This is a genomic window from Paenibacillus sp. BGI2013 (assembly GCF_002843485.1).
Classification (GTDB): domain Bacteria; phylum Bacillota; class Bacilli; order Paenibacillales; family Paenibacillaceae; genus Paenibacillus; species Paenibacillus amylolyticus.
Genome location: NZ_PJFA01000008.1, coordinates 115,344 through 340,293, shown reverse-complemented (window position 1 = coordinate 340,293; position 224,950 = coordinate 115,344). Strand labels below are relative to the sequence as shown.

Here is a 224,950-nt window from a genome sequence, read left to right as displayed (position 1 = left end):
GCCGGGTGGAATGTCACCACGATGGATCATAATGTCATTTTTACAGCAAGTACGCCAGAAGATAACAATTCTAATGTAAGTATAGTTGTCTATCAGGAGTAAATGAATAAACAAAAAAACCATGTCAAACAAGACGTGGTTTTTTTGTTCTGGAAGAAGTTTATTAGAGTACTGTGTGCTATCTATCTCCACGTTGAACTAACTACTTGTCGGCGACTCTTTATTATGGGATAGAAAAACATAATAAATACAACATGGAGATTTAATTAGCATTGAGATTATAACGTTGTGCATGAATTCTTCATGTAGTTGTGATGATTTATGTTCAATACGCTGCTTAAAGTGATCATCAGCCCATAACTATTAAAGAGGTATCTATATTAAATGTTAAGGAATAAGTCATAATAAAATCATTTTAGGGATATAAGAAAACTAACATTTAATAAAAAGCATGTTGTGAAATAAAAGTCGAAACTTAACAAAAAAATCTATATTTATGGATAAAATTAACTTATAATTAGGTATAAAGTGATAATTATCACTTTTCAGAAGTTATTACATAGAACTTTTGGATTACATAAAGATGATGCTCATAATTATCAAGGCCTAAGGGAGGAACCAGGAATGGGAGTTGCAGAAGTCAAAACTCAGTCATTGTATTCCAATGTTCAGCGGGGAAAAAAAGAAGAATTTATTTATCTAACAGCTTCCGATTTAATCTTAAAGCAAGATTACTTTTCGGATGCTACAGCTCACTACTGGGTTCAGGCAGATACCGTCCATCTGGATGGATCGATACGTTTGCCTGGACGTAATCTAACGATAAATGCGAGAGTTATTTCTTCCCATGGAAACATATCTATTAGCACGTCTGGATTACCCGTTCCTCCGGATCAGGACTTCGTACAAGAACCAAAGGCCGATTCCGGCATCAAAGCGATCAAAAGTGGAGACGATGGAGGAAAGGGTCATGACGGTTCCAGTGGAGCCAATGGGATGTCCGGCGGGCATCTTGTACTGATAGCAGAGCGCTTCAATCTAAAAGGAGAATTGAATCTCTCAGCAAATGGCAGTAATGGAGGTCGCGGGCAAGACGGAGGAGACGGGATGGATGGCCGGCCAGGAGATGATGGAAGGGATGGTGAAACCCATATATTCTGGTTTAATGATCATTCCACATCGGGTGGCGATGGAGGTAATGGAGGAGACGGTGGTAACGCAGGAAGGTCCGGGAATGGTGGAGACGCTGGACATATTTTTATTGGATATGTGGTTTCAAGCGAAGAGCAGAGAATAACGATGGAAACGCAAGTGGGTATCGCTGGAGCCCCAACCTTGCCCGGAAAAGCAGGAGCTGGATGTCAGGGAGGCATAGGTGGCCTTCAACTGGAGACAGTCTCGGTAGGGAAGAAATCAAGCGTTACAAAGCGCAGCAGTACGAAGAGATCCGCTAATGGAAAGGACGGCGTAAATGGCACAGTAGGGATCAGCGCAGAACATGCGATTGATGGTAAACCTGCTCAATCCATTATTGCACAGATTGGGTATAGTCAATTTTATGGAGCGAAAATCGCCGATACGGAAATATGTAAGAGACTCTCTCCTGTAGATTTAGAAACTGGCTTAAGTGCCTCACTTGAACGTCAAACATTAACCTTACATAAGGCAGGATTAGCTTATCTGTCAGGTAGTGAGGATAAGCTCGAAGAAGCTGCCGATTTACTAAACTGGCTGCAACAGACAATACCGAATGAGTCCTGGTTTAATGAGGTACGAGCTCAAAGTACCTATTCTGAATTCCAAAGCGACATGCTGGACGCTTCCATTCAATGGCTAGCACTACGAAATAAAGCAATGATCCTTATTACACAGTTGGGACAGGGTCTAGACTATTTTAGCCATCCATGGAATTGGGTGCCTCTGATGCCTCTAAATAAATATCAAGACTTGGGTGTCAATCTGATAAACGCAGCTCAACAAGCTGAAACGTTATATCGTGATTACATCTTGGCTGAGAACGATCAAAGAGGGCGCTTAAAAGTATTAAACGATGCCATCACCGTTGCAGTAAATCGAATTAATGATATCGAGGGTCAAAGGCAAGATTCAATTAAAGAGCGGGCGCGCTTGGAAATAGAAGCTGACAAGCTATATGAAGATATACTTTCAAAAGAGAAGTCGCTCCAGAAAGTGGCTGAAGAATTTGTAGATGCGCTAAGGAAGAAACTTGCTTTGTCCACCCTGAAGGCTACATTTGATTTGATAGTGAACGGCGTAGCCCTGGTTACCAATGTAACCCCTGCCCTAACGGCGCTCAAAACAGGCGGTGCCATAGCATCAGCAATGAGCAACTACTGGGATACAGGCAAGACCATTGTGATAGATGATACGTTCAAAAACGCCAAAACGGTAGAAAAAGAAAAAAAGAAAAAAGAAGAGGAACTTTCTAAATCCATTAAAAATGTGACTATCGCCGCTTCTTCGGGGTTAGCAATTATAAAGGATGGAATAGAGATTTACAATCTGATGGGGCAAATGCAAGAAGCGCGTGATTCCTTTGGATATTCTTCATCCATGCTTGCCATGTCACGTGAGAAATTCGAAGAGATGTTAAAACCGGTTTATGATCAAATGCCGGAAGATAAAGTGGAAGAATATCGTAAGGCCTTTAACCAATATCTCAACGTCGTTGAAGAATACCAGCGCAAAAAACAAGCTGTGACAGCTAAACATTTGGAAGAAGCAAAATTATTCGCCGAAATGGCACAACGACGTGCAGATCAAGACCGAATCAAGCAGGTAATGGGAGATGATGTGGATGCGGGCTTGCCACTATTCCATACGTATATTTTCGACCTGTACAACGGCTTAAAGCTAGCGTTAACAGATTTCCTGTATCAAGAATACCAAGCATATCGCTATATGGTCCTGAGCCAAGAGCTCTTCCCGTTTGTTCAAGATAGCCACGTTGCTGAGCTTAGTCGTATTCATGCTGATATGACCGTTAAGTTGACAAACGCATTAAATGCTTCAGAAAATCCGGTGCAACCATTCAAAAACGTGACGGTTATCTTTAACGAAGCATCTTTCCCAGAGCAATTTGAAACGCTGCGAGCACATGGAACGGCATTCTTCCCCTTGACACTGGATAACCAGCTCATTCGGGAGAGAATTGCAGGTAAAGCTCACATGATGGTTAGTGACTGCCACATTCAGATACCTGGTGCACGGAATGCCGCAGGAAGCATTCACATTGAATATACTCACTCAGGTCATTCAACATTTCTAGATTCGTATGGTCAACGTTTTGACTTTGTACACAACAAGAGCCATGGATTCTTTGAATATGAAGTAACTCCGGATCGAGGTGCAACAGGTGATATAGAACCGAAGGAACTCATTCGGAATGAGTCTGGTGGTGCTGTGGGTGACGGGACTAGCAGAATTATGCCAGGTTTATTGTCAGTATGGTCGATAGAGGTACCTGGAGAGGATCGAGGCGGTCTTGTACTTAATGAGGGCGTGGATTTGAGTCAAGTGAAGAAGATTATCATGACCTTCCAGGGGAAGGCAGAGGCTTATGCTGCTAAAGCTCCAGGAACAAAGCTTACCTCTTTTGTAGCGAAAAAACCTATTTCTGAAAAGTTTGCTGATCATGAGATGTTCGGATTACCGGAGACTGGAACAGAAACGGAAATAGGGAAAGAAAATTCAATCCTTATTGAACTCTAGTGTTCTATAATAACCCGACAAGAGCGAATGCTAGAGATGACTGAATTACTCAGATTATTACATGTGTTTGTAAAGGTCCCAGTATGAAGTGGTCAATAGCACACTTAGAGGACAATTAAAAAATACCAAACTGGCGCCGGTGCTCAACCGGCGCCAGTTTATTTAATTTATGCTGCAGTCGTCTCCGGTTGTAGATGTAGAGGAGCCCTTCCGTTTTGGGATGCGAGATGAAGCTCACTATGGATGCATTGACCATGCATTTATTCGGACGTGACATAGTAGCATGTCGTAGTAAACGTGAGGATACGTACTGGAATCTTTGGTCGCTGTGAAAGACCATTATAGTTATGTCTATTTGATTGGTATATGCGCTAGCAAAGTCTGTGATGTATAAGCTCATTTTCGTTTTTATTCTCCGATGTAGTAGGCGACAATCTCGTTATTCAACACGATTTAACGATACTACCTGCGCTCACCAGCTTGGTATTGTGCAACGATGGTCACCCAATTCTGGTTAGGCCTAACTGCCTTAGACTCTCGGGTCAGTAGATTTTAACGTTCAACTACTGGCTAGCCTTCATTCGTACGACACATTCTACGATTCGGTTAAGGTTACGCATGTTCATTCTAGGATGCACTTCAAAGTAGTGGCTTAGGAACTCGTTTTTTTCTGTTCTTTTCGTTTATGGTGTTGTCGAGTCGATTTATATTTGGTATTATAGAACTATATCAATTGTTTAATTATTCTATTACCTGAGCCATGAGGCAAGCAGGTCATTCTAACTTTGAATTATTTATTGGAATATCTATGTCTAAATACACCCTTTAGGTGCTTAAGTATCATTTGGATACTTCTATGTACTTATAGGGTTTTTATTATATATGTACCTTATTTCTAAACACCTTTGGTGGAGTTTACTCTTCGGATAACCCACTATAGGTGTTTTTTATGCTATACATAAAAAATGTTGGTTTATCGACTTAACAGAACAACTCTTCCTCTAATTAATCAGGACTTAATTAATTTTCGTTCTATGTCAATAAACCCAGTTATCCTGATTTATAGATCTTACCCCCCCTGAGTTCAAAGGTGAATTATTAAAAGAGTAGTAACTTTTGATAAACAACACATAACTTAAGATAGAGGAACTCTGAAGTTAAATTAACCTAATCAAAATATGAGGGGAATCATACTAAATTGAAAAATAAATCACGTGTCTTTCAAGTGTCAGAGCTACCTGAAGCTCTCAATCACTCTTTGGAGGAACTGTTTAAAGCAATTGATGAGAAAAGTGAATTAATGCTGGAAGGGAAATCTAAAGCGAGTAGTGGTATCAGTGATGAAATTGAATCAACGTATATTTCTCAGGAATTTAAAGAGAAAGTTCATTCGGTTGATACCAGAAAAGAACAGTTAAGTGCTGAGTCAATCAATGCAAAATTGGTTGTGAATCGCTCAAATTTCCCTATTGGACTACGTGAATATTGGGCTTTGAGAGATAAATATGGATCAGAGCTCGTAGATAAGATATCAACGACCCCTGCGTTAGGTGCGACTGGGGAATACGATGTGATGATGGGGAGATTATTCCAAATAAACGGCGTCACAATACTACAATATGCAGAACAACAAATCCAGATTCAGGGAATGCCTGAAATGGAGGGTGCTTACCTTGTAGAAGGCTCATTTGTTAAATCGAACTTGTTTTGTGCAAACAAATTTATTGATCTGGAAACGAATGCTCACAAAAGACTAATAACAGTGGGAGTTTAGACGCTCTCCGCTTTCTCATATATCCGATAGGTACATATGACTATTGGTTGTTTGAGAAAGCGGAGATATACACTGTTATAAGTCAAAATTCCTAATATTTCGCAAATTCATATCGACAATCTTCTAACAGGAGTGTAAAATGATTTCATTCATATGAAGTTTCACATATTTACCCATATGAAAAAGTGAAATCGAAATATTTACATACATAATTTTTACAATAGATTCATATTTGCACTACTTTTTTATATTTTAAATCTTTTGACCTATTACATATACATTTAGTGGAGGCGTTGAAGATGTCAAAGCAATTTGCAAGAACCGGTGGTATTAGCGAGGTAATGAATAAGCCACTTGACAATAGTATACTAGTTGAAGAAATCAAGGCTGCTATATTAGTGGAGTGTTACCCGTTAGTAATGTCAAAAAAGAAAGAAGGTTCATTGAAGTTCTCCGTACGAAGCGGCCGCTTAGCCATTAATCATGTTTTAGAGAAGAAGGTTCTAAGCCCTAAGAATATGGATGTGTGTACGGGGAAATCGGAAAGTTCTACTCCTACTGGAATGAGCAGAAAAGGTCTAAAAACATTGGTGATGATTCTCGATTCTGTACTGAAAGAAAATGATCCAATTGATCATGCGACTATTCTAGTTAATTATTCGGTTGAGGAGAATGGGGAGTATGCTGATGGTGAACTTATTGTAGAACGAGGGATACACCATGCAAGATATTAAAACATCTCTTGACATTAAAGCTCTTAATAAGGATAATCATAGTAGATTATTCTTTAACTAACTTAATACTGACAAGCGGAAGCACCGCCTACCTTGGATCAATTCCAAAGGTTTGGCGGTGCTTTTTTTTGTTCCCAAAAAAGGGGGAATGTACGTTAGATTGTGATTACAAATTGAGTTTAACTCAGTAACACATGTTTTAAAACAAATATGTTAACACCGCTTATAAGCGAAAGGAGAATTATCTTGTTAAAAAAAATTGTATTAACCTTAGCACTTGTGTTCGCTCTATTTCCAGTATTCGGTCTTGTAGTTCATGATAGCGCGAGTGCCAATGGCACTGTAATAGACTCGGATTTAAAGGACGGAAAAATGTATGATCCCAATGGAGACGTAGCTAAAAAAGCTAATGTCGATAAGGTTAATAAACCTCTCAAGTTGATTGTACAAATTTTTGGAGGCGTAGGGGGCACATGTTTTGTACTGGCTGTCATGTATTACGCAGTAATGATTATCTTTGGTTCGCTTAATCCTCAAAAGGCAGCAACGTATTGGAAAGCTTTGTTGGGTTGTGCTGCGGGGGCATTTGTCTTCTTCGGTGCCGCAACCTTCGCGGATGTTATTGCTGGTCTATCAAATTCAGCGAAGTAGAAGTTAATGCACTGGGTAATGGTCACACTGCCGGATATGAAGACGCTATATGTCTGAAATCATATAGGTAACGGTGACCGTTTCTCATTCACTAGGGGGTTGATTATGAACAATGAAATAGTCGTACCGATTGATATCACTCAAGAGGAAAAATCAATTTTGGCTGTCTTGTCGATTCGACAATTTTTAATTATATTTCCTACACTCGTGTTTTGCGGAGTGTTTTTCATCTTCGGGGGGCTTCCCTTTTTGGATGGCGGTGCAGAGTGGATAGGAAAGTTGATTTTATTTGTTATCCTAGGTGCCATTGCAGCTTTCTTTGCATTTTTTAAGTTCGATAAACATGAGCAATATGCGAGTGAGTTTGTCGTTTCCAGGATTAAGTTTCTACGCTCTCAAAAAACGTTCACACATAACTAAACGAAAGAAGGACCTTAAATGCAGATTTTTATTTTTTGCATGATGGGATTCCTGGCACTCATGCTGGTATTCCTAATGATTGCAAAAAAGAGGATGGACAAGAATGAACCTATTATTGGATGGCAAAGAAAACAGCATCTTGAGGAAGTGAGTGCTGGATCCGTAGAGCATCAAAAAAAGAACCTCAATAAACACGAGGAGAAGCAACTCAAAAAAGATCGGCAGGACATGAAGGATCTGATCGGGATTGAGGATATTAAACAAGGCATCTTTGTTAAGCGAAATAACGAATATTGCCTGATCGTCTCTACAGATTCTGTCAATTATGATCTTTTGAGTGCTCAAGCTCGCCAATCCACAATTCTGGGATACAGCAGTTTATTCAGAGTTGTACGATTCCCAATTCAGATTTTAGGGCAAGCCGTTAGGCAGGATCTACGGAAAGAAGAGAACCGTTGGAAATCTAACTTAGAAAAATGTAATGCACAAACTATGGATTACAACACAAAAGTAATTAATCATATCAAGAACAAATCCGAAAAAGAATTTCGAATATCTCGAAAAGTGTATTATGTGATCACCTACGTACCATTGCCTAGTAAGATGGGAGCGCTCAAACCCGAACAACGCGAAGAAATGATTCGAAATGAATTATATCAACGTGCGGCAACCGTAGTTGGGATGTTAAGACAATGCGAAATACACGCGGAATTGTTAGATTCACTCTCTGCTATGGAAGTAATGAAAAGAGCATTAAACCGGGATCGAATGGTATTGAATCCGATTGATGATTTGGTTACACATGGAAGAGAAAAACTATCTTCGTATATTACTGTCGACGTTACTACCATGCCTGGATTTGAAGATCTAGTATATGAAGTGGAGGAAGTGCGAGACTATGTTCAAGCGTCTGAAAAAGAAGCAAGAGGACTCATCGAAGTTGCAAATTGATGATGTGCGCAAAGGCAGTAAAGATGATATACCACTTTCATTCCCCTCTATCGTTGACAATATGTTGAATGATGGAGCTCATTTTGAGAGTGATTATTTCACTTTGAAAACGGGACTTGGGAATCTGAAATATGGAAGGTCCTTTTTTGTTAAACCGAGTGGTTACCCACGTACGGTTCGAATAGGGTGGCTCGAAGCACTCTTTAGTGGGGACGATTTGGATTGTTCCGTACATATCGAACCAATTGATCGCAACGTTGCGATCAAGAAGCTTCAAGATAAAATTGACGAACTAGATACAGTTATTTATTCTGCTGCAAATCGAAATGATCAAGCCAAAATTGATGATTCCGTTCAGAAGCGCGATGATACAAAATTCCTTCAACGTCAGATAAAGAGCAATCAAAATGGGCTTTATTATGTATCCATTCAAGCAAGTGTCTACGCAAATTCTTTGGATGAGCTTAACGCGAAGTGTGTGGAAGTGGACAATGCTGTATCCGGTGAATCTATTGAAATCATAAGTGCTTTTGATCGACAGAAAGAGGCTTTTCTTTCATGTATGCCACTGGGAAGAAACTATCTTTCTAAATCTGATCGCAATTTGGATCAGCTTGCGCTAACGGCCATTTTTCCTCACGCATCATCTAAATTGAATCATCAAGGTGGATTCCCTATTGGTCGCTATGGTCGTGATTATGTTTACTATAACAACTTTGATGCATCATTAAATAACTATTCCCTTGGCATTTTTGGAGTGTCCGGGTCAGGTAAATCCGTGTTGGTAAAGCAGATTATTGCACGGGGCTACATGGACGGTATTATGAAAAACGTGATCATCGATGTTGAGCCGGAGTATCGTGAATTAACGTATGCTCTTGGTGGAGTGGTCGTTCCGATCTATCCATCCAAAGAAGATGATGTTAGTCGAATTAATCCACTCGATATTTTTCCTGAAAAAGAGATCAAGAACAAAGGCACAGAAGATGAGTTTATTGATGAGAAAATTAACTTAAATGAGAAGGTCAAAGAAGCTCTTGAATTCTTCAAAGTCATGAAAGAATCATTGACGCCAGATAATAGGGGACTAACCGCTGTCGAAATCGGGGTCTTGAATGATATTTTGGAAGAATTATATCTCTCTCGAGGGATAACGGAGGATCCAGACTCTATTTACGAACAAATTGAACATATTGATGACTTTGGCTCTATTACGTACCGCAAAAAGTTAATTGAAATGCCGACGATCACTAATGTGTATGATGCACTTCTACATGAGGCTAAGAATGATTATGGTGAGGAGCTCCGTGAACTGTGTAACGTAGTAAAACTATTCACGAGAAACAAAGCATTTGGTATGTTCGATGGCCAAACCAGAATTATATCCGAAAATAATGTCTCTCTGGATGACGCACCTGTGGTTACTTTTGATATTAGTAAACTTTCAAGTAATGGTATAGAAAGACCTTTAGCTCAACACGTTCTTATGACTTGGGTGTGGAGTAGATTCATCGTTTCTAATCCGAAAGTGAAAAAGCGGGTTATTTGTGACGAAGCATGGATGATGATCAAGTATGCATCCATGATGGAATGGCTTAAAATCCTTTCTGCCAGAGGACGGAAATGGAATGTATCTCTTACTTTAGTGTCTCAACGATATGAAATGTTTGAGCGAACAGAAGCAGCCAGAGATGTCGTGGCTCAGTTTGATACGGTTTGCTTCTTGAGACAAAGTGATCAAGATATTTCCCCGATACTCAATACTTTCAGGCTTTCAGAAGATGTTGGTAATCTCATCAGGACATCTTCAACTGGTCAAGTGCTCATGAAAGCCGGTAAACAGATCGTTTCATTCCAATCTGAACCGACTCCTGAAGAATGGGTATACCTGAATACGAACCAAAACGTCGAAGTTCCGATGAAGAAAAAGACAACTCGTGAAGACATGATAGGTTGGCTTGAAGATAAAACTCATATACCGGCAGGTGGTGTGGCGTGATGAACCGTTCGAATCTGCTACTGGCATTATTGTGTTTAGTAATGTTGCTTGCGGGTTGCGGATCAACGAATACTACGTCAGAAACCGTGGCTGCATCGACAAGCAAAAGTAGTGGAGCAACACCTTTAAGTACAACCGATGGGACAAGTTCAGATGTTTCTTTCAGCCCTGAAGAACTCGGTAGTGGCGGAGATAACAGTGGAGCTCTGGTCGGAGAGAAAACGCAAGAAATGTTAGACAAAGCAGAAGATGATGCGAACCTAATGAACGGTTTTATTATCGGACAAGCCAACAATCTATTTAAGATACCTGGTATTAATAGCATCCAAAACTTGGTGTTTGGTAATCCCTACAAGACATGGGGATTCGGTGAAAATGAAAAAGACGAGCTTGTTGATGGCATCTTTTATCAATCTGAAATGGATCATGTCATCAATCCACTAATTGCTACGTTTTCAGGAGTCTATGCAACCATTTTGATGCTAGCGATCATGATGTCCAGTTTAAAGTTTGGAATGAAAGCACACAGTCCTCAGTCGAAAGAAGATTTCTGGAAAGATATCCACATGTATGTAGCATCCGCGTTTTTTATGGGTCTTTTCTGGATGTTATTCCATACGTTGATGGCACTGAATTGGGGAATTGTACAAGGCGTGGGTTCTACGCTTAAAGGGCTAGGAAAACCTCTAGATGGAGTTTCTATTATCGCAACCGCTACAAATGATGGTGCATACTCATTTAAGATGGGAGATCTCTTTGTATTCTTAGCAGAGTGGGGCCTTTCAGCATATCTTAACTTTATTTACATTGCACGAAAAATAATCATTGTTCTCCTTTGTGTGATGTCGCCTTTTGCAGCCTACAGTTTGTTATTTGCAAAAACGCGTTCATTTTTTGGTACCTATATTAAAGAATTGTGCGGAAATATCTTTCTACCGGCTATTCATGCGATTATTCTATTCGTTTTCGTCCAAATGGCAGGTAATTTAGGTTCTGGGATGGGCCCAATGATATTTAAACTTGGCATGATCATTATGTTTGTTCCTATAACCGGCATGGTAAGTAAGTGGCTTAACCTCGGAGACTCGAGTTCTTCTGTAGGTCGAGCTGCGAATGCTATGGGCTTGGGGGCTATCGGCGGAGCCATGATGTTATCTAAAGGTGTCATGAATATGTCCGGAAAAGGGCGTACCACAAACACCACAAGTTCAACAGGTGGGGGAACGGAATCGCCAGGCGGATCTGAAGTATCTATGGGGAACGATGTCGGTGCATCTACTTTAAGTAAGGCTGCAGCGGGTGGGTCGGCGTTTAACAAAATCAAAAAGGCTGGCTCAATAACTGGCGGGATTTTAGGGGGTACTGTAGGTTTGCCATTTGGGGGCGCTGGTGTGGCAGCTGGTGCTGCAGTGGGATCTAAGCTAGCAACCGGTGTTTTGCAAGGTACTCGAAACTCAGCTAAAGGTTTACATGGCGCATACAGTACAATTCGGAACGCGGGTCAAGGACAAAATCCAGACGGAACTTCTTCTGGATGGAAAATGTCAAATGTGAAAGAGAAATGGAATGATCTCGCAGAGCGACGTCAGTTGATGGGTAATCTTGGCGAGTCTACTGGGATGCTTGCAGGTGGTGTAGGTGCTGCGATTGGAATGTCGGTAGCCGGCCCACTCGGAGGAGCAATCGGTGGTACGCTTGGCAATAAGTTTGGAACAGCTGGTAAATCTATGGGACAAATGTTGTCAGGTGTAAGCCGTCAAAGAGCATTTGATTCTGGAAGTGGAATGCGAGCTGATGGAACGATGAGTCCACGTGGGATGACATTAAATAGTCTCTCTGAAGATCCACGTTTCAGTGGGAGTCAAGCTCGATGGAACCAAACGAATGACCGCTCCTGGTATGAAGCCAAGGACCAGTCAACTGGAAAATGGGAGAAAATTGGGGGCTATGGTGCAGGTGATGCTTCTCTCAAAACGGGTCAACAACGAATGGTAGATTATCAGATGCGTAATCCGAAACAAGACGGCCAATGGAATCGTCAAGAGAACGGTTCATATATGCGATCTATTGAACACCCGAGTACTGTTAGTCCGGTCAATGTGAGGCCACGAACTGAGAGAGCATTAGTTGGGATGAGTGGATCAACAGCGGATCTTGGAAGAAGCAGTGAGGCTTATATTGCTGACAGTGGTGGCCAAAAGCTATACTCCGACAACACGTTTGACATGCGAAGACTTAATCCTGAAGATTACTTCAATCATAAACAACCAGGCAAAGCAGGTGGAGATGACAAAGTGGCTGATATGGTTGGAAAGATACCGCAAGCTACGCGAGCAACCGGTAGGAATCTAATGCAAGGTGCTAGTCGAGTTGCATGGGCTCAATCAGGTGCATATAACAAGGGAAATAGAACAAGTGATATATCTTAATCAAATTTGGTGGGTATTGAGGATGTCTCGTAGGAGATATCCTCTTGCGATTGTGGGGTGAGAAATTGAGTGCGAATGAGATAGGCGGTCAAGCTGCTGGACAAGCAGGGGGAGCATTAAAAAAAGGCGGTACAAAAGTAGCCTCTAAAGCGGTAGGAAAAGCGGGGAAGTACCTAAAAAAACTACTCATGAAATTCTTGAAACAGCTTGTATTATCGATTGGGAAGCTTATTGTCTCATTGATAGGCCCTTGGGGATTGGTAATAATCTTAGCTATTCTTCTTACTTTAGCTGCCCTCTCTGCCATTCCATTTGCGGACTGGTTTTTAGGTGGGAATGCTCGTAGTGAAGAGCAACATGCGGCGGATGTAAAATATGAAAAAGAGTTCAAATCTGCAGCTGATAAAACAGTTGCTGAACTTTGGGGGATTGAAGCAGATAAAAACTGGCTTAATCAAGTTGTGAAGACTGTAAAACCGAGTTGGGGCATACCTGCATCTCTTGTTCGCTATGAAATCATGGTAAATGAAAAGAAAGTTGAACTATCTGATTATAAACCCGAAGAATTGATTAAGAGCTTTCAACCCTCATTTTCTTATACTACAGTCTCCGATGATAAGGAAAGAACAAAATCTATTGTAGCGTGTACGGTTACAACTACAGATGGAGAAGGTAACTCATCTACACATACGACAACTGAAGAGACTCGATCAGAAAGCACCAGAAAAGCACATGATGTGCTATCAGATATTACATTGGATTACGGCCATATGAATATTAAGCCCCTGAAGTTGTACTATCCTGGGGGTACAACGACAATAACAGATCAATGGGATCTTGTGGGTACAAGTACTAGTGGTGATTGTACTACGACCACCTATCAGCAATATGATCATACTACTGTCGATGATCGCTATGTCCCGGACTTTGTGGTTGATGGTGAAAAGTTCCAGCAAATACTAATTAACCTCGGGGTAGATAAAGATGATATGAAATTATTCTATGAGTTTATATCCGTTGCTGATCCTGATTGGAATCCTGCTTTATATGGAGGTAAGGCATCAGCGAACTATAGTGGTAATTGGTTGCCAGGCACAGCTTCAGTTCCTGCTGTGGTCTTGAGATATGAACCTATAGTAAGGAAGTATCTAGCAATGGTAGGGTTAGAGGAACATACTCAGTTGCTGCTAGCCATGATCATGCAGGAGTCTGGAGGCAAATTGCTAGATGTTATGCAATCTTCCGAATCAATTGGGAAACCGCGTAATTATATTACCGATCCTGAATTATCAATCAAAGTAGGGGTAGATCACTTCTCAACAGTATATAAAGCTGCTGGGGGAGATGTGGAAATAGCACTCCAAGCGTATAACTATGGTTTAGGTTACGTTAAATATGCACTAAACGCTGGTGGATATTCTAAGGAAAATGCATTAGGGTTCAGTTTAATGATGCGAGAGATAAGTGGCTCAAAGGGATATGGTGATCCCAATTATGTAGATAACGTGATGAGATACTATAATGCAACAAGTACGGTCATAAAAGTTCCGAATGATGGCCAGATATTTGATGTACAAGAGGTACTAGACGTTATGACTAAATATCTCGGGCATCCATACTTATTTGGTGGAAGAGATCCATTCGGAAAAGGTATTGATTGTTCAGGTCTTATAGAATTTGCTTTTGGGCAAATCGGAGTTGATTTGTCGGGCTCTACAAGAAATCAATATGATAAAACAGTTGAAATAAGAGCCGAAGATGCCAGACCAGGGGATTTTGTGTTTTGGTCTACCTATAAGGCGGGTCCTTCACACATAGGCATGTATCTTGGAGATGGCAAGTTTATCAATTCAGGAAGTACGTATGGCGTAAGTATTGATACTATGCACCGTTGGAGAAAGATACCTTTCTTCGGATATCGTCGCCTTGTTGAAAAATAATACTACCGAAAGGAGTAATTTAAAAACCATGACAAAAAGAAGTTTTTATGCAGTATGGTTAGCAATTGTCCTATTAGGCGGAGTAGGTATTGGCTCGTTGGCTTACACCAGTAGTCTCAACCAAGAAAAAATGAAAGAACAGACAATCATGCAACAGAATAGGCTATTTGTCGAAGGATTCTTTAACTTTGAAACGACAAATCAACGTTATAAAGCTATAAGACCTTATACAACTGAGAAGGGATATAGATCTACATTTCCTTCAGGAATAGAACTGCCTCCTGATAGTGAAGTTCATTCAACGGTAAGTGACATGAAAGCTTATTTACAACATGATCCTTCTTCTGATAAAAATCATACTGAAGTCTTAAATAAGTTTTCACTTACTACAGAATTCAATGGGATAGGAAGTGTGCAAACAGTTGTCATGAAGACAGTTCTTTTGGATGAAGGACGTGGAGATGGCTGGAAAGTAGATGATATAGAGATGATTATTCAAAATACTCATTAATAAGAGCGTTTGAAAGGTGGATATTTTCATTATGCATGAGAATATAATGCAATCTGTCTTCCAGGTTATTCGACTAGCTCAGATTGTAGGGATTCCTGTTTTTGCTTGTTTATTTGGACTTGGATTTATACTTTTACTGACTGCCGGGAAAAACCCAATTCGAAAACGAAGAGGCCTGCTTTTTGTGATTGCGTTTGGTTTTGGAACTTTCCTCATTGCATACGTACCGGCGATTGTTCATACATTCGTAGGGGACGCACCCAACCAAACTTCTACCGGACAATCAGTAAAGCAACTTGTCGATTCAACCATGCCATTTGGCTCGATCATTTTCAATGGGCTGAAATGGATTGCCATTCCTGTAACTGGAACGATGTTTTATATCGGTATTTTTGTTCGTTTGATGGCTGCGAAAAATCCAGGAAGAAAGAGAATGGGTGTTGGACTCGTAATGTTTTCGCCACTCACATTGGGAGTAGTATTACTTATTCCTAAATTACTTCCAAGCTTATAGATGAAATTAATCTAAAAAATTGTACCTGGCGGGATATCTCAAGAAGATTTATGAATCTCTAACTATGCCCAGCTTCTCAGAGTGATAGTTAAATCTTAATCCTAGTGAGACTCTCGCTGAAACTTTTGAGTTCATGATACCGATTAATGTAGAATCTATACTTTTCATACGTATTGTTCAAAGAACGAGGGTATTTCCTCGTTTTTTGCCTACTAATTAGTAGACATACGTGATTAGAACCAATCCCGTAAGGATAGTAATGATTTTTTTGATGCATCAATTATGATATGATTTGGATAAATGATTCTACTATCTATATATTGGGATTGATATCAATGTTGAATAACTTATCTAGAGAAGAAATAGAGAAAATTCACGCTGAAATTATGTTTAAATTAGCAGCACCATTTCCTCCTAAAACGGTCGAATTCAAAAATGCAAATGCACGCAGCGCATATATTCCTGTTCATCCCATTCAATATAGGGTAAGGTCAGCTGCCGGACCATATTGGTCTTGGAGAATTACTACTGATAAACCCATCTACCATGAGGAAACGGATGAAATTGAAATGCGCGGTGTCTTGAACATTCTGAATTCAAGTTCTGAAGGACAAGGATTTGCAGTTCTAGAACGGGATAAAAGTAATAAAAAAATTCAATTCTATAGGGAATCTATTCGTTCAGCGGTAAGTGACGCTTTTCGAGATGCTGCAGATTATTTTGCAGTAGGACATCAAGATTTAGCACCCTATCGTAAATGGGCGGAAAATCCAGGAGTTGGTCTTAAAAGCTTGGAAGATCAATCTGAAGGACATAGTCTAACAGACACGGGCAATATTGAAGTGAAATACTGCCTTAAATGTGGCGTTGTGCTCTCACAAGATGATTTAGACTATCTAAAGATAGTACGCTGGAACAATACAGTCTGTAAGGAACATGTTCCAGTTCATCAAAAGAAAAAAAACGATCCTAACTTTTTAGACGGTTAATATCAGTGATAGATTCAAAGCACTCAAGTAAAACAGTCACGTTCTTAGTAATATGTTCTATATTTTAGTGTTTTCTGTTATAATAATTTTTATTAAATGAATAGATACGACAGCCGGAAGCACCGCTGATTAGGATTATCCTAATTTGTAGGTGCTTCTTTTTTTTCAAAATGATTAATGGAGGAGTAATTTATGTTAATGGAAACACGTATTCCAAGTCGTTTTATCGGTATGTACCCAGGAGAATTTATGGTCGTTGGATTATCCTTTAAATCAATGCAAGAGAGGATACTACCAAGTGGAGATACTAGATTTAAAATCGGAGATATTGAAAAACCTTTAGATATTATTGCTGCTCTTCATTTGAGTGAGCAACATTTGTTGAACTGAACACATGTGAGAAGTTCAGAAGATGGATAAATAACCACCTGCTGATTATGTAAAGGATGCTACAATAAAAATCATTGAATTAGTTCCAGTTATTCTATATAATTAACTTAATTGAATAATATGACACCTACGTGGAAGAACCCGGGGTCATTGGATAACAATCCAATGGCCCCTTTTTGCGTTCGTTTGTTTCATTCAATGATACATTAAGAGGAAGGGTGGATTAGTTTGAAAAAAGGAAAGAAAGTAATCTCATTTTTTATGGTGCTGGCAATGTTCGTATTCTCTTTACCTATGCAGGTATTTGCTGAAGAAATAGGAGAAAGTCGGCTTTTTAGTGTTGATTTTTCACCAAAGGTAGATATGAATAGAGAATTTAATCCTGATATCTATACATATACGACATCCGTCAATACTTCAGAAAAAAGTATCGCGGTTACACCTTATGCCATGGACTCAAATACAACAATTCGTGTTAATGGAACTGTAGTTACCAATGGTACACCTTCATTACCGATCACACTTGATCAAGAAATAACTTTAATTACTATTGAGGTACAATCCATTGATGTGCCGAGCAACGTAAAAAACTATGTGTTTTCCGTTAAAAAAACGATAAATCTGGATGATACCGGGTTGAAGTCGATTGTGGTTGAGGGTGCAACAGTTGATCATCCATTTAGTACAGAAAAGTCCTACTACACTGGACGTGTAGAGGCTACTCAATCGTATGTGAGTGTAAAAACAACAGCATTCAATAGTGCTATAACTAAGATTAATGGTAACTTAGTTAGCTCTTCAGGAAGTCTGGTTGTGGAGATGAAAACGGGAATCAATACAATCTTTGTTGAAATGACTTCCCTAAATGGTGCATCTAAATCTTATACATTCGTTTTAACCAAGCCTGAAGCCAATAACAACGCTAATATCAGAAGTATACTCATTAATGGTAAGGATTTTGCAGAGAACGGTTCAGTTTTTGTAGATTATGTGAGCTCCAATGCTACTAATTTAAATGTCGTCATCAACCCATCCGATAACTTTAGCTCGATCAATCTGGATGGTAAATACGTTACGGTTGGATCCTCAACAAACTTAAACCTAAGACAAGAAAGTATTAATGTATTCCCCATTGTCATTACTGCTGCTAACGGCATAACTACTAAAACTTATAATCTTCATATTATCCGCCTAGGCACATCGAATTCTACTACGGGTGATGTCAATAATAATGCTGCTTCTGGTACCTCATATGCAGGGAACACTAGTCTTACGGTAGATAGTAAGGGAGATGTTGTTGTTACTGATGGTGCTGGTGCAACCACAACGCTCTCCAGACAAGGGTCGGGTCGTTTACACTCGGTCAACTTGGATACTCAAGCTATCCAGAAGATACTCCGTTCAAATTCTAAAGTTTCGGAGATCGTAGTAGACTATTCTAAAAAAACAGGTTTGAATGATTTATTAAATTTGAATATTGATAGTAATTTAACTAAACTGCTTCAAGATCGAAAAGTAAAGGTCAAGCTCATGTCTATAAATGGTTATGCTACAGCGGATTTAACTCTTTTGAGAGATTGGAATAACGGAGGTAGTATTACCATCTCACGTGCCAATATTGGAGTGAACTATGAGGATGAATATATACCTGCTAGTGGTTTTATCCGTTTTGAATATACTGGTGGTCCTTTAGGTGTATACAATCCTCTGGACATAGAAATTCCAATCTACAGTGACGCTGATGTTAAACTAGCCAACGTTTATCGTTTCGATGAGATTTCAGGATTTACGTTAATCCCTAGTACAACAGAGGAAAAAGTGAAAAGATCTAAAGGAGTAAGTGATGGCGACTTTATTGTCATGAACTTCAAAAAAAGCTTTACAGATATAAAGAATCATTGGTCTTTTAAGCTCCTTGATTTTATGTCAAAAAAGCAAGTTATCTCTGGTTACCCCGATGATTCATTTAGACCTGATCGATATGTAACACGTGCTGAATTTACTTCAATGCTTATTAAAGCCATTTCTGAACATTTGGATACAGTTAATGTGGGAGAGGAGCCCTTTTCAGATGTAAATACTAATGACTGGTATTATGCTGTAGTGGATGAGGGATGGAAGGCAGCTCTAATAACGGGTATTACCTCTGACTCCTTTGGACCTAACCAAAATATAACTCGTGAACAGATGGCAGCCATAGCGGTACGTGCATTTAATCAATTGAAAACACTCCCTGAAATGACAACCACTCAGGCAAACAGTATTTTAGGAAAGTATAATGACTCTAAAGTGGTTAGTTCTTGGGCTAAAGTTGATCTTGCAACTGCTATTGATCATAAAATTATTGATGGGCTCGGAAATAATAGACTTGCTAGCCGAGATCTAGCTACACGTGCACAAGCAGCGACAGTTGTTTATAAAGTTTTAAATGAATCAATAGGTTTTTAATGGTTAACAAGGAGGCACCTTTTATAGGAGCCTCCTTGTTAACGTCTTTATTATATTTTCTCAGCTCACTAATTCAATATATGTTTCAATTGTATCACTAGTATATTTGTCCTCCTGTATTCCATACTTAAATTGTCATAATGTGTTGCAAAGATAGAAAAATTGTATACGGACGAGATCAAGCTTGTTTAAAGATAGAGGAGAATAAAATGTTAATGTAATAGCTTGAACACGTCGCTGAACAGATTAAGACTGATTCACCTTAACCTATTTTACAGGGATACATAACAGATGGATAGGCATTTCCAATGATACATAACGTCAGCTAATACTGATGAGCTTGCAGATCAATAAGAAGTAGGGACTTGTAAAATGTATAGTAGTGTTTAATAGAATTTTTGTTTCTGAATCCATATGTAAAATGCGCGAAGCAAACGGAGATGCCTTTAACGTAATATTTTTAAATATAAAGTAATGTCTATATATTAATAATTAGTAAATTTATCCAATTCACAACATTGAAATTTTATTATGTGATGAAACGTTTGGATTACGAATTTTGGTTCTGTATCACTAGAAGAAACGAATAATTTCTTTTTCGAAATTCTCAAAGGTTTTGAAGAAGAAGATCAGCTTTTGAAAGTGAGTTTGCCTAGCCAGATCTACATGATTTTAAAATTTGAGAACTTGAAGGAGTAATCTTTCAAGTTCTTTTTACCTCTTCTCGAGTGTTATCCAGGTGCATACCACGAAAACACTTAATCTCCTGTGATACTTCACTAAATTTGATAGACAAAAAGGTGATACAGTTTTGAATGGGTTTTGAAGGTTCTAGCAGATTAATTAATACAATTGAAAAGAATCAGGGTATCTAATTCTCTTTTTTGGTTAATTTGCCCAAATAAATTTCTTGTTTTATAATATATTTGTATTATTTTATTAATAAATTCATTATTCTGGAGGTGAATATTGTCGGTCGTTATTTCTGATAACGATTCTATATCAATTTACTTATAAATAATAATTAGAGGAGGAACTAACAAATGAACATAAAACGACGGAAAATACTTACCATTTCAAGTGCCATCATTTTATCATTTTCATTACTCTCTGGAGCAGCAGCGGCAGAATATAATGAATTCGAGGAGAGTCATTTTTTAAGTAATAGTGCCTTGGAAACCATGGATCCAGAGTTTTTGGAACAATTGGAGTATAGTGATGCAGTTGTGAATAAACATAAGCGATACCGGCAATCTAATAATCTTGACTACTCTGAGGAAACTATCAGGGCAGCTCTTAATTCCCCTAATGCAACGAATACAATCCCTAAATATAGTATAGCTCTTACTGAAGAAGAGGAGGCTTATATTCAGGAAAGAGATGAATTGATGGTCAAATATGGTGATGAAATTTCAAAAATGATGAAGGAGAATGGGGTTATCACAACCAGCGGACCCAACAATGAAATTACAGAGTCTTATAGTGACATCGGGACTTTTTATCAAGAAAAGTCTAACGGTTTAAAGTTTATCATAAGCTTCTCGGTAATGAACGATGAGACAAACAGAATTAAAAAAGCAATCGAAGATACTGTTCCAGGCGAATATTTAGAATTTCGAGAAGCGAACTTTTCGGAAGCTGAATTAGTGAGTGCATATGAAGAACTTATAAAGGAAAGCAGGGAAGCAGGTATCCCGATAGAAGAAGTAACTGTTGCCGTTAAAGAGAATTCTGTAATAGTTAAGGTGGAAGATCAGAAAAATGTTGATCTAATAGAAGAAAATCTATTAAAAAAACAAACATCTTATAATTCATTAAAAGCGTATAAACCTAGTATTTTCAAAGTAGTTGTTGGAGAAGCCAATGACAAATTAGAAGCTCGGACTTCTACGTTAAATACGATGGCAGGCGGTTTGCTTATTGTCAATAATAGTGCTGACTCTAAGGCAGGAACGGGCCCGTTTTGTACATTAGGTACCCTAGCTACAAAAGGAAATGATCGCTTTATTATTACGGCTGGTCATTGTTTCAACTCTTGGGGATCAAACGTCTATCAAGGCGGTGAGCTAATAGGTACAAAGCATTATCAGTATGTAGGAGATAAAGCAGACATCGGAGTTATCAAAGTGGACGCAGGAAAAAAGATTTCAAACTATGTATACAAGTATTCGTGGACAGATAGCAGAATTACTTCGTATCAATCTAGTCCAAGCTCGCTTGATGTTGGTGATAACATTTGTTTGTCTGGGGCAAGATCAGGTTTCTTGTGTGGAGAGGTTACTAGTCTAAATACATCTATGAATGGAGGAATGGGGTACATTCAAACTGACATAGACTCAGCAGGTGGAGACAGTGGTGCACCTTATTGGTATAACGGTGTTTTGATGGGTATTCATTCAGGAGGAGAGATAAGCGGGACTCCATTTACAAGGTTTACACATATCGCAAACGCAATTGCTTATGGAGGGGTATGGACGCCGTACACATCTAATACGGTGAAGTGATTATAACTGATTTTAGGAATGAAAAAAGTCGTCAGTGCTCTCTTGCTACAGAAGAGCTGACGACTTTTTTTGAAATATTCATGTGAAATATAAACAGAGTTATGATATCTGTATTATTTTGAATCAATTATTTGAATTTCTTGTGCAGTAATTGTAGGAGGTACAGTATCCAATTGTTCATTTTGGACCTTGAAGCGAATTTTGGAGCCTACCTTTAAATCTTGGATATTAATATCAGTTTCACTGACATTTTTTAGGTCTAGCCAAAATAAGTCATATTTTTGCGATCTAATAATGTCTTGAGAAGTTTGCTCAGCCATCTTGTTTAAATTAGACGCTATTTCAGGATTATCTAAATCTTCAGTGATTAATAATTGTGTGACAGCATTACCTAATACTATGGCTTCCATTGTAAGTGTAGAATCTGTAGGTTGCTTTACGTTATTCTTACTTAGAGATTCGACATTATTACAGGAACCAGCTAATAAAAAAGAAATGATTAGTACAATAGGTGCCCAGCGCATAATTTCACCTCCTTATTAATATAAGTACAGACGATAGATACATAACAAAAGTTGCAATATTTTCAATTTTTTCTAAGTGAAGTACGCAAACCTATATACTCCATATCCAATTTAGAACAAAACCAAAAGTTGAACATGCCTAATGACTTGTCATAACCAGTGGTGGGATAGACAAGAACATAGGGCTAATTTTTAATAACATTCTGTTCTAACTAGAAATTAATTCGAAAGCGGATATTGAAGGAAAATGTGGTATATACAGAAAAAAAGCTGAAAAAGCAAAAAGCAACAATTATTAAATTTGTATTTGTGATACAATACTCTCCCCACACAAAAAAACAAGGAGGCTTCATGAAAAGGAAGTGCCCTTGTTTACGCTTTTAACTTCTAATAAATTCAATTCATATTATCCTAACTACTATCTAAGTTTCTTTGTTTACTTAACTGTTAATTATATTCAGTAAGATATTACTTAATATATTACTGAATATAAAATTGTTCCATTTGTTCGTTCCACGAGCCTTATATATAGGACAAAGAGTTAGCTCTACAAGATAGTGAAGAATACCTCGCTGCTGTCGCCCGGAACTATACATTCGAAAGCGATGGGGCTTGCACGTACACCCGTCTTACTATCGCAGGCAAAACCACGTGGAACCCTGACTTGAACGCGATCCTGTTCCTAGGGATCAAAAATTAGAAGGAAGGACCGGACGATGGCAACATCACATCCTATTTGCTGTGAATCACTGATTTACAATGCCCCTTGGGGGAGAAAGTTGGCCGATGAAGATTGTGACTTTACCGATAAGTGTGCCGGGGATTTCATACTTTTCCGTTGTTTTATGCTTTCGAAACACAATTAGAAGTATAAAATTTCCGTTAGGCCCATTAGAACGGTTATGATAATTCAAGTATGCACACAACTAATCAGTTGACTTTCTTTTCGTTAAGCTAACAGGCAGGTTAGTTCCAGTATGTGTTAAAATGAGTTTGTTAGGAGCAGTACCTGCTTTACGACCTTCTTATTCAAGAGGTTTTTGAAATTGATTTAAGGGAGCGGAAGAAAATGGGGGCAGATTTCACAGCTTTCTTAGGCCATAAGTTGAATAGAGATAAAATTGAAATATTATGTCATGCACTAAATTCTAGATCATTAAAGCACGTTGATGAATTCATTAATTTCCTGTTCCCTCATAACCCTAAGGATGAGGATAAGCCTTTTACGGTTCATGAAGGAATTGGTGGCACTTTGGAAATCAGTGGACCTTGCGGAATGGATTTTACATTCTCGGAAAAGGTCTGTTATTTTCATCATTATATAAGATGGAGAAGCTTTCTCCTAGAGGAGGAGCTTCAACTTTATTTAAAGAAAGTTACTTTCGATTTAGCCCGTTATTTTTCATCAGAATATGCAGTTTATGTACCGGACAGTGGTTCAAGAGAGTCAGGGGTTCTAGATTTTATTTGGGAAGATGAAAATAAAGATATCCATTATATAAGGAATTGGCTTCTTGAACGTTGCGGAAGACCTAAAGACAAAATTATTGATATTTATAAAGAATACGAAGATTACTGGGATTCTGAAGGATATTACGTAGATTATTTTATTGATTTAAAGTAGGTTCTCATTCATCAAACGGTAACTGTTAGTGGAAAACAGCATAAGGCAATCTGCCAGTTGGTAGCTGCTCCTTTTTTCGTTAAGCTAACGAGGATAGTTGAAGGAGGAGTTTTAACTTCTCATAGAAGTTTTTTACTAGAGGTTCCAAAGAAGGAGGTGTCGGATATATGATAAAAAATGAAGATGAGTTCAATAGTTTATTATCAAAGAGGAATTCAGGTGAAGTTACATACGGTTTAGAATTAAAGAGTGCTATCGAGAAAGGATGTATATTGGAGGCATTTTTGAAGCGAATGGGCCATAATGCAGATGAAATAGAGGGTAACTGGAGAATGGTTGATAAAGATTATGCTAAAAAAATTATAATTTATGTTCTTTCGAAAAACATGACCCATGAAATTGATTTGAAGACAAAACCGATGGCAAATGAATTAAGTGAATATTTTTTAGATCAATTTCAGAAAGAAGCCTCATTCTATACAAACGCAAAGTTTGATTCGAAATCTGGTTACTTTAAGCTCTACTCTTGGACAACGATAAATAACTCACAATGGCATACGTTTGATACGGGAATAGTTGCAATGGACAATATACATATTGGAATCCTATGGGCAACGGACCCTTTATAAATGGATTTAAGACTGATTACTGATGAGCTATAACTAAATTCACGTTCAACTAACGGGAAACTATCGCTTAATGATGCCCCGAAGGAAGCCGACGACTAAGATCGGCTTCCTTCGCTGCGCTAACGGGGGCAGGGTAATTCAATAGGATATTAGTCTTTTATGGTAAGATTATAGAACAAGAAAAGATAGTTAAAGTCGTCGTTTTTAGAATGAACAGTATGAAATTATAGGAGAGTCCTAAAATGAAAAAGAAAATGAACTATTTAATCTTAATTATAACGATCATCTTTATGGTTGGTTGTACCAACGTAGAAGATACATCCAATACAGATGTAGAAACAGATTCACAAGAAATAACCACTGATACAACAACTAAGAATAGTGAAAAAAAAGCAGCTGTCAAAGCGGTTGTTGATGAACCAGTAGGAGAGGAAACATCAACACAACCAAATAACGAATTGTCTTTAGGATACAAGCTTATCGAAGTCGATGGTGGTGATTTGTCTGGGCATCGTGAACCTAACGTTGTTGTTGACATTGGATACGGAGACCGTGAATATTGGGCATTTACTAATGAATATGGGCAATTAGTGCGTGTCATTGCTGATAAAATTATTCTACAAGACGACCGTAACGAACCTGTACTATCGTCTGGCAGATACTACCCTGATGAGGCAAAGGTTCCGGGTGTCGAAAGTGACGTTTTAGATGAAGGACATATCATTGCTGATTCTCTCGGAGGGGTATCGAATGCATATAATATTACCCCACAAGATAGCACACTCAACCGACATGGTGATCAGGCTTATATGGAAGATGCGATACGCAAAGCAGGTGGAGCCACTAATTTTGAAGCGATTGTCACATATCCGAATACAGAAACCCAAATCCCTTCAAGTTACCAGTACACGTATACGTTAAAGGGTAACAAGATCGTTGATACATTTGACAATGTGAACCCTGATGATGTAAATGCATCACTCGGATTAACAGGCAGTGAGCCTTCTGACTCAACTAGTTCAAATAAAAACGCTGACATTTCTAGTGTTGATACAAACGGTAATGGACAGGTGACGATTAAAGAAGCTAACGCAGCAGGTTATAGTATGCCAATAACGAGTGATCATTGGTTATATCCATATATGCACGATGCTGATATGGACGGTATGGTAGGTGAGTAAGACTAAATAAGAGCAGTTTGCCGTCGCGGCAACTGCTTCTTCTCATTCAGCTATCGGGCAGGTTAGTTTAATGAAAAGGGAATAACACACCTCATATAGGATACTTTATCTCTAAAAGGGAGGGGAACACATTGCATGATATGATGAATAAGAGACAATTTATTGAGATGACAGTTAAAGAACAACGTTCTATAGTATTTAAGGTTAATAATCAAGAAGAATTTTTCCGTGGTGTTTCTAGAGAACTAAATGAGGGCTACCTATTTGTTGAAACAGAAGAAGGTATACACTTTAAATTTAAAATGGATGAAATCATTGAGATTTATGCTATCAAGTCTTCATCTCCAAAGCATAGTGCTATCCAATCCCACAGTTTGATGAAAGGTAGTAAGGATGACCTTGAAAACCTGGTACTCCAGTTTGAAAGTTTAAATGACGATGTAAAGAAACAAATTACCTCTTCTTTATCAAAAGTGCTTGGTAAGCAAGTGATCATTTCGAAAATGGATATAACTTCATACAATTTATCTGAAATTGAAATGATTGCTAACACGATAAAAGGATATATACTCACTATTAAAACACTGGATATTCGTTCTGAACTACTCGAATCATACAACAATATGGAGTTACCTCAAAAGATATGTTTTGAGAAAGGGCTAGATCACAATTGAGAATAAGCTATGGGAGGAAAAATTATAACCGCTAAAATAGAGGTCGGGCCCCTGGGAGGTGAGTATGTGAAAGAAGTAATTAAAAATGTTCTGTTAGGTACTGTAGTTTTTGTCGTTGGCTTTTCCATTATGCTGCTTCTTACAAGCTCAGATATTGAAGCTGAACTTACATATTATGCTGCCATAGCGTATGCTCTTTTATATTTAGCCAGTGTTATATCTGTCTGCACCGCAGTACTCCTTAAAAAGATGACTCAATTAAAAAAGTGAACTACTCATCATGCTAACGAGAAAAGATAGTTCAATAAAAAACCATCGTGATCGGCTGCTTTTGTTCAACTAACAGGCAGGTTAGCTTAACTAAACTTGCTAATTAGTTTGTTTATTAAGTGATAGAACATCCATAAGCATAGAGGTGTATGATAGATCTTACTTACTTGCGTTTATTCTGATGGAGATGATCTACAAAAAGTTTTGGACTACAATATATTATTGTGTGGGATATGTTTCTTTGAGCATGTCTATTGAAAGGAATGTTAATAATTGAAAAACAAAGTTCTAGTGATTATTGGTACTATTGCATTGTCTATCTCACTTATTTTTGGAGTTTCTATCGCTTGGAAAGATAATGTTGGTTTAAGATCTGAAGAAGGAAATAAAATTATAGAAAACAGTCCTAAAACATCTAAAGAACCACAAACACTAACTTGGGATTTGAAGGGCGACAAGGTGGACCCTGTAAAAGATTATTCTGTGACAATTGGATATTCACACATCAAACTTAATGTAAAAAATACAGGAGGACACTCTTTTAGAGTTGAAATAAAGCACAACAGTAAGAATACAGTTATTTTTAATGAAGACATTGCAGCAGATGAAATAGTGGAATTCGTAAATAATGATCTTATGCCGCTTGTTCCTTCGGGCGCTTATTCAGTAACTATTTATGGTGGATCAGGACTACCCAAAGGACAAGTTCTTCTTACACAGTCAAAAGTACCATATTAAAATATTATTATGAACAATGGAAAAGGGAAGAACTTCTGGGCTTAAAAAATGTCATGTTAATAGCTGGAGCAATATACAGAGTTAGTTTAAATCAATGAGAAAACTAGGTTTGAACTAACGGGAAACTTTAGTTAAATAGCACCAGTCTAAAACCTCTTATTTGAAGCAAACTAAAATTAATTGCTCTTATTAGGAGGTTTTATTGTGATCTTAAGTGAACTTTGGAATCATTATGAGGCGGATAAACGAATTCAAGGATTTAGCCCAAATACATTGCGTGCTTATGCTTCGCAACTCAAGATGCTGGTTTCGGATCTGGGGGATGTAGATATTTCGGGGGTAACTCTAAATCTCCTGAAGGAATACTTAGTAAAGCAATCAGATCGTTTAAAGCTAAGCAGCCTTGGGCACCGTATTCGCTTTGTACGTTCCTTATTTAAGTTTGCATATGAAGAAACCTACCTATCTAGCAATCCTTCCATTAAACTGCGTGAGCCAAAAATGGAGAAGCGGGTACCTAAGTTTTTGATGGAAGAAGAAGTGATACATTTAAAGATCTCTTGTCAGACCTTACGGGAAAGAGCTCTTCTTGAATTTTTGTATTGTACAGGTTGTCGTATAGGTGAGGTGGAGAAGTTAAACATTGAGGACTTGAACTGGGAAAGCTGCTCTGCCATAGTAAACGGAAAAGGGGCAAAGCAAAGAGAAGTTTACTTCACCACGGAGTGTAAAGTATGGTTGAAAAAATATTTAGACAGTCGCGAGGACTCGTGTAAAGCCCTGTTTGTAACAGATAACAGTCCAGTGAAACGAATGGCTATACCAACACTTAGATGGGCATTAAAGCGCTTAGCATCTCGTGGGGCGGTTGCCGCAAACGTGTATCCTCATCGTTTTCGTCATACCTATGCCTGTCAGTTGCTCGACAATGGAGCACCATTAGAATTTATTCATGGCATGTTAGGCCATGAAAAAGCATCAACTACACAAATCTATGCTCAACTACGCGGTGAACGACGGAGAGAACTATATCGGCGCTTTTTTTAGCTTTGTTAGCGGTAGATCTCGTTTAGGATCAGCCGCTATTCCACTATCGGGCAGGATAGTTTAATAAATGATATCGAAAATATCACCAAAGAACCGTTTTATATTTTGCCGAAAAACTTGCTAAAGTTTTCAGCCCGCCAGCTGATTTTGAGCTGGGGCTAGATAAGAACTACCATGATTCTCTAAAAAATGTAGGAACTCAGTGATTAGTCTCTTCAAAAAAGGGGTTGGATTGGAAAAAACCACTCTACACCTTTTTGCTAATGATGTTGGAGTCTTAGAAAAAGGCAGCTAGCAATGATAATAAATTACCGCTCATTTACGTTGCGAAGAGTTACTTGGGATACGGATGAATCTTGTGCTTCAATTAGATATACATTTAATTAGTTCATATAGAAAGTCAGGTTTTATAATAATATAACAATGGGATAAAATACCTATTTATAATCTATAGTACATGGTAAAATATTCTTACTATTGCCAAGTTTGTTTGATATTTAGGATTTGTTAGACCTATAAAAAAAGATACTGGGAAGTGTTAGTGAGAAGAAGTACATATGGAAAGCAGAGGGGTTTAGATCATGAAGAAACTTTTATTAACAGTATTAGCAAGTATATTGACTGTAAGCATGATAGGTTCGGGAAACGAAGCAGTTGCAGCTGCAAGCACTCCGAAGCAAGTAGAGGTATTGCTGAATACCGTAAAAATGAAGTTTCCAGATGCGAAGCCATTCCAGGATGGCCAAGGTAGTGTCATGGTTCCGATCCGCTTTGTATCTGCAGCGCTGGGTGCAAAGGTTACATACTCGAAGGTTGGCAAAGTATCCAAGGTTGGGATCTTCAGCAAAGACCATACAGTGGACATGACAATTGGGCAGACGACTGCATTGGTGAATGGTCAGAAAAAGGACTACGGTACGCAGATTATTCTGAAGCAGAACCGGACATTCGTTCCGCTGCGTCTAGTCAGTGAAGGACTTGGCCAAAAGGTAGAGTGGGACAAAATTGGCCGTTGGGTCTGGATCGGGAATAAAGACTTCCGGAGTACGGATGATAAGCAGTTTAAGATGACGAAACTGAGCGATTTCAAGGCGTATACAAAAAGTGATGTTATGTTCAAGAACATTAATGATGAGAAGTATTCAGGCATAAAGATCATCAAAGAAAGTGACCTTCCTATCCAATTAGGAAATAGCCAGGTGGTATATAGTATGGATGTCATCAAAAGTGCAATTACGGGAGATGATGAAGTTCAGATTCGTAGTAATCATAGAGGAAACCCTATTGCCTTTTTGATCAAAAATAATCATGCAAAATCGCGAGGAGTCATCGACGTAGCTTTTATTAACAATGGTGACAAAACAGGGCTGAATTACTATCCAGTTTTGAGTCAGTCAGATAAATTTCAGAATGGAAACTACATTCAAAACTACACAGACTGGATGAATTTTAAAATTACTCAAGCTGATTATATTCTTCTTAGAGATGGCGATCTCGACAATTATGCCGTAGCGATCGTTAATCCCTTCAAGTAAAGGACAAAGATTGAATGAAAAAGACAATCAGCTCGATACTGACAACTCGGTTAGCAAGATTCGTAAAAAAAAAGGGGAAGATGAGGGGAGAACAAAATTCATGAAAAAAATCTTAGTTACTCTTATTGCTGGACTTACCGCTGTAACAACAATAATGGGGGGATCGTCCATACAAGCAGCTGTATCGTTTAAAGACGTTCCAAGCAATCACTGGGCTAAAACATCCATTGATTCAGCAGTATCCAAAGGATACTTCAAAGGATATAGCAATGGGACATTCAAACCATCTGCTTCAGTTACACGTTCTGAATTTGCTTCGTTGCTTGCACGTGTGTCTAAAGCAGATCCGAACGTCGATATATCCAATGTATTTAACGATTTATCCAATCATTGGAGCAAAAAGGAAGTTGATCGTGCAGTTTCTCTGGGATTCATAAATCCTGCAGACTATCCAAATGGTTTTAAACCAAATACTCCTATTACCCGCGAAGAAATGGCTAAGTGGATTAGTTCCGGTTTAGCAGCCGCCGACACTGACTTCAAAAAAGCATTGGAAGATACTAAAACAACGCTTGTACCAGTTAAGGAATCATTCTCTCCAGGAATTTCAGAAGCTAAAGCTCCGTACATCTCAGTGGTTATCGGAACAGGAGTGATGACTGGATATCCAGATAACTCATTCGGGGTGACCCAAACAACCACTCGCGCAGAAGCTTCTGTAATATTGCTGAGAATCGCAAATATGGAAGGTAAAAAGGCTTCTTCATTTTCTGATCTGAATGAGATTAGGGCCGTTGGGACAACAAAATCTAATTTGAGTCAAGTGACACCTTTTTCAACAGCAAATGATAAAACATATGCAGTGATTTCTGGGAAAACAAAAACATTATCAAATGGTGCGGGTAAAGTATCCTTACATCGAACCATCTATATTAATACTACTAATTGGACTAACAAAAAGAGCGTTTATGCACCGTTCTTTGTATCGGAAGAAAATAAAGATTTCTACAAAGAAAACACTAATGTCATTCCGGTATTCCATGAGATTACAGTCTACCCTAAAGCGAAAAATTTTAGTTCTGATCATATCAGGACTGGACTAACTACTGCTTTGAGTGGTCAAAGGATTGCTCCTTCTTCACTACCTGAAAAATACGGTTACTTAACGCTACCGGTGTATAACACTGAACAGTTCTTTGCTAAGTATAGTGCTACTAATGGCGTGAAGTTATGGATAAAAGAAAATAAGAACGTAGATCGAGAAGGGTTAATTGGTATGTACTATATGGATGATGGATCTGCTTTGTCTCTATACAATAAATAAAATCAATGCTTGGATGAATTGGCTGGTTCCATTTCAGATACTCGAAATATGATAGCTCATGCTAAAACAAACTATAAGCCAAAGGGAAAAGAGTGCCCATTTGAACAACTTGAAGAATTTTCTAGCTGCCTAAAAGTAGTGGCAACCCAAGTAATATGTTGGTTTGCGAGACAACACTAAGACAGCAGAATAGTCTAATTTTCACAACAAAACCTGAAAACTAATACATTCCATACGAGATAAGAATTAATGACTATGACAACATGTTATGGTCATTTTTTTGTCTCATCAGTATATCTGGAGAATTGACATAAAGTTGCCTACCAGTCTGGAAAATGTCGGGGGACAACTCGGATATATCTTTCAGCGGACGTGGAGGTATACGGTTTAATACGCATGGACTCAATAATTGTACATTGACACAAAGTTACCAACCACGTCATACATACATGTCGAGGGACAAAAACATGGTCCCATTGAAGTCGATATTCGTGTGTCTGTTTAGGTCATGTAAGAAAGTTAGTTTTGACCGTCATTTCAAGAGCAAAGTTGTAGAAGAACTTCGGTACTCTTCCCGAAACGATAATTTAATAGAACCAAAAAAAGCAGTCGACATTAAATTGATCGGCTGCTTTTTTAATGGTAGAGAAGGGGTCATCACACTTGATGATAATGTTGACGAATATCCTCCAGTGAAAATTTTTAGATAAATTATTTGATTTCTCAATACCTCACATTCCCTACCTCTTTTTATTATATATCTTCCCAAAAAACTAAAAAGTATTCAAGTTATTTAGTATTAATATATTAATTAAATTATTAAGTAATATGAATACTCATATATTTCATGATCTATTAAATAACTTTAACATATAAGTATTCAGTTTATTTAATAAAGGATTGCTAACAATCAGTTTAAACAAAATTATTAGTGTAATGTAAAGGTGAGAGTCTACATTGGTTTACCGTAGTAAATATTATGTAAACTTGATAAAGGTAATACACTTGTATATTTCTAAAGTAGGTGTCTTTACCTCCAAATTTTAAGCTCTTTTGACTTAATGCAGCTACATATCGTTAGAGAACACCTCACAAAATGAGCTAAAAGAGAAAAGAAATGATCTTCAAGAGGACCGTACGTGCTATAATAAAGTGCACCAAATCCATATTTTGCGCACTTTAAGTTTAAAGGTAATTTTACTACTGATGATGGGAAGTTGTATGTGAATTTCAATCTTCATAAGTTTTATATTTATGCAAATTATAAATATAAATAGATATTTTTATATATTTTATAATTCATTTACTTCTATAGATGTATTTTGAATGTGATTAAGAGATTAATGTTTGGAGGGAAAGTTAATGAGTAATCCTTATGAGCTCGAGGATTTGTATAGTGAGCAGCTTCGAGCTTTTCGAATATACCTGAAGCAATCCGGATACACGGCCTCAACACAAAAAGAATATATGAGAGAGTGTTTGACCTTTCTAGACTCATTAAACGGTTCCCTGCCGCAGGAGGTAGGGAAATTGCATATTATGGAGTTTCTAAATGATAAACAAGCAGCAGCAGATATAACACGGAACAGAACTCTTTCCGCTATCAGGACATTTTATACGGCATTAATGGATTTTGAGCTTGCTTCTAAGAATCCGGCTGCAGAAGTGAAAAAGTCCAAAACGGAAAAAAATAAGAAGCCCGTGTATCTTGAGGAAGAGGATCTCACAGAGAGCCTTAAATTTATCGAAGGGCGTTACCGAAACAGAAACATAGCTATATTCTTACTTATGGCTTACTGCGGATTACGGGTAGGGGAAGTTCACCGGTTGAATTTAAAAGATCTGAAAAAGACTAAAGGAGTAATAGAAGTATTTGGTAAGGGTAGAAAATGGAATGAAATACCCGTTCCAGACGTTTTACTAGACTACCTACTAGAAGTTGAAAAAGAGAGGATTTCGCCTTATAGCCTTAGGGAAGATGCATTCTTTGTATCTCAAAAAGGGAGAAGACTCTCGATCAGACAGATTCAAAAGCTAGTTAATCAAACATTTGAAGCATTCAAAAAGAGTAATCCAAATGTAAGTGATATGAAACTATCTTGTCACAAGCTAAGACACTCATTTGCTACGATGCTTCTCAAAAATGGAATTGATATACGAGTCGTAAAGGAACTTATGGGTCATTCATCAATAGAGACTACAATGATTTATACTCACGTTAACGATGAACAAAAGAAACTGGCTATGGCAACCATGAATGTTCCTTTAGATTCTATCGGCCAATCAAGTGTTTATTTGCAAGAGACCCCTCATCCTTAGATGATTAACAACTCATCAGCAATGAAGGATACGAACTGAACGCATCTAAATCGAATTGATATGAGTTGAAATATCATTAATGAAATATAGTTTAATGTGATAATGTGAGTTCAAAGTGAGAGGCATGATAACGCCTCTCTATAATTCTTTTTTTTCTAGTCATCTGACTTCTTAGACTGCATGTCTAGCCCTGTAATTGGCTCAGAATCTGGAGTATAGAGACTTATTTCGACAATAGACTCCACCAAGCGTATAATTATAAATATGGCTAAGATCAAGATAGAAGTGTTTGTATAAAAGTCATTCCCCGTAAAATAGCCAATGATTAATCCTGAAAACAGAAAAACAAATTTAATAATATTATCACTATTTGTTAATCTAAATACATAGACTATTATCCCAATAAAAAATGCTTCAACTGCTGTAAAGTATGCTACGGCACAGAAGGCCAAACATACTGTGATAAGGGCAGTGTCTATAAAAAACATCCGAAGTTCTACTTTTTTTAAAATTACCAGAGAAATCAAGCTTAACACAATTAATAAACATAAAATTATAGCTATTGGCCAGTTGGCATCCATAATGAACAACACTCCTTATTTTGAATTCTTAGAATTAGATGGACCGTCGTTGTCCGAATTAATCCATTGTTTTATCCTCCCTTTCTAAAGACAAAAAAAGCACCACTATAAACCTTAGAGGTTATAGTGGTGCTTCCACATTTCAACGTATTTATTTCATTCAATTTTATCATATTAAACTCAGATGCTCAAAGAGTATTTAGGCTTGTTTGACTGATGGTTGTACTTTATACTAAGATTAATCAAATATCTTGAATCTGGAAGCACCAGACTGCTCTAAAAAGCGGTTTGGTGCTTTTTTTATTTTATTGAAGGAGTGACTTTATGTATTACCGTAGAACAAAAAAATGGCTAATAGCGTTGGCAATTTCAGTTCCTATCTTATCTGGCTCATCTTTGGTGTATATTCTCCAGACAGAAAAGCAACAGAGTATTGGGAGCTTGCAGCTACCCAAATATCGTGTTGTCGTAATGTCTGACAACCACAATACTACAGTGGATACGCATGCTGAAACAGTTGGAGAAGTATTGACACAGCTAAATATTAAATTAGGTACTCAAGACATTGTAGAGCCTGCTGCGACGGTAAAGTTGACCTCTAATACACAAATTAGAGTTACGCGGCTTGCGAAATCTGAAAAAGAATATGAAGAAGAGATCCCGTACACAATAGTAAAATATAATGATCCTGATCTGTTTATCGGTGAGGAAAAAGTAATACAACAAGGGATACCAGGGAAAGAGATAGTTAGTCGATCTACAGTGTTAGAAAATGGTCAAGTATCGTTAGAACACGAACGTTTACGAAGAGTGGTCCATCCCTACACGCCAGAGGTTATTGCTGTAGGGACAAGGGTTCCTGAACCTAAAGTAGAGTATAACCATACTGATGTAATTGAAAATATAGCTGCTACAGAAGATGATAATATCAATCAACCACAAGAGAGTTCAATAGTTCTCGTAGAAAACAAGAAAAAAATCACCACGATTGAGGAAAGACCGGTAGAATATAAATTTATTTTGGAAGAGGTTGAATTAACTGCATTTACAGCAGGTGTTGAGTCTACTGGTAAGGATCGAGGGCATCCACAGTATGGTATTACAGCTTCAGGAGCTACAGTGGAAGAAGGTCGAACAATTGCAGTTGATCCAAGTGTAATACCAATGGGTTGGTGGGTGTACATTGAAGGTGTAGGCTATCGAAAAGCGGAGGATACAGGTAGTGCGGTAAAAGGTAATATCATTGACGTATTTATTGAAGATCTCGACAGTGCGATACTTTTTGGTCGACAAAAGAACAAAATGGTGTACGTAATTGGCCCGAACAAACCCAAATAACTTAGTTATTAGGAATTACATATTAATTAAACCTTAATTTAACATTTTTTGCCCCTGTCAAATTAATTTAGAACGTACAAATGCGAAGCACTCATCGTCCTTTAAGGGCGGTGCGTGCTTTTTTTATTCGAATTTGCTTTTAAATCTATACAAATTGAATTTGATACTTTGATAGTAGGTCTGAGAGAAAAGCGTCTATTATAAAAAATACTAAGGAGTCTAGTACTTGTATAGTGGAGAGTTTTAGTCATGTAATAATTAAATTGTTCGATTACAAGAAAAACAGATGAGCAATAAATTAATTGGTCAATTAAGAAGCGTCTAGGTAGTGTCTTTACGTATTAGATAGATAGGGATTACGCTGTTGCCTTTTAATCAGTATAGAAAGCAACTAGTAGGCCTAATTTAGAAGTGTTATTTAAATTTAAAATATCACTTTAGTACATATCTTTCAGTATCCTTGAATAAATAATGGAGGGTAGTGTCGATAAGGATAGAGAAGTATACTTAATCAAGCTGGAGGAACAACATGAAGGCTTTTCTGTTCAAAACGAAACAAGTGAAAATCATTCTTATAATTGCTATTTTACTACTTACTATTTTAGGTCTATTAAATCAGACATACTATAACTCTACTCGAGAAGCGCTAATTTACGAGCAAGTTGAAAAAATGAAAGCTGAAGCATTAAACATTAGCATCTCTATTCAATTATCACATAGGGGGGGGAGGTCATTAGAGAATTTAATTGAACAGAATGTAATGTCAACTTCATTACGAGAGGTAACGGTGTTTGATCCATCCATCTTTCTTAAACAACAGAGGAAACATCAGAAAATTGGTGATACAGAGAATTATGATCAAGGAATCCTTTTCGGTACTTACCAGTATGAGATTGAAGAAGATTATGATTACGTGAGAAGGGCATATGAGGGTAAAAAAGAATTCACCTTTGAAACTGAAATAGACCGTAAACCCATTCTAAAAGCTTACTTCTATTTCCATCTTGGGTATCCGGTGATCATTAGTATAGTATCGGACATTAGCAAAATTAATAATTACATGGTCTCATTTCTTCTTAAAATGCAGTTGCTGATTGGAATTTCTACTCTACTCGTATTGATTGTACTAGGAATTATATCGAGAAATTACACAAGTAACATAATTATGGGGCTACAATCTGAAGAGGCAGCATTTTTTAGTAACATGGATCTTCTCTTCACTACGGTTAAGGAACAACGACATGACTTTAATAATCATATGTCCACTATTCAATCACTAATAGCTACTGAGCAATATGAGGAACTTAGAAAGTTTACAGATGAGATGATTGGAGAAGTAACAATTATTAATGATATCATCAATATTAATTCTCCAGCACTAGCAGGTTTGATACAAGCTAAATTAACATATGCTTCAAACCATAAAATTGCATTTAGTTATGAGATTAGCAGCATGCAACTCGAATTTTTAAAGAGTACTGATCTTGTAAAAATAATAAGTAACCTGATTGATAACGCCTTTGACACTGTAAAAGCACTACCTGAGCAAGAAAGAAAAGTAGAGCTGACTGGTTACTTAGAAGATGATCGATTGTTATTCAAAGTATTCAGTAGTGGTCCTCCAATTCCTGAAGATTTAATTGATAAACTCTTCGAAAAAGGATTCAGTACCAAAAAGGATAAAGGACATCATTCTGGATTGGGTTTATATATAGTTCAGAGGATCATTAAACGATATCATGGCCGCATAACTGTTGATTCAAGAGTCAATGGAAACACATTTACTATTTCGATACCTATAAAATCAAAGGAGATCTGTTCTCTCTAAGAGGTTTACCGTCTCTTCCGATTATGATAAAATGAATCAGAAATGAATACATCTAACGCGAAGCACGCGCATGTCCTAAAGGACTGCCGTGCTTTTTTTGCGTTTCGAACTACTTAGGAGGGATGACAAACAATAATGATTGCTCTAGATGCATTATTTGTTGATCAATACGTGGAGCTTGAAGACAAACAAGGTAATATGTTGGTTGCACAAATCAAAGCTATTGATTCAGAGACATTTCGAATTGGCTCCATTGTGGTTAAACATCGGATATCGATACCTAAACTCGTAAAGAAGGAGGTTTACATATATTTTGCAGGAGGATCAGGAGAAAAATTTCAATTCAAGACTTGTGTTCTTTCCCAATCTAGAGGTGAACCAGTAGAGCTACAGCTTTCCATTCCAGAGGACGTTTCCATATTAACGGTACAAAAGAGAGAATTTTTTCGGGTACCTGCAACCGTGAGTTTTAAACTTGATGTTGGAATAAGTGATCATCCGATGAAAAGTTATATCACGAAGGATATAAGTGGAGGTGGGCTTTCATTTATAAAAGATGGACATTTGTTTGAATACAATTCGGAAGGGCTCAACGGATTATTATTTATCGAAACAAGAGATTCTACTCATGAAATTCCCTTTAGAGGGAGATTCGTGTATCAGAATTTAATTGAAAGTGGTCTTCAAATTGCATTAGAATTTACAGATATACGGGAATCACATCGAGACATTATAATAAAATATTGTATGAGAGTTCAATTGCAGCGTAGACTTTAGCATGAATAGTCGGTCTAATATTAACTGCATTAATGATTTATGATGCTAATTTCTAATGACGTAAGCATGTTGAATTAAGAATATTTATGAATAATCCAGCACCCCATCAAAATCAATGAGATAAAATGTAGTGATGGGGTGCATGTTTCTTAATTGTTATAGGAAATTATTGTGATATAATGTAATATCTAAAGAAAGGTTGAAAGGACGTGAGCGATGAGTTTTGTTGGAAAAATTGAAGTAGAAGGTAGATTATCTATCCCTAAAGAACTTCGAGATAGGAGACATATTTATTGCGGTAGTGAACTCATCATTAAAACAGAAGTGGATAAGTTGATTCTTATAATTCCTCAATCAAATTGTATACTTTGTTGTAAGAACACAGGCTCGAAGCTTATTGATTTTAAAGGAAAAATTGTGTGTTATCAATGCCTAAAGATGGTGAAAGCTAACTCTACATCGTTAGAGAAAACTGAAGAACTACTTGATAAGACAAGCAGAACCTCTAATCTGATTAAAATGAAAAAGTTAATTGAACTAGATCCTGAGATTAAGCAATATCAAATTGCTGAAATATTAGGCATTTCTCGATCTAGAGTTTCTCAAATGAAAAAAAGTCAGAAAACGAGTTTATAACAAAGAGAGTATTCGGTTGCAATCAAACTGAATAGCGACAATGCAGTATGATTAGTTATTACATAGAATATCACTGAACTCCTAGTAGGAACATAGAAACAAAGTCTGAGACCCCTCTTAAAAAAGATTGGGTAATGCCTTTATGGGAATTCTATAGACAGATTGTATCTCAGGGAATATAATGGAACTAATTAAATAAGAGAAGCGAGGAAGCACCTCGCACTTAGTCATTACTAAGTGTGAGATTGCTTCCTCTTTTTGCGTTTTAAATTAGTACAGGGGGTTAGTCATGAATACGTTGGATGTAGTAATCAATCTGCTTGAAACAGGAAAATCATTATCTTTGTTAGATAATCAAACAAACGGAAAGATGAATAAAAGGGACGCGATACATAAAATTGCCCAGATAATTAATGAACTCCTTGGTTATGATCGTACTACGGTTGTGACAAATTATATTGATGGAAAGCTGAATCTGAAAAATACAATTCTTAAATTAGTTGTTAAAGACATTGAAATATCAATTCCCTATCCACCAGAATCGATTGTAGGTAATATTGGACATTCTTATTCGAATTCAAATCTAGTCACACTACCTATTAAAAATCCAGTACAGTCATATTTTCATGGTAAATGTATTGAGGCTGTTCGGAAAGCCTCTGAACAATATGGTAGTTTTCTCTCAAGAAGTGATTACACAACTTTCGCGCAAAACAATCAAGGTTATCCTTGTGCAGAAACCATAATTAAATACCTGGGACAAGGTTCGACAAAGTGGAAAATAGCTATATCGAATGCTTTACAGTTAAGGTTGGCAAAGTAAAGCATCTATCGAAATTATTAAATTTATTTGTAGGGGGAGAAGAGAATGGCTCATTATCTTAAAGTAAACAAAGGAACGGAACAGTGGAGTGTTATCCATCATCAGTTTACATATCATGAAAAGTGGTTTAAATATAACGATGAAATTAGTAGTTTTTTAGGTTGGGATGTTAAGGAGGAATTTGGACTATATATGAATGTAGAAGTTTTAACACTAGAAAGGGAACACCTAAAAAAGTATAGGCCCGAGTGGATCGAGCAATTTAAAAAAAACTCCAAACCGGCTGAGGCTAAAATAAAATCGCATGTTAATAAATCTTGGATCAAATTATGTAAGGAATTGGGGTTAGAAGTTGCAAGATTCATTGATGTTAGGATTTCAACTGCTCTTCTTAATGAGCGTATTAACGTTCATCAACTGGAGGATTATTATATAGAAATACATAGTGAGAAGATCTTTTTGCCAAATAATTATAACTGGGGGGAAGAAGTTGATACTCCATCCTTTTTAAGATTACAAGCCGATCATATTGAAATAAAGAAACTACAGAGTGCGTGAATGTCTTACAGGCACTGATCAAAGACCATCTAAATTTTAATGAGTATTTATTTGATGTATTTACAAAATGGGCTTCCTGCGTGTTACATCTAAATCCACTTGTACTTGCCAGAGCATTATTGTTTGTTTACACGCAAGATACTCAAAGGATATAATAAAATTAACTGAATAACGACACGAGGAAGTACCTCCTTCAACTGCTTAGGCTGTTGCATGAGGTACTTTTTCTATTTATAAGGAGTGAAATGGACCGTGAGGAAAATCATCCGCAGCATTTCATTATTCGTGGTTTTATTTATTGCTAATGGATGTAATCAGTCAACAAGTGTCTTACCTACTTTGCATGATTTAACCGAGAATTCCTTCATTGCTTACGATGAAACAATATTATCAGGTAAACAAGTGAATAGAGTATTGGACCGTTATACAGAGGTGGTACCTATAGTTGTTGTGAAAGACGGAAAAAATTATGTTTTTGGAGGAAAACAAGTCCTAATGGATTCAAATTTCAAAAGAACTACTAGTGATATTCTCGATAAAGAAACTCTTATAAACTTTGAAGCAACCTATAAAAGCCTTGTAGTACGTGACCTAAACAATGATATTGTGGGTATTAAACTAATAGAGAGCATCCCCTAAGATCTCTCTTGAGTTCATTTAGATTCTTAAAAGTTTGATTAGACACCAATTCATTCAATATTCACTTGGTTTTATGTACAAGCTGATGTATAATCTAAAGTAATTGAATACCCGGAAGAGGAAGCACCTCAATAGGACCACATGGTCTTATTGAGGTGCTTTTTTTGTTTTTTCGGTACAAATTAACGAGGGAGTGTTATCAATGGAAATTGAGAAAAAAAGGAACTCACTAAAGAAAGGGATAATGGTATTTACCTTAATGGGATTACTAGTAGTTCTTCTTATGGTTCTTTTATCAGGTTTTAAATCAAAAGAGGAATTCCCCACTTTTCAGGATGTAGACGGTAAGATAGAAGTCATGGCAGGAGAGTACAAACTTGATAAACAAGCTTATATAGGTGATCCACAAGCGCCGGTTAAGGTCATTGAATTTGTCGACTACAAATGTCCCTATTGTATGGCCTGGAATAATGACAATTTCGATAAATTCAAAGATAAGTTTATTGATACAGGCAAAGCCCAACTCTATATAGTTAATTATCCTTTCTTAGGCCCAGACAGCATAAAGGCAGCAATGGTAGGAGAAATTCTTTGGAGACAAAATCAAGAGGCGTTTTGGGAGTATCACCATGCAATTTATAAGAACCAAGGAGAAGAAAGAACCGTTTGGGCGAATGAAAAGTTCCTACTTAAATTAATCGATGATTATGTACCGCATGGTAATTCTAAATTGGTTGAAGAGAGCTTAAAGAAACTAGAGGGGTTATATGAAGTAAAAGAAGATTTTAAAATTACCTCCATTAATGGCGTTGCGAGTGTACCAACATTTGTTGTAGAGGGAGATAAATACGTTAATCCTAGTTTAGAACAGCTATCTGAGATCATAGAATCAAATATGTAGATATTAACTCAAACTCATTTTATATGATCACTAAATTTGGTATGTTTTCTCAAAACCAACAGGGGAATTAGTTGTTCAATTTAATTTTACATACAGAGAAATCAAACAGCAGGGGGGATCCTCTGCTGTTTGATGTTTTTCTTGAGGAACCTACGAAAAAAGAGAATACTTCGAAGATCTTCACCGGCTCCGTGATAGTCAAAAGCTCTAGATCCAAATAGAAAGTAAAATTAAGGAGCTTCCACCCTGGAATTTTTCTAAGGGATACAGTGAGCATCATCTCTGTCGACGAAATTGTAATTTGAATAGTCATACTTACTGATTAACTCAGTTATTGATCTCTTCGTCGATGCTGAGCTAACTATTTTGTACGCTTGTATTGTGACTGAATGCTGCAGAAGGTAAGTCGTTGGCTTTACCAGATGAATAAGTATTTAAGCTAATTACTATGATAAAAACATTGAATCTTATGTCCAGAGTTGCTAGTACTACATAGGTATTTAAATATTTTATTCTGTGGAGTAGAGTAATCAATTATTGTCGTAGATATCTTTTAGAAATGTAAAGAGATAAAATTCAGATCCTTGGGAATATGTTCATATATTTTGGGATATAAATAGAAATATCAATATATCAAATTCGGGGAGTGTTCATTATGGAATTGCGTAAAGACAGTTGGGACGTTGAAGCAGATTTGTTTTTAGCACAGACTGTATTACAACATATCGAATCTGGAAGTACACAATTAAAAGCATTTGAAGAAGCTAGTGAAAAATTAAAAAGATCAAAAGCAGCGTGTGGTTTCCGCTGGAATGGATCCTTACGTAAAAAGTATGAGGACGCTATTCGAAAAGCTAAACAAATCCGAAATCAAAACAAAAGTGATGGAAGTATTGTAACTATAACTAATTCAAATACGATTGCTCATGAACTGAGTCCCATAGAAGAAGATAATACGGTTTATTCACTTCAAGACCCCATTCAACTAGACCAAGAGTTTGTAGTTACCTTTAATGAAATTATGGATAATCTGAATTCACATATTTCGTTGCTAAGAAAGATGACTCTAGAATTAGCAGGTCGTCTCGAAAAAGCGAATAATAAGAATGAGAAGTTGAAAAGTGAATATGCAAACTTACAAAGTGAAATAATTAACGCTGTTGACATGAATGTTTTTATGAGACTCGCTGATAAGATATCAAATAATAAAATGGAACAAATAACTGGGTAAACAAAAAGCAGCCGCGAGCTGCTTTTTTTATTTTCTTCAAGCTTGTGAAACATCAACTTAACTAAAAGATCAGGAGCAAAATGGATTATAAGTATTTTTGGGATATTATACCTATATCCTTTGATCATTTAGTGGTAGAATATTCTTGTTATTGGCAAGTTTGATAGGTATTACGGAACAGAAAACTACATTCAAGATTATGGGAAGGACGTGTAAATGAGCAGCATAACACATTCACATAAGAGCAGATCCCTAATAAAACTAACTCAATGTAGAAACACCCCACGTAACATTTAGATTCAAATTAACAAATCTGTTTAATCTCAATCTGAAAAAAAGGTCAATCCTAAAGAATACATAGCTTATATCAAGGAAGTATAGTCTGCTTTTAACATGTGGAGCGTGAAAGAATTGAAAAATCCGACTCAACTCTTATTAAGTGGTGCATTGGTATTGGGGATGTATTGATTCACCGGAAACACAAATCAGGCTGCAGTTACCTTATTTAAAGATGTACCTGCCTGCCATCGATGCAGCCGTAGCGAATGGCTATTTCAAAGGATATATTTGTTGGCACATTTAAGCCAGGTATGATGGTAACCCGTGCAGAGTTTGAAACATTTCTGGCTTGAGTGAGGAAGAAGTAAATGATGCAGTTCTTTAGGTTTCCTAAAACCCTCGGATTATCCGAATGGGTTTAAACCAAGCACGACGTTGACACGCGAAGAAATGGCGAAGTGGATCATCTACCAATGTGATTCAAAAGACTTATTATTGAATTTATTTTTTTCAAATTATCGATTAAGGGGACCTTATGAAAAAACTTAACTTATGCTTTCTTATTGTTATATCGCTCTTACTAATGGCTAATCCTATATCAGCAGCATCCACATCCTATGATTCTCTGCCTACGCCAGATTGGAGCATTGCACATAAGGATAGCTCTGACATTATAAGAAAAGTGGCACACTTTGCAAGAACAAAGGATTATCTTTATTTTATGGATTCGTCAGGGAAGGTCACCGTGTATAAAGAAAAAACCAGAGCTAAAGTTGGGACAGTTGATGTCATTTCATCTTCCCGTGTGATTTTTGCGAAATTTGGTTATAAAAATGAAATTTTCTCTAATGGAAATATGTCATTTATTACTGCTTACATGGATGAAAAAAAGAATCGAGAATTCTTCCAACTCCGTGTGTATTCTCCAAATGGTAAAAAACTATGGGGTTATACATTTACAGAGAAATCCTCCGACGAAGTAGGATCTTACATCATGAATGATGGTACACTGCTTGTTCATTTAAAACTAAACACCTCCAAATATGTGACATATCGTTTCAGTGCCGATGGTAAACTACTCAATAAGAAATCAATTAACGAATTTATGTACTACAAACAAAATGGCTTTATTACCACTCTTTCTAATTGGTCCTCAGCAGGTGAATACAAGTCTACGCTTTCCTTTTATGACGATCACTTGAATAAATCATTTAGTTACCGGAATATTGGTTTGTCTTTTATGGGTATCTTAAAAGATAAAACAATGTTATTTACAAAATTTGATCAAGGAGAGACAACGGCAGTTATTGCTAAAAACTCACAAGGAAAAACACTCTGGACAAAAACACTGCCAGAGTCAGCTGGTCCTTATATTGGTAATACGAAAATTTCAACTAACTCATTTTTAATGAAAAGTAAGACTTCGATTTACGCTTTTGACTCAAAAGGATTTATAAACAAAACCAAAATATCATCAAATTCTTTTGAGTTATTTGAATCGGATGAAGGTTCAACCATTCTTTTTCAAGATCAAAACCAACTTGGAATTCTGGATCGAAAATCACTAAAAATTAAATCACTGTACAAATTCAACATGGATTTAGGAGACGGACAATTATACTATGAAGGTAAGGGGATAGTTTACGTCCTGAATTATGCTTCAAGTAATGTGAGTAAATTTACTCTTTCATATTGAATTGAATGACGACCTCTCAAAAGGAGGCCGTCGTTTCTATTTCAGAAATCTTCAGAAAGAAAAAAGAAAGAAGAGCTTCTTCAGGATCTAATTGAACGTTTTAGTTAACTCAAGACTTTCTTGCAATGATGGCTTTCCTCATCCTGTAAGTCGTTTCGTAATACGTGCCGGAATCAAATAATGCAATATAAGAACTGCTTTGCAAACAGGATTCATGTCCTTACGATAAACAACATATGTTGCCTTGAAGGCGCCTGTTCTGCTCTCAGCTTATGATTGATCTCCATCTTGCTCGATAGCCATCCATTTCGCCTCATTCCCATGTCTGTTCGTGATACAAAATTTATGTAAGTCTTGGCGTTTCTTTGTGCTTACTCAATATTTAGCTTTCTTTTAACCTATAGCAGAAGGTAGATCTATTATTTTGACAAAGAATTGTTAGGTAGTTTATTTAAGCTGAGAGTTTATCGTTGATACTCCATTCCAAGACGAACGCATCCAACCATTAATTATGGCAATTATCTCACTCGAGAAGATTGAGAATGAATCCTTAGTTTGTAATGATGATATACCTAAAATAAATTGATTTGGATCGGAGAGTACTAATGAAAAAGATACATAATATAGCGGTTATAATCGTGTTGTTACTTGTTTTAGAGTGGACTGTTCCTGGAAAATTAGCTATGGCTAATGAGATTCCAACCGATAGTAGAGATAAGATCTATTTTGAATGGATGCAAGATTCGAACTTTCGTAATAGAACAGGAGACGCCATTATTCGGAAAACTACAGTAGACTATCATACAGGTTTATTTACCAGTGAAGACACAGTGGTAGATTATGTAGATAAGTCTTCGGAGTACAACTTCAGAAAGATTAAAGGCATGAATACAAAAAATCCATTGATAAGCTATTCGATCCTACAGAGTGGTTCCACCGAAAAAATTGTGAAGTATGATAGCCGCACTAAGGTATTTTCCATTATTGCTAACCGAAATACAGCGAATGGAAGGATAGACGGCGTTTATCCAGATGCAAACATGTATGTAGTAGAGAAAGGAAGTCGCGAATACCTGGTGTACTCTATATCGACCAATAAGCTTATACATACAGCCAAAGAACGACCTACCGAGCATAACGATATATTTGTGACGAATGTATTGTATCGTAATTATTTTGATCCAGCACCTAAAGTAGGCGCATTATATGTCGAGGCAGGATTATATTTCGATTCAAAAAACTATACCTATGTTACATATCCTGGTGAATTCCCCTACGAGATCAGGCCTGATGGAAGTAAACTGAAACTTAAATCTTATCAAAAAAACAACTCAGATGACTTTGTGTACAAAAGAACATTAAGTTCTTCTGTTGTATATAAGCAAACGAAGAAAAAAAGGTCATACAAGCATGAGCTTATTATTCATGGTAAGTCACATACTTTGTTAGAGTCTGATACGAGCAGAGCAAATTATGCATTTGGTATCGCTCAATTTAGCCCTCATGGGAAATATGTTGTGCTGTGGGTCAACTACACAGAGAACGGTAGAAGAGTCAAAGGTAAAGAGGAGTACCGTATATTTGATACCTCTAATGGGAAGTTAATTCAAACAATACCGATTAATTCGACAGGTTCATCTTCTGCAATCGACTATGGCATGAGTTGGATGGGTGGCACCGATCATATTATTCAATCTGGCTTGCTAAATTTTGGAGCGTATCGAATTGTAGGCTCTGATCTGATGACACCTCGAAGATACGGCAATGTCGTTGATTACTCACACGCAGATTCCTATTTCTATACGTTTGGCATGGATAATTATTTAACTATTAATGACCCTATACCAGTTAAATTCAAAGGCAAGTACATGCAATATGGGGGACAAGGATCGTTTCGAACGACGGACCTGACAATATATTCTCCAGTAGATGAACTTGTAAAACTGCTGGGGGGTAACATAGATAACAGCAATGGCAAGATCACTGTGACTTACCAGGAGAGTTCTTTTACTCTAAATCGCAGTAAGCAAATTGTATGGAAGAATAGAGTGTATTATCCGTTACGGGAGTTATTAACCGGGATATCCCTGAAGCTCCTGGTTGACACTAACTATCTAACGTCGAATGACTGGAGAGAACTGCAGATAATAAAATAACGTTTCACAATGAAGTTACAAGATCGAATTCATTATTTAAATCAATAATTTTAAGGAGCTACTTTATGAGAAAAACACTATTAACACTGACCGGTTTTATTTTTCTACTCTTAATGACGGCTACTCCTATGTATGCAGCACCAACATCCTATGACTCCCTACCTAAGCCAGACTGGGTTGTTACACACGATGAAGTTAGTAACTTTGGAAAAATAAAAGATTATCTTTATTTGATGGATTCCTCAGGAAAGGTCACCGTCTATCAAGAAAAAACAAAGACTAAAATAGGATCTGTTGATGTCATTTCTTCATCATGGGTGCAATATAGTGGTGGATTTGAATATAAGAATCAAATATTATCCAACGGAAATATGTCATTTATCACATCGTACAAGGATAAGAAAAAAAATAGAGAATTCCCTCAACTTCGGATTTATTCACCAAAAGGGAATAAGCTTTTGGATTACACGTTCACAGAAAAAACTACGAATGAAGTTGGGTCTTATATTATGGACGATGGTACATTGCTCGTTTATTTAAAACTTAATTCTTCTAAATATATGACATACCGTTATAGTGTAAATGGAAAATTGCTTAGTAAGAAAATGATTAATGAATTTATGTATTATCAACAAAATGGATATATCTCAACCATTTCTAATTGGTCCTTTGCTGGAGAGTATAAAAGTACACTCTCTTTTTACGATGATCAATTGAGAAAAGAATTTAGTTATCGAAACAATGGTTTGTCTTTTCGGGGAATCTTGAAAGATAAAACGATGATATTTACAAAATTTGATCAAGCTGGGTCAACGGCAGTCATTGCTAAAAATCCACAAGGAAAAACGCTCTGGACGAAAACAATATCAGAGTCTGCTGATTTTTTAATTGGAAACACAAAAAATTCATCTAACTCATTTATGTTACAAAGTATTAGCTCCATTTATGCTTTTAATTCTAAGGGTTTTGTAACCAAATCGAAAGTTTCAACTACAGGTTCATTTTGGATACGTGAATCAGCAGATGACAAAACTCTTCTCGTTGAAAAACAAGATGGACTACTAATTTTAGATCGAAGAACGCTAAAAACCATAACCTCATATAAAATAGACACTTCGGATAAACAATTTAATTATGCCGGTAACAGGGTTGTTTACATTGTGGATCCACTGACTAGTAATGTGAGTAAATATACACTTTAATATCGAATAGGAATGTTGTTAGTTGCAGTGCAGTGGACTTGCCGAATTCTCATTGGACAAACTTCGATTGCGAGTATTGGTAATGAAAGTAAAATCTCTCATAGTTCATAGATGGATGTTGTATCAGCATTGTGAAATAACAATATGATAGATCGGGGTAAAATAGTGGACTTCTTAGAAAAATGGCTACACATAATCCGTAATTGTTCTTTTGATAACACCTACAAAATGGCTTGGGCTAAAGCAATTACAGAAATTGCCGTAGAGCAAGAAAATTCAATTCAAATAGAAGAAGCATTTCTGGTTGAAATTCAGTTAAGGGATATTGCCAAAAAGGTTCTTCGCTATTATTTTGAACAAACCCTATTCTTTGGTCTTCAGCAAAGTTCGAATCCTGTGAAGCCGCCTGTCATCGTGACCATTGCGAGGGAACTGATAGCTACTTATCAGGCTCGTACAAGCTCGATTAAGCCAGTAAAATGGTTTAAGTCGAATATTGAGGCGGTATGCAGTTCAGAGTATGAGAAGGCTGTTTCTTCTACCGTAAGAGCACTGAAATCGGATGTAAGTTATCGCTTCCTACGTATTGAAGGTAAGGGCGTGGAAGGCGTATATCAATATGAACAGAAGGCGGATAGTTTATTTATGCAAGGAGAGGATGTACTTGCGCTTAAAGGTAGTCGCCTAATTGTATTTGATGCCATTAATTATCGATGGACGCAGATGTTAGAGAACTTCAATCACTCTCCACGACTTTCAAAGAAAGTACGGATAATCGACGAAGATCAGGTACGTCGAAAACCGCTTGGTAAGTTTGCAGAATTCATTGAAGCTGAGAACCCTGAATTTCACTGTTTTTTATGTGGAGAAAAAATTGTAGCTGAGACACCTGCTATTGATCATGTTATCCCATGGTCATACCTCTACTCCGATGATCTTTGGAATTTGGTATTTGCACATCGATCTTGTAACAGTAGTAAGTCAAATGTGATACCGCATGAGGAAAAGATTATTCAGCTAGAAGCAAGAAATCAAGTGCTTCTTCATCGTTTGAAGGAGAATAGTAAGCTGAATAAGCATGTCTCTGAGCTAGAATTGGCTATCGAGAGCAACATCGTACGGAAATTCTGGATTGCATGTCTGGGTTGAAAAAGATAGGAGGGTTTTGAGATGAAGACGTATAACAAACTTGTGCGTGATAAGATACCGCAAATTATTGAAACAAGCGGCAAATTATATGATGTGAAAGTCCTTAGTGAAGAGGAATATGAAACCGCACTTAAGTTGAAGATGCAAGAAGAATTAAACGAGTTTCTTGAAGCAAAAGACAATAACGAGCAGATACTTGAGCTGGCTGACTTGTTAGAGGTAGTCTATAGTTTTTCCCTTAGCCAAGGTACAACGGTTGAGGAACTAGAGAATATTCGTAAACAAAAACATGATGAACGCGGTGGGTTTGACAAGAAGATTATGCTTTTAACTGTCCAGTAGTCAACATCCCCTCACTTCATAGGTGGAAAAATTGAATGGCAACGATATTCTATTTGATTAGTGCCTAACTTAACTCATGTTTTCAGTCGTAGTTTAAATTGTAGTTGCATTATAAGTCGCTCTTTATGCGGCTTTTTTATCTTTTTAGGCATTATTCTTCTGTCATGAGGAGAAGAACGGATTCCGATTACCACGTAGACGTCTGCTAGAGGTACTCATATTATATTTCCTTTTGGTCTAGCACTAATAACACTCATAAACGTAAACTTGTTGTAAAAAATCATGTTCACTCTTACAATAAAAATAAGACATGCAGTTAATATTTTCGTGGGAGGAATTTCGATGAAACGGACCGGAATGAAGAGATCTTTGGACCGACTTGGACGTATTGTCCTTCCAAAGGAATTACGGGATACGATGGGAATTCATATCGGCGATCCGCTTGAGTTTTTCACTGAGGGAAAAGAGTTGATTTTAAGAAAGTATAAATCGACATTATGTGTGTTCTGCGGAGATCTGGATACAGATATGTATTTTAAAGAACAATTCATATGCCGGACCTGTGCACTAGACTTAAAACTTCAAGATAACATTCCCCAAGAGTACGTTCCTCAAATAGTAAAAATTCCTGCATCCCCGGAGGGTATCGTTCCTGATTCTAAACAAGATACCTTTAACGATTTCAATGAGAGAGCCAGCAATGATTACCCAAATTTAAGGCCAAAAACTGCCATAAAACTCAATCAGTTAAAAGAAATCATTGAACAACAGCCTGACTTGGCTCAACAGCAAATAGCAGAAAAGTTGGGCATTAGTCAAGGACGCATCTCCCAATTAAAGAAACTTCTTATGAAAGGAAATTAGTTCTAAAAAAAATGTAATGCAGTTTTTGCGTGCTTACCTACCGATACAACTTCCAGTTTGCCTATGAATTATTTATAGATAGTCTAACGTTAGGAGGAAATCCGTAGCCACTAGCAGTACTGCTTATGATTTTTTTGACCAATTGGGGGTGACTTATGAAAAGACAAACGGCAGAAAAATTGATTTCGATGTTGACTACTAGTACGCATCAGCTTGTAAATTACACATGTGAAGTCATTGAGCTTAATGGTGAAGACACAGTAACATCATTCCATCAATGGGCAGATAATAAGTCAGTTCTTGGTCTTTTTCTAATAGGTAATGCTGAAGGAGAACAGCTTTATTTTCTGATAATTGCATGGAATCAAAAAGTTAAAGATAATTATTATATAGTAACATTCCCTTATAATAAGTCACGACCTATCACAGAATTACATAAAACAGAAACATTCGGTAACACGGCGACTACTTCACTTGTTTGGATGTATAAACCTATGAAACGAGATGGGAAAAATCAAGAAAGAAAACAGTATTTTAAAAATTACTATGGTAGTTTGAACGTTAATGTATCTCTACCTCAAGTTAACTCAGAGGTTGAGATGTTTATTAAGGATCTCTTCTTGCTGTGCAAAATCAGGATGAAGGCAGATGACTTATCAATACCTACTCGATAGATTGACTGAGTTTCCGGAAGGTCTTCTGTTGGAGAAACGTCACTTACAAAGAGAGCGAAACTTAACTTTGATTAAACTTGCTAAGCAGCTAGCAATTGATGGAGCAGCCATACTAAATAGAGATTCGATAGCATATTAATTTCCGACCTAGAATCTCTCATTTAATAGTTGGTATAATCTATTCTGTGAAGCCGTCCCAAATAACCTTATCTTGCATAATTCCATGTAACTGATATCCATCAACTGTTCGATGGTGTTAATTCTATGGCGCATCAGGCATAAATACATTCTCTTTTCAAATGAATGGTCCACGGGTGTTAAGAGCTCCTCAAGATCCAAGTTGTATTCAAAATTATCAGCCAAGTTGAAGATCTCTCGCAAACTCAATGTCCATTTGATTGCACCGATAGAACAAAACAAATACACATTCATTCTAAAATTTGCTGAAGCAAAATTATATAGGGAGATTAAAGACTGGATCTATGCCAATATGAATTACATATTCGTTGTGGCAGGGGACTGGGTTTCTCAGCGAACATTTCAAATGTTTACACTGCCATATATCTACTAGAAAACAGATAACGATGATCAAGTAATGGAGATCTAATTAAATGACAGCAACCTAACAAAAATATATCTTACTTATCATGCATAGATAGGTAGGTAGGTGATAGTATGTTGATAGATAATATAATTAATGTTAAAGTTACAATAACTGAATAACTACAAATTGCGAAGCACGCGATTATCCTAATCAACATAGGGATAATTGCGTGCTTTTTTTGTTTTTATTTGGCAGCTCCTCCTCGGTGCGGCCGACACAGGAGGGTTTCCAAAACAAAATACTCATATGTAAAGTGGCTACGAAAGCCACGCTATGGGTGGAAAGGAGTTAAATATGTACGCTAACGATATGGGAGAAGGTTCTAAATTTACTTTTTTGAGAGATTCACATATTAAGGGAATAAACAATTTTCCGGTTTGAGAATTTGGATGGGTGGCGACTAGAAGAGATCCCTACGCCTGGTTGTTATTGTTTCACGAATAGTAAAGAATAAACTTTAACTTTTGGAAATCATTACAATTATGCCTGTTAAATGGCTCCGTCATATTTAGAATCAAAATCGAATGAACAGGAAGCATTGTCTATTAGAGATTCTATCTTGAAGAATACGGATTTTTTTCAAGTAATAAAAAAACGAAAGAAGGCAGGTATTTTAAGATGAATAGATTGAGGAAAGCACTTATTTTGATGCTAACGATAGTCATTACCTTGTCTGGAATGACAATCTACCCAAGTAATAGCCAAGCTTCTGTTGCGCACAAGTGGTCTATGTACACGGTAAAGCAAGGGTATGCCTATTGGGACATAAGAGGTAATATATTTAAATCGGATTGGATTACGGGTTACAGCTCTTTTACTTTTGATAAGAATACTGGAACTTTTAACCTAGATGGTAATTACGGTCAAGCTAATACAGGTGTGGTTTATACTTATGATGATGCTCCTGGAAATAGAGGTAAAATAAAATATACTAGAGCATATAGTGAAGGTATGGCTGAATCAGGAGTTCTTGAAGCTTATGCCGCACCTATACCTGATACCTTAGTAGGGAGCGTGTACAGCTCTGTAGCCAATACCTACCCAAATAATGCTGTTGATCCTGATGGGTTCTATTATAAGTATGAGGGTACCATAAATAATAAAGTACCTGTTGTAGAAATTACTACTAAAGGGGATATGACCTACCTAAATGATCAGGAATCCTTTAGTATCTCTGGAACTGTACAAGATCCCGATAGCGACAATGTATTAATAACAGGGTTTATAGGTGGTATTGGTAAATCTGTAGAAGTCCATAATACAACTTCAAAAAGTCAATGGGTGTTATCGTGGGATATAAGCGAGCTTCCATTAGGTACATATAGCCCCATTATATCTGCTGAAGACGGTATAGACATTGTAGAGGTAAAATATCAAGGTAATATAACTATTAAGCAACAAACTTATTATTACTGGAGCAAATTTAGAGTAGATAAAACACCACTTATCTCGTGGGCTAGATGGACATCTGATCAACACCCTAATTTACCTGGATTTTTCACAGGATACACTACTGATCCTGGAATGCATTCTTCTAAAGTTACAGGTACTTATTTTTACACACTAACTGCACAACAACCTGTAGGTTATATCCCACATTTTAATGATAATAGAAATGTAATTAGATATACCAGGGTTTCTGATCGTTTGTACTATCAAGAAGATCTACATTGGGCAGCGAATGGTGGACAAGATATAAAAGGTTCATTAGTACAAACTAACATTAAAGCAGCTCAAAACACTTATCCAGTAGATGGAGTTCACACAGATGGATTCTGGTACACAAGGGTAGGATTGGTGACTAATACAAATCCAGTCATCAATGTGACTCAATCGGGTAACAAATCTATAAATTTAAAGACCGGGAGTGACACCTTTGTTATTTCCGGCACATCTACAGATGCAGATAACGATACCTTGTCCATTTCAGCGAGTATAGGTGGGGTAGAGAAACAAGTAGTTTTAAGTCAAACTAAGGATGATAAGGCTTGGACTCTTGTCTGGCGTACATCCGAGTTTAGTAGTAGTGGTACTTTCAGTAGGCCAGTAATTACAGTCGATGACGGTAAGGGTGGAATTTCAACAGCAACATATACAGGAAACCTAATCGTAAATACAGATTCCTTGTACTATTGGGATAAGTACACCACCAAAAATCAGGTGACTAGTTATAGAGAATCTAAAGGTACTACCTATAAAAGTGATATAGATAATATTTCAGGTTATCGTAACTATACGTTTAATAGCACTACTGGTGAATTCTCTGGTGTAGGAGAGTATCAAACGGCTCCAACATATCCAACTTGGGCAGGTACTAGATTATATTCGATCGGTTACCTCCGAAGTATGACAGAGTATGAAGTTACTAATCTGGAACAAACTCAAGTTACTAGACATGAAGCTGTAGCTAACTCAACAAATAAGATTAAGGATACGTTAGTGCAGAGCAATATTTTAGATGTAGACAAAACTTATCCGGATGATGGGTTACACACAGATGGTTTCTGGTATATTAAAAAATCAACCACAAACATGCCACCGGTACTTTCAGTAGATAATTCTGATCAAAATATCGGTACAGCATCTGAGAAAATCAGCTTGAAGGGTAGCGCATTTGACTCAGAAGGAGACGAAATTTCCATTTCAGCAACATTAAATGGTATTACTAAATCGACCAGTGTTACAGGAGCTGGAACTTGGAAACTTGATTGGGCGGTTAATGAAGTCCCGGAAGGAACATATACGAATGTTAAAATTAACGGAAATGATGGGAATAAAGGCACGGACACAATAACCTATACCGGGAGAATCAACTTTGATATGGTCGCTCCTGAGAAGCCGGAGGTTACCTTATCTGAAAACGCATGGACAAACAAAGATGTGAAGCTGATAGCTAAGCATGGTGTCGATATTGGCAGTGGTGCGGATTACACTGAATATACGAGAGACGGTGAAACATGGCACAAGTACAATGATCCTTTAGTTATCGGGGATTCCGGAGAATGGACATATCAGTTCCGTACAAAGGACAAGGCAGGGAATGTTGGCCAATCAACGGAAGTCACTGTGCGAGTCGATAAGCAAGCACCCACAGCACCAGTGTTGAGTTTGTCTGAGGAATCCTATACACAAGATCCGGTAACGATTACCCTGAAGAATGGAACAGATGACCTAAGTGGGGCAGAACGGACAGAGGTTAAAGTAGGGACAGGAAATTGGACAACATATAATGGGGAAATGATTGTCGATGAGGAAGGAGAAACAGAAGTATGGGCGCGGACGATTGATGTCGCAGGTAATATCAGCCCTGAAGCAACTGCAAAGGTCCTCATCGATCGCACTGCACCAACAGAGCCGAGTTATACTCTCTCAGAGAGTCAATGGACAAACAAAGATGTGACATTCCAACTAAATGGTAGTCAAGACGCATCGGATGTATATTACGAGTACAAAATTGGTGATAGTCCTTACACTACGGGTGAAAGTGGCACCATTACAGAAACAGGTGAGCATACAATTACAGCTCGCGCCGTGGATGCAGTAGGGCTCATCAGTCCGGAGACTCAATTTGATATCCGAATTGACAAGGAACTACCTGATGTGGATTATGCACCTAATGGACTGCAATGGTCGCTGCAGGGTACCGATGTTCAAATTAAGGCATCTGATAGGTTGTCGGGTGTAATTGAACCGGTATATGTAGAGATTAGTCAAAGCGGACAACCGAGTGAAGCATGGCAGGTAATGCCAGACAACGGCAAAGTGACCATAGAGGACAAAGAAGGTATCTGGTATGTGCATACACAAGTGAAAGACAACGCTGGAAACACCGGTACACATACGTCCAACCCATATCAAGTACAGAAGGCACCCGATGCCCCAACACTGGAAGCAACAGCAATCAGTGCTTCTGAAGTCAAACTAAGCTGGGATTTACCTGGCGGAAATCGATACACATCAGGCTACACGTATACCATCAAAAACATGAATACCGGTACAGAGAAGATATTGGAGTATCCGGTTCATGAATACGTGGACCAGCAGCTACAAGGTGGTCAAATTTATAACTATCAGCTGACGATTCGAAATCATGTGGGATCAGCGGAGACACAAGTCTCTGCACTAACATATCCAGCTAGTCCTGGAGTCGAGATCAGTCCTGTCTTTCGGACACCAGGTGAAATGTTGATCAACATAGATTCTGTACCAACTGCAACCGATTATCGCCTAAAGTTGATCGATAACCAAGGTCAAATCATAGAAAACGGATTAGTTTCAAGCACTCAAAAAGCATTAACTGGACTAATTCCAGGAAGCAGCTACACGGTTCAAGTATCAGCAATTAATGATAGTGGTGAGGGCTTGGCTACTAGTGTCGGATTTTTAACCCTTCCAGAAACGCCAATGGGATTTACAGCTATTGAAATTAAAGAAGATAGCGTAATTTCAGAGTGGCAGAGCGTTACAACGGCAACCTATTACGATCTCTATCGGAATAACGAGCTCATGTATAACGGGGGGGATCTAAACTATAAAGATACTGGCTTAACCCCTGGAACAGCGTATGAATACGTAGTGGCAGCTGGAAATGAAACGGGCGAAGGTGATGTCTCGGAACCTTTGAATGTAATGACCTTGCCTGAACAGGATAACTCCCTAAAAATGCACGGTTTTAGTACAACAAGATTCACTGCGCAATGGAACGGCGTCCCAAGCGCAATCAAGTATATCCTTCAGGTGTATGATCTCGAACAAAATCTTGTTGCCGAGTATCAAGGTCCAAATCTGGAATATACGGCTTCAGGACTTGAACCAGGAAAGGAATACAGCGTGTCACTGGTAGCATTCAATCGAACAGGTGCAGGAAAAGCGAAGATTGTAAGGACAGTGACATTACCGAGTAATGTTGAATCTGTACAAGTCACTGGGATTGGAGAAACAGAAGCGGAATTCAACATATCATCCGTGACAGGTGCAACCCATTATAAAATTGAACTGAATGGAGAGGAATTCCTGACGAATGATCTCAACTATGTTTTGTCACCGCTTCAAGGTAGCACGGAATATAGTGGGACCGTACAAGCTGGTAATAGCTCCGGTTGGAGTGAACCGACAGCATTCAGCTTCTTGACTAATCCGGTGCGACCAGCATTACTGACGGTGAAGACTTTCAGTGAAACGGGGATGACATTAACCTGGGAAGAAGATAAAACGGCATCTCGCTACTGGATCACGGATGAGCAAGGTAATAGAACGGATGTAACAAGATCAGAATTTGACGTTGCGGACTTGCAACCAGGGTCAGAATACCGCTTTAAAGTAGCAACCGAAAATGCGACTGGCATAGGTTCTGAATCTGAGATCGTGTGGAGTACCCGAACCGAAGCGCCAGAACTAGAACGAGTGGATGTACAAAATTCAGATGCAACATTGAGTTGGACTGAACCCCAGGGGGCATTTCGATACGAGATTACAGATAAAACATCAGGTCAAGTGTATTACAGCGGATCGGAACCCGTTGCACACCTTGCGCAGTTGCAAGTGGGATATGTGTATAATTTAACGTTATCAGCATTCAATAAAACGGACCACGCGTCAAAAGGTGTACTTGTGAAACTGGTGACTCGAGCTGAACTGAACAATAGCAATGTCAAAATTACTGATGTGAAGTCTCACTCCGTAACAATGGAGATCGAGACAGCAGGACAGGAAATCCAGGAGTTCGTTATTTTACGAAATGGTGTGCAAATTACGAAGGTAGAAGCAGGAAGCCAAGTGAGCTATACAGACACTGAGGTGGAACCAGGTAAAAAATATGAGTATGAGATCATGCCAGTAAATGAAGGCGGCGAAGGAAAAGGCGTTAAACTGACTGCATTAACGGCAACGAAGCAAGTGTCAGCTCCAGAGGTGAAATCAGGGGATGATTGGGCAGAAATTAGTTTCCAAGCCGTAGAGCAAGCAAGTGAGTATGTGGTTCTGGATAAGAATGGAACTGAATTATGGCGTGGAGATACCTTGCCGATCCGTCTGGAAGGGCTAGAGCAAGGAACAAAAACTATCTTGAACATTGTGACAGAGAATGCAGCAGGGTATCCATCAGCACCGGTATCAGTCCCTGTGTGGACCCTACCATCAGTGCCTATGGGTATTGAGTCTAGTGCTTCAGAGAGATCCATTACGCTCAACTTCAGCAATGTGATGACAGAAGGCTTAACTAATTTTGTGATTTATAAAGCTGGAAAGGAAGTAGGACGTGTAGGTGCTGGGGAAAAATCCTGGACAGATAAAAATCTTACACCTAATACCGAGCATGTATACGAAGTGAGGGCTGTAAATCTTGGAGGAGAGAGTACGAAGGGGATAAAAGTGGAACAAACCACGAAACAGGAACAACCTGTAAATCCAGGCAGCCCTTCAGCTCCAACCCCTCCGACAAATCATGATAAAGATTCAGACAATCCTGAAAATGACAAACCTGATGATGTTGTTAAAGGAGATCAGCAGGATAATGAGCAGTCTGGATCGGTATCGGGTGTGTTTAAAGATGTGTCCGATTCAAGTTTTGCTAAAAATGAGATCGAAACCTTAGCGAAAGATGGTGTTATAAAAGGCATTAGCACAAATGCATTTGCTCCAAATAAAGAGATCACACGTATGGAATTTGCTGCATTAATTGCGCGTGTCCTAAACGCCAGTCCTGATGAATCCATCACAATGCCGTTCCAGGATGTTAAAGATAATGCATGGTATAGTGCAGAACTAAATGCAGCTATTGTTAATGGTATTGCAAAAGGATTCAATAGAAATGAATTCCGACCGAATGCTGTAATTAATCGAGAACAGGCAGCAAAGATGTTGGTCAATGTGTTGACTAAGGAAGGCATAACACTTTCAACTACAGCTCAACAATTCTCTGATGATTCGGATATTGCAGTATGGGCATTAGATGATGTAAAAATGGCAACAGAGCAGAAGTTCGTACAAGGGTATCCGGACAATACGTTCCGCCCGAAACACGGACTGACACGTGCTGAGGCAGCTGTAATGATCTACCGTTTACGCGATCATTTAAATTCGATTTCAAAGTGAAATGAACAAGCTATACAAACAACAATAATTTGATTAGCTTGAATGCGTGACTCTTTAGAAAACGGTAGGTACAGTCTGTCTCGTAGAGTCTGACGATAATTGAATATTTCACACATTTAGGACGGCGATGGAGCCGTCCTATTTGTCTCTGTTCCGAAATATCAGTCTTAACATCTTTCAGGATCCCATACGTTGCTTTGGTCTTTTGTGCCGGGGGTATAAACAAGACTTTAAAAAATCTTCCCTAGTCTTTTATAAAGAACAAATTTTCACTTTAATGAGTACCTATTTTAAAAGGTCACGCCTGTGTCTGATTATATTTAACATGAAGCTACTGAGAAGCATACGAGAAATAGGGATATGATAGGACTGGAAATAATTCCAATCCAGTGCGAATTGATAATACAGAGGTTGCTTAACGAGCAAGAGAATTAGGACAGAGGCATTTGGAATAAAAACATGTTCTTATCCCTAATTAGGGAATGTATCTAGTTGCTTTTAATTTATTTCGCCAACCTTAGTTTAGAGAGGTGTATGGCCCAGAATACAATAAATATATGGAGGAAAGGTTAACATTGGAAAGTTTTTTATTTAGAAAATATCCCAATGATATGGTATAACTCTTCTTGCTTTGACACTCCCACCCCTAAAGGGGCAAGATCACTAAAGTGATTGGGATTCTTAGCTAAGCTTAACGTCCTCATTTCATTTCTGCTTTGGACAGATGCTAAGATTAGGGTATGCCATTACCCCTCCTAAGACAGTGCATATAGCACCTTAGGCTGATTGACTGTTACCGCCAATCACAGTTGCGTAGCGAATATTCATCGCCCCAACGATATCACGATGTTTCTTGAATCCACATGGGCACTTATATCTTCTATCTTGCGCCTTGTTCTTTTTTGAACATGCTGGACAGGTTTGACTTGAATATGCAGGGTTCACATATTCCACTTTGATCCCTGCCATATTTGCTTTGTATTCAATGAATTGTGCCAAACGGTAGAATGACCAACGGTGTAGATTCTTTTCGTTTTTACGACTTGTTCTTGTCGTCTGCCTAATATTCGTTAGTTGCTCTAAGCGAATGACAGAAGTCTTATTTTCGACTGCGAAATTAACGATTTCACGACTGACTTTGTGGTCTTTGTCTTTCATCCATCGTTGTTCTTTATCATCTAACTTGCGAATAGCGTTCACTTTCTTTTGTTTTCCTAGCTTTTGCCGAACACTACGAAACTTCCGTTTCTTGTATTTGTTTTCTCGCCCATTCCCAAAGAAGCGAGCGTGATCATGATCTGTGATGGCTACGGCAGGGACTTTCAGCCCTAAATCAACGCCCAAAATCCGCATACCCGTTTTTTCAGTTGTTGGCATGGTGACAGCAATTTGGGCTATCCACTTACCTGAGCTTTTCGTGACACGGAGCGTACCAAGTTTATGCTTCAAAAGGTCAACGTTTCGATGGTCTTTGTCGATGAACAATGCACGAATTTTTAAACGCTTAGATTTTCCCTCCACCATGAATGGAATGGAAATGTGCGTGAAGTCCAGAGAATAGTTTTGGTTATTCCATACGCAAATCGGTTTCTTTAGGATCGGTATGATTGCGTATTTACTTTTCTTAACTTTGGTAGAGAAGACACTATTTGCATCTTTAATCGTTTGATTTTTTACTGCACTTGGTAGATTAGCAGGAATGTCTTTTGTTGTCTTCTTCAACCTTTTCTTTTCTTCTACCATCTCGGCTACGAGTGTATTAACAACTCGGATATATTCATGACTACTTTGTTGCAATAGTTGGATCTGCTCTTTAGTCGGCAGCAGCTTTACCTTAACCGTTATGGTCTGAGACATATACTTCACCCCCTTGTCTTTTGTTGTTCAACATAACGCTTGATGGTCTCACTTGATACATATCCAGCGGTAGAAACAAAATAGGAACGTGTCCACAAACTGGGCAAATGCAGAAGGTGTGGAAACTCTTCTTGTAGTTTTTTTGATGTGACTCCTTTTATTTTTGCCATGATATCAGCAGGGCTTAATGTTGAAAGTGCATTGAGAAACATATGTGTATGGTCTTTGTCGCACTCCATGGCAACAATCACAATTTTAAGCTCTGCACATACCTCATGCACCAGTTCCTTGAAGCGCTGTTCTACCTCTAATTTGAGAAATATCTTTCTTCTGTATCGTGGGCAGAACACAAAATGATAGTTCAACAAAGATACGGTTGTGTTTGTTCTTCTATATTCATTCACATCTATATTGTATCAGTTTAATAGATGAATTGAAGCAAGCTAAAAAAATTAAGAACGCAGACATTTCGGATACTTGAAGCATCACAATAGTGATACTCCGTATCCGACCTCACTTTCATCCCACATCTAAAGAATTGGGCTTTATCGTTCGGAGATTCTGTAACTCCCTAAATAATTTCCCTGTTTTAAACAGTGCATCTGCAGTTTCTTGAAATTCTACGTTTTCCCTAGCTAAGAACTGTTTAGAAGGTCTTCCAACTTTCCTAGGCAGCTTACCTACATTCTCCGAAAGAATCATGTCCATAAATTCGCTTTGATCGTAAGTATACTCTGATCTATCCTCGAACCACTGTATCATCTTTGTTTGATACTCCAGTAATCTTATTCGTAGCTTCTCCAGATCAACCGGGTATCCTCGCCAGAACAAAACATAGATGTAATCCTGCTGACGTCTAATATTCTTGTTTTCATTCAGTTCGTTTATTAAACATATAGCATCTATGGATCGCTCATCAAACAGTTTCACCACACCGGTACGGCTCGCATTTCCTTCACTTGTTTTTTTGCCTATAAGTAGTCCATATCCAACGTAGCGTTCAATCTATTTATCATTAAGTTCAATGCCGCGTGATTTAGCTTGGGCTTTTAGTTCCTTCTTCAACAATTGTCTCACCTCGTTTTTTCATAATAGTCTGTCCAATTAATAAAAACAAAGGATTCGAATGGGGAAATAAGAGCATAGATGATACACAACTTATATTCTTCTGAAAGATAAGTCATGTTAAGATAAAAGAAATCGTTAATGGAGATAATCCGATGGGAGGGGTAAATTGTAGAGAAGAGATTTTGAGGGATACTATAGCAATTGTTTCAGCTAAAGGGATTCTCCTCTTTACACCTAAGGAAGTGATAGATTATATGAAGAGGGCGAACACACTTTTCGCTGAATCCACCATTAGAACCCACATTACTTCTAGGTGCTGCTCTAACACTGCACATCATCACAAATCTTCTTATGAAAACTATGAGCAGGTACAACCAGGTCACTACAAAATACTCAATCTGTAATATACATCTGCTTGTTAGGATGTAAGAGGCGATAGGGGAGGGATAGGTAACTGAATATAATCCTTCAGCATAAAACAAAGAATCGGGAATCCTAAACCTCGTAGGTGGGGGATAGGCGATAATCAATCGATTAAAATTCATACTATACTGAAATCTATAGTGAAGTTATTTAACTACAGTTAGGGATATGAAGCATACGAAAGAGGAACATTAGAGAAACAAGAACCAAATAAAAAAAGGGAAGGGAGCTATTGGATGAAAGAAGATAATAGGCTTAATATAATGGTTTACACACTAAATAGTGGTGTTAAGGGTAAGGTTGAGCTTTCTAAAGAGCAATCTGAAGAGTGGATTACGTGTTATAACAACGAGACTCGATTTATAACCTCCGTTGGTAAAGATATTTTCGGATTAAATGCAACTCTGGTAGCTGATTTTAAACTCGAACAATCCGAACAGCAAATTGAACTTGATACCCTTAACAGTTCCCAAACTAAAGAGGATATTACAGAAACAGAATTGAATCAAGATAAAAGTAACTTACTTGAAACGGATATTTCATTACCCATACCTAGGGTTACATTCAAAATTGCTTGCAAATGTTCTGCTACATACTGCGCACCATATAAAAAAACTACTACATTCTCAAAATGTAAATATTGCGGTGAACGAGTCTTTGTAGATTACTCTGCTGGAATTATTGACACTCACTTTGGTAAAGGTTTATTCATGACAAATAAGAAGTACGTTAATAGAGAATGCCCGCTTCCCGAGGGCTATGATGAGCTAGTTGACACATACGTACCTAGAGACCAATTGCTTGCGAAAACGCTTCGAGATACACAAGAACATATCAGGGGTCGACACTATTGAGAAGAACAGGATGGGCATGATCAGACTTGAACCGTTCAAACCGCAGCGACTTTCCACAATTCATCGCTTGGATTAATTCGCCCAGGTTTATGATTTAATTGGGGAGGGAGGACCTCCTAGCCATTACATATGAAGTGGCGCCGGGAAAGTTCCAAGTTGCTGTAGTTGAAACAATAATATTAAAGCAGGTATTTCACATTCTAAATATGCTTATAACAATGTATATGTTGAATGTCACGTTACGTAGATATAAAGGAGATTAATTATTTTAATAGTGAATTTTAAATTGATAATTTTGAATAAGTAAAATATAATTAAAGATTGTTTCATGTTAAAAATTACCTAGAGAGGAGGGAGAAAGTGAATCTAAGTAAATAAACACTAAATTGGGTTCTTATGCAAAGTTTGCAAATGGTCTTAGTCAATCAGTATGTAAGCCTGAAGGAAGGCGATGTACCATTAAATTTATTGAAATGAAAGGAAGGACTGGGGCGCTTTTATCTCATCTGCCTTCTACCAAAAATGGTCAACGGAAGTCAGATGTCTGCCCAACCAACCACTTCTCCCAAGAATCTTTTGATCGTCCAAGCAACAATATAAGACTTCGCCATAACCATTTGGATAAAGAAGTAGAGCAGGTTATTCTAAAAATAAATAGTTGGAAAATGGCGTACTTTTAGGTGTGTTACCTTTATATGACGTCATGTTTTCTCTTCTGGCCCTGATTAGGTAGATAACTAGCCATTATCAATAAGGGATTGCTACTTGCAGCTATCTTTTTGATTTTACTGTTTGCTAGAAGTGGATTGCTCATTTATAAGTTAGAAGTTTACATATATCAGAGTTTAATGAAAAATCAACTGGAGGTTTCAGCGTGAAAAAGAAATTGAGATTAGCATTACTGCTTTCTATTGTTACCATTCTATTATCTGTACTTTGCATTCCTACTCAAGTTTCCGCAAGCCAAAAAGCGATCCAAACGATTAAATTAAAACCTGGCGAAGCGAAGAAACTCAATATTCCCTCCCATTATACCAATAACACCAACGAAACGATGTATCTAAAACCCCAAGTTTATTTGTCCGGTTGGGGTCACGCTGGAGGAAACATGGTTTCGGTCACAAGCTCGCCAGCAATACTAAAATTGCTTCCGGGCGAAGGTGGCGCGTTTTCGTATACCGTCAAATTCGCCCCAAAGGTGAAACCTGGGAAATACCTGCTAGAACTCTCGGTATATGAAATCGGTGGTTATGTATGGAACGATTTTATCATCGAATTTATCGTTGAATCTGAAGAACCTAGTATTCTAAAAATCTTTAATGATGATCCTCACAATCAAAAGCTTTATGTTTACCAGAGTAGCCAAGGGACATACGGCTATGTTGATAAAAACAGAAAAATCATCATTCCGGCTAAATTTCAGACAGCCAAACCATTTAACGCTAAAGGGGCAGCCCCAGTCAGCATCAATGGAAAGTATGGATTTATCAATAAAAAAGGAGCCTACTTAATTAAGCCGCAGTTTGACGAAATTGATGATACTGGTTTTCATGAAGGATTGGTTGGAGTAAGAATCGGAAAAAACTGGGGTTTCATCAATGAAAAAGGAAAAGTTGTTGTGAAGCCTAAGTATGCTCGTATCTTTTTTTATTCGGAAGGGTTAGCTCCTGTAACTCTACACAACGGAAAAGTCGGCTTCATCGACAAAAAAGGTAAAATGGTCATCCCCGCGATTTACAGTAGTGTAACGAGCTTCAGTAATGGACAAGCTATCGTTTATAAGAATGGAAAGGCCTATTACATCAACAAAAAAGGAAAAGTGATCAAGGAGGCTAAAGACATTCTGAAGTGGGAATATGATGAATAAAAACTAGTATGAACAATGAAGTCCATCTCATTTGAGATGGACTTCATGTTTTACAGAACAAAAAGTTTTTCTTATTATTTAATAGCCGAGATCTTTTATGTGCCCGCATCTCAGTTCGATGATGCCCCAACACTGACTTCACTGGAATATAGATACTCTACCACCACTTTAACTGTAACCTTACCCTTATTGAGCTAATGCTTACATACTAAATCATGATACTCAAACAGAAGTTAAACAAGAGAGAAGAAAAGTAACCTCTATGAAACGTTTACTAATTTTACTCAATGCGAATCTTATCCCCAATCCCTGGAATGCTTGCTTCCATATTGTTGAAGGACAAATAGGCCATCTTGGAGTGGCCATAAGGTAAATAGATGATATCTGTCAGAAGAGCGAGACCAGGGATTCTTTTGTTGAAGTCCCTCTATAAAAAGGATGGGTTAAATTCGATGCTCCTGAGTCGCCTTAGCCACTCGTTTGTATGGTTTGAGTTTCAGATGAGGACAGACCAAACCGAATTTCTTCATCAATCCACGACTTCGTTTGAGATTATACATGATACTGATTTAGATGAAACGTGAAGCTTCCGGCGATGAAAGGTTTTCTTCGCCAATTTGAAGACATCTTCATCGCGCTGAGCCTTCTTTAAGAGTCCCCTCTGCTGCTTGAAGATAACGATTTAGCCGGATCATCCGTTTTAGACCTTGGCTTATAGCTTGTTTGCATAAATTGAAAATCTTAATTTGCATAATAATGTGATCACAAATTCTATCTATAACCTTGAAATATATGGTATTATTGTACTAGGGATTAGAAGGAGTGTAGGTCTAATGGAGTATATTGTTTTTCTGCTGATTATTGCTTAAGTTTTTGTGTTGTCTATATTAATTAATTCTCATCTAGTCGAGAAAACAAAAGATCGTTGTATTTGATAAGGAGGACTACGAACTAAGAGATATTACATTAGCTGATATTGATAGAATGGAAAACGGCACCGGTTTTGAGATGTACTTATACAGATTATTAATCGAACTAGGCTATTCTGGTGTCTATAAGACTATAGGTAGTCGTGACTTTGGAGTTGATATCGTTTTTACTGATCCAGTTGGAGTTGAAAATGTCGTTCAAGCGGTAGAAATCCGGTAGGCATTAGTGCTGTTCAAGAAGTTTTCTCTTGTATGAGATACTATAAGGCTAAAAAAGCGGTTGTCATCGCAACAACCAGATTCACAGATTCATGAAAACGCTGGCTGGTGTAAATTACGTGAAATTAATTGATCTTACGGACAAGTCTAGCATTATAGAGGCTCTCAAAGCTGATGATACCTTTGCAGCTCATAATATAATTGAAGCGGAACCCAGAAGGATACTTGATGGCTATGAGAAATGGCGAGAAAAGTCTTAGGTTGTACCGTCAAAGTATATCCACTCTCCTAATAATTCGATTTCATTGATTTTAAGCCATTAGTGATGAAATGCCGATATAATTTATTATACGGAATCTAAAGCAAGTAAACTATTAGAATAGTGGGGTAGGTAAATGAAACGAATTACAAGTGAGAACTATTAGAATGAAGATGAACCTTTTATTTTTTACGGTTACAGAGATCCTCTGACAGGTGAATACCAAAAAATTACGGAGACATCTTTAATAGAGTCGATTGAAAACACTATCAATGGATCAAGCATTTAAAGCTTTTGAGGCAACGATTCCCCATATTCATGAAAAGATGCGGATCAAATTACACTGGAACCACTCGTTTGCAGCTCTCGTCTATGATAGACAGGATGTCAAAGAGAAATGTGATTGATCAAGAAAAGCAGTCTAGATATCACTAGCTAAGAAATATTAGAAATATGAACGCTCACCCATCTTTTCAAACTTAACTTGGATTGCCTCCTTATGATGTTTTGAAGAATATATGTACAGAGATAGATTTCTTGATTCATGCTTTACATAATCAGGACAAGTGAAAATTAAATTTTTGAATAATCGTTATGGGAAATTGGATACGAACGCGTCCCAAACATACTAGTAAAATTCGTAAATAAGGGATGCAGAGAGGATAAACGAATATGAAATCAAGCGAACGCAGCAAGAAAGACATGCAAAATCAAGGAAATACCCGGAAAAGGGGACGTGGGTGGGGTATCTATATGCTCGCTGCAACCCTTGCCCTAACTGTCATCGTGCCGGCTTATCCAGCGGATCACGCATCGGCGGCATCGGCTACGATGGTCTCCCAAGGAGGATTCACACAGGATCAACTCGACGGATTGGCTTATCTGAATGAGATTCGGGCGAAGGTAGGCGTAGGCCCCTTGGAGCTTGATGCGAGATTGTCTCAGGCGTCTCAAGCACACGCGACATATTACAATACCACTCAGTTCAAAGGAAGGACGGCCCATGAGGAGGGACCGGGTACCCCAGGATTTACGGGAGTGACAGCAGGAGACCGGGGAAAGGCAGCTGGATGGCCAAATAAATCGGTAGCTGAAGTCATGTCTTTTAATATGGCAACAACACGTCAAGCGGTCGATGCCTGGCTAAGCACTGCTTATCATCGCCAGATTATATTGGATGAGCAGTACACATCGGTCGGCATTGGATTACAGAATGGTACTGCTGTCATGAACCCAGCCTTCATGAAGTTACAGAAGGATAGTACGGAAGCGAGAGTATATCCATATGACGGAATGAAAGAAGCGGACATTGGTTTCTACGGATTCGAGAAGCCGAATCCTCTTGTCCGCTTCGGGGTTGAACACTCGGGTGGCATCATCTCCGCTTCAGCAGGCTTCGCCATCGATTCGTTTGAAGCCAGCATTTTGGATTCTCGAGGAAAAGATGTTCCGTACTACAGTGAACTGCATGGCAATACGGTGTTCTTGTATCCCAAGGATGTGCTGGACGGCTACAGCGTCTATACGGTGAAGTTTGATTATACGCTGTATAAGGAGTCGCAGCGACGAAGCAAAACTTGGTCGTTCACGACAGGGAAAGGTAACACGATGAAGGGTTTATCTGCTCAATACGACGAATTGGTGTTGAATTCAGGAAGTAAGTTGCCGATGCAGATCGTGGCCTCTTACGACGACGGGACATTCGCAACTCCAAAAACGGCGATCGCATACTCCAGCAGTTCCCCTGCGGGTCTGAAAGTTTCGCCGGATGGCATGCTCGAAGCTGTTAAGCCTGGCAGTTACAAGGTAACGCTCAGCTCCGGTGAGGTCCAGGGAACAGTACCGGTACGAGTATTCGAGCGCCTCAAGAGCAAGAGCTACCCATCAACTGATCCGGCCAAGGTCAATGATATCGCAGGACGTGTTGACCAAGCAGCGATTGAGTGGGCGCTTCGTTCAGGTATCACTGGAGCGGACGCAAAAGGAAAATTCCGGCCAGAAGATTCCGTGAGTGAAGCTCAGTTCCTTATCATGCTGCTACGCACCTACAAAATTGATGACGAATCGTATGCTTCCAAGAAAAAGAAGCACTGGGCGGAAGGCGCATACAACGTGGCCAAGGCCCGCAACCTGCTACTGTTCAGCTCAGGTCCAGGCAAAAGCGAATTCCGGGATAAGCCTATTAACCGTTATCGCGCAGCTGGCCTGATCGCGTCGATGGACGGTGTGAATTTCGATTTTACCTATGCAGTGGACTACGTGCTGGCTCATAATTACATGCGCGGAACTGAAGGCAATCAGAGTAAGATGTTTGGTTCCAACGATATCGTTACTCGAGCACAGGCAGCAGTGATTTTGATGCAATTGCAGTCTAACATGAAGCAATTGGTTGGAGCACCGAAGTCAGGCACTTCCGAGAAAAAACTACCTGAACAGCTGTTTCCGGAAGTGTATATTAAACCGGCACTTGGTAGCAAAACGTTGATTGTTGAATTCGGCACGGACGGCAGATTGTTGGTGGAAGGGAAATTCATAGATCAGGCGAACAAGCAATTGGAGATTCAGATCGATCAGCATCAGGATAGCGTTCAAAGTGGAAAGATGCTGGAGAAAATTCCAGTGCAGATTGATTCATCGGGTCACTTCTCCGTTTCGTCCACGGGTACGTATAGCGATGCTACACTAAATGTGTATCTAAGGACGCAAGGAGTGGTTTATGCCATCGGGGTCAAAAGAGGCACAATGAACGCGTCGGATTATTCAAAATAATGACCGAACAAAATGTTCACGACTTAAGAACGATAGGCGAAGAAGCGTCCGTGCAGGTGAGGACGCTTCAACGTGTCGTGTCGAGGGACAAGAATATTGCTCCATTCAAAGTCGCTATTATAGCGGCTTTTTTGTTTTAAGGAACCAAGTTTTTGAAAGCTTTGACAAGAACTATGTACCATTGCCGAAAAGCACAACAGCAACGTGTCATTTCGGAGTAGGTATTATCTAAATAGTATCGTGATGGAGATCATACTCTTGGATAAAAGCATATGAAATAAGACTTCGCTTGTTATAACGATTTTTTGTATCAGGAACTAAGTCTTATGACTAAAGGCAAAAAGTTAGAAGCCGTGAAGAACTGTCGAGGGACAAGAACATATACCCATTGAAGTCGCTAATTTAGCGGCTTTTTTATTTTATCGGTACAAGTTCGTGTCCCGAGGCAGGAACAAGAACTTGTACCGATTGCCGGAATGGACAAGAACATAGTCCGATTACCGATTAGATGTACATCTAAGTGTAGAAGAGAGTCCCTTTTGAGCGATTAACTGATAGCAGTATGATCAAGAGACTAGCTTCAACGCTAAGAGGAATTCCACCGGAACTGTAATCCTATTTCAAATAGATAAATTAAGTTCGTTATCAAGCACTTTAGCTAAGAAAAGGAAGCTGAATGTGATTTTGGAGCAAGGGAGGAGAATATTCAAATATCGTACTTAGTGCTGATCTGTGCTTGTTATATAATTTGCAATTTTAAGTCTATGTGTATGTACTTCATATAATTAAGAAATATATGTGCTATTATAATAGCGGCAAACATGAATTTGACGCACTTTTATTTTAAATTGATTTTAATGTATGAAGTAGACTCATTATAGGTGAACTCCCGAACATTCTATATGGCTCTGATTGATTTCGAACTTGCCTCAAAAAATCCGGCTGCCGAAGTGAAAAAGTATAAAACTGAAAAAAATAAGAAACCGATCTACCTGGAGGAAGAGGATCTATCCGAAAGCCTTAAATATATAGAGAGACGATATAAAAACAGGAACATTGTGATATTTTTACTTATGGCCTACTGTGGTCTCCGAGTTGGGGAAGCTCATAGGTTGAATTTAAAAGATTTGAAAAAACTAGAGGAACGATTGAAGTGTTTGGGAAAGGTCGAAAGTGGAATGAGATACCTGTACCAGACGTATTACTGAACTATCTACTCGAGGTAGAAAAGGAGAGGATTTCTCCTTACAGACTTCAGGAAGAAGCGTTCTTTGTATCTCAGAAAGGGCGCAGACTCTCCATAAGCCAGATACAGAAAATTGTCTATCTCACATTCGAAGCATTCTAGAAAGGCAATCCAAATGTTAGTGATATGAAACTTTCATGCCATAAATTAAGACATTCGTTCGCAATGAAAAGTGACGTAGATATACGATACGCACGTAAATGTTGATCAAAAGAGAAGCGCTATGGCAATCGTAAATGTTCCCTTGAACGCAATTGGGGCAGGCCAGCCATAAATAGGTTGATGCATGCATGAGATTTGCTTTATGCGCTTTGATTTTTGGTATAATGGAAGTGTATAGAGATTTGAGTGGCTGTTATGGAATTTCTTGATCCCCGAGTAGATTTTGTATTTAAAGTATCTTTAGCGTTAAAAATACCATTTTAAATCGAGTCCTAACTAAAGTGAGATCCACTACTTAAAGAGATCATTTTAACAGGTGCGAATGCCAAGTTCACATGATTTCCCTGGGGGATTCGCACCTCGAAATTTGTCGAAAAGGTCTTTATTGTGACCTTTTGGCAATGATTTATAGTTGAAAGTTTGTGATAACCGGTTTAAAGTAGTGGAAATATCGGAAATACGTTAATAGTTATTCTTCAAGCATAGTTATTACGTCACTTTTCGCTGTCGCACTCTGTATGGAGTGCGTGGATTGAAATTTTGAAGCTAAGATAACCGAATCTGAGAAAAAGCAGTCGCACTCTGTATGGAGTGCGTGGATTGAAATAATGCCACCGTCAGCGTCATATTTCAACTCGATCGGGTCGCACTCTGTATGGAGTGCGTGGATTGAAATCGTTAACCACAACTGAATATTCCCCAGAAACCTTGTCGCACTCTGTATGGAGTGCGTGGATTGAAATTCTTTAATTGATGCAGGCATGGGCGAAAACGTCAGTCGCACTCTGTATGGAGTGCGTGGATTGAAATACGATTGACCTTGAAAGAGACGGGGAAGTCCTGGGTCGCACTCTGTATGGAGTGCGTGGATTGAAATCCTTGTCCCATAAGGCTTTGGAGTCGTTATTAAGTCGCACTCTGTATGGAGTGCGTGGATTGAAATCGTGACGTGGAGATCCTCACGGCTGCCATGATGAAGTCGCACTCTGTATGGAGTGCGTGGATTGAAATGGTATACCGTTCGCCTCTGCTATCTCCGGCCAATTGTCGCACTCTGTATGGAGTGCGTGGATTGAAATTTGTTTATCTTCGCGGTTAGCGGCTTTCTTTACGTCGCACTCTGTATGGAGTGCGTGGATTGAAATCACCATAGGCTGATTGTTGCCGCCGATCATGTCTGTCGCACTCTGTATGGAGTGCGTGGATTGAAATCTGCAATGGTCACCCCGGTAAGAACACTAGCAGCGTCGCACTCTGTATGGAGTGCGTGGATTGAAATTTGATGGGGTTGGACGGCACACCGTCGGCTATCAGTCGCACTCTGTATGGAGTGCGTGGATTGAAATCGCGATGTAGCCGCTGAGACGGTCACAGAAGCCGGTCGCACTCTGTATGGAGTGCGTGGATTGAAATCATTGTCCCGTACCCCTCCCAAAATCTACTAAATGTCGCACTCTGTATGGAGTGCGTGGATTGAAATGCTGTTGCATGAAGGCTGCCCCCTTAATTTATACCGTCGCACTCCGTACGGAGTGCGTGGATTGAAATACGCGACATTCGTTTATCCCCCTATCAACTTTTGAGTCGCACTCCGTATGGAGTGCGTGGATTGAAATACCGAAATGCCCTGGCTGATCTTTTGACATCACCGTCGCACTCCGTTTGGAGTCAACCATCAGTTGCTTTATGTTTAGAGAGTATCCAAACTTTTATTGTTGCTGTTGTACCATTAAGAGATAGCCCTTATGCTACAGCCAAAGTCGATCCTTCAATGGATCGGCTTTATTTTATTGGAGCAATTTAGCGAGTAGAAGATGGAAGAAGATGCACATTCGACCCAACAAGCAGCCCAATTATTTGCTTCATTACAGCAAGGTTTAAAATGAGTCGCACAAAGAGTAGCTTTTTCTTTTACTCACAAAAAAAAGGAAACGAGAATGAACATCAGAATCGTGCCAATGCGCAGATTAATGTAACAGCCTATCCCGGGTAGACCTTCAGCCAGGCGATCTTGAGTATGAGAAGCTTCGCCTGGTATTGAACAGATTGGGTATGTGGAACCTGTCGTCTGGAATAAACAAGCGGGGAAGAAAGTCGGGCAGTAATCAGTGCACTGAATTAAAGCAAAGCCACAACAGATAAGCCAAGGATTCTATTGTTCCCTTGAACGCCATTGGCGAATAGAACCCTTATGCTGGACAGGCTTAAATAGGTTGATGCCTGTATGAAACTTGTTTTGAACGCTCAGATTTTTGGTATAATGGAAGTGGATATAGAACGGAGTTGCTGTTATGGAATTGCTTGATCCCAGAGTAGATTTTGTCTTCGAACTTATCTTTGGCAGTGAGAATAATAAAGATGTATTACTGGCATTTCTGAATCGAGTCCTTACTGAAGCGTGAGATCCACCACTTACAGAGATCATCCTCATGAATCCATACACGGACAAAGATGATCCGCTCGATAAGTAATCGATCTTTGATGTTTATGCTAAAACCTCAGAGTAAAAAACTGATTGATATTGAAATGCAGCTATTTAATAAGTACGACATTGAGAAAAGAACGTTGTTTTACTGGAGTAAACGATATTCCAGTCAATTTCATGAGGGAGAGAAGTATCAGGAATTGAAAAATGCGTCACAATTAATATCCTGAACTATGCTTTTTTAGCCAATGATAATTACCATAGTACTTTTCATCTTCGAGAAGACCGGACAGCTTTAACCCTAATTGATGATATCGAGATTCATTTTCTGGAATTACCTAACGTTATTCTATCACAAGGTGGTCTTGAGAACTGGTTGTTGTTTCTGAAGGGTGTGGATGCTACACATTGGGAGGTGCTGAAGATGAATGAACCAGGATTAGAGAAGGCTATGGATACCTTGCAATTTTTGAGCCAGGATTCCGAAGCGCGTCAGAAATATTTGCATGATGAAGCGTCGATGCTAGAAGGAGCTCGAAAAGCGGGTATCAAATCGGGTATCACAGAAGTGGCCAAAAATATGTTGGATTTGAATTTGGATATATCAACGATCGCTAAGGCAACTGGGCTCACTGAACAGGAGATCATTCAATTGAAAAGATAAGCCCTTTTTTTTAAGTCGCTAAAATAGCGGCTCTTTTTTATTTCAAGAATTCGTTCTTTACTGAGTTTTTATAGTGAACATTATTATGAAGTATATTAATAAGTTCAAATTAATATTCGGAACAAGCTTTTCTTTTTGGGGCGTATGGGATAATATACCTATATAAAACAAACGCATAGTGGCAATATTTTCTCATAACTGGGAAGTTTGATAGGTGTTTAGGATCTGTAAGTCCTATAAACAGTAGAAAACATAAGAACAAGGTAAAATCCATGTGAGAAGCAAGTACATACTAAAGTAGAGTTTTAAAAAGAAAAGTAGAAATTTTCTTTTATAGCATTAGCAGGAATAGTGACTACTAGCATGGTGGGTACAGAATCAGCCGTAGAAACAAGAGGAAAAGCAACTGTAGAAGTTTTACTGAATACGAAGATGATGAATTTCCCGGATGCAAAGCCGTTCCAGGATCGTCAAGGTATTGTGATAGTTGCAATTCGCTTCGTTTCGGAAACCTTAGGAGCAAAAATGTCCTACAGAATGAAGGCTTTAATAAAGCCAGTAAAGATCCTTCACAAGTATGGAACGGGATCTAAAGTACAAATGGTTGGATTCAATTAAAGGTTAACCCGAAAGAATACATAGCTTATCTCAGGAAAAACCAGTCTAATTTTTATCTATGGAGCGTGGAAACATTGAAAAAAGTAACTCAACTCTTATTAAGTGCTGTATTGATAATAGGTATATACCCATTCACCGAAAGCACAAGTCAGGCTGCAGTTACCTCATTTAAAGATGTACCTGCGAATCATTGGGCGAAAGCATCCATTGATGCCGCAGTAGATAAAGGTTATTTCAAAGGATATAGCAATGGGACATTTAAACCGGGTGCGACGGTTACGCGCGCAGAATTTGCAACATTGCTGTCCCGAGTGGCCAAAAGAACGGCGAAAACGGATCAGGCAAATGTGTTTAAGGATTTGACCGGCCACTGGAGTGAGGAAGAAGTGAATCGTGCAGTATCCCTGGGGTTCTTGAACTCTTCAGATTACCCGAATGGGTTTAAACCTAGCACCGCATTAACACGGGAAGAGATGGCGAAGTGGCTCAGTTCAGGCCTCGCTGCTAAAGATGAAGAGTACAAGCAAGCGCTGAAAGATACAGAAAACACGCTGGTTCCTGTAGCAGAATACTACAAGGGCGGATTGAAGAAATCAGCATATCCCTTCGTATCAGTAGTTCTGGGAACCGGATTAATGAGTGGCTATCCAGATGGCACCTTTGGTCCAGGCAAAACGACCACACGTGCAGAGGCAGCGGTTATTTTATCACGTTACGAGCAGATACAGGAGAATGAGGCAACTTCGTATAGAGATCTGAATGAGATGCGCGAAGTGGGATTGACTGGTACAAACCTAACTTCTGCTACGCCGTATGTTTATCTGAAATCAGAAGACGGTACAATTGCAAGCTTTGATCGCATCGTTGGTAAATCGGCCAAATTACGCAATAATTTGGGTACCATTATGCCGCATAGGATGATTGTTACCCATGCAAATTCTAAGAAAAGCGTTCTAAATCTTTATGGGAAGATGTTCATTGACAAGAATTACAGATATCCTATTAAACAGGAATTATATGAGGTTTTTATCGAAGTAACGGTAACTCCGAAGGGTGATAATTTAAGAAATCTAGCTTTCTACCAAGCTATAGCCGACGTTTTTACAACGGTAAACAACTTTGATAGTGGAACAGTAGAAGCTTATGGCATCAATAATCTGCCGGTTGAAGAGTACGTGGATTCTGGTTTTTTCAAAAAGGAAGTGCCACGAAAGTTCTGGATGCGGTTTGCGTTAGCTAAAACTTCAGATGGATCTTCCACAGGAACCTGGAAAACCTTCACCATAGACCAAAATACGAGTTCTTCTTTTAGTCTCCCACTAAGATAAGTCGAATGAAGAACTGCTACAGACTTAAACAAAAGCAGGGCGGACCGGGGGGAAGTAATGGTAAATCCATAGTAAGTGGTGAAGATGTTGCTTCGTTCATCAGCCAATTTAATTTAGTACGGGAAATGGAAGGTATACAAATTATTATAGGTTTGGAATGGAGTATTTCAAATCAATCTTAATCTATAGGTATATAGCAAATTACTATTTTTAACTTTGGAGGTCCTATGAACACTAAGCTTATCTAACTTTATTAATGGTATTATTGTTACTTTTCTCACAGGAGTAATGACCCCTTGGGACAGTGTTGTTTACGGTAGTGCCGTTGATTCGAATGCTGAGACAAAAGATAAAACTAACCTACAGTGGATACCTCACAATTATAGGATAAATGGAACAGGAAAACCTATAGTGAGGAAAACGACAGTCGATTACACTACAGGTTTATTTAAGAATGAGGATACTGTACTGGACTTCATAGACACCTCTTCTGAGTACTATTTCAAGTCCATTAGCGGGATGAACACGAAAAACCCTTTAATCACTTATGCGATATAAAAGGGCGGAGCTACAGAAAAACTTCTAAAGTATGATAGCTGTAAGAAAGTTGTTACTACCCTCGCAGATCGAAATATCAACGATGGAGCGATTGACGAAGTTTACCCAGATACAGGGATGTACGTCGTAGAGAAGGGAAGAAGAGAATACCTAGTTTATTCTTTAGCTACCAATAAACTGATACACAAAGCAAAAGAAAGACCCATGGAACACTCAAATATTTTTGTAACTAACTACTTGTACCACAATTACTTTGATCCAGAGTTGTCTATTGGAGCATTATATGTGGAAGCAGGTACGTAATATGATTCAAAAAATGAATATGTTTCTTACCCGGGAGAATATCCTTACGAGATCAAGGTTAATGGAAAAATAATAAAACTCCATACAACTAGAGAAAACGCCGCAGATGATTATGTTGACAAGAGAAAGTTCGCTCAATCAAGTCCAAATGGTAAGTATGTCGTACTCCAGGTGAACTTCATTGAAAACAATCGATCGGTCAAGGAACAGCAGAATACCGGGTTTTTGAAACTCAGACAGGGAAACGGGTTCGAACCATAACGATTAATACGACTGGATCATCTTCTGCCATTGATTACGGAGTCAGTTGGATGGGGGGCACGGATCATATCTTTCAATCTGGTCTTTTAAACCAAGGTGCCTACCGTGTCATCGGGAACGATCTAATGACACCTCGAAGATATGGTAATGTTGTTGACGATTTTACTGAACCTTATTATAGCTTTTCACTAAATGATTACTTGAGTATAAATGATCCTATTCCGGTGAGTTTCGAGGGGAAATACCTGAAGTATAGTGGTCAGGGAACGTTCAGTCAAACTGATCTAACTATGTACACACCTGTTTCGGAATTAATGGCTCTCTTAGGTGGAACCATTAGCAATAAAAACGGTAAGATTACCCTTACTTAACAAGAGAAGTCGTTTAATCTGAATCCCAAAAAATAAATCTTTTGGAAGAACCGCACCTATTATCCAATTAGATATGTTCTAACTGGCGTGGGATTAAAACTTTTTACTAAATCTAACAAACTAGCTTCCGAAGAGTGGAGAGAACTTCAGATTGTGAAGTAGTTTTCAAAGTGTATGTCGGAGGACTAGAACATAGTTTCTTTGAAGTCGGTAAATTAGCGGCTTTGTTATTTTGTCGGTACAAGTTCTTGTCCCGAGCCAAGTACAAGAACTTGTACCGATTGCCGGAATGGACAAGAACATAGTCCGATTACCGATTAGATGTACATCTAAACATTGATCACATGCACTTAAAGCTTTATTAAGTACCATAATACATGAAAATGTTCACAATATTATGTGACAACTGACAAGATGAGAGGTAAAACACGGTTGCTAGGTATTAAAAAGGCGAAACATCGGACTGAAAATAACTGCTGAGGACAAGAACATGTTCCTATTTCCGATTAGATATATACCTAACAATTCTCTGTCCTCTAATTGAGCGGGAACATGTTTGTTTAGAAGGCGGTTTTCCTGCAGTAGTAATCATTAAAGGGGATTCCCATGGTGAACCGAGAGGATATACCTATATTAAATGAGTATATAGCGGTAATATTCTTATTATAATCTGTTTTGTTAGTATTTAGGTCCTAAAATACCTATACATAGTAAAACACCGAAAATAAGTACATACGAACTTGAGGTAGTTAAGAAACTAGTTTTAACCGTATTAGTTAGATAGGATGTAAGGCTGATGGTTTCAGGAACAGAAACGTACGTACTAGAGCATTTGAATAGGAGGTCTCTTTAACAAAGAAATCGTTTGTAGAATCTATATTTAACTTGGTTGCTGAGTAGAAACCTAAATGATGGAGTAAAGGAATGAAAGAGATGAACAAATGGACGATGAAGGAAACATTGAAAGGAAAGACCTTTTCCATAATTATCCTAACGATTATTTTGACCATTGCAATCAATAAATTGGTCAATCGAATAATGACTCAAGAGGTGATTTTTGAGGGGGGGTTATACTCTTCTTATACAAACCATTTCTCACTTGGTATCTATGGTGTGATATTTGCAATCCCCGCTGGATTTATAAGTATTTTAGTTGTAAAGCTCTTTACGAATAAGATTAAAAGGCAGTCTAATCCCTTTGATTATGAAAAAAAATTCAAATGGCATAGTATGTATGGAACTGTTTGCGGATTTATTATTCTGTTTCTTCTACTTAATTTAACCAATACGTATGCATCTCAAATGCTAGTATCTGATGTATGGGATGGTTTCATACATCTAGCTATTTCATTCATTATTCCAATTGTCTTTGCTGTGATATCTGCAAAGTTGATCAACAAAGTTATGGTTCGTATAACAAATACAAACGGAAGATTGATTGAAGAGATAGAGGCAGGAAAATACGATAGAGAGATTCTAAGCCAGAGAGATAAAGCTAGAATGTTGAAGTTATTAAAAAAAGGAAGCGTATCTTCCTTGAAGGGAGGAATGATGCGGCTCAAAGTCATTGATTTTTTACTTTTGGTCGGTGGTACTATTGTATTCGTTCTGCTGTTAGTACTGGATAAGGTTGTCTCATTATTTAGTAATCCAAACCATGGTACCGGATGGAGTAATGGGGAAAGTAATTTACACGAAGAGAGAGAACGATTAAAAAGTAAGGCATATGATAACGCTGAGGAAAAACGGGAACAGGCCGATTTTTCAAAAAAAATGTTTGTAAAACAAGCTAATTATAACGTTAGGTATTCGCAATCAGAATGGAATCGAGCAGTTCGAGATGAAAGAGAATATCAAAGGGCAAAACGTGATGCAGATTCGTTATAGTTTGTCAGCTATGTTCATGTTGTGGTTACAAAAATGTGGAGGTAAAAAATCTGGCTTTGTGCGAATGGATGTGCCCATCCCTCCAGACCGTACATGATCGTGATCGAAATGCGGCCCTCAATCTACTGCAACTCGCCAACTAAATGGCATACATTGGGGGAGGAACTCCCCTGTAAGCTGAGGCAGTTGCACTATTGACCAAGAAGCACCCCACCTCTTAGGTAGAGTGTAGTTCACATATCGAGGGATAGGAGCTCCAAGTCAGAGCCAATAAGCTGAATGAACAAAAACTGTCTGGACAAATTAGTGAGAAAGATTTCTTGAGAATGGAAAAAGGCTTAGCTAAACTTGAAAAATGATCCGTCCATATAGTGTGAAACTTTTACGTACAATTGTTTAAGGAGGATATCTTCACATGAAACGTATGTCAATTTCTGAATTGAATGAAATTTTAGTAAAAGCAACATTCTCGGCCAGACAAGAGGCCAAAGGCAATGGTGTGCCCATTGTATATGAAGAAAATGAAAAAATGATCAAGGAATATCCGGATGGCAGAAAAACAGTGATCATATATGAAGAAAATGGTAACAAAAAGGAAATTGAATACCCGTGAGCAAACCCGTCATGACTGTTTTTGCTGGAACGAATGGAGCAGGGAAAAGCACACTAACTAGAACTTTAACGATCAGTTAGGAGAGGTTATTGATCCGGATGCCATTGCAAAAACTATCAATCCTTGTCTTCCGGAATCGGTTTCTCCATCAGCTGGAAGAGAAGCTATCAAACATTCAGTGAATGTATACAGAACGGAAAAAGCTTTTCCCTTGAAACAACGCTTGTCGGTAAAAATGCAATGCGGAAAATAGAACAAGCCAAAAAGGCAGGGTTTGAAATAAACCTGTATTACTTAGGTCTTAAAAACGTGGAGTATCACATCGAGCGAGTAGAAATGCGAGTAAGGAATGGTGGACATCATAATCCAGAAGATGATATCCGAAGACGATATGACCGATCGATCGCTCTTTTATTTTTGATAATACCTCAAAATTTAGATTAGTAATGGAGGTTGAAAGAGAATCAAACTTTTATCTCAAGATATTCCCCAGTGGGTTAAAGGTGCCTTTTTAAAAGGATCGGAGAAAGAACAAGATCACACTCGTGCGGACGAGATTACTCGCGAAGATATACAAAAACAGAAAACGAAAGGGCAAGATTTCGAACGATGATTAGAAACGGAAAAAGTTAGCAAATAAGCTACTTTAACTCCATACGATTGGAGTGGTACAATAGCATGAAAAGGGTCTATCTTAACTGATTCTCAAAGGATGTATATTTCATATACAACTGCAAACGGCAAGAGTTTTTATTGGAGACATATTAGTGACTTACCCAAGATAAGAAGAACTGTTGTGGACAGATTGATTGAACTGGGTAATACATTAAAAACAGTCGAACCAAGAGATTAGAATCGACTATAGTCAACAAGATCATTATTGATGTATAAAAACAACTGTGGTATTATATACTACATAAAGAAGACGGTGCGCTATACCGTCTCCCTGCACAATTATTGTTGAGTAGGGAATCCCATCTCCATTAATGATGACAAAGACGGAAATAACCCACACTTTTGGCGCGAACCTCAGAGTGGGTTATTTCTTCTTCTTATCTACATACGTTAGTACCGCAATTAGAAATGTTGCGAACATTATCACGTCTGAGAAGGAGAAGTTCATAGCGCTCACCTCCTTTCGGAGATAAGCTAACCGCACTCAAGGCAAATCATGCCATTTGATTATAGCATATAGGAAGCGTATTTTGAATCATAAAAATAAATTGGTGGTCGCGGCATACAATCTAGCTACTTTGCACATACATAGAAAACAGGGTGATTGAATCTGGAATAAAACGGATGAATTTATATGAATTATCAGCCAATGCCTAGACTCACTACTAAAGTGTCGAGGGACAAGAACATATTCCCATTAAAGTCGCTATTTTAGCGGCTTTTTTATTTTATCGGTACAAGTTCTTGTCCCGAGCCAAGGACAAGAACTTGTACCGATTGCCGAAATGAACAAGAACATGTTCCCATTCTCGATTAGATGAACCAATTTGAGTAAAAATATAAAAATAAATGCAACATTTTACTGAAAATTGCGTTTTATTTTATATACCTTATGAGAGGAGATAGTTTATGAACAAGCGCATTTTATCACTGATAGTAACCTTGCTAATGATTTCGTTAAGTATTTTTATTAGTACAGGTCAAGCGGCGGAGTCCATATCAAACGATAACATTAGAGTGCAAAGCAATGATCCAGGTCGTAAATGGGAGATACCTACCGCTACTAGTTTCACGAAGTCATTAGAAACTGAGGCAGAGGCAGTCACGGAACAATATCCTGAAGCCAGTCTACTTAACACAAATATATTGATTGATCGAGGTAACGTACAGCTAGAGTTAATGAGCAACTATAGCGATATTTATACTGGTGCATACACCGATGAAAACGGTAAGAATGTCATTCTTGTTACTGAGTTACCAAACGAATTAAAAAGTTCAGTAATGAGCACGAGTGTTTTTCCTCAAAATATTGAATATTTAATTGTAAAATATTCTTTAGAAGAACTGACTAAAGCAAAAGAATCATTATCTGGAAAAATGAAAGAGTTAGGGTTAGAAGCGGTTGGTATAAATCCTAAGTTGAACAAAGTTAATGTGTACATCTCACAAGAGCAGTACGATAATGCTAAGGAAGAGATACTAAACTATATCGATGAAGATATGGTGAGATGGGTAATAGGCGAGTTGAGCCTTCAAACACAAGCGTATAACTTGTTTCCCGGAGAAAAAATTGAACGAGGAACTGCTATTACTTCCCCGGCATGTAGTTTAGGTTTCAACGGTCGTGCCAATGGTAACAACGTCGGTGTTACTGCGGGGCATTGTGAGAATGGAACTTGGTATGACTTATCTGACGGTTCTAGCCCGATTGGTACAATGAACAATGCTGTATTTTCGGATACGTCTAAGTTCGATGCAGGTTATATAGTATACAACTCATCTGTAAATCCGAGCCATAATTTAAATGGTAATTCTTTAACGATAGGGACAACGGATTACTCTGGCCTATATCGTCAGGTTGGAGATAAGGTAAGAGTACACGGGTACAATTTGAATGGAAGTAGTTATCCTCTAGCTGAGATTGTTGACACTAGTTATGATATTAATGGTGGACCGACTGATATGATCATTACTGGACTTAGTGGTACACAGCTAGGAGATAGTGGAGGATTAGTATACAATGTCGTCAATAATGGTGTACGAAACTATGCAAGAATTGAAGGTACCCACACTGGTATAGTTAGACAAGGTGGAGTAGATACATGGCAAGCTTTTTCAAAATATAGTTATACAATTAGTTCGCTAGGTCTCTCGGGAGTTTACACCGATTCCTCCTATTGATGTTTTTATATTGCAAGTGGAAGGTGATGATCATGGCTAAACTAGTGAGTGGACTCACACTCGTTTTGTTGCTACTAGCCGTCGGCTGTAGTTCTCAAAATGAACTAACTCAATCAGATGCGGACATCAGCGGTACAATTATAGAAGTTAATGAACAAGATAATCAAATATTGATTGAACAAGATAACCCAGATGATCCTGCAACGAAACAAATTTGGATAAGTAAAGATGAGGATAGTGAAATAGTTATCGGTGGGGCAGCCGAGTCTAAATTTGCTAGTTCAATAAAAAATAAAAAAGCTGAAGTATGGATAAAAAATCTTATAGCCCAGTCATCACCTCCACAAGCTATAGCTGAAAAAGTCATTATTGAATAATAAAGGTTAAGGTAATTAATATCAAAGTCGCTACTTAGCGGCTTTTTTGTTTTAAGAACCAAATTTTTGTTCCAAGCTGAGTTCCGAGCCAAGAACAAGTAATTGATCAGGGGTTTTCTTAAAAGACAATTCCAAAGAGATAGAGAATCCCAAAACTAATGCCAATGGAATACTATCGCCAAGAACAGAGCTTGAATAAACTTTTCTCATCAATACCTGAAGCACCGTGAGCTGAAGCCACTCATCGTCATATACAAAGAGAACTTTCTCCCGATGGCTCCTTTATGATCCGATACTACCGCCCCAGTATTGAGGGCAAACGCCCAGATTGAAAGTGCACAGAACTTGCGAGAAGGAAAAGAATGGCGGGCTGTGACACGAGACAATTCCACGGTGTTCGGCTGGAGTGCATCCTCCAGAAGTTCCGATCCTGCGGGCGCTGCAAAGATATATGAATGGCTTCCGGAAAATACGTTCGATAATGTCAATATTAGCGTTTGTTCGACAAAAAGACTCCCCCGGGTCAGAATAATTGTTAATTCTGCTCATGGCGGAGAGGCAACACCCAAAGAGGAGAAAGAATGGAGAAAAAGACGTAAAGGGTGGTCTGTCTGGTGTGTGTCTAAGAACCTTTAAGCGTGATATACTATGAATGAATGGAGATGATTGCAGATGAATGAACTGCTTGACCCCCGAAATGATTTTTTATTCAAACGTATATTTGGCAGTGAAGAAAATCGGGATGTTCTGCTTGCCTTCTTGAACAAGACTTTTGTAGAGGCAGGTAGGCCGCCTTTGACAGAAATCATCTTGTTGAATCCATATACCGAGAAGGACACTCCTCGTGACAAGCAATCCATCCTTGATATACACGGAAGAACAGCGGAGGGCGAGCTCATCAACGTTGAAATGCAGTTATTCAATAAATATGATACTGAGAAGCGAACGATGTTTTACTGGAGCAAGCTATACAGCGGACAGCTTCAAGAGGGGCATTCTTATAAGATGCTGAAAAAATGCGTAACGATTAACATCCTGAACTATTCTTTTTTGCCCAATGATCAATATCATAACGTATTCCATCTGCGTGAAGACCGGAGTGGGATCTCGCTCATAGATGACATAGAACTGCATTTTCTGGAATTGCCCAAGCTTGGCGATCATGCGACTCCAGTAGAAAATGGTGGTTTGGTTAACTGGCTATTATTCTTAAAAGGTGTCGATAAATCCAATTGGGAGGTGCTGACGATGAACGAACCTGTATTAAAAAAAGCAATGGATACGTTGGAATTTCTTAGTCAGGATGCCGAATCCCGCCGATTATACGAGGACAGACAAAAGTATTTGCATGATGAAGCTTCTATGATTGAAGGGGCAAAGGAAGAAGGAGAGCGTAACAAAGCTACTGATGTTGCCAAGAAATTGATTAAATCAGGAGTAGATGTTGATATCATTGCTTCTTCTACCGGTCTGACAAAAGCAGAAGTGGAACGACTCATAAAACACCATAAAGTTTGATCATAAATGTTGCCGATGACATCTTAGTAAGGACATCTGAGCAACAGATAAGTAATAAAATGGATATAGTTCCTCCATTAGTAAAAACACTTTTCATTACTAACGTGGAACAATCTACGTGACAGAGCCTCGAACTTTTTCGAGGCTTATTTGCTGTGTTATGCAAATAGACCTAAAATCATGATAGGATAAGTAACAAAGACAAGAACTGTACCGATTGCCGGAATGGACAAGAACATGGTCTATTGCCGGTTAGGCGTATATCTAATCGTCATCTTACCCTTCAATTCATTAAACTAACGGGCAGGTTAGTTGGATTAAGAAATCTGCAGCAGCAGGTAAAATCTCCAAAAGCAATTAAACTGAAATTTTAAACGAAGAAACTACAAAGTTTAGACATATGTACAAAATCCTGATTTTGTGCAAGTATCTTAGTAGTGAAAAACTAACCTCAATTTTTAAAATCTATTTGACCGATTTCTGTCGGCTTATCTAACTCTTTATAGATGGTCTGATTCTCATATAGATTACTTCGTTTATAAAAACTAATGAGTCGATTCATCTCATCCTCAGACATGCCTGGTGTTCCAAGAGTCCCATAGATATGAGTTATTTTCTCTTGATAGAGAACACTCTCCTTGAAGTCTTCCCAAGTACAGTTTAAAGATTGGTAAACCTCTTCATTCCTTTCATCAATTGTATTATTGAGCATGGGGATAATCGCTAAGAGAAATGAAAGCATGCTGGTACCATGATTTATTCCTTCTTTATAGGAATTGATATAACCAATCTTTAGACCACCATCATTGATTGAGAATGTAATATGTGAGCGAGGATCGATGACTTTGAATTGTGAAAGATAGATGTAATTAATTGATGAAGGTTCAAATTCATCATAATAGAAATATGTACATGTGATTTCTTCATCTTTATCTAATTCAAATTTAAAAAATCTCTCATCGTTCACTTTGGCAAGTTTCCTCTTCAGTACTTTAATCATTTCTTTATATAAGCGGAGCTTCTCTTCCAAATGCTCTAATACTATACGTTTTCTGTCAAGAATATCTGCTTCTTTCTTTATAACTTCATTACAGCTTGAGGGTTTTAGAACACATACGCGTTGAGACTCCTCTATTCCATTTTGATTTATTTCGACCTTAATTGTATTTTCATTTAGGTTATAGTTTAATACCTCACTAATCGATTTGAAGCTGAGGAGATCATCCTTGATCTTCTTATACTCAGTCTCAACTTCATGCATTCTGGTCTCAATCCTACCATGGGCACTCTTTATTTTTCCCCTCTGATCAAATCGACAGGAATCCATACCTTCCTTAACACGACAATGTATGTGCTGTATATATTTTCTCAAATCTTACTCCTCTCTAGTGTTCTGAGTTCTGAGTAATGACTGCCACTGGTGGTGTTCTACTTTACAACGTTTGTGTTCGTTTAAAACTAACAACTCCAAAAGATGTCCATGCTTTTCCTGGATGTATACATCGTAGGCCCGTTGATCCCAATCACAATTCGGATCATTTTCTTTTCTCTGCTTCATTGTGGTAGTATGCAAACATCTCTTTTAGAAACGTTCTCGTTTGATCCAGCTAAATAAAACACGAGATTGAGATTTGATTCAATACAAATATCGTTCCATCTGTGGTCGTAAAATACAAATTACCTTCATTGGGTTAAGTGAGGGATTACTTATAAGGTCGTAACCATTGATTTCTGCGATTTCCACAACTTCATTAGCATTAACATGCTTATAACCGTCAAGCGTGATAAACATACACATCAAGAGCATTATTATATGTGTTGGAAGCTTCAAGACCACTACGGTGACCAACCGCTTCAATGTAGCTTGTGATTTTATCAACAGTCTGCTGGATGTATAATATCATACATCAGTCACCCCTTATTAAAGAAGGTTCCTCCACTTATTGCTCACACGTCTTGCAACCTGAAGCATTTGTCTACGACACACCAACAGATATTCGAATAATAAAATTATTGAGATCTTTGTATGTTAGATAGTTATTTAGCTCTTCTTCGCACATATTTTCTATTAATTCTAAGCCATTCGCTGTTATATGTTCTTGAATTCGTTTATATGTTGCTGGGAGAGACTCATACGACCCTGCGTGATCTAACACCATATAATTACCTGCTGGTTTTATAAACATACAACTGTCTCGAATCAAGTGCATGCGACATTTGTTTAGAAGGAGCTATTGAGATAACGAGTTCCGCTCTCACTGAGCTAAAGCTGGAACCTGTAATAGAAATGTGTGAGCAAGAGTATTAAATTGCAACACCACTTGAACATGATTCAAGCCATATCGATTTAGCTAGAAAAATAAGACAAAATCGTAAATATTGCGAGGAAAAGCAAATTATCCATGGCTTTACATTGTGTTTCATTACGCATAAGAATCAATTCAAATCACAAATGTGTATCTTTCTTTGCCAACAAACTCACCAATAAAAGATAATAGAAATCCCCTGCTTTTTTTGAGAACATTAATAATATCGAGTAGATAACAGTAGTGGAATGTAGTTATTCTCAACTCATATTTTTCGTCTAGTCAACCGACGCGCCCTTTCAGTAGTGCCCATCTTCAATATACTGTTTCCCTCGATTACATGACGGGCTGTTATAAACACTCCCTCACCGACATGAAATGCACTACCAATTCCTTGTTCCCCATCCTTGGTTTCCACCGCTATATAGGCTACTGCTGCTGCATAAGTTTCATATAACTGCCTATAAATATTATTGTCCAATTGAATTGCCCCTTTTTTTGTACTCTTCTAACTTGCTCCTCATAATGAGCAATAAGACCTTTACTATATGGAATAAATGCGTTTCTATGTAAAGAGTTAATTTTAAAATATTTGAGTTATGTGATGTTATTCTTAATAAACTCAATATTAATCTCGTCAATCACCGTTCTTTATCATACATTTCTTGAATTCCTTCTTCTGTAAAATAATCAGTTGATCTTTTAAATATTCAGCTATAAATTGGTCTTAAGTAACTACTTAAATAGACCCTATCAATGGTTTGATAAATTCTAACTAAGGAAATGGAAGGATTTAAATATTGACCAAGCTTCTCCTTTATCCTAGGTAAAATTTCTATTGCCTCAGAACTTTCTAATTCATCGCCTTTTAGTATTTCCGGAAATTTTTTGACCATTTGAATTGCCTAATGGAGAGGAAATTGAAAAAATCCCCTGTTTGCATTTACTCTAAAATCTTTCAATTCAATATGTATAGCTTTTCCAAATTGTCATAATCGTTAGAAAAAACTCCATAAGCTACTTTAAAAGGTGCAGGGAAAGCAGTGCTGCTAAAAACTTTCATTTACAAGTATATAAACATATCCATTTAACATTTCCTCACACCCTTTAATCACTAATATTTAACAATACGACTTACTTGCATAAGTCTATTTGAATCCATAAGTACCACAATCATACCACGAATCTGGAAATTTTTGTCTCTCAAAGCCAAACGCCCCCGCCTAGAAATTATCTTTTAGGGGGTTAAACATATTCTCTATAGCACCTAGCTCCATCACTACTACAGTCTTCTTATCCCCACCCACACCCCAATTTTTCGCCGTCACTTGTGTACGGTTCCCCGTATCTAAACACAAAATGAGTTTTGACCACAATAGCTACATTATTGTTTGATAAAAAGCCACTCTTTTCATAACAGAGTTGCTTTTTATCGGTTTTCTTTATTCTAATTTACATATTGGATACAGATTAGTCCAAAAATTATCTACATTCCTCTTTCTTCACTAAACTCTAACTTCCCCTTATCAAGAGTCATACTAATGAAATCCACTAGGGAAGATGGCTTTTGGAATTGATTAAACATCCTTTCAAAAATTCCACCAAAAACAATTTGTTTAATATTACCTTGTTCTATTTCAATTGCTTGTCCATTATATTCAAAAGCTTTTGAATGTTTAGGAGTATTATTAAATTTTGCGGTTTCCTTTTTTGACAATAAACGTGCATTCACATTTTTCCCCTCAAACTTTTTTAGCCATGCATGTATATTTAGTGACATCAGAATAAGTTTTTCTCCTGTAACAAGTTTAACTTTATCATCTATATTAAAAGGGTGTAAGAACAAAGGATGCCCCACTGGATTATTAAAAAACCCTCTAATGTCAACTGTGGGAAAGTCAATACCAATACCTTTCTTCCAAGCATCAAAGGCATAATGCATTGGTATTTTAGTTGAGTTATATACGCCTACAGCAAGACAATCCTCTATATAGTTAATAGAATAATTTTTTTTATTAACCTCTTCCAACATAGATTGAATAGTATCAGTGAAATGCTCCGTATAAAAAACGTTATCTATTATTTTTATGTTCCTTCCTAAACTATCTGTTCCCTCACCCTCATTAATAATTTGAATAGTATTTAATGCAGTAGCCTCTTGTTTAACATATCGAAGAAATTGTTTTCTAAATTTATCATCTTTGTTTTCTAATTCATAATACAATTTTCTCTCACCACTTTGAACTTCTAAGTGTTCTTTTAATATGTCTGATATTTGTTCATTTACCTTTCCTTCTTTTAGTTCTAATATATTGATTTTATCTCGATCTCTAATCAGTAGATCACCTACTTGAATAAACGAAGTTATATCGGTAATTAAGGGAAATCTCTCATTGTCAGTTTCAAATATTTCTTGAACTACTTCTAAATCATGTTCTAAATTAGAATTATATATTTCTACTTGCGCAGAAAAGTTGTATAGCCTTCTAATCACAGTTATATCACTTTTAAGTATCTGCCATGCAATTGTATCTGCTACCTTTCTTAATACATTCTCTTGATATTCTATTATCTGCACCTTTTCTTTAAGTACTTGAATAATATCTTTATCCTCACGAAGTTTATTTAATTCCTTTATTCTCTCTTTAGTCTTTTTCTTTTCTTCACCCAATAATAATAGGTTTTGTAGAATTAAGTTTTGGGCTTGCATAAATCCCTTATGAACTTTTGAGATAAACTCTGTTGCTTGTGATTGTCTTTTTAGTTCATCAACATCTGTCATCTTAAACGAAAGGCTTTTAATTCCATATTCTAATACGAAAAATAATATAGATTTTAATTCTTTTTGAAATCTTTTTTGCTTCATTTTTTTCTCCTTATATAAATTCTTGTATTAATTTAACCGTAGAAGTTAATTGCTATCTAAAGCATTAGGTTTACTTACAAAATTAATGGTTGTTGGCACAAATCTTCATCTAACCTTCATCTATCTTAACCCATCTCAAATGTAACTATTGCATCAGTTTTATAATTATAAACGTTCCATTCTCCTTCAGACTAATGTTCTACTTCAATCCAAATGGAGTATTGCATGTCTTTCATTAAACTCCTTCTTACCTTATTTAATAAATCGATTGTAACATAAGCTGGAATATTATGTATTCATATTGCATTAAAAATTACCCATAGTCGGGCTGTAGAAGTGCTAACGGCATTTACGTATTCGTCATGTGTATACACGATGTAACCCCCCCTGACTTTACAGCATCGCCAGTGAGCTTAGAGTGCTATCTAATCCCTGTTCGCATACCACGCGATGATTGTAAGTACAAGCATACCACTTACCTCATAAAGCCACTTATAGCGAGACATTTCATTGTCAAAAAGTATACAAATTGACAAGGTTTTATTATGCTTCAAAACATGTGTCAAAAAGTCCGATTTAACTATTGAAATTGTATTTGCCCTGCATAAAAATCTATGGGACTAGCATCTAGATTGAGTATGTTTTCTGCTACTTCCTTAACCCAAGCTTTTCGTTCATCCGATTTCATGTTGTTTAAAGTTATATCTTAGGGTTAAATAAGTTCATCTTTTTCAAAAGAGCATAGTTAGCTGATAAAATATATACCAATCTGCATAAAAACCATGACTCAGCCCACCTCTCGTATTTCTTCCGATGGTTTCTTATAGCCTTCAAATTCAAGAAGAACGTGATTCAAATCTCCGATATGATATGCAAGTCCATCTCCCCATCTTGCAAACATATGAGAGTTCTTACGGATGTTTTTATATATGTGCACTGATCTCATTCTTAATCCCTTTTTTATCCGCCTTTCCCTAAATATAAAGGAATAAAATAATCTAAGTCTCCTGTCCCATAACGTAATTGATTCCCTCCCATCTTTGAGAATACCCTCTGTTCGATTTAGGCCATTTATTAACTGAAATCATTGTCTATTCCCTTATGTTTTAAAAGAGTATCTGGATAAACATCGGATATCAAACATACAAGCTAGTATTAAACGGAACCAGTGGTGCAATAGAATCCAGGGATTGGTTAGTGAGTCAAGAGCGGAATCTGTAACAATAAATAAGCAAAATCATATATGAATTTATCAGCATCATCTAGTAGCAGTATAGCCACTGTTCGTGCAAACCTCCAATCCATCATTAGGCCTTTTAAATGTGCCTTCCCTTGAATGAGAGGGTTTTTACTTCGCCCAACATACACTGGTACGTTTCCTTCTACTTCAGACACTTTGTATAAGATATAAATGCTAACTTTAAATCTACCTTCAATTAATAGTAATTGTTCTATTGTTTGAGAAACTGCCCGTACCGCATTTACTTTTCCCGCTGTAAATGAACATAGTTCATGGTTAACCAGCCATTGTTTTAGCAGATCTTTTTTAGTTAACATAAGTGTACTCTAAGATATGTATTAGTGGTTTAAACAATCGATATTTATAAGGAAACAAAACAGTAAGTGATACACGCTTCTAGCTTGATTCAGAGAAAATGAAGAGCAAACTCCCTCCACGAAATGATCTGGATTTCAATATTTAATGTGCCATGGATAAACCAAACCTTTAATGGCAGGTACAGGAATGTATGTATCTCCCTTTATGGCTTTTGGAGCAGTACTCAATATAGAAGACTTGCCATTGTAGTAGGTTTAATTATTTTTGATTTTATAGATTTTGACGATGACGATGATCTACTCGATGCTTCGAACTTGAGAAAGAACTACTGCCATGATAATGATATTCTCCATATTTAGTCCAGTTCCCATTTTGCACAATTGGTCTAACACGTATGACCACGATTTGCATTTTCGTTGATGAGCTATCACACTTGATGTACCAGAAAAAAGCAAAAGAGATATTAGAGAACTAGCCAGCAACTTTTCTTTCATTATACACATTCTCCAACCGGTACTCTATTCCTGTAATCATATCATACAATATTTGATAAATAGATTTATAGTTACCATATGGGAGTTTATAAAGGGTCTCGAGCTTAATAATTTGGTGAAGTCAGCTGATTCTTATGAGGATGAGGCGGACAGTAAAAAGGTAATTATGGTACTTGAAACTCTAAAAATTTAAATAAAGAGTCTCATAACTAGTGTTAATAATTTATCAATACAGAATATGTCTTTACAGTAAATACTAACTTTGGGTATATTGGACTCAAAGAACACAAAAAGTAGACTGCTATTATCGTTAAGTGGATTTTAATTTATTTCCATGGTAATTATAGTATTTAAAGTACATAAAGAAATTAAGGAGTTGAAATTGATGAATTTTGAATCTTTTAACGTTGAGTATTTAGTAGTTTTTGATACTAAGGATTCGATTTGCACAGATCTAACCTCTTTCAATCATTTGTTACAGGCTAATAATACTCTGAAAATAGAGGAGAAGACTCTTACTTATAGAGACTTCACAATAAATTATCTGGTCCAAACTGAAGTATTAAATGAACAACAACGTTATTTCCATATAAAACTACAGACATTTGAAGTAAATAAAGTTGATCATTTTGAAGAATTACTTAAGTATGTACGGACAATACTTACACGTGTAAGTAAATCCCCTGTTCAGACATTGTGGGACGATATGAGCTTTTACTATGCAGTTCAGGCTTATCCACTTATTCATGTTACAGAAAATTTGATGAGGAAACTTATCACTAAATTCATGCTAATTAATGTTGGATTTGGATGGACAAAAACCTATATCCCTAATTTAGTTAAGGATTCTGTTAAGAAAAAGTTTAAAGAAAATATTGAAAATTCACCAGAATATCTTTATGAAACTGACTTCATTCAACTTGCTAATTTTTTATTTTTAGAATATCAAACTGAAAAATCACCTACTTTAATTGAAAAAATAAAATCTGTTACAAGTATTGAAGAGTTGTCCTTAAACGATTTAAAGTCCTATGCTCCCAAATCGAATTGGGAGAGGTACTTTTCAACTATTGTGGACTGTGATCTTGATTATTTAAAGAAGAGATGGGAATCGTTATATGACCTTAGAAATAAAATTGCCCATAACAACAGAATTAACAAAGAAGAATTTATAAGATTACGTACATTAGTTGATGAAATTGAGGTTAAGTTGAGAGAAGCTATAGATAATCTGGATAAAATTCAGATCAGTACATCAGATAAAGAGGAACTCACAGAAAATATCATTATTAATACTGATGTACTTTTCAGTCAATTTATGAGCGAATTCAAAAAATTAAATAATGTTCTAATAAAGGTTTTACAAGAAAATTCTCTTGAGGAGGTTGGACCATTTGAAGCAGCTGAAGTTATGTTTGAAGAAAAACTTATTGATGAATTGACTTCTGAGAGAATTAAATTAATCGTAAAAATTAGAAATAGAGTAATTCATGAAGGTATTGAATACAATGCTAGCCAATTAGAGACTCTACTTAAAAATATAAGTGAAGCTATCAATGTAATAACTGGGCATGTCAAAAAGAGAGAGAAGATTAACTAAAAAAATCACACTATTCTTTCATTAATTAATTGGTTTCTTTACATTATGACCTTACTTAATTTATCCTTAAATCGATTTCATCTAATTCTTAGGTGCTGAATCAAAGTTAACTAAGTGCTGTTATTCCTAAGAAATGATACCAATTATTCTCAGGCATCATCTCTTACTTATATCAATCCAAAAAAAGGATGTTTTGTTTTTCTCAAAAACCCTTGAATCGGAGTCGCTTAATCTTAAGAAAAGCAATTAAATTAACGTAAGATAGAAAGTTAGGATCCATTCTTAAGAACGAAAAACGAGGCTGGAAGAATATCGGAGAATTATAAGTTGCGCAGTAATGATTCGTAAAGATTATAACTAACCAGCGCCTGAATGCACTAAAATTAACATGAGAAAGCTGCTGGAGTCGCCCCTGAGAAGAGCAATCAATGTCTTAAAGAAGCGGGAACCAAACTAAACTGGTAACGACTATCGATGAGAAAGAATCTGAGAGATATCGAGAATTATGCAAGATAATTGAAGACTCTTTCTAAACTTCTTCATACTATAGAGTTACTACGGAGCTAGTCTGAAATTCTCATACAATTCATCACTACCCTCATCACCAAGAATCTGTTTAATTTAAAAAACTATCATAAGAGTTTTTTTTCAATCAACTTTTCATATATTTTATCATTATTAGTAGAAAAGATTTCACGTCCTCTTATAACTCCTTCAATAATCTTATCTAAAGAACTCAGATACCTGGCATTTTCAAGTAACTTAGTAATCTGACTGAACATTATTAAGGCTATAGTCAAAGCACCTAGAGCGGGTAAGAAATTCATGAGAATACTTAAGAGGGAAATGACTCTTTCCTGATCAATCGCTTGCCCAGTTTCAATCTTTCTACTAATAATCATTTTAGCAGTTTCCACAAGCATTTCCTTAATGCTTGTAAAATAGAGTGGCAATGTAAATATTAATAAACTAATACATACCCCCAATATTGGGCTTAATTTGTTTTGTTCTAAAATTGAATTGATATCCGATCTTAGCAAAGTTAACTCCTTATCTGACAAACACTGAATTTCTGCTTCTACATTTTTCAAAGCCGATACAGTATCTTCAATACTTTCTGCCTTATCTACTGGCTTCATGATTCTTCGGTATTGATTCAAGCTTTTTCTTGCTATGTCAGTTCCTCCTCAAGATTATTTATAGCAGTATTATCGGATATTTCTTCGTTAAAGTTATATTTCATCTCTTTGACCATGACATAATAACGTTAATGGCCACCGACCATATGCTCAGTACGTTAGTTACCGACAATCGGCTCTACATAACTGAATTCCTCTATGCTTTTGCGAAGCTTCATATTCAAATTCTCCAGGCTGAAGGTCAACACTGATCGATCGGCACGATACTGATGTTCATATCAATTACCTCCAATGATTTTAAGGCATAAAAAAGCATCCTAGGACGCTTTATCTGTTATAGTATTCGACCAAATCTTTTAAGTTCTTAGGTAAATACTCACTAACTCCATTTGAACCATCCAAGAAAACATCCGCTTTAGCTGCTGACCAGTAAATCCTAGCTTCTTCGTAATAATCCACATGAAGCCTACGAACCACTTCAGTCCATTCCTTTACATCTTTTACGTTACCTCGTTCGAATATTTCCATCAAAGTCACGAGTCCATTCGTACCTAAAAAAGAATGAAGATGCATATCTCGACTTGCTTTGCCTTCATTATGAAGTTGAGGAGAATTATAGAAGCTCTCATCTTAATTATGTACTATTCTAAACCCTTTCACTTTACCTGTACCTCTTTCTTCGTACCACTCAAACCAACCATTATCAACTTCCATGATTTGCCCACACAAATCACACACCCATTGCTTTAGTGGGCAAGATTTGGTTCACCCATGAAACATTCCTCCCTCTATTATATTTAATAAATTTCTAGTATTAGACAAATACACACATGGGTCAAGCAAAAGCAAAATTTGTGTTGAGTTGGTTTCAACGTTGGGGTGCCATCATATGCAAGCGTCAGGCACACTCAGCTCCTGTTATCCGCTCTTCAATGGACCGAAGCACACACAAGGCCATATGTCCTCATATAAACAAGCTTAAAATGGCACATATCCAGTCATATGAAGGCAAAAGAAAAAGCTCCACGATGGTTACTCTTAAATCTTGCCTTCTTCTTTAAGTTCAATTAACTGACATCCTGCTTTGGTTAACTCTGATCCTTTGGCATTGACCAAACTTATTTTATTGCCTCTGCCACCCTTATAAACAGAAATATTGGTAGCGAGTCTATCATCGTGAATTTGTTCCATCCATTCATCGAAGGACTCTTTATCGGCTCCGATGTCTTCCTTAAATGGTTCTTTACCTGACTGAATGATCTTAAGAATCTCATAAACGATATCACGCTCAGACATTTAAAATTCCCCCTCTTGTAGTATCAGGAATATCATACGTCCTTGGAACATTTTGGTCGCAAACACTTTTTTAGAGTTTCATTTTATTGTATAAAAGCAAAAGAAAAGCCGCACACAGGCAACTTGCTTATTGTTAATCCCTCATTGTTATAGTTGCCACCCGTTCAACACTACAGCCTATTGTTAGGACATCTCCAGAAGTTACATCTTTGGTAGCAAATTCGACCACATCAAAAGCGATACTCCACGCGGAAGTTCCCCTCCACCCGTACAGGCCATACATCAGATCCTTTACCGTATTTGCGTACAAGCATTGATGTATTCACTTTACTTGTCCGAGGACTTTTCAGGCAGGACACTTTAAGCGTGTTATAATCTGCTTTATTTCTATTATGAGAGTCATAAATACACACCACTGGTCCGGTCGGGTTTCCACACATGAGACCTTAACGAATTTGCCTGAGAGTGTACACAGAATCGCTTCCATGATTCATCCACAATGAAACAACATATAGATCTCGTGTAGACCCTGCGTGTTTCTCATGCTTTGTAGCCACTTTGTACCATTCAGTTTCTTATGTAGCTTTCAAACAGACAACACTGCAAAATTATTATTGTACGTTTGAATGTTACAAAAGTATAATAAGTTTAGCAATATTATATAATTCTATATTAGAAAAGGAATATGATAATGTCCGATAAATATTTAAAACCAGACAAACTAACACAAGGAGTTATTAGTAGAATTCTTGAAAACAGTTGGAGAAATAAACCTAATATTAATAAATTAGACTTGAAAGAAATTCATCAAGTATTAGTTGAACATGGAATCTTCGGTGAAATTGCAAAAAATATATACGTTCCTATTGTTGAAAAGACAGAAAATACAAATGAAAAATTACTAAAAGGAATTCAGTCACATCGAGATAGAGGTAAGGAAGAACCAGAAAATAAACTCAACCATGTAACGCTATTTCCTGAAAAGGGATTTATCTTGAAAGATGGTATCCATGGCGCCGCTTTCGGGAGATTTCAATATGTGTACCGTTCGAAAGGTTATCGTATCTTTTGGTTTGAATCTGGAATAATAGAATATCGCCCTGTTTACTCTACTATTGATGAATACGGATTTCAATATGCTGCTGAGGAATTTGATGGTTGCAATATTTTCGATGATATAGGACTAGATGTCATTGAGCAATCACCGTTAAATGAGGCATTTGGAAATGGTAAAATATTTATATCAAATTTGGCAAGAATTAAAAAAGATTTCGTTAGAGATTATCCTATCGAATATCTGTTATATCCACCGGACGTTGAAGAACTTTCTCCCTTTTCAGTCCAATTGCGTGAGCAGATTTGGGATTCTATAATCGAGTTGATTAAAGAACTTGCACTCAACTCAAAATCCGAAAATGAACGAGCAGACCTTCTAAATTATTTAACAGACTTTATGGAGGAACAGAACATTCAGCCTAATGCATATCACATAATTACATTGTTTGATTTCTATAAAGAGAATCAATCAAAAATCAATCAATCTGATTTTGCTGAGTTATTATCCCTTGTAAGAAAACAAAGCTCACCATTAGATAACACTTCTAATCCTATTGAAGCCAATCTGCTTATTAAACAGCTGGAGGAAACACCTTCGGGTAAAGAAAATGCCAGAGCTTATCACGATCTAATTTATAACTGTTTAACACAAATTTTTAAAGGTAACTTAAAAAGGGGGAAAAAGGAAATAGACTTAAATGAGGGAAGGAAAAGAGTAGATATAACTTTTGACAATTTTGATAATTCGGGGTTTTTCGCCTTCATTAGGGATCGTTACCAAATTCATTGCCCTAAGGTATTTATTGAATGTAAAAATTACTCCTCAGATCCTCAGAATCCTGAAATCGACCAATTACTCGGAAGGTTTGGACCAGATCGAGGTAATTTTGGCATTCTCTTGTGTCGCCAAATTAATGATTACACTAGATTGCTACGACGTTGCAAGGATGTTACTCACCAATTTAAAGGCTATATAATTTTTTTAGAAGATGCAGACATAATTAATTTATTAAAGTTAAAAGAAGCTTCTGATGAAGAGGGGATTTTGGATTATTTATTAATTAAATGGGATCAATTGATACTGAATAACTAATAATAATCAAATTATGAATTTTTCATACTTATCGAAAAAGCTTTAGTTTTTTAGACTTGCCCCTTCCTCTGTAACAAAGGAATATCGGACAAAAGTTGAGGGTCTAGTATAATGACTCTGCATTATGAACGTGTATCAATAAAGTAGTAAAAGAGAACCGCCTGCTGCAGCTCTCTTTTACTTTAGTAATGAGTGTGGCACTTCCTTTTTAAACTCTTGGAAATTGTATCGAAGCTATAAGTATTCACAGACGAAAGTACTACTGTTAAATATGAAAGGTTATTTCCTTTGAAACGTAAAGTTGAGAATTTTCAATGTTTAAGGTGTCGTTGAACTAGCAAACTATTCTTCAAACTTACAGGTTACCCCATTTTCATAGATAATTAGTCAAGAGGAATAGCTGATATAAAATAGTATATAAGTTCATTTTGCGTCTTGTTCTGTCCACTTTCTTATTATGTCCTTCTCGGATGGGGTTGGTTCAAGCTTTTCTTCTATTAGTTCCCTTGTTTCATTCCATTCTTGTAGGTAATTTTAAAACCATAAAGAGACTCTGATGTTGACCTAATCTCACCATTCATGAACCAAGAAATAGACTTTCCAGCAATTTTCCCCTTATGCATACGTTTAAATCCTTCAATTTTACCATCTTCGTAATAAGTGACATAATCACCATCAGGAACTCCATCCAGACAGTAACAATAGAGAGCCAAATTTCCATTGCTATATTTTTCGTAAACAAGTCCTGTTATTGGATTCCCCCCAACTTCAATAGACCTATCGAAAACTTGGTCCCCGTACTCTCCATCAAAACAGACATCTCCTGTAAATTCTAAACCGTTTAAAAGAACTTCTTCTTTCGATAGTATATTTATTTCCTCCATTGTTGTGCACTCCCCTCTACTGAATAAAATACTATAAGTCAGAAAGAATATAATTACAGTGCGGACATGTATGAAATGCTATGTCCGTTACAGGTTTTGTTTTGCTTCCTGGCTTTATGACATACACTAGCAAATCGTCGATATTAGCACCCGGGTTAGCTAATAAGGCTTTATTTACTGCTTACACTTCTGCGTGTGATCCTGCGCCTCTTGTTCTCTCATAAATTCCTAAACGCGCATAAAAAAAGAGTAGCACAATGGCTACTCCTTCTTTCTTCCTACCGTTTGGATTCTATCAGGGAGATCCGGCTTATATGCTACACCGGAGTGACCGGCAACGTGAGAGAGAGATTCCCGCAAGAGGGATTCTAAATGATGTAAGCTAGATTTATTGTTATATGGAACAGTGATTTGAGGAATGTGAGAGCAGTCGCAAGAGATATATGAACCGGATTGATCAGGCTGCCCAACCTATCAGCAAGAAGGCCAAGGCGCAAGCAGCCTTAGTGAGCAGGACTATATCCGATATGAAGTTAAGGTTCATGACCGAGTTTTGCAGATTGGGGATGAGGTTCAGTTTAAGGCCACCATAGGCTCAACGTCTTTGAGATTCGGACCGAAATGCAGCAGGGGCTACTTATCCACCATTATGTGCTCGGGCACATAAAGTCTGCTTATCAGCGAAAGCGATACAACTCACGCCTTGTCGGTGCATCCATTTCATTACATATTATGGGCGTCGTGAGAGATGAGGTTAAGGTCCAGTTGGACTGTGATCAGGAATGGAGTCTCGCAACAGCCAATCTGTTCCCTTATTCCACCATGTATGCTTCGGATGATCAGACTGGGTGGTACTGTATGCCTGAGCAAGGGGATAGTATCCGTCTTTACTTTCCTAATGCAAGGGAGGCGGGAGGCATTGCCTTGAGCTCTGTTCGCAAGAAAATACCGGAAGAGGCCATGGCATCACCTTCTTCGTCGCCTGCATCGGCCCAAACTAGAGGTGGTGGGACTAAGCAAGCGGTAAAGCCATCGGAGTAAAATACATCAACCAATACAGCTCTATGGCTTGTATTTCCGCTTCTAAGAGCATATCGACTGATGATGCTGTACAAAATTTCGTCCTCGTACGGGCTTGGAAATTGAGGCATCATCCAGCGTCACTTCCAGCATTTAAAGCAAAGTCAGCTACATTAACCCCAGCTTCTAGTAACACTTGATATGCGGAGAGCCCCTTTTCTTTGCCCACTTGAACGAGTCTTCGCAGATCTCGGCTATCAACAACTTGAGGTGATTGTCTGCTGTCCACCGAGTTTTCCTCCTTTGCTAAACCAAGGTGGAGTTTGTAGGATTCCTGTACAACTTCTTGTCTAAACACTTTAAATCTATCTACCAATCAATTTTGGGATATCCTTATTTGATAAAAAGAATATACCCTCATGTGTCCTTTGGATTTTGAAACCTCTGAATTAATTATGCTTATAGCAAATTCGTCGAATTCGCCCTTCTTATTCCTCCATTTCTTATCCCCCCATTATATAGGGGGGGCCACCATCTTTTTTCATCTAAGCGATTGCCCATTGAATTCTACGGCTCACCAAATTGTTCTAACGTTTTGCGTATCGCTCCAATAATTGTTTAGTATATGACAATTTGACGAGGTATTTCTTCTGCATTGAATTTTTGCAATGGTAATCCTACTAAAGCTTTCCTCTTCCTTTTGCAAATACTCAAATACCCTCCCAACTTGAGCGAGCACCTGACCATCCCTATCTTGCTAATTTGCATGAAATTGTCCTTCTCCTCTATCTACCTTTTGTGGTACATGATCAAATAGAAATTACTGATCCATATAAGTAAACCAGGCCTAAGTTTTAGGAGTTGACTTCCGCAAATCGTTTATGCCCAGTTGTGGATTCTCCTCCCTAAATTTTAACCATGCTTTATGTCGCTCTTTCCGTGACTTGGTCTTGACTCGTTACAGCGTTTCCCAGCTTGATATAATTGCCAATAAACAATTCTGGTATCATTAAATCAACAAAATTTAAAGCCATTTGTGGAATATCGAGTTCACCATGTATGTCACTCATTTCATAGATACAAGCCATATAACTTCCTCCTACACCTTTGATCTTAGCGACGCTTCGCTTCTTATGCGTAGGATCTCATTATATTGCACAAGCATCTCTAGGATGTCGTCACTCTCTTTGAGCCACTCACAATCAGAAGCTTGCATTCGAGATATTAAGGGTTTGATCGTATTCCTTGAAATCGAGCCATCAAAGAACATTTCCATCTTCTCTTCTTTGACCCATTCTTTGACCGCGTTATCGCTAGCGAAATATGTATTGAACCTTCCTTCCCCAAAACATTCATACAGTGTTTTAGGCATTTGATCGAAATAGAAAAAACCACGTTTTTGCATTTGTCTGTTTGGCAACCGCATCACATTAGCTCTTGTTGAAGCTAAATCAGCAAATTGATACAACTCTTTTACTAAAGCATGTTCGGGCGGTAAATAGTGATTAATATTTTGTATGATGTCTTTAAAACACTCATTTTCTTTTGAGGGTGTTCTTCTATTCCCTTTATAGCTAAAGGTATCTCCTGCTATACTTTTTAAACTCATTTTCAAGGGAATCCATACCGAAAATATAGTATCGGCATGCAAGTCTCCGTTTAACCATATTACATCTAAATCATTCTCTTTTCGCCACTCATCATATGTAGTACCACCATAAGATGGTTGTTCAGGATCGAGCATCAAGTATATTAAATAATTGATGATAGGGTTGTCGGTATACTTCGTGCCAATGATGTTTTTTATTTTATTCTCAGACATTTCTATTACCCTCTTTCATCGAAAATGGAAAATAACTTTTTGATTTATCTTTGATAGAGCCAGCACGTATAGATCAATAAGGTTTCATCCAATCTAAACGCTTTTATTCTCAGACTACAACCCATTTTTCCCAGCTCCATGTTTTCTTGTTCAAAGAAAAAGCATTTTTTTCCGATGGAACCATCTAACCTACGTTGAAAACGGTGCCGGATACCCCCATTTTTGGTTCCAGAGGGACTATTTCAAAAGTTACAGCATAGGTTATTGTATAAGGAGTTAACGTTTTTGGAATAATGATAGTTAACGATATTGCAAAATTGATAACTTAATGTAGAATGGAGGTAGGAGGAGATGATAAAGATGAGTAAAGGAATGTATGAATATTCCCAACGTCAAATTGAGTTAGCCTTCGAGGAAAAAAACGAGCTGTATATAGAAAAAGAAACAGATTACATTTTCTCGAAAATTCTTACAATGTTGATGACACTGTGTTCGGATCAGCTTGTTGGCATTAAAATAAGCAACGAGGAGTTTAAATACACGAATGAATACCTGTTTTCATCCAAACATAAAAAGAATCTTGTTAAATGGCTGGACCGGGTACAGTCCATACAATTCCCTGCAAGTGATATGGATTTTGGGAAGCTAAAAGTAGACTTTGAAACCTGGTATTATGACCTTGGTGGAACATCAATAGAGTTTATATATCATGAGGATTACTTACTTAAACCCATGCAAGCCGCAGATATGTTAGGCATTTCCAAAGTTACGTTAAACAAATACATCAAACAAGGCTTAGAATGCTTAAATAACGGCTCACAAAACAAAATTCCCAAACATGCTGTTGAGTTAATGCGTGACCCGGTGTATTCGATTCGTATGCAAATAAACTATCAGAAGAAAAAAAATCTTGAACAGTCACCAGAAGATCGGATGAAGGAGATCAATGAAGAGATTACCGAGTTGCAATTGAAGTATGGTAAGAAGACGTATCAAGAAGCATTTGGGACAGACGAAAGCGAACTGGATGACCCTATTGATCTTTACCGTTGGAAGGATCTTGTTGAAGAAATGGATGAAATTCTTAAAATTCGGGGAGGAGCTGGCGGGATTTGAAGTATACAGATAACCAGACAAATCTTCTCCCCGCAGACATCAATGAAATCTTAGAGGAGTTCGGCTGCCTCTTGGAAAACCACACAAATTTTAGGGATAGAGAATCCATTTACGCCAGCTATAAGCGTGATAGGAAATCGCTTATAGTGATATTTCCGTTAAGACTACACCCTTGCCACGGTATCACAGGATTAAGAGCGTACGAGAGGTATGACGAATGTGGCTACGTTGAAAAGTACGAATATCGGTGGATGAAGATTGTACCCAAACAAGGCATCCAGTCTCATCATATCACTTCTTGGGGCAATGAACCTCATGATGATCCAAATACACCGGAAAAATATCGCGTAAACTCCGAACCGCATCATCATCATTATGATCCTAATGATCGTAAAAATCGTTGTGACAATTGGGACGTAAGATGTTTAAAAGATGCTTTTGAATTCATCCAACCTTATCTTGAAACCGGAAACGAATACAAGGGTAGACGTGGTTAAGGAGAGACTTTCGATTCCTAAATTTTAACGTATTTCAGATTGCTATGGATTAAAGTTGAGATGCCTCCCTTCTCTTTAGCGGGAAGCCGGATAATCGATGCGTTGGTAAGACGCTCAAAATCGATTTTAATGCTCAGTAAATCGGGGACTCTTTGAACCTTCTGAATGCCGTGAAGTATATCTTTGATATAGCTGGAAATGATGAGCCCGCCCCTATTCAGTAATAAATCGTGCACTATATTCTCAACTCACAATTAACATCATACAAAGTAGACCTCTTCTAGGATAAGGTCTGCTTTGCATGATGCATATCTTAAATGTGGTATCCTCGCTTATTTGGATCTTTTCGGACTTTTTTGACGAGTTCCATTCCGATGACTTCAATTAACTATAGTTTTATCGGAACAACATTACTCTTGCTCGAATCTTGTTTGTACACGTACAGACTCTCGTCTCGGATTTAGTCAAGTCTGAGCTGGATCCCAAAAGTCCGCCATCACTAAGTTTTGGAGCTCACTCAGGTATTCGCTGATTGTCTTGTTCATAACTTGCTCGCTGCCCACCTGCTTCATTTCAGTTAAAGACAGCTTGTTCCGAAGCGAAAACGACACGTGTTACATTTTCAATTCTTTTGTAGCTTCAAGTAACCACCATGCAATTGCACTTTTTACAAATTCGCTTTCTCGGCTTAATCCTTCACGGTAAATGAAGTCGTTTACCTTTTCACGGACTTGATACTGTACACGCTCAAAAGCAACTTTATCACTTTTGATACCGAGTAGTTTTGCTGTTTTATCCAACTTATTTCGATCAGCTATAGTGGTAAACAGCTGCGGAAAAATCATAATCTCTAAACGGTGTACGTAGAGAAGAGGTCTACCATTTTCAAATGAGATTCTGTTTAGCTGATCAATCAACTTAACATCTGCAATTTTGCTTATAAGACGATAGTCAAGCGGCTCTTGCAACCGTAATAAAAGCAAGCTTTGAATCTTATTCTGCACATCATGATCTTTAAGGAATAGATTATTGAATTCAAAACGTGTACTCTTAGCATTACCCTCTTTTGAAACGTCATTGGCTTCAGAGGCTGTCCAATACTTTTCGAATTTCGAAACTGACTCATTATTATTCCAATTTAAAATTTCTTGATGTAACTCTTCTAATAATTGTAATGCAGATTGCTCAATATGTTGGTTTTCAGGGTAGGATAATTCATTTTTCAGTTTTTCATAAGCTTTATGTAAAAGCATTTTATTATCTTTCTGCATGCTATCCCTCCATATCAAAGTGATCATAGCTAACTGGTTGGAAAATGGATCAAACCCACATCTTTCATAAGTACTATATATCCCAGGATAAAACTTTACAAGATCAGTCTCTTCTCCGTAAGATCTCTTGCATCAGAAATCGTTGAGGATGTAAACAGAGTGTCCAACATACACCATACTCTTGCACCTCTGAAAATGTTACCCGACTTAACTTCTTCCCTTGGTGAAAATGGGACTCCCAGTTTGTAGACGATATAAGGTTCAGTAATCTCATCTTTTGATTGTTCACCAAATACAGTCTTCATATTGGTGACGATCTCATAACCTTCTACATGATGTATAGACTGTAACTTCCCGTCATAACGAAAAGCAATGTAATTCGGAGGCTCTTTTGGCCAACTTTTCCCTCCATATGGATGAAAATATCGCTTCTTAGACGTTACAATTTCTCTCCAGGTGATACTCCAACCCTCAGGACTTCCTGCACCGATTGAAACTACGTATACCAAATTGGAGTCGCGTTTTTGCATGGTCATCAAACTCCCCAAGTATTGATTAAGTTCTCTAAGTAATCTTTTCTCAGCATGGGTACCCGTTTTTTGAGCAGTTTCAGATAGTTCGTGAATGTTCTTCCATGACAGAGCATCTACTGATACTTTATCTATTACACTAGGAAGTTGTGATTCAAGATACGTTTTACTGCATTCGCTCAATACAACTATCTTTTTTAGCATACATAGGCTATTTTTGAAGGATTCCCGATTCACATACTTCTGTAACTGAGTTATGTCTGGTAAGTTCCACCCACGCTTAGCTTCAATTATAAGATGAAAATGTCCTTGTAGCTTAATCTCAATATCGGTGTATCCCTGGTTTTTCTCATATCCTTGCATAGTAATTTCCGCTTCTGTGAGGTCACCTTGCCAGTTAATAATCTTCTTTAGCAATAGTGTCAAAAAGGAGGGGCATTGTGTTAATCCCCAAGCAACACTGTATGTGATATCGTTCTCGTGATGCCCGAGCAACTGGAAAACACTTTTTATCTCCCGATTTCTAAGTAGAAGTTTTGTCAAAGTAGTCTCCTTTTTAAATAATTATAGATTCAGACCTGTGATAAGGAACAACGAAACAATTAACCTTATCTATGTTTTTACTAATTGTCCTCAATTTATCAAGATTGGTGTTAGAACATTATAAACAAAAATGATTTGCTCTATATGATCAACACTGAGGTGTTTCTCTTTCCAATCCATAACCATCTTCATAGGATATCAGTCATCCACTCATATAGTTCAAGTTGATAACCACTATCCTCTCCACCCCAATTTCTTGGATGCCAAGGCTGGTTGCTAGAAATAAACCTCATTGCAAAAATAGTTTTTTCATATTTATTAACGATCTCAAGAACCTCAGCGATTGTATCTTTGTATTGACCTTTTAGTTTTGATTTATTAGCACCCCAAGCTATTATGACATGTTTAATGCGAGGATTCCTGTCTAGTATTTCATCAATTGTTTGCTTGTTCTTATTCATGAACTTTGGATAATCGGATGTCCCTATGTGTTGATTTAACTGCCGGGGGTCTTTAGCGTAAAACGGAAATAAGTTTGCAACAAATACCCCTGAGTATTTTCCGTGACAAAAGCCCAATACATTATTGATTGTCTTGTCAGAATTTAATTCATTAGCCTCACTAGGATTCCTCATGATAATAAGGACTTGGTTATTGTTATCTTGTATTCTAAAAGGCACATACATGGAGAATCTATGTTCGTTATCACCGTCAATTAATATATTACCCTGATCAATATAGTCTTTGTAAGTGTATGCCATATACTCACTCTTTCATTTCTCTCCATGGGTCGTTCTAGGAGGATTTTTCTTATTTTAATCCACGTCCATTTGTGGGATGCTTCTATAACTAAATAATAGTCCATAAAAAATGAAAATTGATGTTTTCTCGCCCAAATCTGAGGCGTGTTTCTTTACTTTTGGGATATAAAACAATTCATCCTGAATGATACATAGCAATTCTCCAAGAAAAATAAATTCAGATTTGGAATATTTCATATTTCTCACTTCTTATTCAACAGATCAATAAGATGCAAAGCCACTTAGCAGAATTTAAGATTCATCAGCATTTTGTTGAGTGTTTAACCCTCTCTTATATGGCTGAGTCAATTGTACGCATGGATGTTGCAGCAGAAACATTAAACTATCTATGGTTAGTTAAAAAGCAGCCGATCATGTTGAGATCTGCTGCCTTGATGCTTCAAATGAGCCCTCAATTCCGATTTGCTCATATGACAAGTAAACATGGTTTTGTTCATTCCTAAAATAGGGGGCCACAAAGGGTATTCCTCCAAAATTAATAACTAGCCATGTGGTCTTCTATTTGGTGAAATATCTCCTTTGAAGCAACCATTGATTCAATCTTTGAAAGCAAGGTTTCGCCTTGATTATTCTTTATTGTCAGGTCGGCCCCTGACTCAACCATGATATCCATCGTATCAAGAAACACATCGATCGGTATATTACCACGAACAGCAAATCTCATTAGGGGAGTATCCCCTTCTTGATTTCTTTCATTTGGATCTGCGCCTTTACCCAAAAAGTATTTAATTGCTTTGATATTGGCTAGATCAGAGGCAAGAAAGAATGGAGTCTCGCCATATTCATCTTTTAAAGTAAAGCTAGCACCCGCTTCTACTAAAACTTCTATCATTTCTATATCCAAGTTATATATAGCAGCATGGAGAACTGTAGACCCCTTATAAAGGTTATTTATTGATCCATCATTTGACTGGGTGAGCTCTCTTACCTTTGCTAAATCATTGTCATAGACGGCTTGAAATAATGCTGGAACCTTGTCCGTGTCACCGGTATCATTTGAACAACCCACAAGCAATAAAAGTAAGAAGATAAAACAACCTAATTTCTTATACACTAAATAGTCCCCCACTATGTTTAATTTTTATTCTGTAGATCATCTATGGAAAATTAATACTCTCTCAAAATACTCCATCAACTATTCGTATAACCATAACAGGCTCAATGCACTTGCCCCTGATACCAGTGCTTGGTTACGTCGTAGAAGTTCAGATCGAATCCCATCGGTCTAATAGTTGTTACAGAAGATGAAATAAAAGCCAAGGCAGCCGCAATATCGAATCGGAGTTCTAGGAAGATTATTATTAATGATTGGGATAGGCGATAGTTCGAGCTATTTTTGCGTTTGGATAGTGTACTTCCCAACATCCTGCTGGGTACAAAGAGTCAAGGTATCCAGCTCATCCACTATTTATTCCGTACGTAATATCGTGCTTTGCTAGTCGTTCTGCTTACAGAGGAGGTCTTTTGCTTTATACGTCATAAAAGAAAATTTATGCGGCCTGCGACACAAAGGGCAGACGAAATATACCCCGTTTTTCAGCCACACCCATTAGCTCCGAGAAACGAGACTGCTATGTTAGCCAACAGCTTTTTAAAACCAGAGAGAATAGATCTCCACATGTTTCATTGGGAAATTGCTCTATCCAACATTTCTATTAATTCATCTCTCTTTTCTTCATGCGTCATCTGATCTACTGGTTTGTATTCACCTTCATAGTTATAATCTTCTGCATTATATTTTTTGTTTTTCTGGGAAGTAAATTTACTCTCATTATTTTCATCCGATTCTTTTTTAGAATTATCTTCTTTTCTTAATTCGGAAATTTCATTCCATGTATACTCTTTTCCATTGACTTCTGTCAGGTTACCCAGGGTACCATGGTATTCAAACTCGTTTGTCGAAGTAGCCAGAACAATAGTTGGATTATGCACCCTATCCAGAGCAGACATAGTATTTTCTATTTTTTTTGAATCCACTAGAAATTGTACTCTTTTAGATTTGAATTCCCTATCAATCTCAGTGATATAGTCATATTTTTCAACAACGGAAAAAGAGTTGAAGTTATCCTTCACCTTCAACTTTAAATTTGTACAGTCACTCCTTGACTCGTCACATTCGAAATTTAAAAGTAAGTCAAATTTGTTTTTGGCTTCAGTTTCAAACCAGCTCTCTATAGATTTCGCAAATTTTTTATCATTAGTTTTTTCCTTCAAAGCTTTGTATCCTATGTATCCGAAACAAGCACCAACAATAATCAGACAAGATAAAACCATAACTATGATCTCTCGATCAAAAATTAGACGTCGCTCTTTCATTTCCTAATACCTACCCAATGTTTATTTTTTCAGCAAACATGTCTTGTAAAGTAGTACACAGTTTTTGTTTTCGTGCCACTAGTCCACCTTTTCTTAGAGTTTAATTTGATTATTACTCAGTATTTTTTCTAAAACTAAGCTTAAAGTTATTTCTAATGGTTCTATTTACCTACAAATCATAACATAGAATATATGATTTAGAAATATATCCCTTCTAAAGTCCTTATGTTTGAATACCATAAGTCAAGTTTAGATTGGTTGACCATCATCTAGTGAAATGGGTTAGTCTGATTAACTGCTTGCAGATTTCCCTTTTCTTAATTAACTTATGAAAGAATCGAATTAATTACTTTATGTTAAGATACTTTCTTAAGCTATGTTTGGTCCTCGATATCGGCTCATCGCTTTGAGGACTGAAGCAGGTTCAAAACAAGCTCAACATCTTAGTTCCTTTTTTGTTCATTAAGCTACAGTTACCTGTAAGCGTAATGAACATATTCTACTTATTGTATGGTGAATTAAGCTGGAGAGAAAACCAGAAGAGTAGTTTATAACATCCTTCCAGTTATCAAGACAATTTTATTAGTCGTTTCGGCATTATTGATTTAGAACCATTTATTAATAAGAAAAAGCACCTTTATTTATGTTTCACCTTATACAAGGATAAGTATTCTAAAAAACCTGAAGCCTTTAAATTGACTTCAGGTTTTTTAGTGCACTAGGTACTACTTAGAGTCTAGCCTGTGTTTTACAGTAATCCATAGAGATATTTTAATGATTAATCTTTCAAATAATTTAGAACTATAATCTCTTATATCAGAAACAGTAATCATTCTGTATTTGTTTTTTATTTCTTCAGAAAAATATTAATTAAATTCTTATCAATAATATACATCATTTAACTCTCTTCTCGTCTCCAACCAAGGTTTTTCAATATGAATCATTTTCTCTAAAAGCCTTATCTAATTCAATTAAATTGTAATCACGTATATCAGAAACAAAAAATTCATTCCCACATTCTGAACAAAATGTTTCTTTCCCAAGATACTTAACTTCTTTACCTCGTATATTTTTGCTTTTCTGAACAAGTTTTTCATCATAATTCACAGTATCTTGGCAGTGTTCGCAAAATGCCATCATTATTTTTTCTCCATTTCTATTCCTACGTATCACTAAAAGAGGGGTAAAATGTGTAGGGGTATATAACTAGGAACACTCTGAGATGATTTTTCTAATAGATTTCTTAATAATACCCTACTAGTTTAAGATATTGAGAAATGATTTTGTAATTTTTCCGTTAGTTAAAAGAAAAGTAAATGGTCCAATAAACTGACTACGAAGTATAATTGCATTATATTTCGTAGTCAGTAAAGGAACTGATTACAAAAAAATCCTATATTGCGACTTTAAATGAATTTTTCACTTAATCAACTTGGTTACTATAGTGCAGGGAGAATTTAATATTAAAAAAAGCCTGCTGCAGACTAAAAAGTAGGAAAAGGGTTTTCAGAATACTGAAACCTCTTGACTTTATCTAAAATTGTAGTGGTTGATTCAGGAGAGCAAATATAACTCTACATGTCTCAAAGTTTCTTGGCCTAGATACCTATTAAATTGAAGAATAGTATCAAAGTGTTCGCATCAACAAAGAAAGCAATTCCTGGATTAAGAGAAAACTAACTAAATGCATACATTTCTAATTTAAACTCTTAAAAGAATTAATCAGGGTAACGGAACATTTAATGTAGCCGGCCCCTGGAGAAAGATCTCGAAAGAAAGAGAATTGGCGCAAATACATTAGCGCAGTTTCATTCAAAATTAAAATCCCGAGAGTATTTGTAATTGATTAAATGATCATCAGGAGTCTCTATCCAAGCACGTTCTTTATGAGAATATTCACTAATTTTACGGGAACCATAGTCCTCAAAAATATAATTCACTCTTTCCAATGTAACCATTTCTTCTTTCTCAAAAACGTTAGGATTAAAATCTTGTTTTGCCCTAACAGTCATTTTTACCCATCCTTCATCGTTCAATAAGGACTCTTCAATCTCTATTACTCCCATATGTTGAAGATGAGCAAGTGCTATCTCATGATCTTTGGGAACCGGCCCAAACTTAATGCGAGCATAAGCAGCCCCACTTATAGATGCTGTACGCATTTTGAAGTAAAGGAAATCGGAGTACCATAAAAGTTTCATTAGCTTTGTTTTATTAACTCCCCATTTTGAAAAGTACAGCATCATATTTGAAAATTTATCTAGATTGAAATCTTTATAACCAGTGAATTCAGTAAATGCGAATGGTTTATGAATCGACTCAATTATTTCTTCATCATCTAATATTATTTCAACAAATTGTGTGCTGATTCGGCCTTCTTGTTCATCGCTCCAATTTCTTAATACATGTTCTACTTTCTTTAATTCCCTCGGAGATAAACTTTCTTTATTCTTATTATAATATTCAAATATAGATCGAGGATTTTCATTTAACTCTTTATAAATAGATATATGTTTATCACTTGGCAGCTCTCCAGTTTCGTGCCTTGCTATACTTGCGGAACCTATCCCTAAAATTTTGGCAAAGGGACGGATTCCTAAACCTTTGTATTGAAGTCTAACATTTTTAATTTGTTCAGATGTTAATCCGGAAGTTGCTTTTATATAAGCTTCATTTATCGCTCTCAGTTGATCATTCATATATTTCTCATCAGATATTTCATTTCCACATTCGCTGCAGACAAGCATTGTTACATCTACATCAATTGATTTTCCATGAATTTTAAATGTTTGCCGCTCTATTTTTTCCTCAGCATTGCAATCCTTACCGCATTCATCACAATACGCTAGGAATTTCCTGGACATAAGTTCACGCCCCTTATTATTAGTTTTATATGAGTTAAATAAGTTTTGATTCGGTCTTAAGCAGATTAACTACGTGTTACTCACCCGATATTTCGACTAATACATTTCATCAATATTCAAAGTCAATCAAGTTTGGTTCTAAACAACATTCATTTATGATATAAAAAGTGCTTAAAGGGAGCCAGAGCAAGTAGCTCCCTTTATGTACTTTAATTTCCCAATATTTTTTTGTTTATTTTGGCTTTCGGCCCATACTCACAAGGATGAAAAGAAATGGATACGCATTTCTTAATATTGCTGAAATCCTTAATTTTAATTTTGATATAGGCCCAAACACCATTAGGCATTTCTTTCTCAAATGTATAAATCATTTGACCGGAGCCATCTCTATCTAATTCAGGAGGTTTTTCCTCATCATCTGTAGTTAAGGTCATCATGAATTTCCATGCTTTATCTACATCAGGAATCCCTAAATCGATAAAATCTTGTCTCCAATTTCGCTCTTTACGAAAAATGAATTTCCGCGTATCCTCATGAATCATCATAGGGATTGCTAGTTTAAGTAGTTCTTCACTGTTCACATATCTTCACCTCCTTTTCTTATTATTATACACTGAAAGTGATATCATGATAACACTTTATTCAAAAATAACAATCCATGATTACATTTATTTCTGATTTATGCACCTAAAAGAAGAGGTATTAAAATGAAAATTAAGCAATCTCACTAAAATTAATTTAGAAGTATAATAAATAATATAGTTATCGGTGTGCGACAATGCCCCAAGATTCAGACAAATTCAATATTATGCATAATTTTAAACACAGCGACCTTGTTTTAGACGCATTCCAGAACTTACAGATAAAAATACAAAAAAGCCGCCATAATGGCGACTAAATTTGTACTAATGTTTTCGTGACAAATGAAAAAAGTTGGGTGTGTATGCCACGAGAACTAAATGGTGCTCTCTCTGTGATTAATGACTATAGAGACTCATCATCGATTTCAAATTCAGGGTCCTGTTCTTGATCGGGTTCAACCTCAGGCTCAGATACCTGCTCTGGTTCTTGTTCGACCTCAGGTTCGGATACCTGCTCCGGTTCGGGTTCGACCTCAGGTTCGGATACCTGCTCCGGTTCTTGTTCCACCTCAGGTTCAGATACCTGCTCCGGTTCGGGTTCAACCTCAGGTTCAGATACCTGCTCTGGTTCGGGTTCAACCTCAGGTTCAGATACCTGCTCTGGTTCTTGTTCAACTTCAGGTTCAGATACCTGCTCTGGTTCTTGTTCAACTTCAGGTTCAGATACCTGCTCTGGTTCGGGTTCGACCTCAGGTTCGGATACCTGCTCCGGTTCTTGTTCCACCTCAGGTTCAGATACCTGCTCCGGTTCTTGTTCCACCTCAGGTTCAGATACCTGCTCCGGTTCGGGTTCAACTTCAGGTTCAGATACCTGCTCTGGTTCGAGTTCCACCTCAGGTTCGAATAGCTGCTCTGGTTCCTGTTCAACTTCAGGTTCAGATAGATGCTCCGGTTCTTGTTCCACCTCAGGTTCGGATAGCTGCTCCTGCTCGGGTTCCACCTCAGGTTCAGATACCTGCTCCGGTTCTTGTTCGACCTCAAGTTCAGATACCTGCTCCGGTTCTTGTTCCACCTCAGGTTCGGATAGCTGCTCCTGCTCGTGTTCCACCTCAGGTTCGGATAGCTGCTCTGGTTCCTGTTCAACTTCAGGTTCAGATACCTGCTCTGGTTCTTGTTCCACCTCAGGTTCGGATAGCTGCTCCTGCTCCGGTTCCACCTCAAGTTCAGATACCTGTTCTGCTTCTTGTTCCACCTCAAGTTCAGATACCTGTTCTGCTTCTTGTTCGACCTCAGGTTCGGATAGCTGCTCCTGCTCGGGTTCCACCTCAAGTTCAGATACCTGTTCTGCTTCTTGTTCCACCTCAAGTTCAGATACCTGTTCTGCTTCTTGTTCGACCTCAGGTTCAGATACCTGCTCCGGTTCTTGTTCCACCTCAGGTTCGGATACCTGTTCTGCTTCTTGTTCCACCTCAGGTTCGGATACCTGTTCTGCTTCTTGTTCCACCTCAGGTTCGGATACCTGTTCTGCTTCTTGTTCCACCTCAGGTTCAGATACCTGCTCTGATTCCTGCTCTACCTCAGGCTCGGATACCTGCTCTGCTTCTTGTTCGACCTCAAGTTCAGACAATTGTTCCTGCTGCTGAACATCTTCTTGTTCCGCTCCAGGTTCTTCATGTTGCTGAGCATCTTCTTGCTCTGCTTCAGTTTTATGTTGTTGTTGAAATTCTTCTTGCTCAGCTTCTAGTTCCTGCAGTTGTAATTCTTCCTGCTGAACTTCAGGCCCCTGTTGTTCGGCCACATTAATCTCTTCTTGCTTTTGAAGTTCAGCTGCCATATTTTCTAAATCTTCAAATCCGCTACCAAATAGACTCTCTGAAACTAAAGATTCATCTAAAGAGTCTTCTTTTAATTCAGTCTCCGAGATAGAATTTTGTCCGACCTGGTCTGTTTCAATGTTCCTAGAGATTTCTATTTCCTGTTGTTGTGCTGCTAAATGTTCTAAATCCTTATTTTCATTCTCTTCATCTTTTGCCGCATTTAAGGTTTCCTGATAATTTTCTAATCCTTGCTCCTTGTCAATTTGTTCAGAATGCAACTTATTATAAAGACTCTCAAGATTTTCTCTCTCTTGAATTTTATCTCGCAACTTATTTAATTGAACTTGCTTTTCTTCGGGAGTTTTGTTATCCCAACTTTTCTGGTACTTCTCCAATTGGCTTTGTTTTAATTTTGTAGCGTGTGATGAGTATTCAAGACCAGATCTTATTTGACCTAATGTATCTTTAACACTTTGTTTCAAGGTTGTACCTGTTGAAGCATCGAAAACCTTTGTATAATGGTTTAATCCGGATAATCCTAATTCTGTTCCTACATCTAATCCTATATGGATTTTACTTATCAGGTCTTCTAAACTGTATCTCGGCATTTTACTTGGATCAGAAAGAGCTTCCTTCATTCTTTCTGTTGATTTTATATGTGCTTCAGGAGATTTGCCAACAAATAAGTTCGCCTTTTGATTCCTATATAAGTTGACCGTGCTACTTCTTACTTTTTGTGTCGCTTCGCTTGTCTTTTTGGATGCACCTGCTATTATGTCCTTTATATTCATTGATTTTTACGCTTCGGGTAAACGGTCAATGGCCATAAATCCATTACTGACCAGAAATATAATAGCTTCGGATAACATGACTACAATATCAACTTTAGGCATATCGATGACTTGGACAAGATTTTCAACAAGCGATTCTAATGAGAAAAGAGGATTTGCCAAACGCCAAACAGTAGCCGTGATTAATGGTAGTGATACGGGAGGAGCGCCAAGAAACTCTATCAATTCAAACTCTCCATCATTTTTTAATTCTATGTACCCTTTAGTAATAGCAATATGTTTTGTTCTAAACAAAGTTGAAAGTATGTCCCTCGATTCAAAGACAAGTCCTTGCTCCTTAAGAGCATCGATATGACCTTGAATAACATGTAATTCAAGGTCCAGTAATACTGTGAATTTTTCAACGCTGTAAGATGCCATTTGTGCAACTTCCCACACTTTATAACGATGCTCTTCGAGCAGCAATCGTTGTTTCTCAAATTGCACCCCATAATGAACAAGGCCATCTTTATGCTGAAACTTTCCTAGCTCTTGACCAGCACCAATCATAATTGAGCTCATGCTTGCACCTCCAGTTGGTCTGCATTTACATACTCTAGTCCCCATAGGGTAAGCTTGTATAATTTAAGACCATGTATATTAAACAGTGAGATCGCAGTTTCAAAATTAATTCCGCGTTGATCCATTAGGGTATCAATCACTTCCAGCAACATAACCTTCCCAGCAGCTGCATTCCACACATCGTATTGATCCTTGGTGAATACAAAGGTCTTATTTGCATTAGAATCCCCAATGAGATATTCCTCATTGATCAGACCATGTGCATATCCGTATCGTGTTACTTGTAGGTTTATCAAATTCTTATCTTGCATGTCGGAAAAAGACCATGGCATAATGAGATTTCTCTCGATGAGTCTACGAACAATTTTTGAAAAATCAAAATTCGGAATGTTTTTAACCTTTTGTAGAATGGCAGATTCCCAAGCTGCTAGTGTTTCAAAGCGATGGATTTGCTCCCAAACGGTGTATTCAAATTGACTTAGTTCAAACTCCTGAAAACCATTTGCTACCACAAACATTCTAGATTCATTGTCCGCCGGAAACTCTCCGAGACCTCTGCCTACACGCACATAACTCAGGTCTTTATTAATCAAAATAAAATCACTCCTACTCTATTAACGTTAACATCCTTAAGATTTAGGTTTGGCTGGGTAGAAACGGAAAGGCTCTCCATTAAATGGTGATATAATACATTGTCCAATCTTTAAATCTGTAAGATCCCAGTCTTCTATAACATTTCCATCTACGAGATGTTCTTGTATACCTTTGTTTGCATTAGATGAGGAATAAGCAATCATCCGTTGGTTTTTCCCGTGACGATTTGTGATATAGGAGCGGCTTGGTTCATCGAAGAGTCGGAATGCAAATACCGTACCAAATCCACTCAAAATACTATCCGCCAGTGACTCTGAATATACATGTTTCACTTGTCCGATGTTTTGAATACCTGCGATGATTCGAACACCCAGGGAACGTCCGAAATTCAGTGCGTTATCCATATAGTTTAGCTTTGGAATAAGTGGAAATTCATCAAGAATGAAATATACATTTCCACGACACTGTTCCTCTTTAGTACCGAGTATATTTTTCATAGCAATATCTAAGATCATCGTATAGATGGGTTTTAATACATTTGAACTTGCAATATCGTACTCAAGGAAGATGGCTCTACCATCACGTTCTTGTATGGATTTAGTGAGAGAAAAGTCTCCTGCTTCTCTAAAAGCACCATTAAACACACCAAAAAGGTTCTGATACAAATGCATCAAGAAAGATTGGTTGGTGTTTGGATTATTCTCTTTACTTATGTAACTACGAACCCATGATAAATCTTGATGATTTAACAGCAAATTTCGAATAGAAACATCGCTTGCCTTTTTTACCCATTGAATCAGGGTTTCATGATCTTCGGTTCCCCCTTCTTTTTCCATTCCCCTTACTTTTGCGCTTAAAATAGCAGCTAATAAATCTCGAGCTCCTGTCGCAAAGATGGGTGCTGACGATCGTTCAATATCGTCTTTAAATAAAGAAGAAGCGATCTCCCAGATGACTTCATCTCGTTTCTCTAATGGTGTCGCAATAATATCTTGGAAGATGTTCCATCGTACCCTACCTTCTACATTATCACTTTCGTTAGTGAGAACGTAATCTCCTGTTCGATAGAACTTTTTCAAATAATCCCCTTTGGCATCAAAGAAGATAAACACATCGTCACTTGTTGCCCCGCTACGTAGTGCACGAACAACATGATCCATGGAAACTGTCTTTCCGCTTCCGATCGAACCTACAAAGAGAAGATGACGTTGAAGAAGTAAAGGATGCAGCATAACTCCTGTTCGGTCTACTCCTGGTATTCCATAATTGGCCTGAGGCTCATCTATCCATTTTACTTCATTAGGTGTTAGTGTATGAAGTTGCTGACCATTAACAATATTATTTTTCAGAAGACTCAAGGTTTTCCTCCTCAGAAAAAAAGAGTCCATTAGAAAACATTGGCTCTTTTTTCCTCAATCTATGTATTTGTTAACTCGTTTTTGCACCACATTCTGGACAAAAAACAGCGTTTATTCCATAAGCAGTGCCACATTTGCACTGGTTTGTTAGTGAATCTGAAGGATCCTTATCTTCCGTTTTATTCATTTGTTGTTGTAGATTACGAGATGCTGTAACAGTCGTTTCTTTAACTTTGTTTGCAGTTTGTATCACTGTATTGATAGAAGACGACAGTTGCTCACTTACTGGAATGGTCAGTATGCTTCCTTCTGTCATGGGTATATCTTTCCATTTTTCAATCGCCATATCTCCCATTACTTGTACATCCTGAATCAGAGCTCCTAATTCACGCAGCATTTGTTCAGTATGACGGCCTGGTGCAGCAGCGGTGATTGTCATGAGTGCCTGGTTATTTGTTACGCGCGAGAATAACGTGCTTGCTTCAACTGCTACGCTGAGTGCGGAAGAAGATTGTGCTCCAAAAATATTGATGTGCATCAACACACCTTTAGATTTCAAGCCAAAGTACACCATTATGGAACCAATAATGAGTAAAATCCACGAGATTAATGTAGAATTATTCATTGTCATAATCAAGCCAAGAAGTCCAATAATAGCTCCAAAGATAAGCATTTTGAAACTACGATGACGAACTAGGCCTGCCATGACACCGGTAATTGTATCGATTTTAGCATCTCGGATGATGAGTCCAGTACCCGCAACAGATTCTGAGTTACCAGTAAAGATAACTCTCCGATTCGTTACAATTACATACCCTTCTCCTTTAGGAACATATAAAGCTGAGGCTTCATATTCCCGGATGACAATCTCGTTCTCAGCCAACGTAATACCGCGAACCATATTCATTTCTATTCCTCCATTATTAGGTCTACTAACTAGTATTCTTCTTTTTTGTTTTCACTCTAAAGTGGCTCTCGTAATATGCCGCACTCGTTACATGTGTAGATATATGTAATTGGTATTGAAGTGTGATGCTCTATATAGCATATCGGACTTACTGTTATTAACAGTGTTATTTCAACCGTAAATGGTAACTTGATTCTATCTTTGGCCTATCGTTACATTATCAAATTAAAACAATCCTTCTGTATCAACATAAAACGAAAATGATGTTGGTATGCTATGTGATTCAAAGAAAAAATATATGTTTTTAGTTCCTTTCGAAACACTTGATATTTGCATATTGCCCGTCACTTCACTTTTACTATCTACTGGATCATCTAAGAATTTTTTTGAGGCTAGACTCCAGTTATCATTGATTGGTGTGAAAAAACTTGATGCACTAGTCGTGTACATCTTTCTACCTTTAACATTATCATCTGCTCTAACTTGCGAGAGATCAACATCAACTCTCTTATCGCTATTATTTTTCACTGTAATATTTAATTGTACTTTACCATCAATTTTACTCAGAGAATTTAAAGTGATAGTTACACCCTCACGTGTAACAGTAAGCGGCAGCTTTTCGAACTTATTGATTTGAATAATACTTCCAGATGAAACAGAAAACCCAACCTCTTGACCTAATTCCTTTAATGGCATGTATACGCGATTATTAATCGTAACTGCTTGACCTTCGAATACCGCCTCTGAACCATTAACTAGTATTTTGCTATTTTTCACAGGTACAGCTTTTAAATAATTATCCGCTGCATAAGAAACTCCTGAGAAAAATATCGCACCACACAGGAACGCAGATATTATTTTTACTCTTTGTTTCATTATTCAATCCTCCAACCTAACATTTTCCATTATTATATCAGCACAATAAAAATAGGTCTATATATTTATAAGATAACAAATATAACTAGTCTCAAAGAACCATATAATTAATTGGTTTAATATGATGTTTCTCTATTTTATGTGAAATTGTAACAGTCATTTGTAAAGTTGCATTAGGTTATGGTTATTAATTACTTTCAATTGATAGACAACTGTACCAAACAAAGAACACCGTAGGTATAAGCAAATTCACTTATGACGGATTATAAAGCTAAGCGCGACAGTTACTCTAAAAAAGATTCGAGAGCGGTTCTCCAACCCAAGGCATTTTCGTGGTCTGTGGTTGATTAAGCGCAATGTAGTCTCCAAGGCTTCATCCGTCATTTATGCGCAATCTGTCACCTTGGGGAAAACTCTCGCAAGAGGCCATTGGCATTCTCATTCGAGCCGCGTTGCCAGGGAAAATACGGATCTGGGAAATACACCTGTAGTCCATGAGCGGCTTCCAGGCTGGCGTAACAGGCGAACTCCTTGCGACGATCTGCAGGAGAGGTTTGAAATGCACCGTCAGGGTAATGCGAGGATGCTACCAAAAGCCAACCTCTATGGACAAAGCTATACGGTCAGGCGGGAATAGCGGCATATAGGCGGGTCCTACGTTCGATGAACGTAGCTAACTAAACTGCCCTTGCTTTTCCCACAGCACGAGACGATCGTATCGGGCTCCCAATGCCAAAGGTTTCGCAGGATCGAACTTCTTTCGGACGCTGAGAGATAGTCATACTCAAAGCGAACTTGACGCGTCTCTCGGCAGGCTTCTGCCGTTTACCTTTATGACTAGCACAGTAAGGTATGCCTTTCACCAATCGGTCTGAATACTGCCTACGAACGATCGTTTTAAGCAGACTACAGACTGTCCTTCTTGACGAAGACATTCTACAATTTGATCAGGAGGCCATGTAACCCGGAGTTTTTCTTTGATGAGGATAGACTGCTGTAGTGACCATTTTCTGGAGGGGATGGAGGTCATACGTCGCTGAACATAGCTTCTCCTGAGATCGCTGCGCACGTTAGGAATTCCGCGTTTCGTTTCCGACGGAGTTCTCGACAAATGGTGGCATGATAATACCAGTAACATGGTCGATGGCCTGGCACTTTTCTCCTGTTGGTGGAGGATTTTCAGTTTACTGCGTTCCATTATACTAATATGTGTGTAGTCATGGTGGTTTCACCTTGTGTGAATGTGGTGTAGGAAGCTTTATTCTACACGTTATTTCAGAAACTAAGTTCATTACTAAATTCCAAATAAAGTATTGAATCTTCATAGAATATAAAAAGCCGTTGATTGTTGTTATCAACGGCACTCCAACTATTATTTAGTTACCTTGTATTTAATTAGTTTATATCGGTGGTCGCTAATCACAGTGCGATAGACCACATTTTCGGACGAGTCATATGCAAAGTTACTCTTATGCACATCATCTAAAACAAAGTATTTACTAAGTATAATGTCTCCATTATCTTTCATTAAGGTATATCTCTCTCCCCATTTGTCATCAATGGTCCCAAAGTTAGTATACTCAATATAGCTATCGTTTCGATAGGATCTCATTAAACCATTAAAATTAAGCTCTCCTTCATACGTACGAGAAAACAGCTTTTTGAAGTTATGATCATATAAAGTGATACTGTGTTCAGATTGGTTATCAATTAATAGTTTACTTCCGGTTGAATGCATAGAAATATTCATGTTTCTATCAAGCACGGTGTCCCATTTGAGTTTACCATTAACTCCATAAGCCATTAATTTCTGTCCACCATATGAATTGGATCTTGCATATTCTACAATTAGTGTACCGTCACTTAATTGATGATAACCCGCAACGTAGAAACCACCAAACTTTTTGGAGTTAATCGTAAATAACGGCTTTTTCAAAGAGGTTACATCTTTAAAAACCTCGATTTTATTCTCACCTACAAAATGGAGTACATAACCAGAAGTCAGTACTTCAGTTTTATAACCTAACACAGTCTCGCTTGTCGTTATTCCTTTGGAATTTAGTGTGATAAAACGGGACTGATTTTTAAGACTATCCGTTTGTTGTAGAACAATACCGTTTTTATACGGATAGATATTTGAGAAACTTAAATCCTTCTTCTCATATATACGTTTTCCTTTCGCATCCAAACTAAGAATATTAAACGTTTTCCCGTGATTCGTCGAATATTGATAAAATATATTACCGCTCTCGTTGTAGTACCATGTATGATTCAATGGATAAAAGTTTTTCACTTTATTTTTAATGTCATACGTCCAGGCAAGTTTCCCTGTCTTAATATTCATCGTATATAGGCTGAAATTATTACCAGACACAGTGGCGGGGTTTAACATAACAAGCTGAGCAGCACGATTAATATGGTCTTGGGGAGTGTGACCTAGTTCAAAGCTCAGATAATCAATTTCTTTAGGAAAAGTATGTACCCATTCCTGCTGTAGCCCTCCGTGCTCCTCTAAGCTTAATTCGGTGAATTCTGCGTACATCTGATTTGTACTGGCTAAATACAATGTAAAAACTACGAAAATTGCTATCAACCTTTTAGATATCTTTCCTTTCAATACTGGCACAGCCCTTCTCTTATTTATGTTTGCTTCTATGTACACGACGAAATATTAATATGATTAACAGTAAAGTTCCTGAATCGATTTTGTTTCTCTTATAGTATCAACCTATTCAATTTAAATTGGATACAAACGATCCCTCATTTATAGATGTCTTTTGCTCTAGGTTTAGTTGGATTTTCTCCCATCTTGATTAATCTATATACCGTAGACAAATCACTGTGACCAAGGATGTAAGTGCAACAAGCGTTAATTTGTGTTTTGCAAGCGTGTTAAAGTAAATTTTGCTCAAAGGAGTATGAAGACAAACAAGCAAATAATATCCGTACACTGTATCTAGTCAGACAGCTGGTGTTATACATCAATATCAAATGTCATTTCCATCTTCATCAATCTGTTTGCTTCCTCCACCAAACCCCCATCCATTTGACTCAATAAATGCTATAAATTTATCAAGAAATTCATCATTATCAACATCGCCCTGATTGGCAAAAACGGTTCCGTTAATTTCTATTCCTTTTTTCATATACTTCCCTCCTTCCCCAAGGGGAATATTGTCACCACTTTCAGAGTAATACTCACTCGTTCAAAGTTAAGTTATTTAAAAGGTTCTATCAGTTTTACTTCCTAAAGTTGATTCTCAGTGTCATTTCGAACGGAACGATCCTGATATCGAATGAGCATATCATTAGTTAAAGATAAGGTTACGAATATATTTGAAGTAAATGTATGTAAGGTGACCTGCGCTCGATAACCATGTTATTTTAAATATCGATCATAGGCACCTGCAAAAGTAATTCCTACAATTTTAACTAAATCGTAATGCTTGAACTCCTCCTTTGAATCAATCCATCCATTAACCACATTTGTTGCTCTTTGTATAAGCTCTTCCTCACTGAGGTTGTCATTGGAACCAATACGAATATTTTTATTAATATAATCATCTTTCTCATCTTTACAAGTGTAGAGGTTCACCACGACATTATATGCAAATCTCTGATTATTACTAAACTTTTTCACGTCATCTGTCATTGGATAATACTTCATTTTTTCCTCCTTGGAATACATTGTAATGTAAGCTTATTTTTTAAATTGTATAATTTAGTTTTTCTAATTCTAGTCTTTTCTTCTAGTTAATCCGTATCATATCCGTATACAATAGCCTCAGATTATTAGGCAACTCAAAATCATGATGGAAATGACCAAAGTACCATTGCTTATAATTGGCTTTTTGCTCTATTCCCTGAAAGTATGGATGCATCTCGTCCAAATCCATGTGAAGGTCACAACAGTTTGCAATGTACTCTAAGGCAGTTGTTGAGCATGTGTGTGTTATAATGTAGTCTACTTTCCAGTCAACTTTATCTAAGTTCCTTAATCCTTCTTCGTATTCCGCTTGCGAAGGCATTTCACGGCTCCACCACGATTTACCCTCTTTTCGATACTCTTTATCATGAGAAGCGGCTCCCCCAAACGTAAAAAACGTTTGACCTTCAATATTAAAAACTTGTCCTCGCATCAAATGGATCACGCTTTTGTTTATCCTATGTACTTCACCCCCATTCCAGCTTTCAACAGGGTACTGCTCTAGCAAATCAAAATTTTCATGATTTCCGTCTATAAAAAGAGTGGTGAACGACTTGGTTTTGTCTAGCCACTTAAGCCAGTACCGATCCACATTACTATCATCCCATAACAATCCAAAGTCTCCAGCAATGATGACATAGTCATCTTTTGTCATGTGTTTCTGTTGTGGGAAGTTCCGGCTATTTAGTCGCTTATTGATGCTAATGGTTCCATGGATATCTCCCGTAATATAGATCATACACTCACTCCGATTAATTCAGGTTATTGAGTAGTTCCACCGTTTCATTACATTATAAAGTTAAAATCCCAGAACGTCATTATTTTACAGATTAAAAGGAAATAATTTTGTATTTACTCCAAGCATCATAAATAATATACAAATGCCTATATCAATACACTGTTAAGTGTTTACCCACTATATTTCTTTTGTGACCAGCACCTGGCAGTAATCCACCTCAATAAAAATGATTAATTCTAACTTTCCAGAGGGTGAAGTTGAACTAGTAACTTTAATTCTTTAAATGCAAAAAAAAACCACTATACTAGCGACTTTATATGTTAATTACTTTTTGTACTTCAAAAACTCTTTCAGACAGCAGGACAAGTAATAGATCTGATTATTATCATTTTTCAAGTTTTTCAATTTCTTGTTCTGTTAATCCCGTGGCTTTTGCAATGGTTGTGATATCCAAATCCATTTCAAGCATATTTTTGGCCACTTTCTTTACTCCAGCCATTTTTGCACTTTCCAGCATAGAAGCCTCATCATGCAGATACTTCTGTCTGGCCTCATACAATCGTCTAGCTTCCGAAGCCTGACTTAAATATTGCAAAGTGTCCCTCACCTTTCCTAAACCTGGTTCATTCGTCTTCAACAATAAGATGCATCAGCACCCTTCAAAAACAATAACCAATTCATTAGGCGACCTTCAGATGGAACAGTATGCTCATCAATCTTAACAATTCCAAAAAGTTAATCTCGATCATACTTAATAAAGAGCTGCATCTCTATGTTAATAAGTTTAGTTCTAGAAGTCTTCGCATAAACATCAAAGATAGAGTGTTTATCAAGCGAGTCTTGTTTTATGGTGTATGAGTTCATCAGGATGATCTCAGTCAGTGATGGCTCGCCAGCTTCAGGAGAAATACGATTGAGAAATGCCAAGAGTACATTCTTATTACTCTCGCGGCCAGAAATTCGTTTCAAAACAAAATCTGCACGAGGGTCAAGTACATTCATCGATGTCAGCTCTGTCGTCATTATATTATATCAGTTTCTGAAGTTACTGTTCAGGTATTCCGCCTTCTGTTCCTTCGCAAAATTTCTGTTGACTGAATAGTCGGTAATCGGATCATTTCGATTTTTGAATTCCAAAAACTTGTTGTCTTAAAAGAAAAAGCCACAAAACAACGTTTTTTAAGGGTTAATATAATTTTTACCTCCCCCCACAATTTTAGTAAACCATATGTTTTACAGATATTGTGGGGGAGGTCATTTTTAATACCTCTATACATGTTCCTTCTTAAATTAACGCTATTTGAGTGAGGTCAAGTACTACGTCTGTTAGTCTCAAAAGTGTAACCGGTTTACCAACTTCTCCTCCACTCGTGTTCTGCTGACTGTCATTAATCAAAACCGTAAAATCAAAATGAAGCTTTCCTCCTCTTCGTTCAGGATTGCGGACTACAAAAAATTCCTCAACGTGTTTGGATATCTGATCTAAAATATCCGAAGTCACAGGAAAGTTTTTTCTTGGCATAAGGAACATGGGCAGAGATATGGAGAAAATACGATTTTCCAGCTCATAAGAATAGAAGCATTCTAGTTGTAAATGAAGCTGATTAGAATCCTTTTCACCCTTAAATAAAGAAGTAATGAAGCGTTCGAGCAGCGTTGTTAATGACACTGGTGCTCCACCAATTTCAGTCATAGGAATTGGATAGTCCCTTCTAAGCGAAGGAAGATACGCCCTTTCAAACCGGTGCTCTTCTGTTCGATAAACAAAGGTCAGGGCGAGTGGCTTGTCCTTGATTAATTCCTCATTTCTAGAAATTAGCACATGTGCACGAGCACTCGATTCGGTAATAATATTTAATCCTTTTAATGTCACCAATCTCTTTGAGATTTGTAGACCTTGATCAGATTGAAGCCATGAATCATTCGCAAAGCGATTACGGAACCTGAAAATAAAACGGTGGCTTGTTCCACTCGTTAGGGGGAATTTGGAAACAGACTCTGTGTCATAGCCATCAATACTGACGATAGGTACAAAACTAGATGGATTGGGAGAAGTTTCAGTTAAAGCTACTTCTAATAACCCGTTGTTATCGTATTCCTCCAAATAGAAGCGATATTCGTGATTTCCTAAAGTGTCCAGTTTGGGTTCATTCTCATCAATTGCAGATGGAAGACTTGCTTTATAGTCCTGCCATCTTACCCAATTTTCTTTAACGTATCCAACAATACTACACAGTTTTTCAGCCATATCTTTAACCATTACTTGTTGATCACCAACTAAAGAAGAGAGTTCTTCTACTTGCTTCAACTGCTTTTTAATGCTGTTGTAATAATCTTGATATTCCAGTAACGCCCCACATAAATGGACTCCTTCCTCATCCGCTTGTGTCTCAAAGGATGGCATCTCTTTAAAAATCACTCTCACATGCACTCGATCTTGAGGCATATGCCGAGTTCTGCTATAAGTTAGAGTGTAATTCCAAAGCAAATGAGAATTTAGTGGAGAGGTAAAAGACGTTTGGTCCACCAGTGGATCCTCCATACCTTGGGTCTTTAAAGCAGGTATTTCTGGGTAGCTCCTTAATGGTAAAGGGACATCAAAGGCACCCAGCGATCTCGTAAGTGGAGAATCCTTGCCCTGATCCTTGTCAGGCAGAATGAAATAAAGCCAAGAAGAAGCTTCATAGCCCTCAATATCTGGTATTGTGTCGATCTGATGCTCGATATGTGTTGGCCAATACTGGGCATTAACTTTTATAAAAGGCGAAGTTGTGATTGCTGCCGGATCTTCTTTAGTTCCTACAAAAGCCATATTTAGGAAGGAACGCACTTGATGGGCAACCCCATATTGCTTAATGTCGACTTTACTTGGCGGCAAAGTAATACCAGCAGGTAGAGTATTTCCATCCACCAAAAACGTACCGTAAAGGCGGCTCGTATCTTCATCATTTGACTTTAAATTACCTCGTGAAATGGTATGAAACTGCGCGATTGCATCGGTTAAATACGTTTTTTGCAAGGAATGGAGCATTTGCTGCCGATATGTCTCTCGTGCAGATGATAGTGCATCTAAATCCGATTCTGGTGCCCCTTTATATACATCAATCAATTGATTGGAAAGTGCTTTTGCTATTTCTCTCTTAAACATCAATAATTGTTCCGTATATCTCATGTCAGTAGGCTGACTTTCCAACATTTCGAATGCCGGAATAGCTTCGGAGGAAAGAATCTGTTCAAACGTATTTAAGAAGAATTGAGCGTACGCTTCCATATCTTTCGTGCGAATTCGTCCTAAATCTTGTGCTTCAAGAATTTCTGTACCATCAGCATTAAATTTTTTGCGATAAGGAAGCTCGAGGTCCTCGTTAATTAAAGGGCTAGGAGCATAAATTGTTGGCACTATATTAGTTGCATTTTCTCGTTCAATTAATAACTTTAGTCCAGATACATCCGTGGCGTCTGTCTTAGCCATTCGAACAATCCAGATTGGCACCTCTGTGGAGTGCTCCAACCATTTTTTACGATCTAGGCCGATTGCTGTACGGTAAAAGTACTGCTGATTTTGCTCTAATGATTTCTCCAAATTGGAAGCAAATCGTAGAAAAGAAGTTTCAAGACGCGCAGACTCATGGTCTTTCTCATCAAGTGCCTTATCTCTGATCGGCAAAATGCGAGTACTACTTCTCCAAACAGACTCCATGGAACGAAAGACTGGTGCGACGAATGACTTCTCCCGTGTAATTTCAAAGAGGACATTCAACTCAAAGATATCCAATGGATTTAATTTATCGGGGTCAATAGGAATATCTAAGGTAAACGGTTTTTTTAGTTTATCCATGTCCTTTTCATTATCCAGCGTTTGTTTCCCGTCTGCCCAAGCGTATAGTAATTCTGCTGCAAGTTTCAGAAATCCCCCTAAACTAGGGACATCCTTTATGTCAAACGATTCAAGGGGCATTAAACTCGTTTTGACTGTGCAACTCAATTCAGGCATTCTTTTCACGGTGAACATAAGCTGGTTTGCTGCCCGTAGCAATGTTTTTCCTTGTCCTCTGGCCTGATCTGCTTCTTCTTTCTTTGTTGGTTTATTAGCTAAATAGCTCAAATCACAAATAAACCGAACCTGAAGTACCGGTTTTGTACCTGCAAGTAAGATTTCATATTCATTCGTAATCATGGGCCAACGGTTGGGTCCGAGCATTTCATCTGTAAATCCAATGGATATGGGTAAAATATCCTTTGTTACATCTTTCTCTTTCTTGCCCTGAAATAATTGATTGCCAAAGATGTCCATCCAACAATGGCGTATTTGAAATATGGAACCGACACCACGGTATTTAGAATCAGAATCAAAAGAATTAGCATCCTGGTTCATTAAATATTTATGAAATGGAATGGCTTTATTATATTTCCATTTCACCTCCTTTACAGGAGTCTCCTCTACCGATGAAACTTCGCCATTAGCATCCACTTGTACTGGTTTAGGCGGCAAAGGCAAAGTCGGAACATACTCCCGAAAGTTTTCATTCTTTACAACGTTATAGCCAAGCAATTGAAACAGTTCTTGGAAATCATCTTTTCCGTCCATTGGAGTTGCATCCTCTGGTGGGGCTAGACGTTCTGCCTTTAATTCAACAGTTCCTTCAGGAAGAACTGGAATCCGATACACAGGACCAGACAGAAGTTTGACTTTATTGAGCACTTCACGTAGCAACTTAAATAACGTCGTTTGGTTGGCTAAAACAAGAGACACCATTGGTACATGATACTTAGCAGCTATTTGCCGCAATGTCTCGCCTCGTTTAACTTGAGCCAGCATATGTGGCATACGGATACACATACCTACCTCTGGCTTAACCCAATTCATATCCGGATTTAATCTTGTTATCTCTTTTGCATCTACGTTATAAAAATTAGCCAAGTCAGAGAGCGATATTAATCCAGGTTTGATCATGACAATAGCTTCTTCAACATGTAGTTCTTGCTCACCATTCAAAGGAAGATCTGCATTCGCATCAGCAAATTCTGCTGGATCAACGCCATGTTCTTGTATATACCTTTCTAAATTCTCATTAGGATCATTAACATCGATACTTAAATGTTCTCGTTCCCACTCCGCATAAACCGAGTTCGTAGGACTCGCTGGATCAAGTCCTCCGGTTATCAAGCAATTCAGGTATGATTCTACTTTTTTGTCGGAGAACATGATCATGAGGACAGCCTCTAATTCACCTTTCACATTAAAAACCTCATCCGGTAAACCGCGTTGTTCTTTCTCATCGAAAAAGTACAAACGATATCCTCCTGAACGAGTAATACTTCCCTCCCATAATTTACTGAAGAAAAGATGTGCATCAGGGATCAATCCACTTTCCTGAAGCGCAGAGAATGGTTCTAGGCTAGCAGAAGGGTGAGTTATGGTACTGAGATTCTCCTGCATAATAAACATGTGAGGGTTTTCTCCTACGGTCTGCAGTACATCTTGTGTTTTATTAAAATAAAGTAATCTGACCTGCAATCCTAGACTATTCAAGTTAGTACGTCCTAACTGTAGAAGTCTCTCCAATAGAACGACATCTGCCTCGTTTACACCAATCAGTGAGTATACCTTATTTTGGAATGCAGGTGCAGTTGTACTAGATCTTTTTAGCCTTAGCCTCAACTGAGTTCCAGCTCTCCATACTGAACTACTTTCTCCTACTTCCTCTTCTGCATGCATAATTTGCTTCTCTTGTAACCCTCCCTCTGATTGTAGAGCAGATTTGACAATGAGCTGCGGTTGAAGAGAAACAGAATTGTTGCCCTTATCATCTGAAATCTTTGGTATTGTCATGGACTCGGACAACTTCCAGATCCGAACAGGGCCTTTGAGCCCCATAGCATTGATCTGTGCATCGGTTAATTCTAAAGCGGTCGAATGATTCGGTAAATATCGATAAGGCACAGTTACCGAGGGAATCTCCAATTGAATAACAGACTCTTCAATAAATTTAAGGTCTGCTTTTTCATCTATTTGAAGAACGTCATTTCTTTGTAGATTGATTTTCATAACACTCACGCAAAATCCACTTCCTCTTCAATGATGATCGTGTTCCATCCACCCGATTCGCTTTTGTTATCCAACGAGATAATCCATCCTTCCGGCGATCCCATATCCTCTAGCTCCACCTGTTGTCCAGTGAGCTCAAATAACCCATAGCTCGATTGATTCTCTAAGTGTTTAAGAACGCGTAAACCCTCACCAGCACTCAGCCTCATTCCATGTAAGAAACTGCGTGATACCATGCCAGATAATTGGAGCAGAGCTTGGTGTTTTCTGATATGTTTAAACATTTCAAAAAACTCTAACTTCTTTAATGGTCCAATTTCTAAAGCGGAGACATTGAAAAGTTTATCAGCTTGTTGTATAGAGGTTTGTCTTGCCAGTTGCATGTATGACAAATTGAATTGTTGAGATAACATTTGTAATGTGTCCTGATCCTTCACACTATATAAGAATGGTGGGATCATAATCTCAATGGATTCCTGTAGCATGATCTGCGGATAGTTAGTCACAATTTCACTCATGGAGGTTAGACCCGCTTTTCTCAAAACATCGTTTGGGCTATCCTCCGATTCAATATTAAGAGGTAATTTCGTAGAATCAGCATTCTCTATAGTCCCTGCCTTAAATAGTCCAACTTTAGACATGTTTTCTTTTATCTCCAACACTTTTAGTACAAAGGTAAGCACATCATTAAAGTTGAAAAGGTTAACGATATTCTCCCATTTTTCATCCGGCGGAAGAGAGTATTTTACTCCTTCTAAACCGAGTTCTAGGCCAACCCGTAAAGGGATAGTCTTATTCTGCTCAAACAAATATTCTATGATATTCGCCAGTTTGTCTTCAGTTGGTCCCGGCCCAGAAGAGATAGCCTTTGTCCCTGTTTCAATAAAAAAAGCTATTTCTGTCATTTTAGTGTTATCCACTACAGGATACTGATAATGATCTAGTGCATCTAATGAAGCCTGGATCATCTGTCGAGCAATGGTTACAAAATAATCATTAAGGACGAAATCAGCAACAGACTGCTCATTCATGTCTATCGGTGCAGAATGAGTCTGATTGTCACGGTGGGCAGAGATCTCTGTTTCTACAGTTGAATCTTTAAAGTGACTGGCTAATTCCCGTAAATATTGTGGAGAAGCTTTAGCTACTTCGTCCATTCGGTATTTCAATTTGTTCTCCTTTACATCACCGATCTTTTCTTCGAAAGAAATCTCCAATCCGGGCAGAATCGGAAAAAACGCTGTTTCAATGCAGGTTTCTTCTGTAGTTGGTTCCGAACCAGGAGGCGTGCATTGATCTTTACTTGGGCGAACGGTTATGGTCCAATGAGACATTAGAAATTTGTGTAGTTGTTCTAAGGGAATGACTAATGTATTGTTATCGGACATCTTTTTCAATCGACGAAGTACATCGCGGTTAACTATGAAGCTTTCTTCTTCAGAAAATGAACTTACGGATATGCCTTTTGTTGAACCCGTCGATGCTGCGAGTAACCATTGTATGGTGCGGCAACTTAATTGTTCAAAGTGTGTCATTGGCTTTTCTGTTTCTTCGTTTACCGTGACAGCTGCAACGGACTCCACTGAGAATTGCAAGACGACAGCGTTTGCTAACCCTGATGGCGAGTTTTGATTAGGAGAAAGTGTAAGCACAGGAGTCATGTACAATGTTAGCGGGCTAGGTGCATCTGTAACCAGGTTGTCCCAGAAAAACATGATCGGTTCTATACTCTGTTCCCCTTCTTCCAACACCTCGCGTTGTACTTGAATATCCCAAGGAGCTTTCTTTTTCATCTCAATGGTGAATTGCTCTTTGATACTGGACGAGTAAGAGACATTCATACTGATTCGGAATGGCTTTCGGCCGATTTTAATTTTCATATTTATATCTACTTCTGCAACAAGTGCTATCTCAAGATTGCGGTATGCCTCATACGTGAGCATCGTGGCAACAGTAACGATTACATCCACCGAGGCTTTAACAAGAGATAAGTCTACATCCCCATAGAGCCTTCCTTGTATGCCTGCTATACCTTGCAACCAATAGTAATAATCTTCTTTCCCTCCACTTTCTGCATGCCAATGAGCAAGTACTCCTTCAAGAATGCCTATCACAGTTACACTGAATCCAGCAGTCAACGGACCTTTTCTAATCTCCTTGCCAAGTCCCATTCGCATCCCGAAGCCGAACTCCATAACAGTACTGAAGTGTCCATTTTGTATTTCTGGTAAGCGGGTGGACGTATGTTCAGACAACTTGTTAATGTAAAACCCAGCCGATCCAATGAAGGGGATTCCGGGAGGAACAATCGTCTGGATAGTACAGGATCTAGAGAAGTCCATATTTCTAGGAAACCCAATATCAATTCGAAAATCCCCGTTTGTATAGATTCCAATACCGAAGGATGGGAGTGTAAGGGAGTATGCTCCAAACTCAAGATATCGAAGTATATCCGGAAGCGTAATTTCTGCTTGGTATAAACCGATTTCTTTGGTCACTTTTTGATAAAGGATTTCAAAATCTAATCCTTTAAAGTACTGATTTGAGTTTTTAGCAACTTGAACTTTTAAACCATATAATTTAGGGTCACTGAATACAAAACTCAGATTAATGGATCCTAAAAGACTTAATTGGGATGCCACAATCCAGCCAGTTCCTGCATCATATTGGACTGTTTGCATGTCTGAACTTTTCATGAGATCCACAGCTTGAGTTATTGATTCGATTCGTCCTACTTGTCCCTGGGGAAGCACATGCTGTCCAAGCCCCAAATATTCAAGGTTCAGTACTCCTTGTTTTAAGTTAGGAACAGGGGTAGTGGAAGGGTCCGCTGGATACCATGTCATATCTTTTCCACCAAATAATTGAACTGTAAATTCCAGCCTCTTATTTCCTTCTAATCTCGGATCGAAACGGAAAAACAGCCCTTTTATTTCGGAAAGAAATTTCAGCGTATTTTGTACAGGAATAGAGAGCGTAACTCCTCTATTTTCGCTATTTAGACTGAACTCTAAATTTAAATTTGGAAGTTTCCAATCATTCATCATATCCCATGGACTGGACAAGCCAAGGCGGGTACCTTTTACCCAGTAAATCCCTTCCTCTACTAGATCCCCAAGTGTGAAACCTTCATGAAGCGGAAAGATGATTTTTTCCATACCCGGCTGATAATCCACAGATATTCCGTTCCATGTAGCAGTTAATTTTTCTCCATCATGACAAACTCCAATAGCGAATCCATTGAAATCGGCCACACCACACAAGCTTCCCGTAAATTGTTCCTTACTCAAGTCGTAATGCATGTTCAACTCAGCTTGTACAGTTAACTCCCAGAGATTCCATTGAGCTGAGGCTGTTAGATTCCATGAATCATTTGACCAACAAATGTTGGCAGGGCTCATTTGAATTTGATTGACTGGAGATATTTCTTCCCAATCATCTATTGATCCACATAATTCCCATGTCCCATCCTCAAATGTGTATTGGATATCTATTCTCATATTATTATCTACTGTTATGGTACCAGCCAAACTCAGTTGAAGATGTCCCTGTTCACTACCCAGCTTTAATGAAGTGAATTGGACGTTTAAGCCTCCAACGCTGATTTCTGAAGATATGTGTGCACTGCCCTTCATGATAGGGGTTGGATTTCCTAGCTGCACATCTAATTCAAATCCAGATATTATAACCGGTTCCAAAATCGGGCTAGAAATACTTGGCATGATGGTCGCAAACAACTCATTAACGGGACAAGATTTTTGGTCTGACTGTCTAATTTTCCAAAGACCTTGTTCATCTTCATAACGCCACGTCATCTCAAGAGATGCACCTGAGACGGTAGACAACGTAGTGTTGAATTGGAGATTTCGCTCTATTCCTGCATCCCGTCGATGAACGCTTAGATTCAAGTTTCCGTTTGCCACGTTCACTCTGTCCGCAAGGATAAAGCTTCCTGTATTTAACTTAACTGATACACTAAGCACTTGTTTTTGTTGTTCATCAAATTCAAGTGTCACCTCAGCATCTCCTGTGGTAAAAGGAAGCTTATGAGCGAATCTACCTGCACCATATACCGGTTCCAAATTACGCAAAGCAGAAATAGGAAAGGACTGAATTGACTGAAATATTCGTTTGTTTCCTGCTTCAAGACTAGGGACTTGCAGCATCACCCAAGTAGAGCCGACTAATATTTGAAAAGAAATAGATCCTTGTGGCGTTGGATCTCCACTTTGGCTTCCTGTGATATGAATAAGTCCGTTTTTGAATAGAAGCCACGATATCCCACCTATTCTAAACGTCATTTCTTCTACAGTATTTAAGTTGAAAATAATTGAGAGTTGTTCGTTTTGGGTTTCTTCTATTGAAACGGAAAATGTACTATCCACATCTCCAAACGCCTTGATGCTACCCTTTACAGTAAGAATACTTGGGTTTATCTCCACTACTGTATTAAACGCAGTCCATTGTATATACGGTGAATACGGACGTAGCAAGGAGGCGATTTCAGGTACATTAAATAATTCCTTTTCGATATCCACCGTTTCTCCATCAAAAGATTTCCACTGCTCCACCAATTGTGTAAAATGACTCATGTGATCCCCTTTCTTCGATGTTATTGGTATTTCGCAAACCATCCAATGGGTTGGTTTTGCTCTCCACTGCCAAACCATTTAAGAGCCATGCTGCCTGTTGGTGGTAAGCGAAGGCCCAAAAACCGTATATATGCATCACTGAGTGTGAGTTCAAAACGTTTGTGTTCGTGTATATAATTCAAGACAAGATCCTCAAACTGGAGAGATAGTACATTTTGTATTTGAAACTGTGGTTTGCTCCCGCCAAGCTTTAAACCTACGGTTGTCTCATACCGATCTGGTTGATTATCTTTACCTGCTCCCCAGGCAAGCAACAACTCTGCTTCCAACAGTTTATTGTCACTTAATTTACCTGCCGTTCCTGCCTGAAGCCTGAACTTCAGGCCATTCCATAAACGCTCATCAAGCCCAACATCAAAAAAATCTGATGTCGTAGTCACTCGGATGAATCCCAAATCTGAGATAGAGCCTTGTTTGTTAGGCAAGAATCCAATAAGCTCCATGGACAAACTGTCAAACAAACTGCGATCTTCATGGGATTCCACTGGAGCCGTTGGCTTAAAGGAAGCTTGTTCGAGATTTACGTTCCAGGCTTGATCTCGTTTCTGGATAATCAATTGAGAGAACTGAAGCCCATCTTTACCAAAGGTCCACAGATCAAAAGGGCTTCCTCCACGCAATTTAATTTGGTTAAACCCTATATTTCCAGACACACTTAAGCGGGCCTCTTGATCAACTGATTCATATGTGACCTTTTCTACGGTCACATTTTTAAGCACACTTCCTTTTTCCCGCATATAAAAAGTTACTGGACCGGTTGATTCCAATACACAGATTGGATGTTCTCCCTTACCCTTTACGCGTTGCTGATATCCCTCTAGAAGTATGGCATGCGCTCGCCCTGATGATGGCATATCTCTTTCACCAGTACCAAGGACATTTTGTGTAAACCAATTTTTCATCGTCAATTGCCCTTTACACGAAAAATCCTTTATTTTGCTCTCCCTAATAACCAATCGTAAATGAAGCAGTCTAAAATCACATTCTTCATCCAATTGCACTGGAGTTTGAGGAGTACTTGGATTATATTTGTCGTCCTGATATCGAATTAAACCAAAAATGCGGCTTTCTAGAGCAGGTATAAGTCCCTCTGATACCATGGTTTCGAATCCTATATGATGTCCGTAAACTTTGATCTGAGGATCTGGAGTGTTATTATTCGAAACAATCAAATTTTTTAGATTTGATATCTCATCCGGAAAAGCTTTTATAGTTGGACGCAGAATAATCACACCTGTCCAATTCGGATCGTGAACGATTTGATTAAAATGCGAAAGTGTAGAATCCACAGCCTCTTCTGCAGCAGCATCAATAAAATACTCGTTTAACCATTGAGACAATGCTGGAATATCACCCGATTCTGTAACATCGACCCCTTCGTACGTAGATTGAATAAAATGTTGGGGCTGGGTCCATGTTTTTGGTTGCTTGACCAACTCGGATAGCGTTTGTCCAGGACCAACGCGTGATTTCATAATCAGAACGTTTTGGTACCCCACGTCATCCAGCGTGCTATTGTCCACGTTAATATCAAACTTCCAGCCACCAATATCGATAATATTGTTGAATACTGGGCCTTCTCCAGCCTGATCCTTTGGTTTGCCGAGGTGAACATCGGTTGTGGCAACCAGGAACAATTGATTGGTCTGCAACGCTTGCTGTAGATGCTCATCAGGGCGTTCAAAACAAAACTCCGTGTCCTTGGATTTAGTCAACAAGACTTTCTCAAATCGGCTGCCGTTCAACCGTATAAGTAGGCCGTTTGGAGTTGTCGCCTGATATTCCTCCGGAGGAGGATTTTCAGCATCATTTCGAATTAACAATGTCGACAAAAAGTATCGTCTCGCTGGTGAGAGAATATGTTGTTCAAATCGAAGTAGTTCTTCTTTACTGTTTTCGTGTTGTTCAAAATTCATGCCGCCATAGGGAACCAATGGAAATGCATGATCATTATGATTACCTAAAAGTACAGGGGTGGGCTTGTAGTTTAACAAATTCATCTCTTGGTTCTCAGTCGATGAATTCCCATACAATACAGATCCTGTTGGTTGAGAAACGTATTGATTTGAAGTATCGATTTCACCTTCTACAGGTGCTATGCTGAGCCAGGACGTGGTGAAATCCGCTACTAACAGATTCTCCTGTTTAAGAGTGGAGTCATCGTGACTATCTGTTTCAGTTGGATCATAATGAAAAGCGTATGCAGGCATAAAGGGCTTAAAGCGCAAACTTCCCCCCTGTGGAACAATAAGGTACTCTAATCCGGATAATCCACAGACCAGCTCTACTGGAGTATCAGATGAAGAATTGTTCTTTAAGGAAAGCTGAAAGTCACCAGCCGGACTTAAAAAAGGTTCTTTATCTGGTCCACTGTGAAACACAAATCTAGGCTGATGTTCCGCAAACATGGTATCCGAATCGCTGGGCTCTAACCATATGGGTTCGCCGTTCGTAGTAACTAGATAGCTCTTAAGCTGCTGTGTAAACCCTTTTGCATTCATTTTTGACACAGCAAAGAAAGTTTTGATCTTTGGTTCAACAAAACCTCTATCATCTGTAGGTGAAAGTGCCGAAATCGGATCGATACATGCATGCATAAGTACGTCTGTATTTTGGTCATAGGCCACAAGTGGATAATGAACAAATTGATGACCAGTGTCCGAAGAAACATTTGGGGAAACAAATCGGAATCCAACCCCGAGATCTAAGATCAGAGACTCTGCTCTAATGGAAAGATTATCAATTAAGACACAACCTGACCACTCCCCTACCAATGGAATCCTGATTTGCTGAATAGTCGAAGATTGCAAAGATGATTCTCCCGTAAAGGATATTGGCCCAGAGTGAAAAACCAGCTCTGCTTGCTCAGGTTCTTCTGCATGATCCAGTCGTATTTCTACCCCTGCTGAGACAGAAAGATTCCACTCGTACCCGATCGGAACAACAGCGTTCCTTTGAATGTCTCCGGTACGTTGGTTCGCTACAAACCAAGTCACTGTTTCTGTAGAAAGTTTTTCAAGATCACTTATCCATACATAACCTTGATCCATGTTAAGCTGGTTTTTAAGAAAAGTAAGCACTTCCACTGATTTAGCGTCGAGTTGTTCGAAACTATCGGTAACAAAGATCATGTACCCTTGGTGGCTAAAACAAGCTTCGGGGAAGGTTAGTGAAGGAGGTGCTTCTTTTTCCGTTTCTGTCCATTCCATTAAATATCCCACGGATTTACTCTCTGATCCGTAAATAAGGACCCCGCTCTTCTCACTAACTTTGTTTAATGCCCCCATCACTCGTCACCACCATACATCGTGATCTGAAAGGTTTGTTTCACTTCCTGGATATCATTGGCCAAAGTTATAGAATTGTCTGTCGTTCCAGCAAACAAAAGGCCGACTGCCTGGTTATGCTCGTTCACGATAATGGCGCCTGAATCCCCATTTTGGGAAAAAATCTCATTATGATCTTTGTCTGCTGTGATTCGAATAGAGTTTTTAAACGTAACATCTCCGATACCATGACCATAGGGAATAACGCTCATGTTCTCTAGCCCGCCTTCCACTTTTCCATATGTCAACCCTGTAACCATGCCCACTTTACGAACGCGTGATCCAATTTCTGGTGAAGCGAAACCCGTTATTTTCCCAATTCCAGGAATGTTTGAGGTAACATTTCGATCCTTTATTTCTGCTATTGCAGCGTCTACTACTCGTTCAGTCTTACCAAACTTTCCGTAAAGAGTCCCACTAAGAAGATTGCCAGCCATATTTGTAGGACACCCAGCAATATCTACGGGCTGTGCGACAGCATCTTCAATTTTCCAATCCGTATCAACACAAAGAACATGGAAATTGCTTAATGCGCAAAGCTTACCTTCCTGCGTTTGAACAATGGCTCCTAACGTACCTCTAATCGAATTCCCATTTACCTTTCGACAAGGCCCAATTTGTATCCCACCACATAAGGGATCAAACCGCTGACCCATCTCCGATATTCTTGTCTGTTCCTCTGACATTTCTAAAACACGAAGCTCGAATGTTTCGATTTTCTCTATTACATCAGTAGGAATACCAGATACAGAACTGGGTATTTCATCTTTAGGCGATACGTTCTCTTTCTTATCCACATACACGCGAATTGCTATCCGATCGGTTAACTTCCCACCTACATACTTTAATCCGATATCAATATTGTTCACATTTAACTTTTTGCTCCATTCTTTTTCGATCTCTCTTTTGATTTGAACAATCTCATTCAAATTGTATGCCATTAATTAATCTCCTTTGTCCGTGCATAAGCTGAGAACTATTCCTGTTATACAAATCAGAGTGATTGTTGTTAAAGTTGCTTAAGGTTCATGCTCAACCATTCTTGTTTACGGTTTCCCAAGTTTTTGTCAAACCTTGAACTATACGATTAATTACGTGTTGGCTTGAGAAATATCCATTATGGCTAAGCGGATTCCAGTAACTTTTCCAATTGCCTACGTTCATCTGGATGTCTTCACTAACTACTTTTTCATAGGCTTGATGGACGGGTCTGAGGGGATAACCCAGGATGTCATCATTGTCAAAAAAATTCACCCATTCTCCCGCAAAATCAGGTTGAGAACTCGCAAATGTAGGACTAGGAACTTGAATAGGTTTATCAAAATCTTTATAACGTAAGCTCCATAAAGGCAGTGTTGTTCCACAGGAATAAAATAAGCTTAAGGTGTCTCCACGTTCAAGCGCTGAATCAGCATTGATTATTTTTGGCTTCCACTGTGCTGAATTCTGTCTGTCGTAGAAGTAATTACTTGCGATTACGGTACCTAGGCTGTGAGATATTACACAAAGAGGAGCATCATAACCTGCCTCCTCAGATAACTCATGAAGAGCCGTACTGATCGTGTCATGCACCGCCATGTAATTATGATCATTAACCTCCAGGGGTTGGTAGGCCACGGCATCGGCCAGATAGTGAAACATAAAATGTCTTAGCTTTTCAAAATGTAAGTCGTGACCATGGAATAACTTACACTTTAATTCTTCTTCTCTCCCCTCAAATATTTGAGCCCAATAAACGGGTTTTATGACGAGTGCCTCTTGAGTGAACTCCAGAGTATTATTTTGTTTAAACGATTCTCTTAATGAATGGATAAAAGGCTCTGCAAAGTTTTCCTTTTGCATGCCCAGTCCATGAATAATTAATACAGCTACAGGCTTTGTCATTTTCCCCTCCAAATTAGAAATTATTTGATATTAATATCCGATTAATTTCCTGATTTTATACACTGCTTGCAAGCAATGGTTTTTAAGGAGAAGGTGGGAAGGTGCCGCAACAAATGAATGAGCATTAGACACACTTCTTATTTGAAAAGCTGTAGTTATTCGATAATATGGGGTAGCAAAGGATATGTATTAGAGGTCTTGATTATATTAACAAGTACTGAATATTAAAGAATAAATGATTGTAATCCAAGCTTCCGATTGAGTTTTATTACTACGAATTGAAGAATATGTCTCAGTAGGTACTGATCCAAGTTCTACTTAATGAATAAATAAAATCACATTATTTGATACGAAGAATAATGTTGAATAAAAATGTGATCAGAAATGAAACAATATTGTTGTAGAACTTGATTTAGGCAAAGCTTGTATGTGTATTACTCAGCCTAGATATTTTTATATGAGCTGTACAAATGGTATTTTATCTTTTAAGAAGGAGGGTAAAAAATGGAGAAAGTTATCGAGTGTGGCGTTATCATCAAAGGTGAATTTCATAGGATTTCAATCCATCCCCTACCAACGGATATTATTGAGCAAGATTATCCATGGGTCGGGCATGAAAGAAGATCTACTAAAGTGTCTTTCAGTAATTATGAAGAGGGACAACTAATTTCCTTTACGAAAGAATGGAAAATTGGTGAAATTAATAAAATAGGAGTCTTGCCCAATGAATGTATAACCAGTTCTATAAAGGGTGATCATCAACTTACAACAGAACAGTCCTGAAGTCTTCATAATGGAAACGAAAAATGTTTACGCAAAAAAATTGACACGCCTATTTACTGAAGATGCGTCAATTTTTTTGCGTGATTTTGTGATTCTTCGAGCAAATTCTGATTTTATTTAAGAGTTATATTGGATTATTTTATATATAGATTTAATTCTTCACAAATATCTCGTGTTAATTTTGCTAGAACTCTCTTATCGAGTTCTTCTGGTACAACGTAATTTGATGTAATCATTTGTATTACATCCTCACGACTAGCAAATAAAATCCCACTATATTGACGAAACAATTCATCTATTTGAGAATCTGAATATGAAATTCGAATCTTAATCAAATCAAGAACATAGTCTTTATGATGATTATATAATTCCTTGATTTTGAACACTTCTAGGTTATTGTTTACCTTTTGTTTAATATCAGGGTCTGAGCATGTATCGCGTATAACAATTTCAAACTCTTCACCCTTGCCTAATAAGTAATCAATCTTAGATACTCCGGGTTTCAATACTGTTTTGTCTAACATATCAATTCCGAACTTGAAATGTTCACCAAATTCATCAACATAGGGATGTAAGTGAGTCTTATACGAGAAATCAATACTGCCCTTGAAATCGGAATTACATATACTACAGCAAGGAATCAGATTATATAAAGAGACAGCCAAATAAGGATAGGTAGCCTTATCATAAAAATGATCTAACCGAGCTCTTGTCTTTCCTTTAACTGCAGGATCATCATTAATCACTGTAAACGTATATTGTCGATTACAGTATGGACAAACGTTTACTTTAAGTTTACTCACAAGTTGGTAAGCTCCCCATTCTTTTGGGGGATAACTTGAGACAAAGTTTTCATAACTGAATATTTTCAGCAACATAGTGTATAGTTTTTGTTTTTTTGCACGTTCTGTTTTGTCACTAAAAGATATCCGACAAGAAACCCGGATTTCTTCAGAGATTTCACTAAGGACACTTGGTTTGCCAACTAATATATCTTCTAAGCGTTTTCTTAGATATTCATAGAGTGGCTTATTCCTAGCTCTTGGTATCTTGATGATATCTTCAAGTTTCTTGTCAATTGTAGCCTTAAAATGTTTTATATGAGCTTTCTCGATTTCAGACATATTAATTTTCTTATCAGTATTAATTAGGATCATATTAACTCCTACGTTTCAATTCTTCAATTTCATGTTGCATGTCTTGTATCGTTTTAAGGAGAGAAGTTATTGATGTATTCTCAATGTAAGGAATAAGTTTCTCTTTAAGTAAACTTATAAGCTTATTTCGCAACACAGGTTCACCGATCTGGGAAATTAACGTTTCAAGCTCCCTTCGTTGTTGAAAGATTATTTCTGAAGATGACGTATTGATACGTTGGATAAGCGACAATATCGTATAACTTGCAAATTCTCCAATCAATCCTGATGACATAAAGAAGGCATCTGAAAACAAAGTATGAATGTTCGACGCAAAAGTTTGTTTATTATCCCTTAGTTCATTGATTACACGACGTCCTGTTTCACTTTTATCGATAAAGATTAAATTGGAGTTTGTTAAGTCAGAAATAATGATAGGCGAGTTAGAAGTAAGGACGATTTGAATGTTACGATCTGTATATGTCATCTGTAAGAAAGAAATCATATTGAAGATGAACTTTCTTTGCCATTCTGGATGTAAATACAGTTCCCCCTCATCAATCAAAATCATGACATTTTTAGCAAGCTTCATATTGGATGCAATTTGTTTTTCATCAATTAGGGAGTATAGTCTTGAATAGAAGCTAATGAATGCCTTCTCCCCGGAACTTAGGTCCCCTCCCCAATCGAAGTCAAGAAATGGTTTAAATTTCATCAGTTTCTGATGTAAATCAAGTATTCTCTTTAAAGGCCTTTCTTGATTTTTTTCGGTCAAATTAACTTGTAATTTAAAATTATCTGTAGAATGAAGTACTGAATCTTCATTAATGTATTCGTGAAACAAAGTGAGTAAATCTATTACATCCTCGTACCAGGTTCCATCATCAATTATTTTAAAAATATCTTTTAATAGAGTAATCAAAGTTCTATAGTAGTTTCCATTTTCATCTTCAATAATTTCTAAATATTTAAGCTTGTTAAGGGTATTCTTCGAAACCCTGGAATAGATTGGTAAATCCATCAAAAATGAATCCATAAAAACCATATAAAATTTCAATTTAATCGCATCATGATAAAAATCGGATTTCTCTATTCCTTTTTTTAAAATAGTTCTAACACGGTCTCTGATATTAACAATCGGTTGGTAGATAATCCTTGTATGCTGGGGTCTAGGGTAAATCTCGCGGGTACTAATTAGTGCAAATTGTGGTAACTTTATGGGAATTTCCAGCTTTTCTTCTTGAATTCCATAGAAGAAATTTAGCTGCTTGCGAATTTCTTCTAATCGGTATAATTCTGTTTCGCTGAAATTTTCAGATAACGCTTTCATGCCTAGCGCATCTTTTTTATACTGTTTAACCAAATGATTAGTAGAGATATTTCGTATTTCGGATGTTCTTTCATTCCGAGCATCAAAGACATTGGAATAATAAATAACTGTAGTCTCGGGCAAAATTTCCTTTGGCATATAGCCACTACTCAGATCTTTAGAATAAATTACCTCCATATCCATTTTTATGAATTTATTAATATTATCAACTTTTAGATCTTGGTTTTGATGAATAAAAAATTGACCTTGTTCATTCCTTGTAACTACTATTGCTTTTTCTCTAAGACCTTCTGAAGATTCCAGTAGATTTTCTTTTATAAAATCGAGAATAGTTGTCTTTCCAGCACCGTTTTTGCCAATAATCCCTGTAATATTAATAATTTTACCTGACTCAGGATAGCTACGATCTTTAATACGAAAGAAATTAGGTTGAGCAAGTTGATTTTTTTCAACCTGTAATTCTTCTCTTTCCTTAACATATTCAAAACGAAACTCATCACTAAAATTAAAGTGTTGATTTTCAAAGAGCCCTTTATAGCTGTCTATGTATATATAGAGTAATTCCAATTTTGCACCTCTTTTTTAAAAATCGGTTCATAACCTCTTCGTGCTCAAATTTACAGTACATTCGCTAATCATTGAATCCCCCATGATATAAAGTGATGAGTTTTCAAATCTTAAATTTCACTATTATCTTAAGGGGATTCTCAAATAAGATATTTTACTCGACCTCGCTACGCTTTACAGTAACTCCGTCATCAAAGATGATTTGGTCCATCTGAAAATCAACTGTGATTTTTTCGAGTGGTGTGTCCCTAAGCTCGCTATCCTCATCCATAAATTGATTCACTTCAAAGCTACCATCGTAAGAAGCGGATGAACCAGCTTTAATTGCTTTATCGTATTTTACGTTAAGTGATTTGATCTCATTTCCAAACATGTCTTTGAAAGTGATGACGCCTTGAAATCCTTTGGCTGTTTTGTCAGAAATATTATTCAAATCAAGTGTCATGTTAATGATGTCTCTGAAAATCCATTTATCCGTGTCTGCGTTGGTCACACTTTTCTTAATTAAGCCAACTTTTATGGACTCATTCAAAAGTTTAAGCTGAACTTGTTTTTCTTTTTCCGCTTCTTCTTGTTTACGTTTAATCTCTTCTTGTCTCTTTTTTTCTTCTTCCTCTATTTTTAGCTGTCTCTCTTTTTCACCAGTTATGATTTGACTAACTGTTTTAGTAGAAAGATCTGCACTTTCACTATTTGCGTTCTCAATTGCTTTGCTATAATAATCTTTTTCCTCTTGTGTAAGTTGAGTGCTATTCTTCACATCTTGTGAGACGGTCTCTGAATAAAGTTCTTCCGTTATTGGCTTACCACAGGCAGATAAAACAACGACCATCAAACTAATCATAATAGATAATGCTATATTTCTTCTCTTTAATTCCTTCACTTCTACACAACCCTTCAAAAGTTTCAAAAACTGATAAAGATCTTAAGCCAGATAAAATCATCCACTTGAATGTATCTGATCCATTATTGAGATAGTTGACTACTTATCTTTCACAACCAATACCGTCTCCATCACGATCAAGTTTACGACTGTATCCAGGCTCCCCTTCATAGATCGGGTCAGCTCCTGCGGCTCTGACAGCATCACAGTTTTTATAGTACACATTCGTTACAATTGATTCGTTTTTAACTTCGTTGTTCTTTTCAACACTTGGTGCTTGCGTGACAACAACCGGCTCTTCAATCGCAGGCTTAGGTTCAACAAAGCCGCTGTCTTGGACATAGTTTTCTATACTCCAGATCCCCTTCGCTTTTACACGTGCTTGTTTCTGGATTTCTTCAAATTGATCTACATATTTCGTATTCGGTGGATATATGTAAGCAACACGAGCTAACCCATATTCGAGTAGTTGCTCATTTAACATTTTATTGTCTATCCATACATATGCTAACAATCTCCCGTATTTATCGCGTTCCGAAACATCTAATTCAAGTTCCATATTCCCTTTGGCAACCTGCTTCTTTACAAAGTTGGATGCGTCTTTAGCAAAAGGCTGCTCTTCCTTCTCTGGATGAACGGATTCCGGTGTATCAATAAGTAGTAAACGAACTTTTTCTTCTTTGCCTTCTACCGTAACTTTTAACGTGTCGCCGTCCGTTACTTCAACTAAATTAGCAGGAAACCTATTATGATTATTTTGGGTTCCTTGAGTTTGTTTTCCTTTGGAATCTGAGCTCTGGGATGTCTCTATAACATCTGCTGTATTGCTTTTTGTCTCAGAATTAGATGAGCTGTCCTCTTTAGTATCAACCACAGCGATCGGCTCTGTTTTGTTTGCTGTATCAGAAGAAAGTGATCCTACAAACAAAATTAGAAATACTCCTGCAAACGCTCCTAAGACATAAGTCAGTGTTTGCTTACTTCCCTTGGTTTGACTCTTTTTAAATTGCTTATATGCCCAGTATCCTAGAGCACCAGCGACAAGAAGATAGAAAAACTTAGTGATTACAGCAATTATGAATGCTATAACAATAATGTATAAAATTATTCTTCCCATTTCATCCTCCTTAGTAAATTTGTACCGAAATGGATTATAACATAATTAGGTAATTGGGAATATGTTTATCTAGGTCTGAAGATACAAAAATCCGAAAAAATTAGTGGTATATATAAAATCAATATCTTTTTGGGATTGCATTAATACAAAAGTAACTACGCTATCTCCTCAATCGAAACTCCTCAAAAGAAAAATAACGAAACTGTCTTATACTAATTTGTAAATGCAAAGATAAAAATGCATTTCATAGGATTATGTTGGTGATATGATTCCAACATTTTACCTGTTGCATTTTTTACTTTGGATAAACATCAGCTCTAAATTGTTTTCACTTCAATTGCGACCAGATCTAACCAGATCTACATGGACTGAAAATCACCATGAACAGCTTGTTCCAGTGCTATATTATAATCCTTAACATTTTAATTCAGAATGATCGGAGTTAGCCGCTGCAATCATAAGAGTGAAGTAAAACGTATGGAGTTTCATTATGTGCCGATTGTATGTCTGTTATGGGAATGGTAAATAGCTATAAATAAGTGATTTCCTTTTTATAGTCTCTCATTGCTAATATTTTGTTTTACTTTTACAACCTACAATTTATCATCTCAACGGTTTTGCATCTTTACCATGTGTTGAAAGTTGATGGTTTAAACATTTTTAAGAGATAATTATAATTATATTGCAAATATGACGACTTACAAATGGCCTATTCAATAATTTTTATTGATAATAATGTATTTGATTCTCATAAAGTGATATAATAAGTGTATGAAGTTAAGGAAGCGTGGTGTATTGAATTTGAATTGTGAAGTAAAAATTTTATCTGTAGAGATGCAGAATATAAAAAATGTTCGTTACGGTAAAGTTGATTTAGATCTGAACAACGACAATATTTTGGATGCACAAGTAGTGGGCTTTTATGGTCAAAATGGTTCAGGGAAAACTGCTGTAGTTGAGGCATTGTCACTTCTGAAGAGTTTACTTAATGGTCAGAAACTTCCAGGTAAGAATCAAAGGTTAATTTATGAGGGTGAAAAAACACTCTCTTTGGAGTTTGAATTCATACTACAACAAGATACGAATTGCTACAAAGCTAAATACAAAGTTAGTTTGGAGTATAGAGAAGATACAATGGTTGTTCAGATGGAAAGTGTGAGCACAAAGGAAAAATCGTACCGTAAAATGTTCCATTACGAAAATGATGAAAGAAAGCCTATTGAATTAAGACGTAAACCAAAACAAGAATTTGAGATCCTTTTAAATGGTATCAAGTTACTATCTGATCAAGTAGAAGGTTCATTATTTTTTGGGAAGATGGTTAGAAGTCAAGCCGATAAACTTTTTGATGGTCCCGAGTTAGTAATTTATCGAGCCTTAAGGGATCAGCTTTCTAAAAATCTATTAGTAATAAAGAACTTGCAAGAAGGCGTGTTCCCATCTTATTTATTTAATGACTTAAGTTCACAATCAATGGAAAACAGCACCTATGATATTAATGATCCGGTATCCTTATCCAAAGAGCATTACAAATATCTCGCAGATGTCATTGAAAGAAACAATGTTGTTGTGAGTGCAATTATTCCAGGATTGAAAGTACAGCTTAAAAATATGGGAGCCACAACCCTAACTAATGGAGAAGAAGGAGTACGAGCAGAATTTATTTCAATTAAAGGGAATAAAATTTTACCATTAAAGGTTGAATCGGCCGGAACTCTTAAGTTATTTGCTGTGACAACTTCTCTAATATCTGCTTTTCACAATCCTTCAGCAATAGTTGTCGTAGATGAGTTTGATGCAGGAGTTTTTGAATACCTGCTTGGTGAACTTATCGAAATATTCCAAAATCATAGTAAAGGTCAACTTATATTTACTTCTCATAACTTGAGAGTTCTAGAAAAGCTCTCCCCACAGAATGTTTGGTTCACTACAGTTAATGAGAACAGAAGATATATTAAATTAAGTGGTATTCAGAAAAACAATAATATGCGGAACGTTTATTTACGCGCTATTTTAGTAGGCGGTCAATCTGAATTCTTGTATGAAGAAACCAATCCAATAAATATTGTGCGTTCTTTTATAGAGGCAGGGTTACAGGATGGCGAATAAAAGGAAGAAGGCTTTATTTGTTATAGTAGAAGGCGAATCTGACAGTCTTTTCTTCTTTGAAGAATTACAAAGGATCTGTAGAGATGAACACATCCATATCAAAGCTTATCATGGTGACATTTTTACAGACCTTAACCAACAGAATATCCCCATTAGGGACCGAGTACGGACGTTCTTCAAAGATCGATTAGATAATTTAAGAATTTCTGATTTTCTAGGCATCATACATTTTACTGACACAGATGGTGCTTATGCTAATGATGAGTATGTCATTGTGGATCAGCAGCAACAAGACAAGATAAGGTATCATAATCGAGGGATCTATGTAAACTCGGATGATCAACAGCTGAAAATGCAATTGCGTAATAAACTAAAATTAGAACATACGTCTAATGCCCGGAAATTAATGAACATTACTTACAAAAGTACAGAAATTCCATATCGATTGTTTTACCTTTCTCAAAATTTAGAGCATCTGGTTTTTGATGCGTTGAATGTTCCAGATAATGAAAAAGTAAAAAAGATAGTCGGAGCTATGAGCAAACAATCAGGGAAAGTGAACGTAGAAAGTTTGCTGAAGCAACACCATCCAGCACTTTCAAATATCACTGATAAGTACCGTGATTCTTGGGATTTTATTTTTCAAGGGGATAATTCTTTACAAAGATATACTAATGCGGCGTTAATGTATGATTATCTTGAGGAATTATTAGCAGCAAAGAAATAGCAGCTACCACATCTTGGGCAAGAATTGAAACAACCATTACCTTACTTTTGAAAGGCAATGGTTGTTTTTGTTTTTTAATATCCTTGCAAGATGGCCACTCTACTTTCTTTCAATTTTAAATGGGAATCAAAATAAGAAATATAATGTTTTTTCTTCATTCGTTGTTTGAAGAAGTTTAAACTATAAATGTGTTTTATTGTACAGTCTTCGACACAATACGACACAAATGATCTTGAGTAAAAGGTATTATTCTCTTGTGGTTAAGAACGGTATTACCTTCAATTTTAATGGTGACCGTGTGGTTCCGAGACATTTTTAAATCTCTAGTCAAATGTAGAATATCGTTCAACAAAACAACTTGATCCTTAGATATCTAAACAATTTTTCAAATATCTTCTTACTAAAATCAGATTTGATTCTTAAGAAGTACAGATGCTATTCGTTGAAGGTCATCATGAGTAGAGTTATGCAGTGATCTAAAGCTAGTCAGGTAATTCAGTATAGGAGGTTAGTTTGTGGAACAACAAAGATATAAGGTTATAATTGCAGAAGACGACATACATCAAGTGTCTTTGTTGAGAAAGTACTTAGAGGAAATGGATTTATTCGTCGTCTCCTGTGTATCATCCGGGATACGTTTAATAGAGGAAACCAAATTACATAAACCGGATATTATCTTGTTAGATATAGGACTAAAAAAAATGGACGGTATAACTGCCTTTAAAGAAGTACTGCAATCGGGTGTTCATCCACAAATCATTTTCGTTACAGGCTCTATCAGTCCTAAACATCTATTAGCAGGATTTGAGTTTGAATCCGTTGATTATATAACAAAGCCCGTGAACGAAAATCGATTTAAGAGAGCGATTAACAAAGCTAAAGAACTGATATATGCAAAAAAGCTAATTGATGCTGAAGTAGCAGAAGCTATAAACTGGGTTGTATTAAAGCAGAATTACCGTGATGTAACTGTCGCAGAGAATCAGATCATCTTTGTTGAGAAGGATAAACAGTATCGTAATAGATACATTGTTCACCTCAAAGATGGAACAACTGTTGAGACGAGTACACACCTTAAAGAGATTAAGGAAATGTGTTCGCCAAACTTAGTATATTCGCACAGAAGCTATCTCATTAACATACTGTATATCACGGCTATACAACCTGATGGTATGTTTACAAAAAATTATAACGTTTCATTAGACTATACTTCTGAAAAAGTCCCTTTAACTAAAAAAAACTATATGGATGCTAGTGATCTATTCTTGAAATTTCGTACACAAAGTACTTAGCGTCGCCGGTGGTTTACTTGTGTTTTGAACTCGATTTCTCCATCTACTTCACCATTTTCAAGAAGTTCGTATGTAATTGTGATGCTTCCATAATCAATTGCTGGATGTCCAGTGATCTGATCCTCTAAAAGTAATAACAGTGTTAGCAGTTTGCTACGGTTCATCCCCTCGCCTGCTAATCCCTGCTTGGGACCCCTGAGTCCAATTTTTGTAGTGTGATAGTTAATTGCTAGTTCTCCATCTCTCACAAAGAATTCCATCGTGCCACTGGGGAGCTTGGAAAGTGTTCTTGGGAAATAGTCGGAAATAATGCAGAGCTTAATTTGATCATAGAGATTTTCGTTATTTTTTCGCACTAGTGGATTTTCTCTTTCTAAATATGAATCGTTGGACATGTACATCTTGCATGCACCTCTCATTGACGTAATCCTAAAGAACTATTAGGGACATGACTAATATACCAATCCATATAGGACTATTAAAGTATATTTGTTCGAAATGTTCAAAGTTATGTCTCAAATGTTCTCTTTAGGTTAATAAGGAATAAATTGAATACCGTTCCTGTAGGTGGTTCTTATGGAGTACTCGTTGTACATTTTTCATCTACAATCAGACAAGTTTGGAATCGTCTTTATTGTTTGATTATTTGACTACCACAACAACAATTCCAAGGGCGAACGTATAGAGTACCTCATAAAAACAACAAAAAAACACCAAAGGTACGTCAATCGAGAATTCTCGATCAGCTAAACCTCTGGTGCTTCCAGAACCGTGTATTCAATTAACCATAGTATACTTGAATCGTACTAGAATGAATAGTGTTATTTTTTTTCAACGAATGGGTAGGTCCTTTTCCTCATACGAAGAAAGCCTCCACTATCTAGAGAGTTGTCAGCTTAATTCAGGGTGCTTTTGGGGAAATTTTTTATTTTGATTACGTACTACGTTCTGGTATAATATAGATAATAAAATAATCAAACGTGGAAGCACCACGGTAATCCAAGCGGATTGCTGTGGGCTTTTTTTGTTTTGGGAGGGAAATTCAGATGGCTGTGAGGATCAAAATGGCTACTCTTTTTAGCATTATGGCAACGACACTTCTAATATCAGTGAACCTTTTCAGCAGGTATATTGTAGGTAATGATCGGTTTACAGTTGAGATTTTATCTTATGAGATCCTAAAGTATACTGCATGCTTTATTTTAATCTCCAGCGTCAATTATATGGTTGCAGGACCTATTATGAAGCCGCTATTACAGGTCATTAAAAAATTTGATACAGCTTCAGTCAGAAGTTCTGTAGATAGAGCTCATCCTAAAGGGGATGAATTTAGTATTTTGGAAAATGGATTTAACCAATTGACAGCAACATTAAAACTTCAAAATCATCAAATTAATGCGATGAATCATGAACTGATCCGAAAAAATGAGAATATGAGCACCCTCTTTAAAGATACAATTAGCGCTCTTTCTAAACTGGTTTATGCTCGAGATCCTTATACAGCTTCTCATTCAACGAATGTCAGCCGATACGCAAAGGCACTTTCTGAAAAATTACGGCTTAATGAAAGTGAAAGTTATTATTTAGAGATTGGTGCGCTTCTTCATGATATCGGAAAAGTAGCAGTCCCTGAGAACATCCTTTCTAAAACAGAAAAGCTTACTGAATCTGAATTTGCTGTTATTCGTAAGCATCCCGAATATGGATTTCAGATTATTAATGAGATTGAAGAGCTCCGAACTATAGGTGTTAGTGAGATCGTTCTCTATCATCATGAACGAATGGACGGAGGGGGCTATCCGAGAGGGTTGTCCGGATATGAGATTCCTCTGCCCGCACGAATTGTTTCCATATGCGATGCTTTCGATGCAATGACAACCAGTCGGTCCTATAGGCCTGCCTTAGATATAGACTATGCTATTGAGCAACTTCGAAATAACGCTGGTCATCAATTTGATCCCTATATCGTTGATGTTTTCATTCAATGTCTTGAAGAAGATCCAAGCCTTTTCAGAGTTATGGAACAACATGAAAAAATGCTCGCAAGTGTATAACTTGTGAACATTTAAATAAAAAATCCTAGACCTCAAACGGATATGTATGAGAGATTACCACACTCTTATGCTATCACGATAAAGAACGTAGCATTGGAGAATGAAAATATACGAGTTGAAACGGCTTATTGAGTATATTTCATTCAAGATATTACATCTGCTCATCGTGATCTCGGGTATATCGGTATTAAACAGCTCACAATCTCGTTCAACACACTTTTAAAAAATTTCCGTATCCTTTGTTAATGCCGACCGATTAGAGTCTAATGTATACTTGGGATATGAACAAAAATTTTCTGTCAAAAGAATCAATAGAAACTAATGTTGTTATTCATAGAAATAATTTAAAGACTAAAGGTGTCTTTACCGAATTAACCGACCACCTCTAAATTACGTTACAAGCTCCTAAACAACCGTTCGCAAGGTAAAGTCCTGATAAAATACGAACTGCATAGCGATCTAAGGTTCAAGATAAATGGATAGTTTGGCACAAGTTTAAATGAAAGGGACATGCGAATGCCCCTTCTACACTGTTTGGATTTGACGATTTCACGTTGGTAGTAAAGCTTTTCCCTGAACCAGATATCCCCAAAATGAAACTGTTTCCATTTAACAACTGCTTTCGATTGGTAATGAGCATGTTCTTGCTAATTACATTTTGCCCATAATAAATACCTTCGGGATGAAAGACCTGCTGCGCCCGAAAGGGGATGAACATTGCCATACTTTCGGTATTCAATGTTCTCAGCGCATTCCCCTTCTACTCCGAAGGGGAATCAGTATTCAGTCCATCCATTTGCTGATAGCTCAGAGTGGATAATTGGCACAAATTTTCCCTTATCCTGCTTCAGAATGCGACTTAACGTTTTAATCATAGCGCCTTATAGAAGGTATTTGTAGAATAAAAAAACTTAGTGCCGTGGCATGGAAATTCGAATTTTAAATACGCCCTTAATAGCTGATCTGTTGTCATGCCGTGATATCCAATAAAGCCTAATGCCGCGCATGGCTCAGCTCCCAGCAAACACATCCAGCTTAACGTTTCAATACCAAATTGCCTAAAATAGAAAGCAATCCTACACCAACAGCCAGAATAGAAAAAAAGAACTGCCGCAAGGAGATTCCGAAAAATAGCTTTCCGTATATTCCTGGATTTCCCGGTTAATCTTTACCTCCACCTTAATCCCTCCCAAGTTAGCCACACATTACTTACTTTTATTCTTTTCCTCTGTATGGCTACATCCTTCTCCTTCATCAAACCCTATGGAATGAAATAGCAGCGTGGCAGCAAGCTGAATTCCATCTTTCAACCCCTGCAGATACAATCGTTCATTTATAATTCCATACTTGTGGTGATGCCAGTCCTCCCATTCAGAGAACTCCGACATCCGTCCAATATCCTTTTCTGCAAACAAAGCTTCAAAGGCTTTATCTGCTTGCTCACGGATAAAGTTTAATTCAGGATCGTGCTCAATTCTAGCAGATACCTCATCCATTCTTCCTTGAATCGCTTGCCGAAACCACGGTGGAAATCCCATCGCTCAGCTTCCCCCTAACTTTCTTTTATAGTATCTGCTCAGTTCGCTTCATAATTCATCCAGCTTGCGACTTTGCTTCTGGACTTTCAAACAAAAGAAGAGACTGTTCTATGCATTTTGTCCTAATACGTTTAACTTACGTCGCTCCTCCTCCATTTTTTCCAACCATTCATTCACATCCTCAACCTCCATTCCAGTTATGAAATTTAGAAAAGATGAACATAATGATTTTTTAAACTACCTTAATGGTAGTTTAAAAACTCATTTAAGTCAATTCTGTACTCCTACATAATAAGAGTTATAAAGATACTTTAATTGAAAAGAGGGTACTGTAATGATTGTTTACGATAAAAAGAAGGTAGGTAAGCGTATTCGCAAGCAGCGGGATGCTCTGGAAATTTCCCGTGAACAGATGGCTGAGTATATTAAACGAGTACCACGGTTCTGTGGAGATATTGAACGCGGAAAAGTTGGCATGTCCATTGAAACGATGCTCAGCATATGCCATTTGCTCAAAATTTCTCCTAATGAATTACTATTAGATAATGAAACCTCTTCAATAAGTGATGAGTCTGAGTTAATTATGGCAGCACTCCAAAACTGCACAGAAAAGCAACGTAAAGATGCGCTGGCACTTTTGAAGCTTTTTCTTAATGCAATAAAATGATCTTAATTATATCATCAGAGCACCACTTCGGATTGATTTGACGGCGCACACGGGAAATGAATTGAAAAATCTGAGCAATTCCCTTTGCTGGCAAATAATGAGCCTGTACTGGAATAATGACACTATCTGCTGCTGCCAAGGCATTGATTGTCAGCATCCCCAGGCTTGGCATACAATCAATAAGGACATAATCGTAATCTGACTTTACCTGGTCGATATATGAGCGCAGAATTGTTTCACGGCTCATCGTGTTCTCAAGCGACACCTTAACCGCGATAACTCAATATTGCCTGGCATGAAGCCGAAGCCTTCCTGATGCTGTAAAATACCCTCCTGTGAATATCATCGTTTTGACAAGCAGAGTGGCTAATGAAACAGGAATGCTGTCTGGTTCCCTATAGCCCAAAGGAATTTGTCAAATTCCCTTGCGCATCTGCGTCCACTAGCAAGGCTCTCTTATCTTCCTTAGCCAATCCGATTCCTAGATTTACAGCCGTTGTCGTTTTGACCACACCGCCCTTTTGATTAGCCAGGGCGACGACTACCTTCGTCATCGCATTTCCTCCCTTCAACGTAAAAAAGCCGACTGCGTTGAATTTGAACTGCTCCCCGTCAAGTAGACAGCTAAAAAAACAAAAAATGGTTCGTTTAGATACCTTAGCTCGGATGACATGCTAAGGTATTTTGTTATGTTGCTCTGCGGTATTCACTCGGAGACAGGCCGTCCAAACACTCCGTGTAACGGTAGTGGTTGTAGTAACGCATGTAACGACGGACTGCGCTGTACAGACCTTCATAGGCGTCATATTTCGTAAGGTAATAACTTTCTGACTTGTACGTACCCCAAAATCGTTCGATTGGCTGGTTGTCCAAACAGCGACTTACACGAGACATGCTCTTTATGAATCCATACTTCAACTGGAGTCTTTTATACTCATGAGAGGTATATTGAAAGCCTCTGTCGCTCTGGATCATAGGGGACACGCTTGGATTTGTGTCGTAGGCTTTTTTCAACGTATCCATCACGAGTTTATTGTTGTTGGAATGACCGAGTACCCATGAAACAATCGAGTTATCGTATACATCAATAATGGCACTTAGATACGCTTTACGTCCATTTCCATACTTCAGCTCTAAAAAAACTCCCCTCATAATAGACGTAGAAAGTTTTGTTTTTTTCTACTGTCTACTATGAGGGGAGCATAGCAAGTGGAGCCGAGGCGGCTTCTTTTTAATTATGGCTCTTTTAAAGGTTATTGTTTGTTTTTCCCCCAAAGAAAAAAACCACTCAATTGAGTGGCTTAAAATACTATGTTTATTCAACTATCGTTTCCCGTTAGTGTAATGATTACTATTATGTTCAGTTGAACATTTTATAGCTTTACATTGGAAAAATCATCCTTATTCATCACCAAAATACATTTCACGATCTTGCACACGTAGAATATATCCTTCGTTGCAATTGTCCTTTAGTCGATTGTTGTAATCAACTAGCTCATCTTTCGTAAGATCTCTTACTACATAATGTTTCTTATGGTCGCCTCTTACTACAGCACAAGCAATATGGGAGTCTAAAGGGAAGATATACTCAATTTTACCTTCGGAATTGATGAATCTACAAACAGGATTATCACTGGTTATGAATTCTCCATTAGCAGGAGCCCTTAAGAAAACAAGGGTTGACTCATTAACAAATTTCTCTACCTCAGCCATAATCAATCCTTCTCCATTAAGAAATTGACGATATAGCTTCAATATATAACTATGGGCATATTCATCGTACACTGTCTCTAAAAACGGGAATAAACGTTCTTCTTCTGGAATTTTAATGGATTTAAAGTCGATACCTAATAAATCACCTCTTAAGGCTACGTCCAATGCGTTTTGTAGTACTGGGTGATACGGTTTCGATCGCCATTCAATCGAAACCATAAACTTAATTAGATCATCTCTTTTGATTGCATTCAATAAATGAGTGTCCTTTGACGAAACTGCATTTGCAATTGTATCATGAGTTTTGTTCCAATCATTTTCATATTGTTGGCTCCAATTTACTTCAATATCTTTTCTTGTTTTTGAAAGTATAGTGCTTCTAAGTGAACGTTTTACTTCATCAGAAACAACATTCCCTTTCAAATCACTAATGCTCCATTCATTGAATCTATAAAAGTTTAGATTCATATCGATTGGATCTTTCAGTATATTTCCATCCAATTTTACGACGTATTCTTTCAAAGGTTCAAAAAATGATTTGAAATCCTCTTCGTTACCACTAAGAGAACCTGCTCTAATTGTATGGTAATCATCAATCCCTGCAAATCTTTTGGTATTCTTTTCTTCCCCTAAATCGTTGATTCCTTTTTTCACAACATAGATTGACGAATTTCCATGCTTCCAGGACTTCATGTAGGTTTGAGGAGTAAGATGATGATATATTGCTTCCGTATCCATTGTTTTCTCCTTATCCTTTATTAATGGTCTTCATCTCATAGAAACTAGCTTCAAATTCATCAATATCAATAAATTTAATGAGTTAATTATAACATATATTGTAACTTCCATACCCGTTAGTTCAATGAAATCAACAACAAAGTTTAACAGAGCCTTAATTAAAGGAAATCCCCGAAATTTCAAAATGCTTCATGGTGTTTTGTTTAGTAATTCCCCCTCTTAATCTCCTAGCTTTGTTGTTATGGCGTTCCTGGAGCTTTACGCTCTGTCCCCCATACTTATGATTTATCATAAGTGCATTTAAAAGGCATTAAATCAATTAACCTAAATCATATCCCTTGGTTCGAAAACGATGGTCAATTATACGAGAACGTACCGTAGCAGGGCTAGAAGCGGCTAGAGCGCGTGGACGCAAGGGCGGTCGCCCCATGACAGATAAGAAGAAGCTAGACAAGGCAATCAAGCTACACGAGAGCGGAGAATTTACAGTAGCGCAGATTGAAGAAATGACCGATGTAAGCAAGGGTTCACTTTACCGTGAACTAAATCGCAGGAAGCAAGGAGCAAAGAAAGCGGATGAGAATAACAGTCAGCCGTTACAAGCCAAATAAGACAGCCTGTGAGACGTTCAGGACTTGTATAGAGGACTGTGATAAGCTCAATTAGGGAAACTGCTCTTTTAAATACACCTTATAGGGCTTGTACAGGCTCCCCCCATTAGCGAATGATTTACTTTTTGTTGGAGTGTCAGAGTTTACCCTCGTCTGCTCCGTACAAAATTTTTCTGAATTGACGTTTTACGCATATTCTCATTCCACCATTCAAAAGTTTTGTTATACAATATCAAAAATGTATTGAGATTCCAAATTTTGTAAAATAATGACCGTTGTGTTATTATCAATTTGTCATTCTGAATCTCGTAATCATCATGATTCTAATTGTTATTGCTATTGTTCTTACAATAACGACAATAATCAACTCAAAAACAATCAAACAACTAAAAAACGAAAGAAAAAAACGTAGTCATGAGTAATTCACAACCAATAGATTACGCAAAAGAGTTGAAGAATATCGTATGAATATAGACGACACTAAAATCTTTGGCAATGTTTCGAGACGACAAAAATCGTGGGAGAAAATCCTTACCATCTACGTACTTTATTGTATAGCTTAAATGGTTCTCCCGGAGACAATTTAAAGAAGCAAAAGTAGAAATGTGGACTTCCATTTAGATTCTGTCCAGTCGTTTTTTATTCAGTAAATTAAGTTTTTTTAAAGGTTTTAGAAGCGATAGAATAAATTATATTGTGAGTTGATATTCATGGATAAAAAAGAGTTGTATTGTTTGATATTTAGTCAAGATTTGAAGGAAATGGTGCTTTTAAACTACAAATGGATACCTCCATTTATTGATAATACAAAGCCGTATAAATTCATAGGAAGTAATGAAGATCAACAAAATTTCATGGATGCTTTTCATTTCATGAGAACAGAAATTGACATAAGACAATCTGAAATTTTATTCGATTGAGAGGTAATGAAAATAATAATGCAAGGGAAGAAAATAATAATACATTCTTTTTAGTACCACTAATGAACTTGACGTTTTTATCGAGTTTGACTTGAGCTGCCGTATCTATACGAATCATTATCATAAATAGCAGAAAATGTTGACGATAGATTATGTATACGAGAGATTAGTCTCTCTTTTCTATTTGCTCTTTTTAGGACTAACTCACTACAAGAGGTGCATTTGATGTATAATTAAAGAAATTCATGAAAATAGTAACTGCGGCATTTTATAGCACTAAGAAATGAGGTGAAACTTATTGATAAGATTATTCTTAGGAATTTCATTACTAATTGCAGCCGCACTAAAAATGTTCGGGCTTATCGAAATCACTGAACCCTATGTTTTTGGCTTTTCATTAAGTGTTTTATTCATGTCATTAGTGAGCTATTTAGATGATCCTCTAAAAGAGATTAAGAATAAAAAGAGCTTTAGCATAATTCTAAAATTCGTGTTTTTATTTCTAAGCATAATGTCTTTTGTGTTAGTTCCCCTAATATATAACACACCCGTAATCCAAACAATAACAACTTCAATAGACAATGACACTTTTCTTTTATTTGGAATTGCATTTAGTTTTCTTACATTGTTTTCTGGTGATAGGAATTTGGGTCACATAAAAAAGCTATTTGAAATTGAAAAGCAGAAAGCAGTCAATGAAAAAGTAAATGAGATAATAAGTAAAGTGGATTCTATAAAAAATAAAAGAAAGCCCTAAGGGAGGGGATACTAAATGTCTCAACAAAAACAAAGTACTGACCTCGATAAAAGAATTGAAATCATTTTCAAGCGTCCCACAGAAGAACTGCTAAGTCCTTGGGAAATATCAAACTTCATAAATCAATTTTCTAGTAATTATTATAAAAACGAATTACTAATTTCAATATCTAAAGCAATAAATTCAGGAACTCCCGTTGAAAATATTTTCATATTAGATGATTCTTTTAAAATTAATACCTCCTATTCTAAACTTGACGTAATAGATTTAAATAAAGCAAGCGAGATATTATATCTTTATCATATGGGTAAACCTGTAAGCCTATTTCCAAATCGCAAGATTTACTCCATCAATATTATTTTCAATGTTTTTAGAACATTTAATGAAATTATTTACAAACTGATTCATAAAAGAATCGCTAAAAAACAGCTACATAATTTTATCAATTCTCCAAATGATAAGAGCATGCTAAATATTCTTTCTGATTTAAAGGATTTGGCTTATAATCTTTTAAGCAAATCTAATCTTAGAGAAAAAAATAATGAAATAGAAAAAGCATATGGTGCAGCAGTAAACCGAATTAATAAATTTGATGATGAACAGATAGATATTGATTTAATGCAAGATAGCTTTTTTGAAAAAGATTACGCTTTACTAAAAAATGAAAAATACAAAAATCTAGAGTCCAAGTATTTTTCATCTTTTTTTAGAGAATTTAATAACAACTCAAGACCTGTCGTAGGCATATACTACCCAGAAACAAATAAAATACAGATACTTTGTGTAAATCATATTAATAAAACCAAAAGAGACTCAAGATTCTTGGATTTAAAACAATTTTCACATAATAGCCCATATGAAGTTATCATTTTAGTTGGAACAGGTATAATCTTGCCTCTGATGAAAGAAATAAAATATCATTTAGACGAGAGAAAATTAACTAAACAAAAAAAAGAAGTTGTGAGTACTGGAATCGCATTGGATAATCATCTAAATGAAATTTATTCAGAATTAGAAACCATTTTGTTAGATACAAATTCTTCGGATTTCGATAACATCGAACTAGACTACCTTAAAACAAAAATTGTAGAGACAAAAAATAATAACGATAACAAGATTAATGAACCAATACGAAAATACGGTTTTTCCCTTTCAAGTGTTGTTACAAAAACTAAAAGTTCTTAGAGAAAAAGAGGGGTTCGCCACCCCTCTTTGCTATTTCCGCCAATACATCTCGACTATTAGTCTTTCCTGACCAACAGTGAACAACACTCCACATGTGTGGAGTCGGTATAAAAAGTATACAAAATGCAGATAGTGAAGATACATTAATTTCGTTTTGCAAAAGGTCGTGAAGGACCCTCTCCTCTTGAATTGAGATGAGATACTATATTCTCAATTTCAACATCAGACACATAAGCAGAAACCAATCTTCTTTTTGCCCCATCCTTAGGAAGATATAGCATGTCTCCTCTCCCTAGCAAATCTTCAGCTCCCGACTCATCTAGAATTACCTTAGAATCATAATGATTGGCAACAGCGAATGCAACTCTTACGGGTAAATTTGCTTTAATCACAGGCGATAACACTTGTTTGGATGGGCGCTGTGTGGCTATGATCATATGAATACCAGCTGCACGTGCAAGTTGGGCAATTCGCTGAATACATTCCTCTACATCCGCTCCTGTTGTCATCATCAAATCCGCAAGTTCATCTATGACTAAAACGATATAAGGTAGGCGAGGAGCGCTAGGGTCTACCGATTGTACCCTATCGTAATACGATTCAATATTACGCACACCGTAGTGGCTTAAAATTTCATATCGCTTTTCCATCTCTACAACAAGTTTTTTCAATGCGATTCCTGCTCTTTTCACATCCGTTACGATCGGGCCAAACAAATGCGGGATGTTTTCGTAGACCGAGAGTTCGACCATTTTGGGATCAATGAACAAAAATTTAAGCTTATCCGGACCCAGACTGTATAAAAGACTTATGATCATAGCGTTGATAAATACGGATTTGCCTGCTCCTGTAGCTCCTGCGATCAGTAGATGCGGCATGCTGGCCAAATCTGCATAGACCGGTTCCCCCGACATGTCCATACCAATAGGGAAGTTTAGAGCAGTTCGTGTAGCTAAAAATTCTTTATTCTCAAGAAGTGGTCTTAAATGAACGGTATACGGTAGTTTACTGGGTACTTCAATACCAATTACGTTTGTACCAGGGATAGGGAGATAAAGCGTTATTTCTTCAGCCTTCAGAGCCATTTTCAAATTCATCTTGAGTCGTTTAAAATGGGATATATTCAGCCCTTCTGCTGGTACCAATTCATATCTCGTTACACGAGGTCCATAGGTGACACGAATAACTTTGGCAGGTAACTTCAAATTAGCTGTTTCTCTTTCAAGCTCAGCGAAAGCACTTTTTGAATCCTGGTTTGAAGGGGGTATGACTGTTGAAGATTTAAGTAAAGTGATAGGCAACTTCAACACATCGGTGCTTGGGTAATTCCAACACAGTTTGCCAGTCTGGTCAAACTGTAATATAGCATCAAATACCGTATCGCTTTTATTCGATTCTTTGGACTTATGAACAAATCCCCGAATTAAACCACTTGATCCCGTTTCCAGAATACGTAGGATAGTTTCCTTTTCAATGACTTTACCTTTGATCGTTTTGCTAATTTTGAAATCACACCCCGTGTTCTCCCATCCGCTGCAGCCATATAAAACTCCTTTATCGATGACAGGCTGTCCACATTTTTTGCAAGATCCCAAGTTTTGATCAGCAGTCACATTTCGTTTCTGCCGCCGATGTGCTTCAGTTATAGGTGGTGTCTTAGCTGGGATACTGGACATAGAAGAAATAATCTGTTTTGAAACATCTGGACATTCAGTAGAATTCCTCTTAATTTCTATAACTTCATGATGCATTGAGAGCTTTTGATGCCTTGGATCCCCCTCGATATGTGTAGTATCAGCCTGCCCCAGCGACGATATGGATTGTACAGGTGAGCTAGTTACTGGAGGTCGTGAAATGGGAATGCCGTTACCAGTCGCTACTGAGTTTGTTTTAACTGCTTCGGGCATGTCCATAGAATGAACAGAGTTCACAGCATCATAAACAAGCTTAGTTGCCAATTTCTTGGCCTGATCAATAAAGCTAGTATGTGTAAATCTCCCCTGACCAATCTCACTTAATGTTTGTTCCCACTTGGCAGTTGTTTCGGCAGAAGATAGAGCAGATTGGCCGATAGCTTGAATAAGCGTACGTCCTTTAACGGTGGGATACACCAAGTTTTTTTTGATTTCAATATAACTCTGATCCTTTAGTCGGCTTATAATACTCGCTCTAGTCGCTTCTGTTCCAAGACCATGCGTTTTACGCATGATGCTTTCTAGCTCTTTATTTCCTAACTGATTCCCGGCAGACTTCATCATTGAGATGAGGTTACCTTCTGTCAAACGCTTAGGAGCAGAAGTCCAGGCTTCTTTAACAGAACAATCGGTGGTACTACCAACTTGTCCCTCCACTACACTAGGAAGCAGATCTAGGCTTTCTTCGCTCTCGTCAGGGTCATCTGTATTCATAACGAGACGCCAGCCGTCTCGAATGATTCTCTTCCCTTTGGTTATGAACGAAAATTGATCTCCCACATACGTGATGATCGTGGTGTGTTCCAGAATAGCACTATCATAATGAGCTGCAATTACTGATTTGACAACCAAGTCATAGATCAGTCTTTCATTATGGCTTAATCTGCTTATATCTGGAGCTGTATCGGTCGGTATAATCGCGTAGTGGTCTGATACTTTCGAAGCATCCACATATCTTTTATTATTTATAATGGAGGGAACCGGTTTAGGAATTAAAGGAGTATAAGGCCCTATTTTACTTATGTTCTCAAGAATGCGGGGAAACTCCTTTGCTTCTTCCGTCGTAATCCGATTACTATCCGTACGTGGGTAGCTCTGATACCCCTTGTCGTATAGCGTTTGACAGGCATCTAAGACATCTTTCGGACTTAGTTTAAAAAGTTTATTCGCAAGGGTTTGCAATGCGGAAAGACTAAAGAGGTACGGGGGCAAAGTCTCTTTAGTCTCCACAGATATCTCATCGATATCTGCCGTTTTTCCTGAACACCAAGCGGCCAATTTCTCGGCTTTACCCTGATCGATAAGTCGGTCTTGATTGCCTGTAAACCATTTCCCCCTATACTCCATACCGCTAAAGCTGAAGTTTGCAATGACTTCCCAATAGGGCGTGGATACAAAACTCTCTATCTCTCTTTCGCGTTCAACAATAAGTGCTAGAACCGGTGTTTGAACACGCCCTGTTGAGAAGCTCTCTCCTTTTTCAACTTTGATTCCTTTCTCTCGAAGCAGTATGGAGTATGCTCTTGATGTATTTATCCCCACAAGCCAATCTGCACATGACCGAGCATATGCTTCATAAAACAAATTTTTCTTTTCTGATTCGGGTAGAAGATTCTGAAATGCTGCAAAAACCGCTTCTTTTGTTAACGAAGAAGTCCAGAGTCTTTTCACGGTTTTTTTACACCCACTAAGTTGATATATCAGAGTAAAGATGGCTTCACCTTCGCGGCCTGGATCACAGGCATTTATAATTTCGTTAAAGCTCTTGTTTTGAATCAATTTCTTCAAGTGAGCGAACAATTTTTCTTTCCCTTTTGCAGGCTTCAGTTGAAAGGGTCCTGGTAGTATGGGGAGATGCTCCATTCTCCACTTTTCAAACGTTGGATCATAGTCCTCTGGTTCTTTTAAAGTAACTAAGTGTCCTGCTGCCCATGAGAAGTAAGCTCCCTTGGGGAATGTCGGACAGGGCAGTACCTCGATGTAGCCCCAACCTTCGCCTTTGGTTGGAAAAGGAGCCGCTAGTCGTTGGGCTTGGTCTTTTTTTTCAGCTATGATAAGTTTCATGTAAACCTCCTATAACGAGCAAAAAGCACGCTTCCCCATAGGGAGAAGCGTGCTTCGCTTTGTGAGTATTCAATTGATTTCATTATACCGTAATCTTACACCGAGGTCACCCTGTATGCTGTCCAGAAGCGTGCTAAATATGTTCTTATTCTGTGGTGTCTACTTACATGTGAACAAGCCATCCAAATTAAAACCCAAATTATTAACCTTTCCCACGGATAGTTAATCTACTACTTTATGAATGAACAATGTAGCCTTAATGAAAGAAAGGGCCCCTTACTCTTGGTTACTCCCACGAAGTTCGGTGTATTTTTTGTTTGAGCCATATGCCTTATCTACTGGATACTTCTCTGCATTCTTCTTCAGCTTTTCTATTAATGCTTTCTTCGGATCAATATTAAGATCGTTGCACATGAGTAACACATAATATAGAACATCAGCCAATTCATCTTGAAGTTTGTCTTTGCTTTTCGCAATGGCTTCTTCGTTACTTTTCCATTGAAATATTTCAAGCAACTCACTCGCTTCGAGATTCAAAGAAATGGCCAGATCCTTGGGATTATGAAATTGTCCCCAGTCCCGCTCATCTCTAAATGCAGTAATCTTTTGTATTAATTCCTCCACAATGAACCACCTCTATACAGTCATTCGACAAATAACGGCAAAGTCCTTGCTTACGTCCTCTTGATACACCGAAGCGTAAGCATCACATAGGAAGCAGGCGCAATCAGCGTCAATGCTCTACTCGTTTTCAGACTCATCCTTGTAATTAGGTGTTCTTGTGTGAAGAGGCTTAAAACTGCTCATAAACCGTCATTAGAGGCAAAAGGAAAAAGCACCTTCTTTGAGGTGCTTTCCGTCATACCGGCAAGTAATCTAGATCTCTTGAAGAAATCGCTTATGTTCTTCTAAATGTTCTTCGTACTTCACATGATCCAGAAAAGTTATACATTGGTCCATCAGTTCTTCAGGCGTGTGCTTCAACTTTTTGGCATACATAAATGCTGATTTAGCCAGTTTTTGAATCACTGGTGTAACATCTGCTCCGTTTAGCTCAAGTTCCGGGGATTTACCCGTATACGCCAATAAAGATGTAGGCATAAAAGAAGCTGAAGTCGTAACTGAACATAGTGCCATATCATGAACATAATGATCATTCATATTAGCGATAAAATAAAACAGATATGGTTTGTTCTTCACTAGTTTTTGGATCCAAGATTTTAACTCGGGCACATTGTACATTCTTCTGGCTTCATGTTCATACCCGTCAAATAAGATGACCACAGAGCTGTGACCTTTTTGTTTTTTCTTTTCAACGTTCACTAGTACATTTAAGTACGTTTGAATATGTCCTTGTAAAACATGATCTTTAGTTACAACTAGACGTGTTACTTTCAGTTCTCTTTCTGTTTGCTCTTCTCCACTAAGCTTGAATGGAACGCCACTATCTTTAAACAGTTGTAGTGCGAAATTTAAAGATTGCACCCGTAATTCCTCCTGTTGAGATGACCCTACCAAAGCCCATCTGATTTAGATGCAGCTTTGAGTCTATTTAATATGCAATTCGTTCCGGCATTAACTGTTACGATCAGGAAACAAATTTAGTATAAAACGTGTATAGTGTTGTAACTGTCGTACGAAGTGTAGCGTAGTCTCGGCTTCACTTGCGATAGACTCTAACCCGTGACTCGTAATTTGATAAATATAGGTGCTACGCCGATCTGTCGTCCATTTTCCTGTTACATATCCCTGGTCTACTTCCATTTCTCGAAGTACCTCGTAATAATAGCCTTGTGCAGGCTGCCATTCGTATCTTTCTTTAAAAAGTAACCACACTTTCTTTCCACTTTCTTGGCGATGTTCGGCTTCAGTTAGAATCTTTAAAAATAAGAACCGGATTAAATGTCGCACGTTAATTAATCGGTTAAACATTTTTCGTTGCTGCGTATTCAGTTGAATGGGTTCAGATTTACCAGTACCCGAGATATGAAAATCAAAGTGATCGGCCATACTTTTTAAACTCTTCATGGTATCCATACATGATTCTTTAAAACTATCTATTTTCGCATAACCGTCCGAGGTAATAGCGTAGTATTTTTTATTGTTCTTGTTCTCCGTCCGAATCGTTGTTATCCATCCGAATGATTCCATCTGACTTACTACATTGTAGAAATAGGATCTCGCTCGGCCTCGTTGTATATTACTTAATTCCGCGCGGACCACCTCAAAGATATCTGAAGGAGATGCCGACTGATTGTGAAGTTCACGAAAGATGAGCAAGTACATGATATCTCTCTCACTGAGCCCTAAGCGTTCTGGACCGAGTTTAATCTCCTCTTTCACTGGCATTAGACTCCCTCACTTTCCGGATCCTTTAGTTTGATTACGAACGTGACAAAGATTGTTTATTACGTAGTGTCTTTGTGTCTTGACGAATGCCCATGTATTTCGAAAGGAACGTATATACCACGAAAAAGCTAATTCCATATGAGAGGATCCACACCCCACCTATTGCAATCAGATGAGGAACTAAAAGAGTGCCGCACAATACTAGTGAAACTACAGCGCCTCTTACCATAGGTCCTGTCATCGTAGGTTTTTCAACTTCATCATGTGGTAGTTTACAATCCATAAGACCTTGCATCCGAGAGGATTCAGCTTTCCACACGTAATAAGAAATTATAATTTGAGATATTCCAATCGTACCAAAGATACGGTAAACACTTGGAGCTATCGGCCCTTGAATATGATTGGCCACAAAAAACATGCTAAGAATAAACGAACAAATTCCGATTTTTATGAGGAACTGCATGTGTACTTCTCCTCTGTATACTGAAATTAAAAATGCATATCGCAAGTTGAAAATGCATGTTCTATCATTTGGATCAAGACGGTGCTCTTACGTTTATAAACGCAATTAGAGGACTTCTTCATCTTCGACCGTTTTTGTGCCTGCTTTGTTACCCTTTAACCTTATAAATTATTGTATGGAGCCAAGGTGTCGTTGTCCCTGAGTAGAAAGAACTGAATCTATTCGACTATCGTTACTGGACGGCCGAATTGTTTAAATGCTTGATCCTCACTATACAAATCCATCTTATATCCCGTTAATTTTGCTGCAAGACGTGCATTTAGCCCCTTCAAACCAATCGCAAGTGTGAGTTGATTATTGGGCACAATCACACGTGCTGTCGGATCTTCTTCATCGTCAAAAATGTGGACCTCAAGTACTTTAGCAGGTGCTAAGGAATTTGCAACATACTCTTCCATCTGTTTGGACCATTTAATGATATCTAATTTCTCGCCGCCGAGTTCATTGGTAATGGATTGAATAGTTTGCCCTTTTACGCCTACACATACTGCAACTTCATCCACATTTGGATCTAGTGCAGTAACTGCAATCTTCGAACGGATCCCCGCTTCTCTGGAGATGGATTTGATGGCGACCTTTCCTTCTTGTATTTCTGGGATCTTTGTTTCAAACAACTTCTTCAGATGTCCTGGGTGTACACGAGACAGAATGACCAAAGTTCCTTTAGAGGTTTGTTCAACGCGGGAGATATACGCTGATAGTGTATCCCCAAGCTTAAACTTTTCATTTGGCATCAAGTCACTGATAGGTAGGACAGCCTCGGTATGGTCTAGTAAAACATATAAGTTAGATGAGTCCATGCCCTGGACCTTCCCAGTGATGATCTCTTCTTCCTTACCAGCGTACGCATCAAATACGAGAGCTCGTTCAGCTTCTTTAATTCTCATCATAACCACCTGTTTGGCCGTTTGAGCAGCCAACCGTCCAAAGTCTTTCGGAGTAACTTCAATTTCAATAAACTCGTCAAGCTGGACCTCCGGGTTGATCTGCCGAGCTTGGTCGATCAATATCTCGACTCGTTCATCAATAATATCATCTACAACCATTTTCTTTGATAACACTTTCATTGCACCAGACGTACGATTTATATCGACACGTACATTCGTTGCTGTATTGAATTTCTTCTTGTAACTTGATACGAGCGCATCCTCAAGACCTTCTAACAAAACTTCTTTTGAAATCCCTTTTTGCTTTTCAATCTCCGTTAATGCTACTAAAAAATCCTTATTCATTGTCATTCTCCTTTTGTATTCTGTTTTTTACTACACAAGCTATGTCCGCGATCTGGGTAAGCATTGTTATCCCTAGCATGCTACGGATATTTTCGACACCATCGGTTTACTAGAAAAAACTTCGATCTCGAGACAGGGATTCATTCTTCACCCTACAGGTACCTTTCGATGGAACCGCAAATCTAAGCGTATATGTATCTGTTTCTAAAAAAAATGATGAACGTTTAGTAGATGCGAAGAGCAAAGATCGTCAACACATATGGAGAGGGGGGCAGGGCGACAGACCATCAACTGTAAAACTCATCCATATATACATTATATCGTACTACTCGGTCACAGGAAAGCAGTTCGTCTTCTCGCATACGTTCTTCCTTCTCGCCTTTTCCTTCCCCTTTATACGAGATCTTCAACCCTGAGACACAAAAACACGGATCTATGATCTACTTTCAATTCTGAAACCTAGATACGAGTCTATATCTTTTCTTTAGGGCTAGAGTGAGTGAGCGCCGCGCGCAAAGGGGGTTCCAGGTTCAATAAAAGTTGCAGATTTCTAGATACAAATCTAAACCCTCGTTAAAAGGGGGCAATACAACAGGCAGGCTAAATAGTCAAACAAAAAATGAGCGGCGAGAACGCAGCAGGACTAGGATGTATTAAAAGAGGTTTAGTCCTATGAGCGAGTTGTACGTTTATATGTGTTTTATGGATTTGTATAGACCTCCTTTGGTTTCTTTGGATGGACCTAAGTGTTAAAGGTGTCTTTAAGGTCACCTTTAGGTCACCCTATTCTCAGAGAGGTATAGCCTATCAACACAACAAAAAAAGGCACCTGCCCTTTCCGAATTCTACATGATCACCAAATAAAAGTGATACAAATCGCCCTTGAAGGACGTAGAATTGGAATGTGGCGTGTGCCTGTTCCTTATAGATCCATGTTACTAATGTATGAGTAAAGTATATCACAAAGCGGACGGAGATTTAAAGAGAAACGTGTTGATCACAGAAACAAGTCCCGTCAACTCTTTAGATTCATATGGATCACACAACGTCAATGTTACTTTCAAATGGCCATGTAATGACTCAAAGCGCAGCGCCAATCACTTGCCATTCCTGCTCATCGATAATCGGTTTTAATTTCAAATCAATTTTGAACATGTATGCATTGTACGCTTCTCGGTGCTCAAGAAGTATCATCCATGAAGAATAAACCCCTGCTCCCCAACCTTCCGGATCGGTACCGTGTGCCTCAAGGATGTTGGTCGTATTCTGAAACTCAGGTAAAGCTTTTACCGCTTCAAACGCTTTTGCCTGGGATTTGGTAATCGTCACTGGTTTATTCATGGGTATTTCCTCCTCGGTGTGTTGCCTTCCGCATGGGATCGAGCCCGGAAGGGCGAATTTTTCGCCTTTTGACGCGGAGCTTGGAAACAGGGAAATGGCCGGATAATCAAGAATCCCTGGACAATTTTTTTCGGACAAAGCTTCATGATAGAAAAAATTCTCCCCCTTGATCGTTCGGATCAGCGTCTTAGCTCATGGCAGGTGGAGAGCGTAGCGGAGGCTCGGCCTGCCATGAGCTAAGACGCTGTTTCCCTTGTTACCATGCGGAAGGCAAAAGGCAAAGAAAGGCGCTAAAAATAAAAAAGAACCGGCGGTGACCGGTTCTGTCCATGCTTATATTCTTTAATTCAGGTACATTTGTTCTTTTTCATGACGGTTTAAAAGGTACTACATCCTGTTATCTGCTAATGTTCGTACTGTAGTATACTGAGATTCTACTCAGAGTCGCTTCAACAAATAGGTGTATGCTTGGTAGCTAAGTGCTCCAGATAGAGTTGCAGCCAGAAGCTCTCGAAGCACCTGGGATTTTGTAATTCTCCATTTCTTCGAACCTACAATGAGTCGGATTTTAGGGTAGTTGAAATTGAAATATCCCTGCCATTTCAATTTTCGAAGTATATACCTTACAGTTACTACTCTGACCATTCCACTTACCAAAACTTCTTTGACTTCTTTCAGTACCTTACGATCGTCTCCAGCTGGCATTTTTATGCAGCTCCTTTTATTAGAATGAGCCCAAGTATAGCCTTGTTAAGTGTGACCACGTCAATACCCCTCAAAATTCACATAAGAATAGTTACATAATAACATCATAGATACCCTATTGCTGAAAGTATCCATACGTTTTTTGCTATTCGTGTATATGCCCTTTACGAATACAACCGGGATCCAATTTCAGAAATCCGATTTCCCTGAGTTTCTTTACGAAGGTCTTTTTCGCTTCAGCATACGTGCGATTTTTAATGGCTGCGTTTTGAATAAGATCTCCTTTTACGAATCGTAGTTGATGGTCTTAAATCTTCATGTTTTTGAATGTCCAACATATTTTTAAAAGTAGGTAAAAAAATTCGTTTATATAGGAAAGCAAGGAAATTAACCCAGGAAGAATTAGGAGAACGACTTCAAATAGATTATTCGTACTTGGGAAAAATCGAGCGTGGAGAAGTTAATATCACGATAGAGGCCTTAAATAAAATAGCTATTGCGCTTAACATTGCCCCTTCACTGCTACTTGAGGATGACAAGCATAATTCGAAGGATAAACTAAAAACGGATATTTTGGAGAAAATTGATACTACTCTGATATCCCTCTCTAGTAAAGAACTCGAAGTGCTCCATCGTTTAATTAAAGAAGCGCTTGTATTGAAAGAATTATAATGTCATGATCATAAATACAAAAAAGAACCTCCACTTCTCTTAGAAAAATAGAGATTAGGGAGATGCTTTTTTAGTTTTTACAGATCATCTGATAAGCTTAATGTTCTTTCATAAACACCACATTTCACTTGGATCACAACGCCAATGCCAGTTGGAATGAATGTGTATGCAAACTTTGCCCCTGTTACATCAACAGATAAGCACGAATCCCAGTCTGATGTCTTCACTAATTACAAATTGCTTAGCTCCCCCCTAACTGTCCATTAATCTATTATAGTACTCATTGAAAGATATCACCGTTGTTCTAGTAAGTTATTTTTTTCTTGACACGATAAAGATGATTAAGGATACAAATAAGCTAACTAGTGTTATGTTTGCAGATAATATAGTGTACTCCTCGGCAACATTCATGTAAATAATTGAAATCATCGCAACTATCACTAAAGTATAGATACTTGATACAAATTTAATTAACTTTGCAGAAAAAACAAGAAACATTCCTTGATCCGTATCAGTTAGAAGACTTTGTTTTTCGAATTCACATCTATTTAATGTACTCTTTAATATTTCCATTTTTAAACTATGTTCATTTTCATGCACACGTTCCATATTTTTTGTAAGTGTCAGCCCTTCTGCGTTTAGATATGTATCTTTAATATTGGCCATCAATTCTAAAATAATGTCGTTTTTCTCATTTTTCAAGAGATAAATAAGATCATCATCGAGAAATTTTTTTATGTCTTGAATCAATTGTGGTTCTAGTTCAGAGCTTTTAAATATAAAAACATTATTAACATTGTTTTCTAAAGTTCCCAAGTACCTTGTTAATTTTCTTTTTATCATTTCAATTTTTGATAGACTCTTACCTTCTTCTATAAAATCTTTTAATAAATCAAAATATATATACAATTTATCATTCAATTCTTTAGATATAACATCTCGTTCTAGTAAAAATGCCGCAATAATAGCCAAAAATAAAGACGCAAATGTTGTACCAAGAGACGCAGAGGCCCATGTAGTATTTATAAAAGCAAGAATAAAAATAAGAATAACAGAAGCTATACAAATAATAAGCAAAGTATACAGTAATCTCAATAAGAATACGTTTAAAGTTATATTGGAAATAATCTTAGATTTTTCATCATAGTTCAATATTTTCCCCTTATATCTCAGTTCATTTTTTATCATTTTCCACCTCATTAGTAGTATAGTTCACAAATTTTATAAGAGCAAAGAGTTAACACTCCTTGCTCTTATTTTATCGTTTTGATATCATAATTCCATTTATTGACTCGGTTTCGTCATGTAAATCTGAAGTGAACTCAATATAGACCTTCCCGAGCTCGTAGGATATTAATACATCCCCATCATAATTTGAACTTTCATACCTCTCTGTTTTCCCTAAGATTTGTTCAATATCCTTGAACGTTTTCATCGGAAAAGCTTTTGTTCCAAGATAAACATTCCTTAGAGAGTCTGTACTTTCATCGTCAAAGTTAAAGGATGCATAGTCTATCCCTTTTAAGATCCAGAATAGACCCCCACTCTCGTAATAAGACTGCCCCGCACCTGTATTCAAAATACGTGTAACTTCGGCCTGGCTTTGTCCTAAACGAACTCCTTTGAAGCCTGGTATGATCCCTTGGCTTAACATGTCGAGAGTAGTTTTGTTTAAATTAAATAAAGGAACTTCGGAGACTGCATTGATTCTCTTTAATGGTACTTTCACTTCTATGAAACCGGCGGCATACGGCCCGACTTCATAAGGATTAAAAACTATTACAACTCCATCATTATAGAAATAGAAACTGGACTTGTTCGCTAATGGAAAGTTATGAAATAAGTCTGAATAGGCTTCTTTACTCACTTTCAAACCTGCTTCCACTTCATTCATTAGATTGTATTTTTGTTGATTGTTTTCAGCGACATTATTTAAAAACAATTGTTTCCCTGTCTTCAGGTCAAAGTTGTACGTTGTTGCTATCTCATTACTATGAGCCCCACCACTGTAAAGCGAGTCTTCATATACCACTGATAACTTTTGGTCCGATGCATATTTGGTTTTGGCAGTTGAATTTAGGTAGTAATGCTTTTGCATTTTCTTTACTTCAGCATTACCTTTGGCTGCTGCTACTGCGTGAGATTTTAAGGTTTTATTGATTTTTCCAGAAACCTTTTTATCCCCACCAACGATCTGAATATATTGTTGACCCTTGTATGAGTATGTTTCCGTTTTTATTAAGCCTGTATTAGCTGCATGAATACTATGAGTAGGCAACAGCAAAACAAACAGATAAATTAGAACAACGCCTATAAGTGACTTACCTTTCATTCCCCAATCTCCTCGACAATTTAAATTGTTATACGCACTTTATGCTTTGCTTAAATTAGAGGAATGCAAAAAGAGTCATTTTGGACATCCCTCTACTGGTTTAGATCTGGATGTCCAATGTGTTATTGCTTGAATCAAATCCCATAGTTGCTCCCAAACCTTTGATGGACTGTACTGGGATGTACGTAATTCCATTGATGACCTTTGGAGCTACGCTTAACGTGTTGCTGTCGCCATTATAAAATACCTTTTTACTTCCTAGGGTCAACGTAACTTTGTGTTTATCTTTTGTTATGCCAATTGTTCCACTTTCAGGGTAGTAAGCAAACATCGCTTTCAATGCATCCGTAATATCACGTAATGAAACTAGATTATTACCCTCATATTGTAAAGGTTTATTCGTAAAATCAACTTTCTTATCATTGATATAGACCTTTAAATTTGATTGCGTATACTTTGGTTTGGACTCTTTAGGTTTTGTAGTTTTTGACGTGGATGATGAACTAGAGCCTTTTGACGTAGAACCGCTAGAAGATTTAGTAGAGCTGGATGAAGAACTCCCGCCATTATGATAGTGATATTCTCCGTATTCCAATCCCCATTTTGTACAATTAGTCCAACAAGTGTGACCACCATAAGCATCTGTTCTTCCTGGGTGTGCTAGAACAGTTGTTGCATTTAAAAGAAGAGAAACAGAGACCAAAGTAGCAAAAACCCTCTTTTTATTCACTATAACATCCTCCTAAGGAACTATTTACCTTATAATACCATAGGGATTCACACAAATAAACTTATAATTTCTCAATTCACAATTACAAGGAATATCAAGTAATTTAATAAAATTCTCCTTTCTAGCTACCTAGTGACTATATCCAGTCGCTCAGACATATATCTTGATGTTAATAGAAAATACCTATGAAGCTAAATGTATCTTCTAATATTTTTCAGATATATATTTAACTAAAATATCCAATTAAAGCTTGTCTATTTTAAATACTGCTAAGACAAAACAATTTGAAAATTTCTCATGTTCAGTCAACAAATTTAATTTCATCTTCGCAAGTTACTCATGGAGTTGACAAGTTATTTGAAGAAACTGAATCTAGAGAAGACAGATAAAAAAGAGGTTTATCCCACTGGGATAAACCTTTAATCTTCTTCTACGGATGGTAATCCATATCTTACTGTGATTCGCTCTCTTATTTTGCATTCTTCGCTCTCTTCAATTAAGTTGAACTTTTTAAAATGTTCTACCATTTCATTCAATCTATCAGGTAATTCACGATGATCATGATTTGGAAAATCCGGCATTTCATCATCTGCCTCATCAAATAATCGATGAACTTTCTCTTTTATCATTGAATAAAAGTTGCCTTCATTTCTTAATTTCCTGAGTTCATCAACTTTAAATGAAATTAATGGCACTTCGTACCTTAATAATATCTTCTTTCGTTTCCCTTCGCCGAATCTCCAGCCATATCCGCTAATACCATTTAACGAAATGAAAACTCCGAATTTTGAACCTCTATAACCAAGTAACTCATATAGTTTTGCGACCATACCGACATCAATTGTTGAAGATTTTTTATTCTTGCACTCACAAATCATTCGAGGAGCCATATAGTCAGTCATAAAAGTGGGTCTTTCCTTTTCACTTAATATAACCTCTACGTCTGTTTCGTTATCGGCAGGACGTCTATTTTTAGAAACCTTGCTATCCAAAAAACGTTCGAACAAAAACACTGCAAAATCTTCTAATACCTTTCCTTTTTCATGATTCCTGTTTCTTTCCCAGCCTTTTGATTCTTCAATTAAATTGATATACTTATCGAATTCACTAATAGCTTTAGAATCCTTCCAGATCGGATTCCAAAAAAAGTCGTCACTGAACATATCTATCACTTTGGAAAGGTCTGAGAAATTTTCAATGTCAATTTGCAAGTACATCCCCCTTTCTAAATCCCACCTTAGCTGTAGAGGACATTGGGTGTTCACATTCCTGGCAACCATAGTTAGAGTCATAAAGGTAATACTCTTCAAATGAATGAAGTATTATTTGATGATGTCCGTCTTCATTTGAACATTCTAGGACAATCACTACACCAAGCACTCCTTCATTAACTAAACTCACTAGTATTGATTCAGCCAACTCTACTTCTAATAGTGATTTACGAGCTAAAGTATGTTTAGTTAAAATTTCACTAGGACGCAAAGATAGGATCACCTGTTCGATCCTTTTGGTTATTAAAGACGGCAGATTGTATTTCATCTCGATATTCATTAAGTTTACGGATGACAATGTCTACAACCTCCTCTTCAATAAAAGCATTATTTCCACGTATTAAATAAGCATCCAAACCGCACTCAACTAAAAATTTATAAGTTTTACCTTTTAAACTCAATATAACACCTACTAAATCAATGTCATTATCTGTTCTAGAACGTCGAGCTGCTTGAGCCGCGACACCTTTTCTAAGTCCATAAATTGATTCAACAGTAATATTGTGAACGACACCATCAGAACGTTGTTTAAAAAGACTAAAGGAGTTTTGATCATCTTGGATCCCATATTTCTCTACTAACTGAGATTCGAAAGATTGTTGTATATCTTGTGTAAGCTTAGTGTGCAAAGCATTGTTTAACTCAACATTTATATCGGCTGAAATAAGAATATTTCTCGCAAAATTGGATATCTCTTCTTCTACTCTAAATGAGTATTCATGAATTGTAGGATTGTTATGGTCAGAAGCTTCTTCAGCAAATTTATGCAGTGCCTGCGGCAACCAATTAGGCGAATTAAGTATTTGTTTTCCGATTAGTTTTTGAACTTCATTAAAGAACATATCGGCTATAGGAGACCAATCTGTTCGATTCTCTTTTTGTACTCCATCTACTTCTATTAAATTCGCAGTTGGATTAAATACCACCTTACAATAATGCCCCTCTTCGTAGAGTACACAATGAGCAAAGAATATTTTTTTATATATTCGAGTTTGTCCTACTTTATCTTTACCTGTCACTATACATGGCGCAATATAAGAGAATATATATCTTTTATTTTCAGCATCATAAAGAACTTTAATGAGTTCAGTACCCGAGAATTTTTTGTCAACATTACCCGATTCTGTATCGATATTAACGTCCCACAACCTGAATTTAACCAGTTCATTTTGTTTCGAAAACAAATTAGCCATAAGCTCTTTGGAGGTTTTTTCTTTTAAATAGTAAACATAGTTATAATTATTCCCATCAATTTGATGATATGCTATCCAATCTTGGAACTCCTCATTAGAAATTAGAGGTAGTAACAACCCTCCGTTAAATACTTCTTCTTTTAGTGTTGCAAGCATCTCTTTTCCTGATCCTTTTTTAGGAATGTTATATTTCTCAAAAAGGATTTGATAGTGCTTAAACTGAGTATACATTCTCATTATTTTTTCAATGTTATCCCAATTCACTCGGTACTCCCCCATTCATACCTACAAAGTATGCGTAACCTTAAAAATGATATTTTTTGTTTATACCACTCTGCTAACACTCCCCACAGTACCTCATTTAAACTTTTCATGATACCACTTATATAGCAAAGTCCAGAAAACTGATGCTTTTTTGGGATAACCATTTAGAAAGTTCGACCTAACAAGATAACACCGACTCTTGGCTCTACTAACACAAACAAAGAAGATACGATGTTCCTCCATAATTTCCATTTCTGTTGTACTTCTGTAACTTGGAAAACTACCCTCCTCCATCCCTAATAGCACTATAGTTTCAAACTCTAAACCTTTAGAAGAATGCCTAGTACTAATTGTGATTTGATTATCTGGCTTACCAAGCTGAGTAAAGCTATTTATTGTAGCATTTAAAAACTTCCCCTCTCTTACTACCTTCATTAAATTATTCAAGTTTTCAAGTTCATCTGGGTAAACTTCAGATAAACGAAGAAGTTCCTCAAAATTTAATTTTTGAAGAACAAAATTAAGCCAATTAATCAAGAGCTCTCCATTGGACAAACTTTCTATTAATATATGGTGGAGTTTCTTTTTCTCAATCATAGTTTGCGAATCAGAAAAATGCATTTTGTTATGTTTAATCAATAGATCTCTCCAAAATTTAAATAGCCCATCAAACGAGATATTTTCCTTCCCTATCAACCATGCTACACAATCTTCTAACCAGTTAACAACAGGGGTTCTTTCAAAACCATGTTTAGCTACGTAGTAAGGTATTCCCTTTTCGCTAAATATCTCTCCTAAAGCGTTAATTTGATTATTATTAGCAACAAGAACTGCAATTTCACTATAACTTACTCCAAGGGACAAATTCTGAGGAACGATTTTTTCAGCGACATAATAGTATTGGTCAATCATATCCATATCGCATACTTGAAAATTAAATTGAGCTATTTCTCCGCCTCTTGTCCCAGCTATATAATTGCGACTCACTTTTGAATTCAATGCAATTTCTGAAGCATCAATTATCCCTTGATTGCTTCTATAATTTGTCTGCAATTTAACTTGGCGTATCCCTGGCAAGTTGTAAAGTTCCATTAGATAATCAGGAACCCCACCATTAAAACCATAAATAGATTGGTCAGGATCACCGACCGCAAAAAAACTACTACTCACTTTCTCCAACATTGAAAGTATCATTTCGTGCAAAGGTCTTCCTAAATCCTGATATTCATCTACTAGAAACCATGAAAATTTGGACTCCAAACATTTCAATATATAACTCTCATTTTGTATTAATTGAGTTGCAAAGTTAATTATTGAGACAAAATCTACATACTTCAATAGCGTAAGTTTCTTCTCATAATCGATTGCAGCCCTTCTGGCTAAATCATAAGAAGGTATATTTATCAAAGAAGAACCTTCAATATTTAAAGAACGCTCTTTGTCCATTTCTGTGATACTTAATTGTTTATCTGGAATACCTAATTCTTCTTTAACCTGTTTAAATAAAATTCCTTTTTTCTGTGCTGAAATTATCTTTAAAGGAAGAGGGATACCGTATTGCTGATATAGATGCGCAAAAGGAGTAATTATTTCAGCGATACAAAATGAATGAACCGTTCCTAAAAATACATTATTTCTTTCTTCAAGTCCGAGAACTTTCAAACGTTTTTTAAACTCCTTAGCTGCTTCATTACTATAAGTAAGACAAGCAAGACCTCTAGGAACCTTAATGTTTTCTGATAAGAGCTTGATGATCTTCATTGTTAATACAGTTGTTTTCCCACTTCCAGGGCCTGCAAGAACTACTGTATTATCGAGTGAACTGAACGCTTCAAACTGTTGTTCATCTTTCATAATTTCAGCAAGCTTCCGTTGATAGGTACCCCTCATTTTAATTACCTCCCTCCTATACTTCTTTGTAAATATAGTCAATAGCTTCTTCAATATGGCCAGGCATGTGTGCTAATGTACATTTTTGCGCGAGACGTTGAGAAAAACGGCCTTTCCCGATTCCACTATGTGAAGACTCAATTTGTCTTAAACAGGCCCAAAAATCTTCTTTGTTGAGATTATCTCGAAAATTAGTCTTTTGTTTTTCTCCACCATTTGTTAAATCCTCAAAGAGACTAATCAGAATGTCATTACTCTCTGTGTCATCAGAACAATTGATCATAAGATCTACTTCTGATGTGTACTCCCCTACAAAGAAACCTTTACTCCTGAAGCGAATGTCTTTATCCCAATGTGATTCATTTTCTGGAGCTTCAGATTCTTCTATTATTCTTAATTCAAGCATAATCTTCTCAATTATTTCTAACCCCAAATACCCAAATTCTTCAATTTCGGGACTTTTTAATCTATGGTACTTTCTCTCTTCGTCAATAAATTCATAATAATCGCCATCTGTTATAACAGCATAAGGTATTCCTAATGCAGACAGTAATTTCACATAAGGAGAAAAGTTCGTTGAGTTAATGTTACAGACTATAATACCTTTATAGTCAAGAGGCTTCTCCATAAGATCAGCAAATTTAGGCACTAAATATTCCTCTGTAATGCCTTCAACTAAAAGGACTCCTCTTCCAAAATATATTTCCCCTCTATTTGCATCAATATATCGAGCCAGGTCGCTATAATCTTCAGCTTCTAGACTTAAATTAGCACTTGAACAAGCTTTTGTTTCTTGTTCTCCTTTGTACAAATGCAATATTGATTGTAGAGGTGTGATACTAGCTATATGGGTTGAATGAGTCGTCATCAATACAGAAGTATTGGAATTTTCGAATACATCTCTATATATTGTTCTTTGAATTGCTGGATGTAAGTGTGCTTCAGGCTCTTCAATAGCTAAAATCGTTATTCCTTCATCTATGGGATTATTCAAATCCATAAACTCATAAAGCTTGGCTTCAAGCCCTTCCATAAGATCACTTATCAGAGTCATGTTACCTTCCGCGTCTGCTTCGTATGAATCATTCAAGATGCTTTCCTTGTCTGTTTTTTGTAACTCCGTAAATATACTTTTACTGATGAAAGAAGGTATTGTTCTATCTTCAATTGAAAGAAGCATTAAAGTAATATACAGAATATTGGTTAGCCCTAAACTTGAATCTGTAATGGCTCTGCCACCAAGTAATACTTTTAAAGAGCTTAAAACCCTATTAACGCTGACCTCATTTGTACCTAATTCAATTGAATCCGGTGAAATATCTACGAAGTCTTTAAATCTTAAATTCATTCGGTTATCTAAATCTTTTAATTCTCCCAATGAAAGAACCTGATCATTTTGCTGTTTTATACTTTGAGCTATTACCTCAAGTTTAGATTTTTCAATATCATACGCCTTTAACAATACATTAAGAGGCGATTTTTTTGAGTTTTTCAAATCTGCTTCTACATCACGCAATGCTTTAATAACCTTTATATTCAAATATTTCCTATCAGTATGAGTAAATGGGTTATTTTCATTCTCACCTTTAAAAATTCTAAAATTATAACTTTCAACTGAACCATCTTCTCGAAGTTTAGGAAAAAACTGATATGTAATTCTTAATGTCTCTGGAGTAATTTTCAAAGTAGCATCACTTAGTTGACAAAGAATATTTTTGTTGTGTCCGTAGCCTTGAACTTCTAATATTATTTCAATAATTTCTCCGCTCTCCATTGGTTTTTTCAAACCATTATAGAAATCAGACTCTTCTAAATAACGATCGTTGTCATTCAAATTAGGATCCAGAATAAGTTGGATAGCTCTCAAAAAGTTAGTTTTTCCAACATTGTTTTCACCAATTAAAACTTGTTTATCACTCATACAAACATCAATTGACTTAAAATTACGATAATTAAGTATTTTCACTCTTGAAATATAAGGGGTTTGCACATATATCATCTCTTTCATTTATAATGTTTAATCTAATTAATACTCGCATGCTAAAACAAAAAATCTCTTTCAAGTAAACTCTATACAGTAAATTCTATGTACTTCCAATTTTACCTTGCCAGTTCAAAAGACTCAATAGGATGAGCAAAAAGAACTATCCATTAATTCTTTATAATTTTACTATTTTACAGTTTAGCTTCTTAAGTAATCCCATTAGATGATCAACACCACCGACGAATATTTCACCTTTTTTTACTCTCCTTTAAGTACAGATAGTATGGACCTTTTAAGAAATATAGAAGATAACACAAAATTTATACTATCAAGGTTGAGTATTACACTTGAATTCCCCCCACTTTCATTTCTTACTTCCAGAGTGTCACAAACCCAATATAGCATCACATCGCCAATACACTTTCAGGCATAATTTCTTATGAATAAATAGGCGCCACTCCACCAGAGTAGCGCCTATCCTTCATTTACCTCTCATTATTGTTTCTTGCTACCAGCCATCCATGTTAGAACAGCTCCAACATCCACCATGGTTCCTTAAACATCGTCCTCTAACAAAGAACCTTCTCCCCTATGTCAGATTCTAAGAGTAGAGTAACTACTCCTGCGCTCAATAACTGAGGTAAACTTGTTATTCGAATTCTGCCGTGCTTATCACCAATTTAAAATATAAAGTCTCAATGAATTCATTGAGACTTTATATCATTACTCTGTGTTCGTCGCTAATCTGAACCATCAAGTAGTTGGATGGACCTCTATCCAGTTGTATCGCCCAATAAGCGTCTTTATTTTACACCTATCGGGTTCAAGTTCACATTCATACTTCTTAATTAATTACATGATCATTTAACAGAAACAATAAAAACGAGACCGTCATATAGGTTGAGTACTAGTTATTCGTAAGGTCTAAGGTATTCCATGATAAATAGATACTGATCAAAGCCAGGAAAAAGAATGCTATAGCAACCTTACGATTACCCCGTAGCTTCTCTCAATATGCGACGAAGAAAATAGCAATAGCTAATTTAGAGATGCTTTGATAGTTGCCCTGCTCTGAAAAGGATGAACTGCTAAATACAGTTGAAAGTAACAGTGTAGTCAGGATCAATGCTTTAAACCAAAGAGGTTCCCTCCAAAACTGTACATAGAACCTTTTTAACTGTTGCATGATCATCAGCGCCCTTTATACGATTTTATACTCAAAAAATTAATCAAATTCAATTTCCTCGATCGTTTGTTTTTATCTGTTGTAGTGAACTGCTTACACTCATCCACTACAACAGTAATTTAGGCCAGAATTAATACTGTAAAGCTGATGTTATCCCGTATTCATAAGGTTTCAATTGAATAACTATGCATAAAAATACATTTCTCATCTATTATGAAAATATTTTCACCAATTATGACAACGCACAACAGGGGTATAGGCGGTTGGTCAAGGGTCTCAGCCCATCCCTTTTTTCGGACTTTGGCCCGCCCTCGAGAAAAAAGGGTCGGCTCCTTGACTGGCTGACTGTGAGACTTAGCTTCTGGTGGACTGAGGGGTGCAGCCGGAGGTTCGGTCCGCCAGAAGTTTAGCCGAACTTTCCCTGTTACTATGCGGATGTCAAAAGCGAAAAAGCGTGATCAATAAAAAAGAACCGGCGGCGGCCGGTTCTTTTAATGTACGTAAATCAATAGGTACTAAAGCTTTTACGCCCCCTGCCAGGTGTGAAGCGACTGACAGGAACGTAGAGCGCCTTAAGCGGGACGATCCTCCCCGCTTTAGACGCTCTCGTTATCGACTGGAGTAACCTGACAGCGTTGCGTACCGGCACTTAAGTGGCGTTTTCGGCCGCCTTAGAGCCGGTAGCATGATCCCTTCCTATTTTCAAGAAAAAAGGCATACCCGCGTAACAGGCATGCTCAAATGAATCCAATCAATATCATCAACCCTGTTCACTTATAAACCCTGCTTTCGAATGCTCATTCACGATATCCAGTACATAACTTCTGACTTCCCCCATGGCCATTTCTATTTCGAGCTCACCGTCCGGATTATTCATAGTAAAGTCTGCATAAGCTTCCATGTATTGATCTTGTTGCTCCAGCAACAAATATTGATTACTGATAATGTCTTCTGTTGCACGAACTCGTCTCCAAAGAGTGCTGGAATCAGTTACTCTCACGTAAATCACGATTACACGATCAGGAAACTGTTCTTTGAATTTTTTCGCTCCCTCTAGATCTAGGTCAATAACCGGAAACCATCCACGAGATAATTCTTCTTCGTACCGATGTATGGGGGCAGCTACACGTTCGCCATGTTTAAGAATACCTTCAGCAAACAAGCGCCCCTCTTTGATTTCACGCTCAAATCGTTCAGGTGAGATAAAATAGAATGGATTACCCTCTGACTCTCCCATTCGCATCCGGCGTGTTGTAAATGATGGAATCTTGACCAAACTAGCAATACCAGTTGTAGGATGAGTCAATGATCTCTGTAACGTTCTCCTTCCTGCCCCTGGCGAACCGATTAACGCAACAACTTTCCCTCTCATATTGTTCACGCCCCCTTGTTAAATACACTCTTCTTATACAGAAAGTAGATCACTCACTTTATCAAAAGAGCTGCAAGCTAGTTATATGCCTGCTCTATAAAAATACTAATATTATCCAAAAAAACTATATGTATACATTATGATTTATAATAAACACGACATATTGTGTTCTAAACAAATATCCTTCTGCATACTCAGAAACTGTTAAGAGGCTTCGAAGACCGCGATGAAGTAGTGTATCAATGGATTAACCTCACATTTAAATTATTCGTAATATACCAACACTCGATTCATATCATCGCAAATGATAGAAACAAAAAGGGACATCCTGGAGACCCTTCACAATCATGTTGGTATAATGAATGAAATTTCAAAGCATTTACTCTCTATAAGCCCGTTACCGAAGCGAACAGCGTCATCTTAAAGACCAATATTCTGTTTCAATGCTTTTCTAAATCCGCTTTGATTATTTGGACATAATCCAGCATTATAGTGGAAAAGGACTTTTGTAAATTGTTGTCGAATCTATGTAAGTTGGTAGCTAAACGTAAAACTGAGGAGGAAAATGATATGACTGAACCATTAGGAATAAAAGAAAAATACAGCCGCGAAATTAATGATATCGGCTATATACTGAAAAACCTTGAGAACGGTCGTTATTATGAAAATTCACGTGCAAAAATGGACGGATACCTTGCAACAAACATTCAACAACTTAGAAGCAAGATTGCGGAATTGATCTCTAAGATTGACAATCAAAGTCCATCGGCGACTGAGGAATTATTGGAAGCCCTAGGGAAAATAGATAGACCTTAACCTAGAAAGGGGAGCTGCGAAGCTTCCTTTTTTTGTTCAAAATGAGAATCATCATATAGGTCCTTGCCTCCCCTTTCACATTCCATAATATAGTTTTAAACTTAACCTGCCCGTTCCGTGATTTTAAGACAGCCGATTATCTAAGGAACCCTGGTAATACAAGGCTGGGCTTCACGAAAAAGAAGAATCAGGGCCGGGCGATATAGTCCGGAGCGGTTCTTCTCTTCTTCAAGTTTATTTCTAGGGAACACGGTCTTGCATGTCATTATGCGTGAGGTGGTAAGGTCGGAACGTTTGAATACTTTTTATTCAAGATGAGCTGCAAAGCAGGTCGTTTCATGATTTAAAATAAAAAACGCTCCTGGAATTCAGGAACGTTCTTTTGTGGAAGGAATTTGAGTAACCGAATTCTAAGAATAGAGTGAAACAGATCGGAATATGGAAGTCCTATATGTAATGCAGAGCTTATCTTTTAAAAAAATTCAATGGCAGCTTCTTGGTCTTCTCTTCGCCGTAATAACAAGACTTACACCGTTTTCTCCAAGCATTGCTGGCATTGAGCCATCTACGCTTTCCACAATCGGGACAAGTAATTCTTACTTTTTCCAGGATATACTGGCGTTTGGAGTGATCAAATGTGTATTTATTATCTTCATCGGTAGGATCAGGAGTTGTTTCTAAAACCCGCTTAGCTATGCATACTTGGCAAAGCTGCTGATTATCAAATGACTCCAGGGATATCCTATCCCATGCCTTTAAGCCAAGATCAAACCCCTCAATCTTACCACAAGAATCGCACCGAGCTGCTGCAGCTTTTCGTTCACGTTCTTCATTCACTGCTAGGGTTTTATGCGGTTCATAGTTTGAATAATGTTTGACTTGAAATTCATGGCCACATGGACATTGAAAATCTATTTTAGGTCCAGAAGGTTCAGTGAAGTCAACGTACGTGAATCCCTTACGATCCGTTTCCCACGCGGAGCTACATACAATACTAAATACATGGACATTTCCGCATGCAGGGCATATGTCGTGCCTTCTTGAAGTGCTGCATTCTTTACAGTCACAAGGTTTATTGAAATCGTGGTTTGCCATTTTCCCATCTCCAAACTACAGAATTGATTAATGTTAACGGTTGGTATTTCTTAACCGAACAAAAAAAGCCGCTGTTTTAACAGCGACTCTTCCAGCCTTTATTGACCAAATACCGTTCTGAGATAAGTATCAAACAAATCGGCCAAGCCATGAACTTCTGGAAAACGAGCGCTTTTAAGAATCCCTTGTTGTTCTTGTACAGCAAGAAAATCTACCTGGTCGAATTCTGTAAATACTTCGATACCTTTTGATGTGCCTCTAAACTGAAGCGTTGTATTTCGAACTTTTACATATTTATTGGAAGTGTCTACTGCTACTTCTTCGGTCACATCTAAAATATCTTTCCATTCAGATGCTAATCCCTCCAAAAACTGAACAACGGCCTCCATACCTTGGCCTACGATAAGTTCGGACTTATAATCTGAAGCCAATTTTTCTGTTAATTGCTGTCTAAATGACATCTTTTATTCCCCCTTTGGTTTCTGACTCAAGTACCTCTTTCGACAAAGTTAACATGATTCCTTTATTTTCCGACAGCATCATCGGTGCAAAGAACCTATCACAATCAAACTGACAAATAAATCCGGAATTTGGACTCCAATTTGTCCAGACGTTGAAAGATAGACGTATCTTGTTAGATGCCTTGGGTAAGCCACCTGACATGCGGTACCCGGCTTCTGAGCTGGACCAACTCAATACCTTCCAACAATACATGAATCGCTTGTTTGTGAAGATCATTGATTTGATCCATTCTTTTGGCCAAGCATTTCTGCAGATTTAATAAGGGCGTATTGGGTACCAGGTTCAATTTGGATATCAGAGTGCCAAGATCAAGAGAATGAGCTTCAAGAATAATAGAGTCCTTGTGTAACCGGACTAGTTCATTAATCAGGGACCTACTGGATTATCCGGAATGAAGCCTTCGCTCACGAAAAATAGGAATATTGCATTTAATTGAACAAAATGCAATTGCATGGTGGAAGGCTTAGCTGGCCGCCTTTCAACCCTCCGAATTTCAACATGTACTTTTTATAATCTGAGATGTCCTTCTGTGTGGCATAACCTGGATCAGTTATTGTCTGATCCATTTTCCGAATCCATTTCATAAAATGCGTTCCATGTCTCCACATAATTTGGTATCGTCTTGTCAGCTTTACCTTGTTGTTCAATGTAATTCAAAAATTTCTCGAACATGATGTTTTGTGCCCCCTTCTATTTCTCGATATAGAGGGCGACGAGATTTTCCGCTCTTAGTAAACGGTAGAATGCACCTGCTCTACTTCCATTAAAAACCATCTTGTCGCCCTTTGTTTAGTGAAGACGACGAGTGATGAAATGTACCCTCCTGGACAATTTTGAGATTTAGGAGGCTTTTTTTAATTCGCATTTTTGGGGAGTCACAAAATTAACGTCTTTCCCGGTATTTGATTTTATATTATGCGAAAGATTTTAAGAGAATTATGCAAAGTTGGCAGGTATGACACTATGCCTGATTGGAGCTTCAGAATTCACGCCTTTTGGAGTTGGTCCAAATACCCGGAGGTTGATGATGTCGGACCAGGACAAGTTTCATGAAAAATGCTCTTTTACTTCAACATGACATTATGTTTGGTGAACAATGAGGTTTCGGTACTTTGTTGTTCATGATGTCTGCTTGCTTACTTAAAGTGGAAAAAGGTTGACTAAAGTAAGTGTTGGAGACTGTTTATACTTCTCCGGAACTTCTTCGAAGATAGTATTACCGAACGATTTATATCCAATTTAGGAAGGAGTTCTTGAAATAGAAAAAAAGAAAAGACTTCCTAAAAGGAAGCCTTAGAAGATTGTCTTTTAATGTAATTGGGTTCTATCTACCGTTTGAAAGTAAGGAATAAAATTAATAGGTTCATTCCAATCCCCAATTTTAAATCCAATAGATAGTTTATTCTCTGTTGCAGTCTCGCGTTTTTCTGGTCTAAATGATAAGCCCACAACTTTAAACACATTAGGACCTTTATTTAAATAACGTTCGGGTTCTTTCATGAAAAAATTCCTTTCTGTTCATGATTTTATAATTGAGAAATCATTGTTATTATTATAGTTTTCCCAGAACTATATGAATCTTTCTTATATGTAATACAAATATGTTTACCTCAGTGTCTCATGATAGACTCATTAATTATGTGCTTTTATATTTGTATTTTATTCTAGGTATTCAGAAAAGACAACCCTATTAAAAGGGTTATCTTAGCTCTTTTGTCTTAGCCTTACTTTGTATTATTCACTACATACTGCAGTAAACAACTTTACTTCGTAAAGTTCCTAGACAAATAATAAACATTATCTCTGGATTTTTTTCTGTACTCAAATGCTTCATAATCTGAAGCTACTTTCTCAATGAAAATTTTCTAGGAACTCACGTTCCTTATGAAGACTCCATTCTATCAACTACTGACTGATTTTTAGAACTTCCTTTAAATACTTTTGCATATTGGGATTTGTTGCATATACGTAACAACCATTTATGCCACGTGACAGTAAGACATAATAGATTTTCTGGATATAGGATTTTAATTCTTCGTTATTTTCGTCAGTACCTTTGATTGGAAGACCATTTCGATCCTTATACTTTTCTGGATAGACTATAATTCTAACTTTTTCAAAATCATAGCTTCCATCTTCTTCACCCGTATAATTACAATCAATTTCCTCTCCAAAGATCACGCCTACATAATTTAGATCTGCACCTTGAGTTGTGTGAATACAGCCTATTTCTTCAACACTATGTTCTTGATTAATCCAACCTATTGTTCTAGAGTTCCAGTTAAATGTGTCACCTGTGATAGGATCGCTTATATCATATAAATTATTGTCTTTTTGTGTTGCCCATTCCCAAGAATAGCCCGCAATCACTCGACATAGTTTATGAGTCTGATCTAGTTTCTTTATCCCTTTGTGTAATTCCGAAATAGAATCCATCACTTTAAAGTCATAACCTTTTAGTAATCCTTTTTCATAAACAGGGACATCTGAAGCCATTTGCAGATATTTTCTCAACCATGCTAAGTATTGATCCCCAGACTTCAAACGGAACTGTTTACGTAGTATATGTTTACGATAATCTGTTGTCTTCTCTTTAAAACAGTCGGAGTCTATATCAGCCGGACGAATAGTTTGATACTGATCATACACAATGGTTAGATGATGAGCGTAGTTTGATATCAGATCTAATTCGGTTGTAAACCCATCCGAAGTGATTAGATGTTTTAAATCTCTCGCTTGCTTGCCAAAATACTGTTTTAGCCGATGTGCTTCATCTACAAAAACATATTTATATTTTGTATCCCTACCTTTAGCCTTCTTAATAAAGTGTGAAGGAGATAACACTGTAATTCCATGTAAACCAACTTTTCGAACTAAATCTTTATATAAGCCTAATGAATGGTTTTGTGGAATGATGAGTGCGATGTCTTCCCGTTCTAATCCTTCACGGTCCTTACCCGTTGTTTGATCATATACGAGTGTATATAGAAGATTCGTTAAAACTACTGTTTTACCTGTACCTGGATCTCCAGTAATCAGATGTCTACTTTTAGATGTACTTAGCACTGTATCTAAGATGTCACGGCTAATATCAATTTGATTGGCTTTGAGTTTTTTAAAAGGTGAGTATTTATAGATAAACTTATTATGTATCTCTTTTAATGGTTCACTTGCTATTCCTTCATGAATTAGTTTTTCCCATATGGCTACGAACATATCGTTTACATCTTCAATCCCATTATACGAGTGAATATTCTGGCCTTTAATCTTATTCAGTAAGTTGAACTGGGCATCTGCTAGCAAGTAATCAATTAAGAGTGTTTCGATGTGTTTAATGGAGCTCTCATTAAAGAGAGCACTTTTAATAATCGTAATGTCAGTAAATGTTTTACTACAATCTTTTAAATGTGTAGAAAAACGACCATATACGTCTGTAGATTTTCCTACATAGAGATTTTTCTTGTCTCTTTGGATATACACAACTGGAACTGTGTCTATATCAAAGTCTTTAACATCAAAATGTTCAAATTCCTTTCGTGTTTTCTTAAGCATTTCAAATGAATACAGTTTCCCTGCGAGTATCATAACTAACACGTCACTTTCATTATTATATTCAAGACATTTAACTCTCCAACATTCAACTCGGTGCTTCTATAATCAGTAGTATATCTCTCTCTTCTTTGCCTACTTCTCGATACCATACATTTGACATAGTTCATCTAAATTTATCTCAATACCAATAGCCTTTAATTTCTCATGTCGATCGTCAAATAGTTTTCTTAATATGCTCTCTTTATCTTCGTCTGTTCCATGATGGATCTGACGATGACACGTTGGACATAATGCTAGAAGTTGGGATGCTCGATCCAAACTAACATTAAAATTCCTTTGATATTTCATTGGTACAAGATGATGAACTTCCAGATATCTTTCTCCTGTAACTTTCGAAGTAAACGAAACATGGGTTTCATCGAAGGCACACTTGAATTTAGATAAACGAAGCGCCTTAGCGGCAACTTGAGCATCTCTTGGCCAGCGTTCTTTTTGGGTCTGATCAATAACAGGTTCTGGTTTTGGAAGTGGAGTATCCTCCGTCTCTATATCCTCCATACTATTCTTTTCGGCTTTCTTTACCTTTTCATCAAGTATCGATTGCACTCTATTTTGGAAGTCTTCTTCTTGTTGCTGCTCTTCTTCTAAAAATTGACCATCATCACTTAACAATAGGTAATCATTAAATTGCTCAAGCGTTCTTTCACCGATCATATATTCAATCTCTTTATATGTAATCAATAATTCCTTAAGGTCACTGATAAGTTCCTTTGAACTAGGTAAGTTATCGGCACTATAAAAACGTCCAAAAATATGACCCTTTTCATAGCCCTCTGCTAGCCACCCTTGTCCTCCTAACGTAATGGCTTCTGTAGTCATATGATCTGGAGTAAAGTTCAACTTCTTCTGAATTATATTTGCAGTCGTCCGGATTTTTTTTCGTCCCAGTTTGGTCTGATACTTTTCCTTAAAATATGTCCAGCCTTGGTTTAAGGAAATATACACACCGCTCATATCTGCTTTAAACAAATAAACAATGTAATAACCTTTTGTAGCTGTTGTGGTAATATCTCTATTAAAAATTGAAATCCACGGTATTTCGGCCCATCGTCCGTTTCCAACGGAGCCCTTGATATAGAGATGATCTTGATTTAAATTTGCTTCATTAATAATGATATCTTTAAATATACTGCGTACGTGGTTACCCATCTTATGGTTCTCAAACAATGACAATCTTGCTTCCTGGTAATGATCGAGTATGTATTGTATCGCCTCTCTAATGTGTAGCTCACCTGTTCTTTCGTTAGTGTTTTCTGTTTCTAATCGATTTTCAATAAGCTCTGACACATGAATCACCTCAGTCACGTTGTTATGATTATTATCATACCAGGTTGTTCCATAAAATTGAAACATGTGCTTTCCTAAATGAATAGATAGAAATTTGCTCGATATTGAAAACTCTTTACATGTAATTTCAATCAATTCAAATCTACTAAACTTCATGTATTACGATAACACTGTTGAGTTGAAACGAAAAAGAGACTGCCCAAGAGTAAAGAAAATTCAAGGGAAATCTCTAATCAGATCTTATTTATGAAGGGTTCAATATAAACTCTGTTGCCCTATTCATTGGCAGCTAAGTCCAAAGTATCAACTGCTTTTAATGTATAGGACATTACTCGGTTCTTGCCTGCCGCTTTTGCCTCATACATAGCTTCATCTGCCTGTTTAATTAAGAGGTCGGCTGGCACACTTGGGTCATACATTCGATAGCCGATGCTAGCTGTAGTGATTGTTTCCTTTTCGATACGGGATCTCATTCGTTCCGTGATCTCTTCCATATCAACGTCGAGACTTTGAATAAGTAAAACCATCTCCTCTCCACCATATCGTCCAGCCACACCTATGCCCTGAACCTCTTCCTTAAAAATAGTAGCCACTTGCTTAAGTACTTCATCCCCTACTTTATGTCCTTTGGTATCATTCAATCTTTTAAAGTTATCGATATCACAGAATATAACATTCACTGGAATACTCCGATCCACACAGCCATTGATATACTTAGTAAAATACCTTCTATTAAATAGCCCAGTGAGTGAATCTGTAATTGCGGAAACGTACGAGCTTTGCATGATGATCAATGAATGCTCAATCAGGTTTACCAATAAAAAAGTGAACGAACTGACTTCAAAAATAATATTGAGCATGTAAAAAGATCCATGCAACGAAGGCACGATACTTATAGCTATGGAGAGCAGTAGAGAAGCTAGAAATAATCCAGAAGCCATATAAATGGATTTACCTCTTCCTAACTTATCCCCATATAAAATCATCATCGTTACGATCGATAAAATGGCTATGATATGTCCGAGTATAGGAGCAAACAAACCGGTGAGAATCACTACAATGGTTGGAACTATAAAAATGAGTTGAAGTTTAAGGTTTTCTTTGTTATGTATCCGGTAGAAGCCATAAAGAAATATAATGAACGTACTTTTTACTATGATGTTAAAGAAAGAAGAGATTGCATATGATTCTATTCCTATAGTGGTTGCAACTAAACTGAAGATCAGTATTATCCCATTGAACGCAAGATAACCTAGCGTAATTTTAGATAAGAACATGTATGATTTTCTTTTCCGCTTTTCAAGTAATTGCCTCGATAAAACCCAAGACAATATTAATATTGGAAAAAGTAGAAGTGATGCAATGAAGCTCCCTTGAATATCCACAAAAAAATCAAAAATACTCATAAGTCTTGCACATCCTTTTTATTGATAGAAATTATCAAACCAGTCACGATGTAATTTCGTTGGGTTCTTAAAATATTGAACCCACATATACAACCATTCGTTTTTTCCTTCTTTGCTTGATCTCCATTTCTGTCTCTGTGCTGTTACAAATGGAATAAAAACGGGTGCCCATAGAATGCTTCCACTTAAAATAAAATACAACATTCCCTTTGGCGTATTTAAGATCGAATCCCAAGCATCATGCTGAGCATCTAGGCCTTTTGCTTTGGCCCAGCAGAAGAGGATGACATAAAGGACAAACCCACATACGACATAAAAAGCAGGTATTACAAATTGAAGATTAAAGACGAACAAAAGCAGTATCACAGATAAAAGCAATAATACTTTGTTGTGCTTCCTCATAGTTCACCTCCTACATTGTTAAAGAAATAAAAAAACGCGAACTATCCCTAAGGACGTTCGCGTGCTTCGCGTTAGCATATTTAATTGTTCTCATTATACAACAACCTCTCTTGTTGCTCAATCATTCTCTGTTTATTTTTAGTGAAAGAGGTCGCCATTTATGCACTAATGATTTGGTATCTGGTTAAATCTCAACGTTGTCAGCAGGGTACATGATCCTTTTTCAAATAATTACATCCGATTATAAGCCATATTAACTAAAGCACACTGGACAATTACAGTAGAGTTCAATCAATTCACATCAAGTGCTTTTCGCAGAGCCATATCGGCTTTATCCAAACTATCGTTAGCATTTTCAATAGCATTTTTTATTTTGGCAAGGTTCAATATATCCTTCCAGTTACTTTTGATATCTTTGGTTACCTCTTTAAGAACATCTGTAGCATCGGTTTTCAGATTTGTTAACCCATCCACATCCGAAAAATTGCGTAGAGACATTCGATTTGCAAAAGAAGAGATTTTCTCAGCCATTGCTCTATTTGATAGAGTTGAGGACAATTGGTCAATCACTTCCGATTCCTTTGCAGCTTCTTTTAGATGGAATAGATAATCTTTGATAGGTTGGTATACATTATTCATTTTTTCCATCAGTAGTATAGCATCCATATATGTGAGCTTTTCATTTGGATTGGAAGGAAGCGCGTAAATGCCAAAATCACTTAGTGTTTTACCCTGCTCCATACTGTCTACATGCATTACACGTTTTAGTATGGATGCTGCATCTACAGTTGTTACTGGCTCATCCGGATTGACTACTTCATCCTTTAATACTAATCCTACATGTATTGAATATTGGAGAATCTCTTTAAACTGCTCATCCTGACTTAATTCATAGAATGACTTTGCCAGAAGCACGGCTTTAATTTCAGGGAAGAGAACAATCAGGAGGCTCTTTAACAGTTGCTCTTTGGTGATTAGCTGCTCTGGATGAAACTCTCCTTGGAGAATCCCTAATTCTTTGCTCTTGCTTTTAACGTAATTTTTCACGGGATCAATGGATAAATTAGAAGCTTCAGTTTGAACCCACATCCCTTTATGTTCTTCTTTAGCCTTAGATTCTAGTTGTTCAAATAGACCTTCCCAGCGTGTATTAGGTTCAATAGCCATAGACCTAGCAAAACCGTTAGACACGAGAGCTGCATTGAAGAGTATGCCATCTTCTAGGTATACATAAGCAAGTACTCTACCATAAGGATCATCTGTCTGATCCCGAGATACATAAATCGTTTTACCTGTCAGTTGATCCCTAGTGTATTTTGAAGCTTCTGGGCCATAAAATTGGCTTGGCCCATTTAGGACCTCTGGGGTATCAACACCAATTAAACGAAACACAGCTTGCTTGCCGGCACTTGTCCCATCTGTATATTGCCCGACAAAAGTATCGCCATCTTTTACACGTGTGACCTTAATCTTTTCCAGTGGAGTAGAATTGATGGTCACGGTATGATTTTTACTCAACCACCCGACCGTGGTACCCATACTCTCACTAATAAAACGAAGGGGCACATAGGTAACATTATCAATCATGACGGGGGCTTGACTCAGTTTTAATGATTCCCCATTGACTGTGGCCTCTTTCTTCCCAATGACCAGGTATACGCTTCGTTCTCCCTTTGTAGCTTCAATGGAGTAATTATCTTTGTTCCATTCAATAGCTGCACCTAACCTCTCAAATATCGTCCTCATGGGAACTAATGTATTTCCATTTATCATTTTGGGATAAACATCAAAATGTAGTTTTTCTCCATCTACATACACTGATATTTCCTTCTCCACAGCTGCGGCGCTCATTTGTAATGGTGAGGATAACGAAGTTATTGCAACGATAGAACTAATCATTAGTTTTTTGAACATCTTTTTTCCTCCTAAGCAAAAAAAAGAACGCACAACTCCTAGGAGTTTGCGCGTTCTTCGTCGCTTCATATATTTGATTACACTTATTATATACAAAATAATGTAAGTTGATCAAGTATATATCAGTTGTATAATAACCGTGCACAGTGTATCTCTCATTATATGATTCTATATCATCACAAATACTTACTATCCCATAATCGATGGGATCGTCTCCGAAGATTCAATTAACTCAATTTTTGAATAAGTGTTGTCTGATCTAATTTTTCTATAATAGATTCCAGATCAATTGTTACATCTACCATATTTCTAAGATGAAATGCTGCTTTATTATGGCCTAATATGGCAAGTACTAGTGTTCCATTTTTCTTCGCTCGTTTAATAGCAGGTACGAAATCTGCATCTCCCGAAAAAACAACAACATAATCGTACTTATATACAGAGAATTGATAAAGATCTAAACAGATCAATACATCAACCCCTTTTTCAATATAGATATCCTTCTGGATATAACATGTACCGCGATACACATTAATCCCATCATGTTCTAGCGCTTGCAAGAACTTATGCCTTTTATTATATCTAATCTCATCCGCATGCTTAGGTGGTAAAGCTCCATAGAAATTAAAATCCGTTGACATCTTCAAACCGTAGTTAGCTTTCAAATATTCTTCAACTACTTCATAGAATTTTCGCCACGAACGTATGCCTTTGATACCTAATTCAAGTAACTGATAAATAGCATTGCTTTCATCAATGAGAATTGCACTTTTGAGACGTATCCCTACTGGTCTCATGATCTTCAACCTACGGACTTTCTATTCTTAGAGATTCTAAGAAGATCCATGAGTGGCAAACCTAGACACTCCGATATCTGAAGTAAATGCTCTTCTTTTGGAAATCGCACATCTCGTTCCCAGGCTGAAATTGTGGTTTTATCTACGCCCATTTTTAAGGCCAACTGTTGCTGAGAGTACCTTTTTGATAGCCTTTTAAGTTTAATGTCTGCTGCAATTGTTGTGATTGGTTTAATTTTCTGTACGTTCATAACATTCACCTCTGGTTCATTTGTTTAGCTGGATAATTTGTTGGGTTAGAAACCTAACCATCTCAAACTCTTGCTCCTTCATCTAATCGTTGAGTTGCGTCCGCATAAAGTACAGTTCACACAAAAAAGCACCGCTAGACGTCTTCAATCGACGTAGCGGTGCTTCCACTTATTTAATATTTGATTACCGTAAGTATATCATAGCCGTTTGGATAATATAAGGATCAATTAACAAATGAATAACTGAAAGTATCGATAAAAAGCTCTCCAGTGTATTTCCTGCTCCTTGTCTGAGCAAGATAGGTATATAAGTGCCTTTCTCAATGAGGGGCTTACTAGCTTGCCTCAATTTAAATTGAAAGCTACATATATATTACCTGTATGTCGGGGTCAAGATATTGATGTTTTAAGTTTATGTTCTGATCTGGAAGTTAGTTTCATATCTTTTAGGTGATGGAGTAATTTTTAAACATTTTAATACCATTTCAAAACACCATCAATTAACACCTTATATTAATACATTTATTTAACACCATAGATTAAAACCTTTAGTTAATACCTTTTTATAGGCCCAAAAAAACGAATGGAACCCTTGATATATAAGGCTTCTAACATAAGCTTCATTTTCGAAAGAATAGACTAAAAGCTGAATACACTCTGCTGTAAGCTATGTCCACGAACCAACAAAACTTATCAACGTTTAGCCTAAAGTAATCCCTACGCTAATAAACGATATACCATTTGAAGAATTCATAATCAACATCGAGTATCACTTTATCAAAGATGATAATCACGTTATCCACAGGTATTTTATATAGTTAGTATTTAATTAGATGAAATATTTAGGATTGAATACTCTCTCGAAAGAAAACTCCTTAATGATTGTAAGTATTATTCATTTTATCTCATGACAAATAGCAGTCACTCTACGGTTTGTAGAAGTCACTGCATCAAAATTTAGATGGATTAGGATTCAATACAACTTAAAGAAGCCTAACTTTGATTACAAATTAGACCAATTAGACTACGTTATTTTTTTGTTTTGAAATAAATTTTTCGATCTCAAGTTTGATTTCTAGAATAGGTGCGGGTAAGGTTTTTATCTGGTAATAACGTTGAGCGAACCATTCAGGGTTCTGTCTAAAGCGACTAAGCCAGCAGTTATGTAGCAGACGAAGCTTATCCCAAATCTCGCGTTGTTGTTCCTCTGCTGTGACAATCAGATCTTGATTCAACGCTGAGAGTGCATCATTAACAAAAAGCTGAGTCTCTGCCATGTGTTTCTTCTGGTGTACTACTTCAAGATCCATGGATAGCTGTACAGCATACTTCAGCTCGGCTGATTCCATCACAGACCGAAAGTAGGCACTGATCTCATCTAATTCATTCTTATCCTCATTAATAATATACTCAGAGTCTTCTCGGTATATCATATTGAAGAAGGTTTGAGAGCGCATCTTATTTAGCTGAATATTAAACAGAGCTGTGTCAAAGATCTCAGTGGCATATTCATAGCCAAATTTAGCATAGTAGTCTTCCATGACTTTTGCGATCTGCCACACTGCTTTGCGTGATAGGAAGTCACAACAAAAACGATGCTTTTTAAGCTGCTTAAAGACCCACAGCTCAGCACCCTCAGAATAGACTTCCCCCATATCGATCCATTTTTGATGAACATGGAGTACTTGATAGTTTTCTGTATGTATTTTAATTTTCAGATACTTGGAAGCTTGGATAAGAATGTTTTTCGCTTCCTTAGGCGTTCGAATATTAAGAAGCCCAGCTGGACCATAAAGATCATTAATATAACCCCAGCGAAAGTTTCCTGGGATGTAGATCAATTCTTTACCGACATAATGGAGAACAAACCGTTGAACATTGCGATCTTCAGATAGGAACTCATCGCAATTGAAAAATGCAAAGTTCTTCGCATAGAGGTTTTCTTGGGACGGCTCTGCTTGATCTCGAACAAAGACGTATCGATTAAAGAACAGGTTTCCAGAATCATTGTAGTGAACAATGCCCTCAAACTCTAACTTATTAAGAAGGATTCGGATACGGTATGTGGAGGTGCCCATACGCTTTGCAAGTGCTGTTATGGGAAGCGGAACTTCCCCACCATATGCGCAAATTGTACCGAGCAGCAATTTAAGTTTGAATAACAAACGAGTATCATTGTGGAGTGTCCGTGCATCAAATAGATCAGGATGGTGTTTCATAGTGTGCCGCTCCTTAAATCCAACCGAAAAATGGTATGGGAAATAAGAGGTTTTGGCTTTTTTTTCTGAAAAAGACATGCTATAATTGAGGCATATCCATTTAAGAAGCAAGACCAAGACCCGATTTCTCGAATTCTATCTAAATGCCAGGTCGCCAAACTTAGCCATTTAGTAGAACTTTGTGGTTGGGTTCTTTTTTTTATGCTGATTTTTATTTCGACAGTTAATTCCGAGTAATTCGTTTATGTATTAATAGATCTTCTAAGCTTTAAGCAATTATAGCACCGAAAAAATTGATGGTAAATAGAGGTAAGTTGAGCGGAGATTTGGGGGATTTATGGAATATCCCTTGAAGTATAAGGTCTATCAATAGAGCGGAGATTTGGAGAATTATTTCTGAACCCCTACTCAAACAGTGTTTTTTGGGCATAATAGTTTAAAAAAATTATTTTCTTATCAATAGAGCGGAAATTTGGAGAAGTTTATCTTACTATTTAACACCATTAGCGATTTATATATTGAATTATCAAAGTTAAGCGGAGATTTGGGAAATTATTCACTGTTTTACACTTTAAAAACTAGTTTTTTTCCCCCAACTGTCTTTAAAATAAAGATAGAAATGCAAACTTCGCTTATATTGAGCGGAGATTTAGGTAAGAAACCTTTTTCCAGCGGAGATATGGGGATTTTTTTAGGATAGAGCGGAGATTTGGAGTAATTTTCGTACCATTTTAAAAAATTCCCCCAAGTTTTGAGCGGAGATTTGGGGGAAATAAAAATAGAGTTAGTTATCTAACTCTATTGATTGAATATTAGAAGGGTAAGGTCAGTTGCTCTGGCTCATTCATAAAATGATTGATTTGTTGATTCCCTAGCAAATCCTCAGCTTCGTAAGGTTTGACCGGGAGAAAAGTAATGTGAAAAACATCTTTCTTTCGTACATAAGACTCAACGGTGACTCCATGGTTAACAAAGTCATTTAAACACTCTTCAATAAATGAGAGATTGATATCTTTCCTTTTACTGCGAAACTGTATTTTGTGGATAAAGTATGTGTAATCGAATTCAGCAGTATATCCTTGCTGGCGTAAGTAACAAAGAAATCTTTCCTTCTGCAAAGGGAAGATTAAATGCTCAGACATCCGATTTTCGAAATGAATTAACTTATCACTGTACGCACGAACGACCTGGCCCATCATGTAATTTTGGTGAATATCCTCTGCGATAGTGATCTCTGCCATTTCCCCGTCACCGAATTCAGTAATATGCAATCGATCGAAAATACCAAATACGAGTGTTTCATTGTCCGAGATGACATTAAATTTAACGTTAGCGAGTTTAGTCAAACGGCTCTTTACGGAAAGATAGTTACTTTTATTATCAGAACCATGAGTTCTTCTCACTAAATCCCCGATCGTTACGTATATTTTGCGCTCTTCGAAAAATAGTTTACGATCTCGCATCGAGAGTACGGCTCTAAACAATTTTGAATCCGTTTCATCGATAGCACGCAAAATTTGGTCTTCATTAATGATTTCTTGATTCACAAGTGTCAGTAATGAATAATTCTCATCAGGTTGATATTCACTGATATAGTGTAACTTGTTATCGATAATTACACTTTTCTTGGTTAATTTCATACGTGACCATCCTGGATTTACAGCTGCATGATCCGTATATACCAGGGGTTGATCAATGATAATTTTGTTGATGTTCCCGTCGAAATTTTTTATAAGTATGTCTGCGATGATTACAATCGTATCTGATTTAATTGCCTTTTTTATTTGTAAAGGCGTCTTGTCTTTAATATATAGGTAATCAATGAGTCTTGACGTTTTGTCATTTGCCCATGTTTTGACTTCTTGGACTCGTTTTGCATTTAACTCCTCTAGCGTATTAACTTCATAAATTTTTATGAATTGCTCCATGCCATACATCTCAATGAGTTCATTGGCAAGGTCAAGTTCCTTGACGACTTCAACACGCTTGTTTTTTACTTTAGATATATTTGAAAGCTCTTGAAGAGACTTGAGCCATCGTTTCTTTGTTTTTTGAAGTTCTTTAAATGTATTCCTTCTTACCTCATGTATGTTGGCAGGTGTGAGCTCAGAAGAAATGATGTCATGCAGGAAATCCCTGATGTTTCCTTCATTAAGTTTATTATAGAGCTCTTCACATCTAAGGCCTAACTCATCAACAACTTGATTGATAAAATATTGCGGTATATGCTCTTCCATCAAAGCTACTCACCTCCAGCACTATCATAACATAGAAACTCTTGGATTATATATTGGAATAAAAATCAATATAGGTCCCAGTTTTTTGGTTCCAAAATACGATTCGACGTAGTCAAAGAGCCTCACAGACACTCAAAGTGTGAATATAATAGCTATTCACACTTTGGGTCCTTTCAGAAAATTAGTTTGTTTGAACTTATCGCTGTAACTGTCACTAATTTTCATCATATCGATCCATAAAAAATCAATATAAATCCTAAGGGAACCAAAGCTGAAAGACACCTTCTATTGTAGTTGCGAGAAGAGATTGGAGTTATGGAAGTACTAATCAAAAAGTAAAAGAAAACGGTATAACGTCTTATTTCTAATTGATTGCTCCACCTATATTTGTACAATCACTTTCAATTTTTTATGTTACTAATAATATATAATCTTAGATGAATTAACCCATATAGAAACTCTTTTTAGGAGAACAAATAAATCATACTGACATGGCTATAGGAAGAGAATATATTGGACACTTCATATATGTCTTGCACGTTTTATTGCCTTTAGTCCAGATAACTGAGAGTTTAGAAATAAGAGGCGACCAACAAATTGGTCGCCCCTCCTACAAATTTTGCTATGTAACCGCATGTAAATCCTCTTTAGTGCGACTTCAAATGGTATTGCATTATGGTGTGTGAATCGTATATCAAACTCAAATACCTTAACCTGGTTTTGTTTTTTGAGTAGTGAACACTCCTAACAAAACAATCTACTTCATTCTTAGAATAGTTGCATCTACTAGGGTATTGGATGTCTCCAAAGCAACGTTACTTATTAACCTCATCATTAGCCTCAATATTCTTGAAAACTTCTTCAATCTCAGCCTTCCGAACAATACTACTTGTTGTTTGGTACTCTTCATAGAGTTCAGTATAGTGATTTAATCGTTCTAGCTGAGCCTTCTCTATTTCAGACAACGACTCTTCGTTATATTGCTGATATTGTGTTTCCAACTCAGTATACTTCAATTGCAATTCTTCTTTTTCAACAATACTATCCGTTAGATAATATAGTCGAAGTATCTTTGCCATTAGTGTTTTTGTTTCAATTAGTTTGTTAACAGATGAGCTATTTTCCATGTGAATCCCTCCTATATTAATATCATATCACAGACTAATTTCTCCCACAAAAACAAAAAAAGCCTAAGCAAATTTTGCTCAGACTTTCTTTCAATTCGTAAACAATCCTATATCTCGGAAAAGACAGTGTTGAGACGTATTGGGACATAAGCCTCTTACTCTATATGTCCTCAAAAAGTCATTTAATTCTTATCAGCACTACTGCCAATAATTTTCTGGTACCCCTCATCCAAGGTTTTTGGATCAGCATCAGTAGCTTTGCTAAGTGCATTCTTTGCTAAGTATGTTAAACCATTAAACCCTGCAAGTACAGACGTACCAACAATTTTAGCATAACCTACTGGTTCGAAAAACGAGAAAGCTGCAAGTGCCGCTGCTCCACCAATGAAGAAATCAACCAATAAACCAGGAATAAAGAAGCGTTTTTTACCCACTTTTTTAATGTATGGTAATAATGCACCCTCCTCCAGTTTAGAAGCAACAGCAAGATTAGTCATACCTCCGACGAGAAAAGCAATTAATAATTCCATCAGTATCTCTCCTTTATAATTGGATAAAAAAAACACCAGAATGTAGTGTAATTTACACTCATCCTGGTGGGATACATTTAAAAATCTCAACAAAAAAAGGCCAGAACAACAACCGATTCTAAAATTAAGACACAAGTAAAAAAACTCGAGTCAATAGATCTTTAGAATGCGGATAGTCGCCTGACCTTCCGAAAGTTTAAGATATTAGTAAATGATATACCTTTATTATACTTCATTTACTAAATAATATCTACATTAAAATACCGTGAGTATTAAACTTTTCTATTACCTCAGACGGTGTCCAACCGGTATTGCATTGTCTACAACTTATAATCAGGTTAGTATCTTCATTAGCAATAAAACAATAGAATAATTTAGTAATGAAGGTCAAAAATAAGACTAGAGGTCAGGCATATCATGTTCAAGGTTATTCATAATCATCCCAGAAAAATGGCTTTTGATCTCCTACTCTTACAACGACTCTAGTGTCATTGGTATTACTGGTGACGTCATCCATCCATAAACCCACATTAGGATTTCCATTCTTCCATTCTTGAAGTAGCTCTGGATCAATCACATTCTTAACGCTCTCGTGATTAAGATCGATATCAGAATCCTCTGTCTGAAAAAACAACTTAAATCGTAGTTTTAATTCAGGTGCAGGATACAACATTTCTGATGAAAGAATAATAGAAGTTGTGGTGACGATCGAAACATATTTCAAAATTTTCAAAGTTTCTAAGACTATCTTTTCAATTACTGGATCTACATCATGACGAAGTAATTCTTTTGGTAACTCAACGACTAGTAACATTTGTTGAGGATCATCCATTTGACACGTCATAGTCCAGAAAGACCAAGCAGCAGTTAAAAAAGATAGTGCCTGCTCATAAACACTACCTGTAGCTTCAATGTAATATCTTTTTCCATGATCCTTCAATTGAACCCAAGGGATCTTTCCGATCTTTAACAGGTGATCCATAAGCAACTCTTTATAGTTCACATCATCGCTGAGAGACTCAATAGCTCTCTTGTAACCTTGTAGTGGTCCCTCAATATGCGGTTTAAAACTAATGGGTGGCAATAGTTGGCTTCGTGGGACATCTAGTATCTTTGCCAACAGGTTGAAATAAGAGTTCGAAAAAAAGTGTCTGGTTTCAATAAATACACTTCGATCCTCGAAGAATTCAGGTGGATCGGGATAGCCTTCCACCCATGGGATAGACTCAATTGTATATGCCTCGCCAAGCTGAGGAGCCTCTGTTGAAATCATAAAAACTGCCTGAGGATCTCGCTTGCTAATTTCATTCGTGATATGGGAAACAAGCTGCCTACGTGGTGAGAGTGTTTTATCGCCTATAATTGCTAGTTCAGCTTGATTATATTGCCACCATGCCCAAGCCATTTCTCCATCTCCATAGTAGTAATTTCCCATGACTAAAGGTTTTTGAATGCTTTTATTCATAAATGCCTCCTACAATAAAAAAACACCGCCAATCCATAAGGGTATCCTTAGGATGACGGTGCTTCCGTTTAATTGTGTATTTGATTAACTTCATTATAAATGATACAAAACTGTTTCACAATGCAGACAGATCTTCTAATGTGTACCGTTAGGAGTATAGTCATCATATGAGCTCTTACTCGCGTCGTAGTACATTACATCTCCATCCGCTAGAAGGAATTGAACTCCATACGGATCAGTGATCTTGTGGTCACGCGAACCATCTGTACCGTCATAACCCTCCATGTCCCACCATTGGTTGTTTAATGGACCATGAATATATTGGAGATATGGATTATTCAAATCTGCATTTCGAATGGTCTCAATGTTGAAATTGACCGTGATATAACCGTTTTTTAAGAAGATCGGTGACTTTTCATCCAATCGATTCTTCTTACCATACGTTGCTAAATCGGTTCCAGCTGGTACAACATATACAGCGGCAGGCAAACTATATTCACCGTACCATTGTTGAACCGATGCGTTTACTCGCGCTGGTGAGGCGTTTGCATTGCTTGGGCGATCAAACGTATTAATGTAGGTTCTGAGTGGCGAGGGTAGAACTTGAACATCATATCCTCCAACATACGTGGCTTCTTTAGCACGTTTTAGATATGAATTCAAATACTGATTTCGCGTCACTGACCAGCCTGTATTCAGATCATAAATGGATCCAGCAGAATTCACGATATCTGCATAAGGGACATTTCGAAGTCTAGTGTTAAGTGTAATGTTCCTACGCTCTACATCTGCACTCGATCCGATCTTAACAAATTTCTGTTTGTCTGAATGATAATACAGATCAACGGGTACTCGTTTAGCGGTTGTACTCGCATTATTATCCTGGAAGTAGAATGTTGGTGTGATTCGGATAGCATCCTTATCCCCATACATATTCCCCTTCGTCTTCAGATCAAACTTGAAATGGTAACCGGTCTTCACCGCAACACTTTTAAAGTTCGCTAAAGGATGACTTCCTCTCCGAATAGGCAATTGATATGGAGAAAATGAACCGTTTGATCCCCCATCAATCCCTTTAATGCCGACCCAATAGGATGTCCCTTTTGAAGTACTGCTGCCTTTTGCTGTCCGGAATACGGTTTCCCAATTCGGGTCGGCAATATCAGTTACTCTGAAATCATACACACGTCCAATAACCTGTACAGGAACTGTATTTACAGCAACATGATTTACAAGGTTAAGGTTAGCCTTGTCCTCCCATGTAAATCCGGTGGTTGGTGAATTTTCAGCAAAGGATCTATAGGACACAGTATAATTTCCTTCTTCTACCCATAAGGGTAAATAGAATGCTTTCTCGATCTGACTTACAGGGACATCAATCCATGTGTTCGCAGGATAGAATGTAGATTTGTCAGCTGTATACACATCGAATTCAAAGAGAACCTGCTTGAGTTTGATGTACTTTGCGTAATCCCTGTTGCCATAACCAAGTATGTTTCGGTGCTGCCCACTTGTAGGAAGACTTACAGTGAATGGACGATCTAGAATAAAGGCACGACGTGAAGCATCGGGTTTTGTCCGCTGATTGTGCTCTTTGTCGTCTGATGCATTGGAATAGATAACTGTTGGAGTATGTACTGTAACAGTGTTGATTCCATTGATCGGTAACACTTTGTTTGCACCACCATTAATGTTGCCAGGCAACAAGTCGTAGTAGATATCCCCGGAACTAGTGGTATTTAGATCATTAAGCAATGTATTACTAATCATGTTATTTGGCTTATACAGAACATCTCGCCCAATGGTTGTTGGATTAGGGATGTTTGATGGAGTAGGACCATCTTTAGTAGCTTCAGCATCGTCCATAACCTTAGTATTGTTAAAATTCACTAGGTCATTGTTTACTTTACTTTGTGGCGTGTTTGTTTCAGCCATACCTTTCAAACGTCCAGTGTCATCAGGTACATCTGGTGGAGAATTCAATCCCCCTGTTAATTTTGGTGGTGTATACGAAATTGCAGCTGTTGGTGCTGGTCGTACATGACTTTCCACTGCTTCATCATTTTTAGATTCAAGCGTCGGTGGTGTGTAGCCAGCAGGTGTCATGGTTACCTTTTTACCTGGAAGAGCGTAATTCTCCATGGTTGCTTTAGCAATTTTGTATACTTCAAGATTGTTGATCTTCCAGTAAGAATAGTCTCTTGTAATCTGGAAGTTGTAAGGTTTAGGTACTGTATCCCCTGTTTTCACCGGAGGTCCTGGTGAACAAGCTCCTCTAGGTGGACAAACTTCTGGACCAGGTATAGTCCATTCTCTTACATAGGATATCGTTACGTTACAATCATACGTTGTTTTACCACTCATTTTTGCCCAAGCTTGTTTGAACAGATAGTTGTCTGCGAATGCATTAGTGTAAAGTGATTCAGATGTCGGGATCCCTTTTAGCACATCGAATTTCTCAGCGTCCCTATTGTCTGCTTTAATTACTCCATTCGCATTTGGATCCAGATCACTCATGTTCATCGTAGTTCCCTGGGAAGGTGGTCCGATGTTTGGGGTGCAGGATCCTCCTCCGCCCCCAGTGTCATCATCTCCTCCACCACCGGGTTCTTCTTCTACTCCGACATTTGTTGTGGTTGTTAACTGAAAGTCATCCTTCTCCCACAATACTGTTATAGTTGTTGTTCCTTTAGCTACAGCTGTCACGAGTCCAGAAGACCCTACAGTCGCAACCGAAGGGTTGGAAGAGGTCCACGTTGTTGTACCATTACCGCTGTTCACATTAGTCCCAGCACCAAAGCTTCCATCTCCGGTTTTGGTCTTCACAGTTGCATTTAACTGTTTTCGATCATTGAGCTGGAGTTGACCACCACTTGTCAGGTTGATTTCTTTGGTGATCTCTGCAACCCCTTTCCAGTACAAGTCTGTATTGAAAATATAGTCAGCCGACCATTTAGGAGGATTATATTCCCTTGCGTCCGTCGGGAGAATTACACCACCTATTTTCATCGTGAATTCCGTTCTTCTACCATTGAATGATTCGACAGATACAAGTTTCGGCATCCCCGCAGTTGAATCGTAGTACTTGTTATCATCCATATAATACGGTTCTAATTCAGCATCCACTAATTCGGATTTGCTATAATCCATTCTGTTTGTATCCAAATAAACATCTGGTATGTAAACATCTTTGTTCAAATCTAGATCAATGCATACCGTTGAAGATTTAGGAAGATTTGTAGAAGAATCGTTTGTGAGTTCTATACCGTTACATTGGCCGTCAACTCTCCAGTCCATGTTATCGAGCTGATAAATGTATATACCAATATTTGTCTTTTTTACTCCTTCGACAGGGATTACCTTTTTCTGTGATTTTGCAGGAGTGACAGGAACCATATATTTAGGCTTTAAGTCAGGTTTTGTTGCACCAGGTCCACCGCCGGCTTGTACAAAAGAGTAAGGTGTCAAAATAGCACTGACGGTTAGAATGGGTATTAGGACTTTACTGACGAGCGATTTAAGCCTCAACTCGGAAATCCCCCTCTATTATTTTGTATCGATGACACTAAATACCGATCCATCTTTAGATTCTAGTGTTACTGCAGTTGCAGCAGAACTATAGAAGTGCAGCAAACCTTGTGCCCAATAAACAGGATTATTGACTGTAAATACACCTCTATTTTTAGTGTAATCTCCTGCTTTTGGCGCACCATAAGATAAAAAGGCATTTGAATTAGGAGATCTCAATGGATTAAATGTTGCAGAATTCAGAAGACTTCCAGCTTGCAACTGATTCATCGATGCCGATTTAATTTTCAAATCAAACTCAACAAAGGAAAAATACTTGCCACTCTGAAGCTTTACGCCTTCATCGACAAAAACAGGATAGTAAATGCTTCGGTCTTTATCAGCAACGCTAGTATCTACAATGATCCAATTGGACACTTTGAGATCGGCGTAATTTGTATCTGTGACAATTTCCTTGTTTCGAACCTTGGAAAAATCATCAGTCACATTGTCATATTTACGATTACCTGTTAAATGAACCTGATTTTCAGGTGTTTTCTTGAAATAGTCAGTAATCAGGCTCAAGTTTGTTCCGGTTAGGCCAACTTGGCGTAGCTCATTCAAAGCCTTGTAATCAGAAGCTTTAGTCTTAGCGACTGATGCATAACGAGCAATCAATACAGCAACCTCAGCACGAGTTGTTGTTCGATCTGATCCGAACATTTTATCGTTGTAGACGCTCATTAGTCCTGTACCCATAGCAACAGCTACGGCATTCTTTTCCGAAGCCGCCAGATCACCCGAGAAATATTCTTTTGCAGGAACGACCGTATTTTTCACGTCAGTTAGCGCTTTTTTGTAGTCGGAATCCACAGTAGCTAATCCTTGTGTCAACCAAACGGCCATTTCACCGCGTTTAAGTGATGTTTTTGCATCCAGTTTTCCTTTGTAATTTGTAGGGTTGATGAACCCTTTCTGGATTGCAGAGGTTACCCCACTTTGTGCCCACTCCGGGATATCCGTGAAATTATTACTTCCTGGACTAGATGAATTAGGTTGATCAAGTCTACCAAGGATGCTAGCCATTTCAGCCTTAGTTACTGGTGAGCTTGGCTTGAATGTGCCGTCGGTGTAACCTTTAAAATACCCCAATTCGACTGCTGAGTTGATAGCTGCAGCGGCCCAATGTGTGGAGGGAACATCCTTGAATTTCAGTGTGGCTTGTGAGGCTTGTACCGGATTCCCAATTCCACCAACACTTACAGCGCCCCCTGTTAACAAAGCTAAAGCAGTAACCCCGGTAATAATAATTTTCTTCATTAATTTTTCCTCCATCATCAAATTAAATTTTTACTGAGCTTTCTGACTCAGCTCCTGTTCCTTAAATCATATCAGGATTTATAGAAGGAACACGAATTTTGTACAATATAATTTTATATCGGAAGAAATTGATATTTCTAATATATTTTCGAATATTTACAACATTAATCACCCCTTTCTAATAAAACAAAAAAAGCACACAAAATGCCTTATGGCATTAAGCGTGCTTCGCTTTTGGCGACCTTAAAAAATAAAAGATCGTATTCAGTTTAATTATACTTAATATAAGGAAAAAGAAGGGTATTGTCAACTAGTTCACTTTGTAATATTTTTCAAAGTACTCTAACCTCAATTAATGCCTCACTAAAATTATAATAACCCGGGTGAAACAATATCTCCTTTGCATCATCCAAATCTAGTGCATTGATATCTCGAGGAAACCTGACAGGTTCCATATCTCTACGAATTCTCACTTATTCGCGAACAGTCTTCTTAATTATGTAGTCACCATTTTTCTGATAATAAATATAGTTATCTCCTTATCTCCATACTCGCTTCTGAGAATCAATTAATCTTATTAACCACATTTCGAGAGATTCTATCGTTGTTCGTTGGGTATATTTCTAAGCACGATTTCTCCCCTCATTTACACATCTTTTTTTCCAAGAATGAAGTGTCACTGAGTTTAGTAATAAACGTGTAAAGCCATATTAAGATAATTATATACTTAGTTGCTTACGATGTCTTATAGTCGTAAAGCTTGAGAAAATACAGAGAAGGAGAAGACATTGTAGCTTGGCTAATAAATGGAAGAATAAAAGCAAACAATTTGTTAATTCTTGCCTTGAATCGTAGAATGAAAAGGATTTTAATTAGTATGATTCACTCCGTTTTCTTCATAATTATCTCTTTCATTCCTCTTTACTAATGTTAATTAAACGAAGATCTAAGGACGAGTTTAAGCATAAAATAAGAATTCTGTCTGATCAACCGATACTAAATATATAACTAATTCATAGGTGGGTGCATTTTATGAATACGAATCAACTTTTATTAGTCTTCAATACTCTAATTTTCTTAGGAATGATAGGGCTGGATCTTCTTTTATACAGACATTTTATCATGTTCTTAAGAGAACCTTTTGATAAATCATTAGGAAAGGAAAAAGAAAAATATAATACTGTAGAAAGCCTATACTACGCTTACAAAAACCTTCCCAAAGGAACATTCAAACTCACAAAAATGAGAGTTAAATCTTGGCACAAACCTGAAATAATTTCTCAATCTGTTGACTTTTTCATCAAACTCATACTTTCGCTAACTATAGCATCAGCTGGCGTTGCCACAACTATTTTAATAGCAACTTTAAGTGTAACCAATAGTAATTCAGCGCTTCAGCAAGATCAGAGCACTTGGTTGAATAGTATCAGTCACATTTTAAAATCATTGACTGAAGGAATGGATCTTTACAAATCGCTTTTTTATATAGGGACAATGGTATTTCTACTTATTTTCGGGAACATTCTTATCTCCCATGGTAGTACATCAGTTCACAAAAAACATCTAATTGTTATTGAAGAAATTGAAAAAGAATATGGTCAGAAGTGATCCTGGAATAGATATCGAGAAAGAATATTTGCCTTCCATTTCTTCTCAAACCACCTCTTAGAACTGTCACACGGATAACTTTAGGCCTTTCGGTTCCCTGAGGAATTTTAGAAGACGTTACCTCGTTGTAATGACATTTTAAATGTGCTTAACCATGATGTTTCCCATACTGCGACACATAAAAAGGACTCTTTTCTATTCTTTAGTTAAAAGATAACATTTCATCCATACTTTGCTTTGTACTTGCAACTAAAGATTTGTTTAAACATAATCAATACAGAAATAATCAGCAGATGGATGTACAAGTTAAAAAGGCATACAAAAATGCGTTAATTCGCATTTTGTATGCTTCTTATAAAACTAATTTCTATTACCAACAGTACAGTCAAGTGGAATATACCCATTACTTGCAGCATCCTTTTCTGAAGAGAAAACCTCTTCCGTAGTGAATGAGGAAGTACATGAATTCCTGGAATAATAATACTTACGGCCATTAGCTATAATCCCATTATAAATAGGCTTTTTCACAACACGGCTTCCACCCAAAGCGTAGTTATTATAGTATTTTTCGCCCATTGGCATGCCTTGAACAAAAGAGAGTACTCCGACATCATTAATGGTATTGTTCCATTCTTCTTGACTGATGAGGGGCAAAGTAAAGGTATAGGCTACACCGTTGCGTTTCGCAAAGTTATTGTACATATTAATATAGTGTTCCAAATCTTTCTGAATCGGATTGACAATAGATGCCCTTCTAACTTGATCAAACGTACTTGCGTCATTTAATAGTGGTATAGATGCAGTACCTGCAATCTCTCCGCGGAATCCTTCGAACCATTGTTGGTCTGTATTACGATTTACCGTGACAAAATCATCAAGCGTAAAACCAAACGTGTTTCCGTTCTGATCAGAGTGAGCATAGGGTTTCTTAGGGCTCCAAACATGCTTAAGTTCTTTTTCCCCAGTAGCATTCGTAAATTCGTCCATATAGTAAACGTAGTAACCGTCATAACCAACAATAAGGATAACAGGTACGTAGCTATTGATTACACCTTGACCGGCCGAATTATCAAAAACATCAAAGTTCAAGTAGAGTGAATTGAAGAACGTTTGCACTGCCTCTTCTTTATTGATTCTAAGTCGTTTTTGAAACTCATACTGAGATTCAGCGCCTTGTGAACCATTGATAATAAGGGCTTTGGCTGCGTCCTGGGTTGCAGTATCCATGGCATGGTTATAACGCGTCTCAAGAATTACATTCTGCCGATTATGCGTTACATTGATATTATTAATAATGAAATAAGGAAGTAAAATGAGAACGAACACTAGCGTGAGATTAGTTGTAATCTTCATTGAGGACCATTCCTCCATAAGGGATGACAATCTTTTCATTCGGAGTATTGATGGTCCCAGTAAGGACATCGTTAATGAGGGTTCCTGATGTACGGTTCGTGTTCTTAACCACTACGGAGAAAAAATCTCCCGTCGCTAACTTATAAACACGAGTCGGACTTTCAGTATTCTCGGTCGAGTTCCTTGGAAAAAGCTTGTCATTAATCTGAGCATTATAAAAGGATTCGTAATTGACATTAAATCCACCCAAATAAACCCCTGCATCATTATATATTGGGTCGTAACGCTTATGGCGATGTTCCATTTGGATGTCGTATGTATTTGTGGTTAGTGCCATTTGATCAACAAATTCATTATACATCGTTGGAGTAATGTAACCTTTATCTCTAACAGAATCTACAAACTGAGTCACAGAATTCAAGACCACAATTTCAGAGATGTCGTCCTGCTTATTTAACCCAGATGAAATCGGCCATAAAAAGATAAGTACGAGGGCCACTACAACCATAAAGACTTTTAAAAAGGGATTACCCATCCTCTACATCCTTTCTCTAATTAAATCTTAATAATATCAGGTCGCCCTTTGTATCTCGAACGTATGTAGGAGTATAGTTTTTATTTACATTAATTCCTGAAACATTAACCTCCGTTGGATCCAATGTTTTGTAGTAAGTAACACCATCTACTATGATATCAACGCCGATGTCTTTAATTTTAAATATGGATTGTCTAACTTCGGCACCAGAAACCTTATAAGAGGTAGGTATTTTCAAAGTTGAAGTAATACTTTTGTCAGACTGGGACGTCATTTTGTAAGTCATATCATTCGTATCGGAAACAGTTTTAAAGAAAAACAGAAATATTGTTAGAGCAGTAATGAACATAAGTGCTGCAACGCTCATATACAAAGCAGATCTTGTATTCTCACCTAATCCCATAATAATCACCCTTAATTACTTGAAAGGGGACGACTTGAGTAAGTCTATCCCCAGTCAGTGATTTAATTAGTTTTGTGTAAAAATGATACCGCGAATAACGTTACTGTTGTCTTTGATCAGTTGAGCTTTGAATTTTCCGGATGGATTAACGTAATCATTGTTTGCTTCATCCATAGCTTTAGCAAGAGTTCCTGCTGGCGTACCTGTACCAATCGAACCGTAACCCTGACCACCTACTGGCACAGTTGTGTTCACTGTTTTGAAGTACCAAGAGCCAGTTGGATTTTTACCAGTGATTACTTGGATACCGAATTCACCTTTGTCTTGGAACTTTCTAAGTGCATTGATTGCTTGGCTACCAGAAACCGTGGTCCCATCATAGACAGTGTATGCTGTTTGAGAAAGCTCTGTTTGGATATCTGCGAAACTTGTTTGTGCAGTTTTGGTGGCGTCTTGAGCAGAAATAAACAAAATTACAGCTGTAGTGATCAGTGCGATTGCCAGGAAAAGTCCCGCAGCCATTTTTAAAGCGCTTTGTGCATTACCCATTTTTAATAATCCCCTTTAAATTATAATTTTTGCATAAGTTCGTAATACGTAGACATCTGTGTAAAAGCCATAAAGACAAATGGAAACACGAGATACAAAAAGATGATCATGTACATTGGAGTGAAACCGATCATGCGACCCCAGCCTGCTTTTGCATTGATCATTTCCTCGTAATCCTGTTTTCTTTGTTCGAAATAGTAATTACGTTCAGTTTCAAGATCATCAAAAGCTTGTTTGACTGGAATTTTTTCTACAGCTAACTGAAGTTTTTCAATGGTTCTCACGAGTGGAGCAAATGGCGCATCGATCATCAGTTGCTCAAGAGCAAGTTCAGCACCACTCTCATAGTTCATAAGGCACTTATGTAGTGGAGCCTTGAAAATTGAAGCGAATCTTTCCATCCATTCAAGAATGACCTCAACCGATACTCGATCGATTTCACTGAGCATCGCAATGATGGTATGAAATTGGTCCACTTCATTTTGCATATCCATTGCTCTCATTCTCTTCTGGAAGAGAAGTACCCAATAGGGTAATTGATAACCCACCCAACCCATTAATAAGCATATAAGGATTTCCCACCACTTCATGTATTCGGAATTAATCCGATCCATTTTTGCTAGGATCCTTTCTGTTGAAGCATTGAGTAGAGTATCGTTTGTTGCAACTTCGGGGTCTTGCTTAATCATCTGAACTACACGATCCTGCAGATTATTGTCTTTCACCTCCTTCATATGTTTAATGATAGTACTATCAAAATCAGTGATGGATTTTGCCTCACGCAACTCCTCTTCGGACATTCGACCAAACATAGAATTGTTTTGCGTGGGTGACTCCAGCACATCTTTGATTGCGATGTGATGCATTAATACGAATGAGAACACCAGGCCAATAGAAAGAATGATCGTCAGAACAAAACGATGAAGGTAATGCCACTCCATGGGATAACCCGCATTAGCATCCTTAATTAACTTACTTATTTTGAAATGCTGTGCTGTTCTTTTGGCTGGTTCAAGACGGTCTACTATCCATGAAACAATTTTTGATTTCAAAAGAAGTTTTTCCCAAGAACGTTTTTTTGTTTTCGCTACATAGGTCCCTTCTTGTTGATCCTGCATTTTTTTTAAGAGGATATATGATAACAAAACAGATGCAAATACAACTATTTTCGTTATGAATCCTAACTTGCTAGAATAGAAAGCCTCCATCGCAGGAAATTGCTGACTTGCCCAAAGTTCTATTGGTTTTGTGAAGATAATAGGTGTAACTGCAATGACGGTAAGACCTTTGAACAAGTAATTCAATCGAGTTCTCTTTAGAATTTCAAGGTTAACCTCACTGGCTAACTTATTGAGATTACTGAGATATAGAGATCCATCCTTGATTGTTTTATCACCGAATTCTTTTATTAGAAAGGACATGCCTGCAAATGCCTTCAAGAAACGGTTTGGAGCTTGCTCATAGTATACGGTTAGGCTCTCTTCTGGATTTACAGAGACTAAGACCTCATGAATTTTTTTAGCGTGTAGTGCAGCTTCATACGATGAAGATTCTGATGCTTGACGAAGAGCCTCTTCTACACTGCCATGCTGATGATAGTGATGTCGTACATCTTTGAAGAGTTGATCTCGTAATTGAATTAACAATCGATCATCCACTTTATGTACGAAGGTATCGATTAACATGCCATTCACTACGATAGCTGCAAGGAACAGCATGAAGATGAATGTGAAATCATGATTCATTAATAACAAAACTAGAACGACAGCAGCAATTGTTCCAAGTGTGTAAAAAACAATTCTCATGGTTTCTCTTCGCATCGTGAATTCATCATACGAATGGATGGCTTGCAATCTCTTTCGAATCTTTTGGATATAATTTCGCAAGAATGGTACTTTATTGTACGCGATGTACGAATCTTGCATAAATCGATGAATCATCTGTTTACGATTTGATTTCTTATTCCCGGTGAGCATCTCATAGCTCTTATAATGTTCCTGGGAACCATCGCGCTCGGATCTTCTTGAAATGATCTTCATTACGATATAGAGTACGATGCTTAGGACCACTGAGGTTAAAAGAATACTGACTGCAATAGCCTTCAAATCCATCCTTCTTACCCCCAGTTTTCCTGCATAAATTGTTTAAAGCCTGCTTGATCAACTTCCGTAAGATTTTCAAGCATTTCTTTGACATTGTGATCAGAGATTGGATGAACTGCAACATAACCACCATCACGATATTCAATAATATTTCGTTCATCGAATACTTTCCGATTTGTAGATCTCTTCATATACTTAATGAATGTTTCCATGAATGTAATTTTTCTCTCTTCCGAATCACTCATAGTCCGGATATCGAATGGAATATCTTCATCATCATGAAGTGGTGTACATTCTGTGATTCTCTCAATAAATCGATGTCCGTTACGCTTACGAACTAAATGAATATCGAAATTTAGGACATTCACAACTTGTTCTTCAGCTATTTTCTCATCACTGAAAACATTCATTTTGAGCAATGAATTTCGGAGGTAATGAACGAGCTTTTTAAATGTTCTCGCATGGTGTGTAAAAAACATATCTGCTTGCTGCGCCATTTGAATCATATAAGGTACCGCAGCATCTGTTGCTACTTCTCCCAAAATAAATGCTGTTCCGTCTGTTTTCTTTTGAATATCCAAACCTTGTTGTCCTGTAATAGAGTCGGTTTCTCTAAAAGTGAGGATATTTCGATTGCCGAAAATCTTCCTCAAATGAAGCTCAAATGCCATCTCGTGGACACGAATTGCATGAGTTTTATACATTTCAAGAACCATAGCCATAAGTAACGTTGTTTTACCAGAACCTTGTGACCCGGTTACAGCTGTTACACGCCCTCCCCTAACTAGATACCTGATGAGAAGAATAACTAACATCCGATTTTTTTCTTCTTGGCTGATGAGTTGCTCGAGTGATGCTTTTTGTGTATCAAACTTACGATTGAAAAATGCCCAAGACTCAGAGAAACCAGGACGGACAACAACGATCCGTGAACCGTCTTTCATTTCATTTACTTTGTAACCATTCGATTCTGAGAGTTGTCCTGGATTATTGTAACGATAGATATTTTGGCAGACACGTTTAAGTTCAGCTTCAGATCCGAAACTCAAAAACGACATATGGATCGGTTTACCTTTATACAAAATCCAAACACTGTCATGACTATAGGGTGTGGGTTTCTTATTAACACGATCCGCAAAGAAAGCCATATCATCGAAAGGTTCAATCTGATCAATGGGTACACCAGAAACCCCACCCGACACGCCATCAATCTTCATGTCTCTTATTTCATCAATTACTGAGAAACCTTTATATTGCTGATAGATTCTTTGGACAATAATCATGAGCTTATCCTCAAAAGAAAGTCCCTTGGATTCCTTACGATAAACCTCTTCAATTTCTTGAGGTGTAATAACGTAATATTCGTCTTCTACTTCTTCTTCAGGATTCTTCAGCTCATCTAACTTGTATCTATCAATGATCTGACCTAAAGCATTTACCCCATGTTTTTGTTTGTTTTGAAACAACATAATTTCAAACTTATCTTGTAGGGAGAGAGTTTTCTTATTATCAAACGGAATAATACGATTGATATTTTCATCATTTAAGTCATATGTTTTCAAGAGAAGATCAAAAATCGTATTTTTGACATAGTTTTTATCACGAATATCTCCATCTGTGCATCCCTTTAATGATTTTTGCAACATCAAACGCTGATTCATCCGTCGATCAAATTCTTCTTCAGTTAACCCCAAATGCTCCATGTTACTTGTTGTCAGATCATTAATGGCTGTTTTTACATATTCGGTAATTCCAGCTAAAGTGTACTTCTGATCTATCTCACGAGGGTCGCGTTTGGGTTGACGTTTTTCAGTCATTTTAAAATAGACGTAAACACCAACAAGAAATAGCATTACTAGAATTAATCCAAGATTCACAAGATGACTAATACTCATACCTTAAGCCCCCTGCTCACTATATATCTTTGTATCAACTCCAGCGGCTTCAAATATCCCTTTAGCCAGTTTTCGAACTTCACTCAGAAAGAAGTGATTTTCATGTTGGATTCCGATATTTTTATTTCGAAAGAAAAATTGAACTACTGACTTATCATTGAGAGCATCCATGTAACCTGTGCAGTGAGGAACGGTATATATAGGTGCTTTTGGTTTATACATTCGTTTAATGTTGGAAACAGAATATTTGGAATGACGATCATATTGACCAAGAACAATTACAACTTTTTTCTCTTTGAGGAACTCTGGTTCATCAGTGAAGAACTCATCTAAGACCGCTTTATTTTGGTTGAGATTAACTACGATTACATCTGAGGTCGTCAGGACCGAATTCGTTAACTTGTTTCGCATCCCACTACTCACATCAATCAGAGTGAGATTATAGTAATTCTTTGCCGCATCGAAAATACTTCCGATTACTTCATGAATCATGGAGAACATTTCTTCATTAGGTTTCACTGTTCCACGCAGTAGTTCTAAACGATCCCGCAGAACGGTGTCGGTGTAGTCTTTTACGATCTTTGGAGCCAAGCGATTACTGCGAGCTAGTCTCTCTAAGGCGTCGATGCCTAAGCTCGAATACTCTGAACTATCAAGATCCTTTTCGTTCAGAAAAGTAGATTCCAAAGATGACATACTCCAATGTGTGTGACTCACAAGCGTTTTCGTTAAATACTCCATCCCAATGAGTGTGGCCACAGCAATCAAATTGGATGAGTTTCCAGACTGACCATGACGGTTACTCCAAAATGCTACTTGCCCCATGCAAAGGACCTCCTCGTAAGTTCTTTCATAGAACTTTTTATTAAATTCGTTTCAAGTTCCGAAATTTCCGCCGTTAATTTCTTAATAATCCCTTTATAGTTCTTTGAGAGACGTCGAATGTTTATTTTTCCTTGGTGTTGGTTATTTATTTTTGTTACATAATCAATTTCATCATGTAGTAATTCAAATGGCTCTTCAGACCAACTGATAGGGAGGTCTGTCAGAATTGTCTCGAGGTAATCCTCGGCAATATTGCCTTCTACATGATTAACCGAGATTTTAGTAACATCTGTTTTTGGACTTTTACCGTCAGAATGTTCTTTTCCGAATAAAACCTTTACTAAATCAACTGTTTTATCTATGCTCATTTTTTCTGGCGTAGCGGCAATATATTTGGTATGAAACGAATTGAACTCCTCTTTGTTCAAAAATGAAATATCACTGCAGTGAACAATGAGTTGCTCATAATCATTTTTTGCAACTAAGGTTTCGATTTCATCAAAAGTTTCGTAGCCAACTGCTACGTCAAACCCATCAAACTCTACTACTTTCATTTGCGATGTCGTCATTAGTGTTGGTGTGTTGTTCTGTATGTACTTTTCTGTTGTGCCATCAACTAAAAGTACTTTCCTCCCAGAAATTGAAATGACTTTACCTACATATTGAAGCAAATCACTTATATCTGCTGATCCAAGAAATAATGATCTTTTCATGCTGCCCCTCCGTTCTATTTCACTAATGGCTGCCCAAAAACGTCTTTCTGTTTTTCTTCGCTTGTAGAAGTATCCAGTCCGGACTCTATCGGCTGAACAATTTCCTCTTTACTTGCTTCCGTAGATTGAGTTGTTGGAGATGAATCTATTGAACTACCTGGTGTTGTACTCGGTTCTGTACTTGTATCGGGTATAGGAGCCCCCTGTGTTCCGGTTACTGCTTCGTTATTTTGCTGATTCGTAATTTGGTTGTTAGCAACCTCTTGTTGTAAGATCACACTTCCATTTTGGATTTTCATTTTATCTGCTTCATCCATTTGAGAGAGATTGTTTTCTAGTACTTGTCTTACATTTCTTTTTAATTGTTCTTTTGCGAATGTCAGAACATTCGGATCGGATTGAATAAGGTCAATTACTTTCAGGTTAGCTGGATAGTTTGGAATTGCTTTTTCTTGCATATATGGATCAGAATAAGTAACGGCATATAGTTTGGCACCGTTAAGGTATGCATCAACGATCGCACTAGTCATTACTAACAATTCAGCTTCATTAATTTTGTACCAAACAGTTGTGCCGGAAAGATCCTCAACTTTTTTCTTTGATAGAACGATAAAATCTTCACCTGTCGGGAAGGTTAACCGTACGTCTACAAATTGGCCTTTTTTCAGTTTAGTTGGAAGTAACATCACATTGTACTCTTGTATCCGTTGATCACGAGGGGTTGGACCGTTATCAAATACCATTGAATTGATTACGGGTGTATTCTCACCTACCTCAATTTTAACGATCTTTCCATATAGATCATCTGGTGTCTGTACCATGTTAGTTGGAGCATCTGTTTCAGGAATTTGAATAACTTTCAAATTTTCCTTCTTAAGCTTGTCCCCTTCTTTTAGCGGTTTGGATGCTACTACGACTGTTTTCATAGTTGATTGTTGGTGCTGGAGTAATGCCTCTGCTTCAACGAGTTGAGACTCATAATGCATCCTTAACACTTTTTGCTCTTTAGCTTGCTGCTTAATGAGGTAGATGGCGCCACCAGTTGATAAAACTCCCATAGATAGAGCCCCTACAACACCAGCTATAATCAAATTTTTTGTACGCTGCCTTACTTTGGACAATTACATACACCCCTTATCTTGAAATAAAGAAAATTAACAAAAACATAAGTATAATTGTTGCTAGTAAAAGAATGGATCTCTTTATCATTTTCTTCTTCTTTGTAAATCCTCGATCAAACACTAGATCAAATTGTTCATTCGTATCATCCTGAGAGTCAAAAGGATCAGAGTGAAAAGGGATTTCTAATGCATGGATTCCCTCATTATCTTTTTCGATATCGGCAATGCTTTGTTTGCTGACAAGAGGGACCATAAAGATGCATCTTTCGAGATCAACATGATTGGATGACAGAAATCTTTTGATGTTGTGCTGTTTCCACTCACTACCTGATGCAACTACAACTTGGGTACTTGCCCGGTGAAATTCAGATATGTGTTCAGTGGTTTCATAAGTCCCCATATCTAGAACAATATGTGTATGTTCTGAATTCAGATGGTCAGCCATTTCAAATTCATCTGCTGATTTTACGTAAGTTACGCCTTCAATTATGAATTCATCATTAAGACGGGTGTCTACGTTTTTACCTTCGTAGGCTTTCTCGATATAAACAAGTTCGTTATTTCCGCTCAGTTCTAATAACTTAACTGAATATCCATGACTTGCCAGATAATTTGCGATCAATATAGAAGAGTGGGTTGTTCCTACGCCTTTTTCGATACCGACTACCGAGATGACTGATTTACCGACAATTCGGTCTCTGACTACGATCTTCTGCTTCAGATCAGGTAGCGTCCAAAAATCGGATTCTTCTAATTCTTCTTCCATGATGTCGGGTAAGATTGTTTTGTTTGTTTGCTTGTTACTCTTCACCAGATGTTCTTCATCTTCATCCATTTCTTTAGAAGAAGAATTTATTTCATTTGATGTATTGGTACTAACCTCACCTTCCTTCACATTTTGTTTATCCTGTCGTCTGTGGGCCTTATCTTTGTTATGTCCCTCAATATTAATGGTTATAGATTGAGCACCATTTACAAATCTTCTCCACGGTATTCCTTGATCATAATTCCGATACTTTTTAACTTCACTATAAGGTAAAGGGTGGTCTATACATTTAATTAACTGTTTAATATTCAAGGGTTCAGATTTTTGTGATTTCAAAAATATATTGTAAATCCCCATGGATACTAGTTCAGCAAGTAAAGGATGACCTTGTTTTTCATCCGATAAAAAAATTATCGAGCTTTTACTGAAATCTTCTCGAATTCTATCAATTACATCTGCGAGGAACTCGTGCCTTTTATCAGATTGCTTTACAGCGAGAGAGCTTGAGATAATGACTGCATCTAAAGTGGTTGAAGGGTCTTCTTTGATTAGATGAAGCCTCTCCACAAGATGATCAACTACAACGCACACTTCTAATACATGAATGTTTTCATTTTCAAAATGTTTTTTTAAAGCCTCTGCAAAAGCAGGATTAGGAATGGCAATAATAATTTTTTTCTTATTGAGTTGCTCAAAATCAGGTGCCATTCATTGCATCTCCCCTTTGTTGACTCCAAATAATAGTTCCAAGAACCTTCTCTATCTTCTTTATCTCGTCAGGTGTGGGTGGCTTAAGTCATTTTCCAATCTACTGACTCTCACTTGAAATGATCCTATGCAGTTTGCAAGATCTTTTTGAGTCATATCTTGTCTTGTTCTATGGATACGCATCAGTTCCCCAGGTGTATAATCCAATCACTGTCACCCCTTTCCTTCAGGGTAAGAAAACAAAAAAAAGCACGCTTAATGCCTAAGGCATCGAGCGTGCTTCGCTTTTTTTGAGGACCCGTCCGGATCATATTTGGTTTATTTATACACAATATAGATTATTAACTGGTTTGTGTCAACAACTTTGATTTCAATTTTTTCACTGTACCCTCTTTACTCAAGTAAATCGTAGTACTAGTTAAGTTGTATAATCTGCATGTTGTGTAATATTTGTATAGTTAAAAATATATTATGTAATATAAAACTGAATACTATATTGTTCATTTAACACTTAAGTATTCAGTTTTGTGTGTATTACACTTGACTCTTTCTCCACTATCCACCAAAATAGAGTATAAGTATATTTATACCGAACTGGAGGATATCATGGGTATCACAGTATCTATAGGAGTACAAAAAGGCGGAGTGGGTAAAAGCTCTACTACATGCATTACGAGTTATCTTTTAGCTGAAAGAGGATTTAAAGTTTTAACTGTTGATTTTGATTCGCAGGGTAACACTACACAAATATTATCAGGAAAAGACATTTACTCTTTTGAAGATAATACAGTACTAAACGCAATTATTGATTTAGATCCTGCTAAGTACATTGTTAAAGTGAATGAGAACCTGGATTTATTGCCGGCCGACGACATCCTATCGACATTAGGCAGAGCTTTAGGAAATGTAAACAGAGTTGTTCCTACCTCTCTAAAAGAAACATTGGATATCATAAAAGACCAGTATGATTTTATCCTTATTGACCAGCCACCTAACTTAGGCGATCTTTCAGTATCTGCATTATCTGCTAGCGACTATGTGGTAGTTATGCTACAATCGGAACCTTTATGTTTTAAAGCTATCCCAAGGTACCTTCAATTGGTGGAACTTATTAAAGAAAGAATTACGCCTACATTAAAGTTAGCTGGCATTCTACCAAGTATGTCGGATTCCAGAACTCGAATTGACTCTTCAATTATTGATCAAGCTAGGGAAGATTATGAGGACTGGGTATTTGACACTGTAATTAAAAGACGTAATCGAATTAAAGAGTATTCTATTCTTGGTATCCAAAACACAACAAAAGAGGACCGAGATGCTCTTGAGCAATATCAACAATTTTTAGAGGAGTTGCTAAACCGTGTCCAAAAAGGATCAGTTTAAAAAATTGTTGGGTGACAGTGGTACTACCGGATCAGATCAAAAAAATCGTATATTGAATGATACTCTTATAAGCGGTAATAATTCTTTGCGACCTGTTTCTGATGAGAATAAACATTCAAGTGTTGATTCGGATATATCTACAATTAATCCAGCAGAGGAACAACCAAAACAAGAACAAGTAACACAACAAGAACCACAACAAGAACCACTACCAGTAGCACAACCTTTAGTAGAGCAATACCAACAACCAGTACAACAAGATCCTGCTAAAGAGTTAATTCAACAAGAAATTCAAGAGACGAAACAGAGCAATGAGCAAGCACCTGTTAGTTCTCATCCACAAGTTTCAGCTGTTAACGGGATATCAAGTATTATTTCATCTTTATCAAACACAGTTGATTTAAAAGTAGAAGAAACACATACGCGTAAAACGTATCTAATCGAAAATGAATTGTTGGCTGAATTAGATAAGTTATGTGTAGGTAAGAAAAAAGGCTACAAAACGAAAATGATTAACTCAGGTCTAAGAATTGTGCTAGAGTTAGTGAATGAAAATAAGGAATTCAAATTATAAACTTACTGAATTTCAAAATAAGAAAGAGGTACAAAGAGCAAATAAGCTCTTCGTACCTCTTTCTTATTTTATGCTACAAACAACTTAAACCGTTTAGTGATTTGAGTGAGAACCTATTTACGGTTTTGAATTTTATTCCATACATTTGTAGGTTTAGTATCATCCGAGTTGCTTCCAAATCTGTTATTAGGCTCTGAAATTTCTTCAGTAGTTGAAGCAACTTCTTCTTCAATTTGATTTTCTTGCTTTCGATTGAATACAGATCCCCCAAAGCCTCCAGAAGCGCCACCACCAAATTTGTTGGCTCCTCGTTTTTGATATGGATTAAAAGTGGATTGTTTTACAGATTCCATTACACCTGAGATATTCAGTTCGATATCTTTGTTTTTTACCTGTTTTTGTTTTTCTAACATTTCATCATATTCTATAGTCATTTCAACGACTCGGCTTGGTAAAGTCATCCCACTAAAAATAGTATAGACAACCGCGTATTCATCAAACCAGATAGGATCTCCATATTTTCCTTGAGCTGTATCATTAAACTCTGATATTACTTGTTTAATAGTCTGTTCTGTTTTGACATCTTTGAATATTGATGCACTTGATGGTCTAAGTACAAAACCACCATACATTGTTGCAGTTTCATAATCATGACCACAAGAAAAGTAGCCCAGCTGAATACTATTTCTCATTTTACTATTCAATGTATTACTTTCGTAAGGGGCTTCAATGCTAGCTTTGTGAATACTCAAGAAACCACCTGACAGTTGTACGATTTTAATAAAGTCCGAGGGATCATAAGTACTATTGTCTGATCCAAAGTTAGCAGGGATCAAGTTAGCCTCATGGATAGTACTTATAATCGCATCGTTCCCTTCATCTTTCCAAGAAATCAAAGTACTACTGTTCAGTCTATTCTCTTTTTTGGTTGTAAAGTCGTTAAATAGTTTCTTGTTATCAGTAAGAATTACACTACCAAGTGGTTTTTCTTGACCTGGACTAAATAGCTCATTTTGAAGTTCAATAAATTCTTTGATTTCTGCGAGGAGAAGAATTGCATTAGACATTTCAGTGAAATCATCAAATGGACTTGAGAGCAAAAGAGTTATAGGGACCGGAAAAAACTGTTCTTTTATTAAACTTAACACTAGTGAAATAAAGCCTGTACCAAAGCCCCCACCAGCTCCAGCGCAAATAAACAAATGATCAACATCCATGAATTTTCTTTCCATTGCTTCAATCAATTGATTACGCATCTTGTCTGCATTTGGGTTCAATTGTGGATCGAAATTCTCAACAACAAGAGAAGGTGTTCGGGCAGCACCTCTAAAATCTTCAAAATGTATGCGATCTTCGACCGGAATGTTCTTAAGATGAAGCATGTCATTTTTAGAAAAATTCACGGCAAGGCTAGGATATATTTGTTTTCCATTTGCATATGTATAACCTGCAAAAATATCTGCATCTTTGTTACCTTTCTGCCCTGCTCCAATTACACCAAATCTTAGAGAGACGTCATTGATTAGTGCATTTTCGTTCATGAATGTAAGTACTTTACTATTAGATAGACCCATTAGAATTTTCCTCCTCATATTGTTTTGCTACATATTCTGTGAATGCTTTACCGTCATCAGAAAGAAAGAACTTATGTTGCCTTTTGCTGTACTCGAATGATATTAAACCAGCGAACAAAAGAGCATCTATTGCGGCAACAACTGGATTTTTAGAATAATCCTCACTCATCATAGAGATGATGTCTTTTTTAGGGATGAGATTGTTGTCTGTAATAATGCTCAATACCGATATGTGAGCCTCACTTAATTTATCAAGAAATGCTCGATAATGCACCTCTGTATAAAGTTTTTCTGACATGCTCAGTCTTCACCTCCCTTTGATTATAAGGTCACCTTAAGGTCACCTCTAGGTTACCTTAAGTATATCTCTTTAATATTAATTTAGCAAATATATCTAAATCTAATTTTAAGAATGCTATCTTATCTAATCTTATCTAATATGAATTCTGTAATACTCTATCAGTTATAACGATTTCTCGTGTGAGACATTTTTATTAAAGCTGTTAATTTAGAGTGACCCTAGGGTGACTCTATTTTACTTAAATATAGTCATATTATCTTTATTTACATTAGGTGAGAGTATAGACGCTTTTCTACTCTTCTTAATGGTCTGTTGGAGAGTATCCACAATAGTAGTGTGATTTCTCTCATTTATTTTATAATATTTCGTTTCTAAAAAATAATACACTCAAACAATATTATGACGATTTTAATGACTACACCAATGATTGATTCAGTGATAACTTTGGTGACTGAGTCACTATTATTATCACTGAACTTATCACGATGTCTGTCATTGCGTATATCGACCACAAAAGGTCGACAAATTCGTTGTCACATAAGGTTTTTTTCTGTTAATCTCGACATACTGCTTTAAGTGACAAGAACTTAGGGTTCATAAAGGTTAGTAAATATGTATCAAATTCAAGCAAATTTATAAAGGAGTTGTCATCAAATTGGATGTTCGAACAATACATAAACTTTCTCCAACCAAGTGTAAGATAATTGAACGTCTCTTTATTTATAGAAGTCTTACCCCATATCAAGTATTTTTTCTTTTGGATCCGGATAATATTCCTTTAACCTATCCTCATTTCTCATGGGAACTACTTAACTTATCAAAAATGAGAAGCACATGGAATCAGTTGGCTCAAATGCAGAAGACCGGTATTATTCAGGTGGCAGCTAAGCTTAGTAATGATACGAAGGTTTTAACTTTATCAGAAGAAGGATTATCTATAGCTTACAGCCTTTTAGATATCCCTGAGATTGAAGGTTACCGAAATACAGGTTGGAATAATCAACACGGTTATTTTCCATATGAACTTTATCGCGCTCCAAAAGAGAGACTGCAAAAACATCATAATTTGGGTATTGATTTCAATGTTTTAATGGAACTCTTATCTTTAAAACATAATTTCACATATGATTTTATTGATAATAGATACGCCTCAGTAGAGTTCTCCTCTGTGGATGAGAATACTAAAATCGAAACTAAGAAAATTTTCAGGCCCGATGGAGAGTTTATTATTCGACCTAATGGTACTGATAAGGAATTTCACTGTTGGGTTGAGTTTGATATGGGAACGGAGAAAGGCAAACTTTTATATGAGAAGTTTTCTAAGTACAATCAATATCTGTCCTATATAAGCCAAGGGGTTGAGCGAGATTCTTTAGCCACTTCTATACCTAGTACTATTTTTTTTGTAACGACTGCACGTCAAAGTATTTGGTCTCGATGGCAGAATATTCAGCGGAATTATTTGAACACCATTGAAAACTGGAGCACATTTATAAATTTGTATGTAGGAAATATTGA

182 protein-coding genes, 6 pseudogenes and 1 CRISPR repeat array (1 of these 189 running past the window's edge) are annotated in these 224,950 nt (G+C 37.4%); of the genes and pseudogenes, 84 read left to right on the top strand and 104 right to left on the bottom strand.

The window, feature by feature from the left end; translation table 11 throughout:
- Nucleotides 1-624 precede the first annotated feature (624 nt).
- From CXK86_RS20810 to CXK86_RS20740, 15 genes are all read left to right on the top strand, one after another.
- A complete protein-coding gene (locus CXK86_RS20810) occupies nucleotides 625-3,732 on the top strand; it encodes a hypothetical protein (protein WP_101314479.1) in 3,108 nt (1,035 codons plus the stop codon).
- Nucleotides 3,733-4,930: 1,198 nt separating this feature from the next.
- Entirely contained in the window at nucleotides 4,931-5,506 is a 576-nt protein-coding gene (locus tag CXK86_RS20805) for a hypothetical protein (protein WP_101314478.1), read from the top strand.
- 299 nt (nucleotides 5,507-5,805) lie between these two features.
- Nucleotides 5,806-6,240, top strand: coding sequence for a hypothetical protein (locus CXK86_RS20800; RefSeq protein WP_101314477.1), 435 nt, complete (start codon nucleotides 5,806-5,808; stop codon nucleotides 6,238-6,240).
- A 246-nt stretch (nucleotides 6,241-6,486) separates the two neighbouring features.
- On the top strand, nucleotides 6,487-6,891 hold the full coding sequence (locus CXK86_RS20795; RefSeq protein WP_256332399.1) for a TrbC/VirB2 family protein: 405 nt from the start codon (nucleotides 6,487-6,489) through the stop codon (nucleotides 6,889-6,891).
- A 105-nt stretch (nucleotides 6,892-6,996) separates the two neighbouring features.
- Entirely contained in the window at nucleotides 6,997-7,311 is a 315-nt protein-coding gene (locus tag CXK86_RS20790) for a PrgI family mobile element protein (protein WP_091037044.1), read from the top strand.
- Nucleotides 7,312-7,329: 18 nt separating this feature from the next.
- Entirely contained in the window at nucleotides 7,330-8,262 is a 933-nt protein-coding gene (locus CXK86_RS20785) for a hypothetical protein (protein WP_091037047.1), read from the top strand.
- The gene (locus tag CXK86_RS20780; RefSeq protein ID WP_223200057.1) at nucleotides 8,210-10,261 is read left to right on the top strand and encodes a VirB4 family type IV secretion system protein; all 2,052 of its coding nucleotides are present in this window, start codon (nucleotides 8,210-8,212) and stop codon (nucleotides 10,259-10,261) included. Before CXK86_RS20785 ends, CXK86_RS20780 begins: the two co-directional genes overlap by 53 nt.
- On the top strand, nucleotides 10,261-12,690 hold the full coding sequence (locus CXK86_RS20775) for a hypothetical protein (protein WP_101314476.1): 2,430 nt from the start codon (nucleotides 10,261-10,263) through the stop codon (nucleotides 12,688-12,690). The genes CXK86_RS20780 and CXK86_RS20775 overlap by 1 nt, the downstream gene beginning before the upstream one ends.
- A gap of 50 nt (nucleotides 12,691-12,740) precedes the next feature.
- Nucleotides 12,741-14,630: a bifunctional lytic transglycosylase/C40 family peptidase gene (locus CXK86_RS20770; RefSeq protein ID WP_257467969.1), complete on the top strand. Its 1,890-nt coding sequence runs from the start codon at nucleotides 12,741-12,743 to the stop codon at nucleotides 14,628-14,630.
- Between the two features lie 28 nt (nucleotides 14,631-14,658).
- Nucleotides 14,659-15,141: a hypothetical protein gene (locus CXK86_RS20765; protein WP_101314475.1), complete on the top strand. Its 483-nt coding sequence runs from the start codon at nucleotides 14,659-14,661 to the stop codon at nucleotides 15,139-15,141.
- A gap of 31 nt (nucleotides 15,142-15,172) precedes the next feature.
- Nucleotides 15,173-15,655 carry a hypothetical protein gene (locus CXK86_RS20760; protein ID WP_091037060.1) on the top strand — a complete coding sequence of 161 codons (483 nt, stop codon included), beginning with the start codon at nucleotides 15,173-15,175 and terminating at the stop codon, nucleotides 15,653-15,655.
- Between the two features lie 287 nt (nucleotides 15,656-15,942).
- Nucleotides 15,943-16,644, top strand: a complete 702-nt coding sequence (locus CXK86_RS20755; protein ID WP_180361829.1) for a hypothetical protein — start codon at nucleotides 15,943-15,945, stop codon at nucleotides 16,642-16,644.
- 192 nt (nucleotides 16,645-16,836) lie between these two features.
- Nucleotides 16,837-17,034 carry a hypothetical protein gene (locus CXK86_RS20750; RefSeq protein ID WP_091037065.1) on the top strand — a complete coding sequence of 66 codons (198 nt, stop codon included), beginning with the start codon at nucleotides 16,837-16,839 and terminating at the stop codon, nucleotides 17,032-17,034.
- A gap of 228 nt (nucleotides 17,035-17,262) precedes the next feature.
- Nucleotides 17,263-19,482: an S-layer homology domain-containing protein gene (locus tag CXK86_RS20745; protein ID WP_101314473.1), complete on the top strand. Its 2,220-nt coding sequence runs from the start codon at nucleotides 17,263-17,265 to the stop codon at nucleotides 19,480-19,482.
- 1,043 nt (nucleotides 19,483-20,525) lie between these two features.
- Nucleotides 20,526-21,986, top strand: coding sequence for a S1 family peptidase (locus tag CXK86_RS20740; RefSeq protein ID WP_101314472.1), 1,461 nt, complete (start codon nucleotides 20,526-20,528; stop codon nucleotides 21,984-21,986).
- A gap of 113 nt (nucleotides 21,987-22,099) precedes the next feature.
- Here CXK86_RS20740 and CXK86_RS20735 read toward each other — a convergent pair whose 3' ends face one another.
- Nucleotides 22,100-22,510: a hypothetical protein gene (locus tag CXK86_RS20735; protein ID WP_101314471.1), complete on the bottom strand. Its 411-nt coding sequence runs from the start codon at nucleotides 22,508-22,510 to the stop codon at nucleotides 22,100-22,102.
- Nucleotides 22,511-23,579: 1,069 nt separating this feature from the next.
- On the opposite strand from CXK86_RS20735, the gene CXK86_RS20730 reads away from it, so the two are divergent.
- From CXK86_RS20730 to CXK86_RS20680, 10 genes are all read left to right on the top strand, one after another.
- Nucleotides 23,580-24,134 carry a hypothetical protein gene (locus CXK86_RS20730; RefSeq protein ID WP_101314470.1) on the top strand — a complete coding sequence of 185 codons (555 nt, stop codon included), beginning with the start codon at nucleotides 23,580-23,582 and terminating at the stop codon, nucleotides 24,132-24,134.
- A gap of 167 nt (nucleotides 24,135-24,301) precedes the next feature.
- Nucleotides 24,302-24,763 (top strand): hypothetical protein, encoded by a 462-nt coding sequence (locus CXK86_RS20725; RefSeq protein ID WP_101314469.1) that lies wholly within the window; start codon nucleotides 24,302-24,304, stop codon nucleotides 24,761-24,763.
- A 242-nt stretch (nucleotides 24,764-25,005) separates the two neighbouring features.
- A complete protein-coding gene (locus CXK86_RS20720) occupies nucleotides 25,006-25,944 on the top strand; it encodes a DNA/RNA non-specific endonuclease (RefSeq protein WP_101314468.1) in 939 nt (312 codons plus the stop codon).
- A 143-nt stretch (nucleotides 25,945-26,087) separates the two neighbouring features.
- Entirely contained in the window at nucleotides 26,088-26,618 is a 531-nt protein-coding gene (locus CXK86_RS20715) for a hypothetical protein (RefSeq protein WP_180361828.1), read from the top strand.
- A gap of 66 nt (nucleotides 26,619-26,684) precedes the next feature.
- Entirely contained in the window at nucleotides 26,685-26,888 is a 204-nt protein-coding gene (locus tag CXK86_RS20710) for a hypothetical protein (protein ID WP_133120447.1), read from the top strand.
- Nucleotides 26,889-27,179: 291 nt separating this feature from the next.
- Complete coding sequence (locus tag CXK86_RS20705) at nucleotides 27,180-27,626, top strand: hypothetical protein (RefSeq protein ID WP_257467963.1); 447 nt, start codon at nucleotides 27,180-27,182, stop codon at nucleotides 27,624-27,626.
- Between the two features lie 204 nt (nucleotides 27,627-27,830).
- The gene (locus CXK86_RS20700) at nucleotides 27,831-28,673 is read left to right on the top strand and encodes a tyrosine-type recombinase/integrase (RefSeq protein WP_101314465.1); all 843 of its coding nucleotides are present in this window, start codon (nucleotides 27,831-27,833) and stop codon (nucleotides 28,671-28,673) included.
- 581 nt (nucleotides 28,674-29,254) lie between these two features.
- A complete protein-coding gene (locus tag CXK86_RS20695) occupies nucleotides 29,255-30,208 on the top strand; it encodes a copper amine oxidase N-terminal domain-containing protein (RefSeq protein WP_101314464.1) in 954 nt (317 codons plus the stop codon).
- A 10-nt stretch (nucleotides 30,209-30,218) separates the two neighbouring features.
- Nucleotides 30,219-31,532 carry an S-layer homology domain-containing protein gene (locus CXK86_RS20690; RefSeq protein WP_101314463.1) on the top strand — a complete coding sequence of 438 codons (1,314 nt, stop codon included), beginning with the start codon at nucleotides 30,219-30,221 and terminating at the stop codon, nucleotides 31,530-31,532.
- A gap of 1,362 nt (nucleotides 31,533-32,894) precedes the next feature.
- Nucleotides 32,895-33,851 (top strand): tyrosine-type recombinase/integrase, encoded by a 957-nt coding sequence (locus tag CXK86_RS20680; RefSeq protein ID WP_091037129.1) that lies wholly within the window; start codon nucleotides 32,895-32,897, stop codon nucleotides 33,849-33,851.
- Nucleotides 33,852-34,006: 155 nt separating this feature from the next.
- Here the strand turns inward: CXK86_RS20680 and CXK86_RS20675 are convergent, their stop codons facing one another.
- Nucleotides 34,007-34,432 carry a hypothetical protein gene (locus tag CXK86_RS20675; protein WP_101314461.1) on the bottom strand — a complete coding sequence of 142 codons (426 nt, stop codon included), beginning with the start codon at nucleotides 34,430-34,432 and terminating at the stop codon, nucleotides 34,007-34,009.
- Between the two features lie 324 nt (nucleotides 34,433-34,756).
- Here CXK86_RS20675 and CXK86_RS20670 point away from each other — a divergent pair, with 324 nt between their 5' ends.
- The 16 genes from CXK86_RS20670 (at nucleotide 34,757) to CXK86_RS20595 (ending at nucleotide 51,525) form a co-directional block, all read left to right on the top strand.
- Nucleotides 34,757-35,770: a 3D domain-containing protein gene (locus CXK86_RS20670; protein ID WP_101314460.1), complete on the top strand. Its 1,014-nt coding sequence runs from the start codon at nucleotides 34,757-34,759 to the stop codon at nucleotides 35,768-35,770.
- A gap of 529 nt (nucleotides 35,771-36,299) precedes the next feature.
- Nucleotides 36,300-37,598, top strand: coding sequence for a sensor histidine kinase (locus tag CXK86_RS20665; protein WP_101314459.1), 1,299 nt, complete (start codon nucleotides 36,300-36,302; stop codon nucleotides 37,596-37,598).
- A 135-nt stretch (nucleotides 37,599-37,733) separates the two neighbouring features.
- On the top strand, nucleotides 37,734-38,375 hold the full coding sequence (locus CXK86_RS20660) for a flagellar brake protein (protein ID WP_091037139.1): 642 nt from the start codon (nucleotides 37,734-37,736) through the stop codon (nucleotides 38,373-38,375).
- A gap of 216 nt (nucleotides 38,376-38,591) precedes the next feature.
- Nucleotides 38,592-39,011 (top strand): AbrB/MazE/SpoVT family DNA-binding domain-containing protein, encoded by a 420-nt coding sequence (locus CXK86_RS20655; protein ID WP_101314458.1) that lies wholly within the window; start codon nucleotides 38,592-38,594, stop codon nucleotides 39,009-39,011.
- 289 nt (nucleotides 39,012-39,300) lie between these two features.
- Complete coding sequence (locus tag CXK86_RS20650) at nucleotides 39,301-39,834, top strand: hypothetical protein (RefSeq protein WP_100528102.1); 534 nt, start codon at nucleotides 39,301-39,303, stop codon at nucleotides 39,832-39,834.
- A gap of 45 nt (nucleotides 39,835-39,879) precedes the next feature.
- Complete coding sequence (locus tag CXK86_RS20645; protein ID WP_100528103.1) at nucleotides 39,880-40,392, top strand: hypothetical protein; 513 nt, start codon at nucleotides 39,880-39,882, stop codon at nucleotides 40,390-40,392.
- A gap of 252 nt (nucleotides 40,393-40,644) precedes the next feature.
- Entirely contained in the window at nucleotides 40,645-41,031 is a 387-nt protein-coding gene (locus CXK86_RS20640; protein WP_091037154.1) for a hypothetical protein, read from the top strand.
- 202 nt (nucleotides 41,032-41,233) lie between these two features.
- Nucleotides 41,234-41,932, top strand: coding sequence for a DsbA family protein (locus CXK86_RS20635; RefSeq protein WP_101314457.1), 699 nt, complete (start codon nucleotides 41,234-41,236; stop codon nucleotides 41,930-41,932).
- Nucleotides 41,933-42,587: 655 nt separating this feature from the next.
- Complete coding sequence (locus CXK86_RS20630; RefSeq protein ID WP_101314456.1) at nucleotides 42,588-43,163, top strand: hypothetical protein; 576 nt, start codon at nucleotides 42,588-42,590, stop codon at nucleotides 43,161-43,163.
- A gap of 814 nt (nucleotides 43,164-43,977) precedes the next feature.
- Entirely contained in the window at nucleotides 43,978-45,138 is a 1,161-nt protein-coding gene (locus tag CXK86_RS20625; protein WP_091037163.1) for a hypothetical protein, read from the top strand.
- 605 nt (nucleotides 45,139-45,743) lie between these two features.
- Nucleotides 45,744-47,294, top strand: a complete 1,551-nt coding sequence (locus CXK86_RS20620) for a hypothetical protein (RefSeq protein WP_101314455.1) — start codon at nucleotides 45,744-45,746, stop codon at nucleotides 47,292-47,294.
- A 65-nt stretch (nucleotides 47,295-47,359) separates the two neighbouring features.
- The gene (locus CXK86_RS20615; protein ID WP_101314454.1) at nucleotides 47,360-48,496 is read left to right on the top strand and encodes a hypothetical protein; all 1,137 of its coding nucleotides are present in this window, start codon (nucleotides 47,360-47,362) and stop codon (nucleotides 48,494-48,496) included.
- Between the two features lie 228 nt (nucleotides 48,497-48,724).
- Nucleotides 48,725-49,645 carry an HNH endonuclease gene (locus CXK86_RS20610; RefSeq protein ID WP_257467959.1) on the top strand — a complete coding sequence of 307 codons (921 nt, stop codon included), beginning with the start codon at nucleotides 48,725-48,727 and terminating at the stop codon, nucleotides 49,643-49,645.
- Nucleotides 49,646-49,666: 21 nt separating this feature from the next.
- Nucleotides 49,667-49,987 carry a nucleoside triphosphate pyrophosphohydrolase gene (locus tag CXK86_RS20605; RefSeq protein WP_100528111.1) on the top strand — a complete coding sequence of 107 codons (321 nt, stop codon included), beginning with the start codon at nucleotides 49,667-49,669 and terminating at the stop codon, nucleotides 49,985-49,987.
- A gap of 342 nt (nucleotides 49,988-50,329) precedes the next feature.
- The gene (locus CXK86_RS20600) at nucleotides 50,330-50,851 is read left to right on the top strand and encodes an AbrB/MazE/SpoVT family DNA-binding domain-containing protein (RefSeq protein ID WP_101314452.1); all 522 of its coding nucleotides are present in this window, start codon (nucleotides 50,330-50,332) and stop codon (nucleotides 50,849-50,851) included.
- Nucleotides 50,852-51,006: 155 nt separating this feature from the next.
- Nucleotides 51,007-51,525, top strand: coding sequence for a hypothetical protein (locus CXK86_RS20595; protein ID WP_100528113.1), 519 nt, complete (start codon nucleotides 51,007-51,009; stop codon nucleotides 51,523-51,525).
- Between the two features lie 147 nt (nucleotides 51,526-51,672).
- On the opposite strand, the gene CXK86_RS33050 is transcribed toward CXK86_RS20595, so the two are convergent.
- Nucleotides 51,673-51,813, bottom strand: coding sequence for a DNA-directed RNA polymerase subunit alpha C-terminal domain-containing protein (locus tag CXK86_RS33050; RefSeq protein WP_223200061.1), 141 nt, complete (start codon nucleotides 51,811-51,813; stop codon nucleotides 51,673-51,675).
- Nucleotides 51,814-52,747: 934 nt separating this feature from the next.
- Between CXK86_RS33050 and CXK86_RS20585 the strand changes: the two genes are divergently transcribed.
- Complete coding sequence (locus CXK86_RS20585; RefSeq protein ID WP_101314451.1) at nucleotides 52,748-59,221, top strand: fibronectin type III domain-containing protein; 6,474 nt, start codon at nucleotides 52,748-52,750, stop codon at nucleotides 59,219-59,221.
- A 777-nt stretch (nucleotides 59,222-59,998) separates the two neighbouring features.
- Here the strand turns inward: CXK86_RS20585 and CXK86_RS20580 are convergent.
- The 3 genes from CXK86_RS20580 to CXK86_RS20570 form a co-directional block, all read right to left on the bottom strand.
- Complete coding sequence (locus CXK86_RS20580) at nucleotides 59,999-61,078, bottom strand: RNA-guided endonuclease InsQ/TnpB family protein (protein ID WP_101314450.1); 1,080 nt, start codon at nucleotides 61,076-61,078, stop codon at nucleotides 59,999-60,001.
- 5 nt (nucleotides 61,079-61,083) lie between these two features.
- Nucleotides 61,084-61,482, bottom strand: a complete 399-nt coding sequence (gene tnpA / locus CXK86_RS20575; RefSeq protein ID WP_101314449.1) for an IS200/IS605 family transposase — start codon at nucleotides 61,480-61,482, stop codon at nucleotides 61,084-61,086.
- A gap of 115 nt (nucleotides 61,483-61,597) precedes the next feature.
- A complete protein-coding gene (locus tag CXK86_RS20570) occupies nucleotides 61,598-62,008 on the bottom strand; it encodes a hypothetical protein (RefSeq protein WP_165790017.1) in 411 nt (136 codons plus the stop codon).
- Between the two features lie 290 nt (nucleotides 62,009-62,298).
- Here CXK86_RS20570 and CXK86_RS33140 point away from each other — a divergent pair, with 290 nt between their 5' ends.
- The 19 genes and pseudogenes from CXK86_RS33140 to CXK86_RS20485 all read left to right on the top strand — a co-directional run bounded on the left by CXK86_RS33140 (nucleotide 62,299) and on the right by CXK86_RS20485 (nucleotide 84,653).
- A complete protein-coding gene (locus CXK86_RS33140; protein WP_100529026.1) occupies nucleotides 62,299-62,550 on the top strand; it encodes a DUF7669 domain-containing protein in 252 nt (83 codons plus the stop codon).
- A gap of 255 nt (nucleotides 62,551-62,805) precedes the next feature.
- Nucleotides 62,806-63,423: a hypothetical protein gene (locus CXK86_RS20560; RefSeq protein WP_101314448.1), complete on the top strand. Its 618-nt coding sequence runs from the start codon at nucleotides 62,806-62,808 to the stop codon at nucleotides 63,421-63,423.
- 874 nt (nucleotides 63,424-64,297) lie between these two features.
- The gene (locus CXK86_RS20555; RefSeq protein WP_091037221.1) at nucleotides 64,298-65,290 is read left to right on the top strand and encodes a WG repeat-containing protein; all 993 of its coding nucleotides are present in this window, start codon (nucleotides 64,298-64,300) and stop codon (nucleotides 65,288-65,290) included.
- Nucleotides 65,291-66,274: 984 nt separating this feature from the next.
- A pseudogene (locus tag CXK86_RS32730) lies at nucleotides 66,275-66,534 on the top strand (restriction endonuclease).
- On the top strand, nucleotides 66,531-66,698 hold the full coding sequence (locus tag CXK86_RS32725; RefSeq protein WP_257467954.1) for a hypothetical protein: 168 nt from the start codon (nucleotides 66,531-66,533) through the stop codon (nucleotides 66,696-66,698). Before CXK86_RS32730 ends, CXK86_RS32725 begins: the two are co-directional and overlap by 4 nt.
- Nucleotides 66,699-67,369: 671 nt before the next feature.
- Nucleotides 67,370-69,466 carry a CAP and S-layer homology domain-containing protein gene (locus CXK86_RS20545; RefSeq protein ID WP_101314447.1) on the top strand — a complete coding sequence of 699 codons (2,097 nt, stop codon included), beginning with the start codon at nucleotides 67,370-67,372 and terminating at the stop codon, nucleotides 69,464-69,466.
- A gap of 902 nt (nucleotides 69,467-70,368) precedes the next feature.
- Nucleotides 70,369-70,674 (top strand): site-specific integrase, encoded by a 306-nt coding sequence (locus CXK86_RS32230; RefSeq protein WP_100529023.1) that lies wholly within the window; start codon nucleotides 70,369-70,371, stop codon nucleotides 70,672-70,674.
- A gap of 706 nt (nucleotides 70,675-71,380) precedes the next feature.
- A CRISPR array of direct repeats spans nucleotides 71,381-72,490; the repeat unit is 33 nt; unit sequence GTCGCACTCTGTATGGAGTGCGTGGATTGAAAT.
- A gap of 675 nt (nucleotides 72,491-73,165) precedes the next feature.
- A pseudogene (locus CXK86_RS20535) lies at nucleotides 73,166-73,963 on the top strand (Rpn family recombination-promoting nuclease/putative transposase).
- A gap of 363 nt (nucleotides 73,964-74,326) precedes the next feature.
- Nucleotides 74,327-74,581: a hypothetical protein gene (locus tag CXK86_RS20530; RefSeq protein WP_100527977.1), complete on the top strand. Its 255-nt coding sequence runs from the start codon at nucleotides 74,327-74,329 to the stop codon at nucleotides 74,579-74,581.
- A 74-nt stretch (nucleotides 74,582-74,655) separates the two neighbouring features.
- Nucleotides 74,656-75,909 carry an S-layer homology domain-containing protein gene (locus CXK86_RS20525; RefSeq protein ID WP_100527978.1) on the top strand — a complete coding sequence of 418 codons (1,254 nt, stop codon included), beginning with the start codon at nucleotides 74,656-74,658 and terminating at the stop codon, nucleotides 75,907-75,909.
- A 1,172-nt stretch (nucleotides 75,910-77,081) separates the two neighbouring features.
- Nucleotides 77,082-77,402, top strand: a complete 321-nt coding sequence (locus CXK86_RS20515) for a hypothetical protein (RefSeq protein ID WP_101314446.1) — start codon at nucleotides 77,082-77,084, stop codon at nucleotides 77,400-77,402.
- 924 nt (nucleotides 77,403-78,326) lie between these two features.
- Complete coding sequence (locus CXK86_RS20510) at nucleotides 78,327-79,289, top strand: hypothetical protein (protein WP_101314445.1); 963 nt, start codon at nucleotides 78,327-78,329, stop codon at nucleotides 79,287-79,289.
- A complete protein-coding gene (locus tag CXK86_RS20505; RefSeq protein WP_373888074.1) occupies nucleotides 79,286-79,432 on the top strand; it encodes a zinc ribbon domain-containing protein in 147 nt (48 codons plus the stop codon). Before CXK86_RS20510 ends, CXK86_RS20505 begins: the two co-directional genes overlap by 4 nt.
- Nucleotides 79,433-79,704: 272 nt before the next feature.
- The gene (locus tag CXK86_RS20500; RefSeq protein ID WP_101314444.1) at nucleotides 79,705-79,902 is read left to right on the top strand and encodes a hypothetical protein; all 198 of its coding nucleotides are present in this window, start codon (nucleotides 79,705-79,707) and stop codon (nucleotides 79,900-79,902) included.
- Nucleotides 79,903-80,025: 123 nt separating this feature from the next.
- Complete coding sequence (locus CXK86_RS32225) at nucleotides 80,026-80,346, top strand: zeta toxin family protein (protein WP_180361827.1); 321 nt, start codon at nucleotides 80,026-80,028, stop codon at nucleotides 80,344-80,346.
- Between the two features lie 1,140 nt (nucleotides 80,347-81,486).
- Nucleotides 81,487-82,758 (top strand): chymotrypsin family serine protease, encoded by a 1,272-nt coding sequence (locus CXK86_RS20495; RefSeq protein WP_101314443.1) that lies wholly within the window; start codon nucleotides 81,487-81,489, stop codon nucleotides 82,756-82,758.
- Between the two features lie 32 nt (nucleotides 82,759-82,790).
- Nucleotides 82,791-83,135 (top strand): DUF3221 domain-containing protein, encoded by a 345-nt coding sequence (locus CXK86_RS20490; RefSeq protein WP_165789924.1) that lies wholly within the window; start codon nucleotides 82,791-82,793, stop codon nucleotides 83,133-83,135.
- 309 nt (nucleotides 83,136-83,444) lie between these two features.
- Nucleotides 83,445-83,771, top strand: coding sequence for a SpvB/TcaC N-terminal domain-containing protein (locus CXK86_RS33045; RefSeq protein WP_144029821.1), 327 nt, complete (start codon nucleotides 83,445-83,447; stop codon nucleotides 83,769-83,771).
- Between the two features lie 36 nt (nucleotides 83,772-83,807).
- Nucleotides 83,808-84,653: an Rpn family recombination-promoting nuclease/putative transposase gene (locus CXK86_RS20485; RefSeq protein ID WP_100527985.1), complete on the top strand. Its 846-nt coding sequence runs from the start codon at nucleotides 83,808-83,810 to the stop codon at nucleotides 84,651-84,653.
- 451 nt (nucleotides 84,654-85,104) lie between these two features.
- Here the strand turns inward: CXK86_RS20485 and CXK86_RS20480 are convergent, their stop codons facing one another.
- From CXK86_RS20480 to CXK86_RS20460, 4 genes are all read right to left on the bottom strand, one after another.
- Nucleotides 85,105-85,914: a hypothetical protein gene (locus CXK86_RS20480; RefSeq protein WP_144029820.1), complete on the bottom strand. Its 810-nt coding sequence runs from the start codon at nucleotides 85,912-85,914 to the stop codon at nucleotides 85,105-85,107.
- Nucleotides 85,915-86,428: 514 nt separating this feature from the next.
- A complete protein-coding gene (locus CXK86_RS32720; RefSeq protein WP_257467953.1) occupies nucleotides 86,429-86,557 on the bottom strand; it encodes a hypothetical protein in 129 nt (42 codons plus the stop codon).
- Between the two features lie 1,888 nt (nucleotides 86,558-88,445).
- Nucleotides 88,446-89,825: a hypothetical protein gene (locus CXK86_RS20465; protein ID WP_101314439.1), complete on the bottom strand. Its 1,380-nt coding sequence runs from the start codon at nucleotides 89,823-89,825 to the stop codon at nucleotides 88,446-88,448.
- Between the two features lie 1,194 nt (nucleotides 89,826-91,019).
- A complete protein-coding gene (locus tag CXK86_RS20460; RefSeq protein WP_101314438.1) occupies nucleotides 91,020-91,382 on the bottom strand; it encodes a hypothetical protein in 363 nt (120 codons plus the stop codon).
- Between the two features lie 880 nt (nucleotides 91,383-92,262).
- Between CXK86_RS20460 and CXK86_RS20450 the strand changes: the two genes are divergently transcribed.
- Nucleotides 92,263-93,477, top strand: coding sequence for a HEPN domain-containing protein (locus tag CXK86_RS20450; RefSeq protein WP_101314436.1), 1,215 nt, complete (start codon nucleotides 92,263-92,265; stop codon nucleotides 93,475-93,477).
- Between the two features lie 632 nt (nucleotides 93,478-94,109).
- Here CXK86_RS20450 and CXK86_RS20445 read toward each other — a convergent pair.
- The 4 genes and pseudogenes from CXK86_RS20445 to CXK86_RS32715 form a co-directional block, all read right to left on the bottom strand.
- Nucleotides 94,110-94,616, bottom strand: coding sequence for a hypothetical protein (locus tag CXK86_RS20445; RefSeq protein ID WP_180361826.1), 507 nt, complete (start codon nucleotides 94,614-94,616; stop codon nucleotides 94,110-94,112).
- 327 nt (nucleotides 94,617-94,943) lie between these two features.
- Nucleotides 94,944-95,144: a hypothetical protein gene (locus CXK86_RS32220; protein WP_180361825.1), complete on the bottom strand. Its 201-nt coding sequence runs from the start codon at nucleotides 95,142-95,144 to the stop codon at nucleotides 94,944-94,946.
- 510 nt (nucleotides 95,145-95,654) lie between these two features.
- Nucleotides 95,655-95,912: a hypothetical protein gene (locus CXK86_RS20435; RefSeq protein WP_101314433.1), complete on the bottom strand. Its 258-nt coding sequence runs from the start codon at nucleotides 95,910-95,912 to the stop codon at nucleotides 95,655-95,657.
- A 251-nt stretch (nucleotides 95,913-96,163) separates the two neighbouring features.
- A pseudogene (locus tag CXK86_RS32715) lies at nucleotides 96,164-96,450 on the bottom strand (terminase B); the annotation flags it as partial.
- A gap of 153 nt (nucleotides 96,451-96,603) precedes the next feature.
- Between CXK86_RS32715 and CXK86_RS20425 the strand changes: the two are divergent.
- The gene (locus CXK86_RS20425) at nucleotides 96,604-98,061 is read left to right on the top strand and encodes a hypothetical protein (protein WP_101314432.1); all 1,458 of its coding nucleotides are present in this window, start codon (nucleotides 96,604-96,606) and stop codon (nucleotides 98,059-98,061) included.
- A 497-nt stretch (nucleotides 98,062-98,558) separates the two neighbouring features.
- On the opposite strand, the gene CXK86_RS20420 is transcribed toward CXK86_RS20425, so the two are convergent.
- A complete protein-coding gene (locus CXK86_RS20420; RefSeq protein WP_101314431.1) occupies nucleotides 98,559-98,945 on the bottom strand; it encodes a toxin-antitoxin system YwqK family antitoxin in 387 nt (128 codons plus the stop codon).
- Between the two features lie 651 nt (nucleotides 98,946-99,596).
- Here CXK86_RS20420 and CXK86_RS20415 point away from each other — a divergent pair.
- Entirely contained in the window at nucleotides 99,597-99,986 is a 390-nt protein-coding gene (locus tag CXK86_RS20415; RefSeq protein ID WP_180361824.1) for a hypothetical protein, read from the top strand.
- Nucleotides 99,987-100,018: 32 nt separating this feature from the next.
- On the opposite strand, the pseudogene CXK86_RS33040 reads toward CXK86_RS20415, so the two are convergent.
- The 4 genes and pseudogenes from CXK86_RS33040 to CXK86_RS20410 all read right to left on the bottom strand — a co-directional run.
- Nucleotides 100,019-100,096, bottom strand: a pseudogene (locus CXK86_RS33040) (hypothetical protein); the annotation flags it as partial.
- Complete coding sequence (locus CXK86_RS32215) at nucleotides 100,096-100,254, bottom strand: hypothetical protein (RefSeq protein WP_180361823.1); 159 nt, start codon at nucleotides 100,252-100,254, stop codon at nucleotides 100,096-100,098. The gene CXK86_RS32215 and the pseudogene CXK86_RS33040, both read right to left, overlap by 1 nt.
- 634 nt (nucleotides 100,255-100,888) lie before the next feature.
- Nucleotides 100,889-101,053 carry a hypothetical protein gene (locus tag CXK86_RS32210; RefSeq protein ID WP_180361822.1) on the bottom strand — a complete coding sequence of 55 codons (165 nt, stop codon included), beginning with the start codon at nucleotides 101,051-101,053 and terminating at the stop codon, nucleotides 100,889-100,891.
- Between the two features lie 11 nt (nucleotides 101,054-101,064).
- On the bottom strand, nucleotides 101,065-101,787 hold the full coding sequence (locus CXK86_RS20410; RefSeq protein ID WP_101314429.1) for a hypothetical protein: 723 nt from the start codon (nucleotides 101,785-101,787) through the stop codon (nucleotides 101,065-101,067).
- A gap of 360 nt (nucleotides 101,788-102,147) precedes the next feature.
- Between CXK86_RS20410 and CXK86_RS20405 the strand changes: the two genes are divergently transcribed.
- Both CXK86_RS20405 and CXK86_RS20400 read left to right on the top strand, forming a co-directional pair.
- A complete protein-coding gene (locus CXK86_RS20405) occupies nucleotides 102,148-102,903 on the top strand; it encodes a helix-turn-helix domain-containing protein (protein ID WP_180361821.1) in 756 nt (251 codons plus the stop codon).
- Entirely contained in the window at nucleotides 102,900-103,400 is a 501-nt protein-coding gene (locus tag CXK86_RS20400; protein WP_101314427.1) for a toxin-antitoxin system TumE family protein, read from the top strand. Before CXK86_RS20405 ends, CXK86_RS20400 begins: the two co-directional genes overlap by 4 nt.
- Before the next feature lie 614 nt (nucleotides 103,401-104,014).
- On the opposite strand, the gene CXK86_RS20390 is transcribed toward CXK86_RS20400, so the two are convergent.
- From CXK86_RS20390 to CXK86_RS20270, 26 genes and pseudogenes are all read right to left on the bottom strand, one after another.
- Nucleotides 104,015-104,671: a hypothetical protein gene (locus tag CXK86_RS20390; RefSeq protein WP_101314425.1), complete on the bottom strand. Its 657-nt coding sequence runs from the start codon at nucleotides 104,669-104,671 to the stop codon at nucleotides 104,015-104,017.
- Between the two features lie 95 nt (nucleotides 104,672-104,766).
- Nucleotides 104,767-105,744, bottom strand: coding sequence for a hypothetical protein (locus tag CXK86_RS20385; protein WP_101314424.1), 978 nt, complete (start codon nucleotides 105,742-105,744; stop codon nucleotides 104,767-104,769).
- A gap of 188 nt (nucleotides 105,745-105,932) precedes the next feature.
- On the bottom strand, nucleotides 105,933-106,505 hold the full coding sequence (locus CXK86_RS20380) for a DUF1643 domain-containing protein (protein ID WP_101314423.1): 573 nt from the start codon (nucleotides 106,503-106,505) through the stop codon (nucleotides 105,933-105,935).
- A 535-nt stretch (nucleotides 106,506-107,040) separates the two neighbouring features.
- Nucleotides 107,041-107,619 carry an ankyrin repeat domain-containing protein gene (locus tag CXK86_RS20370; protein WP_180361820.1) on the bottom strand — a complete coding sequence of 193 codons (579 nt, stop codon included), beginning with the start codon at nucleotides 107,617-107,619 and terminating at the stop codon, nucleotides 107,041-107,043.
- A gap of 104 nt (nucleotides 107,620-107,723) precedes the next feature.
- Entirely contained in the window at nucleotides 107,724-107,930 is a 207-nt protein-coding gene (locus CXK86_RS32205; RefSeq protein WP_180361819.1) for a hypothetical protein, read from the bottom strand.
- Between the two features lie 258 nt (nucleotides 107,931-108,188).
- A complete protein-coding gene (locus tag CXK86_RS20365; RefSeq protein WP_101314420.1) occupies nucleotides 108,189-108,881 on the bottom strand; it encodes a hypothetical protein in 693 nt (230 codons plus the stop codon).
- 930 nt (nucleotides 108,882-109,811) lie between these two features.
- Nucleotides 109,812-110,021, bottom strand: coding sequence for a hypothetical protein (locus tag CXK86_RS20360; RefSeq protein WP_101314419.1), 210 nt, complete (start codon nucleotides 110,019-110,021; stop codon nucleotides 109,812-109,814).
- 668 nt (nucleotides 110,022-110,689) lie between these two features.
- Nucleotides 110,690-111,745, bottom strand: a complete 1,056-nt coding sequence (locus CXK86_RS20355; RefSeq protein ID WP_101314418.1) for a type II TA system antitoxin MqsA family protein — start codon at nucleotides 111,743-111,745, stop codon at nucleotides 110,690-110,692.
- A 209-nt stretch (nucleotides 111,746-111,954) separates the two neighbouring features.
- The gene (locus CXK86_RS20350; protein ID WP_101314417.1) at nucleotides 111,955-112,326 is read right to left on the bottom strand and encodes a hypothetical protein; all 372 of its coding nucleotides are present in this window, start codon (nucleotides 112,324-112,326) and stop codon (nucleotides 111,955-111,957) included.
- A 403-nt stretch (nucleotides 112,327-112,729) separates the two neighbouring features.
- Nucleotides 112,730-114,421, bottom strand: coding sequence for a hypothetical protein (locus CXK86_RS20345; RefSeq protein WP_180361818.1), 1,692 nt, complete (start codon nucleotides 114,419-114,421; stop codon nucleotides 112,730-112,732).
- Between the two features lie 519 nt (nucleotides 114,422-114,940).
- The gene (locus CXK86_RS20340; protein WP_101314415.1) at nucleotides 114,941-115,495 is read right to left on the bottom strand and encodes a hypothetical protein; all 555 of its coding nucleotides are present in this window, start codon (nucleotides 115,493-115,495) and stop codon (nucleotides 114,941-114,943) included.
- On the bottom strand, nucleotides 115,492-116,088 hold the full coding sequence (locus CXK86_RS20335; RefSeq protein ID WP_101314414.1) for a hypothetical protein: 597 nt from the start codon (nucleotides 116,086-116,088) through the stop codon (nucleotides 115,492-115,494). Before CXK86_RS20335 ends, CXK86_RS20340 begins: the two co-directional genes overlap by 4 nt.
- 36 nt (nucleotides 116,089-116,124) lie before the next feature.
- Nucleotides 116,125-117,447 carry a type IV secretory system conjugative DNA transfer family protein gene (locus CXK86_RS20330; protein ID WP_101314413.1) on the bottom strand — a complete coding sequence of 441 codons (1,323 nt, stop codon included), beginning with the start codon at nucleotides 117,445-117,447 and terminating at the stop codon, nucleotides 116,125-116,127.
- Nucleotides 117,448-117,517: 70 nt separating this feature from the next.
- On the bottom strand, nucleotides 117,518-118,354 hold the full coding sequence (locus CXK86_RS20325; RefSeq protein ID WP_101314412.1) for a zinc ribbon domain-containing protein: 837 nt from the start codon (nucleotides 118,352-118,354) through the stop codon (nucleotides 117,518-117,520).
- A 225-nt stretch (nucleotides 118,355-118,579) separates the two neighbouring features.
- Nucleotides 118,580-119,230: a hypothetical protein gene (locus CXK86_RS20320; RefSeq protein ID WP_101314411.1), complete on the bottom strand. Its 651-nt coding sequence runs from the start codon at nucleotides 119,228-119,230 to the stop codon at nucleotides 118,580-118,582.
- 284 nt (nucleotides 119,231-119,514) lie between these two features.
- Nucleotides 119,515-120,428, bottom strand: a pseudogene (locus CXK86_RS33135) (IS30 family transposase).
- 174 nt (nucleotides 120,429-120,602) lie between these two features.
- Entirely contained in the window at nucleotides 120,603-121,856 is a 1,254-nt protein-coding gene (locus tag CXK86_RS20310; protein WP_144029818.1) for a hypothetical protein, read from the bottom strand.
- A gap of 361 nt (nucleotides 121,857-122,217) precedes the next feature.
- A complete protein-coding gene (locus CXK86_RS32200; protein ID WP_180361817.1) occupies nucleotides 122,218-122,376 on the bottom strand; it encodes a YggL 50S ribosome-binding family protein in 159 nt (52 codons plus the stop codon).
- A gap of 233 nt (nucleotides 122,377-122,609) precedes the next feature.
- Complete coding sequence (locus CXK86_RS20305) at nucleotides 122,610-122,897, bottom strand: hypothetical protein (protein WP_101314409.1); 288 nt, start codon at nucleotides 122,895-122,897, stop codon at nucleotides 122,610-122,612.
- An 82-nt stretch (nucleotides 122,898-122,979) separates the two neighbouring features.
- Nucleotides 122,980-123,675 carry a metallophosphoesterase family protein gene (locus CXK86_RS20300; RefSeq protein ID WP_101314408.1) on the bottom strand — a complete coding sequence of 232 codons (696 nt, stop codon included), beginning with the start codon at nucleotides 123,673-123,675 and terminating at the stop codon, nucleotides 122,980-122,982.
- Nucleotides 123,676-124,060: 385 nt separating this feature from the next.
- Nucleotides 124,061-124,677, bottom strand: a pseudogene (locus tag CXK86_RS33130) (Rpn family recombination-promoting nuclease/putative transposase).
- A 283-nt stretch (nucleotides 124,678-124,960) separates the two neighbouring features.
- Complete coding sequence (locus CXK86_RS20290; RefSeq protein ID WP_180361816.1) at nucleotides 124,961-129,724, bottom strand: LysM peptidoglycan-binding domain-containing protein; 4,764 nt, start codon at nucleotides 129,722-129,724, stop codon at nucleotides 124,961-124,963.
- A gap of 5 nt (nucleotides 129,725-129,729) precedes the next feature.
- Nucleotides 129,730-134,316, bottom strand: coding sequence for a hypothetical protein (locus CXK86_RS20285; RefSeq protein WP_144029817.1), 4,587 nt, complete (start codon nucleotides 134,314-134,316; stop codon nucleotides 129,730-129,732).
- A 20-nt stretch (nucleotides 134,317-134,336) separates the two neighbouring features.
- On the bottom strand, nucleotides 134,337-137,663 hold the full coding sequence (locus tag CXK86_RS20280; protein ID WP_101314405.1) for a hypothetical protein: 3,327 nt from the start codon (nucleotides 137,661-137,663) through the stop codon (nucleotides 134,337-134,339).
- Nucleotides 137,663-138,643 (bottom strand): chymotrypsin family serine protease, encoded by a 981-nt coding sequence (locus tag CXK86_RS20275; protein ID WP_101314404.1) that lies wholly within the window; start codon nucleotides 138,641-138,643, stop codon nucleotides 137,663-137,665. Before CXK86_RS20275 ends, CXK86_RS20280 begins: the two co-directional genes overlap by 1 nt.
- 91 nt (nucleotides 138,644-138,734) lie before the next feature.
- Nucleotides 138,735-139,586 carry a chemotaxis protein gene (locus CXK86_RS20270; RefSeq protein ID WP_101314403.1) on the bottom strand — a complete coding sequence of 284 codons (852 nt, stop codon included), beginning with the start codon at nucleotides 139,584-139,586 and terminating at the stop codon, nucleotides 138,735-138,737.
- 504 nt (nucleotides 139,587-140,090) lie between these two features.
- Here CXK86_RS20270 and CXK86_RS20265 point away from each other — a divergent pair.
- Nucleotides 140,091-140,369, top strand: a complete 279-nt coding sequence (locus CXK86_RS20265; protein ID WP_101314402.1) for a hypothetical protein — start codon at nucleotides 140,091-140,093, stop codon at nucleotides 140,367-140,369.
- A gap of 134 nt (nucleotides 140,370-140,503) precedes the next feature.
- Here CXK86_RS20265 and CXK86_RS20260 read toward each other — a convergent pair whose 3' ends face one another.
- From CXK86_RS20260 to CXK86_RS20245, 4 genes are all read right to left on the bottom strand, one after another.
- Nucleotides 140,504-141,493, bottom strand: a complete 990-nt coding sequence (locus CXK86_RS20260; RefSeq protein WP_180361815.1) for a hypothetical protein — start codon at nucleotides 141,491-141,493, stop codon at nucleotides 140,504-140,506.
- A 34-nt stretch (nucleotides 141,494-141,527) separates the two neighbouring features.
- Nucleotides 141,528-143,402: an AAA family ATPase gene (locus CXK86_RS20255; RefSeq protein WP_101314400.1), complete on the bottom strand. Its 1,875-nt coding sequence runs from the start codon at nucleotides 143,400-143,402 to the stop codon at nucleotides 141,528-141,530.
- Nucleotides 143,403-143,556: 154 nt separating this feature from the next.
- Nucleotides 143,557-144,285: a hypothetical protein gene (locus tag CXK86_RS20250; RefSeq protein WP_101314399.1), complete on the bottom strand. Its 729-nt coding sequence runs from the start codon at nucleotides 144,283-144,285 to the stop codon at nucleotides 143,557-143,559.
- Nucleotides 144,286-144,388: 103 nt separating this feature from the next.
- Nucleotides 144,389-145,402, bottom strand: coding sequence for a thermonuclease family protein (locus tag CXK86_RS20245; RefSeq protein ID WP_101314398.1), 1,014 nt, complete (start codon nucleotides 145,400-145,402; stop codon nucleotides 144,389-144,391).
- Nucleotides 145,403-146,203: 801 nt separating this feature from the next.
- Here CXK86_RS20245 and CXK86_RS20240 point away from each other — a divergent pair.
- From CXK86_RS20240 to CXK86_RS20230, 3 genes are all read left to right on the top strand, one after another.
- Entirely contained in the window at nucleotides 146,204-147,511 is a 1,308-nt protein-coding gene (locus tag CXK86_RS20240) for an AAA family ATPase (protein WP_180361814.1), read from the top strand.
- The gene (locus CXK86_RS20235) at nucleotides 147,501-148,238 is read left to right on the top strand and encodes a hypothetical protein (protein ID WP_101314396.1); all 738 of its coding nucleotides are present in this window, start codon (nucleotides 147,501-147,503) and stop codon (nucleotides 148,236-148,238) included. The genes CXK86_RS20240 and CXK86_RS20235 overlap by 11 nt, the downstream gene beginning before the upstream one ends.
- Before the next feature lie 515 nt (nucleotides 148,239-148,753).
- Entirely contained in the window at nucleotides 148,754-149,530 is a 777-nt protein-coding gene (locus CXK86_RS20230; protein WP_100526620.1) for a LytR/AlgR family response regulator transcription factor, read from the top strand.
- Here the strand turns inward: CXK86_RS20230 and CXK86_RS20225 are convergent.
- On the bottom strand, nucleotides 149,527-149,931 hold the full coding sequence (locus CXK86_RS20225) for a hypothetical protein (RefSeq protein WP_100526621.1): 405 nt from the start codon (nucleotides 149,929-149,931) through the stop codon (nucleotides 149,527-149,529). The genes CXK86_RS20230 and CXK86_RS20225 overlap by 4 nt on opposite strands.
- 645 nt (nucleotides 149,932-150,576) lie before the next feature.
- Between CXK86_RS20225 and CXK86_RS20220 the strand changes: the two genes are divergently transcribed.
- Nucleotides 150,577-151,584 (top strand): HD-GYP domain-containing protein, encoded by a 1,008-nt coding sequence (locus tag CXK86_RS20220; RefSeq protein WP_101314395.1) that lies wholly within the window; start codon nucleotides 150,577-150,579, stop codon nucleotides 151,582-151,584.
- A gap of 466 nt (nucleotides 151,585-152,050) precedes the next feature.
- On the opposite strand, the gene CXK86_RS33125 is transcribed toward CXK86_RS20220, so the two are convergent.
- The 3 genes from CXK86_RS33125 to CXK86_RS20205 form a co-directional block, all read right to left on the bottom strand.
- Nucleotides 152,051-152,308, bottom strand: coding sequence for a hypothetical protein (locus CXK86_RS33125; RefSeq protein ID WP_218973874.1), 258 nt, complete (start codon nucleotides 152,306-152,308; stop codon nucleotides 152,051-152,053).
- Between the two features lie 147 nt (nucleotides 152,309-152,455).
- Complete coding sequence (locus CXK86_RS20210; RefSeq protein ID WP_483870018.1) at nucleotides 152,456-152,632, bottom strand: PrgI family protein; 177 nt, start codon at nucleotides 152,630-152,632, stop codon at nucleotides 152,456-152,458.
- 157 nt (nucleotides 152,633-152,789) lie between these two features.
- Nucleotides 152,790-153,122: a hypothetical protein gene (locus CXK86_RS20205; RefSeq protein WP_091036643.1), complete on the bottom strand. Its 333-nt coding sequence runs from the start codon at nucleotides 153,120-153,122 to the stop codon at nucleotides 152,790-152,792.
- A 334-nt stretch (nucleotides 153,123-153,456) separates the two neighbouring features.
- Here CXK86_RS20205 and CXK86_RS20200 point away from each other — a divergent pair, with 334 nt between their 5' ends.
- The gene (locus tag CXK86_RS20200) at nucleotides 153,457-153,789 is read left to right on the top strand and encodes a helix-turn-helix domain-containing protein (protein WP_101314394.1); all 333 of its coding nucleotides are present in this window, start codon (nucleotides 153,457-153,459) and stop codon (nucleotides 153,787-153,789) included.
- Here CXK86_RS20200 and CXK86_RS32195 read toward each other — a convergent pair.
- The 4 genes from CXK86_RS32195 to CXK86_RS20185 form a co-directional block, all read right to left on the bottom strand.
- Nucleotides 153,773-154,036, bottom strand: coding sequence for a ParA family protein (locus tag CXK86_RS32195; RefSeq protein ID WP_218973873.1), 264 nt, complete (start codon nucleotides 154,034-154,036; stop codon nucleotides 153,773-153,775). The two genes, CXK86_RS20200 and CXK86_RS32195, sit on opposite strands and share 17 nt — an antisense overlap.
- Before the next feature lie 148 nt (nucleotides 154,037-154,184).
- Complete coding sequence (locus tag CXK86_RS32190; RefSeq protein ID WP_180361813.1) at nucleotides 154,185-154,343, bottom strand: ParA family protein; 159 nt, start codon at nucleotides 154,341-154,343, stop codon at nucleotides 154,185-154,187.
- Nucleotides 154,344-154,476: 133 nt separating this feature from the next.
- Nucleotides 154,477-154,941: a DDE-type integrase/transposase/recombinase gene (locus CXK86_RS20190; RefSeq protein WP_101314393.1), complete on the bottom strand. Its 465-nt coding sequence runs from the start codon at nucleotides 154,939-154,941 to the stop codon at nucleotides 154,477-154,479.
- A 249-nt stretch (nucleotides 154,942-155,190) separates the two neighbouring features.
- On the bottom strand, nucleotides 155,191-156,240 hold the full coding sequence (locus tag CXK86_RS20185) for a DUF4238 domain-containing protein (protein ID WP_101314392.1): 1,050 nt from the start codon (nucleotides 156,238-156,240) through the stop codon (nucleotides 155,191-155,193).
- Between the two features lie 428 nt (nucleotides 156,241-156,668).
- Here CXK86_RS20185 and CXK86_RS20180 point away from each other — a divergent pair, with 428 nt between their 5' ends.
- The 4 genes from CXK86_RS20180 (at nucleotide 156,669) to CXK86_RS20165 (ending at nucleotide 159,713) form a co-directional block, all read left to right on the top strand.
- Entirely contained in the window at nucleotides 156,669-156,851 is a 183-nt protein-coding gene (locus tag CXK86_RS20180; RefSeq protein WP_101314391.1) for a helix-turn-helix domain-containing protein, read from the top strand.
- Nucleotides 156,852-157,561: 710 nt separating this feature from the next.
- On the top strand, nucleotides 157,562-157,771 hold the full coding sequence (locus tag CXK86_RS20175; RefSeq protein WP_101314390.1) for a hypothetical protein: 210 nt from the start codon (nucleotides 157,562-157,564) through the stop codon (nucleotides 157,769-157,771).
- Nucleotides 157,772-158,069: 298 nt separating this feature from the next.
- On the top strand, nucleotides 158,070-158,528 hold the full coding sequence (locus CXK86_RS20170; RefSeq protein WP_091036659.1) for an MraY family glycosyltransferase: 459 nt from the start codon (nucleotides 158,070-158,072) through the stop codon (nucleotides 158,526-158,528).
- Between the two features lie 15 nt (nucleotides 158,529-158,543).
- A complete protein-coding gene (locus tag CXK86_RS20165) occupies nucleotides 158,544-159,713 on the top strand; it encodes a hypothetical protein (protein ID WP_101314389.1) in 1,170 nt (389 codons plus the stop codon).
- A gap of 143 nt (nucleotides 159,714-159,856) precedes the next feature.
- On the opposite strand, the gene CXK86_RS20160 is transcribed toward CXK86_RS20165, so the two are convergent.
- The 7 genes from CXK86_RS20160 to CXK86_RS20125 form a co-directional block, all read right to left on the bottom strand.
- Entirely contained in the window at nucleotides 159,857-163,471 is a 3,615-nt protein-coding gene (locus CXK86_RS20160; RefSeq protein WP_101314388.1) for a DNA topoisomerase 3, read from the bottom strand.
- Between the two features lie 276 nt (nucleotides 163,472-163,747).
- Entirely contained in the window at nucleotides 163,748-164,095 is a 348-nt protein-coding gene (locus tag CXK86_RS20155; RefSeq protein WP_101314387.1) for a nucleotide pyrophosphohydrolase, read from the bottom strand.
- A gap of 252 nt (nucleotides 164,096-164,347) precedes the next feature.
- On the bottom strand, nucleotides 164,348-164,956 hold the full coding sequence (locus CXK86_RS20150; RefSeq protein ID WP_101314386.1) for a hypothetical protein: 609 nt from the start codon (nucleotides 164,954-164,956) through the stop codon (nucleotides 164,348-164,350).
- A 90-nt stretch (nucleotides 164,957-165,046) separates the two neighbouring features.
- Nucleotides 165,047-165,814 (bottom strand): helix-turn-helix transcriptional regulator, encoded by a 768-nt coding sequence (locus CXK86_RS20145; protein WP_180361812.1) that lies wholly within the window; start codon nucleotides 165,812-165,814, stop codon nucleotides 165,047-165,049.
- Between the two features lie 687 nt (nucleotides 165,815-166,501).
- Entirely contained in the window at nucleotides 166,502-167,575 is a 1,074-nt protein-coding gene (gene nusA / locus CXK86_RS20135; protein WP_101314383.1) for a transcription termination factor NusA, read from the bottom strand.
- A 1,080-nt stretch (nucleotides 167,576-168,655) separates the two neighbouring features.
- A complete protein-coding gene (locus CXK86_RS20130) occupies nucleotides 168,656-168,916 on the bottom strand; it encodes a YolD-like family protein (RefSeq protein WP_101314382.1) in 261 nt (86 codons plus the stop codon).
- A gap of 438 nt (nucleotides 168,917-169,354) precedes the next feature.
- On the bottom strand, nucleotides 169,355-169,621 hold the full coding sequence (locus tag CXK86_RS20125) for a hypothetical protein (protein WP_101314381.1): 267 nt from the start codon (nucleotides 169,619-169,621) through the stop codon (nucleotides 169,355-169,357).
- 327 nt (nucleotides 169,622-169,948) lie between these two features.
- On the opposite strand from CXK86_RS20125, the gene CXK86_RS20120 reads away from it, so the two are divergent.
- Nucleotides 169,949-170,293: a helix-turn-helix domain-containing protein gene (locus CXK86_RS20120; protein ID WP_101314380.1), complete on the top strand. Its 345-nt coding sequence runs from the start codon at nucleotides 169,949-169,951 to the stop codon at nucleotides 170,291-170,293.
- 312 nt (nucleotides 170,294-170,605) lie between these two features.
- Here CXK86_RS20120 and CXK86_RS20115 read toward each other — a convergent pair whose 3' ends face one another.
- The 9 genes from CXK86_RS20115 to CXK86_RS20080 all read right to left on the bottom strand — a co-directional run bounded on the left by CXK86_RS20115 (nucleotide 170,606) and on the right by CXK86_RS20080 (nucleotide 182,515).
- Nucleotides 170,606-171,481 carry a hypothetical protein gene (locus tag CXK86_RS20115; protein ID WP_101314379.1) on the bottom strand — a complete coding sequence of 292 codons (876 nt, stop codon included), beginning with the start codon at nucleotides 171,479-171,481 and terminating at the stop codon, nucleotides 170,606-170,608.
- Between the two features lie 70 nt (nucleotides 171,482-171,551).
- On the bottom strand, nucleotides 171,552-172,625 hold the full coding sequence (locus CXK86_RS20110) for a DUF3298 and DUF4163 domain-containing protein (RefSeq protein ID WP_101314378.1): 1,074 nt from the start codon (nucleotides 172,623-172,625) through the stop codon (nucleotides 171,552-171,554).
- 100 nt (nucleotides 172,626-172,725) lie between these two features.
- Nucleotides 172,726-173,355: a copper amine oxidase N-terminal domain-containing protein gene (locus tag CXK86_RS20105; RefSeq protein ID WP_101314377.1), complete on the bottom strand. Its 630-nt coding sequence runs from the start codon at nucleotides 173,353-173,355 to the stop codon at nucleotides 172,726-172,728.
- Nucleotides 173,356-173,774: 419 nt separating this feature from the next.
- Nucleotides 173,775-174,566, bottom strand: a complete 792-nt coding sequence (locus CXK86_RS20100; protein ID WP_144029816.1) for a restriction endonuclease — start codon at nucleotides 174,564-174,566, stop codon at nucleotides 173,775-173,777.
- Nucleotides 174,556-174,837, bottom strand: coding sequence for a hypothetical protein (locus CXK86_RS31890; protein WP_144029815.1), 282 nt, complete (start codon nucleotides 174,835-174,837; stop codon nucleotides 174,556-174,558). Before CXK86_RS31890 ends, CXK86_RS20100 begins: the two co-directional genes overlap by 11 nt.
- On the bottom strand, nucleotides 174,827-176,083 hold the full coding sequence (locus CXK86_RS20095) for a hypothetical protein (RefSeq protein WP_101314375.1): 1,257 nt from the start codon (nucleotides 176,081-176,083) through the stop codon (nucleotides 174,827-174,829). The genes CXK86_RS31890 and CXK86_RS20095 overlap by 11 nt, the downstream gene beginning before the upstream one ends.
- A 93-nt stretch (nucleotides 176,084-176,176) precedes the next feature.
- Nucleotides 176,177-177,973, bottom strand: a complete 1,797-nt coding sequence (locus tag CXK86_RS20090; protein WP_101314374.1) for an ATP-dependent helicase — start codon at nucleotides 177,971-177,973, stop codon at nucleotides 176,177-176,179.
- A gap of 16 nt (nucleotides 177,974-177,989) precedes the next feature.
- The gene (locus CXK86_RS20085; protein ID WP_257467946.1) at nucleotides 177,990-179,981 is read right to left on the bottom strand and encodes an ATP-dependent nuclease; all 1,992 of its coding nucleotides are present in this window, start codon (nucleotides 179,979-179,981) and stop codon (nucleotides 177,990-177,992) included.
- Between the two features lie 1,922 nt (nucleotides 179,982-181,903).
- A complete protein-coding gene (locus CXK86_RS20080) occupies nucleotides 181,904-182,515 on the bottom strand; it encodes a nucleoside/nucleotide kinase family protein (protein ID WP_101314373.1) in 612 nt (203 codons plus the stop codon).
- A gap of 570 nt (nucleotides 182,516-183,085) precedes the next feature.
- On the opposite strand from CXK86_RS20080, the gene CXK86_RS20075 reads away from it, so the two are divergent.
- On the top strand, nucleotides 183,086-183,331 hold the full coding sequence (locus tag CXK86_RS20075; protein ID WP_101314372.1) for a hypothetical protein: 246 nt from the start codon (nucleotides 183,086-183,088) through the stop codon (nucleotides 183,329-183,331).
- A 465-nt stretch (nucleotides 183,332-183,796) separates the two neighbouring features.
- Here CXK86_RS20075 and CXK86_RS32185 read toward each other — a convergent pair whose 3' ends face one another.
- From CXK86_RS32185 to CXK86_RS20065, 3 genes are all read right to left on the bottom strand, one after another.
- The gene (locus tag CXK86_RS32185) at nucleotides 183,797-184,168 is read right to left on the bottom strand and encodes a hypothetical protein (protein WP_180361811.1); all 372 of its coding nucleotides are present in this window, start codon (nucleotides 184,166-184,168) and stop codon (nucleotides 183,797-183,799) included.
- A 74-nt stretch (nucleotides 184,169-184,242) separates the two neighbouring features.
- Nucleotides 184,243-184,398: a hypothetical protein gene (locus CXK86_RS32180; protein ID WP_180361810.1), complete on the bottom strand. Its 156-nt coding sequence runs from the start codon at nucleotides 184,396-184,398 to the stop codon at nucleotides 184,243-184,245.
- Nucleotides 184,399-184,524: 126 nt separating this feature from the next.
- Nucleotides 184,525-184,887 carry a hypothetical protein gene (locus tag CXK86_RS20065; RefSeq protein WP_101314370.1) on the bottom strand — a complete coding sequence of 121 codons (363 nt, stop codon included), beginning with the start codon at nucleotides 184,885-184,887 and terminating at the stop codon, nucleotides 184,525-184,527.
- Between the two features lie 152 nt (nucleotides 184,888-185,039).
- Between CXK86_RS20065 and CXK86_RS32175 the strand changes: the two genes are divergently transcribed.
- Nucleotides 185,040-185,207: a hypothetical protein gene (locus CXK86_RS32175; RefSeq protein WP_180361809.1), complete on the top strand. Its 168-nt coding sequence runs from the start codon at nucleotides 185,040-185,042 to the stop codon at nucleotides 185,205-185,207.
- A gap of 287 nt (nucleotides 185,208-185,494) precedes the next feature.
- Here CXK86_RS32175 and CXK86_RS32705 read toward each other — a convergent pair whose 3' ends face one another.
- The 10 genes from CXK86_RS32705 to CXK86_RS20015 form a co-directional block, all read right to left on the bottom strand.
- Nucleotides 185,495-185,620: a hypothetical protein gene (locus CXK86_RS32705; RefSeq protein ID WP_257467945.1), complete on the bottom strand. Its 126-nt coding sequence runs from the start codon at nucleotides 185,618-185,620 to the stop codon at nucleotides 185,495-185,497.
- 636 nt (nucleotides 185,621-186,256) lie between these two features.
- A complete protein-coding gene (locus CXK86_RS20055; protein ID WP_100526639.1) occupies nucleotides 186,257-186,448 on the bottom strand; it encodes a hypothetical protein in 192 nt (63 codons plus the stop codon).
- A gap of 405 nt (nucleotides 186,449-186,853) precedes the next feature.
- Nucleotides 186,854-188,533 carry a DNA/RNA helicase domain-containing protein gene (locus tag CXK86_RS20050; RefSeq protein WP_101314368.1) on the bottom strand — a complete coding sequence of 560 codons (1,680 nt, stop codon included), beginning with the start codon at nucleotides 188,531-188,533 and terminating at the stop codon, nucleotides 186,854-186,856.
- 99 nt (nucleotides 188,534-188,632) lie between these two features.
- Entirely contained in the window at nucleotides 188,633-189,913 is a 1,281-nt protein-coding gene (locus CXK86_RS20045) for an MrcB family domain-containing protein (RefSeq protein ID WP_101314367.1), read from the bottom strand.
- A 209-nt stretch (nucleotides 189,914-190,122) separates the two neighbouring features.
- Nucleotides 190,123-191,253, bottom strand: coding sequence for a GGDEF domain-containing protein (locus CXK86_RS20040; RefSeq protein ID WP_101314366.1), 1,131 nt, complete (start codon nucleotides 191,251-191,253; stop codon nucleotides 190,123-190,125).
- 18 nt (nucleotides 191,254-191,271) lie between these two features.
- A complete protein-coding gene (locus CXK86_RS20035) occupies nucleotides 191,272-191,655 on the bottom strand; it encodes a hypothetical protein (RefSeq protein WP_101314365.1) in 384 nt (127 codons plus the stop codon).
- Nucleotides 191,656-191,946: 291 nt separating this feature from the next.
- The gene (locus tag CXK86_RS20030) at nucleotides 191,947-193,569 is read right to left on the bottom strand and encodes a stalk domain-containing protein (protein ID WP_180361808.1); all 1,623 of its coding nucleotides are present in this window, start codon (nucleotides 193,567-193,569) and stop codon (nucleotides 191,947-191,949) included.
- Between the two features lie 227 nt (nucleotides 193,570-193,796).
- Nucleotides 193,797-194,366 carry an NYN domain-containing protein gene (locus tag CXK86_RS20025; protein WP_144029814.1) on the bottom strand — a complete coding sequence of 190 codons (570 nt, stop codon included), beginning with the start codon at nucleotides 194,364-194,366 and terminating at the stop codon, nucleotides 193,797-193,799.
- 5 nt (nucleotides 194,367-194,371) lie between these two features.
- Complete coding sequence (locus CXK86_RS20020) at nucleotides 194,372-194,617, bottom strand: helix-turn-helix domain-containing protein (RefSeq protein WP_100526645.1); 246 nt, start codon at nucleotides 194,615-194,617, stop codon at nucleotides 194,372-194,374.
- 1,019 nt (nucleotides 194,618-195,636) lie between these two features.
- Nucleotides 195,637-196,914, bottom strand: coding sequence for a hypothetical protein (locus CXK86_RS20015; RefSeq protein WP_257467942.1), 1,278 nt, complete (start codon nucleotides 196,912-196,914; stop codon nucleotides 195,637-195,639).
- A gap of 394 nt (nucleotides 196,915-197,308) precedes the next feature.
- Here CXK86_RS20015 and CXK86_RS32170 point away from each other — a divergent pair, with 394 nt between their 5' ends.
- On the top strand, nucleotides 197,309-197,536 hold the full coding sequence (locus CXK86_RS32170) for a hypothetical protein (protein WP_180361807.1): 228 nt from the start codon (nucleotides 197,309-197,311) through the stop codon (nucleotides 197,534-197,536).
- Between the two features lie 112 nt (nucleotides 197,537-197,648).
- Here CXK86_RS32170 and CXK86_RS20010 read toward each other — a convergent pair whose 3' ends face one another.
- The 6 genes from CXK86_RS20010 to CXK86_RS19985 all read right to left on the bottom strand — a co-directional run bounded on the left by CXK86_RS20010 (nucleotide 197,649) and on the right by CXK86_RS19985 (nucleotide 207,022).
- The gene (locus CXK86_RS20010; protein ID WP_223200063.1) at nucleotides 197,649-199,073 is read right to left on the bottom strand and encodes a hypothetical protein; all 1,425 of its coding nucleotides are present in this window, start codon (nucleotides 199,071-199,073) and stop codon (nucleotides 197,649-197,651) included.
- Between the two features lie 815 nt (nucleotides 199,074-199,888).
- Nucleotides 199,889-200,200 carry a hypothetical protein gene (locus CXK86_RS20005; protein WP_100526647.1) on the bottom strand — a complete coding sequence of 104 codons (312 nt, stop codon included), beginning with the start codon at nucleotides 200,198-200,200 and terminating at the stop codon, nucleotides 199,889-199,891.
- Between the two features lie 182 nt (nucleotides 200,201-200,382).
- Nucleotides 200,383-200,730: a DUF4257 domain-containing protein gene (locus CXK86_RS20000; RefSeq protein ID WP_101314361.1), complete on the bottom strand. Its 348-nt coding sequence runs from the start codon at nucleotides 200,728-200,730 to the stop codon at nucleotides 200,383-200,385.
- 427 nt (nucleotides 200,731-201,157) lie between these two features.
- A complete protein-coding gene (locus CXK86_RS19995) occupies nucleotides 201,158-202,195 on the bottom strand; it encodes a hypothetical protein (RefSeq protein ID WP_101314360.1) in 1,038 nt (345 codons plus the stop codon).
- Between the two features lie 135 nt (nucleotides 202,196-202,330).
- Nucleotides 202,331-205,345 carry a DUF5704 domain-containing protein gene (locus tag CXK86_RS19990; protein ID WP_257467939.1) on the bottom strand — a complete coding sequence of 1,005 codons (3,015 nt, stop codon included), beginning with the start codon at nucleotides 205,343-205,345 and terminating at the stop codon, nucleotides 202,331-202,333.
- Between the two features lie 396 nt (nucleotides 205,346-205,741).
- Nucleotides 205,742-207,022: an S-layer homology domain-containing protein gene (locus tag CXK86_RS19985; RefSeq protein ID WP_101314359.1), complete on the bottom strand. Its 1,281-nt coding sequence runs from the start codon at nucleotides 207,020-207,022 to the stop codon at nucleotides 205,742-205,744.
- A 1,032-nt stretch (nucleotides 207,023-208,054) separates the two neighbouring features.
- Between CXK86_RS19985 and CXK86_RS19980 the strand changes: the two genes are divergently transcribed.
- Nucleotides 208,055-208,630 carry a hypothetical protein gene (locus CXK86_RS19980; protein WP_101314358.1) on the top strand — a complete coding sequence of 192 codons (576 nt, stop codon included), beginning with the start codon at nucleotides 208,055-208,057 and terminating at the stop codon, nucleotides 208,628-208,630.
- 360 nt (nucleotides 208,631-208,990) lie between these two features.
- Here the strand turns inward: CXK86_RS19980 and CXK86_RS19975 are convergent, their stop codons facing one another.
- From CXK86_RS19975 to CXK86_RS19930, 10 genes are all read right to left on the bottom strand, one after another.
- Nucleotides 208,991-209,983: a hypothetical protein gene (locus CXK86_RS19975; protein ID WP_091036726.1), complete on the bottom strand. Its 993-nt coding sequence runs from the start codon at nucleotides 209,981-209,983 to the stop codon at nucleotides 208,991-208,993.
- Nucleotides 209,967-210,518, bottom strand: coding sequence for a hypothetical protein (locus CXK86_RS19970; RefSeq protein ID WP_091036728.1), 552 nt, complete (start codon nucleotides 210,516-210,518; stop codon nucleotides 209,967-209,969). The genes CXK86_RS19975 and CXK86_RS19970 overlap by 17 nt, the downstream gene beginning before the upstream one ends.
- 16 nt (nucleotides 210,519-210,534) lie before the next feature.
- Nucleotides 210,535-210,921 carry a hypothetical protein gene (locus tag CXK86_RS19965; RefSeq protein ID WP_091036730.1) on the bottom strand — a complete coding sequence of 129 codons (387 nt, stop codon included), beginning with the start codon at nucleotides 210,919-210,921 and terminating at the stop codon, nucleotides 210,535-210,537.
- A gap of 66 nt (nucleotides 210,922-210,987) precedes the next feature.
- Nucleotides 210,988-211,470 (bottom strand): ABC transporter permease, encoded by a 483-nt coding sequence (locus CXK86_RS19960; RefSeq protein ID WP_091036734.1) that lies wholly within the window; start codon nucleotides 211,468-211,470, stop codon nucleotides 210,988-210,990.
- 20 nt (nucleotides 211,471-211,490) lie between these two features.
- Complete coding sequence (locus tag CXK86_RS19955; protein ID WP_100526652.1) at nucleotides 211,491-213,581, bottom strand: hypothetical protein; 2,091 nt, start codon at nucleotides 213,579-213,581, stop codon at nucleotides 211,491-211,493.
- 5 nt (nucleotides 213,582-213,586) lie between these two features.
- On the bottom strand, nucleotides 213,587-215,467 hold the full coding sequence (locus tag CXK86_RS19950; RefSeq protein ID WP_100526653.1) for a Flp pilus assembly complex ATPase component TadA: 1,881 nt from the start codon (nucleotides 215,465-215,467) through the stop codon (nucleotides 213,587-213,589).
- Nucleotides 215,468-215,470: 3 nt separating this feature from the next.
- Nucleotides 215,471-216,292, bottom strand: coding sequence for a chromosome partitioning protein ParA (locus CXK86_RS19945; protein WP_100526654.1), 822 nt, complete (start codon nucleotides 216,290-216,292; stop codon nucleotides 215,471-215,473).
- Nucleotides 216,280-217,005, bottom strand: coding sequence for a hypothetical protein (locus CXK86_RS19940; RefSeq protein WP_101314357.1), 726 nt, complete (start codon nucleotides 217,003-217,005; stop codon nucleotides 216,280-216,282). Before CXK86_RS19940 ends, CXK86_RS19945 begins: the two co-directional genes overlap by 13 nt.
- A gap of 14 nt (nucleotides 217,006-217,019) precedes the next feature.
- Nucleotides 217,020-218,126, bottom strand: a complete 1,107-nt coding sequence (locus CXK86_RS19935) for a flagella basal body P-ring formation protein FlgA (RefSeq protein ID WP_101314356.1) — start codon at nucleotides 218,124-218,126, stop codon at nucleotides 217,020-217,022.
- Nucleotides 218,127-218,139: 13 nt separating this feature from the next.
- Entirely contained in the window at nucleotides 218,140-219,600 is a 1,461-nt protein-coding gene (locus CXK86_RS19930; RefSeq protein WP_101314355.1) for a hypothetical protein, read from the bottom strand.
- A gap of 606 nt (nucleotides 219,601-220,206) precedes the next feature.
- Here CXK86_RS19930 and CXK86_RS19925 point away from each other — a divergent pair.
- Both CXK86_RS19925 and CXK86_RS19920 read left to right on the top strand, forming a co-directional pair.
- Nucleotides 220,207-220,983, top strand: a complete 777-nt coding sequence (locus CXK86_RS19925; protein WP_091036754.1) for a ParA family protein — start codon at nucleotides 220,207-220,209, stop codon at nucleotides 220,981-220,983.
- The gene (locus tag CXK86_RS19920; protein WP_101314354.1) at nucleotides 220,961-221,557 is read left to right on the top strand and encodes a hypothetical protein; all 597 of its coding nucleotides are present in this window, start codon (nucleotides 220,961-220,963) and stop codon (nucleotides 221,555-221,557) included. The genes CXK86_RS19925 and CXK86_RS19920 overlap by 23 nt, the downstream gene beginning before the upstream one ends.
- A 113-nt stretch (nucleotides 221,558-221,670) precedes the next feature.
- Here CXK86_RS19920 and CXK86_RS19915 read toward each other — a convergent pair whose 3' ends face one another.
- Nucleotides 221,671-223,131, bottom strand: coding sequence for an FtsZ/tubulin family protein (locus CXK86_RS19915; protein ID WP_180361806.1), 1,461 nt, complete (start codon nucleotides 223,129-223,131; stop codon nucleotides 221,671-221,673).
- Nucleotides 223,118-223,429 (bottom strand): hypothetical protein, encoded by a 312-nt coding sequence (locus CXK86_RS19910; protein WP_091036763.1) that lies wholly within the window; start codon nucleotides 223,427-223,429, stop codon nucleotides 223,118-223,120. Before CXK86_RS19910 ends, CXK86_RS19915 begins: the two co-directional genes overlap by 14 nt.
- Before the next feature lie 658 nt (nucleotides 223,430-224,087).
- Here CXK86_RS19910 and CXK86_RS19905 point away from each other — a divergent pair.
- A protein-coding gene (locus CXK86_RS19905; RefSeq protein ID WP_101314352.1) for a replication-relaxation family protein crosses the window boundary here: on the top strand, nucleotides 224,088-224,950 show its 5' portion. Its footprint extends 544 nt past the window's final position; 863 of the gene's 1,407 nt are visible here — the first part of the coding sequence; it begins with the start codon at nucleotides 224,088-224,090; its stop codon lies beyond the right edge, outside the window.

Bases quoted from the DNA above. Each gene is read 5' to 3' on its own strand.
- CXK86_RS20810 (WP_101314479.1), top strand. From the start codon at position 625: ATGGGAGTTGCAGAAGTCAAAACTCAGTCATTGTATTCCAATGTTCAG.
- CXK86_RS20800 (WP_101314477.1), top strand. From the start codon at position 5,806: ATGTCAAAGCAATTTGCAAGAACCGGTGGTATTAGCGAGGTAATGAAT.
- CXK86_RS20790 (WP_091037044.1), top strand. From the start codon at position 6,997: ATGAACAATGAAATAGTCGTACCGATTGATATCACTCAAGAGGAAAAA.
- CXK86_RS20785 (WP_091037047.1), top strand. From the start codon at position 7,330: ATGCAGATTTTTATTTTTTGCATGATGGGATTCCTGGCACTCATGCTG.
- CXK86_RS20780 (WP_223200057.1), top strand. From the start codon at position 8,210: ATGTTCAAGCGTCTGAAAAAGAAGCAAGAGGACTCATCGAAGTTGCAA.
- CXK86_RS20775 (WP_101314476.1), top strand. From the start codon at position 10,261: ATGAACCGTTCGAATCTGCTACTGGCATTATTGTGTTTAGTAATGTTG.
- CXK86_RS20765 (WP_101314475.1), top strand. From the start codon at position 14,659: ATGACAAAAAGAAGTTTTTATGCAGTATGGTTAGCAATTGTCCTATTA.
- CXK86_RS20760 (WP_091037060.1), top strand. From the start codon at position 15,173: ATGCATGAGAATATAATGCAATCTGTCTTCCAGGTTATTCGACTAGCT.
- CXK86_RS20755 (WP_180361829.1), top strand. From the start codon at position 15,943: ATGATTTGGATAAATGATTCTACTATCTATATATTGGGATTGATATCA.
- CXK86_RS20750 (WP_091037065.1), top strand. From the start codon at position 16,837: ATGTTAATGGAAACACGTATTCCAAGTCGTTTTATCGGTATGTACCCA.
- CXK86_RS20740 (WP_101314472.1), top strand. From the start codon at position 20,526: ATGAACATAAAACGACGGAAAATACTTACCATTTCAAGTGCCATCATT.
- CXK86_RS20735 (WP_101314471.1), bottom strand. From the start codon at position 22,510: ATGCGCTGGGCACCTATTGTACTAATCATTTCTTTTTTATTAGCTGGT.
- CXK86_RS20730 (WP_101314470.1), top strand. From the start codon at position 23,580: ATGGGGGCAGATTTCACAGCTTTCTTAGGCCATAAGTTGAATAGAGAT.
- CXK86_RS20725 (WP_101314469.1), top strand. From the start codon at position 24,302: ATGATAAAAAATGAAGATGAGTTCAATAGTTTATTATCAAAGAGGAAT.
- CXK86_RS20720 (WP_101314468.1), top strand. From the start codon at position 25,006: ATGAAAAAGAAAATGAACTATTTAATCTTAATTATAACGATCATCTTT.
- CXK86_RS20715 (WP_180361828.1), top strand. From the start codon at position 26,088: ATGAATAAGAGACAATTTATTGAGATGACAGTTAAAGAACAACGTTCT.
- CXK86_RS20695 (WP_101314464.1), top strand. From the start codon at position 29,255: ATGAAGAAACTTTTATTAACAGTATTAGCAAGTATATTGACTGTAAGC.
- CXK86_RS20680 (WP_091037129.1), top strand. From the start codon at position 32,895: ATGAGTAATCCTTATGAGCTCGAGGATTTGTATAGTGAGCAGCTTCGA.
- CXK86_RS20675 (WP_101314461.1), bottom strand. From the start codon at position 34,432: ATGGATGCCAACTGGCCAATAGCTATAATTTTATGTTTATTAATTGTG.
- CXK86_RS20670 (WP_101314460.1), top strand. From the start codon at position 34,757: ATGTATTACCGTAGAACAAAAAAATGGCTAATAGCGTTGGCAATTTCA.
- CXK86_RS20665 (WP_101314459.1), top strand. From the start codon at position 36,300: ATGAAGGCTTTTCTGTTCAAAACGAAACAAGTGAAAATCATTCTTATA.
- CXK86_RS20660 (WP_091037139.1), top strand. From the start codon at position 37,734: ATGATTGCTCTAGATGCATTATTTGTTGATCAATACGTGGAGCTTGAA.
- CXK86_RS20655 (WP_101314458.1), top strand. From the start codon at position 38,592: ATGAGTTTTGTTGGAAAAATTGAAGTAGAAGGTAGATTATCTATCCCT.
- CXK86_RS20650 (WP_100528102.1), top strand. From the start codon at position 39,301: ATGAATACGTTGGATGTAGTAATCAATCTGCTTGAAACAGGAAAATCA.
- CXK86_RS20645 (WP_100528103.1), top strand. From the start codon at position 39,880: ATGGCTCATTATCTTAAAGTAAACAAAGGAACGGAACAGTGGAGTGTT.
- CXK86_RS20635 (WP_101314457.1), top strand. From the start codon at position 41,234: ATGGAAATTGAGAAAAAAAGGAACTCACTAAAGAAAGGGATAATGGTA.
- CXK86_RS20630 (WP_101314456.1), top strand. From the start codon at position 42,588: ATGGAATTGCGTAAAGACAGTTGGGACGTTGAAGCAGATTTGTTTTTA.
- CXK86_RS20625 (WP_091037163.1), top strand. From the start codon at position 43,978: ATGAAAAAACTTAACTTATGCTTTCTTATTGTTATATCGCTCTTACTA.
- CXK86_RS20620 (WP_101314455.1), top strand. From the start codon at position 45,744: ATGAAAAAGATACATAATATAGCGGTTATAATCGTGTTGTTACTTGTT.
- CXK86_RS20615 (WP_101314454.1), top strand. From the start codon at position 47,360: ATGAGAAAAACACTATTAACACTGACCGGTTTTATTTTTCTACTCTTA.
- CXK86_RS20610 (WP_257467959.1), top strand. From the start codon at position 48,725: ATGGCTTGGGCTAAAGCAATTACAGAAATTGCCGTAGAGCAAGAAAAT.
- CXK86_RS20605 (WP_100528111.1), top strand. From the start codon at position 49,667: ATGAAGACGTATAACAAACTTGTGCGTGATAAGATACCGCAAATTATT.
- CXK86_RS20600 (WP_101314452.1), top strand. From the start codon at position 50,330: ATGAAACGGACCGGAATGAAGAGATCTTTGGACCGACTTGGACGTATT.
- CXK86_RS20595 (WP_100528113.1), top strand. From the start codon at position 51,007: ATGAAAAGACAAACGGCAGAAAAATTGATTTCGATGTTGACTACTAGT.
- CXK86_RS33050 (WP_223200061.1), bottom strand. From the start codon at position 51,813: ATGTATTTATGCCTGATGCGCCATAGAATTAACACCATCGAACAGTTG.
- CXK86_RS20585 (WP_101314451.1), top strand. From the start codon at position 52,748: ATGAATAGATTGAGGAAAGCACTTATTTTGATGCTAACGATAGTCATT.
- CXK86_RS20580 (WP_101314450.1), bottom strand. From the start codon at position 61,078: ATGTCTCAGACCATAACGGTTAAGGTAAAGCTGCTGCCGACTAAAGAG.
- CXK86_RS33140 (WP_100529026.1), top strand. From the start codon at position 62,299: ATGGGAGGGGTAAATTGTAGAGAAGAGATTTTGAGGGATACTATAGCA.
- CXK86_RS20560 (WP_101314448.1), top strand. From the start codon at position 62,806: ATGAAAGAAGATAATAGGCTTAATATAATGGTTTACACACTAAATAGT.
- CXK86_RS32725 (WP_257467954.1), top strand. From the start codon at position 66,531: ATGAAAACGCTGGCTGGTGTAAATTACGTGAAATTAATTGATCTTACG.
- CXK86_RS20545 (WP_101314447.1), top strand. From the start codon at position 67,370: ATGAAATCAAGCGAACGCAGCAAGAAAGACATGCAAAATCAAGGAAAT.
- CXK86_RS32230 (WP_100529023.1), top strand. From the start codon at position 70,369: ATGGCTCTGATTGATTTCGAACTTGCCTCAAAAAATCCGGCTGCCGAA.
- CXK86_RS20530 (WP_100527977.1), top strand. From the start codon at position 74,327: ATGGTGGGTACAGAATCAGCCGTAGAAACAAGAGGAAAAGCAACTGTA.
- CXK86_RS20515 (WP_101314446.1), top strand. From the start codon at position 77,082: ATGGGGGGCACGGATCATATCTTTCAATCTGGTCTTTTAAACCAAGGT.
- CXK86_RS20510 (WP_101314445.1), top strand. From the start codon at position 78,327: ATGAAAGAGATGAACAAATGGACGATGAAGGAAACATTGAAAGGAAAG.
- CXK86_RS20500 (WP_101314444.1), top strand. From the start codon at position 79,705: ATGAAACGTATGTCAATTTCTGAATTGAATGAAATTTTAGTAAAAGCA.
- CXK86_RS20495 (WP_101314443.1), top strand. From the start codon at position 81,487: ATGAACAAGCGCATTTTATCACTGATAGTAACCTTGCTAATGATTTCG.
- CXK86_RS20490 (WP_165789924.1), top strand. From the start codon at position 82,791: ATGGCTAAACTAGTGAGTGGACTCACACTCGTTTTGTTGCTACTAGCC.
- CXK86_RS20485 (WP_100527985.1), top strand. From the start codon at position 83,808: ATGAATGAACTGCTTGACCCCCGAAATGATTTTTTATTCAAACGTATA.
- CXK86_RS20480 (WP_144029820.1), bottom strand. From the start codon at position 85,914: ATGCATGAAGTTGAGACTGAGTATAAGAAGATCAAGGATGATCTCCTC.
- CXK86_RS32720 (WP_257467953.1), bottom strand. From the start codon at position 86,557: ATGATATTATACATCCAGCAGACTGTTGATAAAATCACAAGCTACATT.
- CXK86_RS20465 (WP_101314439.1), bottom strand. From the start codon at position 89,825: ATGAAGCAAAAAAGATTTCAAAAAGAATTAAAATCTATATTATTTTTC.
- CXK86_RS20460 (WP_101314438.1), bottom strand. From the start codon at position 91,382: ATGTTAACTAAAAAAGATCTGCTAAAACAATGGCTGGTTAACCATGAA.
- CXK86_RS20450 (WP_101314436.1), top strand. From the start codon at position 92,263: ATGAATTTTGAATCTTTTAACGTTGAGTATTTAGTAGTTTTTGATACT.
- CXK86_RS20445 (WP_180361826.1), bottom strand. From the start codon at position 94,616: ATGAAGCCAGTAGATAAGGCAGAAAGTATTGAAGATACTGTATCGGCT.
- CXK86_RS32220 (WP_180361825.1), bottom strand. From the start codon at position 95,144: ATGGAAATATTCGAACGAGGTAACGTAAAAGATGTAAAGGAATGGACT.
- CXK86_RS20435 (WP_101314433.1), bottom strand. From the start codon at position 95,912: ATGTCTGAGCGTGATATCGTTTATGAGATTCTTAAGATCATTCAGTCA.
- CXK86_RS20425 (WP_101314432.1), top strand. From the start codon at position 96,604: ATGTCCGATAAATATTTAAAACCAGACAAACTAACACAAGGAGTTATT.
- CXK86_RS20420 (WP_101314431.1), bottom strand. From the start codon at position 98,945: ATGGAGGAAATAAATATACTATCGAAAGAAGAAGTTCTTTTAAACGGT.
- CXK86_RS32210 (WP_180361822.1), bottom strand. From the start codon at position 101,053: ATGGCTTGTATCTATGAAATGAGTGACATACATGGTGAACTCGATATT.
- CXK86_RS20410 (WP_101314429.1), bottom strand. From the start codon at position 101,787: ATGTCTGAGAATAAAATAAAAAACATCATTGGCACGAAGTATACCGAC.
- CXK86_RS20405 (WP_180361821.1), top strand. From the start codon at position 102,148: ATGAGTAAAGGAATGTATGAATATTCCCAACGTCAAATTGAGTTAGCC.
- CXK86_RS20390 (WP_101314425.1), bottom strand. From the start codon at position 104,671: ATGCAGAAAGATAATAAAATGCTTTTACATAAAGCTTATGAAAAACTG.
- CXK86_RS20380 (WP_101314423.1), bottom strand. From the start codon at position 106,505: ATGGCATACACTTACAAAGACTATATTGATCAGGGTAATATATTAATT.
- CXK86_RS32205 (WP_180361819.1), bottom strand. From the start codon at position 107,930: ATGTTGGGAAGTACACTATCCAAACGCAAAAATAGCTCGAACTATCGC.
- CXK86_RS20365 (WP_101314420.1), bottom strand. From the start codon at position 108,881: ATGAAAGAGCGACGTCTAATTTTTGATCGAGAGATCATAGTTATGGTT.
- CXK86_RS20360 (WP_101314419.1), bottom strand. From the start codon at position 110,021: ATGATGGCATTTTGCGAACACTGCCAAGATACTGTGAATTATGATGAA.
- CXK86_RS20355 (WP_101314418.1), bottom strand. From the start codon at position 111,745: ATGTCCAGGAAATTCCTAGCGTATTGTGATGAATGCGGTAAGGATTGC.
- CXK86_RS20340 (WP_101314415.1), bottom strand. From the start codon at position 115,495: ATGAGCTCAATTATGATTGGTGCTGGTCAAGAGCTAGGAAAGTTTCAG.
- CXK86_RS20325 (WP_101314412.1), bottom strand. From the start codon at position 118,354: ATGAATATGGTTCGCGGTATTACGTTGGCTGAGAACGAGATTGTCATC.
- CXK86_RS20320 (WP_101314411.1), bottom strand. From the start codon at position 119,230: ATGAAACAAAGAGTAAAAATAATATCTGCGTTCCTGTGTGGTGCGATA.
- CXK86_RS32200 (WP_180361817.1), bottom strand. From the start codon at position 122,376: ATGAAAAAAGGAATAGAAATTAACGGAACCGTTTTTGCCAATCAGGGC.
- CXK86_RS20305 (WP_101314409.1), bottom strand. From the start codon at position 122,897: ATGAAGTATTATCCAATGACAGATGACGTGAAAAAGTTTAGTAATAAT.
- CXK86_RS20300 (WP_101314408.1), bottom strand. From the start codon at position 123,675: ATGATCTATATTACGGGAGATATCCATGGAACCATTAGCATCAATAAG.
- CXK86_RS20290 (WP_180361816.1), bottom strand. From the start codon at position 129,724: ATGAAAATCAATCTACAAAGAAATGACGTTCTTCAAATAGATGAAAAA.
- CXK86_RS20285 (WP_144029817.1), bottom strand. From the start codon at position 134,316: ATGAGTCATTTTACACAATTGGTGGAGCAGTGGAAATCTTTTGATGGA.
- CXK86_RS20280 (WP_101314405.1), bottom strand. From the start codon at position 137,663: ATGGGGGCATTAAACAAAGTTAGTGAGAAGAGCGGGGTCCTTATTTAC.
- CXK86_RS20275 (WP_101314404.1), bottom strand. From the start codon at position 138,643: ATGGCATACAATTTGAATGAGATTGTTCAAATCAAAAGAGAGATCGAA.
- CXK86_RS20270 (WP_101314403.1), bottom strand. From the start codon at position 139,586: ATGACAAAGCCTGTAGCTGTATTAATTATTCATGGACTGGGCATGCAA.
- CXK86_RS20265 (WP_101314402.1), top strand. From the start codon at position 140,091: ATGGAGAAAGTTATCGAGTGTGGCGTTATCATCAAAGGTGAATTTCAT.
- CXK86_RS20260 (WP_180361815.1), bottom strand. From the start codon at position 141,493: ATGTCTGAAATCGAGAAAGCTCATATAAAACATTTTAAGGCTACAATT.
- CXK86_RS20245 (WP_101314398.1), bottom strand. From the start codon at position 145,402: ATGGGAAGAATAATTTTATACATTATTGTTATAGCATTCATAATTGCT.
- CXK86_RS20235 (WP_101314396.1), top strand. From the start codon at position 147,501: ATGGCGAATAAAAGGAAGAAGGCTTTATTTGTTATAGTAGAAGGCGAA.
- CXK86_RS20225 (WP_100526621.1), bottom strand. From the start codon at position 149,931: ATGTACATGTCCAACGATTCATATTTAGAAAGAGAAAATCCACTAGTG.
- CXK86_RS20220 (WP_101314395.1), top strand. From the start codon at position 150,577: ATGGCTGTGAGGATCAAAATGGCTACTCTTTTTAGCATTATGGCAACG.
- CXK86_RS33125 (WP_218973874.1), bottom strand. From the start codon at position 152,308: ATGGCAATGTTCATCCCCTTTCGGGCGCAGCAGGTCTTTCATCCCGAA.
- CXK86_RS20205 (WP_091036643.1), bottom strand. From the start codon at position 153,122: ATGGGATTTCCACCGTGGTTTCGGCAAGCGATTCAAGGAAGAATGGAT.
- CXK86_RS20200 (WP_101314394.1), top strand. From the start codon at position 153,457: ATGATTGTTTACGATAAAAAGAAGGTAGGTAAGCGTATTCGCAAGCAG.
- CXK86_RS32195 (WP_218973873.1), bottom strand. From the start codon at position 154,036: ATGAGCCGTGAAACAATTCTGCGCTCATATATCGACCAGGTAAAGTCA.
- CXK86_RS32190 (WP_180361813.1), bottom strand. From the start codon at position 154,343: ATGACGAAGGTAGTCGTCGCCCTGGCTAATCAAAAGGGCGGTGTGGTC.
- CXK86_RS20190 (WP_101314393.1), bottom strand. From the start codon at position 154,941: ATGAGGGGAGTTTTTTTAGAGCTGAAGTATGGAAATGGACGTAAAGCG.
- CXK86_RS20185 (WP_101314392.1), bottom strand. From the start codon at position 156,240: ATGGATACGGAAGCAATATATCATCATCTTACTCCTCAAACCTACATG.
- CXK86_RS20180 (WP_101314391.1), top strand. From the start codon at position 156,669: ATGACAGATAAGAAGAAGCTAGACAAGGCAATCAAGCTACACGAGAGC.
- CXK86_RS20175 (WP_101314390.1), top strand. From the start codon at position 157,562: ATGGATAAAAAAGAGTTGTATTGTTTGATATTTAGTCAAGATTTGAAG.
- CXK86_RS20165 (WP_101314389.1), top strand. From the start codon at position 158,544: ATGTCTCAACAAAAACAAAGTACTGACCTCGATAAAAGAATTGAAATC.
- CXK86_RS20160 (WP_101314388.1), bottom strand. From the start codon at position 163,471: ATGAAACTTATCATAGCTGAAAAAAAAGACCAAGCCCAACGACTAGCG.
- nusA (WP_101314383.1), bottom strand. From the start codon at position 167,575: ATGAATAAGGATTTTTTAGTAGCATTAACGGAGATTGAAAAGCAAAAA.
- CXK86_RS20130 (WP_101314382.1), bottom strand. From the start codon at position 168,916: ATGAATAAACCAGTGACGATTACCAAATCCCAGGCAAAAGCGTTTGAA.
- CXK86_RS20125 (WP_101314381.1), bottom strand. From the start codon at position 169,621: ATGCCAGCTGGAGACGATCGTAAGGTACTGAAAGAAGTCAAAGAAGTT.
- CXK86_RS20120 (WP_101314380.1), top strand. From the start codon at position 169,949: ATGTCCAACATATTTTTAAAAGTAGGTAAAAAAATTCGTTTATATAGG.
- CXK86_RS20115 (WP_101314379.1), bottom strand. From the start codon at position 171,481: ATGATAAAAAATGAACTGAGATATAAGGGGAAAATATTGAACTATGAT.
- CXK86_RS20110 (WP_101314378.1), bottom strand. From the start codon at position 172,625: ATGAAAGGTAAGTCACTTATAGGCGTTGTTCTAATTTATCTGTTTGTT.
- CXK86_RS20090 (WP_101314374.1), bottom strand. From the start codon at position 177,973: ATGAGGGGTACCTATCAACGGAAGCTTGCTGAAATTATGAAAGATGAA.
- CXK86_RS20085 (WP_257467946.1), bottom strand. From the start codon at position 179,981: ATGAAAGAGATGATATATGTGCAAACCCCTTATATTTCAAGAGTGAAA.
- CXK86_RS20080 (WP_101314373.1), bottom strand. From the start codon at position 182,515: ATGAGAGGGAAAGTTGTTGCGTTAATCGGTTCGCCAGGGGCAGGAAGG.
- CXK86_RS20075 (WP_101314372.1), top strand. From the start codon at position 183,086: ATGACTGAACCATTAGGAATAAAAGAAAAATACAGCCGCGAAATTAAT.
- CXK86_RS20065 (WP_101314370.1), bottom strand. From the start codon at position 184,887: ATGTCATTTAGACAGCAATTAACAGAAAAATTGGCTTCAGATTATAAG.
- CXK86_RS32705 (WP_257467945.1), bottom strand. From the start codon at position 185,620: ATGTTCGAGAAATTTTTGAATTACATTGAACAACAAGGTAAAGCTGAC.
- CXK86_RS20055 (WP_100526639.1), bottom strand. From the start codon at position 186,448: ATGAAAGAACCCGAACGTTATTTAAATAAAGGTCCTAATGTGTTTAAA.
- CXK86_RS20050 (WP_101314368.1), bottom strand. From the start codon at position 188,533: ATGATACTCGCAGGGAAACTGTATTCATTTGAAATGCTTAAGAAAACA.
- CXK86_RS20045 (WP_101314367.1), bottom strand. From the start codon at position 189,913: ATGTTTCAATTTTATGGAACAACCTGGTATGATAATAATCATAACAAC.
- CXK86_RS20040 (WP_101314366.1), bottom strand. From the start codon at position 191,253: ATGAGTATTTTTGATTTTTTTGTGGATATTCAAGGGAGCTTCATTGCA.
- CXK86_RS20035 (WP_101314365.1), bottom strand. From the start codon at position 191,655: ATGAGGAAGCACAACAAAGTATTATTGCTTTTATCTGTGATACTGCTT.
- CXK86_RS20030 (WP_180361808.1), bottom strand. From the start codon at position 193,569: ATGTTCAAAAAACTAATGATTAGTTCTATCGTTGCAATAACTTCGTTA.
- CXK86_RS20025 (WP_144029814.1), bottom strand. From the start codon at position 194,366: ATGAGACCAGTAGGGATACGTCTCAAAAGTGCAATTCTCATTGATGAA.
- CXK86_RS20020 (WP_100526645.1), bottom strand. From the start codon at position 194,617: ATGAACGTACAGAAAATTAAACCAATCACAACAATTGCAGCAGACATT.
- CXK86_RS20015 (WP_257467942.1), bottom strand. From the start codon at position 196,914: ATGTCTTTTTCAGAAAAAAAAGCCAAAACCTCTTATTTCCCATACCAT.
- CXK86_RS20010 (WP_223200063.1), bottom strand. From the start codon at position 199,073: ATGGAAGAGCATATACCGCAATATTTTATCAATCAAGTTGTTGATGAG.
- CXK86_RS20005 (WP_100526647.1), bottom strand. From the start codon at position 200,200: ATGGAAAATAGCTCATCTGTTAACAAACTAATTGAAACAAAAACACTA.
- CXK86_RS20000 (WP_101314361.1), bottom strand. From the start codon at position 200,730: ATGGAATTATTAATTGCTTTTCTCGTCGGAGGTATGACTAATCTTGCT.
- CXK86_RS19995 (WP_101314360.1), bottom strand. From the start codon at position 202,195: ATGAATAAAAGCATTCAAAAACCTTTAGTCATGGGAAATTACTACTAT.
- CXK86_RS19990 (WP_257467939.1), bottom strand. From the start codon at position 205,345: ATGGATTATAGCAAATCCGAATTAGTGGATGCTGAATTAGAACCGTAT.
- CXK86_RS19985 (WP_101314359.1), bottom strand. From the start codon at position 207,022: ATGAAGAAAATTATTATTACCGGGGTTACTGCTTTAGCTTTGTTAACA.
- CXK86_RS19980 (WP_101314358.1), top strand. From the start codon at position 208,055: ATGAATACGAATCAACTTTTATTAGTCTTCAATACTCTAATTTTCTTA.
- CXK86_RS19975 (WP_091036726.1), bottom strand. From the start codon at position 209,983: ATGAAGATTACAACTAATCTCACGCTAGTGTTCGTTCTCATTTTACTT.
- CXK86_RS19970 (WP_091036728.1), bottom strand. From the start codon at position 210,518: ATGGGTAATCCCTTTTTAAAAGTCTTTATGGTTGTAGTGGCCCTCGTA.
- CXK86_RS19965 (WP_091036730.1), bottom strand. From the start codon at position 210,921: ATGGGATTAGGTGAGAATACAAGATCTGCTTTGTATATGAGCGTTGCA.
- CXK86_RS19960 (WP_091036734.1), bottom strand. From the start codon at position 211,470: ATGGGTAATGCACAAAGCGCTTTAAAAATGGCTGCGGGACTTTTCCTG.
- CXK86_RS19955 (WP_100526652.1), bottom strand. From the start codon at position 213,581: ATGGATTTGAAGGCTATTGCAGTCAGTATTCTTTTAACCTCAGTGGTC.
- CXK86_RS19950 (WP_100526653.1), bottom strand. From the start codon at position 215,467: ATGAGTATTAGTCATCTTGTGAATCTTGGATTAATTCTAGTAATGCTA.
- CXK86_RS19945 (WP_100526654.1), bottom strand. From the start codon at position 216,292: ATGGGGCAAGTAGCATTTTGGAGTAACCGTCATGGTCAGTCTGGAAAC.
- CXK86_RS19940 (WP_101314357.1), bottom strand. From the start codon at position 217,005: ATGAAAAGATCATTATTTCTTGGATCAGCAGATATAAGTGATTTGCTT.
- CXK86_RS19930 (WP_101314355.1), bottom strand. From the start codon at position 219,600: ATGGCACCTGATTTTGAGCAACTCAATAAGAAAAAAATTATTATTGCC.
- CXK86_RS19925 (WP_091036754.1), top strand. From the start codon at position 220,207: ATGGGTATCACAGTATCTATAGGAGTACAAAAAGGCGGAGTGGGTAAA.
- CXK86_RS19915 (WP_180361806.1), bottom strand. From the start codon at position 223,131: ATGGGTCTATCTAATAGTAAAGTACTTACATTCATGAACGAAAATGCA.
- CXK86_RS19910 (WP_091036763.1), bottom strand. From the start codon at position 223,429: ATGTCAGAAAAACTTTATACAGAGGTGCATTATCGAGCATTTCTTGAT.